The organism is Paracoccus sulfuroxidans (genome assembly GCF_007830335.1).
In the GTDB taxonomy this organism is placed as follows: Bacteria; Pseudomonadota; Alphaproteobacteria; order Rhodobacterales; family Rhodobacteraceae; genus Paracoccus; species Paracoccus sulfuroxidans.
In genome coordinates, this window is sequence record NZ_VLKU01000006.1 from 61557 (window position 1) to 279112 (window position 217556).

197 protein-coding genes, 1 tRNA gene, 5 pseudogenes and 1 riboswitch (1 of these 204 only partly in view) are annotated in these 217556 nt (G+C 64.2%); of the genes and pseudogenes, 114 read left to right on the top strand and 89 right to left on the bottom strand.

Annotated elements, in window-relative coordinates; translation table 11 throughout:
- Positions 1-716: the 5' portion of a hypothetical protein gene (locus IQ24_RS10640; protein WP_145397942.1), read on the bottom strand. Its footprint begins 316 nt before the window's first position; 716 of the gene's 1032 nt are visible here — the first part of the coding sequence; it begins with the start codon at positions 714-716; its stop codon lies off the left edge, out of view.
- Between the two features lie 243 nt (positions 717-959).
- Here IQ24_RS10640 and IQ24_RS10645 point away from each other — a divergent pair, with 243 nt between their 5' ends.
- On the top strand, positions 960-2414 hold the full coding sequence (locus IQ24_RS10645) for a class I SAM-dependent methyltransferase (RefSeq protein ID WP_145397943.1): 1455 nt from the start codon (positions 960-962) through the stop codon (positions 2412-2414).
- Between the two features lie 54 nt (positions 2415-2468).
- Here the strand turns inward: IQ24_RS10645 and IQ24_RS10650 are convergent, their stop codons facing one another.
- From IQ24_RS10650 to IQ24_RS10660, 3 genes are all read right to left on the bottom strand, one after another.
- Positions 2469-3155: a glycosyltransferase family A protein gene (locus IQ24_RS10650; RefSeq protein WP_145397944.1), complete on the bottom strand. Its 687-nt coding sequence runs from the start codon at positions 3153-3155 to the stop codon at positions 2469-2471.
- Positions 3152-5308, bottom strand: a complete 2157-nt coding sequence (locus IQ24_RS10655; RefSeq protein WP_145397945.1) for a glycosyltransferase family 4 protein — start codon at positions 5306-5308, stop codon at positions 3152-3154. The genes IQ24_RS10650 and IQ24_RS10655 overlap by 4 nt, the downstream gene beginning before the upstream one ends.
- Positions 5309-5371: 63 nt before the next feature.
- Entirely contained in the window at positions 5372-6319 is a 948-nt protein-coding gene (locus tag IQ24_RS10660; protein WP_145397946.1) for an NAD-dependent epimerase/dehydratase family protein, read from the bottom strand.
- 253 nt (positions 6320-6572) lie between these two features.
- On the opposite strand from IQ24_RS10660, the gene IQ24_RS10665 reads away from it, so the two are divergent.
- The 11 genes from IQ24_RS10665 to tssH all read left to right on the top strand — a co-directional run bounded on the left by IQ24_RS10665 (position 6573) and on the right by tssH (position 19000).
- Positions 6573-6851, top strand: coding sequence for a PAAR domain-containing protein (locus IQ24_RS10665; protein ID WP_145397947.1), 279 nt, complete (start codon positions 6573-6575; stop codon positions 6849-6851).
- Positions 6852-6971: 120 nt separating this feature from the next.
- Positions 6972-7559: a DUF6931 family protein gene (locus IQ24_RS10670; protein WP_242008077.1), complete on the top strand. Its 588-nt coding sequence runs from the start codon at positions 6972-6974 to the stop codon at positions 7557-7559.
- 6 nt (positions 7560-7565) lie between these two features.
- Entirely contained in the window at positions 7566-8777 is a 1212-nt protein-coding gene (tagH, locus tag IQ24_RS10675; protein WP_145397948.1) for a type VI secretion system-associated FHA domain protein TagH, read from the top strand.
- A 58-nt stretch (positions 8778-8835) separates the two neighbouring features.
- A complete protein-coding gene (locus IQ24_RS10680) occupies positions 8836-10176 on the top strand; it encodes a type VI secretion system protein TssA (protein WP_145397949.1) in 1341 nt (446 codons plus the stop codon).
- An 80-nt stretch (positions 10177-10256) separates the two neighbouring features.
- A complete protein-coding gene (gene tssB, locus IQ24_RS10685; protein WP_145397950.1) occupies positions 10257-10775 on the top strand; it encodes a type VI secretion system contractile sheath small subunit in 519 nt (172 codons plus the stop codon).
- Between the two features lie 2 nt (positions 10776-10777).
- Positions 10778-12268, top strand: a complete 1491-nt coding sequence (gene tssC, locus IQ24_RS10690; protein ID WP_145397951.1) for a type VI secretion system contractile sheath large subunit — start codon at positions 10778-10780, stop codon at positions 12266-12268.
- Positions 12269-12304: 36 nt separating this feature from the next.
- Positions 12305-12802: an Hcp family type VI secretion system effector gene (locus IQ24_RS10695; protein ID WP_145397952.1), complete on the top strand. Its 498-nt coding sequence runs from the start codon at positions 12305-12307 to the stop codon at positions 12800-12802.
- Between the two features lie 90 nt (positions 12803-12892).
- Positions 12893-13480, top strand: coding sequence for a GPW/gp25 family protein (locus IQ24_RS10700; RefSeq protein WP_145397953.1), 588 nt, complete (start codon positions 12893-12895; stop codon positions 13478-13480).
- The gene (gene tssF / locus IQ24_RS10705) at positions 13477-15387 is read left to right on the top strand and encodes a type VI secretion system baseplate subunit TssF (RefSeq protein WP_145397954.1); all 1911 of its coding nucleotides are present in this window, start codon (positions 13477-13479) and stop codon (positions 15385-15387) included. Before IQ24_RS10700 ends, tssF begins: the two co-directional genes overlap by 4 nt.
- Positions 15384-16358 carry a type VI secretion system baseplate subunit TssG gene (gene tssG / locus IQ24_RS10710; RefSeq protein ID WP_158637508.1) on the top strand — a complete coding sequence of 325 codons (975 nt, stop codon included), beginning with the start codon at positions 15384-15386 and terminating at the stop codon, positions 16356-16358. The genes tssF and tssG overlap by 4 nt, the downstream gene beginning before the upstream one ends.
- An 8-nt stretch (positions 16359-16366) precedes the next feature.
- Complete coding sequence (gene tssH / locus IQ24_RS10715) at positions 16367-19000, top strand: type VI secretion system ATPase TssH (RefSeq protein ID WP_145397956.1); 2634 nt, start codon at positions 16367-16369, stop codon at positions 18998-19000.
- On the opposite strand, the gene IQ24_RS10720 is transcribed toward tssH, so the two are convergent.
- Genes IQ24_RS10720 through IQ24_RS10745 form a run of 6 tightly spaced genes read right to left on the bottom strand, consistent with a single transcriptional unit; the run spans position 19001 to position 22487 of the window.
- Positions 19001-20029: a hypothetical protein gene (locus IQ24_RS10720; RefSeq protein WP_145397957.1), complete on the bottom strand. Its 1029-nt coding sequence runs from the start codon at positions 20027-20029 to the stop codon at positions 19001-19003.
- A complete protein-coding gene (locus IQ24_RS10725) occupies positions 20026-20424 on the bottom strand; it encodes an ExbD/TolR family protein (RefSeq protein WP_145397958.1) in 399 nt (132 codons plus the stop codon). Before IQ24_RS10725 ends, IQ24_RS10720 begins: the two co-directional genes overlap by 4 nt.
- A complete protein-coding gene (locus tag IQ24_RS10730) occupies positions 20424-20879 on the bottom strand; it encodes an ExbD/TolR family protein (RefSeq protein WP_145397959.1) in 456 nt (151 codons plus the stop codon). Before IQ24_RS10730 ends, IQ24_RS10725 begins: the two co-directional genes overlap by 1 nt.
- 6 nt (positions 20880-20885) lie before the next feature.
- Entirely contained in the window at positions 20886-21524 is a 639-nt protein-coding gene (locus IQ24_RS10735; RefSeq protein WP_145397960.1) for a MotA/TolQ/ExbB proton channel family protein, read from the bottom strand.
- Between the two features lie 14 nt (positions 21525-21538).
- Positions 21539-21985, bottom strand: a complete 447-nt coding sequence (locus tag IQ24_RS10740) for a hypothetical protein (RefSeq protein ID WP_145397961.1) — start codon at positions 21983-21985, stop codon at positions 21539-21541.
- 19 nt (positions 21986-22004) lie between these two features.
- Positions 22005-22487 (bottom strand): hypothetical protein, encoded by a 483-nt coding sequence (locus IQ24_RS10745; protein WP_145397962.1) that lies wholly within the window; start codon positions 22485-22487, stop codon positions 22005-22007.
- A gap of 73 nt (positions 22488-22560) precedes the next feature.
- On the opposite strand from IQ24_RS10745, the gene IQ24_RS10750 reads away from it, so the two are divergent.
- From IQ24_RS10750 to IQ24_RS10800, 11 genes are all read left to right on the top strand, one after another.
- Positions 22561-22968, top strand: a complete 408-nt coding sequence (locus IQ24_RS10750) for a DUF1036 domain-containing protein (protein WP_145397963.1) — start codon at positions 22561-22563, stop codon at positions 22966-22968.
- 87 nt (positions 22969-23055) lie between these two features.
- Positions 23056-24216 (top strand): hypothetical protein, encoded by a 1161-nt coding sequence (locus tag IQ24_RS20240; RefSeq protein ID WP_199756544.1) that lies wholly within the window; start codon positions 23056-23058, stop codon positions 24214-24216.
- A gap of 4 nt (positions 24217-24220) precedes the next feature.
- Positions 24221-26446 carry a M23 family metallopeptidase gene (locus tag IQ24_RS10760; protein WP_145397964.1) on the top strand — a complete coding sequence of 742 codons (2226 nt, stop codon included), beginning with the start codon at positions 24221-24223 and terminating at the stop codon, positions 26444-26446.
- 182 nt (positions 26447-26628) lie between these two features.
- Positions 26629-33132 (top strand): hypothetical protein, encoded by a 6504-nt coding sequence (locus tag IQ24_RS10765; protein WP_145397965.1) that lies wholly within the window; start codon positions 26629-26631, stop codon positions 33130-33132.
- 125 nt (positions 33133-33257) lie between these two features.
- Positions 33258-34592: a type VI secretion system baseplate subunit TssK gene (gene tssK / locus IQ24_RS10770; RefSeq protein WP_145397966.1), complete on the top strand. Its 1335-nt coding sequence runs from the start codon at positions 33258-33260 to the stop codon at positions 34590-34592.
- Positions 34592-36481 (top strand): type IVB secretion system protein IcmH/DotU, encoded by a 1890-nt coding sequence (gene icmH, locus IQ24_RS10775; protein ID WP_145397967.1) that lies wholly within the window; start codon positions 34592-34594, stop codon positions 36479-36481. Before tssK ends, icmH begins: the two co-directional genes overlap by 1 nt.
- Positions 36478-40095, top strand: coding sequence for a type VI secretion system membrane subunit TssM (tssM, locus tag IQ24_RS10780; protein ID WP_145397968.1), 3618 nt, complete (start codon positions 36478-36480; stop codon positions 40093-40095). The genes icmH and tssM overlap by 4 nt, the downstream gene beginning before the upstream one ends.
- A complete protein-coding gene (gene tagF, locus IQ24_RS10785; protein ID WP_145397969.1) occupies positions 40074-40805 on the top strand; it encodes a type VI secretion system-associated protein TagF in 732 nt (243 codons plus the stop codon). Before tssM ends, tagF begins: the two co-directional genes overlap by 22 nt.
- The gene (locus tag IQ24_RS10790; protein ID WP_145397970.1) at positions 40802-41566 is read left to right on the top strand and encodes a PP2C family protein-serine/threonine phosphatase; all 765 of its coding nucleotides are present in this window, start codon (positions 40802-40804) and stop codon (positions 41564-41566) included. The genes tagF and IQ24_RS10790 overlap by 4 nt, the downstream gene beginning before the upstream one ends.
- Positions 41567-41569: 3 nt before the next feature.
- Complete coding sequence (locus IQ24_RS10795) at positions 41570-43558, top strand: serine/threonine protein kinase (RefSeq protein WP_145397971.1); 1989 nt, start codon at positions 41570-41572, stop codon at positions 43556-43558.
- A 139-nt stretch (positions 43559-43697) separates the two neighbouring features.
- Positions 43698-45755, top strand: coding sequence for a type VI secretion system Vgr family protein (locus IQ24_RS10800; RefSeq protein WP_145397972.1), 2058 nt, complete (start codon positions 43698-43700; stop codon positions 45753-45755).
- Between the two features lie 158 nt (positions 45756-45913).
- Here IQ24_RS10800 and IQ24_RS10805 read toward each other — a convergent pair whose 3' ends face one another.
- Positions 45914-47737 (bottom strand): hypothetical protein, encoded by a 1824-nt coding sequence (locus IQ24_RS10805; protein WP_145397973.1) that lies wholly within the window; start codon positions 47735-47737, stop codon positions 45914-45916.
- Positions 47738-47926: 189 nt separating this feature from the next.
- Between IQ24_RS10805 and IQ24_RS10810 the strand changes: the two genes are divergently transcribed.
- Both IQ24_RS10810 and pdxY read left to right on the top strand, forming a co-directional pair.
- Positions 47927-48607: an MOSC domain-containing protein gene (locus IQ24_RS10810; RefSeq protein WP_145397974.1), complete on the top strand. Its 681-nt coding sequence runs from the start codon at positions 47927-47929 to the stop codon at positions 48605-48607.
- Positions 48604-49449, top strand: coding sequence for a pyridoxal kinase (gene pdxY, locus IQ24_RS10815; protein ID WP_145397975.1), 846 nt, complete (start codon positions 48604-48606; stop codon positions 49447-49449). The genes IQ24_RS10810 and pdxY overlap by 4 nt, the downstream gene beginning before the upstream one ends.
- Here pdxY and IQ24_RS10820 read toward each other — a convergent pair.
- Positions 49446-50150, bottom strand: a complete 705-nt coding sequence (locus tag IQ24_RS10820; protein ID WP_145397976.1) for a GntR family transcriptional regulator — start codon at positions 50148-50150, stop codon at positions 49446-49448. The two genes, pdxY and IQ24_RS10820, sit on opposite strands and share 4 nt — an antisense overlap.
- 199 nt (positions 50151-50349) lie before the next feature.
- Here IQ24_RS10820 and IQ24_RS10825 point away from each other — a divergent pair, with 199 nt between their 5' ends.
- Positions 50350-51312 carry a dihydrodipicolinate synthase family protein gene (locus tag IQ24_RS10825; protein WP_145397977.1) on the top strand — a complete coding sequence of 321 codons (963 nt, stop codon included), beginning with the start codon at positions 50350-50352 and terminating at the stop codon, positions 51310-51312.
- Positions 51313-51386: 74 nt separating this feature from the next.
- Here IQ24_RS10825 and IQ24_RS10830 read toward each other — a convergent pair whose 3' ends face one another.
- Together IQ24_RS10830 and IQ24_RS10835 are read right to left on the bottom strand one after the other, a co-directional pair.
- A complete protein-coding gene (locus IQ24_RS10830; protein WP_242008079.1) occupies positions 51387-51923 on the bottom strand; it encodes an NUDIX hydrolase in 537 nt (178 codons plus the stop codon).
- Positions 51874-52908 (bottom strand): Ldh family oxidoreductase, encoded by a 1035-nt coding sequence (locus IQ24_RS10835; protein WP_145397978.1) that lies wholly within the window; start codon positions 52906-52908, stop codon positions 51874-51876. The genes IQ24_RS10830 and IQ24_RS10835 overlap by 50 nt, the downstream gene beginning before the upstream one ends.
- A 207-nt stretch (positions 52909-53115) precedes the next feature.
- Between IQ24_RS10835 and IQ24_RS10840 the strand changes: the two genes are divergently transcribed.
- The 9 genes from IQ24_RS10840 (at position 53116) to IQ24_RS10880 (ending at position 61609) form a co-directional block, all read left to right on the top strand.
- Complete coding sequence (locus tag IQ24_RS10840; RefSeq protein ID WP_145397979.1) at positions 53116-53925, top strand: ABC transporter substrate-binding protein; 810 nt, start codon at positions 53116-53118, stop codon at positions 53923-53925.
- 77 nt (positions 53926-54002) lie between these two features.
- Positions 54003-54668 (top strand): amino acid ABC transporter permease, encoded by a 666-nt coding sequence (locus tag IQ24_RS10845; RefSeq protein ID WP_145397980.1) that lies wholly within the window; start codon positions 54003-54005, stop codon positions 54666-54668.
- 12 nt (positions 54669-54680) lie between these two features.
- Positions 54681-55334 carry an amino acid ABC transporter permease gene (locus IQ24_RS10850; RefSeq protein ID WP_145397981.1) on the top strand — a complete coding sequence of 218 codons (654 nt, stop codon included), beginning with the start codon at positions 54681-54683 and terminating at the stop codon, positions 55332-55334.
- Positions 55327-56052, top strand: coding sequence for an amino acid ABC transporter ATP-binding protein (locus IQ24_RS10855; protein ID WP_145397982.1), 726 nt, complete (start codon positions 55327-55329; stop codon positions 56050-56052). The genes IQ24_RS10850 and IQ24_RS10855 overlap by 8 nt, the downstream gene beginning before the upstream one ends.
- Positions 56049-57272 (top strand): NAD(P)/FAD-dependent oxidoreductase, encoded by a 1224-nt coding sequence (locus tag IQ24_RS10860; protein ID WP_145397983.1) that lies wholly within the window; start codon positions 56049-56051, stop codon positions 57270-57272. The genes IQ24_RS10855 and IQ24_RS10860 overlap by 4 nt, the downstream gene beginning before the upstream one ends.
- A 7-nt stretch (positions 57273-57279) precedes the next feature.
- Positions 57280-58284: a 4-hydroxyproline epimerase gene (locus tag IQ24_RS10865; RefSeq protein ID WP_145397984.1), complete on the top strand. Its 1005-nt coding sequence runs from the start codon at positions 57280-57282 to the stop codon at positions 58282-58284.
- Complete coding sequence (lhpI, locus tag IQ24_RS10870) at positions 58284-59954, top strand: cis-3-hydroxy-L-proline dehydratase (protein ID WP_145397985.1); 1671 nt, start codon at positions 58284-58286, stop codon at positions 59952-59954. The genes IQ24_RS10865 and lhpI overlap by 1 nt, the downstream gene beginning before the upstream one ends.
- 2 nt (positions 59955-59956) lie before the next feature.
- Positions 59957-60985, top strand: coding sequence for a trans-3-hydroxy-L-proline dehydratase (locus IQ24_RS10875; RefSeq protein ID WP_145397986.1), 1029 nt, complete (start codon positions 59957-59959; stop codon positions 60983-60985).
- 111 nt (positions 60986-61096) lie between these two features.
- On the top strand, positions 61097-61609 hold the full coding sequence (locus IQ24_RS10880; RefSeq protein WP_145397987.1) for an AmiS/UreI family transporter: 513 nt from the start codon (positions 61097-61099) through the stop codon (positions 61607-61609).
- Positions 61610-61614: 5 nt separating this feature from the next.
- Here IQ24_RS10880 and IQ24_RS10885 read toward each other — a convergent pair whose 3' ends face one another.
- Positions 61615-62175 carry a manganese efflux pump MntP gene (locus IQ24_RS10885; protein WP_145397988.1) on the bottom strand — a complete coding sequence of 187 codons (561 nt, stop codon included), beginning with the start codon at positions 62173-62175 and terminating at the stop codon, positions 61615-61617.
- Between the two features lie 834 nt (positions 62176-63009).
- Between IQ24_RS10885 and IQ24_RS10890 the strand changes: the two genes are divergently transcribed.
- From IQ24_RS10890 to IQ24_RS10930, 9 genes are all read left to right on the top strand, one after another.
- Positions 63010-64011 (top strand): ABC transporter substrate-binding protein, encoded by a 1002-nt coding sequence (locus tag IQ24_RS10890; protein WP_145397989.1) that lies wholly within the window; start codon positions 63010-63012, stop codon positions 64009-64011.
- A 61-nt stretch (positions 64012-64072) separates the two neighbouring features.
- Complete coding sequence (locus IQ24_RS10895) at positions 64073-64960, top strand: ABC transporter permease (RefSeq protein WP_145397990.1); 888 nt, start codon at positions 64073-64075, stop codon at positions 64958-64960.
- Entirely contained in the window at positions 64953-65999 is a 1047-nt protein-coding gene (locus tag IQ24_RS10900) for a quaternary amine ABC transporter ATP-binding protein (RefSeq protein WP_145397991.1), read from the top strand. The genes IQ24_RS10895 and IQ24_RS10900 overlap by 8 nt, the downstream gene beginning before the upstream one ends.
- A gap of 92 nt (positions 66000-66091) precedes the next feature.
- Positions 66092-67033, top strand: coding sequence for a diacylglycerol/lipid kinase family protein (locus IQ24_RS10905; protein ID WP_145397992.1), 942 nt, complete (start codon positions 66092-66094; stop codon positions 67031-67033).
- Positions 67033-67821, top strand: coding sequence for a metallophosphoesterase family protein (locus IQ24_RS10910; protein ID WP_242008081.1), 789 nt, complete (start codon positions 67033-67035; stop codon positions 67819-67821). Before IQ24_RS10905 ends, IQ24_RS10910 begins: the two co-directional genes overlap by 1 nt.
- A 143-nt stretch (positions 67822-67964) precedes the next feature.
- Positions 67965-68858 (top strand): siderophore ABC transporter substrate-binding protein, encoded by an 894-nt coding sequence (locus IQ24_RS10915; RefSeq protein ID WP_145397994.1) that lies wholly within the window; start codon positions 67965-67967, stop codon positions 68856-68858.
- Entirely contained in the window at positions 68858-69817 is a 960-nt protein-coding gene (locus IQ24_RS10920) for an ABC transporter permease (RefSeq protein WP_145397995.1), read from the top strand. The genes IQ24_RS10915 and IQ24_RS10920 overlap by 1 nt, the downstream gene beginning before the upstream one ends.
- A 70-nt stretch (positions 69818-69887) precedes the next feature.
- On the top strand, positions 69888-70778 hold the full coding sequence (locus tag IQ24_RS10925; protein ID WP_145398131.1) for an iron chelate uptake ABC transporter family permease subunit: 891 nt from the start codon (positions 69888-69890) through the stop codon (positions 70776-70778).
- Positions 70775-71533, top strand: a complete 759-nt coding sequence (locus IQ24_RS10930) for an iron ABC transporter ATP-binding protein (RefSeq protein ID WP_145397996.1) — start codon at positions 70775-70777, stop codon at positions 71531-71533. Before IQ24_RS10925 ends, IQ24_RS10930 begins: the two co-directional genes overlap by 4 nt.
- A 34-nt stretch (positions 71534-71567) precedes the next feature.
- On the opposite strand, the gene IQ24_RS10935 is transcribed toward IQ24_RS10930, so the two are convergent.
- Positions 71568-72365, bottom strand: a complete 798-nt coding sequence (locus tag IQ24_RS10935) for a VOC family protein (protein WP_145397997.1) — start codon at positions 72363-72365, stop codon at positions 71568-71570.
- A 239-nt stretch (positions 72366-72604) separates the two neighbouring features.
- On the opposite strand from IQ24_RS10935, the gene IQ24_RS10940 reads away from it, so the two are divergent.
- Positions 72605-73699 carry a THUMP domain-containing class I SAM-dependent RNA methyltransferase gene (locus tag IQ24_RS10940; protein WP_145398132.1) on the top strand — a complete coding sequence of 365 codons (1095 nt, stop codon included), beginning with the start codon at positions 72605-72607 and terminating at the stop codon, positions 73697-73699.
- Here IQ24_RS10940 and IQ24_RS10945 read toward each other — a convergent pair.
- Complete coding sequence (locus IQ24_RS10945) at positions 73696-74247, bottom strand: L,D-transpeptidase family protein (RefSeq protein ID WP_242008083.1); 552 nt, start codon at positions 74245-74247, stop codon at positions 73696-73698. The two genes, IQ24_RS10940 and IQ24_RS10945, sit on opposite strands and share 4 nt — an antisense overlap.
- A complete protein-coding gene (ribA, locus tag IQ24_RS10950; RefSeq protein ID WP_145397998.1) occupies positions 74244-75305 on the bottom strand; it encodes a GTP cyclohydrolase II in 1062 nt (353 codons plus the stop codon). The genes IQ24_RS10945 and ribA overlap by 4 nt, the downstream gene beginning before the upstream one ends.
- A 133-nt stretch (positions 75306-75438) precedes the next feature.
- On the opposite strand from ribA, the gene IQ24_RS10955 reads away from it, so the two are divergent.
- The 5 genes from IQ24_RS10955 (at position 75439) to IQ24_RS10975 (ending at position 78906) form a co-directional block, all read left to right on the top strand.
- Positions 75439-76125, top strand: coding sequence for a response regulator transcription factor (locus IQ24_RS10955; protein WP_145397999.1), 687 nt, complete (start codon positions 75439-75441; stop codon positions 76123-76125).
- A gap of 148 nt (positions 76126-76273) precedes the next feature.
- Positions 76274-77059 carry an exodeoxyribonuclease III gene (locus IQ24_RS10960; protein WP_145398000.1) on the top strand — a complete coding sequence of 262 codons (786 nt, stop codon included), beginning with the start codon at positions 76274-76276 and terminating at the stop codon, positions 77057-77059.
- Between the two features lie 96 nt (positions 77060-77155).
- On the top strand, positions 77156-78061 hold the full coding sequence (gene trxA / locus IQ24_RS10965; RefSeq protein WP_145398001.1) for a thioredoxin: 906 nt from the start codon (positions 77156-77158) through the stop codon (positions 78059-78061).
- Positions 78062-78064: 3 nt separating this feature from the next.
- Entirely contained in the window at positions 78065-78703 is a 639-nt protein-coding gene (locus IQ24_RS10970; protein WP_145398002.1) for an LON peptidase substrate-binding domain-containing protein, read from the top strand.
- Positions 78700-78906 (top strand): Trm112 family protein, encoded by a 207-nt coding sequence (locus tag IQ24_RS10975; RefSeq protein ID WP_145398003.1) that lies wholly within the window; start codon positions 78700-78702, stop codon positions 78904-78906. The genes IQ24_RS10970 and IQ24_RS10975 overlap by 4 nt, the downstream gene beginning before the upstream one ends.
- 20 nt (positions 78907-78926) lie before the next feature.
- On the opposite strand, the gene argC is transcribed toward IQ24_RS10975, so the two are convergent.
- The 6 genes from argC to IQ24_RS11005 form a co-directional block, all read right to left on the bottom strand.
- Positions 78927-79835: an N-acetyl-gamma-glutamyl-phosphate reductase gene (gene argC / locus IQ24_RS10980; protein ID WP_145398004.1), complete on the bottom strand. Its 909-nt coding sequence runs from the start codon at positions 79833-79835 to the stop codon at positions 78927-78929.
- A gap of 50 nt (positions 79836-79885) precedes the next feature.
- Complete coding sequence (locus IQ24_RS10985) at positions 79886-80215, bottom strand: DUF779 domain-containing protein (RefSeq protein ID WP_145398005.1); 330 nt, start codon at positions 80213-80215, stop codon at positions 79886-79888.
- Between the two features lie 73 nt (positions 80216-80288).
- Positions 80289-81815, bottom strand: coding sequence for an aldehyde dehydrogenase (gene adh, locus IQ24_RS10990; protein WP_145398006.1), 1527 nt, complete (start codon positions 81813-81815; stop codon positions 80289-80291).
- Between the two features lie 105 nt (positions 81816-81920).
- Positions 81921-82895, bottom strand: a complete 975-nt coding sequence (locus tag IQ24_RS10995) for a helix-turn-helix domain-containing protein (RefSeq protein WP_242008085.1) — start codon at positions 82893-82895, stop codon at positions 81921-81923.
- A 114-nt stretch (positions 82896-83009) separates the two neighbouring features.
- Positions 83010-88559, bottom strand: coding sequence for an alpha-2-macroglobulin family protein (locus tag IQ24_RS11000; RefSeq protein WP_242008087.1), 5550 nt, complete (start codon positions 88557-88559; stop codon positions 83010-83012).
- Positions 88560-88623: 64 nt separating this feature from the next.
- Positions 88624-89679, bottom strand: a complete 1056-nt coding sequence (locus IQ24_RS11005) for a quinoprotein relay system zinc metallohydrolase 2 (protein ID WP_145398008.1) — start codon at positions 89677-89679, stop codon at positions 88624-88626.
- Positions 89680-89821: 142 nt separating this feature from the next.
- On the opposite strand from IQ24_RS11005, the gene pqqA reads away from it, so the two are divergent.
- The 6 genes from pqqA (at position 89822) to IQ24_RS11035 (ending at position 93914) form a co-directional block, all read left to right on the top strand.
- A complete protein-coding gene (gene pqqA / locus IQ24_RS11010; protein ID WP_145398009.1) occupies positions 89822-89914 on the top strand; it encodes a pyrroloquinoline quinone precursor peptide PqqA in 93 nt (30 codons plus the stop codon).
- An 80-nt stretch (positions 89915-89994) separates the two neighbouring features.
- A complete protein-coding gene (pqqB, locus tag IQ24_RS11015; protein ID WP_145398010.1) occupies positions 89995-90888 on the top strand; it encodes a pyrroloquinoline quinone biosynthesis protein PqqB in 894 nt (297 codons plus the stop codon).
- The gene (pqqC, locus tag IQ24_RS11020; RefSeq protein WP_145398011.1) at positions 90885-91688 is read left to right on the top strand and encodes a pyrroloquinoline-quinone synthase PqqC; all 804 of its coding nucleotides are present in this window, start codon (positions 90885-90887) and stop codon (positions 91686-91688) included. Before pqqB ends, pqqC begins: the two co-directional genes overlap by 4 nt.
- On the top strand, positions 91685-91993 hold the full coding sequence (gene pqqD, locus IQ24_RS11025) for a pyrroloquinoline quinone biosynthesis peptide chaperone PqqD (RefSeq protein ID WP_145398012.1): 309 nt from the start codon (positions 91685-91687) through the stop codon (positions 91991-91993). Before pqqC ends, pqqD begins: the two co-directional genes overlap by 4 nt.
- The gene (gene pqqE, locus IQ24_RS11030) at positions 91993-93129 is read left to right on the top strand and encodes a pyrroloquinoline quinone biosynthesis protein PqqE (protein WP_145398013.1); all 1137 of its coding nucleotides are present in this window, start codon (positions 91993-91995) and stop codon (positions 93127-93129) included. Before pqqD ends, pqqE begins: the two co-directional genes overlap by 1 nt.
- Positions 93126-93914, top strand: a complete 789-nt coding sequence (locus tag IQ24_RS11035; protein ID WP_145398014.1) for a quinoprotein dehydrogenase-associated SoxYZ-like carrier — start codon at positions 93126-93128, stop codon at positions 93912-93914. The genes pqqE and IQ24_RS11035 overlap by 4 nt, the downstream gene beginning before the upstream one ends.
- On the opposite strand, the gene IQ24_RS11040 is transcribed toward IQ24_RS11035, so the two are convergent.
- The 3 genes from IQ24_RS11040 to IQ24_RS11050 form a co-directional block, all read right to left on the bottom strand.
- On the bottom strand, positions 93911-94498 hold the full coding sequence (locus tag IQ24_RS11040) for an ATP-binding cassette domain-containing protein (RefSeq protein WP_145398015.1): 588 nt from the start codon (positions 94496-94498) through the stop codon (positions 93911-93913). The two genes, IQ24_RS11035 and IQ24_RS11040, sit on opposite strands and share 4 nt — an antisense overlap.
- On the bottom strand, positions 94488-95201 hold the full coding sequence (locus IQ24_RS11045; protein ID WP_145398135.1) for an ABC transporter permease: 714 nt from the start codon (positions 95199-95201) through the stop codon (positions 94488-94490). The genes IQ24_RS11040 and IQ24_RS11045 overlap by 11 nt, the downstream gene beginning before the upstream one ends.
- A 64-nt stretch (positions 95202-95265) precedes the next feature.
- On the bottom strand, positions 95266-96249 hold the full coding sequence (locus tag IQ24_RS11050) for an ABC transporter substrate-binding protein (RefSeq protein ID WP_145398016.1): 984 nt from the start codon (positions 96247-96249) through the stop codon (positions 95266-95268).
- A gap of 187 nt (positions 96250-96436) precedes the next feature.
- Between IQ24_RS11050 and IQ24_RS11055 the strand changes: the two genes are divergently transcribed.
- The 7 genes from IQ24_RS11055 to IQ24_RS11085 all read left to right on the top strand — a co-directional run bounded on the left by IQ24_RS11055 (position 96437) and on the right by IQ24_RS11085 (position 102670).
- On the top strand, positions 96437-97147 hold the full coding sequence (locus tag IQ24_RS11055) for a response regulator transcription factor (RefSeq protein WP_145398017.1): 711 nt from the start codon (positions 96437-96439) through the stop codon (positions 97145-97147).
- An 8-nt stretch (positions 97148-97155) separates the two neighbouring features.
- Complete coding sequence (locus tag IQ24_RS11060; RefSeq protein ID WP_242008089.1) at positions 97156-98316, top strand: FIST N-terminal domain-containing protein; 1161 nt, start codon at positions 97156-97158, stop codon at positions 98314-98316.
- 2 nt (positions 98317-98318) lie between these two features.
- The gene (locus IQ24_RS11065; protein WP_145398136.1) at positions 98319-99644 is read left to right on the top strand and encodes an ATP-binding response regulator; all 1326 of its coding nucleotides are present in this window, start codon (positions 98319-98321) and stop codon (positions 99642-99644) included.
- 78 nt (positions 99645-99722) lie between these two features.
- Positions 99723-100331, top strand: a complete 609-nt coding sequence (locus IQ24_RS11070) for a hypothetical protein (RefSeq protein WP_145398019.1) — start codon at positions 99723-99725, stop codon at positions 100329-100331.
- Positions 100328-100669: a hypothetical protein gene (locus IQ24_RS11075; RefSeq protein WP_145398020.1), complete on the top strand. Its 342-nt coding sequence runs from the start codon at positions 100328-100330 to the stop codon at positions 100667-100669. The genes IQ24_RS11070 and IQ24_RS11075 overlap by 4 nt, the downstream gene beginning before the upstream one ends.
- A gap of 66 nt (positions 100670-100735) precedes the next feature.
- A complete protein-coding gene (locus tag IQ24_RS11080; protein ID WP_145398021.1) occupies positions 100736-101518 on the top strand; it encodes an SDR family oxidoreductase in 783 nt (260 codons plus the stop codon).
- 72 nt (positions 101519-101590) lie between these two features.
- Positions 101591-102670 (top strand): ABC transporter ATP-binding protein, encoded by a 1080-nt coding sequence (locus IQ24_RS11085; RefSeq protein WP_145398022.1) that lies wholly within the window; start codon positions 101591-101593, stop codon positions 102668-102670.
- On the opposite strand, the gene IQ24_RS11090 is transcribed toward IQ24_RS11085, so the two are convergent.
- Entirely contained in the window at positions 102667-103353 is a 687-nt protein-coding gene (locus tag IQ24_RS11090) for a hypothetical protein (RefSeq protein ID WP_242008093.1), read from the bottom strand. The genes IQ24_RS11085 and IQ24_RS11090 overlap by 4 nt on opposite strands.
- A 122-nt stretch (positions 103354-103475) precedes the next feature.
- Positions 103476-103564: riboswitch (glycine riboswitch) on the top strand.
- A 127-nt stretch (positions 103565-103691) separates the two neighbouring features.
- On the opposite strand from IQ24_RS11090, the gene gcvT reads away from it, so the two are divergent.
- From gcvT to IQ24_RS11115, 5 genes are all read left to right on the top strand, one after another.
- Positions 103692-104798: a glycine cleavage system aminomethyltransferase GcvT gene (gcvT, locus tag IQ24_RS11095; protein WP_145398023.1), complete on the top strand. Its 1107-nt coding sequence runs from the start codon at positions 103692-103694 to the stop codon at positions 104796-104798.
- A gap of 9 nt (positions 104799-104807) precedes the next feature.
- Positions 104808-105167: a glycine cleavage system protein GcvH gene (gene gcvH / locus IQ24_RS11100; protein WP_145398024.1), complete on the top strand. Its 360-nt coding sequence runs from the start codon at positions 104808-104810 to the stop codon at positions 105165-105167.
- Positions 105168-105348: 181 nt separating this feature from the next.
- Complete coding sequence (gene gcvP / locus IQ24_RS11105; protein ID WP_145398025.1) at positions 105349-108186, top strand: aminomethyl-transferring glycine dehydrogenase; 2838 nt, start codon at positions 105349-105351, stop codon at positions 108184-108186.
- A gap of 56 nt (positions 108187-108242) precedes the next feature.
- Entirely contained in the window at positions 108243-108677 is a 435-nt protein-coding gene (trxC, locus tag IQ24_RS11110) for a thioredoxin TrxC (RefSeq protein WP_145398026.1), read from the top strand.
- A gap of 160 nt (positions 108678-108837) precedes the next feature.
- Positions 108838-108913, top strand: a tRNA-Ala gene (locus tag IQ24_RS11115).
- Between the two features lie 351 nt (positions 108914-109264).
- On the opposite strand, the gene IQ24_RS11120 is transcribed toward IQ24_RS11115, so the two are convergent.
- Positions 109265-110848 carry an ABC-F family ATP-binding cassette domain-containing protein gene (locus IQ24_RS11120; protein ID WP_145398027.1) on the bottom strand — a complete coding sequence of 528 codons (1584 nt, stop codon included), beginning with the start codon at positions 110846-110848 and terminating at the stop codon, positions 109265-109267.
- Between the two features lie 202 nt (positions 110849-111050).
- A complete protein-coding gene (locus IQ24_RS11125) occupies positions 111051-112409 on the bottom strand; it encodes an aminotransferase-like domain-containing protein (protein ID WP_242008095.1) in 1359 nt (452 codons plus the stop codon).
- Between the two features lie 147 nt (positions 112410-112556).
- Here IQ24_RS11125 and IQ24_RS11130 point away from each other — a divergent pair, with 147 nt between their 5' ends.
- Positions 112557-113417: a DMT family transporter gene (locus IQ24_RS11130; RefSeq protein WP_145398028.1), complete on the top strand. Its 861-nt coding sequence runs from the start codon at positions 112557-112559 to the stop codon at positions 113415-113417.
- A gap of 62 nt (positions 113418-113479) precedes the next feature.
- On the opposite strand, the gene IQ24_RS11135 is transcribed toward IQ24_RS11130, so the two are convergent.
- Positions 113480-113929: a helix-turn-helix domain-containing protein gene (locus IQ24_RS11135; protein WP_145398029.1), complete on the bottom strand. Its 450-nt coding sequence runs from the start codon at positions 113927-113929 to the stop codon at positions 113480-113482.
- Positions 113930-114139: 210 nt separating this feature from the next.
- On the opposite strand from IQ24_RS11135, the gene IQ24_RS20595 reads away from it, so the two are divergent.
- Together IQ24_RS20595 and IQ24_RS11145 are read left to right on the top strand one after the other, a co-directional pair.
- On the top strand, positions 114140-114337 hold the full coding sequence (locus IQ24_RS20595; RefSeq protein ID WP_422386274.1) for a hypothetical protein: 198 nt from the start codon (positions 114140-114142) through the stop codon (positions 114335-114337).
- A complete protein-coding gene (locus IQ24_RS11145) occupies positions 114252-115799 on the top strand; it encodes an ABC transporter ATP-binding protein (protein WP_422386275.1) in 1548 nt (515 codons plus the stop codon). Before IQ24_RS20595 ends, IQ24_RS11145 begins: the two co-directional genes overlap by 86 nt.
- 71 nt (positions 115800-115870) lie before the next feature.
- Here IQ24_RS11145 and IQ24_RS11150 read toward each other — a convergent pair whose 3' ends face one another.
- From IQ24_RS11150 to IQ24_RS11160, 3 genes are read right to left on the bottom strand one after another with little or no spacing between them, the layout of a single operon-like run.
- Positions 115871-117199: a sensor histidine kinase gene (locus IQ24_RS11150; RefSeq protein ID WP_145398032.1), complete on the bottom strand. Its 1329-nt coding sequence runs from the start codon at positions 117197-117199 to the stop codon at positions 115871-115873.
- A complete protein-coding gene (locus IQ24_RS11155) occupies positions 117196-117867 on the bottom strand; it encodes a winged helix-turn-helix domain-containing protein (RefSeq protein WP_145398033.1) in 672 nt (223 codons plus the stop codon). The genes IQ24_RS11150 and IQ24_RS11155 overlap by 4 nt, the downstream gene beginning before the upstream one ends.
- 54 nt (positions 117868-117921) lie before the next feature.
- A complete protein-coding gene (locus tag IQ24_RS11160; RefSeq protein WP_158637511.1) occupies positions 117922-118494 on the bottom strand; it encodes a PepSY domain-containing protein in 573 nt (190 codons plus the stop codon).
- 224 nt (positions 118495-118718) lie between these two features.
- Here IQ24_RS11160 and IQ24_RS11165 point away from each other — a divergent pair, with 224 nt between their 5' ends.
- From IQ24_RS11165 to IQ24_RS11175, 3 genes and pseudogenes are all read left to right on the top strand, one after another.
- The gene (locus IQ24_RS11165) at positions 118719-119510 is read left to right on the top strand and encodes a COG4705 family protein (RefSeq protein WP_145398035.1); all 792 of its coding nucleotides are present in this window, start codon (positions 118719-118721) and stop codon (positions 119508-119510) included.
- Positions 119511-119958: 448 nt separating this feature from the next.
- A pseudogene (locus tag IQ24_RS11170) lies at positions 119959-120401 on the top strand (IS91 family transposase); the annotation flags it as partial.
- Positions 120402-120798: 397 nt separating this feature from the next.
- Positions 120799-121380 (top strand): DUF2267 domain-containing protein, encoded by a 582-nt coding sequence (locus IQ24_RS11175; RefSeq protein ID WP_145398036.1) that lies wholly within the window; start codon positions 120799-120801, stop codon positions 121378-121380.
- A 306-nt stretch (positions 121381-121686) separates the two neighbouring features.
- Here IQ24_RS11175 and IQ24_RS11180 read toward each other — a convergent pair.
- The 12 genes and pseudogenes from IQ24_RS11180 to IQ24_RS11235 form a co-directional block, all read right to left on the bottom strand.
- A pseudogene (locus tag IQ24_RS11180) lies at positions 121687-122460 on the bottom strand (IS5 family transposase).
- A gap of 66 nt (positions 122461-122526) precedes the next feature.
- Positions 122527-123324 carry an Imm52 family immunity protein gene (locus IQ24_RS11185; RefSeq protein ID WP_145398037.1) on the bottom strand — a complete coding sequence of 266 codons (798 nt, stop codon included), beginning with the start codon at positions 123322-123324 and terminating at the stop codon, positions 122527-122529.
- The gene (locus tag IQ24_RS11190) at positions 123324-124211 is read right to left on the bottom strand and encodes a Tox-REase-5 domain-containing protein (protein WP_158637512.1); all 888 of its coding nucleotides are present in this window, start codon (positions 124209-124211) and stop codon (positions 123324-123326) included. The genes IQ24_RS11185 and IQ24_RS11190 overlap by 1 nt, the downstream gene beginning before the upstream one ends.
- A 1-nt stretch (position 124212) precedes the next feature.
- The gene (locus tag IQ24_RS11195; protein WP_145398039.1) at positions 124213-125277 is read right to left on the bottom strand and encodes a DUF4123 domain-containing protein; all 1065 of its coding nucleotides are present in this window, start codon (positions 125275-125277) and stop codon (positions 124213-124215) included.
- Between the two features lie 215 nt (positions 125278-125492).
- Positions 125493-125850: pseudogene (locus tag IQ24_RS11200) on the bottom strand (transposase); the annotation flags it as partial.
- 304 nt (positions 125851-126154) lie between these two features.
- The gene (locus IQ24_RS11205) at positions 126155-127213 is read right to left on the bottom strand and encodes a hypothetical protein (protein WP_145398040.1); all 1059 of its coding nucleotides are present in this window, start codon (positions 127211-127213) and stop codon (positions 126155-126157) included.
- Positions 127149-128993, bottom strand: a complete 1845-nt coding sequence (locus IQ24_RS11210; protein ID WP_145398041.1) for a hypothetical protein — start codon at positions 128991-128993, stop codon at positions 127149-127151. The genes IQ24_RS11205 and IQ24_RS11210 overlap by 65 nt, the downstream gene beginning before the upstream one ends.
- Positions 128994-129026: 33 nt before the next feature.
- A complete protein-coding gene (locus IQ24_RS11215; protein WP_145398042.1) occupies positions 129027-129278 on the bottom strand; it encodes a PAAR domain-containing protein in 252 nt (83 codons plus the stop codon).
- Entirely contained in the window at positions 129278-130537 is a 1260-nt protein-coding gene (locus IQ24_RS11220) for a DUF4123 domain-containing protein (protein ID WP_145398043.1), read from the bottom strand. Before IQ24_RS11220 ends, IQ24_RS11215 begins: the two co-directional genes overlap by 1 nt.
- Before the next feature lie 2 nt (positions 130538-130539).
- Positions 130540-132492: a type VI secretion system Vgr family protein gene (locus IQ24_RS11225; RefSeq protein ID WP_145398044.1), complete on the bottom strand. Its 1953-nt coding sequence runs from the start codon at positions 132490-132492 to the stop codon at positions 130540-130542.
- A 78-nt stretch (positions 132493-132570) separates the two neighbouring features.
- A complete protein-coding gene (locus IQ24_RS11230; RefSeq protein ID WP_145398045.1) occupies positions 132571-134529 on the bottom strand; it encodes a DUF2207 domain-containing protein in 1959 nt (652 codons plus the stop codon).
- Position 134530: 1 nt separating this feature from the next.
- The gene (locus IQ24_RS11235; protein ID WP_145398046.1) at positions 134531-135085 is read right to left on the bottom strand and encodes a LemA family protein; all 555 of its coding nucleotides are present in this window, start codon (positions 135083-135085) and stop codon (positions 134531-134533) included.
- A gap of 284 nt (positions 135086-135369) precedes the next feature.
- On the opposite strand from IQ24_RS11235, the gene IQ24_RS11240 reads away from it, so the two are divergent.
- Both IQ24_RS11240 and IQ24_RS11245 read left to right on the top strand, forming a co-directional pair.
- Positions 135370-138624 (top strand): DUF4781 domain-containing protein, encoded by a 3255-nt coding sequence (locus IQ24_RS11240; RefSeq protein ID WP_158637513.1) that lies wholly within the window; start codon positions 135370-135372, stop codon positions 138622-138624.
- Position 138625: 1 nt separating this feature from the next.
- Positions 138626-139057 carry a hypothetical protein gene (locus IQ24_RS11245; protein WP_145398048.1) on the top strand — a complete coding sequence of 144 codons (432 nt, stop codon included), beginning with the start codon at positions 138626-138628 and terminating at the stop codon, positions 139055-139057.
- A 93-nt stretch (positions 139058-139150) separates the two neighbouring features.
- On the opposite strand, the gene IQ24_RS11250 is transcribed toward IQ24_RS11245, so the two are convergent.
- From IQ24_RS11250 to IQ24_RS11260, 3 genes are all read right to left on the bottom strand, one after another.
- On the bottom strand, positions 139151-139987 hold the full coding sequence (locus tag IQ24_RS11250; RefSeq protein WP_145398049.1) for an alpha/beta fold hydrolase: 837 nt from the start codon (positions 139985-139987) through the stop codon (positions 139151-139153).
- A gap of 32 nt (positions 139988-140019) precedes the next feature.
- The gene (locus IQ24_RS11255) at positions 140020-140940 is read right to left on the bottom strand and encodes an acetoacetate decarboxylase family protein (RefSeq protein WP_145398050.1); all 921 of its coding nucleotides are present in this window, start codon (positions 140938-140940) and stop codon (positions 140020-140022) included.
- 183 nt (positions 140941-141123) lie between these two features.
- Positions 141124-141486: a MerR family transcriptional regulator gene (locus IQ24_RS11260; RefSeq protein ID WP_145398051.1), complete on the bottom strand. Its 363-nt coding sequence runs from the start codon at positions 141484-141486 to the stop codon at positions 141124-141126.
- Between the two features lie 75 nt (positions 141487-141561).
- On the opposite strand from IQ24_RS11260, the gene IQ24_RS11265 reads away from it, so the two are divergent.
- Positions 141562-142827, top strand: a complete 1266-nt coding sequence (locus IQ24_RS11265) for an NADH:flavin oxidoreductase/NADH oxidase family protein (RefSeq protein WP_145398052.1) — start codon at positions 141562-141564, stop codon at positions 142825-142827.
- A gap of 48 nt (positions 142828-142875) precedes the next feature.
- Here IQ24_RS11265 and IQ24_RS11270 read toward each other — a convergent pair whose 3' ends face one another.
- The 9 genes from IQ24_RS11270 to IQ24_RS11310 all read right to left on the bottom strand — a co-directional run bounded on the left by IQ24_RS11270 (position 142876) and on the right by IQ24_RS11310 (position 151812).
- Complete coding sequence (locus IQ24_RS11270; protein ID WP_145398053.1) at positions 142876-143208, bottom strand: hypothetical protein; 333 nt, start codon at positions 143206-143208, stop codon at positions 142876-142878.
- Between the two features lie 9 nt (positions 143209-143217).
- A complete protein-coding gene (locus IQ24_RS11275) occupies positions 143218-144054 on the bottom strand; it encodes a dioxygenase family protein (protein ID WP_145398054.1) in 837 nt (278 codons plus the stop codon).
- Positions 144051-145112 carry a branched-chain amino acid ABC transporter permease gene (locus tag IQ24_RS11280; RefSeq protein WP_145398055.1) on the bottom strand — a complete coding sequence of 354 codons (1062 nt, stop codon included), beginning with the start codon at positions 145110-145112 and terminating at the stop codon, positions 144051-144053. The genes IQ24_RS11275 and IQ24_RS11280 overlap by 4 nt, the downstream gene beginning before the upstream one ends.
- Positions 145113-145122: 10 nt before the next feature.
- Complete coding sequence (locus tag IQ24_RS11285) at positions 145123-145986, bottom strand: branched-chain amino acid ABC transporter permease (protein ID WP_145398056.1); 864 nt, start codon at positions 145984-145986, stop codon at positions 145123-145125.
- Positions 145983-146693: an ABC transporter ATP-binding protein gene (locus IQ24_RS11290; protein ID WP_145398057.1), complete on the bottom strand. Its 711-nt coding sequence runs from the start codon at positions 146691-146693 to the stop codon at positions 145983-145985. Before IQ24_RS11290 ends, IQ24_RS11285 begins: the two co-directional genes overlap by 4 nt.
- Positions 146690-147409 carry an ABC transporter ATP-binding protein gene (locus tag IQ24_RS11295; protein ID WP_145398058.1) on the bottom strand — a complete coding sequence of 240 codons (720 nt, stop codon included), beginning with the start codon at positions 147407-147409 and terminating at the stop codon, positions 146690-146692. The genes IQ24_RS11290 and IQ24_RS11295 overlap by 4 nt, the downstream gene beginning before the upstream one ends.
- Positions 147410-147414: 5 nt before the next feature.
- Complete coding sequence (locus IQ24_RS11300; RefSeq protein WP_145398059.1) at positions 147415-148680, bottom strand: ABC transporter substrate-binding protein; 1266 nt, start codon at positions 148678-148680, stop codon at positions 147415-147417.
- A gap of 267 nt (positions 148681-148947) precedes the next feature.
- Positions 148948-150705: an FAD-dependent oxidoreductase gene (locus tag IQ24_RS11305; RefSeq protein ID WP_145398060.1), complete on the bottom strand. Its 1758-nt coding sequence runs from the start codon at positions 150703-150705 to the stop codon at positions 148948-148950.
- Positions 150706-150738: 33 nt separating this feature from the next.
- Positions 150739-151812, bottom strand: coding sequence for a maleylacetate reductase (locus tag IQ24_RS11310; protein WP_145398061.1), 1074 nt, complete (start codon positions 151810-151812; stop codon positions 150739-150741).
- A gap of 84 nt (positions 151813-151896) precedes the next feature.
- On the opposite strand from IQ24_RS11310, the gene IQ24_RS11315 reads away from it, so the two are divergent.
- Positions 151897-152847 carry a LysR family transcriptional regulator gene (locus IQ24_RS11315; protein ID WP_145398062.1) on the top strand — a complete coding sequence of 317 codons (951 nt, stop codon included), beginning with the start codon at positions 151897-151899 and terminating at the stop codon, positions 152845-152847.
- Between the two features lie 16 nt (positions 152848-152863).
- Here the strand turns inward: IQ24_RS11315 and IQ24_RS11320 are convergent, their stop codons facing one another.
- Both IQ24_RS11320 and IQ24_RS11325 read right to left on the bottom strand, forming a co-directional pair.
- Complete coding sequence (locus IQ24_RS11320; RefSeq protein WP_145398063.1) at positions 152864-153142, bottom strand: SH3 domain-containing protein; 279 nt, start codon at positions 153140-153142, stop codon at positions 152864-152866.
- Between the two features lie 78 nt (positions 153143-153220).
- On the bottom strand, positions 153221-154144 hold the full coding sequence (locus IQ24_RS11325; protein WP_199756547.1) for a LysR family transcriptional regulator: 924 nt from the start codon (positions 154142-154144) through the stop codon (positions 153221-153223).
- A gap of 141 nt (positions 154145-154285) precedes the next feature.
- Here IQ24_RS11325 and IQ24_RS11330 point away from each other — a divergent pair, with 141 nt between their 5' ends.
- Both IQ24_RS11330 and IQ24_RS11335 read left to right on the top strand, forming a co-directional pair.
- On the top strand, positions 154286-154921 hold the full coding sequence (locus IQ24_RS11330; RefSeq protein WP_145398065.1) for an SDR family oxidoreductase: 636 nt from the start codon (positions 154286-154288) through the stop codon (positions 154919-154921).
- A gap of 56 nt (positions 154922-154977) precedes the next feature.
- Positions 154978-155904 (top strand): alpha/beta hydrolase, encoded by a 927-nt coding sequence (locus IQ24_RS11335; protein WP_145398066.1) that lies wholly within the window; start codon positions 154978-154980, stop codon positions 155902-155904.
- A gap of 50 nt (positions 155905-155954) precedes the next feature.
- Here IQ24_RS11335 and IQ24_RS11340 read toward each other — a convergent pair whose 3' ends face one another.
- The 8 genes from IQ24_RS11340 to IQ24_RS11375 form a co-directional block, all read right to left on the bottom strand.
- Positions 155955-156329, bottom strand: a complete 375-nt coding sequence (locus IQ24_RS11340; RefSeq protein WP_145398067.1) for a DoxX family protein — start codon at positions 156327-156329, stop codon at positions 155955-155957.
- Between the two features lie 25 nt (positions 156330-156354).
- Positions 156355-157935 (bottom strand): MFS transporter, encoded by a 1581-nt coding sequence (locus tag IQ24_RS11345; protein ID WP_145398068.1) that lies wholly within the window; start codon positions 157933-157935, stop codon positions 156355-156357.
- Entirely contained in the window at positions 157932-158345 is a 414-nt protein-coding gene (locus tag IQ24_RS11350) for a DoxX family protein (RefSeq protein WP_145398069.1), read from the bottom strand. The genes IQ24_RS11345 and IQ24_RS11350 overlap by 4 nt, the downstream gene beginning before the upstream one ends.
- Positions 158346-158347: 2 nt before the next feature.
- The gene (locus IQ24_RS11355) at positions 158348-160210 is read right to left on the bottom strand and encodes an amidohydrolase (protein WP_199756548.1); all 1863 of its coding nucleotides are present in this window, start codon (positions 160208-160210) and stop codon (positions 158348-158350) included.
- Positions 160211-160308: 98 nt separating this feature from the next.
- Positions 160309-160998 (bottom strand): YoaK family protein, encoded by a 690-nt coding sequence (locus IQ24_RS11360; protein ID WP_145398071.1) that lies wholly within the window; start codon positions 160996-160998, stop codon positions 160309-160311.
- An 82-nt stretch (positions 160999-161080) separates the two neighbouring features.
- Entirely contained in the window at positions 161081-161776 is a 696-nt protein-coding gene (locus tag IQ24_RS11365) for a hydrolase (protein WP_145398072.1), read from the bottom strand.
- Positions 161777-161802: 26 nt separating this feature from the next.
- Complete coding sequence (locus IQ24_RS11370) at positions 161803-162054, bottom strand: DUF1427 family protein (RefSeq protein ID WP_145398073.1); 252 nt, start codon at positions 162052-162054, stop codon at positions 161803-161805.
- 29 nt (positions 162055-162083) lie between these two features.
- The gene (locus IQ24_RS11375) at positions 162084-163016 is read right to left on the bottom strand and encodes a VOC family protein (protein ID WP_145398074.1); all 933 of its coding nucleotides are present in this window, start codon (positions 163014-163016) and stop codon (positions 162084-162086) included.
- Positions 163017-163135: 119 nt separating this feature from the next.
- On the opposite strand from IQ24_RS11375, the gene IQ24_RS11380 reads away from it, so the two are divergent.
- Positions 163136-164035 (top strand): LysR family transcriptional regulator, encoded by a 900-nt coding sequence (locus tag IQ24_RS11380; protein WP_145398075.1) that lies wholly within the window; start codon positions 163136-163138, stop codon positions 164033-164035.
- 4 nt (positions 164036-164039) lie between these two features.
- Here IQ24_RS11380 and IQ24_RS11385 read toward each other — a convergent pair whose 3' ends face one another.
- From IQ24_RS11385 to IQ24_RS11420, 8 genes are all read right to left on the bottom strand, one after another.
- Entirely contained in the window at positions 164040-164375 is a 336-nt protein-coding gene (locus IQ24_RS11385; RefSeq protein WP_145398076.1) for a cupin domain-containing protein, read from the bottom strand.
- A gap of 4 nt (positions 164376-164379) precedes the next feature.
- Complete coding sequence (locus tag IQ24_RS11390; protein ID WP_145398077.1) at positions 164380-165396, bottom strand: quinone oxidoreductase family protein; 1017 nt, start codon at positions 165394-165396, stop codon at positions 164380-164382.
- A gap of 15 nt (positions 165397-165411) precedes the next feature.
- Positions 165412-166308 carry a beta-keto acid cleavage family enzyme gene (locus IQ24_RS11395; protein ID WP_145398078.1) on the bottom strand — a complete coding sequence of 299 codons (897 nt, stop codon included), beginning with the start codon at positions 166306-166308 and terminating at the stop codon, positions 165412-165414.
- A gap of 10 nt (positions 166309-166318) precedes the next feature.
- Positions 166319-167122, bottom strand: coding sequence for an SDR family NAD(P)-dependent oxidoreductase (locus IQ24_RS11400; RefSeq protein ID WP_145398079.1), 804 nt, complete (start codon positions 167120-167122; stop codon positions 166319-166321).
- 73 nt (positions 167123-167195) lie between these two features.
- Positions 167196-168092 carry an ABC transporter permease gene (locus IQ24_RS11405; RefSeq protein WP_145398080.1) on the bottom strand — a complete coding sequence of 299 codons (897 nt, stop codon included), beginning with the start codon at positions 168090-168092 and terminating at the stop codon, positions 167196-167198.
- Between the two features lie 11 nt (positions 168093-168103).
- Entirely contained in the window at positions 168104-168940 is an 837-nt protein-coding gene (locus IQ24_RS11410) for an ABC transporter ATP-binding protein (protein ID WP_145398081.1), read from the bottom strand.
- Positions 168941-169020: 80 nt separating this feature from the next.
- Positions 169021-170004, bottom strand: a complete 984-nt coding sequence (locus tag IQ24_RS11415; RefSeq protein WP_158637515.1) for an ABC transporter substrate-binding protein — start codon at positions 170002-170004, stop codon at positions 169021-169023.
- 61 nt (positions 170005-170065) lie between these two features.
- Positions 170066-170980 (bottom strand): dioxygenase family protein, encoded by a 915-nt coding sequence (locus tag IQ24_RS11420; protein ID WP_145398083.1) that lies wholly within the window; start codon positions 170978-170980, stop codon positions 170066-170068.
- Between the two features lie 248 nt (positions 170981-171228).
- Here IQ24_RS11420 and IQ24_RS11425 point away from each other — a divergent pair, with 248 nt between their 5' ends.
- Positions 171229-172260 (top strand): LacI family DNA-binding transcriptional regulator, encoded by a 1032-nt coding sequence (locus IQ24_RS11425; protein WP_158637516.1) that lies wholly within the window; start codon positions 171229-171231, stop codon positions 172258-172260.
- Positions 172261-172326: 66 nt separating this feature from the next.
- Positions 172327-173208, top strand: coding sequence for an alpha/beta hydrolase (locus IQ24_RS11430; protein ID WP_145398085.1), 882 nt, complete (start codon positions 172327-172329; stop codon positions 173206-173208).
- Here IQ24_RS11430 and IQ24_RS11435 read toward each other — a convergent pair whose 3' ends face one another.
- The 3 genes from IQ24_RS11435 to IQ24_RS11445 are packed head-to-tail and all read right to left on the bottom strand — an operon-like array spanning position 173209 to position 175927.
- Positions 173209-173985 carry an ABC transporter ATP-binding protein gene (locus tag IQ24_RS11435; RefSeq protein WP_158637517.1) on the bottom strand — a complete coding sequence of 259 codons (777 nt, stop codon included), beginning with the start codon at positions 173983-173985 and terminating at the stop codon, positions 173209-173211. It abuts the gene before it with no gap.
- 8 nt (positions 173986-173993) lie between these two features.
- Positions 173994-174947 carry a FecCD family ABC transporter permease gene (locus IQ24_RS11440; protein ID WP_145398086.1) on the bottom strand — a complete coding sequence of 318 codons (954 nt, stop codon included), beginning with the start codon at positions 174945-174947 and terminating at the stop codon, positions 173994-173996.
- A complete protein-coding gene (locus IQ24_RS11445; RefSeq protein WP_145398087.1) occupies positions 174944-175927 on the bottom strand; it encodes a FecCD family ABC transporter permease in 984 nt (327 codons plus the stop codon). Before IQ24_RS11445 ends, IQ24_RS11440 begins: the two co-directional genes overlap by 4 nt.
- A 162-nt stretch (positions 175928-176089) precedes the next feature.
- Between IQ24_RS11445 and IQ24_RS11450 the strand changes: the two genes are divergently transcribed.
- Both IQ24_RS11450 and IQ24_RS11455 read left to right on the top strand, forming a co-directional pair.
- A complete protein-coding gene (locus IQ24_RS11450; protein ID WP_145398088.1) occupies positions 176090-177055 on the top strand; it encodes an ABC transporter substrate-binding protein in 966 nt (321 codons plus the stop codon).
- Positions 177056-177214: 159 nt separating this feature from the next.
- The gene (locus tag IQ24_RS11455) at positions 177215-179344 is read left to right on the top strand and encodes a TonB-dependent siderophore receptor (RefSeq protein WP_145398089.1); all 2130 of its coding nucleotides are present in this window, start codon (positions 177215-177217) and stop codon (positions 179342-179344) included.
- A gap of 53 nt (positions 179345-179397) precedes the next feature.
- Here IQ24_RS11455 and IQ24_RS11460 read toward each other — a convergent pair whose 3' ends face one another.
- On the bottom strand, positions 179398-181107 hold the full coding sequence (locus IQ24_RS11460) for an amidohydrolase (protein ID WP_145398090.1): 1710 nt from the start codon (positions 181105-181107) through the stop codon (positions 179398-179400).
- Positions 181108-181276: 169 nt separating this feature from the next.
- On the opposite strand from IQ24_RS11460, the gene IQ24_RS11465 reads away from it, so the two are divergent.
- Positions 181277-181861, top strand: coding sequence for a GNAT family N-acetyltransferase (locus tag IQ24_RS11465; RefSeq protein WP_158637518.1), 585 nt, complete (start codon positions 181277-181279; stop codon positions 181859-181861).
- Here the strand turns inward: IQ24_RS11465 and IQ24_RS11470 are convergent.
- Positions 181851-183155, bottom strand: coding sequence for an NAD(P)/FAD-dependent oxidoreductase (locus IQ24_RS11470; RefSeq protein WP_242008100.1), 1305 nt, complete (start codon positions 183153-183155; stop codon positions 181851-181853). The genes IQ24_RS11465 and IQ24_RS11470 overlap by 11 nt on opposite strands.
- Positions 183156-183306: 151 nt before the next feature.
- Between IQ24_RS11470 and IQ24_RS11475 the strand changes: the two genes are divergently transcribed.
- The 8 genes and pseudogenes from IQ24_RS11475 (at position 183307) to IQ24_RS11505 (ending at position 190948) form a co-directional block, all read left to right on the top strand.
- Complete coding sequence (locus IQ24_RS11475; RefSeq protein ID WP_145398092.1) at positions 183307-184236, top strand: LysR substrate-binding domain-containing protein; 930 nt, start codon at positions 183307-183309, stop codon at positions 184234-184236.
- Positions 184237-184316: 80 nt separating this feature from the next.
- Positions 184317-185357, top strand: coding sequence for an aromatic ring-hydroxylating dioxygenase subunit alpha (locus tag IQ24_RS11480; protein WP_145398093.1), 1041 nt, complete (start codon positions 184317-184319; stop codon positions 185355-185357).
- A gap of 2 nt (positions 185358-185359) precedes the next feature.
- A complete protein-coding gene (locus IQ24_RS11485) occupies positions 185360-186514 on the top strand; it encodes a 2Fe-2S iron-sulfur cluster-binding protein (RefSeq protein WP_145398094.1) in 1155 nt (384 codons plus the stop codon).
- Positions 186515-186729: 215 nt separating this feature from the next.
- Positions 186730-187734: pseudogene (locus IQ24_RS20405) on the top strand (DUF2817 domain-containing protein); the annotation flags it as partial.
- Positions 187735-187818: 84 nt separating this feature from the next.
- Positions 187819-188619: an ABC transporter ATP-binding protein gene (locus tag IQ24_RS20410; protein WP_242008108.1), complete on the top strand. Its 801-nt coding sequence runs from the start codon at positions 187819-187821 to the stop codon at positions 188617-188619.
- A 73-nt stretch (positions 188620-188692) separates the two neighbouring features.
- Positions 188693-189493, top strand: coding sequence for a transporter substrate-binding domain-containing protein (locus IQ24_RS11495; RefSeq protein ID WP_145398096.1), 801 nt, complete (start codon positions 188693-188695; stop codon positions 189491-189493).
- A 62-nt stretch (positions 189494-189555) separates the two neighbouring features.
- Positions 189556-190263, top strand: coding sequence for an ABC transporter permease (locus IQ24_RS11500; RefSeq protein WP_145398097.1), 708 nt, complete (start codon positions 189556-189558; stop codon positions 190261-190263).
- Position 190264: 1 nt separating this feature from the next.
- Positions 190265-190948: an ABC transporter permease gene (locus tag IQ24_RS11505; RefSeq protein WP_145398098.1), complete on the top strand. Its 684-nt coding sequence runs from the start codon at positions 190265-190267 to the stop codon at positions 190946-190948.
- A 90-nt stretch (positions 190949-191038) separates the two neighbouring features.
- On the opposite strand, the gene IQ24_RS11510 is transcribed toward IQ24_RS11505, so the two are convergent.
- Positions 191039-191338, bottom strand: a complete 300-nt coding sequence (locus tag IQ24_RS11510; protein ID WP_145398099.1) for a hypothetical protein — start codon at positions 191336-191338, stop codon at positions 191039-191041.
- Positions 191339-191411: 73 nt separating this feature from the next.
- On the opposite strand from IQ24_RS11510, the gene IQ24_RS11515 reads away from it, so the two are divergent.
- The 3 genes from IQ24_RS11515 to IQ24_RS11525 all read left to right on the top strand — a co-directional run bounded on the left by IQ24_RS11515 (position 191412) and on the right by IQ24_RS11525 (position 194075).
- Complete coding sequence (locus tag IQ24_RS11515; protein ID WP_199756549.1) at positions 191412-192371, top strand: LysR family transcriptional regulator; 960 nt, start codon at positions 191412-191414, stop codon at positions 192369-192371.
- Between the two features lie 102 nt (positions 192372-192473).
- Entirely contained in the window at positions 192474-193046 is a 573-nt protein-coding gene (locus IQ24_RS11520) for a peroxidase-related enzyme (protein WP_145398100.1), read from the top strand.
- Between the two features lie 27 nt (positions 193047-193073).
- Entirely contained in the window at positions 193074-194075 is a 1002-nt protein-coding gene (locus tag IQ24_RS11525; protein WP_145398101.1) for an MDR family oxidoreductase, read from the top strand.
- Positions 194076-194082: 7 nt separating this feature from the next.
- Here the strand turns inward: IQ24_RS11525 and IQ24_RS11530 are convergent, their stop codons facing one another.
- Positions 194083-195279, bottom strand: coding sequence for an SEL1-like repeat protein (locus IQ24_RS11530; protein WP_145398102.1), 1197 nt, complete (start codon positions 195277-195279; stop codon positions 194083-194085).
- Positions 195279-196133, bottom strand: coding sequence for a hypothetical protein (locus tag IQ24_RS11535; protein WP_145398103.1), 855 nt, complete (start codon positions 196131-196133; stop codon positions 195279-195281). The genes IQ24_RS11530 and IQ24_RS11535 overlap by 1 nt, the downstream gene beginning before the upstream one ends.
- A 128-nt stretch (positions 196134-196261) precedes the next feature.
- Here IQ24_RS11535 and IQ24_RS11540 point away from each other — a divergent pair, with 128 nt between their 5' ends.
- The 6 genes from IQ24_RS11540 to IQ24_RS11570 all read left to right on the top strand — a co-directional run bounded on the left by IQ24_RS11540 (position 196262) and on the right by IQ24_RS11570 (position 202241).
- Positions 196262-197785, top strand: coding sequence for a phospholipase D-like domain-containing protein (locus IQ24_RS11540; protein ID WP_145398104.1), 1524 nt, complete (start codon positions 196262-196264; stop codon positions 197783-197785).
- A gap of 225 nt (positions 197786-198010) precedes the next feature.
- A complete protein-coding gene (locus IQ24_RS11545; RefSeq protein WP_145398105.1) occupies positions 198011-198211 on the top strand; it encodes a CsbD family protein in 201 nt (66 codons plus the stop codon).
- Between the two features lie 42 nt (positions 198212-198253).
- A complete protein-coding gene (locus tag IQ24_RS20105; protein WP_158637519.1) occupies positions 198254-198793 on the top strand; it encodes a PRC-barrel domain-containing protein in 540 nt (179 codons plus the stop codon).
- Positions 198794-199122: 329 nt separating this feature from the next.
- On the top strand, positions 199123-200148 hold the full coding sequence (locus IQ24_RS11560) for a Dyp-type peroxidase (RefSeq protein WP_145398108.1): 1026 nt from the start codon (positions 199123-199125) through the stop codon (positions 200146-200148).
- Between the two features lies 1 nt (position 200149).
- Positions 200150-200947: a family 1 encapsulin nanocompartment shell protein gene (locus tag IQ24_RS11565; RefSeq protein WP_145398109.1), complete on the top strand. Its 798-nt coding sequence runs from the start codon at positions 200150-200152 to the stop codon at positions 200945-200947.
- A 226-nt stretch (positions 200948-201173) separates the two neighbouring features.
- Entirely contained in the window at positions 201174-202241 is a 1068-nt protein-coding gene (locus IQ24_RS11570; protein WP_145398110.1) for an ABC transporter substrate-binding protein, read from the top strand.
- Between the two features lie 43 nt (positions 202242-202284).
- Here the strand turns inward: IQ24_RS11570 and IQ24_RS11575 are convergent, their stop codons facing one another.
- Positions 202285-202719: a MerR family transcriptional regulator gene (locus tag IQ24_RS11575; protein WP_145398111.1), complete on the bottom strand. Its 435-nt coding sequence runs from the start codon at positions 202717-202719 to the stop codon at positions 202285-202287.
- 71 nt (positions 202720-202790) lie between these two features.
- On the opposite strand from IQ24_RS11575, the gene IQ24_RS11580 reads away from it, so the two are divergent.
- Complete coding sequence (locus IQ24_RS11580; RefSeq protein WP_145398112.1) at positions 202791-204986, top strand: heavy metal translocating P-type ATPase; 2196 nt, start codon at positions 202791-202793, stop codon at positions 204984-204986.
- Between the two features lie 32 nt (positions 204987-205018).
- On the opposite strand, the gene IQ24_RS11585 is transcribed toward IQ24_RS11580, so the two are convergent.
- Positions 205019-205366, bottom strand: a complete 348-nt coding sequence (locus IQ24_RS11585; protein WP_145398113.1) for a cupin domain-containing protein — start codon at positions 205364-205366, stop codon at positions 205019-205021.
- 202 nt (positions 205367-205568) lie between these two features.
- On the opposite strand from IQ24_RS11585, the gene IQ24_RS11590 reads away from it, so the two are divergent.
- The 6 genes from IQ24_RS11590 to IQ24_RS11615 all read left to right on the top strand — a co-directional run bounded on the left by IQ24_RS11590 (position 205569) and on the right by IQ24_RS11615 (position 211165).
- A complete protein-coding gene (locus tag IQ24_RS11590) occupies positions 205569-206612 on the top strand; it encodes a LacI family DNA-binding transcriptional regulator (RefSeq protein ID WP_199756550.1) in 1044 nt (347 codons plus the stop codon).
- A complete protein-coding gene (locus IQ24_RS11595; protein WP_145398115.1) occupies positions 206609-207541 on the top strand; it encodes a substrate-binding domain-containing protein in 933 nt (310 codons plus the stop codon). Before IQ24_RS11590 ends, IQ24_RS11595 begins: the two co-directional genes overlap by 4 nt.
- 107 nt (positions 207542-207648) lie before the next feature.
- On the top strand, positions 207649-208308 hold the full coding sequence (locus IQ24_RS11600) for an ATP-binding cassette domain-containing protein (protein ID WP_242008102.1): 660 nt from the start codon (positions 207649-207651) through the stop codon (positions 208306-208308).
- Positions 208308-209306 carry an ABC transporter permease gene (locus IQ24_RS11605; RefSeq protein WP_145398117.1) on the top strand — a complete coding sequence of 333 codons (999 nt, stop codon included), beginning with the start codon at positions 208308-208310 and terminating at the stop codon, positions 209304-209306. The genes IQ24_RS11600 and IQ24_RS11605 overlap by 1 nt, the downstream gene beginning before the upstream one ends.
- Positions 209307-209309: 3 nt before the next feature.
- A complete protein-coding gene (locus IQ24_RS11610) occupies positions 209310-210389 on the top strand; it encodes a phosphotriesterase family protein (protein WP_145398118.1) in 1080 nt (359 codons plus the stop codon).
- A gap of 11 nt (positions 210390-210400) precedes the next feature.
- Positions 210401-211165 carry a glutamine amidotransferase gene (locus IQ24_RS11615; RefSeq protein ID WP_145398119.1) on the top strand — a complete coding sequence of 255 codons (765 nt, stop codon included), beginning with the start codon at positions 210401-210403 and terminating at the stop codon, positions 211163-211165.
- A gap of 27 nt (positions 211166-211192) precedes the next feature.
- Here IQ24_RS11615 and IQ24_RS11620 read toward each other — a convergent pair whose 3' ends face one another.
- Positions 211193-212083 carry a PfkB family carbohydrate kinase gene (locus IQ24_RS11620; RefSeq protein ID WP_145398120.1) on the bottom strand — a complete coding sequence of 297 codons (891 nt, stop codon included), beginning with the start codon at positions 212081-212083 and terminating at the stop codon, positions 211193-211195.
- Between the two features lie 36 nt (positions 212084-212119).
- Between IQ24_RS11620 and IQ24_RS11625 the strand changes: the two genes are divergently transcribed.
- Both IQ24_RS11625 and IQ24_RS11630 read left to right on the top strand, forming a co-directional pair.
- Positions 212120-212962 carry a BtpA family protein gene (locus IQ24_RS11625; RefSeq protein WP_145398121.1) on the top strand — a complete coding sequence of 281 codons (843 nt, stop codon included), beginning with the start codon at positions 212120-212122 and terminating at the stop codon, positions 212960-212962.
- 2 nt (positions 212963-212964) lie between these two features.
- Complete coding sequence (locus tag IQ24_RS11630) at positions 212965-214122, top strand: M20 metallopeptidase family protein (RefSeq protein ID WP_145398122.1); 1158 nt, start codon at positions 212965-212967, stop codon at positions 214120-214122.
- 5 nt (positions 214123-214127) lie between these two features.
- Here IQ24_RS11630 and IQ24_RS11635 read toward each other — a convergent pair whose 3' ends face one another.
- A complete protein-coding gene (locus IQ24_RS11635; protein ID WP_145398123.1) occupies positions 214128-214979 on the bottom strand; it encodes a hypothetical protein in 852 nt (283 codons plus the stop codon).
- A 371-nt stretch (positions 214980-215350) separates the two neighbouring features.
- On the opposite strand from IQ24_RS11635, the gene IQ24_RS11640 reads away from it, so the two are divergent.
- Entirely contained in the window at positions 215351-216511 is a 1161-nt protein-coding gene (locus IQ24_RS11640) for a calcium-binding protein (RefSeq protein WP_145398124.1), read from the top strand.
- Positions 216512-216945: 434 nt separating this feature from the next.
- Here the strand turns inward: IQ24_RS11640 and IQ24_RS11645 are convergent, their stop codons facing one another.
- Complete coding sequence (locus IQ24_RS11645; protein ID WP_145398125.1) at positions 216946-217227, bottom strand: hypothetical protein; 282 nt, start codon at positions 217225-217227, stop codon at positions 216946-216948.
- A 46-nt stretch (positions 217228-217273) separates the two neighbouring features.
- On the opposite strand from IQ24_RS11645, the pseudogene IQ24_RS11650 reads away from it, so the two are divergent.
- A pseudogene (locus IQ24_RS11650) lies at positions 217274-217556 on the top strand (transposase); the annotation flags it as partial.

The following is a 217556-nucleotide window of genomic DNA, read 5'->3' on the forward strand; positions in this document are numbered from 1 at the left end:
AAGCGGCGGTTGAACTCTTCCAGAAACTGGCCCTGCTTGGCGGAAAGCGATTCATTGGCCTTGGGCAGCGCCGGTTTGGGCAGATCGATCCCGGCGCGGAAATAGAAATCCGTCACGATGTCGCCACCCGCCAGCCGCGCGGGCTCGAACAGCCGGGCCGAGATATTCTCCTGCCCGAAGAACTGCCCATAAAGCTGCAGCATTCTGTCGAAGGCGAAATAGGCCGGAACCGGGGTGGTCGCGGGAAAGATCTCGCCCGCGCCGCCCAGCTTCAACCGCGTCGAATGCAGGCTCACGGCCAGCTGATCCTGACGGCGCAGATAGACCTGCACCTCGATATTGGGACAGAAGGGGGTCAGCAGGTCCTTCAACCGCTCGATCGCAGTCTGCGTCAGCAGGCGGCTGTGGCAATGCTCGTTCGAGATGATCATCGTGTGACAGCCGCTGGCCGCGAACTCATCGGCCAGTCGCCGGCGCAGCCGCTCGCGATATTCGGGCAGGTCGCATTGGGCCTTGTCCAATTCGAACAGGCGCAGCTCCATCTGCTGCTCATCATCCGCCGCATAAACGGCGATTTCCATATGGTTTTCCGAGCCGAACAGCCGCGGAAACAGGATGCCACGGGCCGCCAGCGCGTCACGGTCATGGGCCAGCGCATGCTGAATCGACGTGGTGCCGGTCTTTTCGGTGCCGATATGTAAGATGATCCTGTCCATGATCCGTCCTTGGTGATTGCGGCAAGATTATGGCATGTCGGCGACAGTTCCAAGCTGACGCCCAAGCGTCCTGCCGATCCCCTGCACCGCAAGCGCGGATCTGTGCCACACTCGCCAAAATGCCACCTTTTCCCGGCAGTTGGGGCCTTGCCGTACCGTCATGCGCCGCTTAGCACTGGCTCAGGCGAAAACGCGGGCAGTCGCGCGGACTGTCGGCCCCATCGAAAGGCGAAACCGCTGAGCGTGCCACCGAAAATCGGGACCGAGCCCGAATTCCAGACCCTCTGGGACAAGGTCCAGCCCTATACGATGACCTCGCGGGAACGTGGATATGCGCTCTGGTGCGCGATCAACACGATTCTGGACAATGAAACCCCGGGCGCTTTCGTGGAATGCGGTGTCTGGAGGGGCGGCTCCTCCATGCTGATCGCGCTGACGCTTTTGCAGCGCGGCGCGGGCCATCGCGACATCTATATGTTCGACACGTTCGAAGGCATGACCGAGGCGGGCGAGGTCGATGTCGACGTCGACGGCCACCATGCCGATGCGCTGATGGAGGGCATCCGGGGCGACAAGCTGGCCGAGCTGGTCAAGGCCGCCGCCGGGATCGACGGCGTGCGCGCGGCGATGGAAAGCACCGGCTATGACATGCGCCGTATCCGCATGATCAAGGGCGATGTGCGCGAGACGCTGAAGGTCACCCAGACGCTGGGCATCGCGCTTCTGCGGCTGGATACCGATTTCTACGACAGCACGCTGGAGGAATTGCGCGTCCTCTATCCGCGCCTCAACAAGGGCGGCATCCTGATCATCGACGATTTCGGGCATTGGCACGGTGCCCGGCTGGCGGTGCAGGATTACTTTGCCGATCCGGAATGCCCCTTCACCAAGCCGATGCTCTGGGCGATTGACTATACCGGGCGCGGCGCGGTCAAGATCGAAGAGCAGACCGGCGCCGGGATCGAGCGTTATGACTATGTGCCCCCGGGCATGGAGCCGCCGGACCTGCTGCCCCTCTTTCCCTTTGCCGAGGCGCAGAACCCCTGGAAGATCGGCTGGCAATATCTGCGCAAGCAGACGCCGCATATCTGGCGCTCGGACACACGCCATACCGGCCATGCGACCGGCAATGCCTCGGCCGAGGAAGCCGCCTGTCTCTATGCCGTCGCACGCCAGTTCGAAGGGCGTCGCGGGCTGGAGATCGGCACTCATTTCGGCTGGACCGCCGCGCATCTTCTGGCGGCGGGCCTGCGGCTTGACTGCATGGACCCGGCCATCGCCGATCCCGAGCGGAAGGCGCAGATCTCGGAGGCTCTGGACGGGGTCAAGACGACCGGCAGCTATCGCCTGTGGAGCAGCCTGTCGCCTGCGGGCGTCAAGGAGGTTCGCGACAGCGCGGAAGAGCCTTACTCCTTCGCCTTCATCGACGGCGATCACGACGGCGAGGCACCTGCCGATGATGCGCGCGAGGTGCTGAACCATCTGGCCCCCGATGCGGTGGTGATGTTCCACGACCTGACCTCGCCCCATGTCGCCAAGGGGCTGGCGGTGATGCAGGACGCGGGCTTCAAGGTGCGCCTTTACAATACCATGCAGATCATGGGCGTCGCCTGGCGCGGGAATGTCACCATCCCCGAACATGTCGTCGACCCCAATGTGCCGCCGATGATGGCGGGGCACCTGAAACGGTTCCTGTAAAGCAAACGGCCGGGCATCACGCCCGGCCGTTTTTCCTTGCCGATCAGCCCGCGATCAATCCGGGCTGGCGACCGCGTCGTTGCGCGCCACGACCGACAGCAGTGAGCCACGGCGGCGGCGCTTGAAATGGATCGTCCCCGGCACCGGCTTATGCGCGATCCCGTGGTTCAGCGTGACGATGTTCCAGTTCCAGTCCTCATAGGCGAAGCCGCGCTGGGTATCGACCGGGCGATAGGGGTGGCGGCGATAGATCTCGGTCGCGGCGAAAGACAGCGAATCCCAGTAGTTCTGCCAGGACATATAGTCCGGATCGTAAAACGGCCCCTCGGAGTCGATGTGCCACCACAGGTTGCGCTCCATCCCGAAGATGACGTTGCAATGGGAATGATAGATGGCATCGGGACGTTTCTTGGCGGCGGCATAGCCCTCGGTCAGCCAGTTCAGCGACCAGAGGTCATCGGCATCAAGAAAGGTGCAGAATTCACCCTTGGCCTGCTGCGTGGCAAAGACGCGCGCGCGGCCCAGATCGCCATATTCCGTTTCGTGAAAGCTGGCGCGGTCGCCCAGACCGGCATGCATGATCTCGCGCGTGGCATCGTCGGCGCGGTCCAGAATGACCATCAGCTCGATCTCCATGCCTTGCTGTTCGGCATGGGCAATGGTTTCCAGGGCGTTGCGGGCGGTGACACCCGCGATGACGCCTTCGCGGTGGCCGTTGATGATGGCGGTAAGCTGCGTCATGCGAGGTCCTCGGTCAGGATGGCGTCCAGAGACTTGCGATAGTTTTCGACGCTGTGGACCCGGCGGACGTAGTCCTGCAGCGCGGTGGCGCGCGCCACGCGGTCCTGGGGGCTTGCCAGCATCTGGCGCAGCGCCTCGACATAAGCGTCGACGGGGCTGCCGACGGGCACGGTCCAACCGCGCCCTTCGCCCAGAAGCTCGGGCACGCCACCCGCAGCGCTGGCGGTGATCGGCATGCCGCGCGCGCCCAGTTCGATCAGGATGGTCGGGATGCCGTCCCAATCGGCGGTGTAGAAAAAGCCGTCGACCTGTTCCAGCGGCAGTTCATCATAGCTTGAGAACGGCTCGTTCAGCGTGACGTTTTCGGGCAGGTCCAGCGCGTCGCCCTTGCCGCTGAGGACAGCCTTGCCCCAGCAGAGGAAATCGACCTCGGGCATCTTTCGGGCGACGTCTTGCAGGATGTCGAACCGCTTCTGCTTGTCGAGCCGACCGGCCCAGATCAGCGCAGGCCGGCTGCGTTTCCCGGCGTTTGCGACCTGCTGTTGCACGACGGGGGTGGGCAGGGTTTCCAGCATAGCGGGGGTATAGATGGTGCGCAGGCCCTTGCGCATGCTGGCGGGCAGGCCGAAGCGTTCCGACAGTTCCTCTTCCAGCGACTGGCTGTCGGTGATCGAGGTGGTCAGCTTGCCGAAGATATCCGCGAAATAGAGGATCGGATAGCCGACCATCGCCCCCTGATCGGTGCGGTCGGCGCAGAAGTAATAGCTGTGCAGCGAGGACTGATAGCCCAGCTGGCGACCGAAGCGCACGAAAGTGTCAAAGCCCGCGCGGCTGTTCACGTTGAAGATCTGCGCCGGGCGCAGCTTGCGCAGGACGGTATAAAGGACCTGCGTCCGGATATCGCCCACCGCCGCGTTCAGCACATCCGACAGATCGACCCGCGCGATACCCGGGAACCAGTCGGGGCGCGCGAATTCGCTTTGATCGGTCTGGATGACCAGCACCGGGCCTTTCGATTGCGCCAGCGTCTGCGCAAGGATGCCCGCGACATAATCCGCGCCGCCGACCTTGCAGAAGGGGATCAGCACCACGGATTCGAACCGACCCTCGGGCAGGCGTTCCAGCGCGCGCTTGCACACCCGGAAGGCCGCATCGTGCCAGGGCGGCATGACCGAAGGCAGGTCGACTGTCAGGCCGATGTCGGGCTCCAGCGCGTTCGCCTGGGCAAACATCTCGCGGAAGCGGTGAGAGATGCGGAAATTGCGCATCTTCTGCAGCTCGTCCAGCGCCTCTTTGTTGCGGCCGAACTCATCGGCGAATTGCAGACCGACCGAGCGGCCGGGGATCATCCCGGTCTCATTAATCACCAGATCCTTGGTGAAGCGGCGCTTGTCGTTCTGGCCGTTGAACAGGAAATGCTCGAACGGCCAGATGGCGCGCGAAAGCTCGGGGTGAAGCTGGCGATAATCCGGGTCGTGGAACAGGCGGTTCGGTACGATCTCGGCCTCGATCCCGTGTTCGACCCAATGCTCGAACGGCGTCTGACGCGGCTTCATCGGCGGCAGATTGGCCGCACTTGCCCGCTGAAGGTAATATTCGTTGTCAAACAGCGGCCCTGGGCTGATGCCCTGCGCAAAGTCAAAAACCAGATAGCGCGTGAAGCATTCAAGGTCCGAGATATTCGGCTCGATCCCGCGCAGCTGGCGATAAGCGGGGGCAGAGAACATCGCCTGCAGATGCGAGCCGATGGCCGCAGGGGACAGAAGCGACGCATCGCGACCGAAGGCGGCCAGTATGCCCGCAAGCTGCTTTTGCCATTTGCGGTCATTCGCGCGCACGAGTTTGACGAATTCGGCCTGATCGGGATCGGTCGTGAACTTCCCCGGAATGCCGAAGCGGACGTAATGCGCCAGCGGGCAGGCGTCAGGGTAATCACCCATGTGCCGCTCGCGATAGAATTTCGGCTCGAACGTATGTGACAGGCGACGGCCCTCGCGCCAGCCGGAGCCGAGATAGTGATCCAGCGGGTCTGCCCCGGCGGCTTTCACGTCGCCGTTGATCTCCAGATACTGGGCCGCGTTGAAATGCGCTTTCAGATCGTCCCTGGTCAGCCCCAGCATGGGCAGGGGTAGTTTGGTCGTTTCAGCAGACATGCGTGTTCCGGTTCCATCGAAGCTGCGAATAGGGAAAGTCCGGCGTGGCCGGGCCTTGAGGTGTCATTGGCTGCGCCCGGCAGCTTCGCGGTCCAGCCACCAGCGGGCCGTCCGCGACAGCCCCTCGGCCATCGAAATGCGGGGCGACCAGCCCAGCGCCTGACGCGCGCGTGAGATGTCCAGCACGTTGCGCGCCACGTCGATGGCGCGGCCCGGCTCGAACTGGACGGGGACGGGGCGGCCCAGCGCGGGCTCGATCATCTTGAGCAGATCCAGCAGTGACAGCGCCTGACCCGAGCCGATGTTGACGACCGGCGGCACCTCACCTGCGGCGCAGGCGGCGGCAAAGCCAGCCGCCACGTCCGAGACATGGATGAAGTCACGCTCGACCGAGCCATCGCCCCAGATCGGCATGGTCTTGCCGCTGATGGCGTGCTGCATTGCGGCCGCGACGAAGCCCTGATTGCGCAGCGCCAACTGCCCCTCGCCATAAGGGTTCGAGACCCGCAGCGAGACAGTCTGCATAGGCCGAAGCCGGGACAGCAGGCGCAGGTAGTGCTCGATCGACAGCTTCGACACACCATAGGCGTTGATCGGCGCGGTCGGCATGTCCTCGGCCAGCGGTTGATCGGAGCTGTAGCCGTAGACCGTGCCCCCCGAAGAGGCGAAGACAAAGCGCTTCACCCCCTGGGCGTTCGAGATTTCGGCCGCCTTGATCGTGGTTTGAACATGGTCATGGATCTCGGACGACAGGTCCGTATTGGCCGAACCAGGCAGCGAGCTGTTGGCCAGGAACACCACCGTATCGCAGCCCGAAACGGTCGAGGCGAACAGCGCCGTATCGGTGATCGAGCCGGTGACCTGATCGACCCGCGACAGGTCATCCGGCAGTCGCGTGACATCAAGGACCGCGACCTGCGCGCCGTCGGACAGCAGTTGGCGGACGACATGCCGACCGATGAAACCGGCACCTCCCACCACAAGGACCTTCTTGTCCTTAAGCGTCACCATCAACCTCCGGGCCGCATCAGAGCTGCGGCTTTCGTTACCTTGGCGGGCCGACGCGACGATCCGCCTTTCGTAGAAAGCACCGGGATTGGTGCTTGTAAAGATTGCAACTCTGCCTGCTGGCTTCCGGTTTCGGCGACCGGGTTGCAGCGCAATTGGTTAACACCGTGTAGCGGCTGAGGAATTTTGGGCAAGACGGCGCTGTACAAATCGGTATAATCCCGCCTGCAAGTGAACAGGTCGAGTGTGTTTCCCCATGAAAAATGTTGCCTTGGTCGGTGATCGTCACGAATGCAGCATTCATCGGCTGCCGGACAACCGGATCATCTCCTCGCCCTGCAATTCCATCTCTGGCGGGCGTCAGATTGCCGTTGTGGGTTCGATCACCACCTGCGGGGCGGTCATCGTCGAGGGCTCGTCGCAGTGGAACATCGGGGGGCGTGACGTCGCGGTTCTAGGCTCGAAGACCTTGCATGCCGACTCGGGCGCGACGGGCAAGATCGTCACGGCCACCGCGGACATGAAGATTTCCTGAGCCTCAGCCCCATGCCTGCCGGTGCGCCGGGTTGCGCCTGCCGGGGCAAGCTTTCATAATCCGCCGAACATGCGCGCAAGTGCGACCATATCCATGCCCGTGAGTGGACAAGTGGCCTGAATGACCGCCAAAGACGTAAGCGAAAAGACCCAACCTCCCCAGCGATCGCTACGCGTCGATAGCCCGGCCGAGCTGTTCGTGCTGGACCGGGACTATCTGCCCGGGCTGGTGAAGCTGCGCCCGCTGCCGGGCGAAGAGGGGCTGGCCTTCCTGCGCCGTCTGCGCGGCTCGACCACGCCCGAAGAGGCGGTGACTTTCACGGCCTTCGCCTCGCTTCCCAATGTCGCGGTCGGCTGGGCCTATGAATGTCTGCGGATGATGGCCGATCACCTGAACCCGACCGAGCGTCAGATGATGGAGAACATCGCCGTCTGGCTGGCGACGCCGACCACCCGCATGCGCCACCAGATCATGATGGACGCGCTTTGGGCCCCGGTCCGGCATCCGTCGGTCTTTCTGGGGCTGGCGGTCGGCTGGTCGACGGGCGGTCCTGCGCCCAACGACCCCGAGCGTCCGCCAGCGCATAAGGCTCCGGTAGCGATCAATAGCGCGGTGCTGTCCTGCCTCGCGCGGGCGCAGCTGTCGCAGCGCTCGGTCTATCTGGCGCGGTTTCTTGATATGGCCGAAGCCTTGTTCCGGGCGTATTGATCTGACATGACGCTGACGCTGCAGATCGAAAACTATCGCGTCCTGGATGACGGCGGCCCCGTCAGCATCCGCGTCCCCGAGCGGGGGCTGCAGGCAGGACGCCGCGAAGGCATGGGCTGGGTGCTGCCCGATGCCAGCCGCCATATCTCGGGGCATCATTTCGACGTGACCTTCGACGGCGGGCTGTGGTGGCTGCGCGACATGTCGACGAATGGCACCTTCCTTCAGGGGCACCGGCACCGCATCGACGGGGCGCATGCGCTGAGGAACGGTGACCGCTTCCAGGTCGGGCAATATATCATCGTGGCGCTGCTGGACGCGCCCGAAGAGCCCGGTTTCATGCCCGAATCCCTGCCCGAATATTCCGTAGGCCAGCCCGTGCATGAGCCGCAGTTCGAGGACCCCTGGGCGATCTCGGGCGAGAGGTTCGAGCCCGTTAACCCTCTGCCCTCGGGCGAGGTGCGACGGCAGCAGGATTTCGTCAGCGACTTCATCTCTTTCCCCGAAGAGGCGCCGCTGCAGCCCGGCCCCGCGCCGCTTCAGCCGCCACCCGTGGCCGCTGACGGGCATTCGCCCTTTGCGCCCCCGGTGCCCGAGGCGGCAGCCGTGACGCCCCCGGTTGCGCCACCCGCCGCCACGCCTGCGCCCGAATATCAGGTTTTCCTGCAGGCGTTTTCGCAAGGCGCGGGTCTGCCGCCCGAACTGCTGGCGGCCACGCCACCCGATGCCCTGGGCCGGATGCTGGGGGAAACGCTGCGGACGGTGACGTTGAACCTGATGGCGGCCTTGCAGGAGCGCTCGGCTGCGCGGCATTTCACCCGCGCGGGCGAACGCACCATGCGCGGGGCGACGGACAACAATCCCCTGAAATTCCTGCCCGACGCCGATCAGGCCATGGATGCGATGTTCTTGCAGCCGCGCGCGGGTTTCCTGTCGGGCGCGGCAGGCTTTGACGAGGCGCTGAAGGATCTGCGCCGCCATCAGGGCGCGCTGTTTGCCGCCCTTCAGCCCGCGCTGATCGAGCTTCTGGAAGATCTGGACCCCGGCCAGATCGAGACCGAGACGAAGGCCGGGATCGCCGGTAACCGCAAGGCCCGCGCCTGGGAGAATTTCGTCGCGCGCTGGGACGCCAAGACCGCAAGCGAAAATGGCATTCTGGATGAATTCATCCGCCTGTTCGCCGCCGCCTATCGCAAGGCGGATGAGCAGGGACGCTAAGGACAAGCCGCGCGGGCCTTCGGGCCTGACGTGTGAAAGTTGAAGAAGAGGGCAAGCCATGATGCTGGCGAAGCTGACCGAACCGCTGACCGACCTGCCGCCCTGCGGCCCCGACCTCGAGGCGCAGGAGGATGCGGCTTTCCTCGACTATTATTTCGAGGCGGAATCGCGTCTGCCCGAGCGTTATTTCCTGCCCGGTCACGCCCCTGATGGCAGCGATGAGCGGCTGTTCGACCCGAAATCCGTCGATCTTGCGGCGGAAACCGCGCAGATCACCCAGCTTCTGGGCCGGTCGCGCGATCTGCGGCTGCTGTCCCTGCTGGCCCGGTTCCAGATCCTCGCGAACCGGCTTGGCGATTTCGCCGCAACGCTGGATGTGATCGCCCGCATGCTGGAGGACTGGGACGGCGAGGTGCATCCGCAGCTTGTCAGTTCCGCCACCGACCGGCGCGGCGCGATTGAGGCGCTGAACACGCAGGCGACCGTGGTCATGCCGCTTTTGCATGTTCCGGTGCTGACCCATTCCGATCTGACGCTGCGTCGTTTCATGGTCAGTCAGGGCAAGGCCGATCCGCGCCCCTCCGAGCGTGACATCGTCGGCACCGATATTCTGTCGGGGCTGCGCGAAGAGGGCGCGCTGGTCGCGGCCACCGTCACGCTGAACCGGCTGCGGCAGGCGGCCTCGGCGCTGGACCGCATCCGCAGGCTGGCGGGCGGCAAGGACGCGCCGCGCTTCCGCCCGGAACTGGGCGCGGTCATTGCCGCTGTCGAGGACCTGCAACAGATGATCGCGCTGGCCCAGCCTTCGCTGACGCCCTGGTCGGGCACCGCCGAGGCCGAGCCGGTGGCCGAGGAAAGCGGCCCCGACGCCGCGCCTGCGCCGGTGGAAACGCCTGCTCCGGCCCGCGACACGCCGTCGCATGTGCCCGGAATCGCGGATCGCGCCACCGCGCGGGCGGCGCTGGAGGCCGCGAAATCATGGTTGGTGCGGCAAGAGCCGTCCTCGCCCGCGCTGTTGCTGGTCGTGCAGGCGCGCGAACTGGTCGGCGCATCGCTTGTGCAGGCGATGGAGGCGCTGCTTCCCGCGAAAGCGGGCAGCGCCGTCCTGCATCTGGGGCGGGGCAGCGGCTTTTCCCTGCCCATGGACCGGCTGCGGTCGCTGACCCAGACCGGGCTGTCACAATCCGATGATTCTCAGGACCGGCCGTCGAATCTGCCCTCAATCACGGGTAGATCAGACCTTGTCGGGCTGATCCTGGGGGTCGAGGCCTATTATCTACGCTACGAACCTGCATCTCCGGTGCCCTTGCTACTGGTAAAAGCGCGTGAAATGTTGGATAAGCGCTTTGATGCGATCGTGTCCGAATTGATCGCATCGCCGCAGTCGGGCGAGGGTTAAAAGGTTGGTGTAATGGTGCAAATGGATTGACACCGTGACAGGTTTGAAGTTTTCGTTACGCCCAGCGGAGGACAAAGTGCATGGCATCCGATAAATCGACAGATTTCCTTAAGCGCAATCGCCCGCCGCGGGTGAATATTTCCTATGAAGATCCTTATGACTCGGAAAAAATGGTCGAGCTGCCATTTGTCCTTGGAGTCATGTCGGATCTGTCCGGAAATGCCTCCGAGGTCGAAAAGCCCGGAATGGAAGAGCGTGATTTCGTTGACGTAACGTCAGCTACGCTGGACGACTATATGAAATCCGTCGCCCCCGGTCTTTCCTTCAACGTGGAAAACAAACTGGGCGCCGATGGCCGTCTGGGCGTCAGCCTGCATTTCGAAAGCATGGATGACTTTAATCCGGCGCAAGTCGCAAAGCAGGTCCCGGCTTTGAAGAAACTGCTTGAGGCGCGTCAGCATCTTGCGAACCTTCAGCGTTACATGAACTCGAAGCCGAAAGCGCAGGAACAGATCCGCAAGCTTCTGGCCGATCCCGAGTTGATGGCGGCGCTGGCCGATCGCGAGGCCAAGAAAGCGACCCCCGAAGAGGATAACTGATCATGGCGCAGGAAAACCAGGCTCAGGTCGCCGGTACGGAAGCCCTTCGTGAACTTGACGATTTCTCGGACATCCTGCGTCAGGCGATCAAGCCGCGCACCGATGTCGCGGCCAAGGAAGTCGACAACGCCGTCGTGGCGCTGGTGCGTGAGGCGCTGGACGACCAGACGCTGATCGCCGAGGACGTGGTCGACACCATCGACGCGATCCTGTCGAAGCTGGATCAGAAGCTGACCGAACAGCTGAACGAGATCATCCACGACGACGAATTCCAGAAACTGGAATCCTCGTGGCGCGGTCTGGCCTATACGATCAACAATTCGGAAACCGACGCCAGCCTGCGCGTCAAGGTGATGAACGCCTCGAAGAAAGAGCTGCAGCAGATGATGCGGCGCTTCCCCGGCGCGAAATGGGACAAGTCCCCGCTGAACCTGCGCGTCTATGAGGCCGAGTTCGGCACGCTGGGCGGCAAGCCCTTCGGCGCGCTGATCGGTGACTATTATTTCGACCACAGCAGCGCCGATGTGTCGCTGCTGCGCGACATGGGCAAGATCGGTGCGGCCGCGCATGCGCCGTTCATCTCGGCTGCGGCCCCCGAGCTTCTGGGGCTGGACAGCTGGAACGAGCTGTCGATCCCGCCCGACCTGTCCGAGATTTTCGACACGCCCGACTATGCCGCCTGGAACGGCCTGCGCGATTCCGAGAACTCGCGCTATGTGGCGCTGACCCTGCCGCGCGTGCTTGCGCGCGAGCCCTATGGTCAGAACTCGAATTCAGTTGTTGAAGAGTTCAATTTTGAGGAAGAGACCGACGGTCATGCCGGCAAGAAATATGCCTGGATGAACGCGGCTCATGCCATGGCGGCCAACATCAACCGCGCACATAAGGAACACGGCTGGACTGTCCAGATTCGTGGCGTTCAATCGGGGGGCGAGGTGCTGAACCTGCCCACGCACAACTTCGACACGGGCGACGGGACCAAGGACCTGAAATGCCCGACCGAAGTGTCGATCACCGATCGCCGCGAAGCCGAGCTTTCAAAAGCAGGACTGATCGGTCTGATCCACCGCAAGCATACCGACAAGGCGGCCTTCATTGGCGCGCAGTCGCTGTATCGCCCCAAGAAATACGTCGATGATCAGGCCACGGCGTCGGACAACATGTCCTCGCGCCTGCCCTATATCTTCGCCGTGTCACGCTTCAGTCACTATCTGAAGTGCATGGTGCGCGACAAGATTGGCCAGAGCCCGGACCGTCAGCAGCTGCAAGGCCAGCTGCAGACTTGGGTGAACAAGTATGTCTCGGGCAACCCCGAGAGTGCGACCGAAGTGGAAAAGGCGAAGAAGCCTCTGGCCGGTGCAAAGGTGGAAGTCGCGGAAGACGAGGAGAACCCCGGTTATTATGTCGGGAAATTCTATCTGAAACCGCATTTCCAGCTGGAGGGGATGGATGTTGGAATGTCCCTCGTCTCCAAGCTTCCCAAAGGGAAGTGAACTAACTCAGGGCCGCCGTAACAAGGAGCACGTCTAATGGCTGTCGATATTTTTCTGAAGCTTTCGAATAACATCAAGGGTGAGTCGCAAGACGAGAAGTATGAGAACCAGATCGATGTTCTCGGCTGGACCTGGGGTCTGACCCAGTCGGGCACCACCCACATGGGTTCGGGCGGCGGCGGCGGCAAGGTCAACGTCCAGGACCTGACCGTGACCAAATATGTTGACCTGGCCACCACCGAGGTCATCAAGCGCGGCTGCAGCGGCGAGCACATCACCGATGGTGAGCTGATCGTCCGCAAGTCGGGCGGCGGCCAGCCGGTCGAATACTTCCGCCTGAAAATGGCCAACCTGATGATCACCAGCTGGGTCGCCAGCGGTCAGAAGGACGGTCTGGATCGCCTGACCGAGACCCTGACGCTGAACTTCCGCAAGTTCGAAGTCACCTACACGCCCCAGGCTGCCGACGGTACGCCGGGCGCCGAAGTCACGGCCAGCTGGGACATCGCCCAGAACACGATCTGGAATTCCTGATCCGCTACGGCCAGACAGGCATTTCTCGGGGCCGGCGCGTATGTGTCGGCCCTGTTTCTTTGACCCGGACCGCGTCGCCAGGGAGGGGACATGTCCTCGGATCGGCATAAGGATCAGCGCAACGACGACCTGGCCCGCAACGGGCTGCGAGAGATGTCGCTGATGCATGTCTTTCGCGATTCCGCCGCGCGCCGCGATTCCCGCGACGCCGACCGGCGCTATGCGCAAGGCGACCGCGACCTGACGCTGCGCAGCCAGAAGCGGCGCGATGGCGTCAGCGAGGCCTCGCTGCGGCGCAATCTGGCGACCGATATCGCCAATCTGATGAACTCGATCCGGCTGGATGTCAGCGTCAATCTGGATGATGTGCCGCGCGTGCGCCGCTCGATCGTCAATCACGGCTTTCAGGACATGGACACGCTGTGGCAGCAGAACCGGACCCCCGCCGATCTGGCCGAGGCCATCCGCCACGCCCTGATCGTGAATGAGCCGCGCCTGCGGGCCGAAACCATTGAAGTGCGCGTGGACGATGAGGGCCCGACCCACGACCAGCGCCTGACGTTCGAGATTGTGGCCGAAATGATCTCGAACCCGACCGACATCCCGCTGCAGTTCTTTGCCGAGATTGATCCGGCAGCGGGCAAGATTGCCATGAAGCGCATGCAGGGTGAGGAATGAAGAAGGCTTTCCGCGACGCCTATGAGCGTGAACTGGACATGCTCTATGAACGCTCGGCCGAGTTTGCCGAAGAGTTTCCGGGCCTTGCCGACCGCTTGGGCGGCCTTTTGCGCGACAACATCGACCCGACGGTCGCGGGCCTGCTGGAAGGCAGCGCCTTCATGGCGGCCCGGGTCCAGCTGAAGCTGGATGAGGAGTTTCGCAACTTCACCATGGAGTTGCTGGACCAGATCTTTCCCGACGCGCTGGCCCCGATCCCCAGTTGCATGATCGTGCAGGCGCCGCCGATGACCAAGGCGCTTGGCGGGGCCGAAACCCGGCGCTTCCCGCGCGGCGAATATCTGGACGCGCGCTTTCGCGATGCCGACAAGCGGGTGATCTGTCGCTTCGCACTGACCTCGCCGCTGGTTGCGCTGCCGGTCGAACTGGCCGGGCTGACCTATCACGACCGCACGACGACGCTGGGCGCGATGGGGCAGGACCCTGACGAGGCGACGCGGGCGGGCCTGCAGATCGACCTGAAATGCACCGATGACGAGCCGTTCTCGGCCATGGGCGAGGATGAGATCGCCTTCCACATCACCGGCGATCTGGCCCGGGCGGTCGCGATCTATGAGCAGGTGCATTGCAACGTCACGCGCCTGTCGATCCGCTATCTGAAGAAGAACGGCGACCCGGCCTTCATCCGCCTGCGCCCCGACCAGATCCAGCAGATCGGCTTTGAGGAAGACGAGTTCCTGTTCAACCGCCAGACGCGGCTGTTCGAAGGCTTCGCCCTGCTGCGCGATTTCTTTGCCTTTCCGCGCAAGTTTCTGGGCTTCCGGGTGACGGGCCTTGCCAGCGCGCTGAAACGCGTCAAGGCCAGCGACATCCAGCTGGTGCTGGAGTTCGACCGCGCGAATTCCGACATCGCCCGCCAGATCAAGCAGGACGATCTGCGCCTGAACTGCGCGGCGGCGATCAATCTGTTCGAGGAAAGCTCGAACCAGGTGCGGCTGGATGACCGGCGGCACGAATATGTCGTGACCCCGGATTCAAGCCCGATCACCCATTACGAGGTGCAGCAGGTCCTGCGCGTCCACGCCAGCTATGGCACCGCGCATGACCGGGTCGAGGTGTTTCCCCTTTACGCGCTGCCGCAAGCGACGAACGCGCCCCGCTCGACCTATTTCTACACCGCGCGCCGCAAGCAGCGCCGCCTGACCGAGGCCGAGCGGAAGACCGGCTACCGCGCCGAATATCGCGGGACCGAGACCTTCATCTCGATCTATGAGCCGCCGCAATCGGTGATCCAGCGGCGCGCCCAGCGGCTGCATATCCGCACGCTCTGTTCGAACCGGCATCTTCCGGCAGTGCTGCCGCTGGCCGGGTCGAATGATTTCAACATGGTCAGCGATGCCGAATTCGGCCTGACCTGCGTGAACGGCCCCACGCCCCCGCGCGAGGCCATGACCGAGATCGAGCGCGCAGGCCCGCATCGGACCGGACAGGGCGACGTCTATTGGCGGCTGATTTCCTATCTGTCGCTCAACCATTTCGGCATCGACGACCGCTTCGGGCGCGAGGGCTCGGACAGCCTGCGCGAGCTTCTGAGCCTCTTTGCCGATCTGTCGGACAATGTCACCGAAACCCAGATCGCGGGCATCGTCGGGCTGAAGGTGCGGCCCGTCACCCGCTCGATCCGCCGCCCCGAGGGGTATTTCCCCGCCCGCGGGCTGGAGATCTCGGTCACCTATGACGAAACCGCCTTCGAGGGCACGGGCATCATCCTGCTGGCGGCGGTGCTGGACCGGTTCTTCGCCGAATATGCCAGCGTCAACAGCTTCACCCAGACGGTCACCGTCAGCCGCCAGCGCGGCGTGATCCGCAAATGGCCGCCCCGCGCCGGAACGGGTCCCCTGCTGTGAGCGAGCTTCAGGCCGGTTTCCTTTCGCTGCTGCGTCGGCTGGAACGCGAGGCGATCCACAAGCCGCGCATCGGCCGCTCGCGCCGCCTGGCCGAGGATATCGTCGATCTGGGACAGGACCCGGAACTGGCCTTCCCGGGCAGCGATTTCGCCGATGCCGAGCCCGAGGGCAAGCACGGCAGGCCGCATCTTCGCGCGCAATTCATGGGCTTTTTCGGCCCGAATGGCGCGCTGCCGCTGAACACCACCGAAGAAGTCCTGCGCTGGAAAACGCAAGGCGAAGAGGCCTTCGTGCATTTCGCCGATGTCTTTTCCGCGCGCTATCTGCAGCTGTTCTTTCGTGCCTGGTCCGACAGCGGCGCGATCAGCCAGCACGACCGGCCCGATGATGACCGGTTTTCCTCCTATGTGGCGGCGGTGGCGGGCAATGGCGCGCCGTCCTTTCGCGACCATGACCGCGTGCCGGATCTGGCGCGGCTGCCGCTGGTCTCGATCTTCGGTGGCCGGGTGCGCAGCGCGGTCCGCCTTCGCCAGATGCTGCAGCAATATTTCACCTTTCCCGTGCGCGTCGATGAGCATGTCCCGACCTGGCTGGAATTCGACCCCGAGGACATCAAGGGCCTTGGCAAGGGCGGTGCCCTTGGCCGCGACATGTATCTTGGCTCGCGCGTCCGCTCGGTGAACGAAAAGATCTGCCTGCACCTGCATCTGCCCGATGTGGACGAATATCAGGCGTTTCTGCCCGGCAAGCGGCGCTATCAGCAGCTGTCCGACATCGTCTTCTGGTATCTGGGCAAAAGCCACGAGGTTGATCTGGCGCTGTCCCTGCCGCCCGACCAGATCCCCGGCGCGCAGCTGGGGGGCAGTCTGTCGCTGGGCTGGCTGGCCGCGATGAAGCCCGATGCGGCAAGCCCCAGCGACTTCATCGAGATCGCCCGCTTTCAACTGAACCCTGACGCTGAACTTCACTGAGGCCGAACATGACCGCAATTACGATTGAAAAATTCGCAGGCAAGATGAATCGCGCCGGCTATGACGCGTTCCTGCAGGCGATGCGGCAGGCGCGGGGCGACGGGAACCGCAATGTCGAGCTGGTGCATTGGCTGTTTCATGCGGTCTCGAACCAGAATTGCGACATCTCGGTCACGCTGCGCGAGCTGGGTCTGGATCGCGGCAAGGTGCTGAAGGATCTGGACGCGGCGATGGCCGCGCTGCAGAAGAACGTGACCGAAACCCCCGGCATTGGCGAAAGGCTGGCCGATGCGCTGAACCACGCCTGGACCTATGCGACGCTGTTCTTCGGTGAGGCGCAGATCCGCACCGGGCATCTGCTGGTCGCGCTGCTCAATGATTTCGCGCTGAACCGGGCGCTGCTGGAATGTTCGCGCGTGTTCGGTGAAATGTCCGCCGAGCAGATCGGGAAAGAGGCGCGCACCCTGTGGGCCGGGTCCGAGGAAGAGGACATGCGCCCGATGGATGGCTCGGGCCTTGCCGCGCCGGGTACGGGGGGCGCTGCCGGGCCGGGCGCGTCGACGGCACTCGGCCGCTTCTCGGTCGACATGACGGCGCAGGCCGCTGAGGGCAAGATGGACCCGGTCGTCGGGCGCGATGACGAAATCCGGCAGGTCATCGACGTGCTGATGCGCCGCCGCCAGAACAACCCGATCCTGACCGGCGAGGCGGGCGTCGGCAAGACCGCCGTGGTCGAGGGCTTTGCCCAGAAACTGGCCGCGGGCGAGGTGCCCCCGGCGCTTCAGGGCATGCGGCTGCACATGCTGGACATCGGCGCGATGCAAGCCGGGGCCAGCATGAAGGGCGAGTTCGAGCAGCGCCTGCGCTCGGTCATCGACGAGGTGCAGGCCAGCCCCACGCCGATCATCCTTTTCATCGACGAGGCGCATACGCTGATCGGCGCGGGCGGCTCGGCCGGGACGGGGGATGCGGCGAACCTGCTGAAACCGGCGCTGGCACGGGGGACGCTGCGCACCATTGGCGCGACGACCTGGGCCGAATACCGGCAGTATTTCGAAAAAGACCCCGCGCTAACCCGGCGTTTCCAGCCCGTCACCGTGGATGAGCCCGATATCGCCACCGCCTGCTATATGATGCGCGGCCTGCTGGGCCCGATGGAGGCGCATCACAAGGTCCGCATCTCGGATCAGGCGGTCGAGGCGGCGGTGAAGCTGTCGGCGCGCTATCTGCCCGCGCGGCAACTGCCCGACAAGGCGGTGTCGCTGCTGGACACGGCCTGCGCGCGGGTGGCGGTCAGCCAGTCCTCGATCCCCGCGCGGGTGGGCGATCTGCAGGCCCGCATCGCCGCGCTGGATGTCGAGATTTCTGCCAAGACCGCCGCGCGTGAGCTGGGCGAGGCCGATGAGAAGCGGCTGGCCGAGGCCGAGGGGCAGGTGGCCGCCCTGCGCGACCAGCTGGCCGAGTTGCAGCAGGCCTTCGAGGCCGAGAAGGGCATTGTCGAGAATATTCTGGCGCTGCGCCAGCGGCTGGCCGCCGAGGCGGGCGAAGAGACTGACCCCGAGACCCTGCGCGCGGACCTCGCCGCAGGCATGGGTCAGCTTGAGGCGATCCATGCCGATGAGCGGATGATCTATCCGCATGTGGACGATCAGGCCGTGGCCGCCGTTATCAGCGACTGGACTGGCATCCCGGCGGGGCGCATGGTGGCCGATGAATTGCAGGCCATTCTGGGCCTTGCCGACAATCTGCAGGAGCGCGTGATCGGTCAGGATCTGGGGCTTCAGACCATCGCCCGCCGGGTCGAGACCGCACGCGCAGGCCTGGGCAACCCCGAAAAGCCCATCGGCGTCTTCATGCTCTGCGGCCCCTCGGGCGTCGGCAAGACCGAGACGGCGCTGGCGCTCGCCGAGGCGCTTTACGGCGGCGAACAGAACGTCATTACAATCAACATGTCCGAATTCCAGGAGGCGCATTCCGTCAGCCTGCTGAAAGGCGCGCCTCCCGGCTATGTCGGTTACGGCGAGGGCGGTCGCCTGACCGAGGCCGTGCGCCGCAAGCCCTATTCGGTCGTCCTGCTGGACGAGATGGAAAAGGCCCATCCCGACGTGCATGAGCTGTTCTTCCAGGTCTTCGACAAGGGCCGGATGGAGGATGGCAATGGCCGCCCGATCAACTTCCGCAACACGCTGATCCTGATGACCTCGAACGTCGGCACCGATTCGATCATGCGTCTGGCCCCCGACGGGGCGACGGCGGATGAGGCCGCGCTGGACGAGGCGCTGAAGCGCGATCTGCTGGACGTCTTCCCGCCCGCGCTTCTGGGCCGGATCATCACCGTCCCCTATGTGCCGCTGAGCCGCGAGGTGCTGTCGGGCATCGCGACCCTCAAGCTGCGCTCGGTCATGCGGCGGATGCAGGACTCGCATGGCACCGCGCTGCTCTGGGGGCAGGATGTGATCGACCATATCGTCGAGCAATGCCGCGACCCCGACAGCGGCGGGCGCATGGTCGACAATATCATCACCAACTCGATCCTGCCGGACCTGTCGCGGCAGGTGCTGGGCAAGATGGTCTCGGGTCAGCCGATGACCGATGTCACCATCCGCACGCAGGACGGCGGCTTCTCCTATGAGTTTGGCTGATCAGCGCACGTAGATGCTGGTGATCCCGATCATCGCCTCGGGTCCCAGCTCTGCCTCAAGCGCGGCGAAGAAGGGCTCGGCCAGTTCGCCCGCGCGCTGCGCCACCGTCTGCGGCCGGGTCGGGGTCGCCAGCGCCAGCAGGATCTGGTTCGTGTCCCGCGCCGCGCCCATCCGCGCGACCGGGACGTCAAAACTGGTCGTCCCCGCCGAGGAGATCAGGAACCGGCGCAGGTCATGCACGGTGCCATTGTCGTCGATCATCAGCAGGGTGGTGTAATAGCCGGTGCTTCCGCTGATCCGGCCCCGCAACGGGTTGCCGCTGGCGATGTCCTGCGCCTCAAGCTGGAAACCCAGCCCAAAGACCGGATAGCGCGCATCGTTGCGGGCGAAGGAAATCGCCGGGCATTGCCGCTGGTCGATCAGCGTGGCGGCCTGCGTCACCGGGGTCGACAGCCCCTCGGTCAGGTCGCGCATCAGCGCCGAGATCTGCCGGTCCGAGGCCGCCAGCACGCCCAGTTGCAGCTCATCCTCGCCGCGCATGGCGGGCAGGGCCAGCAGGCAGGGCTCGGTCAGCTGGTTGCGAATGCGCTGGAACAGCTCGACCAGACGCGGGTCGGCCTCAGCCTGACTGTCGACGGCAGGCTGCTGCGGGTCAGGGGCGGGCGTTTCGCCGCCGTTCTCGGTGCTTTCCGGGCGGGCTTGAGGCAATGCAGGAATGTCGCGCGACGGATCCAGCAATGAGGTCAGCACCTGCGGCTCTTCTGCCGAGGGCTGTGCTTGCGGGCTGGCGGGGGTCTGGACAGCGGTCAGATCGGGACCGGGCAGGGCTTCGGTTGTCAGCACCGGCGCGCTGACCTCGGGCGAGGGTTGCAGCGCGCTGACGTCGATCTGCATGGTGGTTGGCGGCGGATCTGCGGTGAACTGGAAGGACGGCCGCCAGATGACGGCGGCCAGCGCCGCCGAATGCAGCGCGATCGACAGCGCTCCGGCCAGGCTCCACAGCCCTTTCTGCGGCGTCGTCCCGATCATCCGGCCCCACCCTCGCGCAGCGAGACCAGCCGGATGTCATAGCCCGCCAGTTCCGGCCGGGCCAGGGTCTGCAACAGCAGCTCGGCCGGGGCGTCGCGGTCCAGCATCAGATAGACCGTTTCCCCGGCGGGGCCGAGGACCGAGCCCAGCAACTCGGGCGAGATCGGCGTGCCGCCCAGCAGCCATTCATCCGCAGACTGCACGACCAGCACGTTCGAGGGGATCTGCGCGCCGGTCAGCTGATCCGTCCGGGGCAGGCGGACATTGCCCTGCGTCACGACCTCCTGCCCGATCAGCATGAAAAAGAAGATCAGCAGAAAGACGATATTCACGATGGCCAAAGAAATATCTCCGGCGGCGCGGCGCTTGCGCAGGGGGGGAAGCTTCAGCGCCATCAGACCCTGCCATCCGCGATCTGGACCGAGGCGATGCCACGCGCCGACAGCAGCTCCAGCACGTTGACGACCTCCTGCACCCGCACCTTGGGGCGGACGACGATCAGCACGTGCTGCGTGCCCTGTGCGGCGGTCACATCGGCCAGCGCCTGCAGCTTGTCCGGGCCGAAGCGCTGCCCGCGCGCGGTCACGCCATCGGTGTTCAGCGTCCAGATGGCCGTCACGCGCGGCTGGGCAAGGCTGTCATCGGGCGCGGCACCGTCATCGGTGGTGGCCTGAGCAGGGGCATCGCTCGCCACCGCGCCGGTCTTGATCGACAGGATCGAATAGGCCGTCAGATTGGTCGACAGCATGAAAAAGACCAGCAGCTGGAACATCACATCCGCCAGCGGCAGGAACGAGAACCGATAGTTCGGCGTCCTTTTGGGCAGTTCAAGCCGCGTGGTCCCCGCCATTCGCCGTCACCGCGCCGCCTTGGTCACGCGGCCATGGATCGCCGCCGAGATCACCATTTCGATGGACAGACGCTCATCCTCGATCCGGCCTTCCAGCCAGGTGCCGATGAAATAGGCGATCAGCGCGATGGCCAGCCCCGCCGCCGTGGTGGTCAGCGCGGTCCAGATCCCGTTGGCCAGCAGCCGGGGGTCGGTCACCTCCTGGCTGAGGGCAAGGTTGCTGAACGCGTCGATCATGCCGATGACGGTGCCCAGAAGGCCCAGCATCGGCGCCATCTGCACCACCGCCTCAAGCAGGCGCATGCGCGTGCCCAGCTGCGCGAGTTCAACCAGTGCGGCCTGCCGGGCCAGCTCCTCGCCATAGGCGGGGTCCGAGGGCCGCGCGCGCAGGCCCGACATCACCGCCGCCAGCACCCGGCCCAGCACCGATTGCGCCGATCCGGCCTTGCGCTGCGCCTCATCCGGGCGGCCGTTCAGCCAGTCGTCAAGGATCCCCTCGGCCTGTTTCTGGCGACCCAGACCCATGCGCGAGAACTGGATCAGCTTGAACAGCACCACCGTCAGCATCATCACCGACAGGGCCGCAAGCGCCGCGAAAACCGCGATCGAGGACAGGGGCTGGGCCCAGAGCCATTCCAATGACATGCCGCCGCCCGTGCCTAGATGCCGAATTCGATGTCGGTGCGGGCCTGCGTGGCCAGCCCGTCAAGGCAGGCCGCGCGCTTGTCGCTGTCGTCATCGCCCGTGCATTCGGCCACGTCATTGATGACGATGCGGCCGATCTTGCCGCAGGTCCGGTCGGGCAGCGAGAAGACGGCGACCTTGGTCTTGCCCGCAGTCATCGCGCCGAAATCGAGGATCGGCAGCGATTGCACCACGCCCGCGTCGTCAAAGATCGCGACCTGCCAGGCGGCGCGCTTCAGCCCGCTGTCCAGCCGGTTGGTGGTGACCACGGTCAGTTGGCATCCACCCTCGGCCGTGTCGACGGCGCTGTTCAGCTCGAGGAAGATCTTGCCATCGGGGGCGGCAGTCGCCTCTTGAGCATGGGCGAGGGGGGCGATGCAGGACAGGCACAGTCCCATGGCGAAGGCCGTCGCGTGGCGCATGAAAGATCCTTTCCTGGGATCAGCGGGATACGCCGATCATGTTGCTGGTCGAAGCCGGGTCGGTTGGCGGGGCCGCTGGGGACCCGTCCGCCATCTGATGCGAAACCGCACCGCGCTGCAATGGCAGCAGGTGGCTGGCCGAGGCGTCATCGGGCATCTGCATGGTGGGCACATCGGTCAGATGTTCGCGCATCGCCTCTTCCCGGATGCGCTGCATCCCGGCCAGGCTGTCGCCAGAGCCGGGGCGGCCATGAATGATCAGCGGCATCGCGGCAGGGCCGTCCTCTGCGGGCGCGATCTGGGCGGGGCGGGTGGCCGCAGCTTCGGCCCGGATCACCTCGGCCCGGATCACCACGGGGCGGGTGACGCGTTCGACGGCGACCGTGGCGGCGGGCGTCGCATCGGGCTTGGCCGAAAGCTTGGTCAATGCGGTCGCAAAGCCCAGCGTCGCCGCGACGGCAATCGCGACTGCGCCTGCGTAAACTATGGGTTTCGTGACCATTTCGATCTATTCTCCTGCCACGCAATTAGCATGGCAGACATTTCAGAACAATGAACCAGAACGACGGCCAGCCATGAGGCGATCACTTTCCGCAGCCCTTGCCCTGACGATTTTCGGTGCCGCCCCGGCCATGGCGGCGCTGCGTCTGTGCAACCAGTCCTTCGACGTCCTGAACATCGCCATGGCCGAGCCGCGCGAGGGCGGATTTATCACGCGCGGCTGGTGGCGCGTCGCCCCGAATCAATGCGCCACGCTGGAGCGTGAGCTGCTGCGCTCACGCTATTATTACGTCTTCGCCTCGGATATTTTCGGTCGCGAGGCGCTGGCGGGCTCGATCCCCATGTGCGTCGCGACCCAGCGGTTCGAGATCGAGGGGCAGGAAGATTGCCTGCTGCGCGGCTATCTGGACGCCCGTTTCCTTGAGGTCGACACGCAGGAACAGGACAACTGGACCGTGTTCGTCAGCCCCCGGCCACAATAGCGCGGCGCGGTGACGAAACTTGGAACTGGGGGCCGTGGCTGGTATGGATGGGGCCGTAAACCTGATATCGCAACCGCGCAGGATTGAATGAAACCAGGCGCGCTGATCTTGGCAGCAGGCGCGGTGATGGCCGCCCATGCGGGCATGGCCTCCGAGGTCGATGTCCTTGCCCCCGGCTTGCCTGAAGCGTTCAGCACCCTGCCGGGCGTGCGGCTGGTCCAGCCTGAAGACGGGGTCGAGGTGCTGGCCCGCACGATCTATCTGGACGATCCGGCAGCGCTTGAGGGCCTGGGCGATCTGCCCCCGGATGCGCTGGTGGTGGTCAACGATTGCGGCTGGGACCGGCCTTTCGCGGAAATGCGCGCCGATCTGCGCGCGCGCGTCGCCAGCCCCTCGGGCAGCTGCGACACTGATGAGGTCTCGCGCCGCGCGGCCTCGGCTTTGGCGGCAGATGCAGGGCAGCAGGCGGCGGATCTGCAAGCGGCGGGCTTTCGCATCCATAGCCCGGCCCGCGCGGCTGTCGCGCCGGTGCTGGACACCAGCATCGTCATCTCGGCGCTGCCCGGAAATGCGGTGATCCTGGCCGCCGAAGCGCCGCAGGCGGTGGTCGTCCCGGCCTCGCTGGGGCCCGCGCCCGTGGGCCAGCAACCGCGCCGCGCCGGCCTTCCCGAGCCCTCGATCATCGTCGGAGAGCTGGCAAGCCTCATCGGTCGCGACCAGCGCGGCCCGCTGGGCGTGCCCTATGCCATCCGCGAGCGGATCCGTGTCCTCGACCCGGCGCTCTTCCAAAGCATGCTGGAGGGCGGGGCCTTCGACCCGTTGCCCGACCAGATGGCAGTGGCGCTGCAGACCGAGCTTCAGCGGATGAACTGCTATGGCGGGACGGTCGACGGCAGCTGGGGGCAGGGGTCGATCACGGCTCTCGGGCGCTATTTCAGCACGCTGGGGGCAGCGAATGCCTCGACCACCCCCGATCCGGCGCTGTTCCGGGCGATTGCCCTGAACCCGGATGTGGAATGCCCGCAGGTGGCCCCGGCGGTTGCCGCAACGCCCGCGACCCCGCGCAGCACGCCGCGCGCGACGCAGGCGGCCTCGACCCAACGCACGCCCGCGGCGCGGCAGCCAAGCCAGCCCGCCGCTGCCTCGACCGCGCGTCGGCCGCAAACGTCGGCCGAGCCCGCACAGCCCGCCGCGCCTGCCGGGACGCGCTGGAACATGAACCCGCGCGGCTCTGGCATGTACCGCTAGGCGCATGACCGAGGTCGACCCCAGATTCCGCCAGATGGGCCGGGGCGCGCGCCAGCGACGCCGACGGCAGGGGATGCTGCGCGCCCTGCTGGTGCTGCCGGTGATCGCGCTGGCAGGTGGCTGGCTGTGGTCGCGGATGGACGTGCCGCCGCTTTCGGGCGGCGCGGATTTGGATGAGCAGTTGACTCAGGTCGGATCGGAATTCGACATCGCGCCGGTGGTGCGCGGCGACACCTTCACCGATATCCCCGGCGATCCGCTGATCATTCCCAGCCCCGAACAGGGCGAGGCGCGCAAGGGCAAGGACCTGCCCGCGCCCCCGGCGCTGGCTGCGGCGCGTCACGCCAGCCCGCCGCCCGCGATGGTCACGGTGATGCGCGACGATCTGGTGCCGCGCGACCGCAGGCTGGTGGCGGCGCTTCCCTCGACCCGCGAGGAATTCGCGCTGTTTCAGGCCGAGCGCGGGCGCGACACCGTGGTGAACGCCAGCTTATTGCCGCAGGTGGCGGGCGATCCCGCCGGGCAGTTGGCCGATGGTCAGGCGCAAGTGTCCGGCGTCGCCCTGCTGCGCGGGGCCGAGCTGCGCCCGGCGCTGTGGCGCGACATGATCCTTGAGACGACGCGAACCAGCAGCATTGCCGAATTGTTGCAGCAGAACGGCATCGACGGATTGCAGGCGGAATCGCTGTCGCGTCGCATCGCCCAGCAACTGGCGCTGGAGGATGAGCAGATCGCCGCAGGCTCGGTTCTGGCGCTGCGCTATCGCATGCAATCGGGTCAGCATCAGGTGATGCAGATCTCGCTTTACGCGCCGCAGGGGTTCGTGGGGTCGCTGGCCATGTCGGCCTCGGGGCAGCTGGTGCCCGGGGCGGATGCCTGGGCGGGGCAGCCGATCCTCAGCGATCTGATGGCGCGCAGCGAGACGCGGGGGCCTGCGGTCCAGCAGCGCCTGCTGGACGTGATCTATTCGGCGGCGCTACGCCACGATATCCCCTCCGAGGTCATCGGCAATGCGCTGGCGATGATGTCGAAGATCCACGATCTGGACGGTTTCGCGGATGAGCGTGACAGCCTGACGATGATCCTCGCGCCCGATCCGGCGGGTCAGACGCCCGAGATCCTTTATATCGGCGTCAGCGGGCCCTCGGGCGACAAACCCTGCTATGTGGTCCCGGCCAAGACCGAGGGGTTCGAGTGTTTCGCCCCCGGCGCGCGCGTGCAGGTGCGCGCAGGCGGGACCGAGCTTCAGCCGCCCGTCGCGGGCGTCCTGACGCAACGCTTCATCCCGCCCGAGCAGGACAGCCACCCCGATGCCGCGAAGGCCATGGCGGGGCGCGGCACGGTGGTCTGGTCGGCGCCGCAAGACAGCCCGGTCCAGCTGGTGGCGGCGGGTCGCGTGACGGCGGTCTCGGGCAAGTCCGAATTCGGCACGTTGGTCGAGGTGGCGCATCCGAACGGCATGATCAGCCGCTATGCCGGGCTGGGTCAGCTGGACCCCGGCGTCAAGCTGAACGCCGAGCTGTCGCAGGGGGCGGCGCTGGGGAAGGTGGGCGTGCCCATCGGCCTTGATCGCCCGGGCCTTGTCTTCCAACTGCTGGAGAAAGGTCAGCCCGTCGATCCGATGCCCTACCTCAGCGGGCCGGGCGAGGTGCTGGCCTCGGACGCGATCGAGACGCTGATCGGGCGCATCATTCATGTCGAAAGCGGTGGCGTGGCCCATGCCCGCAACCCGCTGTCGACCGCGACCGGGCTGGGGCAGTTCATCGAAAGCACCTGGATGCGGATGATGCGCAGCTATCGCCCGGATCTGGTCGCCTCACTGTCGCCGCGCGATGTGCTGGACCTGCGGCTGAACCCGGACCTCTCGCGCCAGATGGTGCGCCATCTGGCTCAGGAAAACGAGGCCTATCTGCGCGCGCGCGGCCACGACATTTCAGCCGGGCGGCTGTATCTGGCGCATTTCCTGGGTCCGGCGGGCGCAGATACCGTGCTGCGCGCGGACCCTGCGGCCTCGGTGGGCGAGGTGATGGGCGGCGCGGTCGTTTCCGCCAACCCGTTCCTGCGCGGCTATAGCGTGCAGAACCTGCGCGACTGGGCCGACCGCAAGATGACCGGTGCCCGCAGCGCAGCGGGCAGCAGCGGGGCAGTGGTCGAGGTCGTGCCCATCTCGGCCGAGGTGCGCGCCTTCATGGAGGCCATCGACAGCCTGCAAAAGCAGGCACAAGGGTGACGCGACGGAAAAAAATGCCGGATTAGGGGCTGTTGTCTTGTAATTTAGACAATTGGACGGATTATGTCTTCTCGTGATGCCTGATGGCATATCCCAATTTATCCCTGGTGCCGATCGTCGAGATGTCAGTGTTCAATTTGCCGTGCCTTTCCCGCCTTTTCCTGACAACCGCGTTGATCTCGATGACACCGCTTCTGGTCGTGACCCGTGCAGGCGCACAGGAGTTCACGCTTGACCAGGATGTGGTCGACGACCGCGAGGGCGACTGGGATCACGACAGCGCAACCTGGACCGACAGCAGCGGGCAGACCGGGCAGGTCCTTCCGAATAACGGAACTGCCACGGCAGTCCTGCAATATTTCACGCCGAACAATTCGAGCGACCGGGTCGTTCTTGAGGTCTCGAACTCATCCGTGCTGGTGCCCGGGATCATACGGACCGAGGGCAACTATACCCTGAGGCCGAATAATAACGGCAGCAGCAGTGGCACGCTGGGTGACGGAACGATCCAGACTGCGGCCAACCCTCTGGTGTTCCAGACGCTCGACACCGGTTCGTTGATCGTCGAGACGCGGGTGCAGGGCAATATCCGCATCGTGGGATCGGGCGAGCTTCGCTTCTCGAACCGCGATCGTTTGAACCTTGAGTCGATCACCGTCGCCGGGAGTGGAAACTTCCTGTCCGAGGGTCGCAACAGCGGCACGCTGGCCAATAGCGGCAGGACCGAATTGCAGCGTGGTCATGACGGTGTCGTGACCAACCGTGGGAACATGCAGTTCCGTGGGGATCTGGACGGGTTGGTGCTGGAATCCGGCATCGCCACCACGACCGGGAATACCAGTATCGACGCGGCCTATCTGACCAACGCCCAAGCCTCCACGCTGAACATCGAGCAGGGCACTTTCTCCCTTACCGGCACACCCGGAGCCACGCCCCGGGCCCTGACGAATGAAGGAACCACCACGATCGGGTCGAATGGCACCGTTCAGGTGCGTGTGGAGAACAGGGGCACGCTGAACCTGAACGGCGGCTATGTGAATGGCAACGTGATCAACCTGAACAGTGCCACACCGAATCAGCCTGGTGGCATTGCGAATCTGTCGGGAGAAGTTCGATTCCAGCTGAGCAATGAATCGAATGCAACGCTGACGACCAACGGAAACCTTCGCTCCACAACGGTCATAAATGCCGGGACCTTCACCGTTAACCAGGGGAATACCCTGACGGCGACAGGGCCTGCCGGAACCGAGAACACCTCATCCGGCACGCTCAATGTCCTGAATGGCACGGTCGAGGGTCTGGTCAGGAACTCGGGCATCATCAACGCCCGGGGCGAATTCGCCAATACGCTGGAAAATGCCGGCGCGCTCTATGCCACGGGCCTGCTGACCATCGATCGCCTGACAACCAGTGCCGGTGCGACGGTGGCCCAGGGTTCGCGCATCACCGTGGGGCAGGGGAACCGGCTGCGGCTGAACACGAACCTGACCAACACCGGCGTCACCGCCTTCGACGCCAGCGGCAATGCCGTTCAGACCATGACCATCGGCGGGACGCTTGAGTTCCGGAACGGCGCCTCGCAACTGACGAACAGCGCCTTCAACCGGCTGGCGCTGAACAATGGCACGATCCTTGGCAATGTCGTCAACAACGGCAGCATGGTGGCCAACGGTGAGGTCTCGGGCAATCTGTCGAACAACCAGAGCTTTTCCACGCAAGGTAATCTGAGGGTCGGCAGCCTGACCAACCGTGGCGTGGCCGAAATCGGCGTCGCAGGCGCGGGGGCCACAGGTCACAACCTGACGCTGACGAATGGTTCGGCCGAAAACATGGGCACGATGATCGTCAACGGCATGGTCACCGGCGCTGTGAACAACCGGGCCGGAAGCTCGGTGGGCACGCTGACGCTGGCGGGTGGTCGCGTCAACGGAACCGTGACGAACGAGGGCACCTTCAGCGGAATCGGTCAAATCGATGGCACGCTGAGAAACAGCGGTGCAGGAACGGTCAGCACCAACGGCACGCTGAACGTAGGCGCGATGTCGAACAGCAGCACCGTGACTGTTGGGAATACCGGCAGGATCAGCGCGGGTACCACCGGCAGCATCGAGAACACCGGGAGCGGTCAGATCACCGTCGGGGTCGCGGGTACGGCGGGCGGCGGGACGCTGGCGGGCAACGTCAACAACAGAAACAACGGCCTGATCACCGTCAACGGCGGCCGCATCAATGGCGGCGTGACGAACCGGAACAATGCCGACATCGTGCTGAATGCCGGGACCATCGCGGGCAATATCTCGAATTCGGGCAATGGCGCGACGCTGACCTTCAACGCGGGCTCATCGGTCGAGCGTGGCGCGAACGGAGAGCGCACGCTGGAAAACTCGAACAGCGGCGTGGTGACGGTCAACAACAGCGTGATCAATGCCGATGTGACCAACTCGGACAATGGGCAGTTGAACCTGAACGGTGCCACCATCGGCGGCAATGTCGAGAACAATTCGAACGGTGTGCTGAACATCGCCTCCAATTCCTCGATCACGGGCAATCTGGTCAACAACGCGCTGATCGATTCCAGCGCGACGACCGGCAGTGTCACGCTGTCAGTGTTGAACGGCACCTTCACGAACAATGCCAGGGTGCAGTCGTCGAACGGAGCATTCCTGTATATCAATGCCGCGACCCTGGAGTTCGGCGAGAACTCGGATGTCGACAACGACAATGTGAGGCTTAGGGGCAACGTGCTGAACCGCGGCACGATGAACTATAGCACTGACGGTGCACTGGAGAACGGCGGGCTTACCAACGCCCCCACAGGTACGGTAACCGTTTCGGCGAACTTGAATGGCAACCGCTACAATATCGCCAACCAGGGGACTTTCCACGTCACGACTGACCCGAACTCGGTCGGCGTGTTGCACAACGTCAATATGCTGACGAACAGCGGTAGCTTCACCATCGATGCCGGGACCTCGGTTTCGGCGACGCAGATCAACAACGTGGCGGCGCCCGGCCGGAACGTGGTGATGCGGGTCGGCGGTACAGTGAACTCGGCCAATGTGATGAACAACAGTGCCACGATCATGATGACCGGCGGCACGGTGAACCCAGGCATCCGGAACGCAGGCGTGCTGCAGGGCACCGGAACGCTGGCCGGGCTGGTCACCAACACGGCTGCGGGCACGGTCAACGTCGGCGGTCAGCTGACCTTCAACCAGACCCTGCAGAACAACGGTACGGTCAACATGACCGGCGGGCGGCTGGTCGGCAGTGTCGTGAACACCCGCACGGTGCAGGGGCAGGGCACGATCACCGGAACACTGGAGAACCGAAGCTCGGTCATCGCGCAGAACGGCACGCTGACCGTCGGCACGCTGGTCAACAACGGCACCACGACGGCCGGAGCCGGTGGCGTTCTGGCCTCGACGAATGCGATCCAGAACAACCGCCGGTTGGAAGTCGCGACCGGAGGTCGGGTGCAGGCCGCTGTCCAGAACAATCGGGGCGCAACCGTCGCGATGCAGGGCGGCACCGCTGTTGGAGCCATCACCAACGCCGGGACCGTGCAGGGCTATGGCCTTGCGCAGACGATCAACAACACGAACACCGTCACGGCCAGCGGCGGCACGCTGCGGGTCACGAACCTGACGAACGCGGCCTCGGGCAATCTGCGCGCCGAAGCGGGCGGGACGCTGGCCTCGGTCAACCGGCTTGAGAACCTGGGTTGGGTCACGCTGCTGGGCGGCACGGTCGACATGGACATCGACAACCGCAACAACCTGCGTGGCGCGGGCACGGTCGCCGGGCGCGTCGACAACACCGGCACGGTCACCTCGACCGGGGCGCTGGCGATTGAAAAGCTGGCGAATACCGGCACGGGCACCGTGAACGTGCAGACCGGCTCGCGCCTCTCGTCCGAGCAGCTGCTCTGGAACAGCGCGCGCGTCAATGTTGCGGGCACGCTTGCGGCGAATGTGCAGAACACCGGCGCGGGCCGGATCGAGCTGGAATCGGGTACGATCAGCGGCACCGTGGCCAATGGCGCGACGCTGGTCGGCACCGGTACCATTGACGGGCGGCTCTTCAACACCGGAACCGCGACCATCGGCGGCAGCGTCACGAATATCGACAACCGCAACGCGCTGGTGGCGTCGGGGCGGCTTGAGGCCGGGACGCTGAACAACAGCGGCACGGTGACAGTCGGCACCGGCAACCGCCTGGCTGTGACCGGCGCTTTTGAGAACCGTCAGGACGTCGTGCTGGCGGGCGGCGTGATCGAGGCGGATCTGTCGAACCGGGGCCGCCTTTTGGGAACCGGAGCCATCACCGGCACGCTGACGAACCGCGGCACGCTGGACCTGGACGGCGTCATGCAGGTCGGCGCGCTGCGCAACCTTGCGACCCTGACCGTCGGCACCGGCAACCAGCTGAATGTGTTGGGGTCCTCGGTCAACAGCGGCACCGTGCAACTGGCCGGAGGCATTCTGAACGGCGCGCTGGTCAACAACGGCAATCTGCGGGGCGCGGGGCGGATCACCGGGCAGGTGACGAACAACCAATCGGCGCAGGTGGCCGCGAATACTGTGCTGTCGCTTGACCGGGGCATGATCAACAACCGTGACGCCGTCGTCGCCGGTGAGCTGCGCGGCAATGTCGACAACCGTGCGGGCGGGACGCTGCGCATGGCCTCGGGCACGATCACCGGCAATGTCACCAACGCCAGCGTCCTCAGCGGAACCGGCGCGATCACCGGCGTGGTGCGCAACTCGGGCACCATCCGTTCGCAGGGCGGGCTGACCTTTGGCCAGCTGATCAACGGCGTCGACCGGAATGAAGCCGGGGCAGGCGGCATTGATCGCGCACCGGGAGAGACCTTCCTGGGCACGCTGGTCATTGCCGAGGGCGATACCCTGCATTCCGACAACCCCGTGCTGAACAACGCAGGCGCTGGCCTGACGCTGAACGGCACGCTGGATGCCTCGCTCTGGACCGCAGGCACGGCCGAGCTTTACGGCCGGGTCACCGGCGACGTCGAATATGCGGGTGGCGCGCTGCGCTATAATGACCGCACCCAGATCGACGGCGCGCTGATGCTGGGCTCGAACTTCACGGTGGCGCGCGGCACGACGCTGCGTGCGGCGCAGACCATCGTCGGCGCGAACACCCAGCTTGCGCTGAACGGCACCGTGCAGGGCCAGCTGGTCAACCAGGGCCGGGTCGATATTCAGGGCACGCAGGGACGCGTCAACGGTCAGCTGATCAACAACAACACCATCAACATGTCGGGCACCGCCCAGCATGCCGGAGACGTGCTGACCACCGCAGGTCTGGCCGGAAACGGCACCTATGTGATGGATGTGGACCTGCGGAACATGGAATCGGACCGCATCGTCGTGCGCGGCGGGGCGGCGACGGGCTTTTACTACTTCGACCTGAACACCGTCAGCGATGCGACCTCGGGCCGGGTCGGACAATACACCACGCTTCTGGATGTCGATGACAGCCTTGGCAGCGCGAACAACTACACCTTCGACAGCAGCGGGGTCGATCTCTCGTCCGAGCGGATCGTCTTCTCGGTCGATCAGCTTGAGGGCAGCGGCGACCTTGCGGTCATCTCTCAGGTCAACCCGGCCATCGGCGCGCTGTTTGGCAACGTGGCGCTGACCCAGTCGCTGATCGGTTCGGTGATCAACCGCCCGACCAGCCCCTTCGTGACGGGCGTCGCCTATGATCCGGCGGCGAATCCCTGCAGCGTCGGCAGCTGGGGCCGCGCCATGGGCGGGCACGCCACGGCGAATGGCGCGACGGGCAACAGCGTCAGCCGCGTCAACAGCGAAATCAGCGCCGACTACTATGGTATGCAGGTCGGCACCGATCTGGCCTGTTTCGACAACCGCTTCGGCGGCTGGAACCTTGCCTTCGGCGTCGTCGGCGGCGTCAACCAGGGCAACACCTACCAGCCGGTCTATGCGGTCGATTCGACCAACTCGCAGCAGCTGACGCGCCAGCTGGCCAGCTATAACAAGACCGACTTCACCCAGACCTATGCCGGCGTCTACATGACGGCGAACCGGGACGCCTTCCAGGCGGACCTGCAGTACCGCCTTGAAAACACCGATTTCGAGATCAAGAACACCGCCGTCACCGGCACCGGGCTTGGGCTTTCGACCTCGGATTTCAGCAGCAAGGCCCAGACGCTCAGCGGCTCGCTGAGCTATGCCTTCCCGCTGGGCGAAAGCGGCTACACGGTCGTTCCGACGGCGGGCTTTGCCTGGTCGCGCTTCAGCACCGACTCGATCGACTTCGACGACGGCTACCGCATCGACTTCGAGGATGGCGACCGCAAGGTCGGCTTCGTGGGCGCCACGATTGCCCGGTCGTTCATCAACGAACGCGACAACTCGGCGCTTTATGCCTACACGACCGGCACCTATTACAAGGACTTCGCCGATCCGATGGTCTCGATCTTCTCGCGCGAAGGCAGCGCGGATGACTTCCCGGCGCAGCGCCTGACCTCGGACAACCTGAAATCCTATGGCGAGATCAGTCTGGGCATGAACTACGTCAAGATCATCGGCGGAAAGACCAAGCCGCGGCAGCTCAGCACCGGCGCACGCATCGATGCGCGCTTCGGCGACGGGCTGGACAGCATCGGCGTCAGCGGACAGTTCCGCTGGCAGTTCTGATCCCTCCTCGGGCGCCGATCCCCGGAACGGCGCCTGAGCGGTGTCGTTTCGTGGGATTGCCCGCAGTTTTCATCTTGGGCTATCAGGGTTTAAGACAGTCCGAAGTTTATTAGTGGGGCCGCCATATGTCCTGGTTCAGCAAGGTTGCCTGGAAAGAGGGGCTGTTCATGCAGCCCCAGCATCTGCAGCAGGCCGACCGCTATCACGAGCACCTGGTTCAGGCGCGCACCCAGGCGATCACCCCCTATCCTTGGGGCGTCAGTGAGCTGGCGATCGACCGCGACCAATGCCAGCAGGGCCATATCGCGCTGCGGGCGGCAACCGGGCTGATGCCCGACGGCACGCCTTTTGATGCGCCGGGAACCGGGCCGTTGCCGGTTCCGGTGCCCGTGCCCGACGATGCGGCGGGGCAGTTCATCTGGCTGACGCTGCCCGACATCTCGCCCAATGTGCGCGACGCGGCGCCCTATCACGACGAGGGCTCCAGCACCCGCTGGGGCATCGTGACCGAGACGGTCAGCGATTCCGCGTCCTCGATGCGGATCGAGCAGGTGCTGGAACTGGCCGTCCCCCGGCTGGAGCTTGCGGTGCGCAAGACCCCGCGCCCCGGCTATCAGAACCTGCGCCTTGCCCGCATCGCCGAGGTGCGCGACGGCGTGGTGACGCTGGACGAGACCTTCCCCCCGCCCGCGCTGGTCATTGGCGCGCATCCGCAGATTCTGGGCTATGTCACCCGCGTCATCGGCTGGATCGAGGCGCGGCTGGAAAGTCTGGCCCGCTATGCCGCCGATCCGACGGCCGGGGGCGGGATGCAGGCGACCGATTATCTGATGCTGATGGCGCTGAACCGCAACATCGGCGTGCTGCGGCATCTGTCGCGGACCTTCGCGATCCATCCCGAGATTCTCTATCGTTCGCTGATCGCTTTGGCCGGAGAGCTGACGACCTTCGACAACGGCAATCGCCACGCCGCCGATTACCCGGCCTATGACCACGAAAACCCGAAGGAAAGCTTCTCGCCCATCGTGGCGGACATCCAGCGCCTTCTGTCGCGCGATGTGGGCCGCGCCGTGCGCCTGCCGCTGCGGCAGGTCCGGCAGAACTCGTATCTGGCCGAGGTCTCGGATCGCAACCTGTTCCGCGAGGCGACCTTCGTGGTCGAGGTCGAAAGCGCCAAGCCGATGACGCAGGTGCAGTCGCAGTTCCCCGAACTCTGCAAGGTCGGCCCCAACACTCGCATGTCCGAGATCGTGAACAACAACCTTCCCGGCATCTGGCTTCAGCATCTGCCGAACCCGCCGCGCCAGCTGCGGGTGCTGTCCTCGAACGTCTATTTCCGGCTTGAGAAGAATTCCCCGCTTTGGCGCGAATTTTCGACCGCCCCCGCCATCGGGATGCATTTTGCGGGCGATTGGCCGGATCTGAAGCTTGAGCTTTGGGCCGTTCCGGAGCGGAGCTGATGCCAGCCGACAAGGACGATCAGGACAAGACCGTATTTGGGGGCCCGCAATCGGGGCGTGAGCCTGCACCCGGTCAGGGGCAGGGCGGGGCCTATCAGGGCTGGGGCCAGCCGCAGGGCGGTGCGCGTCCGCAGGGCGAGGATCGCACGGTGATCGGTGGTCCGGGCGGGGCGCATGGCTCTCCCTTCCCGTCACCGGGTGGAGCTGGTCCTTCGCCCTTTGGTCAGCCCCCTTACGGGCAACCGCCCTATGGTCAGCCGCCGTTCGGGCAACCCCATCAGCCGCCATTCGGACAGCCTCCTTTCGGACAGACGGGCAGCCTGCCCTTCGGCGCGCCTCCTGCACCGCCGCCCTATGGTCAGGCACCGGGCGGCTATCCCGGCACACCTTATGGCCAGCCCGGCCAGACGCCCTTCGGCCAACCCGGGGGTGCGCCCTCGGGCGCGGGCGGGCAGACCTGGCTGGGGGCACCGCCGCCCATGGACCCCTCGCGGATCGGGCGCGCACCCGGGCAGGACCAGCGCGGCTTCTTCCCCGACATCCGCCAGCCGCCGCAGCCCGAGCAATTCGCCTCGGCCCCGCGCATCCGGCTGGAAGAGGCGCTGCGCGTGCGCGAACTGGGCGCAGCCTCCTCGGCGAACCCGCTGCTGGCGGCGGCCGCGACGCTGCTGATCCTGCTGGGCCGCCTTCGCACCGGGCTGGTCGAATTGCAGGTCGGCCCGCTGATGGATCACGTCACGCGTGAGATCGACCGGTTCGAGCGCAATGCCCTGCTGGCGGGCGTCAACCCGCATGAGGTGCTGGTGGCGAAATACGCGCTGTCGGGCACGGCGGATGACATCGTCCAGAACCTTCCCGGCGGCGACCGCGGTAACTGGCAGCAATATTCGATGGTCGCGCGCTTTTTCCACAAGCGCGATTCCGGCGTCGGCTTCTTTCAAGAGGCTGAAAAGGCGATGCAGGCGCCGGGCCAGAACTACAACCTGCTGGAACTGATGCTGGTCTGCATGTCGCTGGGCTTCGAGGGGCAGTTTCGCACCATCCCCAATGGCGCGGTCGAACTGTCGCGCATCCGCAATGCGATTTACGAAAGCCTGCGCCGCGTCCATCCGCGCCCGGATGAGGATATCTCGGTCACCTGGCAGCCGGTGGTGCAGGATGGCGGGCGGCGCTTCTCGGCCATTCCGGTGCCGGCGGTCTTCGGCATCGCGGCGCTGTCGCTGGTCGCGATCCTTGCGACGTTGCTGACGCTCATCAACCGCGACGGGGCCGAGGCTGCGGAAACGCTGCGCGCCCTGCACCGCAACACGCCGGTGATTCAGGTCGACCGCAGCGTTCAGGCCGTGCCGATGGTCGTCAAGAACCCGCAGCTTGAGCGCGTCCGCAGCGCGTTTGCGCAGGAAATCAGCGACGGCATCGTCAAGGTCGAGCCGAAGGGCGATTTCATCGCCATCCGGGTCGGGAACCTGCAACTGTTCGACACCGGCTCATTCAAGGTGAAAGAGGGCTTTGCCGCGCTGGCGACCCGCATTGCCGAGGTGCTGAACACCGAAGGCGGCCCCATCGCGATCGAAGGCCATACCGACAATGTGCCCATGTCCGGGCGTGGCCGGTTCAAGAACAATTATGAGCTTTCCGCCGCCCGCGCCGAAGCCGTGGCCGAGGTCATCAAGCCGCTGCTGACCGATGCGGCGCGTGTCCAGACCGTCGGCAAGGGCGAGGATGAACCCGTGGCCGACAACGCCACGCCCGATGGGCAGTCCGAGAACCGCCGGGTCGAGATCCTTCTGGCGCGCGAAGGCACTTACGGTGGTGCCGCAGCGGAGGGCCAGCCCGCTGAGGCCGCGCCCCAACCCGGTGCTCAGCCCGAAACGGAGACGGCGAATTGAATCTGTTCGGTTTCTATGTGCGGTTTCCCTCCTGGCGCCGGAATGCCTGGTGGCGTCGACTGGTGATGGCTCTGGGCCTTGTGGCCCTGTGTCTGGCGATCTGGTTCGGCGGCCCGATGACCGGGTGGGAGCCTGCATCGCGCGTCAGCCTGCGTGCGGGGCTGATCGGGGTGATCCTTGGCATCACGCTGCTGGTCTTCTTGCTGCGCTGGCGCAGGCGGGTGCGGGCCGCGCGCGAGATCGAAGAGGCGCTATTGCCGGTCGAGCCGCAGGGCGACGCCAAGGTGCTGGCCGAAAAGATGCAGGGCGCACTGTCCGTCCTGAAGAAATCGGGCGGCGCGACCACGCTTTACGACCTGCCCTGGTATGTCATCATCGGCCCGCCCGGCGCGGGCAAGACCACGGCGCTGGCGAACTCGGGCCTTGAGTTTCCGCTGGCGCAGGATCAGGCGATTGCGGGCTTCGGCGGCACGCGCAACGTCGATTTCTGGTTCGCCGAGGATGCCGTGCTGATCGATACGGCCGGGCGCTATACAACGCAGGACAGCGACAGCACCGCCGACAAATCCAGCTGGACCGCCTTCCTTGACCTGTTGAAGCGGACCCGGCCCAACCGGCCGATCAACGGGGTGATCCTGTCCTTCTCGGTCGAGGAGCTGATGCAGGGCGATGCGGCCAGCCTTGCGGCGCATGCCGAAACCGTGCGCGCGCGTCTGGCCGAGCTGCATGAGCAGCTGAAGATTGATTTCCCGGTTTATGTGATGTTCACCAAGGCCGACCTCATCGCCGGTTTCCGTGAATATTTCGCCAGTTTCAGCCTGAACCGGCGGAAGCTCGTGTGGGGCGTGACCTTCCAGACCAAGGACCGCAAGGCGATCACGCATGAGGCGGTGCCCGCCGAGTTGGACCGGCTGGTGGCGCGGCTCTCGGATGAGATCATCGACCGCCTGTCCGAGGAACCCGACGGCGTCGCCCGCATCGCGATCTTTGGCCTGCCGGGGCAGATGGCGCTTCTGCGCGACAATCTGGCCGATTTCATGCGCCGCGTCTTCGAGCCCACGCGCTACAAGACCAATGCCATCCTGCGGGGGTTCTATTTCACCTCGGGCACGCAAGAGGGCACGCCCATCGATCAGGTGCTGGGCGCGATGGCGCAGCCGGGCACGCCGGGCGGCTTTGCCTCGGGCTTCATGTCGGGGCGCGGCAAAAGCTATTTCATCTATGGCCTGCTGCGCGACGTGATCTTCCCCGAACAGGGCTGGGTCTCGCATGACCGCAAGGCGGTGCGGCGCGCGCTGCTGCTGCGCACGGCGGCGCTTGGTGCGATTGCGGTGATGCTGCTGGGCGGCGCGGGGGTGCTTGGCTACAGCTATTGGAAGAACCTGACGCTGGTGCGCACCGCCGAGGCCGAGGCGCAGGCCTATTCGCAGGCCGCCTTTGATGAGCTGCACCGCGAGGTGATCGACGACACCGACCTGCGGCCCGTTGCGCCTTTGCTGAACGATCTGAAGGAAATGCCCGCCGGTTACGGCGACAGTGAGGAGCCCAGATTCCTTGAAGGCCTGGGCCTTGGCCAGCGCGACCGCTTGGCCCGTGTCACGGTCGAGACCTATGCCGATGCGCTGGAGCGCATGCTGCGGCCACGGCTGATCCTGGATCTGGAGCACCGCATCCCGCAGATCATCGCCAGCGGCGACATGACGAACATCTACCGGGCGCTGAAGGTCTATCTGCTGCTGGGCAAGCAGGGCGAATCGACCGACGACCCGGCGATCCTCGCCTGGTTTGACCAGACCTGGCGCGAGGAATATCCGGGCCGCGCGGGGCTGGAATTCATCGATCAGCTGAAGGGCCATCTGCAGGCCATGCTGGAGCTGGACGACCGGCGCGAGATTCTGGTCGGTCTGGACCAGACCACCGTCGACCGCGCCCGCGCCGCCATTGCGCAGCTGCCCATGGACGAACAGGCCTATGCGATCATCATGGATGGCGCGCTGGCGGCGGGCCTCAAGGACTGGAACCTGGCCAGCGCCGTCGGCAATGGCGCGACCGAGGTCTTCGCGACCCGCGACGGCAGCGATCTGTCCTCGCTCAGCGTGCCGGGGCTTTACACCTACGAAGGCTTCTGGGGCTATTTCTTCGACCAGCTGGAAGTCGTCGGCGAAGAGCTGCGCCGCGACCAATGGGTGCTGGGTGAGCAGGGCTCTTCGGTCGAGATCGAGCGGCGTCTGGCGCGGCTCGACCGCGACCTGATGGAGCGTTACCGCGCCGGGTTCACCGAATCCTGGAACGGCATGCTGACCAATCTGACGCTGAATTCCATGGTCGCGGACAAGCCGGTCTATGCGGCGCTTGGCACGGCGGCCTCGGCTTCGGCCTCGCCCATTCTGGCGCTGGTCAAGGCGGTGGACGAACAGACCTATCTGAGCCGCGAATATGAACAGCTGGACGGCGTCGATCTGGACGCCAAGCCGGCTGAAGGCGACGCGAATGGCGTCGGCAACAAGATCGGCAACCAGTTGTTGGACCGGATGAAGGACCGCTCGGGTCCGGTGCAGCGTATCCTCATGGATGAGGCGCGGCAGCGGGCGGGCAAGACCGGTCTGCGTGCCGGTGGCGGGACGGGTGAGGCCAGCAGCGTCACCGCCCCCATCGACGCCATCTCGAAAGCCTTCGAGAACTGGCACATGCTGGTTCTGGGTGAGACGGGCCAGCGCCCCATCGACACGCTGCTGGGCAATCTGGGCGCGGTCTGGAACAACCTGAAGCTGGCCGAATTCAACCCGGAATCCTCGGCGGCGGCACTGCCGACCCTGCTGAACACGCTGACCCAGTACAATTCGCAGCTGCCCGCGCCGCTGTCGCGCATGGTCAGCCGGGCGGAAAGCGATTTCCGCGCCGGTGCGTCGGATGCCAGCATCGAGACGATGAACCGCGCGCTGAGCGACCGGATCACCTTCATCTGCCGCGACACGATCACCTCGTCCTATCCGTTCGGCGATGCCTCGCGCAGCCTCTCCATCGACAATTTCTCGCGCTTCTTCGGGCCGGGCGGGGCGATGGACAGCTATTTCACCGAATATCTGGAGCCCTATGTCGAACGCACCCCCGAGGGCCTGTCCTGGCGTGCCGACAAGGAAATCACGCACCGCATGTCGGCGAACACGCTGATGCAGTTTCAGCGGGCCGAACGCATCCGCCGCGCCTATTTCGCAGGCGGCGGCAGCGCGCCCTCGGTCGAGATCACGGTGGCGCAGGCCGATGCGAACCCGACCATCGAAAGCGCGCTGCTGACCATCAATGACGAGATGATCCCCACGACCATCGGATCGCTGCCGCGCACCATCGTCTGGCCGGGCACGGGCCGCTCGACCATGCTGCAGCTTTCGCCGCCGCTGGACCGCGAATCCTCGCTGCGGTTCGAGGGCAGCCCCTGGACGATCATCGACTTCATGAACGCCGCCACCTCGACCGAGCAGAGGGGCGACACGCTGCGCGCGCGCTTCAACGTGGGCGGGCGCAACATCACCTATGATTTCACCATCAACGCCATCACCAACCCCTTCACGATGCCCGAGATCAGAGATTTCGAATGTCCACAGAGCATCGACTGACCGCGCCCGACGCCCCTGCGGGCACGCCCGAGGCTGAAGTTCTGACCGGGCTTTACGGCAAGCATCCGGCGTTTGGTGATTTCATCATGGCGGGTCTGCCGGACGGGGCCATGCATCATCTGGGCGAATGGATGGCGCAGGCGCTTGGCCAGTGGCGCGACGCCATGGGCGAGGATTGGCAGGCCCATTTCGACCATATGCCCGCGATCCGTTTCTGGATCGGGCCGCTGTTGTTTGGCGGCAGGCCGCTGCGCGGCGTGCTGGCGCCTTCGGTCGACAAGTCCGGGCGGCGGTTTCCGCTGATGATCGGCCAGACCGCCGGGCTGGCCCCGGTGCTGGACCCCGACCAGTCGTTCCACGACACGGCACTTGCCGCGCTGCAGGGGATTGCGGCCTCATCCGGGTTCGACCCGCGTGAGACGGCGCAGAAACTTGCCGAACATCTGACACCGGCCACCCCCTTGCCGGAAACCCCGGCCTGGCCCAGCTTCTGGGCGGTCAATGCCAACCTGTCCCCGGCCGAGCTGTTCGCCGATCTGGTCGCGGCCGATCATGCGAATGCCGTGGCGGGCCGCAGCTATTGGTGGTTTGGCGGCGAACTTGACCAGCCCTCCAGCATGCTGGCCTGTCAGGGCATGCCCGGCCCCGGCGATCTGGGCTGGCTGATCTCGGGCTGGCGCGGCATTCCCCTGCAGCAGGAGGCGACATGACCGGTCCCGGTGCGGCGATCGAGATGCGCGTGGGCGGGCTGACCGATGTCGGCCGGGTGCGCAAGCATAACGAAGACAATATCGCGCTGCTGACCCCTCAGGGGATCTGGGTCGTGGCCGATGGCATGGGCGGCCATGCGGCGGGCGATGTCGCCAGCGCCATCATCGTCGAAGAAATGGAATCGCTGGGCATGCCCGTCAGCGCGCAGGACCAGCGCTCGCGCATGCTGGAACGGCTGGACCGTGCGCATCTGCGCATTCTGGCGCATGCGCAGGCGAATGGCCTGTCGACGGTCGGCGCGACGGTCGCCGCGCTTTTGATCTTCGAGGCGGAACTCACCTGCGTCTGGGCCGGGGACAGCCGCATCTATCTGTGGCGTCAGGGCAAGCTGACCCAGCTGACGCAAGACCACAGCGAGGTCGCGCAGCTGGTCGCCGCAGGTCAAATGACCGAAGCCGAGGCCCGCACCGCCGCGCGCCGCAATGTCATCACCCGCGCTATCGGCATCGGCCCAAATGCCGATCCCCAACTGGTCAGCGGCGTGGCGCAGCCGGGCGACCGGTTCCTTGTCTGCTCGGACGGGCTGACCGAGCATATGGACGATCACGACATCGCCGCCCTGCTGGCCAACCCGGCCCCGCCGAATGACATCGCCTCGGCCCTGATCCGCGAGACGCTGGAGCGCGGCGCCAAGGACAATGTCAGCGTGATCATCGTCGATTGCGAGCCCGCGGCCGAAGGCGACGAGGCGGCGGATTAAGCCATGGCGGAACCGGGCGAGCCCTCTGAGGACAGCGGTGAGCGTACCGTGATCCAGACCCCGGATGCCGCGCCCGAACAGGGCGGCACGGACGAGCGCACCATTTTCGCCGAACCCTCCAAGGATGGCGCGACTTTGGGACCGGCGGCGGCGCCCACGCCCGAGGCTGAGCATCGGCTGGTTCAGACCGGCACGCTGATCAACAACAATTACCGCATCCTCTCGCTGGTCAGCGCGGGCGGCATGGGCGAGGTTTACCGCGCCGAAAACGTGTTCACCGGCGATCCGGTGGCGGTCAAGGTCGTCCTGCCCAATCTGGCCCGCGACGAGGCCATTATCGAGCTGTTCCGGCGCGAGGCCCGCGTTCTGGTGCAGCTGCGCGACGATGCCATTGTCCGCTACCACAATTTCGTTCTGGATCATCAGCTTGGGCGCTACTGCCTGATCATGGAATTCGTCGAGGGCCGCCACCTCGGCACGCTTTTGAAAGACGACGGCGCACTGTCGCTGGAGGATGGCGCGGCGCTGATGCGGCGGCTGGGCACGGGTCTGGGCGCGGCGCACGCGCGGGGCGTGACGCACCGCGACCTCTCGCCCGATAACGTGATCCTGCGCGATGAGCGCATCGATGAGGCTGTGCTGATCGACTTCGGCATCGCCCGCTCGACCGAACTGGGCGACGGGCTGGGCGGACGTTTCGCGGGCAAGTTCAAGTTCATCGCACCCGAGCAGCTGGGCCATGCGGGCGGCCAGATTGGCCCCTGGACCGATGTCTATGGGCTGGCGCTGCTGATGTCGGCGGTGCTGCGCGGCACACCGCTGGACATGGGGGATTCGGTCATCAGCGCCTCGGCCGCGCGGCAGAAAATCCCGGATCTGTCGGGGATTTCCCACCGGATCTATCCGCTGCTGCAGCACATGCTAGAACCCGATCCCGGCCTGCGGCCGCAGGATATGGGGCAGGTGCTGCGCATCCTGGATGATCCGGCGCTGCTTCCGGTGAAGTATCGCCGCCCGCTGTGGCCGCTCGCGCCCGAGGCCGAGTTGCAGGACGCGCCCGACATGCCGCCAGCGGCGACCGTCTCGGGCGCGCAGGCGGATTCCGAAAGCCCGTTCTCGCATGTCTCGGGCCGCCCACGCGCACAGTCCCAGCCCGAGGACGTCGCGCCGCCACCCCGACGCAGCCTTCTGCCATGGGTCGGGGGCCTGCTGGCGCTGGTCGCATTGGGCGCGGGCGGCTGGTACTTCACGCGCGGCCCTCAGGCGGGGCCGGTGGTTGCGGGCGATCCGGTCGAAAGCCCCGCGCCTTTGGATTTGCCCAAGCGCGACCTGCAAACGCGCGAAGGGCTGCTGGCCAGCCAGCCGCTTCCGGCCTGCGCGATGGCGCTGCGCACGGCGGACGGCCCGAATGCGGGCATGATCCGGGTGCTGTCGGATGCGCCGATGGATGCGACCGCCCTGCTGGACGCCTATCAGAAGGCGTTTTCGGTGCGCCCCGATGTGATCACGACTCAAGTCGACGCGGCGCAATGCGCGGCGGTGGATTTTCTGGCTCAGATCATCAGCCGCCCTGCAGCGCCGCTGGATATGTCCGTCCGTCTGGACCCCACCGCCGACGGCTTTCAGATGCGCGGCGATGTGGCGGGGCTGAACGGGCGGAACCTCTGGCTGTTTCTGGTGACGCCGCAGGGCGGGCTGCACGATATGACCGGGCAGGCGGCTCCCTCTCAGGCGGGGCTGGAGTTCGGGGCGGCGATCAGGCAGGTCGCCCAGACCGAGGCCGACGCGCCCTATCTTCTGGTCGCGGTGGCGACCGACAGCCCGCTGGCCGCCATCGCCGCCGCACCCGCCGGCGTTCCGGGGGCCGAGCTTTTGCCGCGCGTGCTGGATGAAATCCGGCAATCCGGCGAAAGCCCCGCTGTGGCGCTTGAGGTCATCGTGCCTCCAACCTTGCCGCCCGCAACCGCGCCCGCGCCACCCGATGAGGGTTGAACGTTGCGTTGGACCTTGTCCCTGCAAGGCAATCCTGTCACCTTTCGCCTGAGAAAAGGCGGAACCGGCAAGAATCCCGGTTCCCTGAGTTGCTTTGCTCGTTTAAACAGAGTGTTGAGTAAAAGGTTGAGGCTTGCCCATGAACGCCCCGCTTCGTCAGGCTGAGCGCCTGGGTCGTTTGACGACTGAGCTTGGTGAGGACACTCTCGTCCTGCTGCGCTTCGATGGTACCGATCATCTGAACGACCTGTTCGAATACCGTGTCGAGGCCTTGGCCACGCGCGACGATCTAGACTTTGACGCCCTGGTTGGCACCCATGCCACGGTCGAGATCGAGGGACGCGAGGGGCTGCGGCCGTTCGACGGCATCGTCACACAGGCCCGCTGGGCCGGGGTGGGCGAAAACGGGCACCGCTATGATCTGGTGCTGCGCCCGTGGTTCTGGCTGGCCGGGCGTCGCCGCAACCAGCGCATCTTCCACAATATGACCGTTGTGCAGATCGTCGAGGAGCTGCTGGGCGACTATGCCGAGCTGGGCGATCCCGCGCTGGAGGTGAAGCTCAGCGAGCAATACCCGGTGCTGGAATATACCGTGCAATACCGCGAGAGCGATCTGGACTTTGTCCGCCGCCAGCTGGAGCGGCACGGCATCAGCTTCCATTTCCGCCACGCCAAAGGCAGCCACACGCTGGTGCTGACCGACGACATCCTGTCGCATGAGGATGCGGGCGCGCGCCCCTTCAAGCGCTACGACGGCCATCACCAGGCCGAGGGCGAGCATATCTGGGAATGGTCGCCCGAGCGGAACGTGACCACCGGCGCCGTCCGCCTGACCGACTACAACTTCAAGCAGCCGACCGCCTCGATGGAGGTCGATCAGACCGGCGATGCCGCCCATGCGCATGGCCAGATCGAAAGCTTCGACTATCCGGGTGACTACCCGCAGCAAAGCGTCGGCAAGATCGTGGCCGGGCTGCGCATGCGGCAGGAACGCGGCGCTGACCGGCGCAACCGCGCGGTGGGTGACTGCCTGTCGCTGGGCGGCGGCATGCTGGTCACGCTGTCGGGCGACAAGGTGCCCGGCACGGGCGAGCGCTATGTCTGCCTGTCGGCCAGCCACCATTTCGTCAGCGAATCCTATGGCTCGGGCGGTCCGGGCAGCGATGGCTATTCCTTCACCGGCTCGTATCTGCTGATGCCCGACACCGCGCCGATGGTGCCGCCGCGGCGCACGCATGTCCCGGTGGTGCAGGGGCCGCAGACGGCGGTCGTGGTGGGCGACGGCGAAATCGACTGCGACGAATACGGCCGCATTCTGGTGCGCTTCCACTGGGACCTGAACGACGCCTATTCGATGCGTTGCCGCGTCAGCCAGAACTGGGCGGGCAACGGCTGGGGTGGCATGGTGATCCCGCGCATCGGCATGGAGGTCGTGGTCGAATTCCTTGAGGGCGATCCCGACAAGCCGCTGGTCTCGGGCTGCGTCTATAACGGCAAGAACAAGGTCCCCTATGATCTGCCCGCCGCCAAGACCGTCAGCACCTTCAAGTCCGACACCCATGAGGGCAGCGGCTATAACGAATTCCGCTTCGAGGATCAGGCCGGTCGCGAAGAGGTGTTCATGCACGCCCAGAAGGACCACAACACGATCATCGAAAACGATGAGAGCCATTCGATCGGGCATGACCGCTCGAAAACGGTGGGCAATGACCAGTCGGAATCGATTGGCCATGACAAGACCATCTCGGTCGGCAACGACCACCGCGAGAATATCGGCAACGACATGTATTATGACGTGGGCCGCAACCAGCAGGAAAACTACGGCAAGGACCACATCCACCGCGTCGGCAATATCCATAAGCAGGCGATCTATGCCGATCACCTCTATGAAACCGGGCGGAACTTCGAGGGCGAGGTGTTTGGCCGCTTCACGCTGGACGTGGGGCAGTCGATCACCAACAACACCAAGCTGCACACGCTGATGGCCTTCGAAAAGATGCAGATCAAGGGTCCGGGCGGCAAGATCACCATCGACGCCGCAGGCATCACGCTGGAGGCGCCGACGATCTGGCTGAAGGGCACCGTGATCCAAAGCGCGGGCCGCAGCAGCCAGGTCGAGACGCTGAAGCTGGCCGCCCATAACGGCATGCCGCTGTGCGAGGAATGCGCCAAGTTCGAGGATACCGAACAGGCCTGACGGCTGGCGGGAATTGGCTCAGTCCGATTTCCGCCCGTGCCGCATTCTTGTTTACGTAACGTAAGCTTTCTACATTAGAATGGTCGGACCCACATCTGCCGCGCGATTCGGCCCGTCGCGCTGGCGGGTGTGGGACGGCCCTTCTTCCCGACTGATCCTTACCTGACCGGCATATTGCCCAGATAGGCGTTGCTTCTGGCCCCGTCCCACCATGCGGGCGTCTGGCGGTTGAAGCGCATCAGCGCGTCCCAACGCGGTGTCTGGTCGTCGATATGGCGCAGATTGCCCCATGATCCGAAGCGGCTGGGCCCGGCAATATCGACAAAGGCGTTGAAGAGGGTGCCGCCCCGATCCTTCCAGCCCTGCAGAAGTTCCTCGTAAAGGCGGCCCATGGCCGGCGAGTAATTGAGGTCCAGAAAGAAGGCGGTCAGCGCCGCATCCTCGGCCCATGGCCCCACGCCGGACACATGCGTGCCGCCTTCATACATCGCCAGTTGCAGCCCGTACCGGTCCGCCACCCGCCTGTGATAGGCGAAGGTGGCGAAAAGCTGGGCCAGAGAGCCCGCGTCATCGCCGGTGACCGAACCATCGAGCAGCTCCTGCTCGGCCAGTTCAATGGCGCGGTCGTGGCGGTGCCGGGCGATGAAGGTATCGCGCGCCTCGCCCGTCAGGGCCTCGGCGTCGGCCTGTTGATGGGCCTGCGTCAGGGACTGTTCCAGCCAGTCCTTGACCTCGGGGGCCTTCTCATCCTGACCAAGGGGGCCGCCGAAATAGCCGGTGATCGCATAGGTGTTGAAATATTCATGCGGCGCCTTGCCCGCGCCGTCCAGCTTCTGCCAGTCGGGGGCGGTCAGCACGTCGATCTCCAGCCCCTGCCAGCCGGTCTGGGTCGAGATGACCTTGTGTACCCGCTGATCGACGTCCGCGCCATAGACCTCGTCGATCACCCGCGCCATCGCCACGGACCGCCCGGCATAGATTTGCAGCCAGGCTGACTGCACCTCGGGCCATGCGGCACGGCCCTGTTCATTCGCCCAATGCGCCTGACCGAACTGCCAGTTCCAGACCTCGTTCGAATATTCGAACCATGGCCGCAGGCGCGGGTCCAGATGATCGCGCACATAGGTCGCCAGCGCACGGGTGTAGTCGTCATTGGCCTGATGGGGCAGGGTGAACCATGGCTCGGACCCGGTGCGATTGGCCAGATCGACCATGACCTCGACCGGGACGCCCGCAGCGGTGGTCCAGGTGTAGTCGTCGACTTGCGCGCGGTCCTGCCACTCGACCAGAGGCGAGTCGTTCGTCCGCATCCAGTCCATGAAGCGCAGCACGCGCAGATCGGCGATCTTCTCCAGCCATTCGGGGTTGAAGACCTGCCCCGCATCGTAAAGCGCCGTGTGGCGTTCGTGGACGACCGCGATGTTGCGCAGATGGTCCGCCGGGTCGATGGCGGTCAGGTCGATTGACAGGTGGCGCTTTCCGTCGGGCTGATAGTCGAACAGGATCTGCCCCGGCGTCTCACGGATATTCGCGGCCCCATGCAGGGTGATGCTGCCCTTGCCCTCATAGGTCAGCCGGTAGGTCCCGGCGGCCGAGGTCATCTCGGCGGGCAGCGAGGTCAGCAGGATCGCGCTGACATGGCTCATGCCCTCGGGCATGCGGGTCAGCCAGCCCTGTTCATCCTGCACGGCGCGGATCTGGGCCGGGGCATCTGCGCCCCAGCCGCCATCCTCGCCGCTCCATTCGCGGGCGGTGCGGAAGACGTCCAGAAACGGCCATTCGGTCGTCCAGTCGGCCAGCCCGTTCAGCCCCATCCCGATTGAGGGCGAGACGACCGGCCCCGAGGCGGAAAACGGCCCCACGGGCACATCACCTTCGACCGGGCGGGCGGCCATGGCCAGACGGATCTCGGCCACCGGCGCGGGCGCGCGGGGCGCAGGGTCCAGCAGCGTTTCCATGGTCAGCAGGATGGCCAGAATCATCGCCTTGAATTCCCCCGGGATCTGTCGCGCCGACCTTGGCCCGATGCGGCCTTGGGGATCAACCGCCAGCAGCGACAATCTGCCCGCCCGGGTTTGGCGCTCCGCCCCCGAATGCCTATTCCGCCCCCCGGATTTTGACGCTAGCCTGCGGCCAGCATTCCGGATTTCTTGAAGATAAGGAGGCCCGCCTTGGGCGCGATTACCCTGTTGACAGGGCGGGTTTCGGTCCTGCCGGGCAGCGACAAGACCAGCGGCATCGACAAGCACCCGGTGCAGGCGGCGCTGGCGCTTGGCCTTGGCGGCTTTCAGGGCGATGAGCAGGCCGATTTGCGCGTGCATGGTGGCCCCGAGAAAGCTGTGCACCACTATCCGCGCGATCACTATGACGCCTGGCGGGCGGATCTGGGGGCGCTTGCGGTGCTGGATGCGCCGGGGGCTTTTGGGGAAAACATCTCTTTGACCGGGCCGACCGAGCGTAGCGTGGCGGTGGGCGATGTCTTCCGGCTGGGGACGGCTCTGGTGCAGGTCTCGCAGGGGCGGCAGCCCTGCTGGAAGCTGAACCTGCGCTTTGGCGTGCCCGATATGGCGCGCCGCGTGCAGTCGACGGGGCGGACCGGCTGGTACTACCGCGTGCTGGAGCCCGGTCAGGTCGCCCACGGCGACGGGCTGGAGCTGGTCGACCGTCTGGCCCCGGACTGGAGCCTGTGGCGGCTGTGGCACACGCTTTACGTCGACCGCATGAACCTGCCCGAGCTGCAGGCGATGGCCGGGCTTGAGGTTCTGGCCGAGGGCTGGCGTCGCTATGCCCTGCGCCGGGTCGAAAGCGGGCAGGTCGAGGATTGGTCGAAACGGCTGGAGGGCCGCGCATGAGCCGCGCAAAATCGGTGATCTCGATTCAAAGCCAGGTGGTCCATGGCCATGTGGGCAATTCGGCGGCGGTCTTTCCCATGCTGGCCGTCGGCATGGAGGTCGCGCCGATCCCGACCGTGCTATTGTCGAACACGCCGAACTATCCCACCGTGCGCGGGCGCAGCCTGCCGGCGGATCTGTTTGCCGATCTGCTGCAGGGCGTGCGCGAGCGCGGCCTGCCCGAGCGCGCGGATTTCATCATCACCGGCTATATCGGCTCGGTCGAGGTGGCGGAACTGACCGCCGATTTCATCGCCGAGGCCAAGGCGCTGAACCCCGGCCTGATCTATCTCTGCGATCCGGTCATGGGCGACACCGGGCCCGGGCTTTACGTTCCCGAAGCGATAGCCGCGATCTTCCGCGACCGCTTGCTGCCGATGGCGGATCTGGCAACGCCGAACCTGTTCGAGGTCGAATATCTGACCGGCCAGCCCATCGCCTCGCTTCAGGCGCTCAGCGCGGCGGGGCAGGGGCTGCGTCTGGCCAAAGGCGCGCAGCTGATCGCGACCGGCTGCGTGCTGGAAGATACGGCGAAAGGCTTTCTGGAAACCGTCATCGTCTCGGGGGAAGGGGCCAGCCGTCACGCTGCGCCCCAGCTTCCGGTGGCGACCTCGGGGACGGGGGATCTCTTCGCGGGTCTGCTGACGGCGGGGCTGGGCGATGGCAAACCGCTGCCCGAGGCGGTCGAGTTCGCCCAGCGGCTGACCGGACTGGCGCTGGCCCGCGCGGCCGAGCTGGGCACGCGCGAGGTGGTGCTGAGCGGCGTGGATTTCCGCCGCGCCCTGCTGAGCGCGGGCGCCTAAAGGCTGATCTGATCGCGCCGGTCTTCCGAGATCATCGTGCGGATCTGGTTGACGATCTGGTTCGCATGGCTGCTGCCGATGCGGTCCGCGCCCTCGATGTCCTGCACCTCGATGCAGCGGATCATCTCTTCATGCTCGGTCACGAATTCCGAGGGTAGGCGGTCCGAATAGGATGAATAGTAAAGCCGCAGCAACCGGCGGCCTTCGTCCAGTAGGCGGATGAACAGCCCGGCGTAATAGGGGTTGCGACCCGCCTCGGCGATAGCGACGTGGAATTCGCGGTTGGTCGAGATCATCGCCAGCGCGTCCTGTGCATGAACCGCCTCGGCGAATTCCGCCTGCTGCGCGCGGATCAGGGCTAGATCCTCGGGCGTGCGGTTCTGCGCGGCCTGACGCGTGGTGACGCGGTACATCAGCGTGATTGCATCGAAGAACGCGGGCAGGTTCAGAAAGTCGATGTTCGACACCACGGTCGAGCGGTTGGGCAGCGTCGTCACCAGCCCGTCGCCCGCCAGCCGCACCAGCGCCTCGCGGATGGGGGTGCGGGACATGGCGAAACGCTCGGCCAACTGGATTTCGTCGATGGGGCTGCCCGGCGGCAGCGAAAGGCTGATGATCTCGTCGCGCAGGACGTCATAGACCAGCTTCACGCCGGAACCACGTTTCCTGTCGGTGGAATGAGTCGCGGTCTTGTCGGTCATTCTGCCCTCTCTGTCGACAATCTGAATACGGTGCTGCCCCCCTGCGATCAAGCGGCTTGTCGCGCGTCGCGGGAAGAAGAAATCAGGTCACGCATAAAATGTGTCGACAAATAAAATACATTCTATATCCTGCCATCAAGAAAGCGGGATCAGAGCTGATTCTGCCCGCCCAACCCATAGCCCCCTGAAGGAGAGCGAAATGGCTTCGAATATGTTCACTGGCTGCATTCCGGCGCTGATGACGCCTTGCAAGGCCGACCGCACGCCCGATTTCGATGCGCTGGTGCGCAAGGGGAAAGAGCTGGTCGAGGCGGGCATGTCCGGCGTCGTCTATTGCGGCTCGATGGGTGACTGGCCGCTGCTGACCGATGAAGAGCGGATGCAGGGCGTCGCGGCGCTGACCAAGGCGGGCGTTCCGGTGATGGTCGGCACCGGTGCCGTCAACACCAAGATCGCCGCGGCCCACGCGGCGCATGCGCAGAAGGTCGGCGCGCAATCGCTGATGGTGATTCCCCGCGTCATGTCGCGCGGCAACTCGGTCGCGGCGCAGAAAGAGCATTTCAAGGCGATCCTTTCGGCTGCTCCGGATCTGCCGGCGGTCATCTACAACTCGCCCTATTACGGTTTCGCCACCAAGGCCGATCTGTTCTTCGAACTGCGGCGCGAGCACAAGAACCTGGTCGGCTTCAAGGAATTCGGTGGCCCGGACGCGCTGCGCTATGCGGCAGAGTTCATCACCTCGGCCGATGACGATGTGAAGCTGATGGTGGGCGTCGACACGGCGAACTTCGTGGGCATCGTCGAATGCGGCGCGATCGGCACGATCACCGGCATCGGCAACGTGCTGCCGAAAGAGATCCTGCACCTTCTGCGCCTTTGCAAGGCTGCAGCCAAGGGCGACGCCGATGCGCGCGAACGTGCGCGCGAGCTGGAGCGGGCGCTGTTCGTTCTGTCCTCGTTCGACGAGGGCCCGGATCTGGTTCTGTTCTACAAGCACATGATGGTGCTGACCGGAAACCCGGAATATGCGCTGCATTTCAACGAAAGCGACAAGCTGTCGCCCAGCCAGCAGGGCTATTGCGAGGCACAACTGAAGCTGTTCCAGAACTGGTATGCCGACTGGAGCAAGCAGGATGGCGCGGTCCGCCAATACGCCGCCTGAGCCCAAGCGGCACCTGCACGAATGGAAAGGCCCCGCATTGCGGGGCCTTTGTCATGGGCAGTATCTGGGGCGGGTCAGTCGACCAGCACCTCGATCTCCAGCTCACCCTGTGGCGGGCCGTCGCGCAGATAGTCCTCGACGATGGTGGCGATGGCGCGGGGCGTCAGGTCTTGATCGGTCGAAAACAGATCGGCCAGCGGCCACCAGCGCATCTCAAGAACGCGGCTGGCCTCATCCGCGTCGCGCATGACCGGGTTGAAGGGTGGGGTGGGGATCAGGAAGTAATCCTCATACTGGCACCAGCGGCGGGCGTGCATGGTCACGGTATGCTGGCGACGCCAGACCAGCGGGCCGATGGCGCCCGGCTGCAGGCTCAGCTCTTCGTCGAGTTCGCGCCGCAGGGTCTGTTCCAGCGTCTCGCCCGCCTCGCGCCCGCCGCCGGGGGTGATCCACCAGCTATGCTCGCCGCCCGGATCGCGGACGCGCATCATCAGCACTTCCTCATCCGGGGTCAGCAGGATGGCGCGGACGGCGTGGCGCTGGATGACCTGCACCATCGGCCTAGTCGCGGACCGCAGCCAGCCCGCCATCGCGCAGGCGCGCCAGCTCATCCATCTCGGCCGGGGTCAGTTCGATGCCAACGGATTGCGACTTCTGGCGCGCGGTGAATCGGCGCTGAGAGGGCAGGCGGGCCCCCTGACCGGCGATGGCCTCGATCATGGCCTCGCCCTTGGCGGCGGCATCGCCGCGCCCGCCCGACATGCGCAGCGGGTCGAAGACGACGATCAGCTCGCCATGGCGGGGGGCCAGCGTGGTCGTGCCCAGATAATCCAGCGCCTCGGGGCTGGTGAAATCGCCGATCATCGCGCCTGCCAGCAGCTCGATCATCGTCGAGATGGCTGAGCCCTTATGCGCGCCAAAGGGCAGCATCGCGCCAGCCAGCGCGGCGGTGGGATCGGTCGTCGGGTTGCCATCGGCATCGACCGCCCAGCCCTCGGGCAGTTGCTTGCCCGCACGGCGGTACAGCTCCAGCTCGCCCCGCGCGGCGACCGAGGTGGCGAAATCGAAGACATAAGGCGTGCCGCCCGGACGCGGCCAGCCGAAGGCAAAGGGGTTGGTGCCCAGCAGAGGCTTGCTGCCCCCGGCAGGCGCAACAGTGGCATAGCTGGGGCACATAGCCATGGCGGCAAGGCCCAGATTGGCCATCGTCTCGACCTCGGGCCAGAGCGCGGCGAAATGCGTGCAATCGTTGATGATCAGCGTGGCGATGCCCAGCTTGCGCGCACGCTCGGCCACGACCGGCGCGCCCATCTCGAAGGCGAGGTTGGCAAAACCGGCATCGGCATCGACGCGCACCACGGCGCTGTCGTCCTGCATGACCTTCGGCTGAGCCACCGGATTGACCTTTTCGGCCTTCAAAGTGCGCAAGCAACCCTCGATCCGGTAGACGCCATGCGATTTGCAGGCATCACGTTCGCCCGCGACGATGGTGCGCGCAATGGCGTCGCCCTGTGGCTGGCTGAACCCGGCATTGGTCAGGATGCCGGACACCAGAACGGTCAGATCCTGAATGGAAATCAGGGTGTTATCGGTCATCGACGGCTCCTTTTCATGGGGGATCGGGCCGGGGGCGGCCTGCCTGCTTCCACATGCATAATCTGTGTATGCTTGTTCGGCAACATTGGCGTGCCCTGCTGATCGCGCAGGCATTGCATCATCGGCTGAGGTTTTTTTGTTGATCGACTCGTCTTGCACACACATAGTCGACACAGAACGAATCATACCAAGCAAACAGGGAAAACCATGAAACTGACCTATCTTGCTGCAGGGCTGTTCGCCGCCGCGGCCGTTGCCGGACCCGTCAAAGCCGACAAGCTGGACGACATCATCGCCTCGGGCACGCTGCGCTGCGCCGTGGTGCTGGACTTCCCACCCATGGGTTCGCGCGACGAAAACAACAATCCCGTCGGCTTCGACGTCGATTACTGCAACGATCTGGCGACCGCCCTTGGCGTCAAGGCCGAGATCGTCGAGACCCCCTTCCCCGAGCGTATCCCCGCCCTGATGTCGGGCCGCGTCGATGTGGGCGTCGCCTCGACCTCGGACACGCTGGAGCGTGCGAAGACCATCGGCGTTACCATTCCCTACTACGCCTTCGAAAACTCGGTGACGGTGAACGACAAGACCGACATCACCACCTGGGAAGGCATGAAGGGCAAGACCGTCGGCGCGACCGCTGGCACCTATGAGGCGATCTGGCTGGAAGGTCAGGTGAAGGAATGGGGCGAGGGCGAATTCCGTCCCTACCAGACCCAGGCCGACGTGTTCCTGGCACTGTCGCAGGGCCAGCTCGACGCCACCGTCTCGACCACCGAGGTTGCGAACGCCAACGTCAAAGGCGGCAAATTCCCCGGCATCAAGATCGTCGACAAGGCGCCGATGGTTCCCGACTATGTGTCGCTCTTCACGATGCGTCAGGAATACGGCCTCATCAACTACATGAACCTGTTCATCAACCAGCAGGTCCGCACCGGCCGCTATGCCGAGCTTTACAAGAAATGGATCGGTGAGGGTGAGCCCGCGAACCTGACCGTTCAGGGCGTTTATCGCTGATCTGATCTTTTCCGGCGGCGCGCAGACCTTTGGGTCGCGCGCCGTTTTCCCGAATAAGATCCATCGGCGGGGAAACGATGTTCAACTATACATTCCAATGGAATCAGGCCCTCAAGTATCTGCCGCGTATGCTGGAAGGTGCCTTGGTCACGATGGAGATCGCCCTCATCTCGATGGTGATCGGCATCGCGCTGGCCGTCCTGCTGACCGCGTTTCGCCTGTCCGGCAACCGCATCCTGAAGGCCATCGCCCAGACCTGGGTCGAGGTCGCGCGCAACACGCCTGCACTGTTCCAGATCTATATGGCGCATTTCGGCATCGCGAGCTTCGGCATCCATCTTAGCCCCTTCATCTCGCTGCTGATCGGGATCACCTTCAACAATGCGGGCTATCTGGCGGAGAACTTCCGGGGCGCGCTGAAGGCCATCCCCGACACGCAGACCCGCGCCGGCCGCTCGCTTGGGATGAGCGCGGTGCAGTCCTTCCGCTCGATCATCCTGCCGCAGATGCTGCGCATCTCATTCCTGCCGATGACCAACCAAATGGTCTGGGCGATCCTGATGACCTCGCTTGGCGTCACCGTGGGGATGAACACCGACCTTTACGGCGTCACGCAGGATCTGAACGCGCTGACCTTCCGCACGTTCGAACTGTTCGCGATTGCTGCAGTGATCTTCTACCTGATCACCAAGGCCATCACCATTGGCGCCCGCCTGATCGCGGCGCGTCTGTTCCGGTATTGAGGGAGAAATTCGATGTTCGATACCGCCCTCACCTCAACTGACCTGATCTTCCTTGCGAAGGGCGCGGGGATGACCCTGCTGGTCACGGCGATTTCTGTCGTGATCGGGACGATCCTTGGCATCATCTTCGGGGTGATCCGCTATCAGATCGGTCCCATCTGGGCCGCGCCGCTGACCTTCGTGCTGGATATCTGCCGCTCGATCCCGCTGCTGATCCAGCTTGTGCTTCTGAACGCCTTCTTCGGCATGGTCGTTGGCCTGCGCTGGCCGGGGCTGACGGTCGCCTGCATCGTGCTGTCGCTTTACACCTCGGCCTATTGCGCGGAAATCGTGCGCGGCGGCATCGAGGCCGTGCCCGCCACCACCCGTCGCGCCGCGCGCTCGCTTGGCATGACCTGGGGGCAGGACATGCGCCAGATCGTGCTGCCGCTGGCGACGCGGGTCGCGCTGCCCTCATGGATCGGGCTGGCGCTTGGCGTCATGAAGGACTCGGCGCTGGTCTATGTCGTGCAGGTCACGGAACTGCTGAAATCCACGCAGATCCTGATTACCCGCCTGCAAGAGCCGCTGTTCCTGCTGCTGATCTGCGGTGCCTTCTACTTCATCATCTCTTACCCGCTGGCGCGCTTCGGTGGGTATCTCGAAAAACGGTGGTCCAATGATTGAGATCGAAAACGTCCGCAAATCCTTTGGCCAGCTTGAGGTTCTGAAGGGCATCGACCTGACCGTGAAAAAGGGTGAGGTGGTGACCATCATCGGCGGCTCGGGTTCTGGCAAATCGACGCTTCTGACCTGCATCAACGGGCTGGAGCCGATCGATTCCGGCCGCATCCTTGTGGACGGGACCGAGGTTCACGCGAAATCGACCGATGTGAACAAGCTGCGCCAGAAGATCGGGATCGTGTTTCAGCAATGGAACGCCTTCCCGCACCTGACCGTTCTGGAAAACGTCACGCTCGCGCCGCGCAAGGTGCTGGGCATGTCGAAGGAAAAGGCCGAGGAAATCGGCGTCAAGCAACTGACCCATGTGGGCCTTGGCGACAAGCTTACCACCTATCCCTCGCGCCTCTCCGGCGGTCAGCAGCAGCGTATGGCGATTGCCCGCGCGCTTGCCATGTCGCCCAGCTACATGCTGTTCGACGAGGTGACCTCGGCCCTTGACCCGCAGCTGGTGGGCGAGGTTCTGGACACGCTGAAGATGCTGGCCGAGGAAGGCATGACCATGATCTGCGTCACGCATGAGATGGCCTTTGCGCGCGACGTCTCGAACCGCGTCGCCTTCTTCCACAAGGGCGTCATGGCCGAGATCGGTCCACCCGAGCAGATCTTCGGCGCGGCGCAGAACGAAGAGACCCGGAAGTTCTTGTCGAGCGTTCGTCAATGACCACAGAAGTCATCGTGATCGGCGCCGGGGTCGTGGGCCTCAGCGCCGCTCTGGCCGCGCAATCGCGCGGCCTTTCGGTCCGCGTGGTCGAGCGTGAGGCCCCGGCAGCGGGTGCCTCGGCCGGCAATGCGGGCGCTTTCGCCTTCACCGACATCTTCCCGCTGGCCTCGCCCAAGATCATCCGTCAGGCCCCGAAATGGCTTTTGGACCCGCTTGGCCCGCTGTCGGTTCCGCCCGCCTATGCCGCGAAAATCGCGCCCTGGATGCTGAAGTTCTGGCGCGCCAGCTGGCCTGCCCGCGTCCGCGCCTCGACCGAGGCGCAGACCGCGATGATGAACTATTCCAAAGCCGCGCTGGAGCCTGCGCTGGAACGCGACGGGTTGCTGCACATGCTGCGCAAGCAGGGCAACATTCAGGTCTATGAGGGCGAGCGTGAATTCAACGCCTCGCTGGACGGATGGGAAGCCCGCGCCCGCCACGGCATCGAATTCCAGCACCTGAAATCGCCCGCCGAGATCGCCGAGATCCAGCCCGGCCTCGCCCCGCGTTTCACCCACGCGACCTTCACCCCCGGCTGGTTCTCGATCAGCGACCCGAAAGATTACACCATCGCCCTGGCCGACCGCTTCCGCGAAAACGGCGGCGAGATCATCATCGCCGAGGCGACCGCGCTGACCGATGACGGCGTCACCACCACTGCAGGCCATCTGCGCGGTCGCGTCGTGCTGGCCGCAGGCGCCTTCTCGCACCTGCTGGCGAAAACCCAAGGCGTCAACATCCCGCTGGAAACCGAGCGCGGTTATAACACCACCCTTCCCCCCGACGCCTTCGATCTGAAAACCCAGATCACCTTTGGCGGCCACGGCTTTGTCGTCACCACGCTGACCTCGGGCATCCGGGTCGGCGGCGCGGTCGAACTTGGCGGGCTGAAGCTGCCCCCGAATTTCAAGCGGTCCGAGGCGATGCTGAAGAAAGCCAAGATGTTCCTGCCGGACCTGAACACTTCGGGCGGGAAGCAATGGATGGGGTTCCGCCCCTCCATGCCCGACAGTCTGCCCTGCATCGGCCCCCTGCCCGGCCATCCGAACACGATTTGCGCCTTCGGCCACGGCCATCTTGGCCTGACCCAATCCGCCGGCACCGGAAAGATCGTCGCCGACCTTCTGACCGGGCTCAATCCCGGCATCGACCTTGCGCCATTTTCCCCGGCGCGATTCTGAGGCTATCATGACCCAATACATCTTCCCCTGCATCGACGGCCACACCTGCGGCAACCCCGTGCGTCTGGTCGCAGGCGGCGCGCCCCGGCTGGAAGGCGCAAACATGCTGGAAAAGCGCGCCCATTTCCTGCGCGACTATGACTGGATCCGCACCGGCCTGATGTTTGAACCGCGCGGCCATGACATGATGTCAGGCTCGATCCTCTACCCGCCGACGCGGGAGGATTGCGATGTCGCGGTGCTTTATATCGAGACCTCGGGCTGCCTGCCGATGTGCGGCCACGGCACCATTGGCACGATCACGATGGGCATCGAAAACGGGTTGATCACGCCCCGCGAACCCGGTCGCTTGTCGATCGAAACCCCGGCGGGCAAGGTCGATATCAAATACCGCCAAGAGGGCCGCTATGTCGAAGAAGTCCGCCTGACCAACGTCCCCGGCTTCCTCTATGCCGAAGGCCTGACCGCCGAGGTCGAAGGTTTGGGCGAGATTGTCGTTGACGTCGCCTATGGCGGCAATTTCTACGCGATTGTTGAGCCGCAGAAGAACTTCCGCGACATGGCCGACCACACGGCGGGCGAGCTGATCGGCTGGTCCCCGAAACTCCGCGCCGCGCTGAACGCGAAATACGAATTTGTTCACCCCGAACATCCGGCGATCAACGGCCTGTCGCATATCCAATGGACCGGATCCCCGACCGTTGAAGGTGCCCACGCCCGGAATGCCGTCTTCTATGGCGACAAGGCCATCGACCGCTCGCCCTGCGGCACCGGCACCTCGGCGCGGATGGCCCAGCTTGCCGCCAAGGGCAAGCTGAACGTCGGCGACGAATTCCACCATGAATCGATCATCGGCTCGATCTTCAAAGGCCGGGTCGAGGCCGCGACCACGGTCGGCAATTTCAACGCGATCATCCCCTCGATTGCCGGTTGGGCGCGTCAAACCGGGCTTAACACCATCTATATCGACGCCGAACGTGACCCCTTCGCCCACGGCTTCGTGGTGAAGTGATGGGCACGTCCGTCCTGCCGGGCCGCGCTTCGGGCGCGGTCCTGTCCGCATCCGAAGGCCTCAGCTTTTGGGGCGGCGTCGATCCGACGACGGGTCTGGTCATCGACGCGCATCACCCTTGGCATGGCGAAAGCCTTGCGGGTCGCATCGTGATGATGCCGACCTCGCGCGGGTCTTGCACCGGGTCGGGCGTCCTTCTCGACATGGCGCTGAACGGCAAGGCCCCGGCGGCGCTGATCTTTTCCGGCGCGGAAGATATCCTGACCCTCGGCGCGATGCTCGCGGATCGCTTGTTCGGCCACCCGCTGCCGGTCCTGCGCCTGTCGCCCGAAGATTTCGCCGCCGTCGCAGCGCAGCCTGAAGCGACAATCACCGAAACCAGCCTTGACGCTGGTTCGCTTTCCATCCCCCTCGCCCCCCTGCCGGTCGCCGATCTGGCCCTGACCGACGCGGATCAGGCGATGCGCGACGACCCCGGCCCGGTTGGGTTAGCGATGGAAATCATCCTCGCGATGGCCGCGATCCAAGGCGCGCGCGACCTGATCGACGTTAGCCAAGTCCATATCGACGGCTGCATCTATGCGAGCGACGCGAACCGCGTCTTTGCCGAGAAAATGGCCGATATGGGCGCGCGCCTGCTTGTGCCGACGACGATGAACGCAATCTCCGTCGACCGCGAAAACTGGCAAGCCCAAGGCGTGCCCCCGAAATTCGGCAACCCGGCGAGCCGCCTCGCCGATGCCTATACCCGCATGGGGGCCCGCCCGACTTTCACCTGCGCGCCCTATCTGCTCGATACCGCGCCGACGCAGGGTGAAGATATCGCTTGGGCCGAATCGAATGCCGTCATCTTCGCGAATACCGTGCTTGGCGCGCGGACGGTGAAGCACCCCGATTTTCTCGACCTTATGATCGGCATGACCGGACGCGCGCCGCGTTCGGGTGTCTATCTGGACGACAACCGCCGCGCCGCCCGCGTGATCCGCGTGACCCCGCCCGCAGGGGCCGATGACGCGTTTTGGCCGATGATGGGCTATCTTGCCGGTCAACTCGCGCCGGATCGGATTCCCCTGATCCTCGGCCTCGAAAACCTGCCCGCCAGCCGCGACGATCTGAAGGCACTTTGCGGTGCGTTCGGCACGACCTCCGCCGCGCCGATGCTGCATGTCGCGGGCCACACGCCCGAAGCCGCGATGCCGCCCGCCCCCGGTGCCGATGACATCACCGTCGGCCGCGACGACTTCACGCGCATCTGGTCCGAGCTGAACCAAGGCCCCGACGATCTGCAACTCGTGGCCCTCGGCAGCCCCCATTTCTCGGCCGAGGAATCGCGTGCGCTGCTGCGCGAACTTGGCCAACGCCGCCCCGCGCCGGGCGTCCATGTCGTCATCACGACCAGCAGACAGGCGGTGCACGATCTGTGTACAGACGGTGCACATCAGGCGCTCACCGATCTTGGCATCCGGATCGTGCAGGACATTTGCTGGTGTTCGATCACCGAACCGGTGTTTCCACCCGAGGCTAAGACCCTCATCACCAACTCCGGCAAATACGCCCATTACGGCCCCGGCCTGTCGGGCCGCGCCGTGCGTTTCGGCAGTTTGCGCGATTGCGTCACCGCCGCGCTGACCGGCAAAGCGCCCGGATTGCCCGCGTGGTTGAAAGGATAAAAATGCGTAGTATCAAGACCATCCACGTCATTTCCTGCCATGCCGAAGGCGAGGTTGGCGACGTCATCGTCGGCGGCGTCCGCCCCCCGCCCGGTGACACCATCTGGGAACAATCGCGCTGGATCGCGAAGGACAACACGCTCCGCAACTTCGTCCTGAACGAACCCCGCGGCGGCGTCTTCCGCCACGTCAACCTGCTCGTTCCCCCGAAACACCCCGACGCCGACGCCGCCTGGATCATCATGGAGCCGGAAGACACCCCACCCATGTCCGGATCAAACTCGATCTGCGTGTCGACGGTCCTGCTCGACAGCGGAATTATCGAGATGAAAGAACCAGTTACGGAAATGCTCCTTGAAGCGCCGGGCGGGTTGGTGAAGGTCCGCGCGGAATGCCGAAACGGCAAAGCGGAACGGATTTTCGTCCAGAACCTGCCGTCGTTTGCCCATAAACTCGACCAGAAACTTGAGGTCGAAGGGATCGGCACGCTGACCGTCGACACCTCTTTCGGGGGCGACAGTTTCGTCATGGTCGATGCCCGCGAGATGGGTTTTGCCCTGACGGCGGATGAGGCCCATGACATCGCGAAACTCGGCGCGAAGATCACCAAAGCGGGGACCGAGCAGATCGGTTTCAGCCATCCGACCAATCCCGACTGGCGGCATTATTCCTTCTGCCTCTTCGGCGGCCCGGTCGAACGCACGGCGGAGGGTCTGCGCGCGGGTGCGGCCGTCGCGATCCAGCCCGGCAAGGTCGACCGCTCGCCCACCGGGACGGCACTTTCTGCCCGGATGGCGGTTCTGCATGCGCGCGGGCAGATGGGGCTGGACGACCGGCTGACGACCGTGTCGCTGATCGGTTCGACCTTCACGGGCCGCATTGTCGAAGCGACGCAGATCGGCGGCGTGCCCGCGATCATCCCCGAGATTTCCGGACGCGGCTGGATCACCGGCATTCACCAGCACATGCTGGACCCCGACGACCCCTGGCCCGAGGGCTATCGCCTGTCGGACACTTGGGGCGCGCGCTGATCCTCGCCGGGAATTTAGTTCAGCTTCAAGCCTGCGAATAGAATTTGCCGATTGACGGGTTCGGGATTTGGCTGTTCTTCAGCCAGATCAACCCCTGCCGAAAGAGACGCCATGCTGCCCGGATTCGTGCTTTTCTATGTCGGAGCCGTCCTGTTCCTGAACGGTCTGTGGCTTCTGGGCCGCATTCAGGACCGCGAGATCGTGGTGATCAACGTGGTTGCCGGAATGGTCTCGGGCGCGGTCGTGCTGCATGACGCCTTCGGCGCGGGCGCAAACTCGGCCAGCATCCGCAACGCGGCGCTGACGCTGCTGTTCGCCACCACCTATCTTTGGGTCGCCTATAACCGGGTCACCGGCGTCGACGGGCGGGGCTTGGGCTGGTTCAGCCTGTTCGTGGCCATCACCACCGTGCCGGTCTTTCTGCGCGAGGTGACGCAGGCGGGCTCGGCCATGGGCCTCTGGCTGGCGGCGAATTGGGCCGTCTGGGGCGTGCTGTGGTTCATGTATTTCCTGCTGCTGGCGCTTGGCCGCCCGATCCAGCGCCAGACCGGCTGGGTCACGCTGTTCACCGGCATTCTGACCGGGTGGCTGCCGGGCTTCCTGCTGCTCGATGGGCTGGTCTAGGGCGATCAGCCTGCGCTGAGGTGCTGGAACAGGATCGTGCCGCCCAGGCCGATCAGGGCCAGACCGCCCAGAACCTCGGCCACGCGCCCGAAGCGGCTGCCAAGGACGCGCCCGGCCATGAAGCCCGCCGTGCTCATCAGCGTGGTGGCAAGGCCGATGGTCAGCGCGATCAGGAGGATGTTGACGTCCAGAAAGGCCAGCGAGACGCCCACGGCCATCGCGTCGATCGAGGTGCCGACGGCGGTGGCGATCAGCCCCCAGCTGGAGGCGGGGCGGGGCTGATCCTCGGGCTTGCGACCCAGGGCCTGCAGGATCATGCGCAGCCCGACCGCGCCCAGAAGGCCAAAGGCGATCCAATGGTCAAAGAGCGCGATATATTGCGCCGCCGCCATCCCCAGAACCCAGCCGATCAGAGGCGTCAGCGTCTCGATGACGCCAAAGACCATGCCGGTCTGCAAGGCGCGGCGCAGGCAGGCGCGTTTGGCATCCGCCCCGCGACCCAGCGAGGCGATGAAGGCGTCAATGGACATGGACACGGCAAGAATGCCGATGGTGATCGCTGACATCATGGTCTTCCTTTGGGCCATCCGGGCAACAGACGGATCCCGCCCGCAGAATCCTGTCGCCACGGTCTTGCAAGGCCCTTGGGCTGGACACGCCACGCGGGATCGCCCGCGGATATGTTGACGCATCCCCGCGCAGACGCGGTCGCTACTCCCCGATGCGGCCGGGATATAGGTTGTGGAGGGATTGTCAATAAAAACAATCTGTTGTGTATCTGAGACGCATTTGCAACTGCGGGTCAGCAGCCGTGCGCGGCTGTCATGATTCTGCGACCTGACCCGGCAGCGGCGGCGCATTGCCTGTTTTTGCGTCATTTCCGGCTGGAAGATTTGCGTCACATCCTTGGGAAATTTCCGCGAGGATTTCCATACCCGTGCCAACGGGATGGGAGATTTGCGGCGCACGGGTTGTCAGGCGGCAAGCTGCGCGGATGCCGGGTATCGACCTGCCTCTGCGAAGGATTGCCGAAAACCGGCCTCGCGGGTTGCAATTCGGGGCCCCGCTGCGCAGAAATGGTCTAAAGGATTGAAACTTTGATATTCTCGGCCAAGTCGGTGCCTTCGCCACGAGCCGTGCGAGGCCTGTCCGGTGGCGGAAATCGGGGCGAAACCCGGCCATTTGCTGCGTTGCGGCGGCATCAGATCGCGCCCTGGCCGGTGCGCGGCAACAAAGCCCGGAGGCGCTTTCATCGCGGCCATATGTCGCCCTTGCGGCGGTTGGTGGTCTGACACGTGAGGTTTGACAGGAATGCAACTCGGGTAGTCAATCTGAACATGACAAAGGATCGGCCGCCGGTTTCGGCGTGGCACAGCATCCGGAACGACAGGGAAAACGACATGAAGAAACTTCTCGCCCCGACTGTCATTGCATCTGCGGCCCTCTTGGGCGCCTCGGCCAGCCTTGCCGCCGAATGCGGGCAGGTGACCATCGCCAGCATGAACTGGCAAAGCGCCGAGGTTCTGTCGAACATCGACAAGCTGATCCTCAGTGAAGGCTATGGCTGCGACGCCGAGATCATCATTGGCGATACCGTCCCGATCATCACCTCGATGGTCGAGAAGGGTCAGCCCGACATTGCTCCGGAAGGCTGGGTCGACCTGCTGCCCGAGGTGGTCGAGAACGGCCTGAAAGAGGGCAAGCTGATCCAGGGCGCGGCGGCGTTGAAGGATGGCGGCGTGCAGGGCTGGTGGATTCCGAAATACCTTGCCGACGCCAACCCCGAGATCAAGACCATCGCCGATGCGCTGAAGCATCCCGAGCTGTTCCCGGACCCCGAAAACCCCGGCAAGGGCGCGATCTTCAACGGCCCGCAGGGCTGGGGCGGCACGGTCGTCACGACGCAGTTCTACAAGGCCTATGGGGCCGAGGCGGCGGGCTTCACGCTGGTCGATCCGGGCTCGGCGGCGGGGCTCGATGGCTCGATCGCGCGGGCCTATGAGCAAAAGCAGGGCTGGCTGGGCTATTACTGGGAGCCGACGGCCCTGATGGGCAAATATGACATGGTGCGGCTGGGCTTTGGTGCCGAGGCCGACCCCGAGGCCTGGCAGGCCTGCAACACCAACGCCGATTGCCCCGACCCCAAGCCGAACGCCTGGCCGACCGACCGCGTGGTGACGCTGGTCGCCACCCCCTTTGCCGAGCGCGCGGGCGAGGACGTCATGACCTATCTGAACACCCGCGCCTGGGACAATGCGACGGTCAACAAGCTGATGGCCTGGATGACCGACAATCAGGCCACCGGAGAAGAGGGCGCACGCCAGTTCCTGCAGGAGAATGAACAGATCTGGACCCAATGGGTCCCCGCCGAGGTCGCGGAAAAGGTGAAATCCGCCCTCTGATCACAGACAGATCGCGGGCGGGGTCCTCTCTGTCGCGCGCACGGTACACATGGGAGGGAAGATGGATTGGTTCTGGAAGTTCCCGCATATGAACGACGATTCATTGCGGAACCTGAAGAAGACGATCGATGACGGATTTCGCGAATTCACCCGCGCCTGGGGCGGGGGGATCGAGGCCTTCTTCGATCCGCTGCGGCGCCTGCTGATCTTTGTCGAGCGGCTGCTTCTGAACACCCCCTGGCCGTTGGTGCTGGTGGTGATCGCGGCGATTGCCTGGTTCGCCAGCCGCCGCCTGTCCATCGTCATCGGCACGGTCATCACGCTGCTGCTGATCGGCTATTTCGACATGTGGGAAGACACGATGCGCACCGTGTCGATGATCCTTGTCTGTACGGCGGTCGCGATTGCGGTCGGGCTGCCGGTGGGGATCATGATGGCGCGCTCGAACAAGCTGCAGTCGATCATCAACCCCATTCTGGACGTCATGCAGACGATGCCCAGCTTCGTCTATCTGATCCCGGTGGTCATGCTGCTGGGCATCGGCCGGGTGCCGGGGGTGCTGGCAGTGGTGATCTATGCCATCCCGCCGATGATCCGCCTGACGAACCTGGGGATCAGGCTGGTCGACCGGGACGTGCTGGAGGCGGCGGATGCCTTCGGGTCGTCCAGCTGGCAGAAGCTGCGCAATGTGCAGATCCCGCTGGCGCTGCCGACGATCATGGCGGGCATCAACCAGACGATCATGATGGCGCTGGCCATGGTGGTCATCGCCTCGATGATCGGGGTGCAGGGTCTGGGCCAGCCGGTGCTGCGTGCGATCAACAACCAGTATTTCACGCTGGGTCTGTTCAACGGTCTGGCCATCGTCGGCATCGCCATCATCTTCGACCGCATCAGCCAGGCCTATGGCCGCCGTCTGCAAAAGCATCTGGAGGCTGTCCATGGCTGAGCCCGCGACAAATGACATCGGCATCGAGATCCGCAATCTTTACAAGATCTTCGGCTCGAACCCCGCTGCGGTGGCGCCGTTGGTCCGGCAGGGGATCTCGAAGACGGAACTGCGCGACAAGCACGGCCATGTGCTGGGCTTGCGGGACATCAACATCTCGATGCCCGCAGGCGGCATTCAGGTCATCATGGGCCTGTCCGGGTCCGGCAAGTCGACTCTGATCCGCCACATCAACCGCCTGATCGACCCCACCATGGGCGAGATCCTTGTGGGCGGCGAGGATGTGGTGAAGATGGACCGCCTGTCCCTGCGCCAGTTCCGTCGCCACAAGACCGCGATGGTGTTCCAGAAATTCGCGCTTCTGCCCCATCGCAGCGTGCTGGAGAACACCGTCTACGGGCTTGAGGTGCAGGGCGTCCCGCGCGCCAAGCAGCTGGAATCCGCGCGTCACTGGATCGACCGGGTCGGTCTCAGCGGGTTCGAGAACAGCTATCCGAACCAGCTTTCGGGCGGCATGCAGCAGCGCGTCGGTCTGGCGCGCGCGCTGACCAATGACGCGCCGATCATGCTGATGGATGAGGCCTATTCGGCGCTGGACCCGCTGATCCGCACCGATATGCAGACGGTGCTGCTGGATCTCCAGAAAGAGATCCGCAAAACCATCGTCTTCATCACCCATGACCTTGACGAGGCGCTGCGCCTTGGCGACCGCATCGCGATCCTGCGCGATGGCGAGGTGGTCCAGCAGGGCACCAGTCAGGACATCGTCCTGCGCCCCGCCGACGATTACATCGCGAATTTCGTCAAGGAGGTGAACCGGGGCCGCGTGGTTCAGGTCGACGCGGTGATGCAGCCGGTGGCGCCCGGCCATCAGCCGGTGGGGGAACCTGTGCGCACCGGCTCGACCGTGGATGTGGCCATGGCGCGGCTGGCGAAAGAGCCCGATCAGGTGCTGACCGTCGTCTGCGAGGAAGGCCGACCCCTTGGGACGCTGACGCTGGCCGCCGTGGCGCGGGCGATGGTCTCGGACGAGCATTGACCGGCCTACGCCGGGGCGAGCGGCCCCTCTGCCCCGGAACCAACCGCCCTGCCGCTGGTTGAGCGTCGGTAAGCGCTATTTAGAGGCAGGGCATGGACGAAGAGGGCGAGCGGTTCGATCTGGCCGCCGCGCGGGTCTGCGTGATCATCAACGCGGGCTCGGGCAAGAAGGCGGCGGCAGAGATCGGGCAGAAGCTGCGCGACCGGCTTGGCCCTCTGACCTCACAGCTGGAACTGCGGCTGACCCACAAGGGATCGAACCTTGCCGACATGGCCCGGCAGGCGGTCGAGGATGGTTTCGACGTCATCGGTGCCGCTGGGGGCGATGGCACGCAGGCCGCCGTGGCAGGCGCGCTGGCGGGTACGGACGCGGTCATGGCGGTCATCCCGGGCGGGACGTTCAACTATTTCTCGCGCGATCTTGGCATCGGGCAGCACGTCGATGAGGCGCTGGAGCGGCTGACGCGGGTCCAGAAGCGCCATGTGCATGTCGGTCAGGTCAATGACACGGTGTTTCTGAACAACATCAGCCTTGGCGCTTACCCCGAGATCCTCAAGCATCGCGAAAACGTCTATGACCGCTGGGGCCGCAGCCGGATGGCGGCCTATTGGTCGGCGGTGGCGGCGTTGTGGAACCTGCGCCAGCCCCTGTCGCTGTCGGTGCGGGCCAATGGCGAGGCGCGGCATTTCACCACGGCCTTGGCCTTTGTCGCGAAAAGCGCCTATCAGGTCGAGGCTTTCGGTCTGGAGGGCGCGGACGCCATCCGGGACGGGCATCTGGTCTTGATGGTGGCGCGTGCCCACAAACCCTGGCCGCTGATCCGCGCGGCGGTGCGGTTGGCGTTGGGGCGCAGCGCGAAATATGCGGATTTCGATATGATCATTGCCGATGACATGGTGCTGGACAGCAGCCGCAAGCGCCAGCTTGTCGCCCATGACGGGGAAAAAACCCTGATGACCGCGCCGTTTCACGCCCGCGTTCTGGATCGCGGGCTGGCGGTGCTGGTGCCCGCCGATCAGGAAGGGGCGGCCTGATGCGGATTGCCCATCTGTCCGACCTGCATTTCGGCCTGCATCGCGCCGATCTGGTCGAGCCGCTGCTGGCGCAGGTGAACGGCGCGCGCCCAGATGTGATCGTCCTGACCGGCGACCTGACCCATCGCAGCCGCCTTGAGCAATGGCGCGAGGCGACCGAGTTTCTGGCCCGGCTGGAGGCGCCGGTGCTCTGCGTGCCGGGCAATCATGACATTCCCGCGTGGAATCCGCTGGCTCGCGTGGTGATCCCCTTTGCGGCCTATCGTCGCAATGTCGGTGCGCCGACGGATGTCGAGATGCAGTTTGGCCGCGTCAGCCTGCAGGGCGTCAACACCGCCGACCCGCTGGCCTGGGACCGGGGCCGGATCAGCAAGGCCAGGGCCGACGAGGTCATCGCCCGGCTGCGCCCGGCCGCGCTGAACATCGTGGCGCTGCACCACCCGATGCAGCAGCGCCCCGAGGTGCGGCGAGAGCTGATGCGCGGCGCGCCCGAGGCCCTGCGTTCATTCGAACGGGGCGGCGTCGATATTGTCCTTTCGGGCCATCTTCACCGCTGGGCGGCTGCCGAATTGCTGGGGCAGGGGCGTCGGACGCTGCAGATCCATGCGGGCACGGCGCTTTGCAGCCGTCCGGGTGACAAGCAGAATGAATTTGCCGTTCTGGACATGCATGCGGGCGGGCTGACCGCCACCCGCCACATCGCCCCCATGGACCAGCAGGGCTTTCAGCCGCCAGTCACGCAGAACTTCCTGCGTCAGGGCGGATTGTGGCGGGCGGAAGCCGCCTGAAGGCATTTCCGGCCAAACGCCGCCCGGGTTCAATCCTGACTGTTTCTCTGAGAATTGACTGGACCTCATGGTCCAGAGTGGCTAGTCCCGTCCCGCAGCGTGAAGCCAACCCCAGCCACACGCGATTGTTGAAAGGATCTGCCATGCGCCAATTCGCGCTGTCTTGTGTTCTTGCGGCTTCGCTGGCCCTTCCCGCTTTCGCCGAAGAGGTGACGATTGCCACCGCTCAGGGTGATGTGACGCTGCCGGCCCAGCCGCAGAAAGTCGCGGTCTTCGATATCGCGGCCATCGACAGCCTGAACGCGCTGGGCGTCGCGGTCGCAGGTGCGCCCGACAACACCTACATGCCCTACCTGCAGGACGCGACCAAGGACGCCGCCAAGATCGGCACCCTGTTCGAGCCGAACCTTGAGACTCTGGCCGGTCTTGGCCCCGATCTGATCATCATCGGCGGCCGCTCGGCGGCGCAGAAGGCGGCGGTCGAGCAGGTCGGCACGACCATCGACATGACCATCAGCCCCGATCTGCTGACCGATGCGAAAGCCCGCATCGACGCCTATGGCAAGCTGTTCGCCAAGACCGATGAGGCCACCGCTCTGAACGCCACGCTGGACGAAAAGATCGCCGCACTGCAGGAAGCCTCGAAGGGCAAGGGCAAGGCGCTGGTCATCCTGACCAACGGTCCGAAGATGTCGGCCTATGGCAAGGGCTCGCGCTTTGGCTGGATCTATGACGCAACGGGCCTGCCCGAAGCGGTCGAGAACCTGAAGGTCGGCAGCCATGGCGACGCCATCAGCCACGAATTCATCGCCGAGGCCAATCCCGACTGGCTGTTCGTCATCGACCGGGGTGCCGCCGTCGGCGCCGAGGGGCAGTCGGCTGAAGCCACGCTGACCAACCCGCTGATCGAAGGCACCAACGCCTGGAAAAACGGCCGCGTCGCCTATCTGCCGCCTGCGAACATGTACATCTCGGGCGCGGGCTACAACTCGCTGGTCGAGACGCTGGATCAACTGACCGCAGCCGTTTCGAAGTAATGCGACTGATCGGCGCCGGACTGCTTCTGCTGTTGCCGCTGATGGCGGTCAGCCTGGGCGTCGGCGCCGCACGCATTGATCTGGGCGCGGTGCTGACCGACCCCTGGGCCACGCTGGTGATGACGGAATCGCGCCTGCCGCGCACGCTGGCGGTGGTTCTGACCGGCGCGGCGCTGGCGGTGGCGGGCGTCGTTCTGCAGGCGCTGGTGCGCAACCGCTTCGTCGGCCCCGAGACCACCGGCACCGCCGAAAGCGCTGCCCTTGGCCTGCTGGCCATCACCATTCTTGCGCCGACCGCCCCCATCTGGATCAAGATGGGCGCGGCGGCGATTTCCGCCATGGCGGGCACCGCCATCTTCATCTGGATCATCCGCCGCCTTCCCCCGCGCGAGGTGATGCTGGTCCCGGTCGCGGGGATCGTGCTTTCGGGCGTGATCTCGGCCGTCGTGACCTTCGTCGGCTGGCAGACCGATATGCTGCAATATGTGGGCACCTGGCTGATGACGGGCGAGTTTTCGGGCGTGATCGCAGGCCGGTACGAGCTTTTGTGGATCGCCGCTGCCGCTGCCGTGCTGGCCTGGTTCGCCGCCGACCGTTTCGCCATTCTGGGCCTTGGCGACAGCGTCGCCACCGGGCTGGGCCTGTCACCCAAGGCGGTTCTGCGCATGGGGCTGGCGGTGGTCTCGGTCGTTACGGCCATGACCATCACCACGGTCGGGATGATCCCCTTCGTCGGGCTGGTCGTGCCGAATATCGTCGCGCGGCTGATGGGCGACGATCTGCGCGCCTCGCTGCCGGTGGTGGCGATCTGGGGCGCGGCGCTGCTGATGGCCTGTGACCTGATCGGGCGGCTGGTCATCTTCCCCTATGAGATCCCTGTCGGCACCGTGCTTGGCGTGCTGGGGGCGGGGATTTTCCTGTGGCTTCTTTATCGCAGGCCCGCCCGTGCAACTGCCTGAGATCTCGCGCCAGAACCTGATCCTGCTGACCGGCCTGACGCTGCTGCTGGCGGCATTTTCGGCGCTGTGGATGCTGCAGGGACTGCCGCCCGAGGGCAACCGCAGCTTCATCCTGAAGCTGCGCTGGACGAAGCTCGCGGGGCTGATCGTCGTCGGCGCGGCCACCGGGATCGCCACGGTGCTGTTTCAGACGGTGGCCGGAAACCGGGTGCTAACCCCCTCGATCATGGGGTTCGATTCGCTTTACGTGCTGCTGCAGACCTCGCTGGTGATGATGCTGGGCATTGCAGGCGTGGCCGCGCTGCCGGTGGGCGAGAAGTTCTTGCTGGAGGTCGGCGTCATGACGCTGCTGGCCTGCATCCTCTTCGGCACGCTCTTGGGGCGGGGCGCGCGGGACATTCCGCGCACGATCCTGACCGGCGTCATTCTGGGCATCCTCTTCCGCTCGCTGAACAGCTTTCTGGGCCGGGTGATCGACCCGATCGAATTCGCCGTCGTTCAGCAAAACAGCATGGCGAGCTTCAGCCGCATCGACGCGAACCTCTTGCCCTATGGGCTGGGGCTGGCGCTGCTGGCGATGGTGGGGGCGATGCTGCTGGCCTCTCGCCTTGACGTGCTGGGGCTGGGGCGCGAGGTCGCGGTCTCGCTGGGTCTGCGGCACGAACGGGTGGTGATCCTGACGCTGGCGCTGGTCGCCGTTCTGGTCGCCATCCCGACGGCGCTGGTCGGGCCTATCACCTTCTTCGGCCTGCTGGTCGCGGGCATGACCCACGGGCTGGCGCAGACTGCGCGTCACGCGATCCTGCTACCCGCCGCCGGGTTGATCGCGGCCACCATGCTGGTTGCGGGGCAGTTGCTGTTCGAACGCGTGATGGGGCAGGCCGCCTTCCTGTCGGTCATCATCGAATTCGCCGGCGGTTTGTTCTTCATGTACCTTCTGTTGAAAGGTCGGATCCGATGATCGAGATTTCGGGCGTCAATTACAGCATCGGCGGGGCGCAGATCCTGCGCGATATCTCGGCCAGCCTGCCGAAGGGCAAGCTGACCGCGCTGATCGGGCCGAACGGGGCAGGGAAATCGACGCTGCTGCGCCTGATCGGTCGGCTGGAGCCGCTGCAATCGGGCCGCATCAGCCTTGACGGTATGGACATCCGCCAGACCCCGACCGAGGCGCTGGCGCTGAAGATGGCCATTCTGGGGCAGCAGACCCATATCGTCAGCCGCCTGCGCCTGCGCGAGCTGGTGCGCTTTGGCCGCTGGCCGCATCATCGCGGGCGGCCCTGCGCCTGTGATCACACCGCCGTCGAAGAGGCGCTGGATGCGTTCGAGCTGCAGCCGCTGGCCACGCGCTTTCTGGATGAGGTCTCGGGCGGGCAGGCGCAGCGCGCGCATCTGGCGATGACCTTCGCGCAATGCACCGATTGGCTGCTGCTGGATGAGCCGCTGAACAACCTCGACATGGCGCATTCGCGCGCGCTGATGGCGCGGCTGGCCGAGATGGTCGCGGGCACCGGCAAAAGCGTGGTGACCGTGGTGCATGAGGTGAACTATGCCGCCGCCTGGGCCGATCATATCGTGGCGTTGAAAGACGGGGCCATCATGGCGCAAGGCGCGCCGGATGAGGTGCTGACCGAAGCCTGCCTCTCGGCGCTTTATGACACGCCGGTCACCATCGCCAATCACAACGGCCGCCCGCTGGTCCTGCATCACGCCTGATGCGAAAAGGGCCCCTTAGCAGGGGCCCATCCGTTTACGCAGCGGGTTTCGCGATCACCCGGAAGCGGTTGCCCCAGGGGTCTTCGACCTCGGTTCCGGCGAAATTCGCGGCGGTGTGATCGGCGGCCAGCACGACCTCGGCCAGCCCGGCGGCATCTGGGCTGCGGCGACCCGCGCCCCGGCTGTTCCAGATATTGCCCGCCAGATGGTGGTGATAGCCACCGGTCGAAAAGAAGCTGGCACTGGGAATATGGGCGACGCGCTGCATGCCGAGCTTCTCTGACATGAAGCCCTCGACCGTCGGGATATCGCCCACTTGCAGGTGGACGTGGCCCACGACCGTGCCCGAAGGCGCGCCGCTCCAGGGCTGGTCTGCCAGCCGCAGCAGCGCCTGAATGTCCAAGGGCAGCGTGTCCATCACGATCTGATCGCCGTTCTTCGTCCACATGGCGCGGGGGCGGTCGACATAGATCTCGATCCCGTTGCCTTCGGGGTCACGCAGATACAGCGCCTCGCTGACCAGATGGTCCGAAGCCCCGTCCAGCCGCAGCCCGGTTTCCGCCGCAAAGCGCAGCCAGCGGCCAAGTGCTGCGCGGTCGGGCAGCAGGAAGGCGGTGTGGAACAGCCCCGCCTCTTGCGGGCGCGGGCGGGCCTTGGCGTCGCGGCGCAGCTCGACCAGCGGCAGGCCGTCCTTGCCCAGCACCATTGCCTCGCCATCCGAGGACAGCTGGTCAAGGCCAATCACCGATTGATAGAAATCGCCGGTCTTTTGCAGGTCATTCACGGTCAGGGCGACATTCTGGACCGAGAGGGGGGCGTCACTGGTGGCCATTTTCCAAATCCTTCTGATCGGGACAGGATGTCCCTTTCTTGTGACCAAGATAGGGGGTTGCGTTTCTCCATGAAATGGCGGCTGTCACGGAACACTGTCCACGATACGGCGACAATTTGGCGATTGCCAAGGAAGGCGCGACCGCGCATGATGCGCGCCCATCAGCCAGCCGGATTGTCATGACCTCCAGACCCAATGCCCCGCGCGCCGCGTCCCCTTCGGATGCCGAACCTGCGCGCATGGAAATCTTTCTTGTGGCGACGCCGGGGCTGGAGGAACCGCTTGCCGAGGAAGCGCGCTCCTTAGGCTTTGACGCGCAGGTCGTGCCGGGCGGGGTGCAGTTCCACGGCGGCTGGCCCGAGGTCTGGCGCGCCAACCTGCAGATCCGCGGTGCGACCCGGGTGCTGGTGCGCATCGGTGCCTTCCGGGCGATGCATCTGGCGCAGCTCGACAAGCGCGCGCGGCGTTTCCCATGGGCCGATTTCCTGCGCCCCGACGTGCCCCTGAAGGTCGAGACGGTCAGCCGCAAATCGAAAATCTATCACGCCGGGGCCGCCACCCAGCGGGTCGAGGCGGCCTTGAAGGACAGTCTTGGCGTCACCATCGCCCCGGACGCGGAAATGGTCCTGAAGGTCCGGATCGAGGATGATCTTTGCACCTTCAGCATCGACAGCTCGGGCGACTCGCTGCATCGGCGCGGGTATAAAGAGGCCGTCGGCAAGGCCCCCATGCGCGAAACCATGGCCGCGATGTTCCTGCGCCAATGCGGCTATGATGGCCGGATGCCGGTGCTGGACCCGATGTGCGGCTCGGGCACGTTCGTGCTGGAAGCGGCCGAGATTGCGGCGGGCCTGAACCCCGGCCGCGCCCGGCATTTCGCCTTCGAACAGCTGGCAAGTTTTGATCCCGCCGCCTGGCAGCAGATGCGCAGCACCCCCGCCCCCGCCGTCTCACCCGAGATCCGCCATTTCGGCAGCGACCGCGACCAGGGCGCGATCCGCATGAGCCTTGCCAATGCCGAGCGCGCGGGCCTCTCCGACTGGACACGGTTCGACTGTCGCCCGATCAGCGACCTTGAGCGCCCCGAGGGGCCGCCGGGCCTCATCATGATCAACCCGCCTTACGGGGCGCGCATCGGCAACAAGGGGCCGCTTTTCGGACTGCATGCCGCCATGGGCGAGGTGCTGCGCGAACGCTTCGGCGGCTGGCGCGTCGGTCTGGTCACCAGCGAGGTGCCGCTGGCTCGCGCGACTGGCCTGCCGTTCGAGGACCCCGGCCCCTATGTCGCGCATGGCGGGCTGAAAGTGCGGCTGTACCGGTCTCGCCCGCTTTAATCCTTGCGGCCGTCGCCGGGCGCGCCAACCCGGCGCGGGGCGTGACGCGGCAGGTCGGGCACGATCAGCCGTGCGCCGGGTGCGACCCGCCCGGCCAGCCAGATCAGATCCGCCCGCGAAAACGCGATGCAGCCCGCTGTCGGAAAGCCGGGTCGCCGCCATTGGTGCAGAAAGATCGCCGATCCCTTTCCGGGCATGGCTTTCGGCCAGTTCCAGTCGGTGATCAGCACGATGTCATACAGCGGATCGGGACGGCGCATGTCCTCGTGACTGGCGGCGAAGGGCGCGCGGACAGCAAGGTTATAGTCCGCATGACCCGAAGCATCGCACCACAGATCCCCCGGCAGGATCGGCCGCGCCCAAAGGGCGGGCTTTAGCACCCGGTCCGGACGATAGAGCAGCCCGACGATCCGATGCTCGCCCAAGGGCGTCGCGCCATCGCCTTCGCGCTTCTGGTCCGAAATCCCGCCCCGCCCGACCGAGCAGGGCAGCACCCGCCCGCCGAACCGCAACCCCATCGGCGTCAGCACCAGATCGGCGATGCTCACAGCAGATGCCCGGATTTCTGTGCCTTCACGTCCAGATAGTCGGTGTTGAAGCGGTTGCGCGGGGTGATCAGGGGCACGCGCTCGGCCACCTCGATGCCCTGACCCTCCAGCATCGAGACCTTGCGCGGGTTGTTGGTCATCAGCCGCACCGCCTTGAAGCCCATCTTCTTCAGGATGCCCGCGCCAATGCGAAAATCGCGCTCATCATCGTTGAAACCCAGACGGTGGTTCGCCTCGACAGTGTCAAAGCCCTGATTTTGCAGGGCATAGGCGCGCATCTTGTTGGCCAGCCCGATGCCGCGCCCCTCCTGGTTCAGGTACAGCAGCACGCCCGCGCCATTCGCGCCCATCGCCGCCAGCGCGGCATGAAGCTGGGGGCCACAGTCGCATTTCAGGCTGCCCAGCACATCGCCGGTGAAGCAGGCCGAATGCAGCCGCGCCAGCACCGGCTGGTCGCGTGGCGGGCTGCCGATCTCGACGGCGTAATGCTCGGCCTCGCCGTCATCGGGCCGGAAGATATGCAGCTTCGAGTTCTCGGCCGCCAGCAGTGGCAAACGCGCGGCGGCCACAGGGGCCAGCGCCGCCTCGGTCGCCATCTGCGCCAGCGCCGGGCCTGGCGCGATACGCGTCAGCCCCTCCGGCACGGCAGAGATCGGCACCACCAGCAGCGCAGGCAGGAGCTGCGCCGATTTCGTCAGCGCAATGGCGGCACGATAGGGCGTCACATCGCCACCCCTCTGGCTGACCAGCGGCCCCTTCATCGGCGTCATCAGATCGCCCGCCGGGTCAGCCACGGCGCGCAGCCAGGCCAGATCCGCCCCCGCAGGCACCTCGATCCGCGCCAGATCGCCGTCATAGACCCGCGCCTTCAGCGTCTCGGCCCGCCATGAGGTGATGGCCAGAACCACCGGCCCAAGCGCCCGCATCGCGGCCAGCCGGTCGGGCCGCAGCGTCTCGACCGCGGCCACCAGAACGTCGCCCACGACGACCGGCAACCCCATCCGCAGGTCCGAGCGCGCGCGCGAAAGAGTTTCACTCAGGGTCGGGAACAGGGTCATGGCTGCCGCGTTGTTGAAACAAATTGAAACATAGGACGGATTTCCGACAACTCCATGTGAGAATCGCAGCTTGTCGCTGGACCCTTTCTACGTGCGGCCTCAGGTTTCCGTCATCAAGGCTTAGGAGGCAAGAATGGCCGGACTGAAAAAGATCCTGCTGGTGGATGATGAAGAGGACCTGCGCGAGGCTCTGGCCGAGCAATTGGTCGCGACCGAGGATTTTGATGTATTCGAGGCCGGTACCGGTGTCGAGGCAGTGGAGAAATCCAAGAACGCAATCTTCGATCTGGTGGTCCTCGACGTTGGCCTGCCCGATACCGACGGGCGCGAGCTTTGCAAGCGCCTGCGCAAACAGGGCGTGAAATGCCCGATCGTCATGCTGACCGGCCATGACACCGATGCCGATACGATCCTCGGCCTCGACAGCGGCGCCAATGACTATATCACCAAGCCGTTCAAATTCCCGGTCCTGCTGGCCCGCCTGCGCGCCCAGCTGCGCACGCATGAACAGTCCGAGGACGCGATCTTCCAGCTTGGCCCCTATACGTTCAAACCGTCGATGAAGATGCTGATCGACGCGAAAGAGCGCAAGATCCGCCTGACCGAGAAGGAAACCAACATCCTGAAGTTCCTCTATCGGGCGCAGGATGGGGTGGTGCCGCGCGACGTGCTGCTGCACGAGGTCTGGGGCTATAACGCGGGCGTGACCACCCATACGCTGGAAACTCATATCTACCGCCTGCGCCAGAAGATTGAGCCTGATCCCTCGAACGCCCGGCTTCTGGTCACCGAAAGCGGCGGCTACCGTCTGGTCGCCTGATCGCGGCTTCTTTCATGCCGCAAATATCCTCTGGGGGTCCGGGGGGCGAAGCGCCCCCGGTCCTGCCCGAACCACAGGTCGACCCCGCACAAACTGGACAAGCCACCCCCACGGCCCTAAGGGTCCGCCCCAGGACTTCGGAGGCCCCATGTTTACCCTTGCCACCTGGAACATCAATTCGGTCCGCCTGCGCGAGCCGCTGGTCGCCCGCTTCCTGACCGAGGAAGCGCCCGATATCCTGTGCCTGCAGGAGACCAAAAGCCCGGTCGAGAAAATCCCGCTCGAGATCTTCCGCAGCCTTGGCTACACCCATCTCGTCGCGCGCGGCCAGAAGGGCTATAACGGCGTCGCGATCCTGTCGAAACTGCCCATCGAGGACGCGGGCGACCGCGACTATGCCAGCCTCGGCCACGCCCGCCACGTCGCGGCGCGGCTGGAAAACGGCATCACCATCCACAACGTCTATGTCCCGGCGGGTGGCGATATCCCCGACCGCGAACAGAACGTCAAATTCGGCCAGAAGCTGGATTTCCTGACCGAGATGCGCGACGCCTTCCATGCCGACAATCCGAAGAAATCCATCCTCGTCGGCGATCTCAACATCGCGCCGCGCGAGGACGACGTCTGGAACCACAAGGCGCTGCTGAAGATCGTCAGCCACACCCCCATCGAGGTCGAGCATCTGGCCGCTGCGCAGGACGCGGGCAAATGGGTCGATGTGACGCGCAACGACATCCGCGAAGGACGGCTCTACAGCTGGTGGAGCTACCGCGCCAAGGATTGGGACGCGGCGGACAAGGGCCGCAGGCTCGATCACATCTGGGCCACGCCCGATATCGTGAACGCCGGGCATGACAGCCGCATCCTGCGCCCGGTGCGCGGTTGGGAACAGCCCAGCGACCACGTGCCGGTGCTGGCCAGCTTCGATCTTTAGGCCTGGGCCTTTCGCATCGACCAACCGACCCATCCTGCCTTGCAAGAGGCGGGGTGCTGCGCCATCTAATGGATAACCCTCGCTAAAGGATACGCCATGTTCGACCCGAATGCCGTCGCTCCCAGTCCTGCCGATTTCATCAAGGACGTGACCGAAGCCAACTTCATGGAAGAGGTCGTGCAGAAGTCGATGGAGGTTCCGGTCATCGTCGATTTCTGGGCGCCCTGGTGCGGACCCTGCAAGACGCTGGGCCCCCAGCTTGAAGCCGAGGTGACCAAGGCCAAGGGCCGCGTCGTCATGGCCAAGGTCAATGTCGACGAAAACCAGATGATCGCCTCGCAACTGCGCGTGCAATCGGTCCCGACGGTCTTCGCCTTCTTCCAGGGCCAGCCGGTCGATGCCTTCCAGGGCGCGCTGCCGCCCAGCCAGCTCAAGCAATTCGTCGACAAGCTCGTGGCGCTTGGCGGCGATGACGGCGGGCTTGGCGCGGCGCTGGAAGCCGCCGAGGCGATGCTCGAGGAAGGCGCGGCGGAAGACGCGGCCGAAACCTTCGCCGCAATTCTGGGCGAGGAGCCCGAAAACGCCGCCGCTTGGGGTGGGTTGATCCGCGCGCGCGTCGCCGCAGGCGATACGGCAGCGGCGGAAGAGGCGCTGACGCAGGTCCCCGCCGCCATTGCCAGCTCGGCCCCGGTCGAAGCCGCCAGCGCCCAGCTGCGTCTGGCCGCGCAGGCGGCCTCCGCCGGTCCGCTTGATGAATTGCGCGCCCGGATCGAGGCCAATCCCGACGACCAGCAGGCACGCTTCGACTACGCGACCGCGCTTCATGCCGGGGGCCAGATCGAAGAGGCCGTGGACCAGCTTCTGGAATCCTTCCGCCGCGACCGCGAATGGAATGACGGTGCCGCCAAGGCGCAGCTTTTCACCATTTTCGACGCGATGAAGCCCACCGATCCCATCGCGCAGAAAGGTCGTCGGCGTCTTTCGTCGATGATCTTCGTCTGACCGATGGTCCGCGCCTTTGACCTGACCGAGACGCTGGCGCTGTTTCCGCTGCAGAACGCGATCCTGATGCCGCGGGGGCGCCTGCCCCTGCAGATCTATGAGCCGCGCTACCTGCAGATGGTCGAAGACGTGCTGAAGACGCCGCAGCGGCTGATCGGGATGATCCAACCGGCCGAGGGCGGGCTGGAACATCTCTCGGCCGTCGGCTGCGCGGGCCGCATCGTCAGCTTCATGGAGACCGAGGACGGTCGCCTGATGGTAACGCTGCGCGCCGTTTCGCGCTTCCGCCTGCTCGAGGTGCTGCCGGGCTTCACCCCCTATCTGCGCGCGCGCATCGACTGGAAGGGTTACCGCAACGACCGCCTGTCGACCGCAGAAGAGGATCTGAAATTCGACCGCACGCGCTTCCTCGAACGGCTCGAGCGCTATCTGGATGAACGCGGCCTTGTCACCGATTGGGACGTCGCGGCCCAGACCGGGGACGAAATGCTGATCAACTCGCTCTCCATGATGCTGCCCCTGCAGGTCGAGGAAAAGCAGGCCCTGCTGGAATGCCGCACGCTGGCGGAACGGCGCGAATTGCTGGACGGGTTGCTGGAATATGCCCTCAGGGGCGGAGACAATGAGGAGGTTCTGCAATGAACCAGGCCACGGAAAACCCTACCGAACGCAGTTTCGAACGCCGCATGGTCGAGGCGCTGGTCTGCCCCGTCACCCATACGACGCTGCGCTATGATGCCGAGCGTCAGGAACTGATCTCGACCGCCGCGGGGCTGGCCTTCCCGATCCGCGACGGCATCCCGATCATGCTGATCGGCGAGGCGCGCCAGATCAAGGCCGACTAAACCGCAGGGGCAGGGGGGCCTTACAGCCCCGCCGCCTCATCGCGTCCCAGCATCAGGTTCAGGTTCTGCACGGCCGCGCCGGATGCACCCTTGCCCAGATTGTCCAGCACCGCGACCAGAACCGCACAGCCGTTCTCGTCGCTGCCATGCACCGACAGCTCCAGATGGTTGGTGCCGTTCAGCTTGGTGGGCACGACGCGGGCTTCCGGGTCGATCACGCGGACGAAATGCTGGCCCGCAAAATGCGCCTCCAGCGCCGCCCGCAGGCTCGCCAGCGACCGCCGCCCGTCCAGATGCAGCGGCACCTGAACGGCCATGCCCTGGGCGAAATTCCCGACCGAAGGCGCAAAGACGGGCCGCGCCGACAGCGCAGAATATCCCATGATTTCCGGCAGATGCTTGTGGCTCTGGCCCAGGGCGTAAACGAAGGTCGCCGGACCCTCGCCGCGCTCATATTCGTTGACCAGCTCCTTGCCGCCGCCGGTATAGCCCGAAACGGCGTTGATCGACAAAGCCTCATCCGCGGCGATCAGCCCGGCCCGCACCAAGGGTGAGATCAGCGCAATCGCCCCCGTCGGATAGCAGCCTGGGTTCGACACCAGCTTGGCCCCGGCAATCCGCTCGCGCTGACCGGAGGCCAGCTCGGCAAAGCCGTAAACCCAGTCGGGATCGACCCGATGCGCGGTCGAGGCATCGATGAACCGCACATCCAGCCCCTCGGCCAGCGCGACCGCTTCGCGGGCGGCGGCATCGGGCAGGCACAGGATGGCGACATCAGCGGCCGCAAAGGCCTCGCGGCGGGCATCGGCATCCTTGCGGCGCGCGGGATCGATCTGGATCAGCTCGATGTCGCTTTGCGATTTCAGACGGTCGCGGATCTGCAGACCCGTCGTACCAGCCTCGCCGTCGATGAATACCTGATGTGCCATGATGGGCCTCGCTTGTTGCGCGGCCTCAATACAAGGTTACCGCGCGCATTTCAAATGCTGCAGATCTCCGAACGCGTCAGGAATCGTCGCTCGCGGCCATTGTCCAGACTGAACATGCCGCCGCGCCCCTCGACCACGTCGATGATCAGGTCGGTGTGCTTCCAGGCCTCATGCTGCGCGGCCGAGATATAGAAGGGCATCCCGCCAATCTCCCCCAGCTGCACATCGCGCTCGCCAATGCGAAAATCGCCCTGCGCATAGCACATGGGCGAGGAACCATCACAGCAACCGCCGGATTGGTGGAACAGGACGGGGCCATGATCGGCGACGATCTCGGCCAGAAGCTGCAGCGCAGCCGGAGTGGCGCTTACGGTGCCCATGACATCTTCTCTGTTGAAAAAAATACCCCCCTGCCGGAGGCAGCGGCCCCCAGAAAGGGGGCCGCCAGTTCGATCAGAAGAAGCCCAGCTTCTTGGGCGAATAGCTGACCAGCATGTTCTTGGTCTGCTGATAATGGTCCAGCATCATCTTGTGGTTTTCGCGACCAATGCCCGACTGCTTGTAGCCGCCGAAGGCCGCATGTGCCGGATAGGCGTGGTAGCAGTTGGTCCAGACGCGACCGGCCTTGATGCCGCGACCCATGCGGTAGCAGGTGTTGGCGTCACGCGACCACACACCGGCACCCAGACCGTAGAGCGTGTCGTTCGCGATCGAGAGCGCCTCTTCCTGCGTCTTGAAGGTCGTGACCGAAACCACGGGCCCGAAGATTTCTTCCTGGAAGATGCGCATCTTGTTGTTGCCGAAGAAGATGGTCGGCTCGATGTAGTAACCGCCCGACAGCTCGCCGCCCAGATCGGCCGCCTTGCCACCGGTCAGCACTTCCGCGCCTTCCTTGCGACCGATGTCCATGTAGGACAGGATCTTCTCTTTCTGCTCGCTCGAGGCCTGCGCACCGATCATGGTGGCGGCATCGCGCGGGTCGCCCTGCTTGATCGCCTCGACGCGCTTCACGGCGCGCTCGATGAAGCGCTCATAGATCGATTCCTGCACCAGAACGCGCGACGGGCAGGTGCAGACCTCGCCCTGGTTCAGCGCGAACATCGCGAAACCTTCCAGCGCCTTGTCGAAGAAATCGTCGTCTTCACGGGCGATGTCCTCGAAGAAGATGTTCGGCGATTTGCCGCCCAGCTCCAGCGTGACCGGGATCAGGTTTTCCGAGGCGTATTGCATGATCAGGCGGCCGGTGGTGGTTTCACCGGTGAACGCGATCTTCGAGATGCGCGGGCTCGAGGCCAGCGGCTTGCCTGCTTCCAGACCGAAACCGTTGACGACGTTCAGCACGCCCGGGGGCAGCAGATCGCCGATGACGCTGACCCAGACCATGATCGAGGCCGGGGTCTGCTCGGCGGGCTTGATCACCACGCAGTTGCCAGCGGCCAGCGCGGGCGCAAGCTTCCAGCAGGCCATCAGCAGCGGGAAGTTCCATGGGATGATCTGACCGACCACGCCCAGCGGTTCCTGGAAGTGATAGGCGACGGTGTCATTGTCGATCTGGCTGATGCCGCCTTCCTGCGCACGCAGGACACCGGCGAAGTAACGGAAGTGGTCGATCGCCAGCGGCACGTCGGCGGCCATCGTCTCGCGGATCGGCTTGCCGTTGTCCCAGGTCTCGGCTGCGGCCAGCAGCTCAAGGTTCTGTTCCATCCGGTCGGCGATCTTCAGCAGGATGTTCGAGCGCTCGGTGGCCGAGCTGGCACCCCATTTGTCCTTGGCGGCATGGGCGGCGTCCAGCGCGGCTTCGACGTCATCGGCGTTCGAGCGGGCGATTTCGCCGACTTCGGCGCCGGTGATGGGGGTGGTGTTGACGAAATACTTGCCCGATTTCGGGGCCATCCAGTCGCCATTGATGAAGTTGTCATAGCGCTTGGCAAAGGGAACGGCGTTGACGCCTTTGAAGGCGTGCGATTGGTCGTTCGGCATGAGATCCTCCTGTCAGTCCGGCTCCTCCAGCCGGCTCTCAATCAAGGTGTGTCCCCCGTGCCCTTTCCGTCAACGCAGAGTTCGTGCCGCGCTGCGGAATGTGTTTCAGGGCTGAGACAGTCGACCGGAATTTTCCCCGATCCCCAGTCTGGCCATGCGTCGATACATCGTGGCCCGGCCAATCCCCAGGGCCCGCGCGGCCTGCGAGACATTGCCCTCAGCCCGTGCAAGGGCGCGAATCACCGTCGCCCGTTCGGCCCGTTCAAAGCCCGTCGCCTCATCCTCGCGGCCCAGAAGATCGGCAGCGGGGCGGGGGCGCAGGCTGCCCTCTTTCTCAAGTCCGAAGGCGCGCCGCGCCGCGCGCGTGGCACCGATCATCAGATCGTCCTTGTCGACCGCCAGCAGCAGGGCGGCATCCGGCGTGGCCTCGTGCTGGGCGACGATGATGCGGGCTTTCGGGAATGAGGCGCGGAAGAACGCGGCCTCGATCATCCGGGCGGTCTGCGCCACCTGCGCCCCGATCAGCCCGTTCCAGCGCTCGGTCTGGTCGGCGCGGGCGGAACTGACGTCCAGCGCCGCGATGATGCGGCCATCCGGCCCCCAGATCGGCGCGTCCATGCAGGACATGGCGGTGTTGCGGGCAAAGAAATGATCGTCGCGGTGGATGGTGACCTGCCGACCCTCGGCCAGACAGGTGCCGATGCCATTGGTGCCCTCCAGCGCCTCTGACCAGTTGACGCCCTTCCACAGGCCCCATTCGTTGAAGGTCGAGGCATCCGCATCGTTCACGCGCTGATCCAGCACGATGCCTTCGGCATCGGTCAGCAGCACATTGCAGCCGGTCGGGCAGACCAGCTGGAACAGCTGGTCCAGCTGCGGTCCGGCGACCGACATGAATTCCCCCATCTGGTCCAGCTTCTGGGCCAGTTCGGTTTCGCTGAGCCGCTGGCGTTGCGTGGCGCTGGCCGGGTCCAGACCATGCTTGACCATCGAGCGGCGCCAGCTTGCGGCCAGCCGTGTCACGGCACCCGGCGATTGCGACGCCTGGGCCACGCGATCTTCGTGGCGAGTAGCGGACAAAACTGCCTCCTCCTCTCCTGCGCGGGCCAGCCTAGCACGGAATCCGGTCAGGAAGGCAAGGAAAGCTTCAGCGCCGGTGCCCATGGGGCAACCGGCGCTGGATCTGGCGTCCTGTCAGGGCGCGACGGTGGCCGTCGCGCTGGCGTTCCACGAGCGGTATTCGGGCCGATACATGTCCTCGACACTGGCCGAGGGCAGGCGGAACTGCCCCGGCGTCACCGCGCGGGCGATGAAGGCCAGGCTGAACGGCTGGTCCGAGGTCCAGGTCAGCGAGGCCGCGAACCGGTCCGAACGGAACTCGGCCATATCGGTCGAGGGCTGGTCCTTCAGCCAGTCGAGCGCGGCCACATCACCGCCCTGCAGCAGGTTCGGGTTGTCGATTTCCCAGCCCGCCGCCAGCGGGACCGCGACCAGAAGTCGTCCACCCGAGGACTCTTTCCAGGGCTCGACACGCACCTCGACCACGAAGCGGGTGCCCAGCGACAGTTGCTTCGGATCGATCGCCTGACCCTCCATGTCATAGGCGCGGGTGGTGATGTTGTAGCCCTTGCCGCCTTCCGCACGCGGGCCGATGGATTTGCCGGTGGCGGTCAGCGTGATCTCGACCGGCTTGTCTGTCGGGTTCGAAAGCTGCGCGCTGGCAGCATCCGGCAGGCTCGCGACCGGCTGGCCAAGGGGCACGCCATTCAGCGCGATGCCCGGCGCATCCTGCGACAGCGCATTCGCGGCCAGAATGGTCCAGATCGATTCCTGCGTCGACAGACCCCAGCGGTTCGTCGAGCGGAGGTCAAGCTGGGCACCGATGCTGGAGGCCAGCTCCAACCCGTCCAGCGCCTGCGAATGCGATTCCGTCGTCAGCGCCAGCACAGCCGCCGCGTCACGCAGATTGGTGCCGTAGTCGCTGCGATAGTACTGCTTTTCCGGCTCGATCAGCTTCAGCTTCTCGCGCGCCTCGCGGAACATGCGGTCGGCACGTTCCTGATCGCCTGCTGCCGCCAGCGCCGCGCCCAGGTTGGCCGCCGCCATCGGCGTCTTGAAGGCCGAGGCGGCCGTGTCGACGTAATAGCGCAGATCGCCGATGTTCGCCGCCCGCTCACGCGCCAGAACCGCTGCCGCATAGGCAAGGGCGGCGTTGTCATATTCATAGGCGGCGCTTGGGTCGGTGGCATAGTTCACGCGGTTGCGCAGGTTGTCGATGGCCATGCGGAAGGCCTGATCCGGCACCTTGAAGCCGACGCTGCGCGCCCGCGACAGGAAGTCGGTGACATAGGCTTCCAGCCACAGATCGCCCGAGTCGGCGGACCAGAGGCCAAAGCCACCGTTCGCCGCCTGACGGGTCAGGATCTGGGCGATGACATCCTGCAGCCGCTTGTCCAGATCGCCGTCGTTCGAGGTGGTGTCATTCGGCACCCCCTCGATGGCCGACAGGCGCGGCAGATACAAAAGCGGCATCGCGCGCGAGGTCAGCTGCTCGGTGCAGCCATAGGGATAGCGCTCAAGCCGCGCCAGCGCGCCCGCGACATCCAGCCGGCCATAGGGGCCAACCGCCATGGTCACCAGCGAGCCGGGCAGCAGCCCGTCGGTCAGCGTGGCCGGAACGGTCATGCTTTGCTGCGGGCCGATGGTGATGCGGTCCTGATTTTGGGTGTCAGGCTCATTCAGCGCGACGGGGATCGCGATGTCCTTGGTCAGCTGCTCGCCCCCCGGAGTGGTCAGGGTCAGGCGCAGCTGCGCCAGCCCCTCGCCACCCGAGGCGGTCACCGGCATCGAAAGCCGGGCCTCGGCATTCTCGGCCAGCGTCACCTTGTCCTGCGGCAGGGTCAGTTGCAGCTGGCTGTCGCCGCCGGTCTGGGCGACCGAAAGGCCCACCTCACCGGCGGGGCCGGTGGCATGGGTCAGCCGCAACCCGACCTGCGCGGTATCACCGGGGGCAAGGAAGGCAGGCGCGGTCACCGTCATCACCACGGGGTCACGCACCAGTACCGAGGCATCGGCCTGCCCGACCGCCTTCTGCGACCAGACCACGGCCATCACCCGGACCTCGCCATTGAAGTCGGGCACGGGCACCTCGACGCTGACGGTGCCATCCGCGCCCACGACCAGCGGCCCCGAGAACCAGCTCATCAGCTTTTCGGTGGGCGGAGGGGCATCGGGGCTGCTGGCCGCCGAAGCGTCGCCGCCCTGACGCAGCGCGCCGTCCGGCGCACCGGTGGACAGGATCAGCCGCCCATAGAGGTCCCGCAGCGCCACGCCCAGCCGACGCTGGCCGAAATAGTGCTTCGAGGGATCGGGCGGGGTAAAGCGGGTCAGGTTCAGAATACCCTGGTCGACCGCCGCGATGGTGGCGTTGATCTGTTCGCCGGGGGCTGCGCCCTCGACCTTCAGCGTCACCGGAATCATGCCGCGCGGGCGCGTCTCGGCGGGCGCGGTCAGGCTGGCCGTCAGCTTGCGGTCACCCGGATCGACGGCGGCATGGGCAAGCCCGATGCCGCGCACCGGGGTGCGGTCGCTGGCGGTCACGCCTTCGATGGGGCGGATGGCGCTGACGGTCACATAGACCCCCGCGCCCCATTCATCCGTCACCGGCAGGCTGATCGTATTGTCGCCGGTCTTCAGCGCGACGGTCTGCAGCGTCACCACGCGGTTCGACAGGACCGAGACCAGACCCAGCCCGTCAAACAGCGACTCGACGCGAACTTCGGCGGTTTCGCCCGTGCGATAGGCGGGTTTGTCCAGCGCCACCTGCAGCCGGTCGGGCGTATCCGTGCCGCCCGAGGCCGAAGCGCCCCAACCGGCATAGAACTGCACCGACGACTGGCTGTCGCCCGAGGTCGATTTCACCACCAGCTCATATTCGCCCCAGTCGACGCGGCTGTCGATCTCGATGCCGTTCTGGCCCGATTGCACCTCACCCGCGTCGATGCGGCTGCGGCTGACGATGCGTTCCCAATCCCAGCTGCCATCGACCGAATACCATTGGTAATCGACATCGAGACGATTGAGCTGCCAGACCAGCTTGTCATCGACCGGACGCATGTCGGGGCCGACGGCGATCAGGTTGAAGCGCGCGTCGCTGCCTTCGCTGACGGTCAGGTCCTCGAAGAGGGGACGGATGCCGACGACGGGGGCGTCGGGCATGACGATCCGCGTCTCGGTACGCTCGACCGGGCGGCCTGCGCCCTCGCGCACGTTCAGGATGATGTCGGCGCTGGCCGGGCGAGCGCCCAGTTGCGTGGCATCGGGTAGGGTGATGTCGGTTTCGAAATTGCCCTGATCGTCGGTGAAGCCTCCCGGCAGCATGTCGGTGACCGGCTGGGTTTCGTCGTCCTGAAGCCCGAACAGATAGCCCGGAAGCCCCGAAAGCTCGCGCGAGGGCGAGATGCGGTAGCTGCCCTCGACCGGCAGGTTCGCCGCCGGGGCGCCGAACAGCCAGCGCGCGGCCAGCGAGACATGCAGCTCGGCCCCCGCCCGCTGCGGCCCTTCGGGCAGCGCGGGGGTGAAGTCGATGCGCTCGGGCAGGAAATCTTCGACCAGAATGCGGGCGGTCGCCAGCGCCGGGGCATCGGTCTGGGCATAAAGCTCGATCCGCCACGAGCCGCGCGGCGCGTTGCCGGGGATCGTCCAGTTCAGCAGGCTGCCGCCATTGGCGACCTTCTGGGGGGCCATGGTGGTCAGCTCGACCCCGTCGGGGCGGATGATCTTGGCGGTCAGGGGCAGGTTGTCCAGCGCGCGCGCCTCGGCGTCGCGGGTCAGGATCGTGGCGTTGACCGTTTCGCCCACGCGGTAGGCCCCGCGGTCGGTGGTCACGAACAGGTCCATCGCGGGTGCAGGGGGCAGGCCCTCGACCCCACGGTCGGACAGATCGAACTCGGGCGAGGAGAGCGACAGGAACGCCATGTCGCGCGGCGCGCGTTCCGCGCCTTCGCCCTGCCAGTCGGCGACGCTGACGAGCGCAGGCGCCGCGCCGTCCTTGCCAAGGCTGAGGCCGGGCGCGAAATGCGCCACGCCCTGATCGTCGGTCATCGCCCGCGCCAGCACCTCGTTCGAGCGGCTGACCAGCGCCACCTCGGCCCCGGTCTTGGGGCTGGTGTCGCGCAGGCTGCGGACGACGACGGTCAGCCCGTCGGTGCCCGAATAGGTCGAGATGCCGAAGTCCGAGATCACGAACCACTGCGTCGAAAGCCCGGTTTCCTCGGCATTTGCGCCGACCAGACCGGCCTCGAGAATATAGATGCCGGGTTCCAGCGGCCCCGCCTCAGCCGGGATGGCCAGGCTGGTGGTCAGTTCAGTGTTCAGGCCGTTCTGGCCCATCGGCTTGGCGACGGTTGCCGTGCCCTTCCACAGCTCGCGCGCCATCTGGTCCGAGAAGTAATCCACCTGCCAGCGGTCCAGCGGGCTTGCGAACATGTCCTCGGACATGGCGCGGATCAGGTTGCGGTCCGAGATCTTCAGCAGGCGCAGCGCGACCTCATCGGCGTTGACCGTCTGCATCGAGATGCGCTGATCGCCCGTCGAGGGCAGGACATAGCCACGGCCGGGGAAGCGCACCTCAGGCTTGCGGTCGCGGATATAGGCCTTCAGGTCGACGTCCTTTGCCAGCACCTCGCCATCGGCCGAGGGCAGGCCCTTGCGCAGGGTGATCTGCAGGTCGGCCCCATGGCTGAGGCCTTCGATGCACAGCCGCTGGCCGCTGGCCTCGACGGTCAGGTCACCGGCAGGCAGGCGCAGGAACTGGGCATAATCGACGCTGGTCGACAGCTCGCGCGACATGGAAGCGCAGAAACGCGGCATGCGGCCATCGGCCTCGACCTGCGAATCGACGACGCGCATGCCGTTGCGGGCCTCGGATTTCTCCAGCGCGTCAGCAATGGCGCTGTCATTCGGGGCAAGCTGCGCCGCCAGCCGGATCGTGGCCAGCGAATCACTGTTGCGATCCGCCGCCTCATAGCTGGAGGACAGCAGGCTGAGCGCGCGGCCCGCCAGCGCATCCTCGCTGGAGCGCAGATAGGCGTTGATCGCCAGTGAGCGCGATTCCTCGCTGCCCGCCGAGCCATGGCTGACCCGCAGCCGGGCCAGGTTCATCCAGTCCGAGCCCAGATCGTCACGCGCGACCTGCATCGCCAGCATGGCGGCGGCGCGGTTGTAATCGCCCGAAATCTCATAGCTCGAGGCCAGCGCCTGCGGATCGTCGGGCAGATCGACCGGAGGGTTGTTGCCGCCGATGCTGCGCGCCTGATCATAGGCCGCGCTCATGTCGCTTTCGGTCAGGAAGGGGGCGGCCTTGCGCCGCGCCTCGGCCCGTTCCAGCAAATCGGGCGAGGCCGGGACCACGAGGCCCGAGAACGCGCCGGTGAAGGGAGACCGCGCCCCCGCATCGGCACCTTTGGGGAAACAGGCGCGCGAGCGGTCGTTGAAGGTCAGCGCCTCGCACTGGTCATTGTCCAGACAGGCCCGGATGCAGCTTTGCAGCGGGATATCCAGAATGGTCGCCAGATCACCGCCGGGCAGGTCGGTATTGGCAATCAGCATCACACGCTTGGGCGGGATGACCGGCTGATCTTGCGCGGTCGCGGGCGCGACCCCTGTGATCAGCGGCAGGACCGACATCCCCCCGATCGCCAACGCCTTGCGCACAGTCCCGCGCATCCAGCCAAACGCTGCCATACCAGCCCCCGTTATCTTTACTCAATACGTTCTTTGCCAGCGTCAGCGCCGCACGGCAATCATACTATTGCCACTCGAGTTCCGTATAGGCAGTTGCCGCGTTACGTGCGGTAATTGCTGCAAAGTCGGCCCAGCCGTCCGAGAGGGGCTTCATCATCGTGACGATGGCCGGAATGGCCTGCGACATCGGCATGCCGCCATCGATGGCCTTGCGGGTGGCATCGCGCAGGCCCTGCAGATAGGCGATCTCGGGTCCGATGGCTTCGGGCCATGAGGTCCGGATGGGGCCATGCCCCGGCACGAACAGCTGCGTCTTGGGCGCGGGGTCCAGCGCCAGCCAGTCCAGCCAGCCGCTCAGCGAGCCGTCGATAGCGGGCGTCAGCCCCTCGAACACCAGATCGCCGGTGAACAACGTGCCGGTGCTGCGGTCCAGCACCGTCAGGTCATTGTCGGTATGGGCGACGGGCGCGGGCGTCAGGTCTAGGATGCGCGCGCCCAGCGAAATCTCGGTGGGCGTGTCGACCGGCTGGTCGACCGTGGCGAAGGCCGAGCCTGCGAAGGCAGCCGCCCCGATCTGCTGGGGAATGCTGATCATCCAGCTGGCCTCGCGCCGCGCCACCGCATCGGGCAGCCGCGCATCTGCCACGACCGAGGCCCCGGCTTCCGAGAAAACCTCGGCCCCAAGGATATGGTCGGGGTGCATATGCGTCAGGATGACATGCGAGATCGGCAGCGGCGTCACCATGCGGATGGCGGCGTAAAGCTCTTCCCCTTCGGCGCGCGAGCCTCCGGCGTCGATCACCGCCACGCTGTCGCCGATGACGAAGGCCAGATTCGCAATCCGCCCCCCGTTCTGCGGAGAAAGCTGCGCGGCCTCGCCCTGATGGAACCAGACGCCCGAGGCGATTTCCTTGACCTCCAGCGCAGACAGGGCCGAGGTTTCGACGCAATCGGTGGAACTGCCCTTCAGCGTGTCATGCCGCGCGATCCAGTCGCGCGCGATGGCCGGGCCGCTTTGCAGGCATTGCTCGCGCGTCTCAGAATCGCCCGCGGGAAGCAGGCGCGGCGCGCATACATCGGGCTGATCGACAAGGCAGGCAGACAGAATCAGGTGAAACATCAGAACTTCACATGCCTGACCCAAGCGGGGCTGCGCAGCTTCGTGTCATTTCGATCCTACTACTTATGGCGAGTTGACTGGTTTCAATCCTTGCATAGCATCGACTGACCACAACCCGTGGTCAATTGGGGAGAAGACCGGAATGGCTTGGACGAAACCTGTTCTGAAAGAAATCGCCTGCGGCATGGAAATCAACATGTATGCCCCGGCCGAGGACGAACCCGTCCTGTTCTAAGTGGAACGCATTGATTTCGCTTCAGGTCCCGCGCGCCGCATGACGGGCGGGACCCTTTTTATTTTATGGATCGGGTCCAGATGCGTATTGTGATCCTTGGTACCGGTGCGGGCGGCGGAACCCCGCAGTGGAATTGTGGATGCGGGAATTGTGACGCGGCACGCGCCGGACGTATCCCGGCGATGAGCCAAAGCGGCATTGCCGTCTCCGCCGACGGGCGCAGCTGGGCGCTGATCAACGCCTCGCCCGACCTGCGCGCGCAACTGGCCGCGACCCCGGCGCTGCATCCGACGGGCCTGCGCAAGTCGCCCATTCGCTCGGTTCTGGTGACGAATGGCGACATCGACCATGTGGCGGGGCTGCTGACGCTGCGCGAAAGCCAGAAATTCAGGCTGTTTGCCACGCGCACCATCCATGACATGCTGGACGACAACCCCGTGTTTCAGGTGATGAACCCCGAAATGGTCCGGCGCAGCACCATCACCCTTGATACCCCGTTCGAGCTGGTGCCCGGCCTGCACGCCGCGCTGTTCGCCGTTCCCGGCAAGGTGCCGCTGTACCTTGAGGAAGGCGAAAGCGTCGACACCCAACTGATCGGAGAGCAGACCGTCGGCGTCGAGCTGCGCTCTGAGCGGCACCGCGTCCTTTACATCCCCGGCTGCGCCACCATGCCCGACTGGCTGATCCAGCGAATCGGCGGGGCAGACGCGCTGCTGTTCGACGGCACGCTGTGGACGGATGATGAGATGATCGTCGCGGGTCTGGGCAAGAAGACCGGGCGGCGGATGGGCCATATCCCGGTCTCGGGCAGTGATGGAAGCCTTGATGCGCTGGCCGATGTGCCGGTGGGGCGGCGCATCTTTGTGCATGTGAACAACTCGAACCCGCTGACCGACCCGTTCAGCAGCGAAACCGCTTTGGTGCGCGCGGCGGGCTGGGATGTCGGCCATGATGGAATGGAAATCGCCCCATGACACAGCCCGCTGCGTCCGCCCCTTTCGCCGAACACCCCTCGGGCAGGGCGCAGCCCCAGCCCCGGTCCGAATTCGAGGCGCGCCTGCGCCAGATCGGGGCCGAGCGCTATCACGACCTGCACCCGTTCCATGCGCGTCTGCATGGTGGCCAGTGCTCTCCCGATGAGGTGCGGGCCTGGGTCATCAACCGCTGGCAATACCAGTCCCGCATTCCCATGAAAGATGCGGCCTTCCTGTCGCGGGTCGAGGATCCGCAACTGCGCCGCATCTGGCGTTCCCGGATCGAAGATCATGACGGCGGCGTCGATGAGGGCGGCGGCATCCGGCGCTGGCTGGCGCTGGCGCAGGCTGTGGGGCTGGACCCCGATTATGTCGCCAGCGGCAAGGGCGTGATGGCCGCGACGCGCTTCGCCGTCGACGCCTATGTCCGCTTTGTTCGCGACATGCCGCTGCTGGATGCGGTCGCTGCCAGCCTGACCGAGATGTTTGCCCCGAAAATCCATGCCCAGCGGATCGAGGGGCTGCTGCAGCACTATGATTTCGCCGATGACACCAGTCTGTCCTATTTCAAGCGCCGTCTGTCCGAGGCCCCGAAGGACGTGGCATTCGGCCTGAATTACGTGCTGGATCACGCCGATACGCTGGAAAAGCAGGATGCCGCTGCCGCCGCGCTGAGCTTCAAGACCGACGTGCTTTGGGCGCAGCTGGACGCGCTGTGGAACGGCTATGTGGAAGGCAACACGCCCCCCGGTGCATGGCGTCCCGGCGAGGGCATGGCCCGCGCGCAGGCCGGCGCATGACCGCGCCCTCGCTGCCCGACGATTGCGTGCCCTATCTGCCGCGCGGCGTGCGGCTTCACGATGACAAGGTGCGCGGCATCCGCGTGCTTCTGGCGCCGGAACGCGCGATCTCGCTGGACCCGGTGGGGGATGCGATCCTGTCGGAACTCGACGGCGCGCGCACGCTGGGCGATCTGATCGCGGAACTGGCGGCGCGCTATCAGGCCCCGGCCGAGCAGGTCGGGCAGGACATGCGGGAATTCCTGACCGGGCTGATCGACCGGCGCATGGTGTTTCTGCGCGAATCCGGCGCAAGGGGGGCGTGATGGACGACATCGGCGGCCACGACATCCTTGGAAACCCGGTCAGTGCCCGCGCGCCCATGGCGATGCTGGCGGAACTGACGCATCGCTGTCCGCTGGCCTGCCCCTATTGCTCGAACCCGGTGGAACTCACGCGGGTCAACAGCGAGCTTTCGGCCGCCGAATGGGCCGATGTCTTTCAGCAGGCCGCCGCGATGGGGGTGTTGCAGGTGCATTTGTCGGGCGGCGAGCCCGCCTCGCGCCGCGATCTGGCCGAGATTGCGGCCTCGGCCCGCGATGCCGGGCTTTACGTCAACCTGATCACCTCGGGGATCGGGCTGACGCAGGCGCGGCTGCGCGATCTGGATGCGGCGGGGGTCGAACATATCCAGCTGTCGCTGCAGGGCATCGACGCCGAGATGGCCGACTGGATCGGCGGCTATACCGGCAGTTTCGCCCGCAAGATGCAGGTGGCCGAATGGATCGGAGAGATCGGTTTCCCGCTGACCCTGAACGCGGTGGTGCATCGCCAGAACCTTGACCGCCTGCCCGAGATGATCGACCTGGCCGAGCGTCTGGGCTGTCGCCGGATCGAGGTCGCGACCGTCCAGTTCCACGGCTGGGCCGACCTGAACCGCCGCCCCTTGATGCCGACGCTGGAACAGGCGGCCGAGGCGCGAAAGGTGGTGAACGAGGCGCGGCTGCGGCTGCGCGGGCGCATGGTCATCGACTATGTCCCCGCTGATCATCACGCGACCTTCCCGAAAAGCTGCATGGGCGGCTGGGCCTCGACCGGGATCAACATCGCGCCCGATGGCACGGTGCTGCCCTGCCATGCCGCGCAGACCATCCAGTCGCTGGAATTTGACAATATTCGCGCCCGCTCATTGGCTGAAATCTGGTACAATGGCCGCGCCTTCAACGCCTTCCGCGGCACCGCATGGCTGCCCGAGCCCTGCGCCAGTTGCGACCGGCGAGAGATCGATTACGGCGGTTGTCGCTGTCAGGCCATGGCCCTGGCCGGTGATCCGACCGCGACCGATCCCGTCTGTTCACGCTCGCCCCTGAATCCGGTCCTGAAGGCGCAGGCGCAGCAGGATGCCGTCAGCGAGGATGTGGCGCTGGTCTATCGGCGGATGCCAAAGGAGACGCGCGCATGAAGGCCCTGACCCTTGCCTTTGCCCTGCTGCTGGCCGCGCCCGCACTGGCCGAAGACGCCGAGATCCGCAATCCGCTGCAACCCTCGCCGACTTGGGACGACATCCGCCTTAGTGTGATCGGCACGGATGATGAGCCTCCGCTGGACGCGGGCGTGCTGCTGCTGGATGCGCCGCCGCGCGCCGACAACCCGGCCTTCGTGCCTGTCCGCATCACCCAGCCCGAGGGCGCGCCCGCGATCACTGCGCTGGCGCTGGTGATCGACCAGAACCCCGCGCCGGTCGCCGCCGAGTTCACCTTTGGCAAGGCGCTGATGCCCTTGGATTTCGAGGTGCGCGTCCGCGTTGACGCCTATTCCGACCTGCGCGCCATCGCCACGCTGGAGGACGGGCGCAAGGTCATGGCCGGGCGTTTCGTCAAGGCCTCGGGCGGCTGCGCCGCGCCCGCCGGGAAAAGCATGGACGACGTGCGCAAGACCATGGGCGAGATGCGCTATCGCACCGCTGCGGGCGAGGGCGAGGATGCGGGCCGCGATATTGGCACGCTGATGATCCGGCACCCGAATTTCTCGGGCCTGCAGCGCGACCAGCTGACCCTGCTGACCATCCCGGCCGAGTTCATCCAGACGCTGGAGGTCAAGCAGGGCGACCAGCCGCTGTTCACCATGGATGCCGGGATCTCGATTTCCGAGGATCCGGTGTTCCGCTTCGCCTATGGCGCCCCCGAGGGCGCGGTGACGGTGCATGCGCAGGACACCGAAGGCCGCGTCTGGGACAAGTCGTTCTAGCCTTGGATCTGTGCCGGGTTGCCGCCCAGCCGCAGCGGGCGGGCCTCTAGCGCGCGCGCCTCATTCGGGTCGTGGGTGACCAGCAAAAGCCCCGCGCCGGTGCCTGACAGCAGTTCACTGGTCAGGGCGATCATGCGGGCCGCCGTCTCGCCGTCCAGTGAGGCGAAGGGCTCATCCATCAGCAGGATATCGGGCTGTGCGGCAAAGGCGCGGGCCAGGGCCAGCCGCCGTTGCTGGCCCAGCGACATCTGCCGGGGGAAGTGGTTGTGATGCGCGGGCAGGCCCACGCGCGCCATCCATTCATGCGCCTGCGCGACCGAGCAGCCGGTGGGAATGGTGATGTTCTGCGTTGCATTGCGCCAGGGCAGCAGCGTCGGTTCCTGAAAGATCAGCGCCAGCCGGTCATCGCCGGTGATGCTGCCGCTGAACTGCGGATCAAGCCCCGCCACGATGCGCAGAAGCGTCGATTTCCCCATGCCCGAGGGGCCAAGGATCGCCAGCCGCTGCCCGCGCGTCAGCGACAGCCGGATCGGCCCCAGCACCTGATTGGGGCCATAGGATTTGCCGATGAGGTCAAGCTGCATCCGACCTCCAGCGATTGGCGCGGGCCTCCCACGGGCGCAGGATCAGTAGGTCGATGGCCAGCATGACGGCGACGAAGGCCAGCGCCCAGGCCAGCACGCCCGCGACGTCGAAGCTGGAAAACAGCATGTGCAGCTTGAAGCCCACCCCGTTCGAGCGGCCCAGAAACTCGACCACCAGCACGATCTTCCAGATCAACGAGATCCCGGCGCGGGCGGACGCGGCGATCTGCGGCGCAAGCTGGGGCAGCACGACATGGCGCAGCCGGTCCATGCGCGACATGCGGAAGGCGGCGGCCATCTCGTCCAGATCGGGGCGCAGGGCGCGCGTGCCCTCGCGGATCATGACGGTGACCACGGGGATCTTGTTCAGCGCGACGGCGATGATCGCGGCGGTCTCATTGAGGCCGATCCAGATATAGCTCAGCACGATGACGACCAGCGCCGGGACGTTCAGCATGATGATCAGCGCCGGGTTCAGCCATTGGTCGGCGCTCCGGCTGCGGCCCATCCACAGGCCCAGAGCGGTGCCGACGACCATGGCCAGCGCGAAGCTGCAGGCGACGCGGTAAAGCGTCATGCCTGCATGGAACCAAAGCTCGCCCGAGGCGGCCAGCGCATAGATGCGCGCCGCCACCTGCCAGGGGGCGGGCAGCGTCTGCGGGCGGTCGGTCATCTGCGAGGCGACCGTCCAGACCAGCAGCATCAGCGCAATCGACACCACCCCGGGCACAAGTCCGGGGGGTGTGACGCGGGTTTTGACCTCGGCCTTATTCACTCTGCCAGAACAACCCGTCAGGCAGGTCGGCGACGCCGCCTGTCAGCTCTTCCCCGCCCAATGCGGCCATGGTGGCGAACATCTTGCGGGCATTCTCGACATTCACCGGACCGGGTGCGGGAATGCCCGCGCGCCAGCCATCGCGCAGCGCGATGAATTCGGCGTCATCCTTGGCGTTCATCAGGGGGCGCAGGGCCTCCCACGCGGCATCGTCGGTCGCCAGCAGTTCCTTGGCCTGTTTCGAGGCCTGTGCCAGCCCCTTGGCCAATTCGGGGTGTTCGGCGATCCAGCTTTCGCGCAGCACATAGCCCAGAAGCGGCGTCGTCGGATCAAGACCCAGATCCTTGGCGGCGGTCTCGACATTGATGATCTCGCGCATGCCGGCGGCCTGCATCTTGGCCTGGAAATGCCAGAAGTTGATGGCGGCATCGACCTCGCCGGTCTCGGCGGCGTTCATGATCATCGGGGGCGCGCCGAAGACCTGCTCGGAGGTCTCGGCGATGTCCTTGCCGTCCTTTTCACGCGACCATGCGCGCAGGATCAGCCAGCTTTTGTCGACGGGACCACCGGCGATGCCGATTTTCTTGCCCGAGAGGTCCGAAAGCTTCTGCACCGGGCTGTCGGCGGGCACCATGACGCCGCCCACGGCGGTCGAATAAGGCAGGAAGACGAAATCCGACCCGCGCGAACGCTGCTGGGCGACCCACAGCCAGTCCGAGACGATGGTATCGACCTCGCCGCCGTTCATGGCGACCTGCGTGGCGGGGTTCCCGGCCAGAATCAGCGGATGCAGCGAAAAGCCGTTCGCCTTGTCGAAGCCGCTGCGGCGAATTGTCTCGATTTCCCAGTTGACGGTGCCGTTCTCAAGCGTGCCGATCTTGATTTCAGGTGTTTCGGCTATCGCGGAGGTTGAAACGCCTGCGCCAAGCGCGAACGACATGAGCCCCAGCATGACGAAGCGCCGCATGATATTCATCGGTTTTTTCTCCTCGACCGAGTGGTTCAAATCTGTCCTGACAGACTTCCAAGGCCAATGCGACCTAAGTCTTAAATCCGCCTATGCCGAAGAAACTGCAGTCTTGCACCTTCAGTCGGGGGGCTTAAGATACCATATGAATAAGGGCCATTGTGCCCCGACGCATTCGTTTTTTGGGAGGGAAACGATGACCTCAGCTACAGCGCAAGCGCAGGATCGTGGAACGGTACCCAGGTTATCGGCGGATCGCGTACGTGAAATTCTGATCGTGGACGACCACCCGTTGATGTGTGACGCATTGGCGCTGACGCTGAAGATCAGCTTCGGCCTCAAGAACGTCCGCACCGCGCGCAGTCTGGCCGCCGCAGTCGAACAGATCCGCAATCAGGGCGCGCCCGATGCGGTCATTCTGGACCTGAATCTGCCGGATGCGCGGGGCTCGGAAGGGCTGGTGACGCTGCGCCGCCAGATTCCTGATGTGCCGATCACCATGATCTCGGCCGATCTGGAAAACGCGATGATCTCGGCCGCGATGGCGGCGGGTGCACAGGGCTATATCAGCAAATCCCTTGGCCGCGAGGCGCTGGTCGACAGCCTGCGCCGCATGTGGGAGGGCGAGCGTGTCACCCCCGACGGCTATCAGCCCGACGGCGACAGCGACGAAGACAACGCCCGGACCGAGCTGGCCCGCCGCTTCGCCAGCCTGACGCCGCAGCAGATGAAGATCCTGCGGCTGATCTGTCAGGGCAAGGCGAACAAGGAAATCAGCTATGAGCTGTCCATCGCCGAGGCCACGGTGAAGACCCACATCACCGCGATCATGTCCAAGATCAACGCCCGCCGCCGGACTCAGGCGGTGCTCTTGGCCAACAGCGTGCGGCTGTTCGAGGCTGGATGAACCAGGGAATGCATGCGGGTTGGCCGGTGCGCAATGGCGACCGGCCCTTGCCGCCCGCGCCGGTCGCCATCTCGGCTGACGCCAATGCGCCGGACCTGCGGACGTTGCTGGTCGAGGGCATGGCGCCGATTGATCCAGCGCTGGTCCTGCTGTTCGGCAGCCCCGCGCAGGGGCTCGAATCGCTGGTCGCCTCGCTCAAATGCAAACTGCCCGACCATTGCCGGGTCGTCGGTTGCTCCTCTGCCGGAGAGATCGGCCCGGCTGGCTATTGCGTCGAAACCGTGACCGCGCTTGGCTTTCCAAGCGCCAGCTTCCGCGTCGGCGTGTGCGAGCTGCGCCATCAGGCGCAGGTACCGGTGTCGGAATGGATGACGCAGCTGCGCGCCTTCCACACCGAATTCGACCGCGATCCGCGCCGGTCGCTGTTCGGCGTTCTGCTGGCTGACGCGCAGGCCAAGCAAGAGGATGTGCTGGTCGCGACGCTGGATGCCGCCATTCCGGGGCTGCCGATGGTCGGCGGCTCAACCGCGGATGGGCTGGGGTTTCTGCCGACGCATCAGGTGGTCGACGGGCGCGAACTGCCAGGTTCGGCGCTGTTTCTGCTGATCGAGACCGATCTGGCCGTGGCCGAGGTCGCTTTCGCGCATTTCAGCCCGACCGACCGCCGCGCCGTCGTGACCGAGGCCGACAACAACGCCCGCATCATCTATCGCCTGAATGACGAACCCGCCGCGCAGGAATATGCGCGGCTGGCGGGCCTGTCGGTCGATGTGCTGAACCAGACCGAATTCGCCCGCCGCCCGCTGCTTTTGCGCACCGGCAAGCGCCACCACGTCCGCGCCATCCGCGCCATCACCCCCGAAGGCGGGCTGGAGCTGATGTCGGGGATCGAGCCGGGCCATGTGCTGACCCTTGGCCGCGCCATCGACATGACGCGCGGCTTTGCCGAGGCGCTGGACGCCTTGCCGCGACCGCCGATGATGGTGCTGGGCTTTGACTGCATCCTGCGCCGCCTGGCGCTGCAGCGCGCCGGCATGCTGGGCCAGATGTCCGAGCTGTTCGCGCGCTACCGGGTCGCCGGGATCAACACTTTCGGCGAACAACACAGCGGGATGCATGTGAACCAGACCTTCGTGGGCATGGCCCTGATGCCGCCGTTATCCGCATGAGCATGCTTTTGAGGGCGGATGACAGCGATGCCCGGCGTGTCCAGAAACTGTCGAAGATCTCCGAGGTCCTGATCTCGCGCGTGGACCGGCTTGAGGAAAGCCGGGGCTCTGCCTGGTCGACCTTTCAGGCCGCCGCCGCGCTGGAGCAGGAGATCAAGGCCCGCACCCGCGATCTGGAAAAGGCCATGGCGGACCTGTCCGAGCGCAACCGTGAACTGGCCGTCGCCCGGGCCCATGCCGAAGAGGCCAACCGCTCGAAAACCCGGTTCCTGCGTGCGGCGAGCCATGATCTGCTGCAACCGCTGAGCGCGGCCAAGCTGTTCCTGTCGGCGCTCAGTGACACCCAGCTGGACCCTTTGCAGCAAGAGCTGACAGGCCGTCTGGCGGGGGCCTTCGAGTCGGTCGAAGAGCTGATGCACGCGGTACTGGACATCTCGCGACTGGACAGCCAGCGCATCGAATTCCAGCTGAAACCCGTGCATCTCAGCGAGCTGTTCCGGCGGCTGGCCATCGAATATGCGCCGATGGCGGAAAGCAAGGGGCTGCGCCTCAGCTTCGCGCCGACCTCGGCCATCGTGGAAAGCGACCCGACCTTCTTGCGGCGGATCGCGCAGAACCTCGTGTCCAACGCGCTGAAATATACCGACAAGGGCGGTGTGCTGGTGGGCGTGCGTCGCAGGGGCGGGCGCGCCTGGCTTGAGGTGCTGGACACCGGCATCGGCATCGCCGCACCCGACCGCGCGCGCATCTTCGACGAATTCCAGCGCGTCGGCCGCGAAGGCGGCGCGCCGGGCATGGGCCTCGGCCTCTCGATCGTGCGCCGGGCCTGCGCCAAGCTGGGCCACCGCATCGCGCTGGACAGTGAGCCGGGGCGCGGCACGGTCTTCCGCGTCAGCCTGCCCACGGTCACGCCGGAAACCGAACGCGGCCTGTATGAGCCGAATCAGAACAGCAGCTCGTTGCGGGGGCGGGTCGTGCTGGTGATCGAAAACGATACCGCCATGCGCCGTGCCTATCAGCTGATCCTGGTCGAGCGGCTGGGCATGGTCGCGCGCATCGCGGGCGGCATCGCCGAGGCGCTGGCCCTGACCGGGGAAGAGCCGCCGGACATGATCATCGCCGATTACAACCTCGACAATGACGAAAACGGGCTGCAGGCCATTCGGGAATTGCGCGCCGCCGTGCATCAGATGGTCCCGGCGATCATCATCTCGGCCAGGCGCGACCCCGAGATCCACCGCGCGGGGCTGGAGATGGACGTGCCGGTGCTGGAAAAGCCCGTCCGCCCCGAGGATCTGCAAAGCATGCTGCGCAGCATGATCACATAAGACGAAAGGCGCAGGACCCGAACGGCGCACTTTCGCAACGCCCCCCGCAAGGGCAAGTTTTCCGAAGGGGAGAGCAAGATGAAATTCCTTCAGAATCTGGCGCTGGTTCTGGCGCTTGGCAGCGGAGCCGCCATGGCCGATGAGGCGGGCGATCTGGTCTTTGCCGAACGCGGGCCATGGCAGTTGGGCGACAAGGGCGTCGAATGGGTGATCACGCAGGAAGGCCCCGCCGCGACGGGCTTTACCGCAGTCCAGAACGGCAAGCTGTTGCTGGAAGAGGTCAAGGACCCCGCAGATGGCGCGACGGTGCTGCAACTCAGCGAGGAAAGCACCCGCGCGCATCGCAAGATCGGGCCGTTCCCCGTCTCGGCGGGCGATCCGACGCTGGTCTTCTTTCTGGAAAACACCTCGCGCGACATGGCGGCGATCACCGGCGGCAGCCCGTTCTATATCCGCAACCGGCTGAAAGATGCGCTGTTCCGGGGCGGCAAGGTCCTTGAAGAGGACGGCTTCAAGGTGGCCGAATTCACGCCCTTCGCGGGTGACCCGAACGCCGACCGGATGGGCGCGTTCAAGGATCTGACGCTGCGCTTCTACCTCAAGGACCCCAGTCAGCCCATTCCCCGCATGGTCGCGCAGACCCCGGGCGGAGAGCCGCCCTATCGCAACGAACTGGTGATGAAATGAAACCCGTGCTTCTTCTGCCCTTTGCGCTGGCCGCCTTTGCGGGCATGGCCGGGGCGCAGGCGGTCAACGATTATCCCACCAATGCGCGCGCCGATTACGTCTTCGTCTGCATGGCGACGAACGGCCAGACGCGCGATGTTCTGGACAAATGCTCTTGCGCCATCGACCAGATCGCGACCGTCCTGCCCTATGATGATTACGTCAGCGCCGAGACCGTCCTGCGCATGCGCCAGACCACGGGCGAACGCACGGGCATGTTCCGGCAGGGCGCGATGATGACCGACATTCTGTCCCATTATCGCCGCGCCGAGGCCGAGGCCGAGATCCTCTGTTTCTGACCGCGCGCTCTGGACAAAGACGCGGCTTCGCGGTTCCCTTGCCGTCGAAATTCAGGAGGGAACGCAATGGATCTGGGTATCAGGGGCAAGACCGGGCTGGTCTGTGCGGCATCGAAGGGCCTGGGCCGGGGCTGTGCCGAGGCCTTGGCCGAAGCCGGGGTCGATCTGGTCATCAACGCGCGCGGGGCCGAGGCGCTTGAGGCCACCGCCGCCGAGATTGCCGCGAAACATGGCGTCAAGGTCACTCCGGTCGCGGCTGACATCACCACCGATGAAGGCCGCGCGCGTGTGCTGGACGCTTTGGGTGGGCAGGCCGATATTCTGGTGACCAATGCGGGCGGCCCGCCTCCGGGCAACTGGACCGACTGGTCGCGCGATGATTTCATCAAGGCCATCGACGCCAATATGCTGACCGCCATCGCGCTGATGCAGGCGCTGGTGCCGGGCATGATCGAACGGAAATGGGGCAGGGTGGTCAACATCACCTCGCAATCGGTGCGCACGCCGATCTCGGTTCTGGGGCTGTCGAACACGGCGCGGGCGGGTCTGACCGGCTTTGTCGCGGGCATGTCGCGGCAGGTCGCACCGCATGGCGTCGCGGTGAACAACCTGCTGCCGGGCATCCATGCGACCGACCGCGCGGTCAGCCTTGATACCGGCGTCGCCAAGGCCGAGGGCATCAGCCTTGAGGAGGCGCGCATCCGGCGCGAAGCCTCGATCCCCACGCGGACCTATGGGCTGGCCGAGGATTTCGGCGCGACCTGCGCTTTCATGTGCAGCCAGCATGCGCGGTTCATGATCGGGCAGAACGTCCTGCTGGATGGCGGCGCGTCGAACAGCGCGATCTGATCTCTGACTTGCGAGAAGGGGGCCGGGCTGTTACGCCCGGACCGCTTTGACAGAAACGGACGGCAAGTACGTATGGCCGCAGCTTCGCGCCTTGAGGTCCGCAACCTCACCCGCATCTTCGACGGCAAGACCGTGGTGGACGACGCCTCGTTCGAGGTGCGCGCGGGCGAGGTCGCCTGCCTGCTGGGCCCCTCGGGCTGCGGCAAGTCGACGACGCTGCGGATGATCGCTGGCGTCGACATGCAGGACAGCGGCCAGATCCTTGTGGACGGCTCCGTTATCTGCGGCGCGGGCACCCGCGTCCCGCCCGAGCGGCGCGGGATCGGCCTGATGTTTCAGGATTTCGCCCTGTTTCCGCATCTGTCCGTGGCCGATAATGTGGCCTTCGGTCTGAAGGGCGGCGCGCGCGCCAACCGCAACCGGGTGGCCGAACTGCTGGATCAGGTGCATCTGACCCGCCACCGCGACAGCTATCCCCATGCGCTGTCGGGGGGTGAGCAGCAGCGGGTCGCTTTGGCCCGTGCGCTGGCGCCGCGCCCCAGCATCATGCTGATGGACGAGCCCTTCTCGGGTCTGGATGAGCGGCTGCGCGACGGCATCCGCGATGAGACGCTGGCGATCCTGAAGGATGCGGGCGCGGCGGTCCTTCTGGTCACGCATGAGCCGCATGAGGCGATGCGCATGGCCGACCAGATCCTGCTGATGCGCGACGGGCGGATCGTGCAGCGTGGCGCGCCTTACAATATCTATAACGCTCCGGTCGACCGCGCGGCGGCGGCGTTCTTTTCCGACATCAACATTCTGGTCGGGACGGTGCAGGGCGCGCTGACCAAGACGCCCTTCGGCGATTTTCTGGCCCCCGGCGTGCCCGATGGCCGCGAGGTCGAGATCGTCATTCGCCCGCAGCATCTGAAGATCGACTTTCACCGCAACGGGCATGGCCCGGTCCCCACCGCTGAAAACGGCACGGCCGCGCATGGCACCGTGGTCCGCGCGCGGTTTCTGGGCCGAGATTCACTGGTCGAGTTTCGCATGGATTACGACGGCAGCGTGCTGAACGCGACGGTGCCGGGGGTCTTCCTGCCAAAGCCTGATACGACCATGTGGCTGATGTTGCGCCGCGACCGGGTCTTCGTCTTCCCGCGCGGCTAGCGCTGCTGCGGCTCATCATCCGGGCGGCTGTGTGCGGCGAGGCCCATGCCTCCGCCCATTCCCATGGCCATGCCCCCGCCACCTCCGCCGCCCGCGTTGCCGCCACGGCCACTGCCCGAACTGTCCCCCTTTCGCCCGCCAGAGCTGCCCGAGGAGGGGCGTGTCGGACCCTGACGGGGGATCTGCAAGCTGGCCGGAATGGGGTCCAGATCCAGCGCCTTGCGGATGAAATCGCGTAGCGAGATGACCAGCTCGGCGGTCTCGACCGGGCGGCCCTCGACCAGTTCGCGGGCGGCGCGATCGGCCAGCCGGACCTGCTCTTCCGTGCCCAGCAGCAGGATGTCCGACAGCGCGCCCTCGACCGCGTCGCGGATGCGCCGCGCCCGGTCAGAGCCTTCGGGGCCGGGGGTGTCCTCGCCCTCAAGCTGCATGCGTTCGCGCAGATCGCGCAGATGGGTGGGATCGACCGCAAGCTTGCCGGTGAAAGAGCCGCCGAGCGTCTTGTAGGCCGCGATCAGCACCTTCAGCCGCTCATTGATCTGCCGGTTCATCCGCTCGCGCCGCTGCTGGATGGTCATCATCAAGAGCATGCGGATGCCAATGCCGATCAGCGCGAAAAGCGCGATGCCGATCAGCGTCGACAGGATGCTTTGCCAGGAGCTGAGATCGAAATTGCGCATCATCGCCTGTTCCTGCCGCATGCCGATGGCTTGAACTATTGTCGCTTGCGCCCGGCGGCGCAAGGAACGAGGCCAAGGGGGCCAAAAATCTGCTTGTCAGAATGCGCGCCCGCAGCTACGACTTTGGTAGGAAAACGGGAGACACTGGCGCAAGTCAGGGCCGAAGGAGCAACCGCCCCGGCAAACTCTCAGGCAAAAAGACCGTTTTTCGCATAAAACTCTGGAGAGAGGCGGAGAATCGGGCCGCCCACCGAAGGGATAATGATCTCAGGTGCCCGAATTGGGCGAGGACAGAGGGGGCATCTTAACGGCGGGAGCAGTCCGTCACCGGGAGAGATGCCATGGCCGAACTTCGGCGCACACCACTATACGATTTGCACCTGGCCCAGGGGGCCAAGATGGTGCCCTATGCCGGATGGGAAATGCCGGTTCAATACCCGTTGGGGGTCATGGCCGAGCATCTGCACACCCGCGCGCATGCGGGGCTGTTCGATGTCAGCCATATGGGCCAGATCATCCTGCGCGGTGCCGATGCGGCGGCTGTGCTTGAGACGCTGGTGCCCGCCGATATTCAGGGCCTTGCCCCCGGACGGCAGCGCTATGGCCTGTTCACCGGCCCGGAAGGCGGCATCCTTGACGATCTGATGATTGCCAACAAGGGCGACCATCTGCTGCTGGTGGTGAACGCCTCGCGCGCCGAGCATGATCTGGCGCATCTGCAGGGCCTTCAGGGCGTCACCATCGAGCCGGTGACCGACCGCGCGCTGCTGGCCCTTCAGGGGCCCGAGGCCGCCGAGGTTCTGGCGCGGCTGGTGCCTGAGGCGGCCAGGATGACCTTCATGGACGCGCGCGATGCCGATTGGCAGGGTGTGACGCTGTGGCTGACACGCTCGGGCTACACCGGCGAGGATGGCTACGAGATTTCGGTGCCTGCGAAAGACGCCGTCCGGCTGGCCGAGGCGCTGCTGGCCTTCCCCGAGGTCGCGATGATCGGCCTTGGCGCGCGGGACAGCCTGCGGCTGGAGGCGGGTCTGCCGCTGTATGGCAATGACATGGACGATGCGACCTCGCCCGCGCGGGCGGGTCTGGGCTGGTCCATCCCGAAGCTGCGCCGTCCCGGCGGCGCGCGTGCGGGCGGATACCCCGGAGCCGAGGCCATCGGTGCCGAACTGGCCGAGGGTGCCCGCGTGCTGCGCACCGGCCTGCGCCCGCAGGGCCGCGCCCCGATCCGCGAGGGGGTCGAGCTTTTCGCGGGCGACGAGGGTGGTGAGGCGATTGGCAAGGTCCGCTCGGGCGGGTTCGGGCCCAGCGTCGGCGGCCCCATCGCCATGGCCGAACTGCCCCGGGGCCTTGCCCCCGGCGACGTGATCTGGGCCGAGCTGCGCGGCAAGCGCCTGCCGGTCGAGGTCGTCGCCCTTCCTTTTTTCAAGCCGAACTACAAGCGCTAAGAGGCAAACATGCTGAAATACACCGAAGACCACGAATGGCTGAAGCAGGATGGCGAGGAGATCGTCGTGGGCATCACTGCACATGCGAGTGAGCAGCTGGGCGATGTCGTATTCATCGACCTGCCCGAGGTGGGCCGCGAGGTCGAGGCGGGCGAGGAGATCGTGGTGATCGAGTCGGTGAAGGCGGCCTCGGACATCTCGGCCCCCATCGCAGGCGTGATCACGGCGGTGAACGAGGCGCTGTCCGACACGCCCGGTCAGGTCAATGATGACGCGATGGCTGCCTGGTTCTTCCGCATCAAACCGGCGGCGGGCACGGATCTGTCGGGTTTTCTGGATGATGCGGGCTATCAGGCCTTGATCGGCTGAGCTTGGTTCCGGCTTCGCGGGGCCATGGGTATTTGGGCAACGAAGAAGCCGGGTGTTTTCGACGGGGAAGGGTGGGTCGTTTGGCGATCCCTGTCCCCAAGGCTTTTGGTCCGCGCCGGGTTTTCTGGCGCGGGTCTGACGGCAATCTTGTCAATATTCTGATGCATCAAGGCGCTTGATCATGACCAAATGGAACCTGACCGACTATAACCCCGATGATTTTGCGAACCGCCGTCACATCGGCCCGTCGGTCACCGAGATGGCCGAGATGCTGAAGGCGGTGGGCGTCGACGCGCTGGAGACGCTGATCGAGCAGACCGTGCCTCAGGCCATCCGGCAGGCCGAGGCGCTGGACTGGCCCGCGCTGTCGGAGGCCGAGCTTTTGCAGCGCATGCGCGAGGTGGCCGAGAAGAACCGCGTCATGACCTCGCTGATCGGGCAGGGGTATTTCGGCACGGTGACGCCGCCCGCGATCCAGCGCAACATTCTGGAAAACCCCGCCTGGTATACCGCCTATACTCCCTATCAGCCCGAGATCGCCCAGGGGCGGCTTGAGGCGCTGCTGAACTTCCAGACCATGGTGGCCGATCTGACCGGGCTGCCGGTGGCCAATGCCTCGTTGCTGGATGAGGCGACGGCCGCGGCCGAGGCGATGGCCATGGCGCAGCGCGTCGCCAAGTCGAAGGCCAAGGGCTTTTTCGTCAGCGAGAACCTGCATCCGCAGACCGTCTCGGTCATCGAGACGCGGGCGGCGCCCCTGGGGATCGAGATCATTCGCGGTCTGCCCGAGGAATGCGACCCCGCGCAGGTGTTCGGCGCGATCTTCCAATATCCCGGCACCTTCGGCCATGTCCGCGATCTGAGCCCCGAAGTGGCCGCCCTGCATGCCGCTGGGGCCGTGGCGATCTTTGCCACCGATCTGCTGGCGCTTTGCGTGCTGAAAGAGCCTGCGGCGATGGGGGCGGATATCGCCATCGGCTCGGCTCAGCGATTCGGCGTGCCGATGGGCTATGGGGGCCCGCATGCGGGTTTCATGGCCTGCAAGGATGAGATGAAGCGCGCCATGCCGGGGCGGATCGTCGGCGTCTCGATCGACGCGAAGGGCAATCAGGCCTATCGCCTGTCGCTGCAGACGCGCGAGCAGCATATCCGGCGCGAGAAGGCGACCTCGAACGTGTGCACGGCGCAGGCGCTGCTGGCGGTCATGGCGTCGTTTTATGCGGTGTTCCATGGGCCGGAAGGCTTGCGGGCGATTGCCCAGCGGGTGCATCTGCATGCGGTGACGCTGGCCAATGCGCTGCGCGAGGCCGGTGCGATTGTCGAGCCCGAGCATTTCTTCGACACGATCACCGTCCGCGTGGGCGTGGGCCAGCAGGGGATCCTCGCGGCTGCGCGTCATCGCGGCATCAACCTGCGCAAGGTGGGGCGTGACCGCGTGGGGATCTCGGTCGATGAGACGACGGATGCAGGCGTGATCGCCCGGGTACTGGATGCTTTCGGGATCACCGATCCGGCGGTTTCGGCCACGGTCCCGGCGATCCCTGAGAACCTGCTGCGCGAGACGGACTATCTGACCCATCCGATCTTCCACATGAACCGTGCGGAATCCGAGATGATGCGCTATATGCGCCGCCTCTCGGACCGTGATCTGGCGCTGGACCGGGCGATGATTCCGCTGGGCTCGTGCACGATGAAGCTGAACGCAGCAGCCGAAATGATGCCGATCACCTGGCCCGAGTTCGGCGCGCTGCACCCCTTCGCACCCGAGGATCAAGCCGCCGGCTATCACGAGGTCTTTGCCGACCTGACCGAGAAGCTGTGCGAGATCACCGGCTATGACGCCTTCTCGCTGCAGCCGAACAGCGGCGCGCAGGGCGAATATGCGGGGCTGCTGACCATTGCCGATTACCACAAATCGCGCGGGGAAGAGCGGGACATCTGCCTGATTCCGGTGTCGGCGCATGGGACCAACCCGGCCTCGGCGCAGATGGCGGGGATGCAGGTGGTCGTGGTGAAATCCGCGCCCAACGGCGACATCGACCTCGAGGATTTCGCCGAGAAGGCCGCCAAGGCAGGCGACCGGCTGGCGGCGGTGATGATCACCTATCCCAGCACGCATGGCGTCTTCGAGGATACCGTGCGCGAGGTCTGTGACATCACGCATCGTCACGGCGGTCAGGTCTATATCGACGGCGCGAACATGAACGCGCTGGTCGGACTGGTGAAGCCGGGCGAGATTGGCGGCGACGTCAGCCACCTGAACCTGCACAAGACCTTTGCCATTCCGCATGGCGGCGGCGGTCCGGGCATGGGGCCGATCGGCGTCAAGGCGCATCTGGCGCCTTTCCTACCCGCCGATCCGCGCAGCGGCGATGCGGGTGCGGTGGCGGCGGCACCCTGGGGGTCGGCCTCGATCCTGCTGATTTCCTGGGCCTATATCCTGATGATGGGCGGGCAGGGGCTGACGCAGGCGACGCGGGTGGCGATCCTGAATGCGAACTATATCGCAAGCCGTCTGGCCGGGGCCTATCCGATCCTGTTCATGGGCAACCGTGGCCGCGTGGCGCATGAATGCATCATCGACACGCGCCCCTTTGCCGCCCATGGCGTGACCGTGGACGACATCGCCAAGCGGTTGATCGACAATGGTTTCCACGCACCGACCATGAGCTGGCCGGTGGCCGGAACCCTGATGGTCGAGCCCACGGAATCCGAGACCAAGGCCGAGATCGACCGCCTGATCACCGCCTTCATGGCGATCCGGGATGAGATCACGGATGTGGCCGATGGCCGGATCAGCGCCGAGGCCTCGCCGCTTCGGCACGCGCCGCATACGGTCGAGGATCTGGTGGCCGAATGGGACCGCCCCTATTCGCGCGAACAGGGCTGCTTCCCGGCCGGAGCGTTCCGCATCGACAAATACTGGCCGCCCGTTGGCCGCGTCGACAACGCCTATGGCGACCGGAACCTGATCTGTACCTGCCCGCCCTTGGAGGCCTATGCCGAGGCGGCCGAGTAGCCAGCCCTTGCCAGTGCCCGGCATGCACCCCAGATGTCGGGCACAGGAGGTGTCGAATGACGGCCAGAAAACTCAGCTGCCTTGAATGCGGGCAGGTCAATCGCGTCCCGTCCGAGCGGTTCGCAGAGAACCCCAAATGCGGCACCTGCGGCGCGGCCCTGTTCGCGCCGAAGCCCAGGGCCATTGACGGTCAGATCCTGGCGAAGGCGGCACGCGTTGATGAGGTGCCTCTGATCGTCGATTTCTGGGCGCCCTGGTGCGGCCCCTGCCGTCAGATGGCGCCCGAGTTCGAGAAGGCCGCGCGGCTTCTTGGCACCGAGGCGCGGCTGGTCAAGCTGAACACCGAGGCCGATCAGGCCGCAGGCGCCAAATGGCAGATCCGCAGCATCCCGACGCTGATCGCCTTTCGCGCAGGACGCGAGGTGTCGCGCCAATCCGGCGCCCGCGCTGCGGCCGATATCGTGCGATTTGCGCAAGGAGTGAAGGGATGAGCAGCGGGTTGGTGCAGAGGTGGCTGAGTGATTACGTGACGAGCTAGGGGCGCACGCGTGTATGCTCCAGCGCAGAGACTGTTGCCTTCAATCCTGTAAAATCCTGATCCAGTTTCCGGCTTGACATCAGTTTTCGGCGGGTCCATTTCTCATCGCCGATGGGGCCGTAGCTCAGTTGGTAGAGCGCGTCGTTCGCAATGACGAGGCCAGGGGTTCGATTCCCCTCGGCTCCACCAGACAATCATGTCATTGGAACATAAGAGTGCCGATTTTGAGCATAAGCTTGCAGATCGCGTGTCAATATGGCCAATGCGGCACAGTTGCGTGTTGCTAACGACACGGATTTTGACGGCTTATTGCTGCGACGCATCTAAAGCGACAGGTTTCCGGAGGTTGCGGCCTAAGCGTGTGTAGCTCTGTAATTAGCAAGGCTGGGTCGCCCGTTAGTGGGGCAGCATCGCCCTGAACGGCCCTTTGCTGCCGGTGGAGGCGGTTTGATGCTGCGCTGCGGCTTTCCCAAAAGCCTCCCGTCCAGGGCCTCCGTAGCAAAGCTCGTGCTGGTCTGATCACTCTGCGGGATAAAACCCTCACTCCCCCAGATGAACAGTTCTATCTGGCGCGAGCGATCTGAGGAATGCGCTATCGTGGCTGATCACCAGAACGGCACCATCATAAGCAGCCAGTGCAGTCTCCAGTGCGTTCATCCCATCAAGGTCGAGGTGATTGGTCGGTTCGTCAAGGATCAGCAACATTGGCGGCGGCATGGCCCCAAGGGCGCAAGCCAGACCGGCACGGAGACGCTCTCCTCCGCTCAATTCGCTTGGGTGGCGCAAGGCATCCGCCGCACGGAACCTGAACCGGGCCAGAGCGGCATGGGCCATATGGCGATCAGCCGTCGGGTTCAAGTGCAGGAAGTTATTGCGAAGCGTGCTGGAAGGGTCGAGCAATCCAGCATGTTGATCCAGCAGCGCGAACGGCACGGTCAGCTCCACCCGCCCATATTGCGGCATGATCTGCCCGGTGATGATCTTCAAAAGTGTCGTCTTGCCGCTGCCGTTTGGCCCGGAAATGGCGATACGTTCGGGTCCGGTGACCGTGAGCGACAGGTCTTTGATGATGGGGCGAGCGGGATCATATCCGCCGGTCACGCCATCCAGACGCAGCACAGTCCTGCCGGGGGCAAGATCGGTCGGGGGAATATCCATGCTCAGCGGCTGCAGGATTTCAATCTTCTTGCGCGCGGTGGATACCGCCTCGCCCGCTGCCTCGCGCCGGGCATCACGCAAGCGCGCACCCGCACCGCCAGAGGCTTCCGCCCGGCCCTTGGCGGCGTCCATCAGGATTTTGGGCTGATCGCCTTTGGCCCGCGCCCGGTGTCCGGCACTGTCTTTGCGTGCCTTGCGCTCGCGCGCTTGCTGTGCGCGACGCGCAACATCCGAAAGGGCTTTTTCTGCATGGGCAAGATCGCGGGCGGCGGCCTCCAGTTCACTGTCTTTGCACTGCCGGAAGGCGCTGTAGTTCCCCCCATATCGGGTCGCCCCAAGCGAGGTCAGCTCAATGATGGCATCCATTTCTTCCAGAAGTTCACGATCATGGCTGACGACGATTGCGCCGCCTGACCAACCCCGAAGGAGGTCGATCACCGCCCTGCGTCCCTCGCGGTCGAGATTGTTGGTCGGTTCGTCCAAAAGCAGGAAATCTGGCTCCGCAAGGATCAGGGCGGCAAGGGCGGCACGACTGCGCTGTCCGCCAGAGAGTGTTGCCAGCGGCGTCTGCGGATCAGTAGACAGGCCGCAGCGCATAAGGGCGGCCTCGAGCCTTGAGGGCAAGGTCCAGTCGGCATCGGCCAGTTCGTCGGCATCCGCAAGCCCCACCTCGGCTCGGTCGATCACCGCCAGCGCGGTCCGGACACCAAGCAGGTCGGCGATGGTATCGTCAGGGCGGATCATCGCCTCCTGACGCATCATTGCGACGGTGCCTGAAATCTGCACCTGGCCCGAACCAGGACGAAGATCGCCAGAGATGAGCCGTAGCAGGGTGCTTTTGCCTGTGCCATTGCGCCCGACAACGCCGGTGCGTTCGGGACCGAAGGACAGATTCAGGTCGGTGAAAAGCGGTGTGCCGTCAGGCGTGAGACAAGACAGGCCGGACAGCGAAATAGATGCAAACATATGGCAGAACTTCTCGCAGCGAAACCGAAGGGGTGAAGGCGGCGAGGTTCAGGTCCATGTTTATGGCATCTCCGGTGGAAAAACTAACTTAAGGGTAGTGATCACTCGGCAGTTTTGCAAGCCGTGGTCAATGGGAGCTCAGGGAGCGTCGAGTTTGTGCAAGCGCGGATTGAGGGTGCCGTCCATCATGAGTCTCACCCAATCAATCCAATGCCCTCCTAAGCATCGCGAAAATCCGTTCATCGCCAAGTTGCGCCACATTGAAGCGCAGGAACGACCCAGCGGATTGCGAGACGCTGAACGCGTTCCCGGGGGCGAGGACGATCTTGTCCTCCAGGCAGCGCTTCGCAATCGCCGAGGAATCATGACCGTCGGGCAAGCGACACCAGAGGTAGAAGCCTCCACGCGGAATGGTCCAAGGGGTTAGCCCCAACGCCTCAAGACGGTGTCTCGCCACCTTCTGGGATTGCGACAGGCGTTGGCGGATCTCGTCCATATGCTTGCGAAAGCTGCCGCCTGCCAGAACGCCTGCGATCAGCTCTGTCGCCATGGGGCTGGGGCCGACAAAACTCGTCGCGAGTTGCAGATCGACAAGCCCCTCGATCCAGTCCGGCCGGGCGGCGATATAGCCGCAGCGCAGGGATGCCGAGAGCGTTTTCGAGAAGCTGCCAATCCGGATGACCCGATTCAGCCCATCGAGACTGGCGAGGCGCGGGGACAGTTCCGGCTCAAATTCCGCAAAGATATCATCCTCGACGATCGTCAGGCCGTGCGCCGTCGCCGCGCTCAGGACGCGATGCGCGGTTTGTGGCGAGGGGCTAGCCCCGGTCGGATTGTGAAGAGCCGAGTTGGTGATGTAGAGGCGCGGCTTTTCGTCACGCAAGACCTGCTCGAAGGCCGAAACGTCAGGGCCCGTCGGCGTGTAGGGGACGCCAACGATTTTGACCTGATGTGCCCGCAGCAGCGCCTGAAAGTTGAAATAGCAGGGATCGTCAACCACGACCACATCTCCGGACTGCAAGAGCAAGCGACAGATCAGATCGATGGATTGGGTCCCGGAACCCGTCAGGATGATCTGATCGGCGGCAGCCGAGATCCCTTCCTCGGCGAACCGACCGAGAAGCAGGCGGCGCAATGTCAGCGATCCGTGCGTGGTGCCATAATCCGTCAGCAACGTGTCTTCCGCGCGACCGAGCGCCCGCAGCCCCTTCCGCAGAGCGGCATGCGGCATCCAGTCCGCTGGCAACCAGCCGCAGCCCGGTTTGAGAAAGGACGCATCCGTATCCAGCGACTGTCTCGAGACCCAGAAAGGGTCGACATTGCGCTCTCGCACCGGTCCCATCTCGGCCAATGCCATCGGCGGAAGATCGGCGCCGGTGACATAAAAGCCCGAGCCACGCCGCGCCCGGATGATGCCCTCGGCTTCGAGGCGATCATACGCCTCAACGACTGTGGAGGGAGAAACCCTCATTTTTTCGGCAAAGCGACGAACCGAAGGCAGGCGTTCGCCGGGGCTCAGCGCCCGGTTTGCGATTTTCGTCCGGATCGCGCCCATCAGCATTTCTGTCCGCGTCATGTCTTTTGGGCTCCAACCTTTTGGCGACCGTGTGGGCTTTTATACCAATACAGTTCGTCAAAACTGTATCCTACTGTCTCTGTTTCTGCCAACCCCGGACCGCTATCGCATCAGCCATGAAAGCGAGGGCATATGGATAGAACAACTGCGGGCTGGGGCAACGGCCTCCTGGGCGTCATCATCTTCAGCGGCTCTCTGCCCGCGACCCGTGTTGCGGTGGCCGATTTTTCGCCCATGTTTCTGACTTCAACGCGCGCCGTCATCGCGGCCTTGCTGGGCGCGGTTTTCCTGTTTGCCCTCCGTCAGCCGAGCCCCGAACGCAGAGACATCCTGTCCTTATCTCTCGTGGCAATCGGCGCGGTGATCGGCTTTCCGCTTCTCACCGCGATCGCGCTTCAGCACATCACGGCTGCGCATTCGGTCGTCTTCATCGGCATGTTGCCACTGGCGACGGCCATATTCGGCGTCTTGCGCGGTGGGGAGCGGCCTCAGGCGCCATTCTGGATATTCTCGCTTGTCGGCGCGGCGGCGGTGGCAGGTTTTGCGCTTTATGGCAGCGATGGCGGCACGGTGATTGGCGATCTGCTCATGGTGGCGGCGATCGTGGTGTGCGGTCTCGCCTATGCTGAAGGGGCGATCCTCTCCCGTCGACTGGGCGGCTGGCAGGTGATCTCGTGGTCGCTGATCCTGTCGCTGCCGGTCATGAGCGTTCTGACCGCGCTTTCCTGGCCGCAATCCTTCGATCAGGTGACGCTTCGGGGGTGGATCGGGCTCAGCTATGTTTCGATCTTCAGCATGCTGATCGGCTTCATCTTCTGGTATCGCGGCCTCGCCCGAGGCGGCATTGCGGGTGTCGGGCAATTGCAACTTCTTCAGCCGTTCTTCGGATTTTTGCTCGCAGCGCTTCTGCTGGGCGAGCCTGTGGCTGCGACCATGATCGCCTCGACCGCGGTGGTCGTTGCTTGCGTGTTTGGTGCAAAACGCTTCGCGTGACGGGAGGGTCGGGCCAGGTTGAGCACCGGGCTGCCTTTCGATCTGGGCTTCAGGATGCCGCGCTATTTTGGCGTCTTGTCTTTCGCGGCCCTTCTGTCCTGCGCTCTCCTCGCCCTCCCTTTGACGACATGGGTCGTGGCGTCGCGCATCAGGCGCTGAAAGGTCGGGCATTCGAGATGGCTTGGCGCAGTGCAGGACGCAGTATGGCGCAGACCGTCTCGCAATGCAGTAAGCTCACGGATCTTGCGGTCAAGTTCGTCGGCCTTCCTGACCAGTTGCTCACGATCGATGCTGGGCGTTCCCGTCGCCCCCAGCATCTGTCCGATTTCGGTCAGCGAGAACCCCGCCGCCTGACCAAGCGAGATCAGCGACAGTCGCGTCAACACCGCCTCTTCGAAGATCCTGCGAAGCCCCCTGCGACCGGCGGAGGAGATCAGCCCCACCTCCTCATAATAGCGCAGGGTCGAGGCGGGCAACCCGCTGCGGCGCGACACTTCAGAAATGTCCAACATGCCCTTGACCTCAAGTCGACTTGAAGTGGTAGTTCATCAGGCCTGATCCGAATTTACAAGGAATCATGAGGCCATGACGACGAGTTTCACACCACCTGCGTCCCAACGGAACAACCAGTTCCCCGTCAGTCTGATCCAAGGAGAGCGCAAATGACATTTGTCCTCCAAGCGATTTTCATGGGTGTCGTTGCAACCGTCTTCATGGATCTGATGACCTATGGTCAGAGCCGCATCTTTGGGTCCACTTCCCCTAACTACGCCATGGTGGGTAGGTGGGTTGCCCGAGCACAATCTGACGCTGCTCTTCTGGCTCGCCATCGGCATGATCGCCGCCGCGATGATGTCGGCGGTGATCGGGGTCGCGCAGATCATGATGAGCACGCGGATCGGGCAATCGATCCTGCATGATTTGCGCGTGCGCCTGTTTGCGCATCTGCAAACCCTATCGCTGCGTTTCTTCACCGGAACCCGCACGGGCGAGGTGCAATCGCGCATCTCCGGCGACATCACCGGGCTGCAATCGCTGGTGACGGAAACTGCGGATGAACTTGGACGCTCGCTCAGCGCGGTCGTGATGACCGCCGTGGCCATTCTCATCCTCGATTGGCGACTGGCGCTATTCGTGCTGCTGATCGTGCCCGGCACAGTCTGGATCAGCGCCCGCGTCGCCCGGTTGCGGGAAGAGCTGGTCTTCCAGCAACGCGCCCGCGCCACCGATCTGTCGGCAGCGGTGCAGGAAACGCTGTCATCATCGGGCATCATCCTGTCCCGGACCATGGGGCGCGGGCCGCATCTGACGCAGCGCTTCACCCGCATCTCGCAGGACCTGTCGAAGCTCGATGTTGGCGCGCAGACGGCGGGCGAATGGCAATGGTCGCTGATCGGTTTCGCGCTGGCGACGCTGCCTGCGCTGACGCTGCTTGCCGGTGGGTTGCTCATGCGGACCGACAATCCGGCGACGATCGGCACGCTGGTTGCGATGATCGCCTTGCAGGAACAATTGCTCTGGCCCTTCCAGCAGCTTCTGGAACTCGGCCGCGATACCCGCAAGACCCGCGCCTTGTTTGCCCGCATCTTCGAATATCTCGATGAACCGGCCGAGATCACCGAGCGCCCTGATCCCGTCACCATCCCCCGCGCCGATATGCGCGGCGCGGTGCAGCTTGACCATGTGAACTTTGCCTATGCCGACAGCGACAAGCCCGCCGTTCACGATATCAGCCTGAACATCGCACCCGGCAGTCATGTCGCCATCGTCGGCCCGACCGGATCGGGCAGGACGACGCTCGGCTACCTTCTGGCGCGGCTTTACGATGTGCAAAGCGGCGCGATCCGTTTCGATGGCGTCGACCTGCGCGATCTGAGCTTCGAGACGCTGTCCCAGATGCTCGGCGTCGTGTCGCAGGAGCCCTATCTGCTCCATGCCTCGGTCGCCGAAAACCTGCGCTTCGCCCGACCCGAGGCGACGGATGCCGAACTAATCGAAGCCGCAAAGGTCGCGCAGATCCACGACCACATCGCGGCGCTGCCGGACGGTTATGACACGCTGGTCGGCGAAGGCGGCTATCGCTTCTCGGGCGGAGAAAAGCAGCGGCTGGCGCTTGCGCGCACGATCCTGCGCGATCCGCCGATCCTGCTGCTGGATGAGGCGACGAGCGCGCTCGACACCCGCACCGAACGGGCCATGTCGCTGGCGCTGGCCGGGATGTCGCAGGGACGAACGACCATCACCATCGCCCACCGCCTGTCGACGATCCGCCACGCCGATCTGATCGTGGTCATGCAGCATGGCCGAGTGGTCGAAATGGGCAGCCACGATCAGCTTCTGGCGCAAGACGCCCTTTACGCGGCCCTGCTGCGCGACGGCTAGGCCGTCTTAGGCGTGGCCTGCGGGCCGCGCCTTGGCGAGCAGGAAGAAGGCAAGCGCCGCGAACGCGCAGCTCAGTTGCCCCCGCCGAACCGAATAGTCGCCCGCAACCCGGGGTGATTATCCGTCAGGATCAGTTCCGCGCGGTGCCTTTGGACGATGGCCGCCACGAGGCTAAGGCCGAGGCCGCTGCCGGGGGTGTTGCGGCTGCGGTCGAGGCGGTAGAGGCGGCGGAGAACCGCCTCGCGTTCGGTTTCGGGAATGCCGGGGCCGTGGTCGCTGACGGACAGGGTTCGGTCTTCGACCGCCAGCGTCACCGTGCCGGGCGGGCTGTGATGGAGCGCGTTTTCCAGCAGGTTGACGATGGCTTGCCCAAGAAGCGTCCGGTCGCCCTGAACGATGGTCTTCCCCGATACCTGCAAATCGATCTGATGCCCGCTTTCCTGCGCGGCAGGGTCGTAGAGTTCGGCGATGTCGCGCGCCAACTGGCCAAGGTCGACGGGCACGAAGTGCGGCCCGCGCCCGCCGCCTTCGATCTGCGCGATGCGCAAGAGCGCGTCGAAGGTGGTCGAGATGTGCTGGATTTCGGCGCTCGCGCGGGTGAAGACCTCTTGCGCGGGGCCATCGGGCAGATCGGTCGCGCCCTGATCGAGAACCAGCGCGAGCCGCTGGATCGGGGTGCGCAAATCATGCGCGATATCGGTCGACACCTGTTTCAGCGCGGCGACGGATGCCTCTTGCGCGGAGGCCAGACGATCGATCCCCGCGCCGACCCGGCTTAGATCGTCGGGCGGGCCGGGCGTTACCGGCAGGCGCGCCGTCAGATCGCCGGAGGTGAGGCGTTCGAGCGTGTCTTCGATCGCGTTCAACCGCCGGGCCGAACGCAGGCCGATCACCATCCCACCGGCGAGCAGCAGAACCGCCGTCGGCAGGAGGGTAAAGAGAAGCACATTGACGAAAACCTCGCGCAGGTCGTTGAAGGCTTCGGTATCCTGACCGACGGTCAAGAGCGCATCGCCGACGCGTTCCGAAAGCAGGATATAGCTGCCGTTGATATCTTGGCCCTTGTCATGCAGATCGACCTGCCGCAGCTTTTCGCCGGGCAGGGGGCCAAGATAATTGCCAACCGGCCCCCCCGGCCCGTCGTAGCGCAGAATCTGATGTTCGGGGTCGGCCTGCTGCGCGCCATCGGCGACCGCGCGGGCGATGGTTTTCGGATCGCCCGAGGCCGAAAGCTCCTCAATCTCCTGTTCCAGCACGTTTTCGGTGGCGCTGAGCAGGGCTTCGTTCGCAAGCCACCACGTCACCAGAAAGGACACGGTGCTGACGAGCAGAAACAGCGCGACCAGCCGCAGCGTCAGCCGCATCGGGGTCGCGCGCAGGGCGTCGCGCCATTGGCTCATGCGTCGATCCTGTAGCCCGCGCCCCGGATCGTGCGGATCAACTCGGTCGCGAAGGGCTTGTCGACCTTGGCCCTGAGGCGCGAGACATGGCTTTCGACGACATTGGTCTGCGGATCGAAATTCAGATCCCAAACCGCTTCCAGCAGCATCGTCCGGGTCTGGACACGGCCCTTGCGGCGCAGAAGGCATTCGAGCAGCGCAAATTCGCGCGGCAGCAGTTCGATTTCAGTCTCGCTTCGGGTGACGCGGCGGCGGATCAGGTCCATGCGCAGATCGCCGGCGGTCAGGACGGTTTCCTCGTCGCGCATCTGCGGGCGGCGGCCAAGGGCCTGAATGCGGGCCGAAAGCTCGCCAAAGGCGAAGGGTTTGACCAGATAGTCGTCACCGCCCGCGTTCAGCCCTTCGATGCGATCATCGATCCCGCCCATCGCGGTCAGGAAAATCGCGGGCGTCAGGTTCTTCGCGCCCCTGAGGGTGCGGATCAGTGACAGGCCGTCAAGATCGGGCAGCATCCGGTCGACGACCAGCACGTCGAAATCCGCGCTTTGGGCGGTCACCAGCCCGTTGCGGCCATTGCTGCAGACCTGCGGGACATGGCCTTCCTCGCGAAGGCCGCGGGCGATGTAGTCGGCGGTGGTCTGGTCGTCTTCGATAATCAGGATGCGCATCTGGCCTTGTCCCGAATGGGGGGCGGATCACGCCGCCCCCGATCCTGTTTCAGCTTAACCTTCCGAAGGTTCGGCGGAATCGCCCGTCCCTTCAATCGTGGGAACGAGCTTACCCGCCGCCGCATCGAATGTATAATCCAGCCGCGAGCCATCGGCCTTGACGATTTCAAGCTCGGTCTGGGTCGTGCCGTCTTCGCTTTCGTGACCGACCGACATGACCTTGCCGCCGCTTTCCGCCTCGGCCTTGGTCACCACGTCCAGAAGCGAGACCGGCATCTTCGCCGGATCGACCGCGTCGTCGTCATCCTGCCCGGCAAGCGTGCCCTTGTCCTTGGTCTCGACCACCTGACCCGTGGCCGCGTCGATCTTGACCTTGGCGATCTTGTCGCCCGCGACCGTCTTTACCTCATAGGCGGCAGCGCCCTTGTGATCGTCGAACTCGGCCTCGATGGCCTTGCCGCCGGTCGCGGTTTCGGCGGCGCGAATGGCCTCCGAGATGCCCTTCGGCGCAGTCAGGAATTGCTGTATTTCGGCCGTGTCATCCGATCCGGCCCAGGCTTGGCCGACGGACAGGGCGCTTCCGGCTGCAATCGCGGCAAGGGCAAGCATGGATACGGTGCGTTTCATCTTCATTCTCCTGAGTGACGGCGGCGAAAGTGCCGCGCTGACCCAGAGCTAGGCACCCCGCCTGACCGGAAAATCCTGCGCGGATTATCTTTTCGTAATGTTTCCGGTGGCGCCCCAAACCGACGCCGCCAAAGATTACACAGACGTAATCTTCCGCCGATCTGAGGGTCATCCGAGGCATCTAATCTCTGCGCAGGTGAACCCGTTTTCAGGAGGGGACAGAGATGACCTATTCCATCACACCCGCAGCGCGCGAGCGGGGCGCGCTTTACAACAAGGTCCCCGAAGTCACGGCCTCTTTCTGGGCCATCAAGATCATGGCGACGACGGTAGGTGAAACCGGGGCCGACTATCTGATCTTCAAACTGGGGCTGGGCTTGCCCCTGACCTCGATCCTGATGGCCGCAGTTCTGGCGGTCGTTCTGTTTATGCAGATGCGCACTGACCGCTATACGCCCTGGATCTATTGGCTGGCGGTCACCATGATCTCGATCGTTGGGACGCTGATCACCGACAGCCTGACCGACACCTATAACGTGCCCTTGCAGCTTTCGACGGTCCTATTTGTGGGGGCGCTAATCGCGACCTTCATCATCTGGTATCTGCGCGAGCGGACCCTTTCGATCCATTCAATCGATACCCCGGTGCGTGAGGCCTATTACTGGCTGGCGGTCCTGTGCACCTTCGCGCTTGGCACGGCCGCGGGCGATCTGCTGGCCGAGCAGCTTGGTCTTGGCTACCTGACCTCGGCCTTTTTGTTCGGCGGCGCGATCCTGCTGGTCGTGGCGCTTTGGAAGTCCAATATCATCGGTGCGGTCACGGCCTTCTGGCTCGCCTATATCCTGACCCGTCCGCTTGGAGCCTCGCTGGGCGACCTGCTGTCGCAACCGGTCGCGAATGGGGGGCTGGGGCTTGGCACCACAGATACGAGCCTCGTGTTCCTAGCGGTGATCTTGGGGCTGGTGGTTTATCTGGCGGTTTCCCGCCAAGCTGCGGTCGAGCTCACTGATAGATAATGGATTGATCATAGTTCTATAGCGTGAGGAACTTGCCGCGAACCGGGGAAGCCGTCGGGTCCACAAATGTCAGACGCCAGATGGCTTCCCCGGTTCGCAATGAGCGGCGGGCGCTCTTTGGGGGAGGCTAGTAAAAGCTTCGCTGGCGCACAGGACTGGGTGAAAACGACCAGCGGCTAAGTGCTTAAAGCGACATCGATTTGTCGCGATAGCGCAGCCAGTGAAAGAACAAGTGGTACATCTTACTGTGGTTGGAGCAGTCGATGCCTACTGAGCGATGTATCTCCCGCAGCCGCTGGAGGAATTTTTCTGGTCCGTGCCTAAGCACCCAAAAGCCTGCAGTACCTGCAGAAACCTAGTCCTCCTGCGATAGGTCGCGTACCATGACCCAGTTGAAGGTGATGTCGGCGATCGAGGCCTGCCGGACCGAGGCACTTGGCGGGCATGTGCGCGTGTCGGCGTGACGGCGGTGCTGCACACTTGGGTTCGGCGCTGACCCACCATCCGCACATCCACATGAACTTGCGGGGAGGTGGGCTATTGCCCGATGGCACGAGATGGGCCGCCTGCAAGCCGGGTTTCTTTCTGCACGTGCGCATGTTGTCGCGCCTGTTCCGGCGACTGTTTCTGGACGGGCTGATGGATCTGTATCGCGCCGGGGAACTCGTCTTCTTCGGGGACCTGACGGGGCTCAAAGATATCGCGGCATTCGCCGCTGTCCCTACCACATCCCGCAAGACCGAATGGGTGGTCTATGCCAAGCCGCCCTTCGGAGGTCTCGAGGCCGTGCTGACCTATCTCAGCCGATACACCCATCGCGTCGCCATCTCGAACCACCGTCTTGTCAGCGCCGACGCAGAGACCGTGGTCTTCCGCTGGAAGGATTATCGCACCCCGCAGATACGGCGGACCCGAGCTGCTGCCGCGCCTACCTTAGTTACAACCGGCCCTGAGCTACCGATCGTGCAGAGCGCGGTTGACGGCCAGCTTCAGACAATTGCTGCCGGTCGTGCGAGACGCAGCGCAAGTGGTGCCCAAGGCGCTTGGAGTGCTTATGCCCTAGAGGCAAACTCACCAGATCTGGACATCAGAACCGGGCAGTTTCATCCTCAACCCGACCAATAGATGTCGGGACTGAACTCGATGATAGTGACCTCCGTCCCAGGAGCTTGGAAATTGTCGATGCTGTCTGACGTCCTGAGGGCAGATGCGTCGCTGCCATGAAAGTAGAGACCAATATCAACGCCGGGCCGGCGAACCAGCAAGTCGCACAACCTCAGGAGACCGCATGTCAGAGTACTATCGTTTCTCGCTAAACTTCAAAATCCGGCGTGACGCGCCCCAGGCTCTCCATCGTGCCTTGCGTGCTCTGTCTGAAAGGCGGCTACCGGAGGAGGAGGATCTTGCAGAGTTGCCGCCGGTAGTGGGCGAATATCTGCGCCACCCGAGCCCACCCGAAGGCATGGATGGAGACGGTTTCACCTATCGATATTCCCGCAGCGGGCGAGTGTTCAGAGAAGAGCGCCCAGATGATCCGACACATGCCATACACGTTGAGCGCACGTTTCACGATGATGAATATTGGGCCTGCGGAGTCTATTTCATATACTGGTTGTTTCAGTTCGCTGCCGAGGACGGTCATCTGGCGATCAAGTTGCTCGAATTCGACACGCCTCCCGAAATCTACACCAGACAAGGCAGCGACATCTTGATCACACAGCTGCGATACGAGCCGGAGGAGTATCGCCCCCTTTCTCTGCGGGAGATGCCCCTCGACGATACGAACCCAATCGTTATATCCGAGACATTTCGGCAGAATCTACCGGAGTTTTTGAAGAATATTGCGGAAATGTGTGGGCAGCCCACCTGACTGTCGCGACGGCGGCAATCTGGCTTGCCATGTTTGATATGCGAGACCTGTCGTGAACGGTTTCTTTGATAGCAACTCAGTAGGAAGTCGCAGGCTCAGCAGCGAACGATTTCTCATAACGCTCCACTTGGGCATTCGCTCGCCGCCTATTTCGGGCGGTCGGAGGCATCGGATTCTGCGTGGTCGTGTCCTCCCAAGCAGCCGTTCGTGGCGTGTGACGGAAAACGCGAAAATAGCTGTGGTCTGAACCGAGCGGACGAACTCTCACCTCAAGTCTATCCATTTTGACGGCCATGCCGTCTTAGGTTATGTTGACAAATGGCGGAGCCAGAGCTTGATGCAGGCGACGCCGAGGAAGCTTTTGGCGGTGTTGTCGTAGCGGTTTGCCAGCCGACGGCTGTTTTTCAGCTTGTTGAAGCAGCGCTCGACCATGTTGCGCAGGGTGTAGATGGTCATATCGACAACCTTGCCCACCCTTCTGTTCTTTCGCATCGGTATCATTGGCAAGGCGTTACGGCCTCGATATCTTCCCGAACTTTATCAGAGGCATAGCCTATGTCAGCGACCAGAATGGCGAGCTGTGGCAGATTGTCGGCCATCACCAGATCGCAGCCGGTGCAATCGGAATCCTGCCCAGTTGTGATCTCGGTCCTCATCGGGAAGCCTGCGCCGTTGACCCGGAGATGGATCTTGGTCGAGAACCCACCTCTCGAACGGCCAAGACCCTCTTTCGAAGCTCCCCCTTTGCACCCGCTGCATGATGATGGGCGCGGATCACAGTGCCATCAACCATCTAGAGCTTGTCTGGCGCGATCGCTGCGTGGTTCGAGCCGCATCCAGGATATCCTCCCACAGCCCCGCCAAAACCCAGCGGCGGAACTGACTGTAGACCGAGGACCACTTGCCGAACTCTTCGGGCAGATCACGCCATGGCGCACTAGTCCTTGCGATCCAGAAAATTCTATCCAGGACAAGACGATGGTCCGCAGGTTTCCACCCGTTCGGGCGCCGGACGGCACGAATGAAGCCCTCGAAGAAGGTCCACTCATCGTCGGATATCAAGTTGCGTGCCAAGTTCATCTCCCACGTAGAGATGAGCTTGAATCATAGGTCGCGGACCAGTAGAATCCATTTTGTCAACACGACCTAGATGCCCGTAAGTTCTTCCACTGTCGGAAGCAATCCCCCCTCAACCAGGCTCAGCTCAAGCTCATTGGCATTCCGCTTCTGAACCGGATCGGTGCCGTCGACGTTCTCCTGTTGAGCTGCAACGAGCGTTCCGGGTTCCATTGGGATAGTTATGGCGGATTCAGGAAGAATTCTTGGATCAATCTTCTTGGGTAGCCAGGCCATCCAGCCGTCCCATGCTCTATCCCAGAACACACGGTCATAGGTCGCATAGTTGCCCGTCCCAACCGAAACCATGCGCGGTTCCCGCCATGCGATGATCTGGAAGATCATCTCCGCCCATTGGTTAAACGAGAGGTTGCGATCGCGGTGCGAACCCGTGCAATAGAAGGTCAGAGCATTGCTTCTGGACTGGCTGCTGCCACCGGAAAAACTTATTCCTGCACTGTAGGTCCTTGGATCATCCGGGAAAATCTCTTTGCTGAAGGCAAGAACTTCCAACTGGTAGAAATCCTCTTTCGAGGTCGCAACACAGTAATCGACGAATGCTCTCGGATCCTCTAAAGGATTGAGCCCGCGTCCCGCCTCATGGTCATGGGCATCACGAACGACGCGCCATTCCTGGATATAGGGGTTGATCCCCGCAAGGCTGCTCATGAGTCGGATCAGGTTTTCGCCACCCTGCCGCACGCCCTCATGTGAGGGCGCAAAGAACGCCTTCAGCTTTGGAGCATTGAAGGCTGGCCGGGGACGGCTCTGCAGCATCTCATAGGCCTTCCTAGCGGCCTCTTTGCGAGCGCTCTCACGATCTGCCATCAACCATCCTCCCAATATCCGTAGTCCTGTTCACCGGACCTGTAGAGCTCTCCCACAAAAAGAGTCCCATCCGGTGCCAAATGATACGGTGCATGTTTATATTCGATCTCAACCATGCCCTTGTCCCTGCACATGAAGGCGAATTGCCACATGACTTCGTGATCGCTGAAGACCCAGAGTAGTCTCACCTTGGGCATTTCGGGAGAGACGACAGAGTACTGTTCCTGGGTCTGGGCAAGGATTTTGCGCTCGAGACTCCCCAGGAAGGGTTTTGCCGGGTTGGGGTATGCGTAGGCATCGCCTGTGCCAACCAAGCTTTCGTCTATGAAATCACGATAGCCGAGCTTGACCTCATAAAGAAGGCACTGCGCGTGATCCATCCCGTCCCAGCTGGCCTCCGGCGGCCGGCGCCAAACCCATTCCTCGATCTTGACGCGGAGCATGCCGTCGGTCTCGTCAGCCTCAAAACCAAACCAGGGCAGAATGTAGTGCTGATAGAGTGAGCCGCGCGCCTTCGGTGTTGGCTTTCTCACCGTGCCGGCCTGGAAGCTGTGCTGGATGCGGCTACCCTCGACCGCGGGTTTGCAGAAAGGGCATTCCTGTTCCTCGCTGTCATCGCATTCGTCCCGGATCTTCTTCTCGGTCTGGACGAGGGCTTCAAGCGCCATGCGCAGCTCTGCATTGCCGGGTCGCTTGTTGTTCGGCTTCAACTCCGGTTCCGGTTCCGGTTCCGGATCCGCCTTCCTGCCCTTCAGGAAATCAGGGAGATCAATTCTCCCGCGCCTCTGTTCGTCTTCGGCATCGGAATATTTCTTGTAGGAAATCGTGGCGCCGCCTGCGAGCAGGATACCAAGACCCCAATAGATCAGCGGAATTGCAACAACCATCCTACCACCACACCCAACTACCGATATCGTTGCGGGAGTTCTGATATTTGATCCGGGAGCACAGGTCTTCAAATGCCTGATTGACATTGCCCGACGCCGCCACAGAACGCCATTCCCTGGTTTCTATGAATGCGGGCCAGGGTGCCGGGAAGGCCAGCACAGCCAAGAGCATCATTCTCGATCTCAGCGTCGGGTCTGTCAGCCCGACCCTCCAGGCCTCGTCGACCAGGTCGAAGAGAATTGGCCACAGATCTCTCGGCCGCGCGCCATATCGCGCAATCTGTTCCTGATGGTTTTCAAAGAGGATCTTCGCGGATCCGAGCATGCCTTTGTAGAAAACCGCCCTGGAGAGATCCCCTCGAAGATGTGCAGTCAGCCGTATAGGCTCTCGCACCTCAAGGTCTTCGAAGCTGATCGCATATGCTAGGTCAGCCTGCCTATGCATGACGGTCACAATGTCACCGCCAAAGATTCTGCCCATCATCCGGGACAGCGCCGGCAGCCTTTCAGATCGCATTGCCAGAACCTGTAACATCCAGGGCTCCCAGAAGCGGAAGAATGACCAGTTCCCCGCATCGTTCATGAGTTTTGTGAACTTCCGGAAATGCGCGAACCGCGACGAAAATCCCTTTTGTGAGCGGACATAGATAGCGGCATCGTTCATCCAGAGATCCCCCGGCTGGCCTGAGGACGTGAACAGCGATCTCGTAAGGCGATCAGCTGGACCCAAGCTGACCATCCAAGGCGCAATCCCTTTCAGATCCTCGCCCGCCTGCCCCCTGAACAGGCATGAATGTTGCTCATCCCTGAATTCCAGACTCTCTTCTAGGTTTGGAATCCTTCCAGCGTCGAGGATGGCATAGGCATGTTTACGCGGATCGCCAGAAAGCCCAAAAACCTGGGCGGCAAGGACGTCTGGACAAGGCTTGCTCGGAAAGGCGCCGATCTGTGTGTCAAGTGGGAAGACACCCTCGATGACGGAAACACTTAGCCCACTCGGGCCATCGGGGCGCTCAAGGCTCTCCAAGGCCCCGCTCGTAACCCAGTAATCCCCTTCGGTTGCCATAGGCCGCTCTGAAACCCAAACACAAATCTCTGATCGTCAATGACTGGAATAGAGCAGAGAGGCCGAGGTTTGTCGAATCCGATGCATTTCGCCTGACTAGACCACATCGTTGAACTGACTGGTCGGATCGCAGGTCATCATCATCGTCACGTCAGCGTCTGGCTCAGTCGACAATGTCCACTGGGCCCGGAGCACTGATCGGTGCCATCAGGTCCGCTGGCGATCTTGTTCTTCGTGAAGCTGTGGTCACGGTTGGTCACCGCCTTGAACTTACTGCCGTCGATCGCAACGCAATCGCCCTTCAGCACACCAATCCGGCGGCATCGGTCGACGACCTGTGCGCAGGTCTTGCAGATAGAGAGACCATTCGTGCGGCATCACCCGGTGATGGTCTTGTGGTCAGGTGCGAGCCGAGGTCGAACGCCCGAAGCCAAGTTTCACCAGCTCAAGCTCATCGATGAATAGGCCAACCACCCGAGCGAAATAATCCTCGCCGATCCAGTCCTCCAAGCGCTCCGGGATAGGCACGGCTTGGCTGCGCCGAATCCCCTTGATGAAACACCTTCCCGCCATCGTGAAATCGTAGCGCAGCAGTGGGTTTTGCCACGCCATCGGCCGATTGTTCCACCTTGATGCAGCACGGATTAAGCGGCCGATACGGCCAAGAATACGTCACCGCACGCCCTATTTCCTACTAAATTGTCACCCTTCCGATCCATCCGGCTACACTTCTGAATACAGTCCAGTACCGCGCTCAAGCGACGAGGAAGCGCTTTCCATCGTCCCAGATACAGGACATGACATTCTTCATGCGAGGGTGAGGCTTCCGCGACCAGATATCGAGCGTTCAGCGAGCCTCGACCTGAGCCCAATAACCTCAGTACAGAACCGCACCCGCCTGCAGGCTGCCATCCGCCGCGCGGAAGAACGCGACATTCAGGCTACCGACGTTGTCGGGGTCGGAAGGCGTGTTCCAGATGAGCGGGTCGGGGATGATGCGGAGAAGCCGCCCACCCGCCATGCGCTCAATCTGAAAATCCTTCGGGCCCAGGACCAGATCAAGCGGTTGAAGCGTCCGTCCCTGGCTGTCGGTCACCGTCAGGTCCTGCAGGGGCGCCACCTTTTCAAGATACTCCTCAAGCGAGGCGTAATGCATCGTCACCGCAAGATGGCGCCATGCTGGTTCCAGTTTGGCGCGGACCTTGCGCGCGTCACCGGACATCAGCACGGCATGCAACTCGCGATAAGCTGCGAGTAGTTGTGCCCGGTTCTCGGGCGTGTCCTCGATCACCGGCGCTGAAACCCAGGGGCCGGCAGGAAGCGGATCTGCGATCTCGACCTCGGCTGTGACGCGGCGCGCGGTCCAGTGGTCGCCCCAGCCGCTGATCAGATCCGCTTTGTCCTGGCGATCGCGGCCGACCTTCATCGGCGGCGTGCTGCGTGCCTCGACCGGCTGGCCAAGCCGGGTCATTTGCGGAAACAACACGGTATTGTCGGTCGGGTCCAGCGACAGGTTCAGCATCGTCGCCTGCTGCCGGTCGCGGCTGACAAGGTCGACCCGCTGCAACTGCGTGAGAAAGTAGAAGTCAGGATTGGCGACATTGTATTCAATGGGCGAGCCATCGACTGTTACGAAGGTTACGTCAATCTCGTTGCGGCCCTGCTTCAGATAGGCGTTCACCGGAACAGACAGGTTTGTGTCCCTGCCCTGGAAATCACTCCAGACGGTGACATCATTGATCCTGAGCGCCCAGAACGCGCCGTCACCAGCAAGAGAGACATAGTAATTCGCGGGATCGGGTGTTTCCTGGGCCACGGATGGTTCTCCGAATATCGTTGTAAGGACGGCGATGGTGATAGCGCTGGCCAGCCTAGTAATCCGACCAGGGCGGCGCGGTGTCCGTGACTCGCTCGACTGTTGGCGCAACAAGAACATAGACGGCTCCTTCGTTATCCAACTCAGATCTGCTTGCATTGGGATCGCGCCAGTTCTTATCGCCCGCGGAATAGTCGGGTCCCTGCTGTGTTGCCGTAACGCCGCGCGACGAACTCCGGTCCTCACGATCCTGCGCCGGCGCACCACGACGGTGCGAGGATTTCGCGCCGATCCGCATATAGCCGGTGGCGCGGGCCTTTATCCCTTCGAAATAGTAGCGCTTCTGGCGCTTCTTGCCTTCACCAACTTTCATTTCCCAGATCCAGCCGGTGTGGACCGTACCGGCGGCACCGGCTTCGGCGCTGGCGATCCAGACCTCGCCCTCGACGTGGATCAGGATCTGCGCTGTGCCGCGCACGGTCAGCTTGCCGCCGAATTCCGATGTCATTGCCTGCGGGTCCGAACGAATGCTTGAATCGGCAGGCAGCAGAACCGTGATCCCGCTTTCGAGCTTGTGCTTCAGCTCACCCTCGGCCGAAATGACGATTTCGGCCCGCACTTCGCCGCGCACGGCATTCGACTTGTTGGCCATGGCCGAACGCGCCTCTTGCACCAGCCTGGCGCCCGCGGGCGACAGCATGATCTGCGCGGCCAGATCGACGATGTCCAGAATGCCGCTTGCCTTCATGGTCAGGGTCGTTTCCAACGAGCCGACCTTGGCCTCCAGATCCGGCGTGGCCTTCTTTGCCTCAAGCTTGACGCCGGTCGCGGCCAGCTTCAACGTCATGTCAAAGCGCACACCCGAACCAACCGTCGTGCGATCGACGATCCGGTCGGGCGAGGGCGAGGTTTGAGACACGGATTCCGAAAAGTTGCCGATGATCGAGGCAATCGTGCCTGCAAGCCCTGGCGCGGTTGTGCCGCTGGGACGCCCGCGGCCGCTGCTGGGCTTGGCCGAGGCGCTGGCCGCGCCCGTGATGTCAAGCGCGCCGTATTTTCCGGTCAGGTTACCCTCAATCGAAGCATTGCCGCCAATACCCGAGGTCAGGAAATGCACTCCGACCGCGACGCTCGCATCCCCCGCCAGCTCGAAATAGGGGACGGGCACAACCTGCATCCCCTGCGACATGCTGGGGTCATTGACGCATTGAACAGGCGTGAAAGTGGCACCGACCGCACCCGAAGCGATATTGACGGCGCTGACGACCGTGTCGGCGATCATCAAAAACAGCAATGCCTTTTCAGGGACGAATTCCTTCAACGCCAGGGCGCTGTTGATAGACTGATCAAAGCCAACATCCGTATCCAGACCAGACCGCGGCGCGTAGGCGGGCGTCATGACCGGGCTTTCAACCCGGAACAGGGAACGGCGCGGGTGTCCTACCTTGCAATCACGCCCGGTGCCTTCAATGCGTATCTTGCCGCACAAACGCGGTCCCCTGACATCCTTGGCGATGATCAGCAGGCGCGTCTTCGGCTTGTCACCCTTGACGGGCCATTCGATCTTGCGGGTCGGATCCTCAAAATCCTTGATCACGCCCCCGGTCAGGCAGCAGGGTTGGTTGGGTTTGCAGTCCACGCAGGCTGCGGCAAAGGCAGGGTCAAAATTGCCATCACCATCCGCATCCGCCGCCGGAGGAATCGGGCTGCGCGTCATGGGCGGATTGCCACCCATCTTGTAGTTGTTGGCAAGTGCGGTCAGGCGGGCATCGGTCTGCCCGTCTTTCGAGGTTGAAAGCTGGCCGACGACCGTGCGCGCTGCCCCCCGGTCGGCAAAGACCTCGGGGTGGTTTTCCAATAGGAACTTATAGTCCGAAGCCGTTGGCGTGTAGTTAGACAAGAATCGTTCTCCGGTGAGGGTCGGCGATGGAGGTCAGGCTTTCGAGCGGGAGCCCTCGACAATGAAGCCGCCGTGGCTGGTACGTGATCCGATGATGGCGGCATGCTTGCCGTCGATGATGCAGGCCTTGGTGCCGGTGACAATCTCCGCCCCGCAGGTGGTCAGGTCACCAACGGTCGCGACCGGCCTTGCGTCGCAGCTGGACCGCGACGCGACCTTGACGATGGCGTTCACCCCGTGGATCGGGCAGTCGTGTTTGTCGCCAAGCCGTGCAATGGGCTTCATCAGGCGCTTTCCTTCTGTTCCAGCCCGTGGGCGCTGGTCATCTGATCGAACCAGTCGGCAAGCTGGTTTTTCTTTTGCCAAGGCAACAGGCTGCGATCATTCAGAAAAGCCCCGGCCTCGGGGTAGCGGCGTTCGAAATCGGTCCCGAACAGCAGCTGCGCCCTTGCAATCGCCAGCACCTGACTGGCCGAGGTCATATCGAAAGCCGCCGCCGAAGCTGGCGCGTCCTCAGCGATGGACAGGCATCTTTTGTCCGAAGTCAGGTTGCCATATTCCCGCTGCAGGCGGCGCGCCAGCTGATGGATCGCGCGGCGCTGCATGCGCAGGCTCAGGGCCGTGAACTCGGCCTGGGTCACCTCGCCGGGCCCGCGACGATGCGCGCCTGAAGGCGCATGCCCCGTCCAGCGCAGCAGCCGTCCGTTGAGGCTTTCGGGCGGATCGAAGACATCCATCGCGGGACCGGTCAGCCTTGCGGCTTCGGGCAGAAGGCACTCGGTCGAGACCGGCACGATGATCGCGTCCAGAGGCCGCGTGAAGCTGTCGCGGAAACTGTCGGGCATCGCTTCAAGCGCGTCGATCATCACACGCGGATCATAGAAGCGGAAATAGACCGCCGCTTCGGTGTCATGTGGCGTGCGCATCATGGTGAAGCGGCGCAAATGCCCGCGCATCTGGTCCAGCGATGCGTTGCTGTTCAGCAAGACGAAGCTGTGGAGCTTCTGGGGCCGGGCCCGCAGCAGGGCCACAAAGGCACCGTTGGGATCAATGCGGACCAGCCACGGCGCCAACGCCCGACCCTCGGGGTTCAGCGTGCTGTACAGGCAGGCATGTTCGGCGTCGCTTTGTCCCAGAATCTTCGAGATTTCGGGCCAGTTCACGCCATCGACCACCGCCCAAAGCGCGCCCGGCGCAGACAGGGCCGCATCCCAGTCCACCTCGTCCCAGCTTTCGGCGGGGGGCGGGGCAGGGGTGAACTCGCCCAATGCAACGGGGCGGATCTGGTTCACCTGTGGCAGCAGGCGGTGCAGGTCATCGGCCAGCACGCCCAGATCTCTGGCCTGCGTCGCCCGAGAGATGGACGTGGCCGAGATCATATCGAAGTCAATGCGGCCAAGCGCATGGCGCATGCCGGTCTGAAAATCTTCGGCCGAGAAGGCGGACAGCATCAGCCAGCGCGCGGCCTCGTCGCGGTTGCCGATCTGGCGTCGACCCTCGTCGCCACGGGCGCGCAGATGAAAACGACCGATCCACGGCTCCAAGATCAGGCCTCCGCCTTGGCCAGCGGGCAATGGCTGACGAAGGGCGATCCGGCAGCGGCCGCCGCCTTCAGCACCGCCGGGATGGCCGGAAGCGCTGCCGCCCCGGGCGAGGCCGAGCCTACGTTCAGGATCGGCGCCACGTTGACCGCTCCGCCCTCAAGCACAAGCGCCGCGCCCCCCGCAACCAGCGTGATCTTGGCGGCATCGATGACAATTTCGCCCTCGGCCTTCAGGGTCAGATCGCCGCCCGCGCGATTGGCATAGGTTCCGCCGACGGTCACGCCACGGTCACCGTCGATCTTTTCCTTCATCTCGCCTTTGACCGACAGGTCCAGCAAGCCCTCGATGCTTTCGGTGCGATTGGCCGCGACGATCAGCTTGGAATCATTGCCGATGCTGACGGTGTCATCGTAATCCACGCGACGCTGGGCCGAGTTCAGCACCTTCATGTCAAGGTTCTTCTGGGCGTGCAGATAGATGAACTCTTCGCCGCCCTTGTCCTCGAAGGTCAGTTCGTTGAACCCTTCCGCCGAAACCGAGCTGGTCTTGAAGGTCGAGCGGGTCTTGTGCTCGGGCAGCGCCATCGGGGGCATGTTCGCGCCGTTGTAGACGCAGCCGGTGACCAGCGGCTTGTCGGGGTCGCCCTCCAGGAATTCGACCACCACCTCCATGCCGTTGCGCGGAATGACCATTCCGCCCCAGCCGCTGCCCGCCCAGTTCTGGCTGACCCGGCAGCGCATGGAATAGGCTTCGTCCAGATCCCAGTGAAAGCGGACCAGAATGCGCCCGAACTCATCGCAGTCAATCTCGCCCGAGCCGACGACCTTGGCCGTTTGCGGTCCATGCACGACAGGCTGTGGCGTGCGGCGCGGGGGGACCATGGGTGCGGTATCCGGCATTAGTACGTAAGAGCCGGTAAAGCTGTAGCCGTCGCTTCCCTGGCCGCCCGAGGCATAAGCCTCGGAAATCAGCGAATGCGTCGCCGCAAGGCACAGGAAGGTCTCGCCCGTGCCGGGAATGCTGTCGCCGCCCAGTTGCACACGCATCCCTGAGCCAAGGCTGGCGCAGTCGCCGATCGCGCGATTGCGCCGGTCTCCACCACGTTCCTGATCGGTGCGCAGCCGACCCAGCATCTTGCCATCGGCCTGCTGGGTATAGCCGCCCGGATAGTCGAAGCTTTCGATCTGGCCCTGCGCATAGGCCGCGTCACCTGTCTGGACGACCTCCATCGCCTGAGGCGGTCGCTTGAAATCGTAATCGGTCAGGCGGATCGCACCCGTCGTCAGATTGCGTTCCGGCGCCCATTCCCAGAAATGTTCCTGCTCGCTTTGGTGATGGCCGTCGTAGCTTTTGAACGGCCTCTCACCGATGCTGTCATGGGCCAGCACGTCATCGGTCATGACCAGCGTATGGCTGCCCATGGCATGGCGGAAATAGAAGCTGATCCCGTGACGCTCAAGCTGCCTGCGCAGGAAGTCCAGATCGCTTTCCCGGTATTGGACGGTATATTCCAGCACCGGATATTCATTGCTGAGTTCGATCTCGAAGGCGGGATCGCCCAGGGACGAATAATCGGCAAGCACCTCGCGCACGATCTCGACCACGGTCTTGTTGTGGAAGATCCGCTGATTGCGCCGCAGCCCCGTCAGCCAGAACCAGGGGCGCAGCGTCAGGTCATAGCGATGACCGCTTTCACCGATCCCGGCCCAGCGTGCCGAAGCGACGATTCCGTCAAAACTCCGCGTGCCGCTGCGTGTCGCGACCTCAACCGTGGCGTGGGTGCCGATCAGCGCATCGAAATCCAGATCGTTGCGGGCGGCCAGCCCCTCGACCCGGTATTCGTAAAGATCGTTGACGAAATCAGTGCCCTCGAACCTCAGCAAGACGATGGTGTCTTCGCCCAGTTCGGTCGTGAGCCGACCCAGACGGTCCGTTTGGCGGAGAGGCGCGGTCATGGGAAACCTGATACTGTGAACTCAGCGGTACACTATCAAGACAAATGGCGCATGAAAACAGGTGCCGTAGCGTTTTCGCTACCATCCACCGCCGCCGCCGCCACCCCCCCCGCCGCCCGACGATCCGCCTGAGCTGCTGGAACTGTCCGAGGAGCTGCCCCCGAAGGCCGAGGATGAGGCGCTGGCGACGGGCAGTGCCGCAGTCAGGCTGGAGGCAAGCCGATCCATGACGCCGTTGCTGCCCTGTGCCGAGGTCCTGCTGCGCGTGTAAAGCCGGATCATGCCTTCATCCGTCAGCAGATGCGCACCTTGGGAAAGGACGGCCTGCGCATCCTCGCCGGTGCTTGCGATCCAGTCGCGGAAGCGGAGGGTCCAGGCCTCTTCCAGCCCCAGTGCCATGGCGAAGGGCAGAATGCGTTCGAAATGCGCGACCGACATCTCGGGCATGTCCGGCATGGCCAGCCGGTCCTTTTCGGCCACCTGAATATATTCGCGCAGCCCCGCGATCTCATCCAGAGCGGCGCGCCCCTCAGTGGTCGGGCCGCCTAGAATCGGGGCGAAGATGACGTTGACCAGCACGATGCCGGCAAGCGCGGCTGGCATCACCGGGCTGCCACCATTCAGATCATAGCCGAAAAGCAGCAGGGCGGTGCCCGCCCCGGTCAGGATGATCGCCGTCACCAGCGTAAACCATGTACCGACTGATTTGCCTTTGCCGCGGGCGAACAGAGCGCCCCGCAGCAGCAGCATCAGCAGGCTTACGGCCAACACAAACACGATCATCAGAACGTTCAGCGGTTCCAGTAACTTCAGCGGCAGGCTCAGCAGCAGGGCGATGGACAAGAGCAGCCCGATCAGCAGTTGAAGCCAATAGCGTCGGTAAAACCCGCCTTTCAGGCGCTGATCTTTCAGGTTGGACGCCGCCTCACGGCTGAGCGTCCGCACGGTCTGGCCATTGCTGCGCTTGATCTCCAGGGGGCCATCTGCCCGCTGCAGCGTCTCGACAATCAGGCGCTGTTCGGGCGGCAGATCGGCGGGCACAGGTCGATCGCGCAGCACGATGCGGGGGCTTCCCCGCTGCGGCATCTCAACCCCGATCACCCCGCGCGAGGCCAGTTCGACGATGGACAGCGACAGCGCTTCCTCTGCGGGCAGCGATGCGTTCTTCCAGATTGTGCCTGCCAGTGCGGCAGACATGCCCGTAGGCGGTTCCCACCTTGGCACCATCACCCCGGCCTTTGCGTCGCGGCCCCAAAGCCACCATGCCGCCAGATAATAGGCCAGAACGGCCGCCAACCCGTAAAGCGCCCATTGGTCCGCCACATTGTCGCGCGCGGCCCAGTCGCTGCGCTGCTGCGGGGTCGGTTCAGGAACCACGCCCTTGGCAAAGCTGACGGCCACGGTGATCCCCTCGCGCGGGGCCAGCGGGCGGGTGGTTTGGAATACAGCGGTCTGGGCGTCGGTTTGCTCAAATCGCGCATCGCTTTCGGTGGCACCAAAGGCACCGGTGAAGGCGGCCAACTGCCCCATCTGTGCGCCTTTCGGCAGGTGGACCGTGACGGTGACCTTATCGATGGGGAACAGCCATTCGGTGCCCGTGGCGTTCCAGTAAACCTCGTCATGATCGTCGAAAAACCGCAGCTGCCGGTCCGAGCGATAGGTCAGCCGATAGACATGCTCGCCCGGGGACAGGTTGGTTTCGGGATTGCCCATATAGATGCGCAGGGCTTTTGCGACCTCCTCGATGCGGCTTGGCTCGGGCTGGCCGTCGCGGGTCAGCGAGACCAGCTCGAACCCGACGCGATAGGTGCCCCGATCATCACGGGCCAGCATGGGAAAGTCGCGAAAAAGGCCGCGACGGATCTGATCGCCCTCGGCCCGCACGCGAATGACCTCGGTGACCAGAAACGTGCCATCTGCCTCGACCTGCAGAGTGCTGTCGAAGGACAGGATACGCTCATCCGCCTGTGCCGGGTGCAGGCCCAGCAACAAGACCGTCATCAGCAGGGACAGGACGAGTGCGGGATATTTCATCATGTCAGAACGCGACCTTCGGCAGCTCACGCGCGGCCGGGTCGTCCAGTTCGAAGAACTTCGCGTCCTGAAAGCCAAAACGGCTGGCGACAAGATTGGATGGAAAGCTTTGCACCTTGACGTTCAGCATGCGCACGGCACCGTTGTAATAGCGTCTGGCATGCTGGATATCGCGCTCTATCTCTTCCAGAGAGCTGTGCAGGTCCTGAAAATTCTTGCTGGCTTTCAGGTCGGGATAGGCTTCGGCCACGGCGAAAATCCGGGCCAGGGCCGCACCCAGCTGCCCCTCGGCCTTGGCGCGTTCGGCGACATTGCCCGAGCTTTCGGCCTGCGCGCGGGTCCGCGTCACCTGATCCAGCAGATCCCGTTCATGGCCCGCATAACCCTTGACGGTCTCGACCAGGTTCGGGATTAGGTTGCTGCGACGCTTCAACTGGACGTCGATGCCGCTCCAGGCTTCGGCGACTTTCTGGCGCAGGGACACCAGCGCGTTGAAGATCATCACCCCGTAAAGAGCGATGGCCAGCAGAATGCCGGCGACACCCAATAACCAAGCCATAGCGTACCGCCTGTCCGTTACTGCAAGTTTGGCCACACCCTAAAGGCAGCTACGCGACAGGAAAAGACCGCCACCCCAGATGGCAGTGCGGTCGGCTGTTTTCGCCCGTATCGCCATGATCTGCCCCTGTTCAGGCGATCTTGTAAGCAAACCCAAGCGCAGCCAATCGCACGGAAAGGCAAGAATGCGCGCACGGATCCGCAGCTGGACGGTCAGGCCTTAAACTACGCAGACAAATGGGTAAAATCCGGCCGGTAGTTTGTTTTTGTTCATGGTGCCCTGTCATGCTGTCTCCCGTTCAAAGGTCCAAGACTGAACGTCCGCCCGAGCCGGAACCCGAGGTTGTCGTTCCCGAGCCGCAACCCGAAAGCACGCCAGAGGCCAGCAATAGCCCGGAAGCGCCGGCGCCCCAGCCCGAGCCACCTGCGGAGCTGCCCGAACCGCCAGAACTCGACGTCTCGGAAGAGCGCACCGAACAGATCGAACAATTCGTCGATGAAAATAAGGACGGCAAATCCGACGGATGGTGGATTTTCGGAGGGGGCGAAAACTCGGCCGACCGCTATGCCGATGCGATGAAGGGCGATTCTTCCCTTGGCGATCTGACCGACGACGAAAAGCGCCTGCTAACCCGCGGCATGGTCGAAGACTGGAGGGCCGACGAAGATGTGGATCAATACAGTAACGCCGTAAGGAAACTGGATGGTGACGACCCCCAGATCCTGCGCGAAGGAATGTTGCAACTTGTTGCGGCAGATCAGGCCGAACGGGCTGCAGATGGCGAAGCTGCCACAGAGACAATGACTGGGGATGACAGCTTTTTCATCCAGCACGTCATCACGGAAGCGACCTATAATGACCCGGAAGCTTTGGTCAACGCGTTCCAAGGCCAAGGGGCACGTCTGGGGCTGATGATCAATGCCACCCTTCCTCTGGGTGCTGCCGGAGATGAGTTGCTCCAGGCTGCGATCGACGGGAAAGGCGATCCCACGACATTGCGTCAGATGGTTGATGCAATGTACCTGGGTTCTTACGGAGACTTTGAAATCGCGTCCGGGCGGAAGTTCCCGGAAGCATTGGCTGCGACGCATCGGCCGGGTGATACCGAAGCTGACGAACTCGCGCGCGAGGTACTGGAAGACAAGTTCGAAGCCTTCATTTCGGAGGACCGGACATCAGCTGAAGGCGTGCCGCCTGAATTGCGGCTGGCAGCTCTAAATGAAATCGAGGCAAACTCGTCCTGGTCTGCCGATGACCTGAAGGACGGCTGGGAAAGCGACGTCATCGGCGAGTGGCTGGCGGAAAGCTCGATGCAGGCCTATGCCGGGCGGGGCACCGAACCGCAGCAGCTGAACGGCGAGAGTTTACGCAACACCATCGGCCAGTCGATGGGCATTCAGCCCGATCGCGCGCCGGGTGAAGATGCGACAGAAGCCGAGATGGACGCGATCTATGCCGAAGGCATGGACCATCAGTACTACGGCGAGAATGAGAATATCGACCGCGTTCAGGCCCAGATTCTGAAGGTTGCGGGCCTTGAAGGTGCAGATCCTGCGACGGCCAAGGCGGATGTCACCATCATTCCCGTCACGGTGACCAATAACAGCGAAGGCGCGACCAGCGTGCCTGTCTATCGCGTCGAAACCGAAGACGGCCCCAAATTCGTGGACACGCAGGGCCGCAGCTACAGCAGCGTCGAGGATTGGGAGGAAAACAACGACTTGCCCAGCGGGCGCATGACCTATCCCGAGGGCATGGATATGGCCAATGCGGACAATCTGGTCAGCAAGAACACGCCCGAGGTCAATGACACCTGGCAAGAGCACGCCTTGGCGGTCGGTGATACCATCGCCACCATCGCGGGCGTTGCCGCGCTTGGGCTGTTCGTGGTCGGCACGGGGGGCACGGGTGGCGCGGTCCTGCTGGCCGGAGGTATCGGCGCGGGCGCATGGGGGGCGGGCCGCGCGTCGGCCTCGCTTTACGATGACGCCCAGCATGGGGTCGATATCACCGATCTCAGCGATCCGAATGTGCGGACCAAGTGGATCGAGGGCATTGCCAGCGGCCTCTCTGCAGGTGCCGGTGGTGTTGGCCTGCTGGCCCGGGGCGGCGCGCGCCTGACGGCGACCGGTGCGCGGGCGGCTGCGGCGATGAACATCACCGCGACTGCAGCCGATGGTGCAGCTGTCACGAACCAGGCGGTCGTGCTGGCGGACAACTGGGACAAGATGAAGCCGGGCGAGCGTGCCTCGGGTCTTTTGAATCTTGCCTTCTATGGCGGCATGACGGCCATGTCGCTGCGCAGCCCCGGCGGCACGAATGCCGACGGCATGAGCTTCCAGCGCACCGCGAACCTTTTCGAAAACGGCACCCCGTTTGACATGCATGTGAACCCGCAGCTTGCCACGGGTGAGGTCAGGGTTGCCTATGACACCGACCCCTCGACCGGGCGCGTGGGCAACATCCGCCTGCAATATAACGGCAGCCGCGACAGCCTCGATCCGGCGACCGTGCAGCTGCACTCGGACATCGCGCGCGGGATGGAATCCTCGGCAGGGTTGCAGGGCCGGATCTCGCAACTGGTCACGCAAAGCGGCGAGACGCCGAAACCCGGCACTGCTGCCTGGGAGGCGCAGTTCGAGCTGAAGAAGATCGACACCGAGCTTCAGCAGATCAACCAGCAGCTGTCGCAGGGCGGTCTGACGCCCTATGAGCAGGCCGCAGCCAATGCCCGCCTGCTGGAGCTGAACACCGCGATCGAGCAGCAGCAGGCCCGCCTGCCGCAGACGGATGCCGAGGGTCAGGGCTGGGTCTCCAGCCCCTCGCGCGGCAGCGAACAGGCCCAGAAACTGGGCTGGGACAACCCGCCGGATGGCTATCACTGGGTCGCGCAGCCCAATGGTGAGCCGCGCCTTGACCGCAACACGACCGACGCGGGTCCGTCGCTGAGCTATGACCCGACGCGGCCCCCGGGCGAGCGTTTCGTCGAGCGCCCGACGCCCGAGCGTGGCGATCTGATGCCGACGGATGTGGTCGCACGGCAGGACGCGATCAACAGCTGGATGCAGCAGAACGGCTATGACTCACTGACCAGCGCCAATGCCCAGCAGGTGCTGACGCAATATCGCCAGACCGCGCAGCCGCCGGTGACCGATGCGGCAGGCGGGCAGGGGACGCTGGCCGCTGTCGAGGTCAACGGCCAGACCTATGTCGGCATGAACTCGTTCAACTATAATGGCGGTGAGGGGCTGGCGCTGCACCGCCAGTGGCGCGATCAACTTGGGCTGTCGCGACCTGGCACGGACTCGCAGATGATCTTCCATGGCGAGGCCGATGCGCTGATGCAGGCCTATGCGGCGAACGGGGGCGAGATGCCATCCTCGGTCACGTTGCACACCGACAATCCGCCCTGCGGCTCATGCCGCAACGATCTTGGCCAGCTTGCGAATGAGATGGGCATTGATAATCTGCGGATCGAGGTCTCTGACGGCTCTGTCTGGACGCTGCAGGCTAATGGTAAAATCACGGAGGGGTCGTGATATGGCGAGAATTTCAACAGGAATCCCCTATATTTCGGGGTATGAGTATGACGTGGCCGAACTTCGGCCATTTCTCACAAATCCGGCCGCCCATCCCGACAAGGTGGGAAACGCCGATGTCTTCATGGTGGCACCATCCAGCCGCGCCTCAAACACGCTGACCTACGAATACATGGCCGGGCGAGGGTTCTCGCTGGTCTGGCGCTTCGTGGATGAGAAGGGCAGGCAGGTGAACAACTTCGTCAGCAGAAGAGGCCCGCATCTGATGGGGCAGTTCCTGTATCTGCCCGATCAGGCCGTCGTGCCCGAAGGCTCTTTCGTCAGTGGCGAGAAGTTTTTCCAGGTGCTTGAGGATTTCGCCAAGAACCCAAACATCCTCAGCGGCGCCGTCGAATGGGTCGCGTGGAGTGATATCAACTGGCCGGAGCCTTGATTGGTGGCAGTCTTCACGGGCTGATGGCGGCACAATCGCAGGGCTGAACCGCTTGTCGGGAAAGGCGCACCGAGACCCGGTGCGCCTGATTGCTTACGCTTTGAAGAAAGCCAGCAGATCCGGGTTGATGACATCAGCATTCGCCGTATGCATCCCGTGTGAAAAGCCAGGATAGATCTTCATCGTGCTGTTCTTCAGCAGTTTGTCCTGCAAAAGTGCTGCATTCTTGTAGGGCACGACCTGATCGTCGTCGCCCTGCAGGATCAGCACCGGCACCTCGATCGCTTTCAGATCCTCGGACTGGTCGGTTTCGGAAAACGCCTTGATGCCTTCGTAATGGGCCTTGGCGCTGCCCATCATCCCCTGACGCCACCAGTTGCGGATATTGCCCTCTGACACCTTCGCGCCGGGCCGGTTATAGCCGTAGAAGGGGCCGCTCGGGACGTCGATATAGAACTCGGCCCGGTTCGCGGCGAGTGCCTTGCGGAAACCGTCGAAGACCTCAATCGGGGTGCCACCGGGGTTGTCGTCGGTCTTGATCATCAGCGGCGGGACCGAGCTGATCAGCACCGCTTTCGCAACTCGCCCCTGCGGCTGGCCGTATTGCGCGACATAGCGCGCGACCTGCCCGCCGCCTGTCGAATGGCCGGCATGGATCGCGTTTTTCAGGTCCAGATGCTCGGCCACAGCGGATGCATCGGCGGCGTAATGGTCCATGTCGTGACCCTCGCTCACTTGCTCGGATCGGCCATGACCGCGGCGGTCACTGGCGATGACACGATAACCCTTGCCCAGAAAATACAGCATCTGCGCGTCCCAATCATCGGCGCTGAGCGGCCAGCCGTGATGGAACATGATCGGCTGCGCGTCCTTCGGGCCCCAATCCTTGTAATAGATTTCGACGCCGTCCTTGGTGGTGACAAATGGCATGATCTGTATCTCCTTTTTGGCTTCAGGTTTGGTCAGTTTCGATCAAAGGCATGCAGCGGACGCGGCATGTGCAGCGCCATTTGCGTGTCCTTGACCACGTCGAAGCGAAGGATCCGACCTGCGCCAAGGCCGTCCAAAAGCTCGCTCATCGGTCCTTCGCCGCGTTCCACCACCACGTCGCGCGGCAACAGGCGCTGCGCGAAGGAGAGGTTGTTTGACTGGACGACCGTCTGCGCCCATTCCCCATTGAGCAGCCCGACAGAGATATTGGTCGTGATGCTCGATTGTGACGGCACTTGCTTCAGGCGCGGCATCGGCGCGCGCAAAGCCAGATCGGTGCGGCCACCCATGTTGAGGATGCTGGCCGTGACCTCGCGGTCGATGTTCAGCTCAATCGGCGCCAGCCATTTCGGCAGTTGATAGCCAAAGGCGCCGCGCAGGCGGGCGATTTCCGTATCGACCGGCAGGGCCAGCACATGCGCGTGGAAGGTGCGGCGGCGCAGCGCGTCGATCATGTGCACCACGCCGGGGCTGCGCGAACCGGGCTGGCGGATCACGACGGCGATCGACACCTCGTTATAGGGATCGTTGTCGCAGACGTGGTAGGAAAACCAGGTCAGCGCGACCAAGCCAAAGCCCGGAAACGGTTTCAGCGGCTGCAAGGGTTCGGGCAATAATGCGGAAAGTTTCGCGGCAGAGGCCAGAAACAGCGTCTGCACGGTGCTGGCGCGGTAATAGAAATTCGGCGTCCAGACCGGCCCGATGGCGGTCTGCGCCTGATGCTTGGGCAGTCTGCGAAAGAAGTCGATATTCCCTGCCGCCGGGTCGCGCGCCACCACCTCCAGATCGGGGTTCGAACGAAAGCGATCATAATAGCCGCCAGCGGGCACTTTGACCTGCTGCCCCGCAAATTCGACTTCGACAAAGTCCTTGCTTCCAAATGCGTTCAACATCGTCCGCTCCTGATGACCCGTCGGTAAAATGGCGGGTGGATTCTCGATTGCGGGACCAATCTAGGGTTTGAACCTAGGTTTAAGGTCAAGGGCCGAGGAGAATTTCTTCGGCGGCAGCAATCTCGTCTTCAGGTGTCGGGAAGATAATGCCCGCAGCGGGCGCGGGTTCCGCGCGGATTGCGCTCAGGCGGCGGACTGCTCGCGCCCGGCCAATTCGCCGATCAGCGCCTCGATCCGGCGCTTGCGGTCCTTTGCTTCAACGATCAGCGCCTCGACCGAGCGCAGCTTCACGGTCAGCAGGTCGATGGCTTCGGCGCAGGAAATGGGATGGTCGTCCGCCCGAACCTCGACGCTAGAGATTTCCTTCAGCGTGAAGCCAAGGCCCTGTGCCTGTTCGATGAATTTCAGCAGGCTGACAAGCTCGACCGGGTAATCGCGATAGCCGTTCGCGTCGCGCGCGGCGGGCGCGATGATGCCGCGCTTTTCATAAAAGCGGATGCGTGAGGTGGTGACACCGGCTGCCTTGGCAATCTCTCCGATTTTCATCGCCCGCCTCTTGACCTTAAACCTAGGTTTAAAGCCTATATCGCCCTGCGTCACGATGCAAAAGGATCCTGTCGCATGTCCATCACCACCCAATCCGACCTCTTTGCGCCGCTGCATCTGCCGGGCGGCCAGATCATCAAGAACCGCATCGCCAAGGCCGCGATGGAGGAGAATATGGCCGATACCGTCCATCTTCCGGACGCGGCACTGCGCCAGCTTTATCGCGCATGGGCCGAAGGCGGGGCGGGTCTGCTGCTGACCGGCAATGTCATGGTCGCGCCCGATGCGGTGACGGGACCAGCCGGCGTTATCCTCGACAAAAGCCAGCCGCTGGAACCCTTCCGCGAATGGGCGCGGGCGGGGCGCGCGAATGGCGCGCGGCTTTGGATGCAGATCAACCATCCTGGGCGGCAGGTCTATGCCGCGACCAATCCGCAGGCCATCGCGCCCTCCGCCGTCCCGGTCGCGATTGAGGGCTATGCGCATCTCTTAGCCAAGCCCCGCGCGATGAACGAGGACGACATCGCCGAGGTCATCCGCCGCTTCGCCGAAACCGCTGCCTTGGCCGAGCAGGCAGGCTTCGACGGCGTCCAGATCCACGCGGCCCACGGCTATCTGCTCAGCCAGTTCCTGTCGCCGCTGACCAATCAACGCGAGGATCAATGGGGCGGCTCGCTGGAGAACCGGGCGCGGTTGCTGGTCGAGATCGTCCGGACCGTGCGTGCCCGCGTCGCGCCGGGGTTTGGCGTCGGCGTGAAGCTGAACTCCTCGGATTTTCAGAAGGGCGGGTTTGAGGCGGCGGATGCGGTTCAGGTCGTGCGGCTGCTAAACCCGCTGGCCGTCGATCTGGTTGAGCTCTCGGGCGGCAGCTACGAAAGCCCGGCCATGCACGGGCGGCCGGAGCGCGAAAGCACCCGTACGCGCGAAGCCTATTTCGTCGACTTCGCTCGTGATGTGGTGGCGGTTGCCGAGATGCCGATCATGGTGACCGGCGGGATCCGCCGCCGCGCCACGGCGGAGGCGGCGTTTGCCCCCGAGGATGGTCGTCCCGGCGTCGCCATGGTCGGCATCGGGCAGGCCTTGGCCTATGCGCCGGACCTGCCGAACCGTTGGGAGCAGGCCGAGGCGGCGGTCGAGGTGCCGCAGGTGCGCTGGAAGAACCGCGCCGTCTCGGGCCTTGCCAATATGGCGCTGACCAAGCTGCAATTGCGGCGACTTGGCAAAGGCAAGGCGCCCAAGGCCAACGCATGGGCCTCGCTTGTGCTGATCCGAGATCGCCTGCGCATGTCCCGCCGCAGCCGCCGCTATCGCGACTGGTTGCAGCGGCGCGTGGTTGCGTGAAAGGCAAGTGTTTCCCGGCATAGCATCGGTCTGACCTGTGCCGCGCACTCACTTCAGCGCCAGATAGCTGTCGCTGTTCAGCGCCCACATCCGCACGGCAACGCCACCTGCAAAGGTCTCCGCCGTGCGGTCCCGGATCTGCTCCGCCACCGCGCGCAGAAGATCGGGCGAGCGGGCTGGCCCGGGCATATAGGCTAGTTCGACATTCACCGCCGGTTGGTCGGGCAGACCTTTCACCGCAATCGCCGCTAGCTGACAGGCGTCGATCTTGACCGCCAGATCATGGCACAAAAGCCCACGCAGATCCGTCAGCAGGCGCGGGATCGCGGCCTCATCGGGGGGCAGCAGGGTCTCATCGAAGTAGACCTTGAGATTGGGCATGACACAGCCTCACGACTGAACGAGGACGAAATCGAAGTGGGAATGCCATTCGGTGTCCCCGCCCTCGACCTTCTCATAAGGCGCGACGAGCGAGCGTTTGACCCCGAACACGGTGTCTGAGGTGATGTATTGGTCATCACCTACGAAGGTATGCGTGACCAGCCGCTGATAGCCGGGCGCGGTCACGAGGTAATGGACATGCGCCGGGCGGAACGGGTGGCGGCCGAGATGGCCGAGCATTTGCCCGACCGGGCCGTCATCCGGGATCGGATAGGCGACGGGTTTGATGCCGACAAAGCTGTAAGCCCCATCCGGGCCGGTGATGAAGCGGCCGCGATTGTTCCATTTCGGCTGAATGTCCGGCTGCTGAACGTCATAATAACCGTCCGCATTGTCCGACCAGACATCAATCGTCGCGCCTTCAATCGGGTTGCCGTCGAGATCGAGCACGCGGCCTTCGAACAGACAAGTCTCGCCCTTGCCGTCCAAGGTGATCTTGTCGCCCATCTGCCGGATCGGCGCGCCTGCGACATGGAACGGGCCGAAGACGGTGTTTTCCGTCGCGCCTTCGGGACGCTGGTTGTTGATCGCGTCGACCAGCATCGACACGCCGAGCGTGTCCGACAGCAGAATGAACTCCTGCCGCTCGCCCGAACACATCCGCCCGGCGCGTGTCAGGAAGTCGATGGCGGCGTCCCATTCTTCGGGGCGCAGTTTCACGTCCTTGATATAGGTGTGCAGATACTGGACCAGCTTCCCCATAACCTCGGCCAGACGCGGATCGATATTCTCGCCCATGCGGTCGTTGACAGCCTCGACCGAGGCGGCTTCGGTGAAATAGCTCATGTGAGGGCTCCTTCTTTGGTGGTTTGGACTGCAGCCGGTGGGCGATGGGACAAGGGCAGAAGGTCAAAGCCCGTCCGCTCTTTCAGCATCCCCCAAAGGCCGCGCCGTGCAAACAGCATGATCGCGATGCCAATGAGGCCAAGGACGATCAGATAGACGCTGCCATAATCCGACAGCAGGCGTTTCAGAATGTAGAAGACCACCGCCCCGATGATCGGACCGGGCAAGGTGCCGATGCCGCCGATCACGACGATGAAGATGACGAAGGCGGTCCAATCGGTCACCGCAAAGGCCGAGTTCGGGGTGATCCGGCCCAGTTGCAGAAAGATCAGCGCGCCGCAGATGCCGGTGCCGAAGGCAGTGAGCAGAAAGACCAGCGCCTTCAGCCGCAAGGGATCGACCCCGACCGAACGCGCGGCATTCACATTGTCGCGGATCGCCTGCAACCCGAGCCCCATGCGCGAGCGCAGGAACATATAGGAGGCGACCAGCGTCACCAGCGCAAGCGCCAAGACCAGCCAGTAAAGCATCGTATCGGCCGCCGCCGCGCTGCTCACGTCCAGCGCATCCTTGATGGCTTGGACGCCGAGCATATCCTTGGTCGTGCCTTTGGGCAGCGAGGTGCCGGTGCCCCCGCCAACCGCTTTCCATTGGCTGAACGCGAGCCGCAGGATGTCGGCCACGACCCATGTCGCGATGGCGAAGTAAGCGCCGTTCAGGCGGAAGGTAAAGAAGGCGACCGGGATCGACAGCACCATCGCGACGATGCCCGCGATCAGCACCCCGGTCAGCGGATCAAGCCCGTAAAGGATGACGCCCGCAAAGGCCGTATAGGCGCCGATGCCGACGAAAGCCTGCTGCCCAACCGAGACGAGGCCCGCAAACCCCGCCAGCATGTTCCAATTCAGCGCCAGCACCGTCAGGGCAAGGATCATGAACAGGTCCTGCACGACGGCGCGCGGCGCGAAGAACGGAAGTAGGGCCATGACCACGGCAAGGAGGGCGATCAGCGCGAAGGAAAAGCTGCGCGATTGGGTGAGGTTGGAGATTTGTGTCATACGCGCACCCTCAATCATTGGCTCGGGGGAAAAGACCCCGCGGCCGGACCAGAAGAACCGCCACGAAGGCGATATGCCCCGCAAGGATCTGCCATTCGGGATTGATCGCCGCGCCCAAAGCTTGCGCGACGCCGATGATCAACCCTCCGGCGAGCGTGCCCCAGAGGCTGCCAAGGCCGCCGATGATCACCGCCTCGAAGGCGTAGAGAAGACGCGCCGGGCCGATCGAGGGATCGAAGTTCGAGCGTGTGCCCAGAAACAGCGCGGCGATGGTCGCGACGACCAGCGCAATCCCGGTCGCAATCGCAAAGACGCGCTGCGGCTGGATGCCCATCAGTTGCACCGTCACCATATCGTCCGAGGTTGCCCGGAAGGCGCGGCCAAGGGCGGTGCGGTAAAAGACCTGATTGAGGACGACAATGACCAGCACCGCCGTCACCAGTGTCATCAGCGGCATAACCCCGACCGTCACTGGCCCAAGCGGCAGCGATTGCGATTCAATCGCCCCTGCCGCCAGCTTGCGGCTGTCAGCGGTGAAGCCCTGCAGCAGCACGTTCTGGATCACGACCGAGAGGCCGAAGGTGACCAGAAGCGGCGGCAGAATATCCTCGCCCAAGACCCGGTTCAGCAGATAGGTCTGCAAAACCCAGCCAAGCGCGAACATCACCGGCAGCGCGAAAAGCGCCGCGAGGAAAGGGTTAATGCCAAGCGCCGTCGTGATCATCAGGATCAGATAGGCCGCCAGCACGATCAGATCGCCATGGGCCAGATTGACCAGCCGCATGACCCCGAAGACGAGGCTCAGCCCCGCCGCAAACAGCGCATAAAGACCGCCAAGCAGCAGGCCCTGCACCAATGTGTCCAGCCAGTTCATGCGTGGGATACTCCGAAATAGGCGTCATGGATCGCCTCGCGGCTGAGATCGCCGGGGCGTCCGGACAGGGTGATGCGGCCTTCCATCATGCAATAAAGCCGGTCGGCGACCTTCATCGCCTGCCCGATATCCTGTTCGACCACGATGATCGCAGTGCCGCTTTGGCGGATCATCGGGAAGGAGGCGTAGATTTCCTTGATGACGACGGGGGCGAGGCCGAGGCTGAGTTCATCACACAGAAGCACCTCGGGGTTCGACATCAGCGCCCGCCCGATCGCGACCATCTGCTGCTGCCCGCCCGACAAGGCGGTTGCAGGCGAATGGCGACGCTCGGCGAGGATCGGGAACAGTTCGTGGATGCGGGCCAGCGTCCAGAAGCCGTTGCCCTGACGCTTTTGCCCGCCGATCAGCAGGTTTTCCTCGACCGTGAGCGAGGGGAAGAGCCGCCGTCCTTCTGGCACCATCGCGATCCCGGCCTTCAGGATTTCGGGCGCGGGCGCGCGGGTCAGATCGCGGTCTTGCAGCCGGATCGACCCGCCCGAGGGCGGCACGATGCCGGTGATCGCCCGCATCAGCGTCGTCTTGCCCGCTCCATTCGCGCCGATAATCGCAATCGTCTCGCCGGGTTCGAGTTGGATATCGACCCCGAACAGGGCCTGAAAATCGCCGTAGCGGGCGGTCAGATCGGTGATGGACAGAAGTGTCATGCCTCGGCCCCCAGATAGATTTCGCGGACCTGATCCGAGGCCATGACCTCGGCCGGTGTGCCGATCATCAGGACGCGCCCAAAGTTCAGGACCAGCAGCTTTTCGACGACGCGGGTCAGGGCGTGGAGGACATGTTCGATCCAGATGATCGCCGTGCCGCTCGCGTGGATGCCCTTGATCGTGTCGACCAGCTCGCCACATTCGCCTTCGGTCAGCCCGCCTGCGATTTCGTCAAGCAGGATCACGCGCGGATTGGTCGCCATGGCGCGGGCCAGCTCCAACCGTTTGCGGCTGAGAAGCGACAGCCCGCCCGAGGGTTTGCCGGCAGAAGCCGCAAGCCCGGTCTGGCGCAGGATCTCCATGCAGCGCGCCTCGGCCTCTGCGGCGGAAAGCTGAGCCCCGAAGCGCGCGGCGACCAGCAGATTTTCATAGACCGACAGATGCCCGAAGGGCTGTGGGATCTGGAACGACCGACCGACGCCGCTGCGGCAGCGATCCATCGGCGATTGCTGGGTGACATCGACCCCGTCCAGAAACACCTGACCCGCATTCGGGCGGATATTCCCGGTGATGAGGTTAAACAGGGTCGATTTCCCCGCCCCGTTCGGCCCGATGATACCAAGCGCCTGACCAGCATCGAGATCGAAGGTTACGTCATCCGTGACCTTCAGCGCGCCAAAGTTTTTGGACACATTGCGCAATGAAAGGATCGGCATGGCCCTTATCCCAAAAGCTCAAGATCGCCGCCGCGCGGGATCTCGGGGGCTTGGGCGTTTTCGACGATGACCAGATCGAAATTGCCATCATCCTTGCGCCGCCACTGACCGCCGACCAAGGGCGTTTTCGACACATTGGCGCGGGCAAATTCCGGCACATTGTCGCGCCCGAATTCGATACGGCCGACGATGCTGTCCAATTTGGTCGCGGCCACGGCCTTCGCCAGCGCATCGCCATCTGTCGGGTCTTCGGCGCGTTTGATCGCATCGGCGGCGACTTCGAACATCGCGTGCACGAAGCCCACTGGCTGCGTCCATTGGCGCTTCGCCGCAGCCTCAAACCCCGCCGCCAATTGGGCGCTGCTTTCCCCGGTCAGTGAGGATTTGAACGGATGGTTCGGCGTCCACCAGACCTCCGAGGTCAGGTTGTGCCCAAGCGGCCCAAGCGCCTGCACGCTTTCGGGGAAAAGCAACGCCTTCGCCATCGTCACGATCTTCGGGTTCAGCCCCTGCTGCTTGGCCTGCGTCCAGAAGGTCGTGAAATCGGGCGGGATCGGGATGCCGACCAGAATATCGGCGCCGGATTGTTTGAAGGCGTTGATCTGGGCGCTGAAATCATCGGTCAGGTTCTGATAACGACCGGGATCGGTCAGCTTGAAGCCAGCCTCGGCCAGCGCAGGCGGCATGCCGACCGGCGAGGCCCAGGCATTCCCGTCCGCATCATTCGGCCAGAGCGCGCCAACTGCCTTGTTGGTATCCGCGCTGTTCCACATGCCAAGGAAGACCGCGATCGCGTCCTCAAGCCCCCAGAAGAAGTGATAGGCATAGTCGAAACCCTGCCAGCTTGCGGGGTCTTGCGGGTTGCCCTGCTGGCCGATGAACCACGGCTGCCAGGGCGCGACGGTCGAGATCACCGGGATTTCTTCGGCCTCACCGACCGAACAGACGGGATTGGTAGTTTCGGGCGTCGAGGCGACCAGAAGCAGGTTCACCTCATCGCGGCTGACCAGTTCCTTCGCGACTTCGGCGGCGCGGTTCGGGTTCGACTGGCTGTCCTTGACGATCACCTCGACATCAAGGCCGAGGCCGGGGGCTGCGGCCAGAAACTTATCGACCATGAATTTGTCGGCGGCGGAAAAGGCCGAAAGCGGGCCGGTCTGCGGGCTGACATAGCCAAGCTTCACGCGCGTTCCTTGCGCCAAAGCCGGGGCGGCAAGCCCGACTGCTGCCACGGCCGCGCTGGTCTGCAGGAAATTCCTTCTGGTGAACATCGCACATCCTCCCTGACGTGTGTTCTGTCTGGTGAAGGCGTTCAGCGGTCCGGGGGGTTTGCGATTTGGTCGTTCTTATCCGGCCGTGACATGCCCTCTGCTTCCAGAAAGCCTAGGACCACAAAACTGCATAAGTGATCGGATAAATGCGGGGTTATATAGCTTTTTGATATATTTACCTGCGCGCCGAAAACGGAAAAGGGGAGAGCCGAAGCCCTCCCCAGTGCTGCTCGCACTCATTTGCTGGCGTAGGGCGCTAAACCCTTGTCAGCGATCCAGAATTTGGCGCATCACGCGGCCAAGCTCTTCTGCGGGCGCGGCGGACAGGCGGGTCGCGCGCCAGGCGACATGGTGATCCGGGCGGACGAGCAAGGCGCCGTTATCCTCGATCTCGCTGATACGGGCCCAATCGCCACTGTGATCGACATAGGTCTGGCGCGGGCCGATGACTTGGGTGACGATCTCGATCCCCAATTCATCGCCAACCTGCTTGGCTGCATCCGCCCAAGCCTCGCCGCCAAGGCCCGTCAGCAGGGTGAACTTGCCGTGGCCGGTCAGGTCCAGCGTCGACGTCTCCGCCCCATTGTCCGAACGATAGAGCCAGACATGCGGCAGACGCGCGCCGGGCCAGGTTGTCGGCTGATAATGCAAGTCCGCGTCAAGCTGGAAGTCCGGCTCGATCTGACCATCCGGGGCCACCGCATCCGAGCGGTAGCGCTGGTTCATCTCGACCCCATGGGCGTCGAATTCGTATTTCTTATAGGCAATCGCCTTGCGGATTGCGTCCCGTTGGGCCGATGCGGCATCCGTCCCTTCGCTGCGGGCTTCAAGGTTCTTCTGCATCTGTTCGGGGCTGACGCCTTCGTCCATACCAAGGGCCGAGAAGATCGGGCCGGTATCGGCAATCGACTGGTTGGCGCGGGTCACGATCTGCTTGGCAATCGGCGCGCGTTCGGCGTTGTAGCTGTCGAGAAGCCCTTCGCCCGCCTGACCCTTCAGCACCATCGACAGTTTCCATGCGAGGTTGAACGCATCCTGGATCGAGGTATTCGAGCCCAAGCCGTTTGACGGCGGGTGGCGGTGGATCGCATCGCCCATGCAATAGACCCGGCCAGCCGAGACCTGCGTCGCGTGGTAATTGTTCACGGTCCAGGTATTGGCCGCGATCAGGTCGATCTCCATCGTCGGATCGCCGATCAGCTGGCGCGCAACCTCGGTCGCGAATTCGGGCGTCACCTCGGGCGCGGGGCCGTTGATGTCATAGCCCCAAACGATCAGCCATTCGTTCCACGGGCGCACCATCCGCACCAGACCCATGCCGATCCCACCGACATCCGCGCCGGGCTGCATCACCCAGTAAAGGACCGAGGGGCGATGGGCCACATATTTGGACAGATCGGCGCGGAAATGGATGTTCATCGATCCGCCGACAGCCATCTTGCCCTCAAACGGCAGGCCCGCATGTTCGGCGACCAGAGATTTCCCGCCATCCGCGCCGATCAGGTATTTTGAGCGGATGGTGAATTCCTTGCCCGACAGACGATCAAGGCAGGTCGTCGTCACGCCATCCGCATCCTGCACATGGCTGATATATTCGGTGGACATCCGCGCCTGAGTGCCGCGTTCGCAAGCGGTTTTGAAGAGCAGCGGCTCCATAAAGGTCTGCGGCAGGTCGTTCATCTTCGTCGGCGAGGACATCTGATGTTCGGCCTTCGACAGGGGATGGTTGCCCCATGCCTTCATCCGGCCAATCTCTTCCCCCGCAAGGCTTTCGCAGAAGATGTTCTCGCCCATCAGATCCTGACCGGCGGCGAACATATAGACCTCATCCTCGACGTCGCGGCCAAGGTCGCGCAGAACCTCCATCGTGCGCTGGTTGGTGATATGGGCGCGCGGCGAATTTGCCAGCCAGCGATAGCGGTTGATCGCGATGTTATCGACGCCATAGGTCGACAAAAGCGCAGCCGTCGCCGAACCGGCGGGGCCGGTGCCAATGATCAGGACGTCGGTGTTGATATCAGACATGAGATCTCCTCCAAAACCTCGGGTCGACATGGATCAGGCGCGGGGAGTGTCCCCCGCCCATGCCGCTTGCAAAAGACTGCGGATCGCGTCCCGTTCAATCGGGCGCGGGTTCCAATAGGGGTTTTCGACGGCCAGATCAGCAGCACGGTCGAGGTCGCTTTCCTTCATCCCGAGATCGCGCAGCGCCAGAGGCGCGCCCATCCGGGTCGCGAAGTCATGAAGCGCAAGGCCCGCATTCTCGCCGCCATATATCTCGGTGATCGGGGCAAGAAGCTCGGGAACCGCCTGCGCGTTATAGGCAATCGCATGGGGCAGGATCACCGCGTGGGTTTCGGCATGGGGCAGATCGAAACTGCCGCCGAGCGTGTGGCAAAGCTTGTGATGAAGCGCCATGCCCACTTGCCCCAGCACCGAACCGCAGAGCCAAGCACCATAGAGCGTCTCGCCCCGCGCGCTCAGATCCTGAGGGTTCTCCAGCACTTTCGGCAGCGCGGATTTGAAGGCGCTGAGGCCTTCAACCGCCATCAGCGAGGAAATCGGGTTGCGGTCGCGGGCATAAAGCCCTTCCGCCGCATGGGCCATTGCGTTCAGCGCACTGGTCACGGTCATCTCGGTCGGCAGGCTCGCGACCAGTTCGGCGTCGTAAAGGATGACCTCGGGCTGGACCTTCGCGTCGGTCAGCGTGGTCTTGCGACCGCCTTCGGTCTGGCCAAGGATCGGCGTCGCCTCGCTGCCCGCATAGGTCGTCGGCACAACGATCTGCGGCAGATCGGTGCGGAGCGCAATCGCCTTGCCAAGCCCGGTGGTTGAACCACCGCCGACGGCAACCAGCACATCCGCGCCAACCTCCCTTGCATAGGCCGTCGCGCGTTCCGAGAGATCGACCGGCGTGTGCATCGCGGCTTCCGTGAAGCGGCCAACGGCCAGCGGGCCGAGATATTCGGCGAATTCGTCAGCGGTATCGGCCTGATGCGGCGTCGTTAGGATCAGCGCGCGTTTCGCACCAAGCGCCTCGACCTCCTCGGCGATCTTCCGACGGACGCCAGCGCCGAAGCGAACCCGGACTGCGGGCGTTCTGGCTGTGAATTCGTCGCGGAAATGGGACATCTGATTTCTCCTACCGTTGAGCCAGACTAGCGCACAATAGCGGCATATTGATCGGATGTTCGGAATGTAATATAGCTTCAAGTTATGAAACTCGACAGTGATCATCTGGAAATCCTCGCGGTCATCGTCGAAAAGGGCGGGCTGACCGAAGGGGCGGAGGCTTTGGGGAAGTCCCAACCTTCCGTCTCGCGCACGATTGCCTTTCTGCAGGATCGCGTCGGGATGCCGCTATTCGAACCCGGCCGCCGACCGCTTCGCCCGACGGAGCTTGGCCAGTCGCTGGCCCGCATCGGCGCGCAGATCCGGTCCCTGAACCAAGAAGCCAGCCAGCTTCTGACCCGCTACCGCGCGGGTCATGCAGGCCGGTTGCGGATCGGGGGCACGCCGATTTTCATGGACGGCGTCATTTCGACCATGGTCGCTGATTTTCAGGCGCATGAGCCTGACGTGCAGATCGACCAGTCCTATGGCTATCTGGACGAGCTTCTCACGCAGCTTCGCAATGGCGCGCTGGATCTGGCGATTGCCCCCCTCAGCCCCAGCATGACGCCCAAGGATATGGAGTTCACGCCGGTCCTGGCCGGTCGCAACGTCGTCGCCTGCCGCGCCTCGCATCCGCTGATCCGGCGCGGCGCGATCACCATGGACGATATCCGGCCCTATCAGTGGATTTCCCCGCCCGAGAACAGCCCGCTCTATCTGGACCTACAGCTTGCCCTGCGCTCCATCGGGCAGGAGAATTTCCGCGTGAATTTCTCGGGCGGGTCGCTGGCCTCGATCCTCAGCGTGCTGGTCGGATCGGATTCGCTGACAGTGCTGCCCTATTCGGTGGTCTTCATGTCACGCAAGACCATGGGTATCGACGCGCTGCCGGTGAAGATCGAGCATCCCGCGCGTCGCCTTGGCATCATCCGCCCCAAGGATCGCAGCGGGCCGCCGTCGGCCGCTCAGTTCGCCAGTTTCCTGACTTCGGAGCTGGCGCGCTTGCAGGCGCGGATGGATCATGAGCAGCAGGTGACGCGCAGGCGGGGATAAGCCCGACATATCGCCGTCAGCGAATCGCCAGATACTCTGCCGAAACATATCCCGACACATTGGGGCGGTCTGCAAGCGAGACCCAGCACCAGGTTTTGCCGTTGTTCTCCATGCACTTGTGGCGAGTGACACGCGTTCCGTCGGGCAGCCCGATGATGATCCTGTGGTTGAGGCCGGGGCCCGCGCGAAGCTTCAGCAGGTCGTCCGGTCCGGCACCCTTGACCACTGCGCCAGAACCCACCGCACAGCCAGCAGCGATCGTGAGAGCAAGAAGAGCAGCAAGATGAGTTCGCATGGCAAGACCTGAATCGTTTTGCCATCACTATGACATTGCCGCGCCAAATGACAGCAGGGAGGTGCGGGGCAGGGTGCCCTATCGGTTCGGTGTGGCCATCGCCCTCCGCTTCTCGGTCAGAAAATCGACCAGCGCGCGCAGCTTTGGCGGCATCTGGTCGCGGGTCGGGATGTAAAGGTTGAAGCCATCGAAGGGCGGGCACCAATCGGCGAGCACCCGGACGAGCGCGCCGGTTTTCAGATGCCTGCGGACGGCGAAATCCATATGCATCGCAAGCCCGACGCCTTCCAGTGCCGCATCGATCAGCAGGTCGTCACTGTTGACGGTGAATGATCCCTGCGGCTGGAAATGCTGATCGTTGCCGCTCGCGGGATCGGTGAATTCCCAAGGCGAAATCGTGCTGCTCATGCCGTGGCGCAGGCCGAGGCAATCGTGGTTCACGAGGTCGGCTGGACTGCGCGGGGGCGGGTTCGCGGCGAAATAGCTGGGCGCGCCCACGATGGCGAGCGAGATCGGCGGGCAGAGCGGGACCGCAATCATCGTGTCGCCCACGGCCTCGCGCAGCCGAATGCCTGCGTCACAGCCTTCGCGGATGATGTCGCCGAACTCATCTTCAACGACGATTTCCAGACGGATCTCGGGATATCTGCGATGAAATTCCGCGAGATGCGGCAGAAGCAGATATTTTGCGGCCACGCGGGAGCTGTTGATCCGCACCTCACCCGCAGGACGGTTGCCTGAATCCTGCAGCGCATCGACCGCGAGTTTGATCGCCGCAAGGCTCGGGTCGACCTGCGCCAGCAAATCGCGACCGGCTTCGGTCATGGACACCGCGCGGGTCGATCGGTTGAGCAGCCTGACCTCCAGCTTTTCTTCGAGCGCGCGGATCGATTGCGACAGCGCGGACGGGGAAATGCTCAGTTTCGCCGCCGCCCGCGTGAAATTGCCTTCGCGGGCGACTTCGGCGAAGGCGGCGATTGCGGGAAGAAGAAGTCGATCCATGCGCATCCACTGTGAAGTCAGACTTCAAGGTCAATGAAGCTATGGCCGGTTTTTCAGGCCAATCCAATTCTCTATTTGTAAGTGCAGTTGATAAACGAAACCCTGACCGGCCCCCGAAGGCCGAAGATAAAGGATGAAGCCATGACGAAAGTTCTGATCCTCGGCGCAAGCGGGCAGATCGCCCGGCACGTCATCGACATGCTGGCAGATCGCGCGGATACCGAAATGACGCTGTTCCTGCGCGATGCCTCCAGACTGGGCCGCAATGCCCCGAAGAATGCCCGCGTGATCGAGGGCGACGTGCTTGATACCGCGAAGCTGAAAGAGGCCGTGGCGGGGCAGGACGTGGTTTACGCAAACCTCGCCGGAGATGTCGACGCTCAGGCGGCCAGCATCATCGAAGCCATGCAGGGGACGGGCGTGAGCAAGCTGATCTTCTGCACCACCCTTGGCATTTATGACGAGGTGCCGGGCAAGTTCGGCGAATGGAACAACCGCGAAATCGGCGCCTATATCCCGCCCTATCGCAAGGCCGCCAATCTGATCGAGGCGTCGGGCTTGGACTATGCGGTCCTGCGTCCGGCTTGGCTGACCGACAATGATGAAGTCGATTATGAGACGACCGAGCGCCACGAGCCTTTCAAGGGCACCGAGATCTCTCGCAAAAGCGTCGCCGCCGTGGTCGTCGACCTGATCGAAAGCAATCGCGCTTTGGGTGGTCGCAGCATCGGCATCAACAAGCCGGGCACCGATGGCGACAAACCGGCCTTCATGTGACGGAACCAACCCCGTCCCCAACCTTTGACTCTCACATTCATTGAGGAGATTGCCCGATGGAATCGATTATGATCCGCAATCACGACATGTATTGGGATATCGCAGCCGATATCTATTTCCCGCCGAATTTCGACAAAACCAAGAAATACCCGGCGATTATCAGCGCCCATCCGCTCGGAAGCTGCAAGGAACAGACCTCTGGCAACGTCTATGGCGAGGCGCTGGCCAAGGAAGGTTTCGTCGTCATCGCCTTTGACGCGAGCTTTCAGGGCGCGAGCGGCGGTGAGCCGCGCTTCATCGAAGACCCGGTTCAGCGGGTCGAGGATTTCCGCCACGTGACCGACTATCTGGTGACTCTGCCCTATGTGGACGAAGACCGGATTGGTGTTTTGGGTATCTGCGGCGGCGGCGGTTATTCGATCAATGCCGCGATGACCGAACGCCGGATCAAGGCGGTCGGCACCGTGACCGGCGCGAACTATGGTCGTCTGATGCGCGAAGGCTTCGTCAACTACGACCCGATTGGCGCGCTGGAAGACATGGCCAAGCAACGCACGGCGGAGGCGCGGGGCGAGGCGGTCAAGGTCAACGATCTGCTGCCGCCCTCGCCCGAAGAAGCAAAACGGCGCGGCATCACCGACCGCGATCTGTACGAGGCGACCAAGTACTACCGGACCCCGCGCGGGCAGAAGCCGCATGGCCTGAACCGCTCGGTCCCCTCGCATCAGGCGGCGGCGGTGGGTTGGGACGCGTTCCATCTGGCCGAGGTTCTGCTGACGCAGCCGCTGTGCGTCGTGGTCGGCGACAAGGTCGGCGCCTTCGGGGCCTATCGCGACGGCAGCGAAATCGTCGGCCGCGCGGCGTCGAAGAAGAAAGAGTTCGTCGTGATCGAAGGCTGGTCGCATTACGACCTTTACGACAAGCCCGAACCGGTTGCGCAGGCGCTGGCCAAGCTGGTGCCGTTCTACAAGGAAAACCTCTGACGAGTGACAAGCGCGCGCCATCTGGTCGCGCGCTTGCGTTTTGGAACGCCTCAGGCCTCCCGGTCGACGCTCAGCGGGCCGGGACCGGCGACCGAGAGGTAAAGGAAGATGAAGCAGAACAGGATGGCGGCCACGCCGCCGTTCTGGGCTGGGAAAAAGCCCTGCGGCCCATGCGCCATGAAATAGGCAAACGCCATGACGCCCGACAGGATGAAGGCGGCGATGCGCGTCTTGAAGCCGATCAGAACCAGAAAACCAAGGATCAGCTCAAAGATCCCCGCAATCCAGGCCATCGAGCCGACGGGTGGGCCTTCAGCGGCCGGGAAGCCCAGGATCTTCTGGACGCCGTAGCTGAAGATGACCAGCCCGGTCACGATCCGAAGCAGGCTGAGGGCGTAAGGGCGGAATTTTTCGATATTTTGCATGGATGTTCCCAGTTCACAGCAAGGGTTAATGTGGTCGCAAAGCGTGCCGGACGACGGGAGGGTCCGCGTCCAGATGGTATTTGTGCAATTCGGCTTGCTCGAGTTCGTCGGCATGGGTGGTGCGTTGGTGTTGCCGCTGATGCTCGACCCAGCTTTCCACGATGAAGGCTTCGATGATGTGACCGGGCTCGGCCACGTCTTCCCACACATCCCAGCGGATGGCGCCGTCGCGTTGCCGGGTCCGGCTGAACTGGCGCAGAAGGGCGACGAATTCGGCCTGATTGGCGGGATCGACGCGATATTCGATCTCGATCAGAACCGGGCCACGGTCATCGGTGATCGGAACCGCAACGACCGGATCGGCCCAATGATAGGAGGGCGAAAGATCCGTCGCCGCCTCTTTCGGAAGCCGCCAGCGGAACGCCAGCGCCAGCGCCGCGATCTGGCCCAAGGCGGCGATCACCAGCGCCGTGCGCACCGACGCATTGGACGCGACCGTCCCCCAGATCACACTGCCCGCCGCCATCGATCCTTGAAAGACCAGCAGATAGATCGCCAGCGCCCGCGCCTTCACCCATCCGGGCGAGGCCATCTGCGCCGCGACGTTCAGCGATGTCATCATCCCGATCCATGCAAGCCCCGCGACGAACATGACCGCGCCGCCGACCCAAGCATTCGGGATCAGCGCAAGCGACAGCGTCGCCAGCGCGAAAAGCAGCGTCGAGCCGATCGAGACGGTGTTGGCAGGCACCCGCGTCCGCAGGCGCTTCAGCAACAAGGCCCCGACAATCGCACCGACGCCCATCGCGCCGAGAAGTGCGCCGTAACCTGCGGCGCTGAGGCCAAGCTCTCGCCGACCGATCAGGGGCAGCATGGCCCAAAGCGCGCTGCCGAAGATGAAGAAGCCAAGGGCGCGGATCAGGACGACATGCATCGCGGGCGAATAGCGCGCATAGCGGACGCCCGCTTTCATCGCACCCATGAAAAGCTCGGGCGGAAGCTGGCTTTGCTTTGGTTTGCGGTCCCAACGGTAGATCACGAACAGCACCGCCATCACCGACACGGCGTTCAGCGCGAAAACCGCCGGAATGCCTGCAAGCGCGACAATGACCCCGCCAAGTGCGGGACCGATGGCGCGCGAGATGTTGATACCAAGGCTGTTCAGCGCAATCGCATCCGGCAAAGCGGGCTTTTCGACCAGCTCCGGCACGATGGCCTGAAAGATCGGTCCGCTCAGCGCTGCGGCCACGCCCATGAAGAAGGTGGCAATCAGCAGCACCCACGGCGTCGTCAGGTCAAGCGCGGTGGTGACAGCCAGCAGCGCCGCCGTGATCATGCCCAAGACCTGCGCGCCAAGCAGCATCTTGCGGCGGTCGATGATATCGGCGAGCGCGCCTGCGGGCAGCGACAGGATGAACATGGGAAGCGTGGTCGCCGCCTGCACCAGCGCCACCATCAGCGGGCTTGGCGACAGCGACGTCATGAGCCAGCCAGAGCCGACATCATTCATCCACGTCCCGATATTCGAAATGATCGTCGCGATCCAAAGGGCCCGGAAAACCGGATAGCTGAGCGGGCCCTTTGTGGTTTCAGATGCGGTGTTCATACGTCTCTTTCACGGTGCCAGAAAATCGCGACGATCATCAGACCGCCAAGCAGCCCGATATGTTCCATGAACGTGTTGCGGTCATGGAAGCGTGCCGTCGCATCGGCGATGTCCCAGTAACGATGCGCGATCAGGGTCGCGGCGGTGGTGAAGACGCCCAAGGCCCCCGCGCCGAGCCACGCCATCCGGCCCCAGATCACCAGAAGCGATCCGCCGATCTGGACGAGCACGGTTGCGGCGACGACCAGCCATGCGGGCTCCAGCCCGAAATGCTGCGCCTCGCCCAAGGCGCCCGGCAGGTTGCCGAGCTTTTCGAACCCGCTGAGCCAGAAGGGCCATGTCAGCAGGATCGCGGCGACGCGCGCAAACCAGCGCGCGTCGAGAAGATTGGAAACGAAGGTTGGCGTCATGGTCAGACCATCCAGCAAGAGCAGCCGAAGGATCCCCAGAAGGTCCGGGCATCGCGGGCGGGCACATTCGCGCCAAGGGCGGCGGCGTGGTCATGGCCGTGGACACCACAGCTTGACGCGCAACCGCAGGCGGCGGCGAATTTGGTCGCGGTCCCCTGATCCTTTTCGGCGCTGCGATAATAGCCGCCGAACTGACGCACGGGCGACCAGTCGGGCATCGGCGCGGGCAGGTCGGGGGCCATCGGGCGGAAGTCGCCGTCGCCATGCACGACCTTGCCGCCAAGCACGGTCAGCACCGCGCGCAGATGCGCGATCTCTGCCTCGGGGACCGAGAAGTAATCGTCCGACAGCAGCGCGAGATCGGCAAGCTGGCCTTCCTTGATCTGGCCTTTCTTCCCCTGCTCGCGCGAGAACCAGGTATTCGCTTCGGTCCAGAGACGCAGCGCGGTGTCGCGATCCAGACGGTTCGCCGCCGGGTAAAGCTTCAGCCCGCCCACGGTTGACGACGTGACCAGCCACGACAGCGACACCCACGGGTTATAGCTTGCGACCCGCGTCGCGTCCGTGCCCGCGCCGACCGGCAGACCGGCCTCCATCATGCGCTTGATCGGCGGCGTATGCTCGGCCTCTTTCGCGCCGTAGCGTTCGACGAAATATTCGCCCTGATAGGCCATGCGGTGCTGAACCGCGATGCCGCCGCCAAGGGCTGCAATGCGGTCGATGTTGCGTTCGCTGATCGTCTCGGCATGGTCGAAGAACCAGTTGATACCGGTGAAGGGGATGTCCTTGTTCACCTTTTCAAAGACGTTCAACGCCCGGTCAATCGTCTGGTCATAGGTCGCGTGCAGACGCCAGGGCCAACGGTTTTCGGCCAGCAGTCGGACGACCGGCTCCAGATCGCTTTCCATATTCGGCGGCATCTCGGGACGCTCGAAACGGAAATCCTCGAAATCGGCGGCGGAATAGACCAGCATCTCGCCCGCGCCATTATGGCGATAGGTGTCGTCGCCCTGACCCGGCTTGATCATCTTGACCCAATTCGAGAAGTCCTGAAGCTCTTCCTTGGGCTTTTGCGTGAAGAGGTTGTAGTTGATGCGGACGGTCATATCGCCGTCCTCATGCAGCTTCTGGATGACCTCGTAATCGTCGGGGTAGTTCTGGAACCCGCCACCCGCATCGATGACCGAGGTGACGCCCAACCCGTTCAGCTCGCGCATGAAATGGCGGGTCGAGTTCAGCGCATAGTCCTGATCAAGCTTCGGCCCCTTGGCGAGCGTCGCATAAAGGATCGTCGCATTCGGCTGCGCCAGCAGCAGGCCCGTGGGGTTGCCCTTGGCGTCGCGCTGAATTTCTCCACCCGGAGGGTTCGGCGTGTCCTTGGTGTAGCCCACGACGCGCAGGGCGGCCGCATTCAGCAGCGCGCGGTCGTAAAGATGCAGGATGAAGACCGGGGTGTCGGGCGCGACGGCGTTCAGCTCATCCAGGGTCGGCAGGCGTTTTTCGGCGAACTGGTTTTCGGTAAAGCCGCCGACCACGCGCACCCATTGCGGGGCAGGGGTCTTTGCCACCTGTTCCTTCAGCATGCGCATGGCTTCGGCAAGGCTCGGCACGCCGTCCCAACGCAGTTCCATATTGTAGTTGAGGCCGCCGCGAATGATGTGGGTGTGGCTGTCGATGAGGCCCGGGATCATGCGGCGACCGCCTGCATCGATCATCTCGGCCTCGGGGGCGGCGGCGCGAACCTCGGCCTCGGATCCGACGGCAAGGAACTTGCCATCCCGGATCGCAACCGCTTCGGCGACCGGGTTCTGGCGGTCCATCGTCGTGACTTTGGCATTCACGATAATCAGGTCTTTGTCGGGCATCGAAGTCTCCTGCGCGTGAGCTTTGGCGGAATAGAGAAGCGAGGTTGCGGCAGCACCGGCGAGCGTTTGTCGGCGTGACAATTTCATCGGTCCTCCTCTCAGGCTGCTTGGGGGGTGGTCGGGGAGGGGCCGCTGTGGACCGCAAGGACGGCCAGCGCGACCAGCGGGGGAATCAAATAGCCCCAAAGGCCCACAAGGACATAGGCCCCGGCGGCCAGCGCACAGCCCAGGGCAAAGACCACGACCGCAATCAGGAAACGCGCCATGCGCGCCTTGATCACGGCGGGGTCTTCCTTGGCTTGCGGGTACATGAGCAGCGCCAGATCCAGCATGATCTGGGTGGTCGTGCCAGTCATCAGGGTCGTGGGCGGCGCGTCCTTTAGGTGGACACGGTGAATACCGTTTTGGATCGCCATGGCGGCGACCAGCAGCATTCCGGTCACGATCAGCGCCGAGCTGTCAGGCACGCTGAAGGGGCCGTGGTTGATGGCGATGGCGGCGGCAAGCGCGAACAGCAGCACCTTGACGACCAGCATGGTCCGCATGGCGCGATGCTCTGACGCGGCCAGCCGCAGCATGATCGAGCGGCTGATCAGAATCGTGACGCAAAAGACCGGCAGCGCCAGAAGCTTGGCGAAAATGCCGGTGCTGCCATTGGCCAGTGCATCGCCGATCATCACGAAGTTGCCGGTGACATGGGCGGTGAAGAGGTTCTGCAAGGTCAGAAAGCCGATGGTATCGACATAGCCGCCGTTGAAGCTCAGAAGCATGGGAACGGAGTTTTTCATCGACAGGGCCTTTCTTTGCCATCCACTGGTTTGCGCTCGCGCAAACGTCCCCGACGCAGAACGCCGGGGACGTTTCCAAGGATCAAACGTCTTTGGCGGGATTCGGTGCCAGACGCTTGCCGTTGTATTTGCTGCGCGAGGGGGCCTTGTGGACCATGGTCGCGGCGTAATCGACGCCCATGCCGTAAGCGCCCGCATGTTCGGCCACGACCGCGATGGTTGCGTCATAGGTTTCCTTGCGGGCCCAATCGCGCTGCCATTCCAGCAGCACTTGTAGCCAGGTCACCGGGATAACGCCCGCCTGAACCATCCGCTCCATCGCCCATTGATGGGCTTCGGCGGTGGTGCCGCCCGAGGCATCGGCAACCATATAGATCTCGTAATCGGTGTCCTTCATTGCCGACAGCGCGAAGGTCAGGTTGCAAACCTCGGTCCAGAGACCCGCGACGACGATCTTCTTGCGGCCTTCGGCTGCGCCTTTCGCCAGCGAGTCGCGGACGTTCTGATCATCCCAGGAGTTCATCGAGGTCCGCTCAAGAATGGTGGCATCGGGCAGGACATCCAGGATCTCGGGGAAGGTTTCGCCCGAGAAGCTTGAAGTTTCGACGGTGGTGATCGTGGTCGGGATGTTGAAGATCCGGGCGGATTTCGCCAGACCGACGACGTTGTTCTTCAGCACCTGGCGGTCGATCGACTGGACGCCGAAGGCCATCTGCGGCTGCTGGTCGATGATGATGAGCTGGCTGTTTTCGGGGGTCAGAACTTCAAGATTCGACATGGTGTTTTCTTCCTGTGTGAAAGGGATCAGCTGTTTTTGCGGTCTGCCGCGTCGTTCAGACGGGCGGCGGTCGAGAAGGATTTTTCGTGCAGGCAGGACTGGACGACATTTTTGTCGCCACGCAGCCATTGAACCGCCGCCTCACCCGCCAGAATTCCCAGAAGGCCCAGCAGCGCGATGATTGGCGGCGCTGGCGATTTCACCGCCAGCAGGCCGTAGATGACGCCGATGCCAAGCCCGACGGCAAGGGACAGGATATAGGGGGTGTAAGACGGCATCTTGTTCCTCTTGTCTGCAAGCCCGCGCCTTAATTGCCAAGCGGGGGCAGGTTCTGCTGGATCTGGTCGCGATAGGGCGCGTATTTCGACGGAAGCTTCAGCGCCTCGCCCAGATGCGCGGTGTCCTCGTCCCGGTCGAAGCCCGGTTCATTCGTGGCGATCTCGAACAGGACGCCACCCGGCGTGCGGAAATAGATCGCCCAGAAATAGTCGCGGTCGATGACGGGGGTGACCTGATAGCCGGTGTCCATCAGCGCCTTGCGCACCTCAAGCTGCGCGGCCCGGTCTTCGACGGCGAAGGCGATGTGATGGACCGATCCGGCACCCTGGCGGGCGAACTGGCTGCTGGGCAGCGCTTCCAGGTCGATCGTGTCGGCGCCATTGCCGCCCGGCATGATCAGCCGCGTGGTGTCGCCGCGCTTTTCAGCTTCCTCATAGCCCATGAATTTCAGCAGTTCGGCGGTCGCCCCGATATCCTGCAGGCGCATGTTCGCGCCGCTGAAGCCGCGGATCGCTTCGGCCTCGGCCACGCCATTGCCGGTCCAGCCGGTGCGGGCGTCATCCTCGGCCTCGATCAGGGCGAAACCATCGCCATCCGGACCCTGAAAGCGCAGGCGGTTCGCGCCGAAGCTTTGATCCTGCGAAAGGCCGCTGACGCCATAGGCCGTCAGGCGATCTTTCCAGTACCCCAGCGTGCACTTCGGAACCGCGAACTGGGTCTCGCTCACTTCACCGACGCCGGCGCGGCCCTGCATCATATTGGGGAAGGGGAAATAGGTCATCACGGTGCCGGGGGTGCCGACCTCATCGCCGTAATAGAGGTGATAGACGCTGGGCTCGTCAAAGTTGACGGTCTGCTTCACGCGGCGCAGGCCCAGCACATTCGTGAAAAATCCGTTGTTTTCCTGCGCATCTGCCGCCATCGAGGTGACGTGGTGCAGGCCTTTGATCTGATGAAGCATCCCATTCCCCTTTTCCTGAGGCGCGTTGCCTCGTTCGCTTATGAGGAAGATAGAACCGTTGATAATTGCATAGAATTGCAATAAAACTGTCGAGTGTATTCCGCTTGGTGCAATAATCAATGGATGAGCTGAAAGCCCTCAAAACCTTCCTTCTGGCGGCCGAGCGCAAGAATTTCGCGCAGGTCGCGCGTGAACTGGGTGCGACCCCGGCCTCGGTCACGCGCACCATTGCCGCGCTTGAGCATAGTCTGGGCGTCCAGCTTTTCGTGCGCACGACGCGGCAGGTGTCGCTGACGAATGACGGGGCCAGCTTTGCGGCGCGCATCTCGCCCGCCATCCGCTCGCTGGAGGAGGCGCGGACGGATATCCTGAACGCCCATAAGGCCGATGAGGGGCTGTTGCGGATCAACGCGCCGATGTCGCTGGGGCAGAAGGTCCTGCCGCAGATCATCGGCGGCTTTCGCGAGCTTTATCCCAAGATCGACGTGCAGATCGTCCTGACCGACCATTTTCTGGACGTCATTGATGAGGATTTCGACCTTGCGGTCCGGATTTCCGGCCCGCCCTCGGACAAGTTCACGATCTGGCGCAAGATCTGCGTCATTCGCCGCATTCTTGTGACCGCGCCGGGCACCCGTTGGGCCAGCGTGACCCACCCGTCCGAATTGTCGCCGGATGGTTGCCTTGCCTTCAGCGGCAGCAGCAACAATGAGCAATGGCAGCTGACCGATGGCAAGGCCAGCTACACGGTCGAGGCCGGGCATGGCATCAGCGCCAATAACGGCGATGTTCTGGCACGGCTGGCCGCTGACGGGGCGGGCGTGACCATGCTGCCCGTCTTCATCGTGGCCGAGCTGATCCGGCAGGGACGCCTGGTCCAGATCCTGCCGCAATGGCAGCCGCCAGAGCTGTGGCTGACGCTGTTCTATCCGCCCTATCATTCGCTTCCTCCGCGTATCGCTTCGTTTTCGAACTATTTCGAGCAACAGATCTCGCCTCTGGTCATGGCCATCGAGTGACCCGTCACGTCAGCGCCATGGCCAGCAGCAGCCGGGCCGGGTGTGACCCGGTGTTGCGGATCTGGCGCGGCTCATCGGGGGCGATGCGGCAGGAATCATGCAGGCGCAGAAGATGGGTCTCGGTGCCGTTCGAGATTTCGACCTCACCTTCGACGACCACATAGAACTTCTCCGCGCCAGAAGAGGACAGCGTGATCCCCCCGCCCGGCTGGATCGTCGACAGGGCCAGCCACATCGTATCGGCAGGCCCCGCCTCTTTCCCCTGAAGCCGCAGCATGGTCATCTGGGAATGGCCGGGCGCCTGATATGCGGGCGCCTCGGCAATGCGGGTGACATGCATGGCTTCAGCCGTGCGGCAGCAGGATCACGCGGTCGCGCGACGATCCCATGACCGCCTGATAGGCGTCATAGGCGCGGTCCAAGGGGTAGGTCGCGCTGTCCTGGATCGGGAAGGGTTTCAGCGCGCCCGAGGCAAAACCGTCACTGAGCTCGCGCAGGATCGCCCCCGAGGCCACCGAGCCAAGCGAGATCGTGTCGATGCCGACATAGGTGTGGCGGCCCTTGTAGAAGGCGAGCATGTCGAAGGTCACATAGCGATCAATCACCGCGATGAAGATCGCGCGGCCACCGACCGCCATCGACTTCTGGCCGAGTTCGTAAAGCGGGTCGCCGACGGTGTTGAAGACGATATCGGCGCCCTTGCCACCGGTCAGTTCGCGGATACGTTCCGCTGCGCCTTCGCCGGAGACGACGACATCGATCGGGGCGCTCGAATGGCCTTCATAGCCTTCCTCGCGCCGCACCGTGCCGATGACGCGCGCGCCGCGCCATGTCGCGATTTGCGCCGCTGCTTGGCCGACCTTGCCGTTGACGCCAAGGATCAACACGGTCTCACCCGGTTGCGGCAGGCCCGCGCGTTTCAGTCCCTCCAATGCGGTGACGAAGGGGACGCCGATCCCTGCGGCTTCGGCTGCGGTGACGCCTGCGGGAATTTCGACCACCGCATCAGCTTCAACCACCATATGCGCGGCATGCGAGCCGTCCTGACGGATGCCAAGATCGCCTGACGATCCGAAGACCATCTTGCCGATCAGATGCTCCGGCCCCGCGACGACCTTGCCCGCATAGTCACGCCCCGGCGTGCGCGGGAAGACGGCATAGGGCATGAGGCCGGTTGCGGCCTTGGCATCCGATGGGTTCACGGCGGCGGCGTGGATTTCGACGACGACATCGGTCGGCATGGCCTGACGCAGCGCGCAATCTTCAAGATCAAGCTGGATCTGATCATAGCTCGCGGCCTTGGCGTTCAAGCGCAGGCCTTGGCCAGCGGTTCCGGGCTGAATGTCACTGTAGCTGGTCATGGGTTTCATCCTCGCTCAAACTGGGGTGGGGTTCAGGCGCAGCATCTGGCGCGCTTCCTGCGCGCTCGCGATCTGGCCTCCAAGGGCTTCGACAATCTGGCGCGCCTTCTGCACCAGCGCGGCATTGGTGGGCGCAAGCTCGCCCCGGTCGATATAAACGGCATCCTCAAGCCCGACGCGGACATGCCCGCCTGACAGATAGGATTGCGCGACCATCGGGAAGGAATGACGCCCGATGCCGATTGCGGTGAAATCCGCGCCCTTCGGCAGAAGATTGCGCGCATAAAGGACGGTCTCGGGCGTGGGCTGGAAGCCGTATTTCACCCCTATCACGAAAGAGGTCAGCAGGTGATCCGGCGCGGGCCCATCCGCCAGCAGATCATGCAGCAGCGCGATATCGCCGGAATCGAAGAGTTCGTATTCGGGCTTCACTCCGGCTTCCTGGATGACCTTGAACATGCGGCGGATGCTGCCGGGCGTGTTGATGACGACCTGACCGCCCGAGTTCATGGTGTTGAGGTCCAGCGTGCAAATATCGGGGCGAAGTTCCGCGATATGTTCAACGCGCGCCTCGGGCGGCAGCAGGGTCGTGCCGGGACCGGCTTTGGCGGGATCATCCTCGGACGGGACATAGCGCCCACCGGGGCCGGTCGTCAGGTTGATGACGACCTGATCGTTCTTGTCGCGGATGCGGTCCACGACCTCGCGGTAAAGCTGAAGCTCCATCGACGGCGCGCCGGTTTCCGGGTTGCGAACATGCAGGTGGACGATGGCCGCGCCAGCCTCCGCCGCGCCAAGGGCGGACTCTGCGATCTGCTGCGGCGTGATCGGCAGGTACGGGGTCTGTTCGGGGCGCGTCAGGTTGCCGGTGATCGCGGCTGTGATGATGACGCGTTGCAATGGGTCTTTCATGACGCCGTCCTCAGAGCGAGCGACCGCCATCGACCAGGATATTATGGCCGGTGGAATAGGTCAGCATGGTGGCGCAAGAGGTGATGGCGGCCGCGACATCCTGCGCGCTGGCCACGCGGCCAACGGGGATGGTCTGGGCAACCTTGGTGTTGAAATCAGCGCCGCGACCGGCGACGAATTCGGTATCGACGACGCCGGGCGAGACGGCGAGAACGCGGATCTCGGGTGCGAGGCTGCGGGCAAGCGATTTGGTCATCACATCGATCCCGGCCTTTGCGGCGCAATAGGCGATGGAAGAGCCGATGCCATTTGTGCCCGCGATGGAGGAGAGCGAGACGATCAGCCCGTCGCCGCTTTCCTTCAGCATCGGCGCGAAGGTGCGGATCGCTGCGAATTGACCGCGCCAGTTCACTTCGAACATGCGGTCGATCAGCTCATCGGTCAGCGCATCAAGGTCGCTGTGCTTGACCGGCACGGTATAGCCCGCGCTGTTGATCAGGATATCGAGCCGCCCGAAATCGCGTTGAATGGTGTCGCGCAGCGCGATCAGCGAGGGCGTGTCGGCCACATCGGCGGGCAGCGTGGTCACATCGTCGCCAAGGGTTTCCGCAAGGCGCTTCAGTTCGGCGTCGATCTTCGGGTGGTCGCGATAGGTGACGATGATTTTCGCGCCCGCGTCGCGCAGAAGTTTCGCGGTCGCCGTGCCGATTGCGCCGGTTCCGCCGACGACCAGCGCGACCTTGCCGTCAAGGCGGTGCGGGAACGTGCCGGCTGGCTGTTCGGACGTGGCGGTCTTGGGGTCCTGGATGGTCATCGGATTGTCCTTTGAAATCTGGATGGAGCGGGCGGGATGTTTGGGCATCCCGCCACAAGGGGGATCAGCGGGATCAGCCGCGCTGCATGCCCCATTTGCGAACCGTGCGGTTTTCGATGAAGCGGAAGATCACGCCTTCGACGAAAAGACCCACGGACATGACCGTCAGAAGACCGGCGAAGACGGCAGGGGTGTCAAGGAGGTTGCGGTTCTCAAAGATGAACCAGCCAAGACCGCCCTGACCCGAGGAGACACCGAAGACGAGTTCCGCCGCGATCAGCGTCCGCCAGGCGAAGGCCCAACCGATCTTCAGGCCCGCAAGGATTGCCGGGAAAGCCGCCGGGATCAGCAGTTGCACGACATAGCGCATGCCCCGCAGCCCGAAGGTCTGGCCCGCCATCCGCATGGTGTCGCTGACAGTCAGGAAGCCCGTATGCATGTTGAGTGCCACCGCCCAAAGGACCGAGTTCACGATCACGAACACGAGCGACGGCGTGCCAAGCCCAAACCACAGCAGCGCAAGCGGCAGCAGCGCGATGGCGGGCAGGGGGTTGAACATGGCGGTCAGCGTCGACAAGAGGTCGGTGCCGATCCGCGACGACACTGCGATGGTCGTGAAGATCGTCGCAAGGATCACGCCGATCACATAGCCGACGACCAGCACCTTCAGCGTCGCGATCAGGCGGGTCGGGATGGTGCCATTGACGATATTGGCCCAAAGCGCACCGAGTGTATCGGTCAGCGTCGGGAAGATCATCGGGTTGTCGAGCCAGACGCCATAGATCTGCCAGATGATCGCGAGCGCGAGCAGGATCAGCGTCTTGCGGAAGGCAGACGAATTCCAGAGTGTTTCGGACAAGGGAAGCTTGCGCTGCACGTCCTCAAGCTTGGCGTCACCGATATCCGTGCGCTCATATTCCGCGCGGATGACCGTGTCGAAATTGTCGGCGGTTGCGGTATTCTGTGCCATCTTTCCCTCCCTCAATGCGCGGTTTCGGCGTCGCCAAACAGCATTCCGCGGATGCGCGCGCAGGTCGCGGCGAATTCGGGGCTGTCGGCGTTGCGGCTGTCGAATTGATGCGTGTTGATTTCAGCGCGGACCTGACCGGGATGCGGCGACAGGACCAGAATGCGGGTGCCGATCAGCACGGCTTCCTCGATCGAATGGGTCACGAAGACCAGCGTGAAACGCAGATCCTCCCACAGGCTCAGCAGTTCATCCTGCATCTTGCGGCGGGTCAGGGCATCAAGCGCGGCATAGGGTTCGTCCATCAGCAGCACATCGGGACGCATCGCCATGGCGCGGGCAATCGCCACACGCTGTTTCATCCCGCCCGAAAGCATGTGGGGATAGACGTCCAGAAATTTCGTCAGATTGACCTTTTCGATCATCTGCATGGCGCGCTGGTCGGCTTCGTCCTTCGACACGCCGTTGACCTTCAGCGGGAAAGCGACGTTTTCGCGCACGGTTTTCCAGGGCAGGAGCTGGTCGAATTCCTGAAAGACCATGGCGCGGTCCGGGCCGGGGCGCTTCACCTTGCGGCCTTTCAGCTCGATGTCGCCTTCGACCGGCGGCATGAACCCTGCGATGGATTTCAGAAGCGTCGACTTCCCGCAACCCGACGGCCCAAGCAGAACGAAACGGTCGCCGGTATGGATGTCGAAGGTCACCCGATAGGTCGCGGTGACGAGGTGTTCGGGGGTTTTATACTGAAGCGTGACGCCGTTGATATTCAGCAGCGAATTCGGCGCTGCGACACTCTGGGCGGTGCCCGTGGTGATGCCGCTGTCTAGTCGTGTAGGATCTTGATAAGACATGGGTTCTCCTCCCGGTGGATGGGGTCGTCCGGTGGGTGACAAGGGTCAGTCTTCTAAGGGGGGATGGGGGTGGTGAGGGGTTAAGACCCCTCACGCCCTTTCAGTGCGGCAGAGGTGAAGACCTCCTGCCAATTCGCGGGTGCTTTGCTCAGCCCACCGTGGCGGGCCATGAAGTCAGCATAGGCCTGAACGCCGTGAACCTCGGGTCCGAAATCATCGGCATTTTCACGCAGGAAGGCGACGAGGTCTTCTTTCGTCATCAGCTTCGACGGCTCGGCAGCCAGATAGATGTCGGCGGCCTCTTCCGGGTTTTCGCGGATCAGCTTCGCGGCATCGTCAAGGGCAGCGATGACAACATCGGCAACCTTCGGGTTTTCCTCAAGGAAATCGGTCTTCGCGGCGAAGGCCAGGAAGGTCGACTGGCCACCCCAGATCTTGTTGGAGTCGATGACGGCGTGAACCTTGGGGTTCTTCAGCGCGATCTGCGTGAAGGGCGGTGCGGCGAAATAGCTGTTCACCTCGGTCGCGCCTGCGGTGATGCTGTTCAGCGCCTCGGGGTGGGGCAGGGCCACGACCTGCTGACGCAGCTTGTCCTGCTGGCCTTCGCCGAATTCCGCCTCGGATTCCTTTTGCAGCGCATACATCTGCGGCGAGACGAGCGAGGGCATCGCGATCCGGTCGGTTTCAGCAAAGCCCTTAAGGTCGGTGACGCCTTCGCGGTTCGTCAGAAGCGTCAGCGGGCTTGCATTGACGCCCGCCACGCCGACGATCTTGCCGCGCGTCTTGTCCCAGCCAATCAGGATCGCCGGGACGCCGTAAGCACCAAGATCAACCGAACCCGAGATGACCGCATCCTGCATCGCGGCGGAACCCGAGATGCGCTGATAGGTCGGGGTCAGATCAAGGCCTGCTTCCTTGGCGCGGGCCTCGATCAGGTCCTTGGCGTCAAGGATGTGCAGCGGCAGAAACCCGATGCCATAACCGGTGCCGATGGTCACATCCTCGGCCGAGGCGGCAAAGCTGGTGCCGACAGTCAGCGCAAGGGCAGCAACGGTCGTTTTCATCAACGAGTTCATAGTTTCCTCCCAGAAACATTGGTGTTGGTGTGTAGGTGGCGCTTGGCGCTCATTTGATCGGGGGCACTGGCAGCAGCGCCTCTCCGGGTTTCATCGTCAGCCGGTGTTCCAGCCGGTACCAGGGACCGTCCGTCCCGTCAGGCGCAGGGCCTTGGCCTTCCTGAAAATCGCCGACCAGCGCGCGGGTCACCCCGAAGACGACGTCAGTTTCCAGATTGCTGTCCTTGTCGACGAAGATCTGGGTGATCAGCGTCTTGTAACCTTCCTTGAAGCCGAGAAGGTGGACGTGGGCCGGGCGATAGGGATGGCGGTTCTGCGCCCGCAGAAGATCGCCGGTCGGTCCATCGGTCGGCACCGGGTAGCCTGCCGGTTTGATCGACCGGAAGGTGATCTTGCCGTCCGCGCCGGTCGTGAACTTGCCGCGCAGGTTCATATGCGCCTGATCGGCATCCTGGTTTTCGTAAAGCCCAACGGTCGAGGCCTGCCAGACATCAACATCGACGCCTTCAATGGGCTGGCCCGCTTCATCAACCACGGTGATATCGGCAAAGAGTGCCGCGCCGGGGGTCGAGCAGCGCACGATCGAGCCGCCGTTTTCCGTGCGCGGCGAATTCATCCGCCAGAACGGCCCAAGAAGCGCCGCGTCGGTTTCCGTCGCGCCGTCATCGCCGTTGTTCAACAGGCAGATGAGGGTCGAAAAACCAAGCGCATCCGACATCAGGATGCCTTCGTTATGGCTGTCATTCGTCGCCTGCCCGATGCGGTTCAGGAAGTCGATGCCAGTGTCGAACTCGGCCTCGCTCAGACGAACTTCACGAGCGAAATCATGCAGATGCGTCACAAGTGAACGCATGATTTCGGCAAGGCGTGGGTTGTCGGTATTGGCCATGGCCCGCAGCACGATTCCGGTCAGGGTGGCCTGACTTTCAACGATCTTGGGCAGGTCAGTTTCAATTGCGGTCATATGCTTCGTCATCCTCTCTAGGCGAGGGGTGAACCTCTGCCTCCTCCCTTGGGTCTGACGCCTGTCATCCTTGTCGGGCGTCCTGCGAAGATTGTGCGAACGATTGCACAAACATAGTGCGAACGATTGCACGCTGTCAACGGTTTGTGTTAATGGTGCATAAAGAGGGGACAGAACCCCTTGATCGAAAGCCGTTCCGTCAAAGTTAAATCGACAGAAATTCCTGTTAAAACAAAAAGATGAAACCCATGGATGACACGCCTCGCCGGAAAGCTGCGACCCTCCAGACCCTCGCGGATGCGCTGGGCGTTCATCGCTCGACCGTGGCCCGCGCCCTCAATCCCGAGGAGCGTCATCGAATCACCCCCGAACTCGTGCAGCGCGTCATGGAAGAGGCCGAACGACAGGGCTATCGCCGCGACATCATCGCGGCCTCGCTGCGCACGGGGAAGTCGCGGCTGGTCGGCGTCGTGCTGCCGGACCTTGCGAACCCGGTCTTCTCGACGATCCTTGACGGGGTCTCGGTGACGCTGACCGGGCATTCCTATTCCATGCTGGTCGCAGGTTCGGGCGGGCCCTCCGACAAGCAATCCGAGATTGTCGATACGCTGGTCGGACGCCGCGTGGACGGGCTGATCCTCGCGACCGCGATGCGTGACGACCCGACGGTCAGTTGCTGCATGCGGCTGAAAGTGCCGACCGTGCTGGTGAACCGGGCCGAGGACAAGATGCGCGTCCCTTCGGTCGTGCCCGCAGATCACATCGGCATGGGTCTGGCGGTCGACTATCTGGCAGGGCTGGGGCATCGCCGCATCTCGCATATCGGTGGCCCCGAGGAGGTCTCGACCGGTTGCCTGCGCCGTCAGGGCTTTCAGGATGCGATGACGGCGGCGGGGCTGGACGGCAGCCGGATCATTTCGGCCAAAAGCTATGATCGGGAAGCCGGAGCCGCTGCCGCTCGCCAGATCTTCGCGCGCTGGCCCGACACGACCGCGATTGCGGCCGGGAACGACCTGCTGGCGCTTGGCGCGCTCGACTATATGCGGGCGGCGGGGATCGATTGCCCGAAACAGGTGTCGCTGACCGGTTTCAACGACATGCCCTTCATCGATCTGGTCGATCCGGCGCTCAGCACGGTGCGCGTGCCGCAGTTTGACATGGGAAAAGCGGCGGCCGAGATGTTGCTGGCCGCCATCGCGGACCCGGACAGCGCGCCGCAGGTCCAGCGGCATCCCGTGACGCTGATCACCCGCCAGTCCTGCGCGCGGGTGGGGGTCTGAACTGACCGGAATGGCCCTCTGCGCCATGTCCCGCTATGACGGGCCCAGCAAGGCAGGGAGCGTGACGTGAAACCAGTGCAAAGCGGGCAGTTGGGATTGGGCGGCGCAAGCTGGTTCGACCTTGCCGACCGGGTGACCGGCGACGTGCGACGGGTGTTCCTGTGGGTTCCCCCGGTGCCCGCGCCCGAGCAGGGCTGGCCCTCGCTGACGATGACCGACGGCAATGCGGTGATTACGACGGCGATTGATGCGATGCGGGCGCAGGCCTCTTATCCCACGGGCACGAACCTCGGTTGGGGTGTGCTGATCGCGGTCGGTTATCCGACCGACGACGCCTATGATCCCTTCCGCCGCAGTTGGGATCTGGGGCCGCCGCCGGGCGCAAGCTATCCGCCCTTCTGGCCGGATACGCCCGAGGTCCGGACCGGCGGAGGGGCCGAAATGGCGCGCTTCATCCTTGAGGATGCGCTGCCTTTCGTCGGCGAACAGGTCAAGCTGGACCCCGACCAGCGTGCACTGTTTGGCCATTCCTTTGGCGGGCTTTTCGCGCTGTGGCTGCTGTTCACGCAACCCGGTGCCTTCCGCCGCTGGATCGCCGCCAGCCCTGCGATCACCTGGGAGGACAGCTTCCTTCTGGCCCATCGCGATGATTTCGACCCCGCCGGGCGCGATCTGACCGTTCATCTGTCTGCAGGCGAGTGGGAGGGTGACGATCTCGCGCCCTTCCAGATCGGGGCCGAGGATGCCGCGCAGCGCCTGACCGACAAGGCGAAAACCCGCACCATCGCCGCCGCACACCAGATGGCGCAGCATCTGAACGCCGTGCCGGGTGTCACCGCCAGCTATGAAACCTATCCCGGTGAGACCCATATGTCGGTGCTGCCGGTCGCCGTGAACCGCGCTCTGCATTGCGCCTTCGCGCTGAAGAAATCGCCGCCGGAAGCCTAGCTACAGCCCCTTTGGCAGCACGAAAGCTCCGGCTTGCGTCTCAAGGCAGGTGAAGGGGATCGCGAATGTCCGTTCCAGCTCGGGGGCGCTCAGCACTTCGGCGGCGGGGCCGGAGGCGATCAGCCTGCCATCCCGCAGCGCGACGACATGATCGCAAAGGCGCGCGGCCAAGGTCAGGTCGTGGATGATGATGACGATATGGCGCTGAACCGCCAGCGATTTCAGCAGATGGACCAGTTCTGCCTGATGCGGCAAGTCGAGGAAATTCAGCGGCTCATCCAGCAGCAGCGTCCCGCTTTCCTGCGCCAGAACCAGACTGATCCACGCCCTTTGCCGCTGCCCGCCAGACAGGCTGTCCATGCGCCGGTGCTGCAGATCGGTCATGCCGGTGGCAGTCAGCGCGCGGTCGATGGCCTGTTGATCGGAAGGGCGCAGCGGCAAGAAGGGGCGCAGCCAGGGCGTCCGGCCCCGCGCGGCAAGATCGCGCACGGTCAGCCCGGCAGGAGCCTCGCCCGACTGCGGCAGCAGCGCGATCCGGCGCGCCCGCGCGCGCGGCGGAATCGCGGAAAGGTCCTGACCCTCATGCCGGATCTGCCCCTGCGCGGGCCTCAGAATTCCGGCCAGGCTGCGCAGAAGCGTGGTTTTCCCCGAGCCATTCGCGCCAATCAGACCGGTAATCCCCGGCGGCAGGGTGAAGCTGAGGTCGCGCAGGATCGGCGCTCCGCCAAGGCTGACCGACAGGTTCCGAACGTCGAAAATGGGCGGGGCAGGGGTCACGCGGTCCTCTAATATCGGTTCCGGCGGAACTCGGCGGCAAGCACGATCAGCAGGATCGGGGCGCCGATCAGCGCGGTGTAAAGCCCGGTCGGCAGGAGTGCGGCAGGTGAGATCGCGCGCGCCAGAATATCGGCCAGCGTGACGAAAGACGCGCCAATCAACGCGGCAAGGACCGGTGAGGGGCGCCCGCGCGCCAACCGCCGCGACAGCGGCCCCGCCGCCAGCGCGACAAAGCCCAAGGGTCCAGTCAGCGCGACCACGCCGCCGGTCAGCAGCGCGGCCAGCGCGGCAAGCCCGATGCGCGCCTGCGGGACGCGAACGCCCAAGGCGCGCGCAAGATCGTCGGGAAGCTCCAGCCGGTCCAGCGTCCGGCCCGACAGCAGCAGTGGCAAAGCCAGCGGCAGCAGCCACAGCGCCTGCTGCACCTGCGGCCAGCCGATGCCGTTCAGCGTGCCGGTCAGCCATGTCATCGCCATTCCGGCATTGCCGTCACTGGCGCGCAGGATCAGCGCCTCGGTCGCGGCGCTGCACAGGATCGCGAGGCCAAGCCCCTGCAGCACCGCCGCGCGGGCCGAAATGCCGCTGCGCCGGTCCCATGCCAGCCAGCCGATCACCACGGTCCCCGCCAGCGCGCCGATCCACGCCCCCGCCATCACCGCGCCGCCGGTCATCATGGCGCAGACCGCGCCGAAGGCCGCGCTTTGGGTGATGCCGATGATGTCGGGCGAGGCCAGCGGATTGCGCAGCAGCGTCTGGAAGACGAGGCCCGAGAGGCCAAGCCCCGCCCCTGCGATCAGCCCAACCAGCAGTCGCGGCATACGCAGGCCCCAGATCATGCGGCCCGTACCCTCGGGGTCGGCCAGCGCGGCCAGCACCGCCTGCGGTGCAAGCCAGCTGCGGCCAATCGCCAGTGCGGCCAGCGCCAGCGCAAGGGTCACGGCGATCAGCAGCGCGACCCTCATTTCGGGCCTCGGACCAGTTGGCGGGCGAAGAGCATGAAGGCCGGCGCGCCGAAGATCGCAAGGACGATGCCGATGGGTAACTCGGAAGGGCGGATTGCGACGCGCCCGATCACATCCGCCACCAGTGCAAGGATCGCACCAAGAGGCACCGAGGCAAGGATCAGGCGGCTGAGCCCGCTGCCGACGATGCGCCGCGCGATATGCGGGGCGATCAGACCGATGAAACCGACCGGCCCCGCCAGCGCGACGCTGGCCCCGGCCGTCAGCGCAATCGCCAGCAGCGCCAGCGTCAGCACCTGACCGGGCGAGACGCCAAGTGCCGCGCCGAGTTCATCCGACAGCATCAACGCCTCGATCCCGCGCGCGGCGAACAGCGCGCAAAGGACGCCCAGTAGCCCGACCGGCACCAACATCGCCAGCCCTTGAAGGTCCGCCATCGCCAGCGAGCCGACCATCCAGAAGCGATAGATGTTGCGCGCCTCGGGGTTCAGAAGCACGACCAGCGCGACGATGGACATGCAGATGCTGGCAAAAGCCGCGCCCGCAAGCGGCAGGCGCAGCGTGGTGTCTCCGTGCCCGGCCAGCAGACGCACGATAATCGCCGCCGCCGCCGCACCGCCGAAGGCCAGAGCGGCGACCAGCGGACGGGGCATCACGCCGAAGCTCATCAGCCCCAGCACAACGGCCAGCGCGGCCCCGGCATTCACGCCGGTCAGGCTGGGATCGGCGAGCGGATTGCGCGCGAGGGTCTGCATCACCACCCCGGCGACCGCCAGCGCGCCGCCCACGAAAACCGCCGCCGCCGCACGCGGCAGGCGCAGGCCCAGCACCACATCCGCGGCGGGGCCGCGATCCCCCATGATCGCGCCCATGACCTGACCCGGCGCGATATCCTGCGCGCCAAGCGCCAGCGCCGCCGCGAAGGCCAGCGTGACAAGGCACCACAGAATCAAAAGGGGAAGAATGGGCGAGCGCGGCATCTGAATCTGGCTTTAGGGAACGGCTTGCACGCGGCTGGCTTGCGCCACGCATGCCGCGAATTGGGGCGCGTGGTCAAGGCGCGCGATTGACCGCTGCCTGTGCTTTCGCTAGCAAGGCGCGCAATTGCCAAGCCCGACGCCAGGCCCATTCTTGAGTGCTTGATGATGCTTGCCCGCGCCTTTTCCTTATCCCTTGCCCTTTGCGTCAGTCACGCGCTGGCTGACCCGGTGACCCTGCGCCACAGCTATGGCGAAACCCTGGTCGACCCTGACAAGGTGCAGCGCGTCGTCTCGGTCGGGTATCGAGAGCAGGATTTCCTCTATGCGTTGGGCATCGCGCCCGTTGGCGTCCACGAATGGTTCGGCGACAAGCCCTTCGCGACCTGGCCCTGGGCCGAGGCCGCGCGGCAGGAAGCAGGCGCCGAGCCCGAGGTTCAAAAGGGGTTCGAGATTGATGTCGAATGGGTCTGGTCGCTGGCGCCCGACCTGATCGTCGCGACCTTCGCCCCCATGGACCGCGCGACTTACGAACAACTGTCGCAGATCGCCCCGGTTGTCGCGCGCCCCGAGGGTTTCCCCGATTGGGGTGCCCCGTGGGAGGAGGAGTTGCGCTTGATCGCCCGCGCCACCGGGCGCGAGGAGAAGGCCGAAGCGGTCATCACCAAGCTGGACGACAAGCTGAACGCCGCCGCTGCCGCGCATCCCGAATTTGCGGGCAAGACCGCGACCATGGCCTATTTCACCGAGGGGCAGCTGGTCGGCTATCGCTCGACCGACGGGGCGAACCGGCTGCTGAGCAAGCTGGGTTTCGTCATCCCCGAGGTCTATGATCAGATGGCGACGGCGGGAGGCAACTTCACCATCAGCACCGAGCGGTTGGATCTGTTCGATCTCGATGCGGTGCTGTGGCTGGTCGAGCCCCCCTCGCGCGCGGTGCTGGAGGCGTTGCCGACATGGCCCGCCACCCGCATGGCCCGCGAAGGGCGCGCCATCTGGGCCGATCCCGAACTGGTCGGCGCTATGAGTTTTCAGACGCCGCTGTCCATCGAATGGGGGCTCGACCGCCTTTTGCCCAGTCTTTCGAGCGCCTTAACCGCAGGCGGCGCTGACGAAAAAGACAGCCCCTAAGCCCGTGCTGAAATCTTGACAGATACAGTCTGATAACTGAAAAGCGGCGCACCCAGGCACGCTTCGCCCAGCGAAGCCCCCACGGCAAATCTGACGCATTCCTGCCGCCTGTGACCCTGCACGCCCGTGACCGGTGGCCCCACCCTGATTGGACCACTGATGTCACTTCGCTCCGTTTCGCCGCGCCTTGCCACAGCCCTGCTGTGCGGCACCTTCCTGACCTCGGCCCCCGTTCTGGCGCAAGAGCCGGTGGTGCTGGACGAGGTCGTCATCACAGCGCAATCGCCCATCGGGTCCGGCGTTGGCTATGTGGCCAGCCAGACCGCGACCGGTTTCAAGGCGGGCATCCCGCTGACGGAACTTCCGCAATCGGTTTCGGTCGTCACCGAGAAGGAGTTGCAGGACCGCAAGCCGCAGCAAGTTCAGGACGCGCTGGCCTATGTGCCGGGCGTCACCTCGGGGATCTGGGGCGTCGATGACCGCTTCGACCAGTTCCTGATCCGCGGCTTCGACCTTGGCACCTATGGCATCTATCGCGACGGGCTGTCGTCGAAGGCGCAGAACTTCACCGGCTTCAAGATCGAGCGCTATATGGTCCAGCGCATCGACGTGCTGCGCGGGCCAAGCTCGGTCGTTTATGGCTCGAATGACGCGGCGGGGATGATCAACGTCATCAGCAAGCGCCCCACTTTCGAGAAGTTCGCCGAAGGGCAGCTGACCTATGGCTCGCATGACACGGCCTCGATCGGGGTGGATATGGGCGGGGCGCTGGACAGCGCCAAGACGCTGGCATGGCGCGTGACCGCGCTGAAACGCGACGGCGCGAACGCGACCCATGGCAGCGAGAATGACCGCGATCTGGTGGCCCTTGGCCTGACATGGGAGCCGACCGACCGCACCTCGGTCACCTTCCTTGGGCATTACCAGAAGGATCGGCTGACCCCCAACGCCTTCGAACCCGTCGCGGGCGAGGATTACCCCGCGCGCTTCGGCGATCTGCCTTACGGCTTTGCGCGCAGCCAGCACGATTTCAACCGCTTCGCGACCGAGCAATACAGCTTCGGCTGGCAGGCCCGGCACGATCTGACCGATCAGATCACCCTGCGCCAGAACTATCGCCACGCCCGGCAGAAGACCGATTATCGCCACCTCTATTTTAACGGCATGCACGACCCCGATTGGAACCCGACCGAGGATTCCATGAACTATGCCGCCTTCGCGGTCGATGAGGTCGCGCGCCATGACGCGATCGACAACCAGCTGGAATATCGCTCGACTTTCGCGAAGGGCGAAAACACCCTGCTGATTGGTTTCGACCATACCCGGCAGGTGGTCGAAGGCACGGCGGCCTATGACGCGAGCTATCAGATCGACATCCGCGACCCGAGCTTTGATTTCGACGTGCCCTATCCGCCGGTCTATTCGAACAGCCGCAAAAAGGTCGTCGAGAAGGGTCTGTATATTCAGGACCACCTGAAGCTGCAGAACGGTCTGTCGGTGACGGCGGGCCTTCGCCGCTCTTGGCTGGAGAATGAAAGCCGGAACAATCTGGACGGCTCGGTCGCGCGGCAGAAGGACAGCGCGACGACGGGGCTGATCGGGCTGACCTATGATCTGGGCAGCGGCTTCATCCCGTATGCCAGCTATACGCAAAGCTTCACCGCGAATATCGGCCAGACCGCCAGCGGCGGCCAGTTCTCGCCCACCAAGGGCCGTCAGTTTGAGGCGGGTCTGCGCTATGCGCCGACCGACCGCAATCTGATGCTGTCGGCGGCCGTTTTCGAGATCACCAAAACGAACCTGTTGACGAGTGATCCGGAAAACCCGAACTACTCGATCCAGACCGGCGAGGTTCGCCATCGCGGGCTGGAACTGGAGGCGCGGGGGAACCTGACCGAGCAGGTCTCGATCATCGCGGGCTATACCTATCTGGACCCGAAGATCACCCGCTCGAACAACGGCGATCAGGGCAACGTCACCCCGCTGGCCCCGCGCCATCAGGCAAGCATCTGGGCCGATTACGACTTCACCGGCGCGGCTGAGGGCCTGAGCCTTGGCGGTGGCTTGCGCTATGTCGGCAAGACCTGGGGCGATGCCGGGAACACGCGGCGGGTGGACGACTATCTGCTGGCCGATCTGTCGGTGCGCTATGAATGGGACGCCTATCAGGCCTCGCTGAACGTGACGAACCTGTTCGACAAGGACTTTTTCGCGACCTGTGACGCCTCCGTCGGCTGTATCCGCGGGGCAGGGCGTGAGGCCACGCTGACACTGTCGCGCAAGTTCTGATCGGGAGATCGGTCTGGAAACAGTCAAAGGGCCGCGCGTCATGCGCGGCCTTTTCAGTTCTGTTGCCCGATCTGTTCGCCCTCATAGACAACCCGACCGCCGCAGATCGTCAGCGCCACGCCCAAAGCCGGAATCGCGGTCGGAGCGGTCGCCTCGATGTCACCGCCCAGCAGCACCAGATCTGCGGCGAGGCCGGGGCGCAGGGTTCCGGTGACATGCTCACGGTGGGCGGCCCATGCGCCACCTGCGGTATAGGCGTGAAGCACCTCCATCAGCGGCAGTCGTTCGTCGCGCGCGCCCTGGAAAGGCTGGCGCGTCAGGGCGGCCGCGATGCCGCGCAGGACCGAGACATCGGTCACCGGCCAGTCGCTGGAAAAGGCAAGCGGCGCGCCAGCCTCGGCCAGACTGCGCCATTGATAGGCGTCCGGCCAACGCTCGGGTCGGATATAGGACATGGCGGGTTGCAGCGGGAAATCCATCGCCCCCGGCGCGTGGGGCGGCTGCAGGCTGGCGGTGATGCCCAAAGCGCCAAGGCGCGGCACATCGGTGGGGTCGATCAGCTCGATATGCTCGATGCGGTGGCGGCTGTCGCGGGGGCCGTTGGCCGTGCGCGCGGCCTCATAGCCGTCGATCACCTGCCGGACGGCACCGTCTCCGATGGCATGGACGGCGATCTGCAGCCCGCGCCGGTCGATCTCGGTCGCGATCTGGTCGAAGCGCTCGGCCGGGAACAGCGGCTCGGCGCGATGGCCAGGCTGGTCGGGATAATCCTGCAGCATATAGGCGGTGCGGCTGTCGATCACCCCGTCCATGAACATCTTGACGAAGCCCGAACTGACCCAGTCGTCGTGGAAATCCGCCGCCATGGCCGAGGCACGGTCCAGCGCCTCCAACCCCATATGCGGCTTGAAATGGAAGGGCACCTTTACCCGCAGTGGCAGGGTCCCTTCGGCCTGCATCTCGGCCAAGAGTTCCAGCGTGTAGCGGTTGCCGTCCATGTTCACGAGGCTGGTCACCCCATGCGCGGCGCAATGCTGCATCCCCTTCAGCAGTAGCGCCTTGTCGGCGGCGCGCTCGGCCTCGGTGGGGCGGGGCGAGGGCTCTTCGCCGGTCGCGATGCCCAGATTGATGCGCCCTTCGCCCGCAAAGGCGATCAGCGGGCCGAAGGCTTCGAATTCGCGCAATTCCCCGGTGGCGAACCCGTCCTCGCCCATGACGACCTCATGCCCATGCGGCATCGGAGCACCGTGCAGCAGTCCTGCGGCCTTCAGCGCGGCGGTGTTGGCCCAGACCGTGTGCAGGTCGGGCGACATCATCGCGATGGGCCGGTCCGCGATCATCGCGTCCAGATCGTGGCGCGAGGCGGGCTTGCCGAGGATGGCGTAATGCGCTTCCTGCGCCATCAGCAGCGGCATGTCGGGGTTCCGGGCGGCGAAGGCGCGGAAGGCGTCGCCGACCGCCTCGGCCCCGTGCAGATGGCCGATGTGCAGATGCGTTAGATCGGCCCCGCCCAAGCCCACATGCACATGCCCCTCGAAAAAGCCGGGCAGCAGGGTCTGGCCATTGGCGTCGATGATCCGGGTGTGAGGCCCGGCCAGTGCCGCGATACGGGCCGCGCTGCCGACTGCGAGGATATGCTCACCCGATATCGACACGGCCTCGGCGCGGGGCTGGTCCGGGTCCATGGTCAGGACGCGGGCATTGGTCAGGATCAGATCGGCGGTGGTCCCCGATGCGGGGAGGCGGGAAACCGTGTCGCTCATCTTTCGTCCTCGCGGGGCGTGTTCGGGGTCAAATCACTTGGTAGGCGGCCCCCGGGTGCCGCGCAAGCCAGACGATTGGAGCGGGGATGCCCCCACCGAAAAGACTGGCGAGCGGGGGCCAAATCGTCGAAAATCGGCGGGCGCGCAGGGCGCTGACGGGGATCGGAACATGGCGAATATCATCCGCGAGGCACGGGCGTCGGACGCCCCGCATCTGGTGCGCTTCATCAATATGGCGGCGGATGATCTGCCGCTGCATTTCTGGCGCAAGACGGTCGGCCCCGAGGGCGACCCCTGGGCGCTGGGGGAAGAGCGTGCGGCACGTGAAACCGGCAGTTTCTCTTACCGCAACGCCTGGCTGGCCGAGGTGGATGGTGCCGTCGCGGCCTGCCTGCTGGGCTATGCCGCCGAGGAAGAGCCCGGCCCGATCGACCCCGACACGCCACCGCTGTTCGTGCCCCTGCTGGAGCTTGAGGCGATGGCCCCCGGATCATGGTATCTGAACGTCCTTGCGACCTATGACGCGCATCGCGGTCAGGGTCTGGGCAGCGCGCTGCTGGCCCATGCCGAGGCGGTCGCCGCGGCTGCCGGTCACGCGACCATCAGCCTGATCGCCGAGGACACGCATCAGGACGCGCTGCGTCTTTACCGCGCCAAGGGCTTCCGCGAGATCGCCCGCCGTCCGGTGGTCAAGGAAGACTGGGACGTCGACGCCAGCGAATGGATCCTGTTCACCAAGCCTGTCAGCCCATGACCGAGAAGCTTGAATCCGCGTTGATCTTGCGCTTGCGGCTGTAGATCCCAAGGTCGATGCGGCGGCCCGTGCGCTCCAGCAGGAAGTCCAGCGGGCTGGCGTCATGGTCGTGCCCGGCCTCGGTCTTTGCGATCAGATGGGTCATCAGCTTGCCCACGACCGGGGCCATCTTGAACTGGTTCCCCGAGGTGCCGCAGGCCATGTAAAAGCCGGGCAGGCTGGTCTTGTCATAGATCGGCAGCCAGTCATCCGAGGTGTCGTAAAGCGCGACCAGCCCGCTGGCCTGACCGGGAATGCGCATCTCGGGCAGGCGCATCGCGCCGCGCATGACGATGGTGGTCCATTGATCGGTGAAGCGGGTGTCGACCGCGTCGGGATCGTCGATGAACTCATGCGGATCGCAGGCCGGGTCGGTCGAGCCGACGCAGATCCCCACCGGGTCGGGGCGGGCATAGAACTCGGCATCCAGATCAGCGATGACGATGCCATCGTGGCGGTAATCCATATTGGCGGGGCCGGGAATATAGGCCACCTCCTGCCGGTTCGGGCGGGTGCGGATGGTCATGTCGCCGGTCACCCCCGCCATGCGGTTCAGCCCTGCCGACCAGGGCCCGCCCGCGTTCACCACGACATCGGCCTTCAGCACGCGCCCGTCCTCCAGCCGCACGCCGGTGGGGCGGCCGTCGTGGATCTCAAGCGCGGTGACGGTGCTGCGGAAAAGGTACTGTGCGCCCGCGGCCTGCGCCGCCCATTGCAGGTTCTGCGCGGCCAGCTTCGGGTCGTTCACATAGCCCGCCTGCTGGAAGAACACCGCGCCGCCGATCTGCTCCTCGCCCGGTTCGCCGAAATCGGGGTCGTCCATGCGCCGCGCCGGGGCATAGGAGCTGAGGTCCGCGCCCGGCAGGAAGCGGTGGATGCCCTCGGGCGCAAGCCGCTCATAGGTGCCGCCGATCTGGTCCATGATGTCAGTGATCCGGCCCATCGCGGCCCCTTCGCCGCTGTAAATGACCAGCGAGCCGGTTTCCTTGTAGCTGGCGACCGGGCGATCCTGCGGCAGGCCCACATAGCCCGCCCAGTCGCGCCAATAGCTCCACCCTTCCAGCGCCATGGCGCAGGTCTCCAGCACCGAATAGTTGATGCGAATGACCGCCGAGGAATTCGAGGTCGAGCCGTATCCCGCCTCGGGGGCTTTGTCGACGACGGTGACACCCCAGCCCGCCTTGGCCATTTCATAGGCGATGGCGCCGCCGATGATCCCTGCGCCGATGATGATGACCTGCTTCATATCTGCCATTTCCTTGCTGCCGGGCCGGGACAGTGCCGCAAGCCGCGTGTTGCCATGTGCTTTCCCGATGCTATAGGCAGGATTTCGGGGCGGGCAATTCAGATCGCCTTGCGGGTCCGACAGCCCAGCTAAACTAACGACCGGCGAACGGGGCAAGACCATGGCTCAGCTTCCCCCTCTGCGCGCGCTGCAGATCTTCGAAGCCTTTGGCCGGCTTGGGACCGTGCATGCCACCGCGCAAGAGCTGAACGTGACGCCCGGCGCGGTCAGCCAGCAGCTGCGCCTGCTGGAAGATCACCTTGAGATGGTGCTGCTGGTCAAGGACGGCCGCCGCGCGGCGCTGACGCCGGTGGCGCGCGGCTATCACGAATTGATCGCGCAGGGGTTCGGGCGGTTCGCGCTGGCGCAGGACTATATCGTCGAGCATCGGCTGGCGCAGGAATTGACGATTTCCTGCCTGCCGACGCTGTTGCAGCGCTGGCTCAATCCGCTGCTTCCGGCCTTTCAGCTGGCCACCAGCGACTCCTCGCTGCGGCTGATCGCGCAGGACCTTGAACCCGATTCGCATATGCTGGAACACACGTTTCGCCTGACTTATGGCGAGGTCGGACGGCGATACACCCATTCGCGGGTGCTGTTCACCGATTTCTGCTTTCCCGCCGCCTCGCCCGAGTTCCTAGCCCGCCACCCCGAGGCGCTGACGCCCGAGGGCTTGGCCCGCCTGCCGCTGATCGGCATCGACTGGGGCGCGCAATACACGACCGAGCCGCATTGGCGCGACTGGTTCCTGTCGCAACTGGCGACCGAGCCGCCACCCCTGCGCCATGTCGCGGTCTATTCGGCCTCGGGGATGGGGCTCGAGGCGGCGGCGGCGGGGCAGGGGGCGGTGCTGGCGCAATGGTCATTCGCGCGGGACGATCTGGCAGCGGGTCGATTGGTCAGATTGTCGCAGGATCGTCTGTATCTGCCCGATCCCTACTTTGTCTGCTGGGGTCAGACGACGCTGAATCAACCGGTTGCACGGCATTTTCTGGATTGGCTGATGCAGATCATCAAACCGATTCGAGAACAGACGCGACAGCAAAACTAAACATTCAGAAAGTGCTTCTGCACTTATCCTGACCTGCCTCCGCGCTAAGCTGCCCCAACACAGCTACAAGGGATGCAGCCATGTTTCTGAAGAACGCCTGGTACGTTGCGGCCTGGAGCCACGAGGTGACGCAGAGCCTGCAGCAGATCATCGTTCTGGGCGAAAAGATCTGCGTCTTCCGTAACTCTCAGGATGAGGTGATCGCGCTTGAGGACGCCTGTCCGCATCGCAAGCTGCCGCTGTCCAAGGGCCGGATCAAGGGCGACAACGTCGAATGCGGCTATCACGGGCTGACCTTCGATTGTGCCGGTCAATGCGTCTGGGCTCCGGGCGGCGGGCGTATCCCCTCGGCGGCGAAAGTGCGGCCCTATCCGGTGCATGAGAAATACGGTCTGGTCTGGATCTGGATGGGCAATGCGGCCATCGCCGATGCCGACGACATCATCGACATCCCGAATTTCGACAGCCCCGACTGGGGCATCAACCGCGGCGCCGCGATGGAGCTGCAGTGCAACTATCTGCTGATGTGCGACAACCTGCTGGACCCGACCCATGTGGCCTGGGTGCATGAAAGCAGCTTTGCGCAGGCCGCCACCAAGGATGCGCCGCTGAAGGTCACCCGCACCGACAATGGCGTCATCGTCCATCGCTGGATGATGAATGTCGAACCCGCGCCCTTCTATGCCAAGATCGTGGAATTCGACGGCAATTGCGACAGGTTGCAGCATTATGAGGTGCGCTATCCCAGCCATGCGCTGATCCGCGCGGTCTTCACGCCCGCAGGCACCGGCGGCCCCGATGGCACGCTGGACGAAAAAACCTTCGTCATGGACAGCTACAACTTCATGACCCCCACGACCGAGACCGAGACGCGCTATTACTGGTTCCAGCTGCGCAACATCCGTCCCGACGATGAAGAGCTGTCGCAGATGATGTCCGAGGACGTGCGCCACGCCTTCGAGGAAGACCGGGCGGTCCTCAATCAGGTCCAGATCGGGATGAACAGCAAGACCTCGCCCCATATCGACCTGTCGATCGACGCGGGCCAGCTGCGCTTCCGTCGCCAGCTTGAGGCGATGATCGTCGAAGAGCGCATGGTCGACGAAAAGATGCAGGCCTGAGGATGGCGACGGGTTTTCGCCGGTTCCGTGTGGCGCAGAAACTGCCGGAAAGCAGCAATATCACCTCGTTCCATCTGGCGCCCGAGGATGGCGGCCCGCTGTGGGACATGCGCCCGGGCCAGTATCTGACGCTGCGCATTCCGGGGCCGGATGGCCCGGTTCTGCGGACCTATTCGCTGTCGGCGCTGGCCGAGGGGCAGGCGGCCCACCGCATCAGCGTCAAACGCGAGGAACAGGGCATCGGCTCGGGCTGGCTGCACGACCATCTTGCCGAGGGCGATGTGGTCGAGATTGCCGCGCCGCGCGGCAGCTTCGTTCTGGATGAGGCCAGCCCGCGCCCGGTCCTGCTTTTGGCGGGCGGGGTGGGGCTGACGCCGCTGCTGGCGATGCTGCACCGGCTGGCCCAAACGCAGCGCCGCGTCTGGTTCGTCCATGCGGTCGAGAACGGCGATGTGCATGCGCTGGCGGATGAGGCGGCGGCACTGGCCGCCGGGGCCGAAGGGCGCATCACCCTGCGCCATGTCTATCGCAACCCCAGCCAGCAGGACCGTGCTTCAGGGCGTTTCCATGCCGAGGGCGTCATCGACCGCGCCCTGCTGCAATCGCTGCTGCCGCTGGATGATTACGACGTCTATCTGTGCGGCCCGACGCCCTTCATGGTCGCCATGTGGCAGCTGCTGACAGGTCTTGGCATAGCACCCGCCCGCATCGCCTATGAGTTCTTCGGCAAGGGCGGATCGCTTGCGGCGCTGGCGGCCACGCCCGTCGCGCCTGCGGTCGATCGCCGGATGCCTGTGCATGCGCCGAAGTCTCTGGCCCGGCTCGACTTCCTGACCGATCCCGATGCCCGGGCCTTGCCCGAACGGATCGCCAGTGCCGCCCCCGTGACGGTGATCGGCGACGCGGCCGAGGTGGTGTTCCGCCGCTCGGGCGTGACCGTGCCATGGAATGACGCCAGCGCCTCGATTCTCGAGCTTGCCGAGGCGGCGGGACTGGACCCGGCCTTCAGCTGCCGCGAGGGGATTTGCAGCACCTGCCGCTGCGCCATCGCCGAGGGCGCGGTCGAATATACCTCGGACCCGCTGGATCCGCCGCCACCGGGTCAGGTGCTGATCTGCTGCTCTCGCCCCTCCGGGCGCATCGTGTTGGATCTATAGGGAAATAACAGCCAAGGCGGCAGAGGAGGCGTCCTTCCCTGCCGGTTCGTCGATCAGGAAGACATCCGGGAAATGGTCTTATTGCTGAAAATAAGTCTATACATAATCAAGAATCCCGGTAGATTTCCGTGACACGAATACGGCGCGAAGCCGTCCTGCAGCCACAGCAGAAGGGAAGCAATCCCATGGCATTCATGCCGCTAGACTATCCGACGATGCGCGCCGAATTTCTGGACGCGGCGGCTGCCACAGGGGCCGAGATCCACGCCTATCCGCATCCCCAGCCGGGCCCCAATGGCGAGGCGATTGCCACTGACGTTGCCCTAATCGGCAGCCGGACGGCTGCCCGGCTTCTGGTCATCAACTCGGGCACGCATGGGGTCGAGGGGGCCTATGGCTCGGCCGCGCAGGTGGCGTGGATGCGCCGCCACCAGCCCTGGCATCTGCCGGAAAACACCGCCGTCCTGATGATCCATCTGATCAATCCCTGGGGTGTGGCCTGGTCGCGCCGGGTGAATGAGGACAACGTCGACCTGAACCGCAACTTTCTGGACTGGTCGCGCCCCGCGCCGCAGAATCCGGGCTATGCCCCGCTGCATCCCGCACTGGTCTATGCCGATCTGGACGGCCCCGACCGGGCGCGGGCCGATGCCGCCTATGCCGAGGCGAGCGCGGGGGCCGGGGGCTTTGCCGCCTTGGCTCCGACCATCGAGGCGGGGCAATACAGCCATCCGGACGGGCTTTTCTATGGCGGCAGCGGGCCGGTCTGGTCGAACCAGACCCTGAACCGCATCCTGTCGGATTTCGGCGCTGCGGCGCAGGATGTCATCGTCTTTGACCTGCACACCGGCGCAGGCCCCTATGCCTATCCCGCGCTGCTGTCGGTCGCGGTCGAGGAGCATGCGGGCCTCGACTGGGGCCGCACTTTGTTCGGGCCCGCCATGTCGGTTGTCCTGACCGGAGAGGGACGGACCACCGATACCGGTATTGCGGCGACGGCGACGGGCTATGTCTCGGACGCGGTGCGCAAGGGGATGCCGCAGGCGCGGGTGCTGCCGCTGGTCATCGAATGCGGCACGCTGCCGGGGGAATACGTCAACAACGCGGTGCGCGAGGACAATTGGCTGCACCTGCATGGCGCGCCGCTGTCGTCGCAGGGCCAGGCGATCAAGGATACCCTGCGCCACGCTTTTGTTCCCGCCGACCCCGGTTGGCAGGGGCAGGTGCTGGCCGCGAGCCTGGCCTATTTCGACCGCGCTCTGGCTGATCTGGAACAGTTGGGCGGTAATGCGCCGCGTCTGGCGGTGGCGAAACCCGCGGCTCCGGCGGCACCGCAATCGGGGCGCGCGGCGGTCGAGGTGCATGACCTGCACAAAAGCTATGGCGCGCTGGAGGTTTTGAAGGGCGTCGGGCTGGTCGCGCAGCCGGGCGAGGTGGTGTCGATGATCGGCTCGTCCGGGTCGGGCAAGTCGACCTTCCTGCGCTGCATCAACCTGCTGGAGCAGCCCAAAAGCGGCCGCATCCTGATCGACGGCGAAGAAATCCGGATGAAGCCCGACCGCGATGGTCTGACCGTTCCCGCCGACCAGAAACAGGTCGAGCGGATCCGCGCCCGCGTCGGCATGGTGTTTCAGAACTTCAACCTGTGGCCGCATCTGTCGGTGCTGGACAATATCGTCGAAGCCCCCATCCACGTGCTGAAGGAAAGCCGGGCCGAGGCCGTCGACCGCGCGCATGAGCTGCTGAAGAAGGTGGGCCTGTCGGAAAAGCACGCCCATTTCCCCGGCCAGCTTTCGGGCGGCCAGCAGCAGCGCGCCGCGATTGCGCGCACGCTTGCCATGCGCCCCAAGGTCATCCTGCTGGATGAGCCGACCAGCGCGCTGGACCCGGAACTGGTGGGTGAGGTGCTGCGCGTCATCCGCCAACTGGCGGAAGAGGGCAACACGATGATCCTTGTCACGCATGAGATGCAGTTCGCGCGCGAGGTCTCGCATCACATCAAGTTCCTGCATCAGGGCCGCGTCGAGGAAGAGGGCGCGCCCGACCAGATTTTCACCAATCCCCGCTCTGAGCGGCTCAGCCAGTTCCTCGCCAGATGCAACTAGGCCGGCCGCCGGACAGGACCCGCGCGATCACACGGGAAAAATCGTGACGAACCAACATCAAAGGGAAACGCAAATGAAACTGAAGCTTATCTCTGTTGCAGCGCTTCTGTCGCTGTCCATGGGCATCGCCGCTCACGCCGCCGAGGGCGAGCTGGTGATCGGCACCGAAGGCGCGTACCCGCCCTTCTCGATGGCCGATGCCAATGGCAATGTCACCGGCTTTGACGCCGATGTCGGCAATGCCGTCTGCGAAAAGCTGGCGCTGAAATGCCGCTTTGTCGTGCAGGCCTTCGACGGGCTGATCCCGGCGCTGAACGCCAAGCGCTTCGACGTCATCATCTCGGGCATGTCGATCACCGAAGAGCGCGGCAAGCAGATCGATTTCTCGCGCAGCTATGGCGAGTTCCCGAACAACTTCATCGCCAAGAAGGGCACGGAACTGGCCGATGCGAAGGACATCGAGACGCTGAAGGCCGACCTGAGCGGGTTGCGCGTCGGCGTGCAGGGCGGCACCACCCATGCGGCCTATGTCGAGAAGAACATGCCCGACGTCCAGCTGATGACCTATGACACGCTGGACCAGATGCAGATTGACCTTGCAAGCGGACGTCTGGACAGCTCATTCGCGGATGCCTCGGCGCAAAGCGATTTTCTGGCCAAGCCCGACGGGGCCGAGTTCCAGATGGTCGATGTGGTGATCGACTCCAGCTCGGATGCGACGCTGGGCACCGGCCTTGGCATCGGCATCCGCAAGGATGAAACCGAGCTGAAGGAAAAGATCAACGAGGCGCTGTGTGAGCTGGGCCGCGAGGGCACGCTGAAAACCTCGTCCGAGAAGTGGTTCAAGATGGACATTTCGCAGACCTGCGACTGATCCCTGATCGACCGGGAAGGCGCTGACGCCTTCCCGACCCATCCTTCAGACAGGCGGATTCCATGCAATTCGGGTTAGCTCAGCTTTGGGAAGGCGGCTGGATCGGCGCGCTTCTGCGCGGCGCGTCCATCACCATCGCGGTCGGCTTCGGAGCCATGCTTCTGGGGCTGGTCATCGGCATTGCCTGCGGGCTGATCAAATGGGGTCAGGTCCGGCCGCTGAACTGGCTGGTCGATATCTATACGACCGTGGTTCGCGGCGTTCCGGAACTGCTGATCATCTATCTTCTGTTCTTCTCATCGGTCGAATTCGTGGCCCGCATCGGCACCGCCTTCGGCTGGGCGGGGCTGGCGGACACGGGCTATCCCTTCCTGATCGGGGTCATCGCCATCGGCACCATCTCGGGCTCTTACGCGACCGAGGTCGTGCGCGGCGCGCTGGCCGCCATCCCGAAGGGCCATATCGAGGCTGCCCGCGCCCTTGGCATGCCGCGCAAGCGCATCTTCCGGCGGATCATCCTGCCGCAGATGCTGCGGATCGCGGTGCCGGGGCTCAACAACATCTGGCAGGCGACGATGAAGGACACCGCGCTGATTTCCGTCGTCGGCCTGCAAGAGCTGATGCGGACCGCCTTCATCGGCGCCGGTTCGACGCGCAACCCCTTCATCTTCTACCTGATCGCGGGGGCGCTTTATCTTGTCATCACCTTTGTCAGCCAGATCGGCTTTCGCCGCGCCGAACGGGCGCTGGTGCTGAAAGGAAGGGCCTAGCATGGACGCCGAGCTGATCTATCGCGCCGTCACGACGCTGGCCAAGGGCGTGAGCGTCACGCTGACGCTGGCCTCGATCGCCGTGGCCATCGGCTTTTGCCTGGGCCTTGGGCTAGCGGTCATGCGCGTGTCCAGCAGCCGCCTGCTGTCGGGCTTTGCGGAATATTACAGCGCCGTCTTCCGGGGCACGCCGCTGCTGGTGCAGCTGTTCCTGTTCTACTACGGCCTCGGGCAATTCGATGCGGTCCGCGACAATGCAGTCGCCTGGTGGGTGATCGGCGATGCCATGCATTGCGCCATTCTGGCGCTGGCGCTGAACACCGCCGCCTATACCTCGGAAATCCTGCGCGGTGGCCTCATGTCGATCCCCGTCGGGCTGGTCGAGGCCGCCAAGGCCGCCGGCATGTCGCGCGTCCTGCGCTTCCGCCGGATCGAGTTCCCGCTGGCGATCCGTCAGGCGCTGCCCGCCTATGGCAATGAGATCGTGCTGGTCATCAAGGGCACCAGCCTTGCCTCGACCATCACGGTGCTGGAGATCACCGGCCACGCCAAGCGGCTGATGAGCCAGACCTACGCCATCTTCGAGATCTTCACGATTGCCGGTCTGTTCTATCTGGCGATCAACATGGTGCTGATCTTTGCCGTCCGGCGGCTAGAGGCGCGGCTGGCGAGCCCCGGCAGATAACCCCGGCCTTAGCAAAAAACCGGACGGCACATATCTGCCGCCCGGTTCTGCATTTCCCCGATACCGACTGTCAGCCTTGTGGCAGTGGGATCAGTGGTTGATGGCCGCGTATTGCGAGGGCAGAGCAGCGGCTTCGGCCGGGCCGGTGGTCCAGCGGACCGCGCCCGCCACGGCGAAACCGCCCTGAGCGTGCACCTGACGCAGGTCGGTCGCGCGACCGACGGTCTCGATCAGCATGGCGTTGACGGTGCCGACGGCCGAAACCTTGGGCGTGGTGACGGTTGCAGGGGTCTCAACGGATACGTTCTGTTCAGAGGCCAGCACCAGACCGGCGGTCAGCGGCAGAATGGCGGTGGTCAGGGCGATGGCTGCAAATTTGCGAAGGGACATGGCTTCGGCTCCTATCATATCGGGTTGGTTTGTCGTTCGAACCGATATGTTGCTGGACAATTAATGAATCAAATTGATACGATTGATTGTGGATATCGATCACGTTCATCTTGCTCGGCTTGATCTTAACCTGCTGGTCTCGTTGGAGGTTTTGCTGGATGAGCAAAGCGTGACCCGCGCCGCCCGGCGCATGGGCATCACGCAATCGGCCATGAGCCATTCACTGTCGCGCCTGCGCACCATCTTTGGCGATGAGCTGCTGACCCGCGTCCCGCAGGGCATGCGACCGACACCCCGCGCGGCGGATCTGCATGAAAAGCTGCGCGGCGTGCTGAAGCAGGTGCAGGAACTGACCATGCGGCCCCGCGACTTCGATCCGGCGACGGCGGATATCCTGTTCACGCTGGGCATGGCCGATTCCAGCGAGGTGATGATGATGCCGCGCATGCTGGCGCGCTTCCAGATCGAGGCGCCCTCGGTGCGCTTCCTGCTGCGCAACGTCGACCGGCAGCGCGTGCTGGAGGATCTGGACAGCGGCCGCATCGATCTGGCCATCGGCCTGTTCGAAGATGGCAAGCAGCATCACAAACGCCGGGTCCTGCTGCACGATCACTATATGTGCATCTATAATCCCCGGCTTCTGGACCTGCCCGACCCGATCGGGCTGGAGGATTACATCCGCTTGCCGCATCTGCTGACCAGTCTGGTCGAAACGCCGGTTGGCGTGGTCGACACGGCGCTGGCCAAGCTGAGCCTGTCGCGGCGCATCGTGATGACCAGCCCGCGCTTTTCGGCCATCCCCTTCGTGCTGGAGCAGGCGCCGGTCATCGCCACCATGCATTCGCGGGTGGCGTCCTATTTCGCCGAAACGATGAAGCTGCGCGTCTGCCCGCCGCCGATTGAGTTGCCGGATGTGCCGATCTCGATGATCTGGCACAGCTCGAACGACAATGTCCCGGCGCATCGTTGGCTGCGCGAGCAGATCGTCGCGATCCGCAGCGGCGGCTTTGGGCAATGGACGCCGGGCGGCTAGGCGCAACTTCAAGGGTTTCCCCCGCCCCGGCTGTTGTGCAGGATGGCGGTGCGGACCCCTATGGTCCGCGCTTGTGATCCGGCCACTCTGCAGGAGCAATCCATGTCCGCCCTTCCGATCAGCACCACCCCCATCCCGGCCCTGAAAGACCTGCCCGAAGACATCCGCACCCGCATCGAGGCCGTGCAGGAGAAATCGGGCTTCATCCCCAATGTCTTCATGGTTCTGGCTAATCGCCCGGACGAATTCCGCGCTTTCTTCGCCTATCACGACGCGCTGATGGAGAAGCCCGGCAACCTGACCAAGGCCGAGCGCGAGATGATCGTCGTTGCCACCAGCGCCGCGAACCAGTGCCAGTATTGCGTCATCGCCCATGGCGCGATCCTGCGCGTGCGCGCCAAGAACCCGCTGGTCGCCGACCAGATCGCGACGAATTATCGCAAGGCCGACATCACGCCGCGCCAGCGCGCGATGCTGGATTTCGCGCTGAAGGTCACCAACGCCGCCTATGACGTGGGGCCGGATGATTTCGCGGCGCTTGAGGCGCATGGTTTCACGCAGGACGACATCTGGGACATCGCCGCGATTTCGGCCTTCTTCGGCATGTCGAACCGGCTGGCGAATGTCACCAGCATGCGCCCGAATGACGAGTTTTTCATGATCGGCCGCGGCTGATCCCACCCTGACGCAGAGGGCCAGAAGATGACCAAGAGCTTTCAAGCCATGATGATCGAGGATGTCGGGGGCAAGCCACAGGCGGGGCTGAAGACGATCTCGCTGGAGGATCTGCCCGACCATGACGTGCTGGTCGAGATCGCCTGCTCCAGCCTGAATTACAAGGACGGGCTGGCGCTGACCGGCAAGATCCGCATCGCGCGCCGCCTGCCCATGGTGGCGGGGATCGATCTGGCGGGCACGGTGGTCGAATCCCGCGCGCCCGAATGGAAGCCGGGCGACCGGGTGCTGGTCAACGGCTGGGGCCTGTCGGAAACCGAATGGGGCGGCTATTCGCGCTATCAGCGCCTGAAGCCGCAATTCCTGACCCGCCTGCCGGACGGGTTTGACATGCAGCAGGCTATGGCCATCGGCACGGCGGGCTATACCGCCGCGCTTTGCGTCAACGCGCTGGAGGATTGGGGCCATATCCAGAAAAGCGACAAGCCGGTTCTGGTGACGGGCGCGGCCGGAGGCGTCGGTTCGGTCGCGATCGCCTTGCTGGCGAAGCGCGGGTATCAGGTCACGGCCTCGACCGGGCGGGCCTCGACCCATGACTATCTGCGCAAGCTGGGCGCGACCGCCTTCGTCACGCGCGAGGCGCTGGCCGCACCCGGCGCGCCGCTGCAGGCCGAGGATTGGGCGGGCGCGGTGGATTCCGTCGGCTCGACGACGCTGGCGAATGTGCTGGCCCAGACGGAATATGGCGGCGGCGTCGCGGCCTGCGGTCTGGCGGGCGGGGCAGACCTGCCCGCGACGGTGATGCCGCATATTCTGCGCAGCGTCGCGCTTTTGGGCGTCGACAGCGTCATGGCCCCGCAAAGCCGCCGCGACCGGGCGTGGAGCCTTTTGGCCGAAAGCCTCGACAAGGATCTGCTGGCCGAAATGACCAACGTCCACCCCATGTCCGACCTGCCGCAACTGGCCGAGGCGATTATCGCCGGGAAAACCCAAGGCCGGGTGGTCATCCGCATCGAGGATGCGGGCTAGGCCCGCATCACTCCATCGCCTCGCGATAGTGCAGCGAAAGCCTCTCCCGCAGCCAGCGGTTTGCCTCGAATTCCGGCTGCGGGATCAGCAGGGCTGAACAGTCGCCGTCCGCTTCGGGGAACTCATCGCAGCGCGCGGGCCATTCCGCCTTGGCGGTGCGCGCGTTGGCCAGCATCTGCGAGGCTGCGCGGCACAGGCCCTCAGCATCATCGGCGCAGCCCATCGCCAGTGACAGATAGGCCGGAAGATCGCGGCGCTGTCCCTGAAGGACCCTGGCCAGAAGCTGGCAGCCTTCGGCGTCGATGAACCGCCCGCCTTCCTTGGTGAAACAAGCCCGGTCCAGATATTCCTGCGCGCGCGCCGGGTCTTTCGCGGGGCCGGTGCCGGTCAGATACATCCAGCCCATGTATTTGCAGCCATAGGGCGCCTCGCCATCGTCCTCGCTGGTTTCGCAGACCTGATCGAAGCGCTGGAAGGCGCGGGCATAGTCACGCAGCTTGCGGTTCATCAGATAAAGCTTGCCCGCCTCATAGCATCCCAGCGGCGCAAGATCGGACGCACAGGACATGTCGAAATGCCCAAGCGCCATGACCAGATCGCCCGCCCGCGCCGCCGTGATCCCACGGCCCCAGCAGGTGTTGACGTTGTTCTGCGCCTCGCAGGGCGGCGAGTCGGATGCGGGAATAAGCGGGTCGATGTCGTAGTTCGGGAACTCTTCATCGTCCGAGGCCTTTTCGCGCCCCAGATCGCGCATCCGTTCCAGCAGGCGGTCAGGGACGCGCTCGATGGTGCCGGGGTCGCAGTGCAGGCGGGTCAGCGCCTTGTCGCCCCGCATGACCTCGATCTGCCCCAGCTTGTGCAGTTCGGACCGGTCCGGCGCGCGGCCGTCGCGAAAGCCGAAGGTCACGCGGTAGCGGTGGTTTCTGTTGGCGAAAATCACCGTCTCGTCGATGGTGATGCCCGCGCCGTCCTTGCGCTGATAGCCCAGATCCATCAGCGGCGCGCGCAGATCCATCTCGGGCGTGCCTTGCGGCGGGCCGAAGCGGTAATGCGCAACCGGCCCTGCCAGACAGATCGAGACCTCTTTGCGCTGCCCCTCGATCCGGCAGGAGGCGACGGGCTCTTCGCCGTCCAGACAGGCGGCGCTGACGCTGGTGCCCAGTCCAAGCGTCAGGGCGATGGCCGCCAGAAACCGCAGCGCCATCAATCCCGCAACCCGCAGCCGACCGTGAATGAGACGATCTGCGGCGAGGAATCATCAGCTGCTTCGCCCGCTGTGGTGAGGCTCAGCGCCTGATCGGGGTCCTTGCGATATTCCCAGCTGCAGAAGCCGAACCCCGTGCCCGAGCATTCCTGCACCTCGGGCATGGTCTTGCGCAGATGCTCGACGTAGCCGCTGACGACGCTTTCCTCGGCATCCGGCGGGTTCGGGGCGGGCTGCCAGCCCTCGGCCAGCAACAGGCGGCGGGCCAGATGGATGGGCAGACCATAGACATTGGGCGCGGTTGCCTTACCGTCGCAGAAACTGTCACGCTCGGCCACGCTGCTGAGGATCAGCAGGTCATTGTCGATGATCCGCAGATCAGCCACCGGCACGGGCAGATAGTCGCCGTCGAAGATCCGGATGCGATTGCCCTCGACCGCATCGACCGAGCCCAGACCAGAGGGGCGCGATGCGTCGGCATAGATCAGCGCCTGCAGCGCGTCGTTCTGAAAGATGCCGATGTTGCCCTGCGTCAGAAGGCACGAGCCGCTGGTGCCCGACGAGGTCTCGCCGACGAAGCTGACCAAAGTCAGGCTGTCATGCGTTTCCTCGCCGGTCACGATCCAGTCTGCACCCGCCACCTTCTGGCCTGCGGGGGTGCGCGGGCTTGTGATGGCCCCGCAGGCGGGCTCATCCGACGCGGCGGCGCTGTTCTTGGGCAGGCTGGTCAGCTTGGAGATCTGGAACCGGCTGATCTGAGAGGCCACGTCCAGCGCCTGTGCCTGTGTCGCCGCTAGGGTCAGGGCCACGAAGGCCAGCGCTGCCTGAAAGCTGCCACGAAGAACCGTCTGCATCCCGTCACCATTTACCCGAACCGATTTTGCGAAGGCTACGCGGCGATCCACCGCCGCGCCAGACGGAACGCGCAGGAAACCGAGGGAAGGCGGCAATCGTTGACCCGTGGCAATCAAGGGGAAGTCGCATGCAAGGACTGTCATTCGAGACCGGAGACAACTGCTGGCGCGTCGCGCGGGCCGAGCAGTTTGCCGTCATTGTCGATGGCAAGGACTACTTCCGCGCTCTGCGCGAGGCGCTGCTGAAGGCGCAGAACAGCGTCATTCTGGTCGGCTGGGATTTCGATTTCGAGATCGACATGCTGCCCGGCGAAAGCGACGCGGACGGGCTTGCGCCTGACGGCTTTCCGAATGCCGTCGGCCCGTTTCTGGACGCGCTGGCCGAACGCAGCCCCGATCTGGACATCTATATCCTGAAATGGAGCGGCGGCACGCTGTTCGCGCCGGGGCAGGTGGTGCAGATCTCGAAGCTGAAGATCCTCTCGCCGGGGCAGGTGCATCTGGCGCTGGACGGCTGCCACCCGATCGGGGCCTGCCACCATCAGAAGATCGTCGTGATCGACGATTCCCTGGCCTTTTGCGGCGGGATCGACGTCACCGACGGGCGGTGGGACACGCATGAGCATCTGCCCGACGATCCGCGCCGGGGGAAGGGCGATGACAGCACGCCGCCCTGGCATGACGTGACGACGGTGCTCTCGGGCCCGGCTGCGGCGGATCTGAGCGATCTTTGCCGCGCCCGCTGGCGGCGCGCGCATGATGCCGATCTGGATGAGGCGTTCACGCCGGGCCAGGATCGCTGGCCGGAGAGCGTCAGCCCCGATTTCCGCGACATCGACATTGCCATCGCCCGGACCGAGCCGCCCGAACACGACCGCGCCATCATTGCCGAGATCGAGCATCTTTATCTGGACAGTATCGCGGCGGCCGAGGACTGCATCTATCTGGAATCGCAATATTTCTGTGCCGACAGCATCTTTCAGGCGATCCGGCAAAGGCTGATGCAGAAGGGCGGCCCCGAGGTGGTCGTGATCAACCCGCAGGAAGCGGATAATTTTGTCGAGGACGCGGCCATGCATGTCACCCGCAGCCGCATGATGCGCGCGCTGCAGGCGGTCGACCATGAGAACCGCTTCCTGATCCTCAATCCCGTGAACCTTGCGGGTGAGCCGATCTATATTCACGCCAAGATGGAGGTGGTGGATGACCGCTTCCTGCGGGTGGGTTCCAGCAATATCGACCGGCGCTCGATGGGGTTCGATACGGAATGCGACATCGGCCTGATTGCGACCGAACCTGCGGACCGCCAGCGGGTGACCCGGATCCGCAACGGTCTGCTGGCCGAGCATCTGGACTGTGCACCCGAAGATCTGGCCCGGATGATCGAGAAAACCGGCAGTGTCATCGCGGCCATCAAGGCCCTGAACCGTCCCGAGGGGCGGGGGCTGAGGCCCATCGAACCCAGGGAAGAGGGGCTCTTGGGCAGGTTCCTGGCCGATACGCGCTTTTTCGACCCGCGCTATCGCCGCAGCGCACAGGCGCGGCTGGGGCTGACATCGCGCCACCTGTTCTGGGGCCTCGCCGCGCTGGGGGCAGGGGCCTATCTCTATTGCCGCGTTCAGCGCGCCCGCAACCCGCAGCGGCGCGGATAACAAGCGGCCTCGCCCCGTGGTTTCATCAAGTAATTGTGCAGATTTGTTTATCTGGGGTCGGGGCATCCGTAAATGACTGAGATCTATTAGTTTTTCAGCGCTGCCCGGACGAATATTCTTCGCGATACGGATTTGAAGGGCGCTTTCAGGGGAACGGGATAGCGGATGAGCGGTTAGTCCCTCGTAATCCAGCGCAAGCTTGGACACTTCGAAAGGAGATCGAAAATGAACTGGGATATTATCCAAGGGAAATGGGATCAACTCAAAGGAAGCGTCAAAGAAAAATGGGGCGACCTGACCGATGACGAGCTGACCCAGATTTCTGGCCAGCAAGACAAACTCGCAGGGAAGTTGCAGGAAAAATATGGCTGGACGAAAGAAAAGGTGGATGACGAAATCAACGGTTTCTTCAAAGACAAAAGCTGATCGCTTTTAATTCGCCTTTTTGACTATCAATGGAGTGATGAAATGAACAAGTTCCTTATTGCCGCTGTTTCGGGTCTGATGATCGCTGGTCCGAGCTTTGCCCAGACCGCCGAAACCACGCCCGAAACCACGCCCGCAGCGCCTGCGGTCGAGCCTGCACCGGCCCCGGCGGCCGATCCTGCCGCCCCCACAGCCGATCCTGCGGCCCCGGCTGCTGATCCGGCGGCACCCGCTGCCTCGACCATGGCCGAGCCTGAAACGGCCATCAAGGTGCCGGAAGGCTATACGATGACCGAGCTGATGACGGTGACCGGCGATGAGCTGAAAGGCGTCGACATTTACGATATGACCGACAGCAAGATTGCTGAAATTGCCGATGTCCAGATCGGGCCGGACAGCAAGGTCAATGGTATCGTGACCGATGTGGGTGGTTTCCTGGGCCTTGGCGAACATCGCATTCTTTTGGCTCCGGATCAGATTTCTGTCTACAAAAATGCCGATAATGACATTCGCGCCTATGTCTCGATGACCAAGGACGAATTGAAGGCGCTTCCGGAATACGAAGAGCCCGCGGCGAATTAAAAGGGCCAGTAGGCGGGGCGGCAGTAAAGGATAGTTGCCGCCCCGTATTTTAATCGGTTTCTTATTCCGAATGGGAATAGGTCCTGTTTAACGAGTATTCATCTTGACGCGGCGCTTCTGAATTCAGAAGCGCCGCGTATTTACAAATTCAGTCGGGTTTTTATTTGATTTTTTGGGGTGGCGACGGTGCCTCTTGGCTGGCAAGATGGGCCTTGGAGTGGCTGAAATGGCGCGACTCGGCGTCTGATCGGCCTATTGAATCAAGGTGATAGGCGGGCGATGGTTTTCAGTATCCGGACAAGTGAAATCTCACGTCGAAAGTGCCGCGCATGGTAAGCCCGACCATCAGCCAGCCGGTCGAAGGTGGCCTGACCCGCGCCGCGATCTTCATCACCCTGACGCTGAACAATGATGATGCCGCGCTGCAGACCTTCCGCGATTTCTGCGCCGATCTTCCCTCGCTGATCCGGGCGGTGGGCTTTCGCAGCGCTGAGGCGGAACTGACCTGCATCCTTGGGATTGGCGCGGATCTGTGGGGCCGTCTGGCTCTGGGCGCGCGCCCGCAGGGCCTGCATGTGTTCGAAGAGATTGCGGGGGTCCATCTGGCCCCCTCGACGCCGGGCGACATCCTGCTGCATATCCGCGCTACGCGGCCCGATTATTGCTTCGAGATGGCGACGCAGATCATGCGCCGTCTGGGCCCCGTCGCCACCGTCGAGGATGAGACGCAGGGCTTCAAATTCTTCGACAACCGCGACCTTCTGGGCTTTGTTGACGGCACCGAAAACCCGAATGGGGTCGAACGCACCGCCGCCGTCCTGATCGGCCCCGAGGATGCCGCGTTTGCCGGCGGTAGCTATGTGATCGTGCAGAAATACATGCATGACCTCGACAAATGGCAGGCCATGACCACCGAAAGCCAAGAGCGCGTGATCGGTCGCCACAAGCTGTCGGACATTGAATTCCCCGACGCCGAGAAGGCCAGCTTTGCCCATAACGTGCTGACCAGCATCAATGACGATCAGGGCAATCAGCTGCAGATCCTGCGCGACAACATGCCCTTCGGCAGCCCCGCCAAGGGCGAGTTCGGCACCTATTTCATCGGCTACGCCTGCGAGCCGGGCCGGATCGAAACCATGCTGCGCAACATGTTCGTGGGCCTGCCGCAGGGCAATTACGACCGGATTCTGGATGTCTCGACCCCGGTGACGGGCGGGCTGTTCTTCATCCCGACGGCGAACATTCTGGACGTGATCGGCGCGGGCGGCACGCTGGAGGCGCAGCCCTCACCACCGCAACCAACCCGACAGGCAGATGCCTCTCTGGGCATCGGATCCTTGAAGCAAGGAGACTGAGATGGACAACCTCTATCGCGAACTGGCCCCCATCACCAACGCCGCCTGGGCGCAGATCGAAGACGAAGCCAGCCGGACCCTGCGCCGCTATATGGGCGCGCGCCATGTGGTCGACCTGCACGGCCCCGAGGGGTTCGAGCTATCGGCCGTCGGCACCGGGCATCTGCACCCGGCAGCCGCGCTGGCCGAAGGGGTCGATTGCCACAAGCGCGAGGTGAACCCTCTTGTCGAGCTGCGCGTGCCCTTCAAGTTGACCCGCGCCGCCATTGACGACGTGGCGCGCGGCTCGAACGACAGCGACTGGCAGCCCTTGAAGGACGCCGCCCGCCAGATCGCGCTGGCCGAGGATCGGCTGGTGTTTCTGGGATATGAGGATGCGGGCATCAAGGGCATCCTGCCGGAAAGCAGCAATGCGCCCGTGGCGCTGCCCGCCGATGTCGCCGATTACCCCGAGGCCGTTGCCGCCGCCGTCAGCGAATTGCGTCTGGCGGGCGTGAACGGCCCCTATGCGCTGGTGCTGGGCACTGCCGCCTTCACCGCCGCCAATGGCGGGGCCGAGGATGGCTATCCCGTCCTCAAACACCTTGAAAAACTGGTCGATGTCCCCGTGGTCTGGAGCCAGGCGTTGCAGGGCGGCGCGGTCGTCACGACGCGGGGCGGCGATTTCGACCTGTGGCTGGGGCAGGATGTGTCGATCGGCTATCTGAGCCATGACGCGGCCTCGGTCACGCTTTACCTGCAAGAGTCGCTGACCTTCCAGATGCAGACCTCGGAAGCGGTGGTGGCCCTGAAGGGCTAGCCCCGCCGCGACCCGTGCCCGGAGGGCGGCAGTCGCCCCCGGGCGAAATCCCACTTTGAATCAAGGCAATGATTGACCGCCGCGCTGGCGGGCTGTCAGAGTGATCCTGGTGTGACCCTTTCGCACCCCGCGACGCTGGCGTCGCCATCTTCAGGACCAGAGGCCAATGGCCTTTGGGGACTTCGTGTTCGCTTTCAGAAAAACAAAGTCAAACAGGGAGAATGTGATGAAGAGATTGCTTGCCTTTACAACCGCTCTGGCGATCCTGCCGCTGGCCGGAACCGCGCAAGAGCTGAACGTCGTCTCATGGGGTGGCGCGGTCGCTGCCGCCCAGATGGAGGCCTGGCACCAGCCCTACATGGCCGAGACGGGGGTGAAGATCAATTCCATCGACGCCGACAACCCCGCCGTGCCGGTCAAGCTGCAGGTCGAGGCCGGGAATGTCACCACCGATATCGCCGATATCGAGCCCTCGGACCTGACGCGGCTTTGCGATGAGGGGCTGCTGGAGGTCCTGCCCATCGACGAATTGCCCGACGGCGCGGACGGCACCAAGGCGCGCGAGGATTTCATCGAGGGCGGGCTTTATGACTGCGGTGTCGGCGTGCTGGTCTATTCGACGATGATCGCCTATCGCTCGGACAAGGCCGAAGGGGTGACCTCGGCCGCCGATTTCTTCGATCTTGAGAAGTTTCCCGGCAAGCGCGGGCTGCGCAAGGGTGCGAAATTCGCGCTGGAGCTGGCGCTGATGGCCGATGGCGTCGCGCCCGCCGATGTCTATGCGACGCTGGCCACGCCCGAGGGCGTCGACCGCGCCTTCGCCAAGCTCGACACGATCAAGCCCAGCGTCGTCTGGTGGGAGGCGGGGGCTCAGCCGCCGCAACTGCTGGCCGATGGCGAGGTGGTGATGACGACCGCCTATAACGGCCGCATCTTCGACGCGGTGATGAATGAGGGCAGCCCGTTCGCGACGCTGTGGGACAACCAGATCCTCGACTTCAACCTGTACGTCATCCCAAAGGGTGCGCCCAACAAGGATGCCGCCTGGGCCTATATGAAATGGATCAGCGAAAGCCAGCGCGAGGCGGATCTGTCGAAGTTCATCAGCTATGGGCCACCGCGCAAGTCGGCGGCAGCACTGGTCGGGCTGTTCAAGGATGGCAAGACCGAGATGGCGGGCAACCTTCCCACCAACCCCGATCACATGAAGACCGCGCTGACCTCGAATGTCGAGTTCTGGGCCGATCATGATGTGGAACTGACCGAGCGGTTCAACACCTGGTTGTCGCAATAGGGCTTTGGGGCGCCCGGGATTTCCGGGCGCTTCCTGCTGAGGGCTAGGCTTTGTCCTCGCTGGCGGCGTGGTCATGGGCGCAAAGTTCGTGATTGCCCAGCACCTCGATCACCCGGCAGTCGGCGATATTGCCGCAGCCGCATTGTTCCAGCATCCGCTCCAGTTCGGCCTCCAGCGCGGTCAGGCGGGCAATGCGCGCCTTGACCGCCGCCAGCTGCCTGCGGGCGATCTGATCGACGGCGGCGCAGGGCTGGTTCGGGGTGTCGGACAGGCCCAGCAGTTCGCGAATGGCCTCAAGCGGAAAGCCAAGGTCGCGGGCGTGGCGGATGAAGGTCAGCCGGTCCAGCGCCTTGCCGGTGTAGAGGCGCTGGTTGCCCTGACTGCGTTCGGGGGGCGGCAGCATGCCGATCTGCTCATAATAGCGGATAGTGGGCACCTTGACCCCCGCCGCCTCGCCAAGTTTTCCGATGGTCAGCATTTTTGCCCCTTGAACCTATAGCTACTAGAGCACTTAGGTTCCTGATTCGACGAAGACAAGGAGCGTTGAAGATGACGGATCAGGCAACCGCGCAGCGGGAATGGAAGGTCACCGGGATGGACTGCGCCGCCTGCACCCGCAAGGTGGTGGGTGCGGTCGAGCGGATGCCCGGCGTCAGCCAGGTCAAGGTCGCGCTGATGGCCGAGCGCCTGACGCTGCATCTGGATACGGGCCAGACCTCGGCCGAGGCGGTCGAGGAGGCGGTGCGGAAGCTGGGCTATGGCATCAGCGCGCAAGGAGGTGTGTCGGCGGTTCCGGACATTGGCCACAAGGACGCCTGCTGCGGCGGGCATCAGCACGATCACGACCATCAAGACACCCCCACGCCCGGCCAGCGCTGGTTTCAGACGGCCAAGGGGCGGTTGGTTATCCTGACCGGCGCGCTGCTGGCGCTTGCCTGGGCCTTTGAGCTGCTGACCTCGGCCAGCGTCGGCTACTGGGCCTTTTTCGCCGCCTGTCTGATCGGCGTCGCCCCCGTCGCCCGCCGCGCCTATGAGGCCGCGCGCCGGGGCCAGCCCTTCACCATCGAAAGCCTGATGACCATTGCCGCCATCGGCGCGCTGTTCATCGGTGCGGCGGAAGAGGCCGCGCTGGTCGTCTTCCTGTTTGCCGTGGGCGAGGTGCTGGAGGGCGTCGCGACCAACAAGGCGCGCGACGGCATTCGCGGGCTGGCGAACCTCGTGCCCAAGACCGCACTGCTGGAAACGGGCGGCACGCTGACCGAGATCGACGCCGCGCGCCTTCAGGTCGGGCAGATCGTCCTTGTCCGCCCCGGCGACCGCATCCCCGCGGATGGAGAGATTGTCGAGGGCATCAGCGGCATCGACGAAAGCCCGGTGACCGGCGAAAGCGTGCCACGCAGCAAGGGCCCGGGCGAGAGTGTCTTCGCAGGCTCGATCAACACCGAGGCCGCCCTGCGGATCACGGTCCAGAAAGAGGCTGCCGACAACACCATCGCGCGCATCATCCGACTGGTCGAAGAGGCCGAAGAGGCCCGCGCCCCGACCGAACGCTTCATCGACCGGTTCAGCCGCTGGTACATGCCGGTCATCGTCCTGATGTCGGCGTTGGTGGTGGTCGTGCCGCCCCTGTTCTTCGGCGGCGAATGGAACACCTGGATCTATCGCGGGCTGGCGCTGCTGCTGATCGGCTGCCCCTGCGCGCTGGTGATCTCGGTCCCGGCGGCGATTGCCTCGGCGCTTTCAGCGGGCGCGCGGCGCGGCCTGCTGATGAAGGGCGGCGCGGTGATCGAGGCGGCGGCGGGCGTCACCCATATCGCCTTCGACAAGACGGGCACGCTGACCCATGGCAAGCCGCGCGTGACGGATGTGGTGCCCGTGGCCGGGGTCATTGAGCAAGAGCTGCTGGCGGTCGCGGCCGGGGTGGAAACCGGTTCCAGCCATCCTTTGGCGCAGGCAATCCTGCAGATCGCCGAGGAGAAGGGCGTGACGCCTCTGCCTGCCCGCGATGCAAGGGCGCTGCCGGGCAAGGGCGCGCAGGCGCTGGTCGGCGACGCGCTGGCCTGGGTGCAGTCGCCGCGCCATGCCGAGGCCCAGCAGGGCATCAGCGCTGAGGCCATCGCCACCGCCACCGCGCTGGAGCGTGAGGGCAAGACCGTTGTCGCCGTCTTCCGTCAGGGCCAGCCGCTTGGCCTTCTGGCCATGCGCGACCAGCCCCGCCCGGATGCGGCCGAGGCGATGCAGCAACTGGCCGATATGGGCATCCGCCGTGTCATGCTGACCGGAGACAACGCCCGCACCGCCGAGGCTGTTGCCACCGGCCTTGGCATGGAGTTCCGCGCCGAGATGCTGCCCGAAGACAAGCTGCTGGCCATTCGCGACATGGCGGGTACGGGGCAGGTGATGATGATCGGCGACGGCATCAACGACGCGCCCGCGCTGAAACAGGCGGGAATCGGGGTGGCGATGGGCTCGGGCACGGATGTCGCGCTCGAGACCGCCGATGCCGCGATCCTGCGCGACCGGGTGACGGATGTGCCCGCGCTGATCCGGCTGTCGCGGGCGACCATGGCCAATATCCGGCAGAACGTGACGCTGGCTTTGGGGCTGAAGGGGGTGTTTCTGGTGACCTCGGTTCTGGGGATCACCGGGCTCTGGATCGCCATTCTGGCCGATACCGGCGCGACCGTGCTGGTCACGCTGAACGCCCTGCGCCTGCTGGCCCATGATCCGACGGCAAAGGGGTAGGCTGGGCCGGGGCCTCCGCCCCGGCTGCCCGATCACAGCTCGCGGATGACGTAATCCTTCAGCGTGGTTTCAACGCATTCCCAGGTGCCCGTGAAGCCATCGCGCATGACGAAACTGTCGCCCGCGCGCACGGTTTGCGGCGCGCCGCCCTCGGGCGTGATGATTGACACGCCCGAGATGATGCGCACGAATTCCCAGCATTCATTGGTGAAATGCCATTTTCCCGGTGTGGTCTGCCAGCGACCGGCGGAAATTCCGCCCTCGGCCACATCGGCTTCCCAGCTGGTGAACTGGGGATTGCCCGAGATGACATTCGCCGCCTCGGGGTGCGAGACTTCGGGCGCGATTCCCTCGGTCGACATATGCACGAATTGTTCCATGATTCTGGCCCTCTGATCTTTGCGGGGCAGAGCTAGCCCGATCCGGGCGCGCCGGTCCAGCGGGTCAAAGCAGGGCGAGTCCTGCCCTTCCGATCCCCGTTCCGGCTGCGTTAGCGTTAACATTCACGAAACCTTTATAAACCGCTTTACAAACAGATTTTCTCGTTCGTAAATCGGTTTACTAAACGGAGGGATGGCTGCGGTGGCGAACCTGAAGCAAGTGGCAGAACGTGCTGGCGTGTCCTCGGCGACCGTCTCGCGCTATCTGAATGGCTCGCTTAGCCTGCCGGAGGCGACCAGCGCCTCGATCGACGCCGCGATTGCCGCGCTGAACTATCGGCCCAATCCCTTTGCCCGCTCGCTCAGCCGGGGTCGGACCGATCTGATCCGCATGGTCGTGCCCGACATCAAGGCGCCGTTCTTTTCCGCGCTGGTCGCGGCGGTCGAAAACGCCGCCTATGCGCGCGAGCAAGAGCTGGCGATCTCGGTCACGCTGAACCGCCCGGGCCGGGAAACGCGCTATCTGGACAGCGTGTCGGACCGTCACGTCGACGGGCTGATCTTTGTCACCAACCACCCGCAGGTCGCGCCGCTGAAGTCCCGCATTGATGCCGCGCGCCGGGTCGTGCTGCTGGACGAGGATGTGCCGGGCGCGGTCGCGCCACGCCTTTTCTGCGACAATGAGGGTGGCGGCTATCTGGCGGGCCGCTATCTGGCCGAGCGCGGCCATCGCTGCGTTGCCGTCATCGGCACCGGGGATGAGATGCATTCGGGGGCCGCGCGCTATGGCGGCTTCATGCGCGCCTTTGACGAGCTGTATGGCACCGACGCGCAGGTGCTGCGCAAGGCCGGCGCCTATACGATCGAGGACGGGCGCCGCCTGTGCGCCGAGGTTCTGGACGCGGGCCCCGGCGTCACCGCGATCTTTGCCATGTCGGACGAACTGGTCATGGGCACGCTGGACGAACTGGCCGCGCGCGGCCTGCGCGTCCCGCAGGACATGTCGATCATCGGCTTCGACGACATTCTGCCGCTGGATTACTTCGCCACGCCCATCACCGCGATCCGCCAGCCGGTCGAGGAACTGGGGCGCATGGCGGTCGAGATTTTGCTGGATACCGATTGGGACGACCCCGCCGCGCGCAGCCGCGTCGAGATCCTGCCGGTCAGGTTGGTCGAACGGAGTTCCGTTGCCTCCGTAGCGCCGCCATCGAAAGCAACGGATCAACAGGAGAAAGTCAGATGAAATTTGCAATGTCCCGGCGGGTGATGCTGGCGATGACCAGCGCGGCAGCCGTGTTCGCGGCCACCGGCGCAATGGCGCAGGACAAGACCTATGCGCTGATCCAGATCAACCAGCAGGCGCTGTTCTTCAACCAGATCAACGAGGGCGCGCAGGCTGCTGCCGATGCGGCTGGCGTGAAACTGGCGATCTTCAACGCCAACAACGATCCGCAGGCGCAGAACTCGGCCATCGAGACCTTCATCCAGCAGAAGGTGGACGGCATCGCCGTCGTCGCCATCGACGTGAACGGCATCATGCCCGCCGTCCAGCAGGCCGCTGATGCAGGCATCCCGGTCGTCGCCATCGACGCGATCCTGCCCGAAGGTCCGCAGAAGGCGCAGATCGGCGTCGACAACACGAAAACCAGCGAAGATTTCGCGAAATTCGTGCTGGAGCAGCACAAGGATCAGGACGTGAAGCTGGGCGAGGTCGTCGCGCTGAACTCGTTCATCCAGAACATCCGCAAGGACGCGTTCAACGCCGCGCTGAAGGACTCGAAGGTCGCCGTCATCGGCGAAGTCGACGGCCAGAACGTGCAGGACGTGGCACTGGGTGCGGCGGAAAACCTGCTGACCGCCAACCCCGATCTGGGCGCGATCTATGCCACGGGTGAGCCTGCCATGGTCGCCGCCGTTGCTGCCGCCGAAAGCCAGGGCCGTCAGGACAGCGTCAAGGTCTATGGCTGGGACCTGACCACCAACGTCATCGACGGCATCGACGCGGGCTTCGTGGGCGGTGTGGTCCAGCAGGACCCCGCCGGCATGGGCAAGGCCGCCATCGAGGCGCTGGCCAAGATCTCGGCCGGTGAAGCAGTCGAGCCGGTGATCTCGGTCCCCGCGACCATCGTGACCAAAGAAAACGTGGACCAGTTCCGCGACATGTTCAAATGAGCGAGACGGCCCAAAGGGGGGGAGCAATCCCCCCCAACTCCGCCACGCCTCTCGTATCGCTGCGCGACATCCGGCTGACGTTCGGATCGCATCAGGCGCTGCGGGGGGTGGATCTTGATGTCATGCCCGGCGAATGTCTGGCCCTTCTGGGCGACAACGCGGCGGGCAAATCGACTCTGTCGAAGGTGATCTCGGGCACCTATATCCCCGACAGCGGCACCATCACCGTGCAGGGCGAAGAGGTCCGTTTCACCGGCCCGAACGATGCCCGCTCGCGCAATATCGAGATGGTGTTCCAGGACCTCGCGCTTTGTGATCACATCGACGTGGTCGGCAACCTGTTCCTGGGCCGAGAGCTGAACAAGGGCCCGTTCCTTGACCAGAAGGCGATGCTGGCGCGCGCGCAGGAGATGCTCGAGGCGCTGGAGATCCGCATTCCCCGCCTGACCGCGCGGGTCGAAAAACTGTCCGGCGGCCAGCGTCAGGCCATCGCGATTGCGCGTGCGGCCTCGTTCCAGCCGAAGGTGCTGATCATGGACGAGCCGACATCGGCGCTGGCCGTGGCCGAGGTCGAGGCGGTGCTGTCGCTGATCAACCGCGTCAAGGCCAAGGGCGTGGGCGTCGTGCTGATCACGCACCGTTTGCAGGACGTGTTCCGCGTCTGCGACCGCGCCGCCATCATGTACGAGGGCACCAAGGTCGCCGAACGCATGATCGCCGACACCAATCTGGAAGAGATCGTCAATCTGATCACCGGGGGGCACTGATGGCCAACTATACCGAACGCGCCAAGCAGAGCCACGCCGTCGAATGGCTGAACGACAATGCACAGGTGCTGTCGATCGCCTTGTTCTTCATCGCCTGCATGGGCTTTTTCTGGGCGCTGACCGATACGTTCATGACGACGGGCAACCTGCTGAACGTCGTGCGTCAGGGCGCGCCCGTGCTGATCGTCGCGGTCGCCATGACCTTCGTCATCATGACGGCGGGGATCGATCTGGCCGTGGGCTCGATCGTTGCGCTGATCAACGCGCTGGCCGCGATCCTGATGGCGAACGGCTTTGACTGGGTCACGACCTCGGTCATGATGCTGGCCGCAGGCGCCGTCGTGGGCCTTGCGCAGGGCTGGTTCATCTCATTTCAGGGGATTGCCGCCTTCATCGTGACGCTGGCGGGCATGTCGATCCTGCGCGGCATCGCGCTTTACATCACCGAGGGCTATTCGATCCCGATCAAGGATCAGGCGGGCTTTTTCTGGCTGGGCCGGGGCACGCTGGCGGGCATTCCGGTTCCCGCAATTCTGGCCGTGCTGGTCGCCATCATCGGTTTCATCATCATGCGCAACACGCGCTATGGCCGTCAGGTTGTGGCCGTCGGCTCGAACCTCGAGGCCGCGCGCCGTGTGGGCATGCCCGCGCGCTGGATCGTCTGCTCGGTCTATATGATGTCGGGGATCGCCTGCGCCATCGCGGGCCTGCTGATCGCCGCGCGTCTGGGCTCGGGCTCGTCGAACGCCGCCGTCGGGTTCGAGATGCAGGTGATCGCCGCCGTGGTTTTGGGGGGCACCTCGCTGATGGGCGGGCGTGGCTCGATCCTGGGGACGGCGCTTGGCGCGCTGACCATCCTGATCATCGGCAACGGGCTGATCCTGATGCATGTCTCGCCGTTCCTGACGCAGATCGTCACCGGGGTCATCATCCTGCTGGCGGTGTGGATGAACACGCGCCTGTTCGGTGCTGGCTTCAAACTGGGCAAGAAGGGCTGATCCATGTCGGAGCTTTCTGAAGCGCATGTGAACTCCGGGCTGGTGATGACGGTGAACGGTCCCGTTCCGTCATCGCAGCTGGGCGTCACCCTGATGCATGAGCATCTGAACAACGACTGTTCCTGCTGGTGGAACCCGCCTGCCGATCCGGCGCGCGAATATCTGGTCGATCACGCGATCACACCCGATATCTATTCCGAGCTGTTGCAGGACCCTTTCGTCAACCGCGCCAATCTGGGCGTGGATGAGCCCGAGGTGGTGGCGAAGGAACTGGGCTATTTCACCCGTCAGGGTGGTCGCACGGTGGTCGATCCGACCTGCCGCGGCATCGGCCGCAACCCCGAGATCCTGCGCCTGATCGCGCGCGATGCCGATGTGAACATCGTCATGGGCGCGGGCTATTATCTGGGGACCTCGCTGCCCGATTACTTCCACGGGCTGAGCGTCGAGGACATCGCGAACCAGATCGTCGAGGAAGCGACCGTCGGCACCGATGGCACGGATGCCAAGATCGGCCTGATCGGAGAGATCGGCGTCGGTTCGGAATTCACGCCCGAGGAAGAGAAATCCCTGCGCGGCGCGGCGCAGGCGCAGGCCCGCACCGGGCTGCCGCTGATGGTGCACCTGCCTGCGTGGTTCCGGCTGGCCCATAAGGTGCTGGACATCTGCGAGGCCGAGGGTGCTGACCTGAGGCACACGGTCCTGTGCCACATGAACCCCTCATGGGCGGACCGCACCTATCAGCATGAACTGGCCGCGCGCGGCGCGTTCATCGAATATGACATGATCGGCAACCTTTTCTATTACGCCGATCAGGACGTCGACTGCCCTGCGGATGCCGATTGCGCCCGCGCCATTCAGGGCCTGATCGAAGCGGGTTACAGCCGTCAGATCCTGCTGAGCCACGATGTCTTTCTGAAGTGCATGCTGCGCCATTATGGCGGCAACGGCTATGGCTTCGTCAACGCCCACTTCCTGCCGCGCCTGAAGCGGCTGGGTCTCGACCCTGCGCTGGTCGACAGCCTCATGGTGGTGAACCCGCGCCGCGTCTTTGACGCGCGCTTCGCCGCCCAAGAAAACTGAAAGGAAATACCATGACTAAAAAGGTTCTGCTCGTCGGCGAAAGCTGGGTGTCCTCCTCGACCCATTTCAAGGGCTTCGACCAGTTCGGTTCCGTGACCTTCCACACCGGCTGCCAGCCGCTGATCGATGCGATGAAGGGCACCGATTACGAAGTGACCCATATGCCCGCGCATGAGGCGCAGGACGGGTTCCCCTTCGATCTGGAAGGCATCCGGAAATATGACATCATCATCATCTCGGACATCGGCTCGTCCAGCTTCCTGCTGCCGACCCGCGTCTGGATCCACAGCCAGACCGCGCCGAACCGGCTGCGCCTCTTGAAGCAATGGGTCGAAGAGGGCGGCAAGCTGGTCATGGCGGGCGGCTATTTCTCGTTCCAGGGCATCGACGGCAAGGCGCGCTGGCGCAACACCCCGGTCGAGGACGTGCTGCCGGTCAAGTGCCACCCCTGGGATGACCGCATCGAGATCCCCGAGGGCGCGACCGCCGATCTGGTCCAGCCGTCGCACCCGATCCTGAAGGACATGCCCGCCGAATGGCCGCCGGTCCTGGGCGTCAACGAGGTCATGCTGAAAGACGGGGCCGAGCTGATCGCCCGCCTGCCCGAGGATCAGGGCGGCCATCCGCTGCTGGTGACGGGCAAATTCGGCAAGGGCCGTTCGGTCGTCTGGACCTCGGACATGTCGCCGCATTGGCTGTCGCCCGCGTTTTGCGCCTGGGAAGGCTATCGCCAGCTGTGGCTGAACATGTTCGCCTGGCTGGAAGCCAACGATTGATGACAGCGGGGTGCGCCACTGGCGCACCTATGCCGCTGCGAAGGCGGCCCCGAATTCTGCGACGGATGGAAAGGCGCTCTGCGTGCCAAGACGCGAGACACATATCCCCGCCGCCCATGAGGCGAGATCGAGGTCAGAGGCCTCGGGCTGGCGCGACCCGCGCCGGATCATCGCCGCGACCAGCGCCGCAAGGAAGCAATCGCCCGCGCCGGTCGGGTCCAGCGCGGTAACCTCGCGACCCTTGGCTGTCAGTCTCGGAGCGCCGTCCTGCCAGACCTCGGCCCCTTTAGGGCCCAGCGTCCTGACCAGCGCCTTGCCCGCCGACAGATGCGCCGCGCCGCCGAACTCCTCAGCCTCGCCTTCGTTGACGACCAGCAGATCGCAGGCGGCCAGCATCGCGGGCGTGCAGCCTGCGGCGGGCGAGGGGTTCAGGATGCGCCAGATGCCGCGCCGCCCGGCCTCGGTCAGCGCGGCCAGCGAGGTTTCGGCCAGCAGGTTGCCCTGCAGGACCAGCGCGTCCCCCGCGCCATATGCGGCCAGCGCCGCCACCGCTTCCTCCGCCGTGATCGAGCGCGCGCAATCCTGCGTCGTGACGATGGTATTCTCGCGGTTCCGGTCGCGCAGGATCACCGAAAAATCGCTGGGCAGATCGCGCGGGATCAGCGCGGCCTCCAGCACCTCCTCTGCAATCCCGGCACGCAGCCTTGCGCCGCGCAGATCCTGGCCAATCGTCGCGATCAGCCGCACCGGCGCGACCCCGGCCAGCGCCCGGGCCAGCGCAATCGCCTGGTTCGTGCCCTTGCCGCCAACCCCCTCCGACAGCGCCGATCCGGGGATCGAGGCGCCGGGCGGAGGAAACGCCTCGACCGCCAGGGTTTCATCCAATGCGATGTTTCCAATCACCACGACTTGCGTCATGAACCTCACTCCGAAAACTTCCAAGAAGGGCAGAGAATGCAACTGATTTCCGACCGTCCCGCCAATGCGATAAGCGACATCTTCGGGCGCGACAAGGCGCTGATCGGCATGATCCACTGCCCCGCGTTTCCGGGCGCGCCGCGCTATCGCGGAGAGCCGCTGACCCAGATCTATGACACCTGTCTGCGCGATGCCGAGGCGCTGATCTCGAACGGCATGCACGGGCTGATGATCGAGAACCACGGCGACATCCCCTTCCTCAAACCCGAGGACATCACCTGCGAAACCGCCGCCTTCATGGCCGTGGTGACCGACCGCATCCGGCAGGAATTCGACGTGCCGCTGGGCATCAGCGTGCTGGCGAACGCGCCGATCCCGGCGATCTCGATTGCGGCTGCGGGCGGCGCAAGCTTCATCCGCGTCAACGAATGGGCGAACGCCTATGTCGCGAATGAAGGTTTCATGGAAGGCCGTGCCGGCGAGGCGCTGCGCTTCCGCGCCCGGCTGCGTCAGGACCAGATCAAGGTCTTCGCGGACAGCCACGTCAAGCATGGCGCCCATGCCATCGTCGCCGACCGCACCATCGAGGAACTGACCCGCGACCTCGCGTTCTTCGACGCCGATGCCGTCATCGCGACCGGCCAGCGCACCGGTGACGCAGCGAACCCCGATGAGATCCGCACCATCCGCGACGCCACGCATCTGGCCCTGCTGGTCGGCTCGGGCGTGAGCGAGGCGAATGTCGAGCTGATCCTGTCGCTGACCAATGGCGTTATCGTCGCCTCCTCGCTGAAAGAGGGCGGGGTCTGGTGGAACCCGGTCGATCCGGCGCGGGTGAAAAGCTTCGTCAAGGTCGCCTCGCGCGCGCTGGAGGGCTGATCATGGCAGAGGTCCAGGACGAACTCGGCTTTCTGGCGGATGCACATGATCGCTTCTGCGCGATCCGCCGAAAGTTTCACGAGCGGCCCGAGATCGGGTTCGAAGAGGACTGGACCTCGCAGGAACTGGCCGGACATCTGGCGGCGCTTGGCTGCACGATCTCTCGCAAGATCGGCGGCACCGGCTTTGTCGCGACGCTTCCGGGCGGGACGGGCAGGGCGGTTGCGCTGCGCACTGACATGGATGCGTTGCCGCAAAGCGAGAAAAGCGGGCTGCCCTATGCCTCGACAACGGCGGGCCGGATGCATGCCTGCGGCCACGACGGGCATATGACCCTGCTTCTGGCGACGGCAGAGCTGCTGTCGCGCAGCGGGTCGCTGCCGGGGCCCGTCCATTTCATCTGCCAGCCCGCCGAGGAGATTGGGTGCGGCGCGGATGCGATGATTGCGGACGGGCTGTTCGACCTGATCGACCCGGCGCTGACCTTCGGCTTTCACAACTGGCCCGAATTGCCGGTGGGTACCATCTCGGCCCGGCCCGGCGCGATCATGGCGGCCTATCGCAAGATCGCCTTCACGCTGGACGGCAAGGGCGGCCATGCCGCGCTGCCGCAGCTTTCCGACGACATGTATGGCGCGCTGGCCGCGCTGATCACCCGCATGAACGCCCGCATGCGGGCCGAGCTTCCCGGCACCGCCTTTGCCTTCACCCAGAACATCGGCGGCAGCGCGGCGAACATCATTCCCGGCCATCTGGGGGCCTCCGCCTCGTTCCGCTATGTCGAGCCGGAGCATGGCGAGATTGCTGCCGGCATCGCCAGCGAGGTGGCCGATGAGATCGCCGCGGCCTTCGGCCTCCGCGCCACGGCTGAGGTGACGCGGGTTTTCAACCTGACGCGCAACGCCGCTGATGCGGTCGAACTGGTGGCCTCGGTGACGCAGGCGGCCGAGCGCGGGCTGGCCTGGCAGGACGCCCGCGCCGCCTCGATGGTGGCCGAAGATTTCGGCTCGATGATCGAGGACCGTCCCGGCTGCTACTTCTGGATCGGCGCGGGCATGCAGTCAGGCGCGCTCCACAACGACCGCTTCGACTTCAACGAGGATCTGCTACTGACCGCCCCTCAGCTGCTGGCCGATGTCCTGCGCCGCGCGCTGAGCTAAGCGCGTCACAGCATCGGCTCGACCCGATAGAGCACTTCGTAGTCGCCCGCCTTCTCGACGCTCATCTGCATGAGGTCGTCGGTGCCGTTGCTGAGCAGCACCTTGCCCGTACAGACGATCCGTTCATCGGTCTTCGAGACCTGCTTGGCGTTCTTTACGTCAAGGATCTTGAAGCGACCGCCAAAGATATTCTGCAGGCTCTCTCCCTTCACCAGTTCCGAGACGCGGTCGCAGTCGTATTTCGCAATATCCGTCTCGGCAAAGAAGCTTTTCAGCGGCGAGGACGCCAGCAGATCGGCCATGAAGGCCTTGCCGTCTTCGCTGACAAACAGCCACAGCATGCCAAGCGCAAGCGCGATGCGCAGGACCCATCCGCCCGCCGAACCTTTGGCCTTTGGCGGAGGCTCAACGATCTGCACGCGCGTCCGCTCTGTCTTCGGCGGGGCGACGTAGTAATGCTGCGCGGGTTTGGGCTGGGGCGGAGACGGTGCCGCATGTTCGCCCATCGCATAGACCTTGGGGGCAGGGGCGGCGATACGACCCTCGGCCTTCATTTGGGCCAGATGCGCGTCCACCCCGTCGAATATCGCGGCAATAATCGATCCGCCTTCGCCCCAATCCGACAACTGCCCGGATGAGGTTTCAATCTTCAGCTCCGAGGTCGGTCCGATTTCCCCCATGCGCAAAGTGATTCGCTGGCCGAACGATTTCATCGAAACCTTGCTTGCCGCCTCGATCTCCAGTGTCGAAGGGTTCTCGGACTGAATTTTCAGCCCCTGATCGCGAATGCTGCGTTGCGCGGCCTCAAATAGCGCTCCAGCGGGTATGTCGTTGAAATTTCTGGTTTCACTGGTCATCGAAGGGTCCCGGATCGTTCAGGAATAGAGCTTTTTCATTCACGGTTTATTGGTGTTTTTGGCTTAAACCGATCTGGGACCATTGATGAAACGCAAGAGGTTTAAATTCCCTTAATTTCCGAATGGTAATATCCCACCGCGCAAATATTGCCGTGTGGTATTTAAAGTCTCTTTGGCGCGATTTGCCGCTTGTGATGATTCTTCTCTGGCCGATATCCGCTCACCTTTTGCGGGTATAGACGCAGCGTTCTAGACTCATCGGTTCGAAAGTGGTTTTCGTGCCGTCATCACAACGAATGCTGCCCTGCGGCATGTCCGCAACAGCGTTCGACGGGTGATTTGCGGGCCGGACTGAAACAACGAGGAAATGAATGCCTACTGAGAATAATGACCAAATCCGCGGCCCGTTCGGTGGGCGCACCATCAATGCGCTCGGTGGCGACGACCACATCTATTGGGGCGGCAATGACGGCAGTGCCGTTCTCTATGCCGGAGAAAACAACGAGCGGTTCGACCCGAACCCCTACAGCCCGGGCAACCCCGGTGGTGACCGGCTGTTTCTGACCGGAAATCAGGGCGCAAAGGTCTGGTTCGGCTCGACCGAAGAGGGCACGGTTACGATCGGGAATGCGGTCCTGAAGTTCTTCGGTGTCGAGCGGCTTTTTGGCACGAGCGGTGATGACCACATCAATGCCGGCAACGCGATCCTTGCCCCCGCCCACGGTGGGACGCCCACGCACGGGATGTCCATTTACGCGGGCGGCGGCCAGGATCGGATCTTCGGTTCCCGTTTCAACGACATCATTGATGGCGGAAACGGCAATGATACGATCTGGGCGGGAGACGGTGACGATTTCATCCAGTCGAGCCCTGGCCATGACTACATCCACGGTGGCGCAGGCGACGAGAACATTCGCTGGGGCCTTGGCGACTACATTCCGCCGGGGAACGACACCATCTCGGGCGGTGCAGGCAGCGATCTGATCAACATCTGGGTCGTGAACTCGGATGAGCGGACCGGCGCGCGCGTGTACTACAACACCGCAGAAAGCGGTTATGCGATCTCGACCATGGGGGGCGTGCGCAACACGCTGCGCTTCTTCGAGATGGAGCAAGGCTGGACCCATCGCGCGAATGACACTGTCGATGGATCTGGCGCCAGCATTGGCGCGGATCGCATCGGGATCAACTTCAACACGCGTTGGGGCAATGATATCCTGATCGGAACCTCCGGCAATGACACGTTGGAAGGTGGCGAGGGGCGCGACACCATCACCGGCGGTCGCGGCAATGACATCATCTCGGCCAATGGCGAGTCGTATAATCCTCGCGCACCCGGCGACGGCGAGGTCGATACGCTGCGGTTTCAGCCCGGCCATGGCTCGGATACGGTTATCGGCTTCGATACCGGCATCGACATTCTCGACGTCGGAGGGCGGGACTACTCTGCAACCGAGCGGGCCGACGGCACGTTGCTGAATTTCGGCAATGGCGACCAGATCCTGCTGAGCTACGTCTTCGACTTCATCTGAGCGTAATAACTACGCGAGCCCGCCAATGGCGGGCTTGCGCCCTGCTATCGACAAGAGCGCGCGCTACTGGCTTCCCTATTGGTGTCGATCCTCCATTTCCTCAACATGGGGCGGGATCACATCGGCCTGGGTCGTGGCCTCGTGGGTGACGATCAGATGAGGCTCATTGCCGTTAATGATTTGAAAATAATATATAATAATCTTGATGTGTTGGTCGCGAGTTGCCAAGACGCGCGTCGGGATCGGTCATAGAGATCTGACCATCAGGCACACCATGCAGAGCCTTTTCCATCGCGAGAGACCGTTCGATCTCGCGCCGGATGCCATATTATCTACCGGTCGGAGGGGCGGTATGTTCTGCGCGAGGCTCATCTGCTTCTTGGCGATCGGAGCTTAAACCACGGGAAGTACACGCTGCATATGAAAAGTATCACTCAACCAAGGGTGTCGCGCGCCATTCCGGGATTGCCTAGCAGACGGCCCAGAAAATTCTTGACGAAGCTGAGGTCAGACAGCCGCCCTCCTCTAACGAAGACGATACGGATGAGCGCGAGTGAGCGCTGGCGGCCCTGAGCTGCCGGTCGACCTAGCCAGATGCCGCACTGCTGCATTCCCGAAAGCTGCCTGTCGGGGAGCAACGCCGCAAAACACCTGGTGAACGTGGTAACGATGCTGACATTGTTGCCGTTCGCCGAGCGCGCATTGAATAGCCCCATGTTTCGTGGACGCCTTCTTCGCTAATTTTGAGGCAAGGAGGCCATGATGGGCACAGGCAATTTTACTGACGAGTTCAAGCGCGATGCGGTCGCGCAGATCACGGAGCGGGGCTACCCGGCCAAGGAGGTTTCGGAGCGGCTCGGGGTGAGCACGCATTCGCTCTATGCCTGGAGGCGCAAGTTCGCGAAGGCGGTGTCGGGTGACACGGAGAAGGATGCCGAGATCCGGCGGCTGAAGCGGGAGCTGGCGCGGGTCTCCGAGGAGCGCGACATCCTAAAAAAGGCCACCGCGTATTTCGCCAGGGATGCAAAGTGAGATACGCGTTCGT

Coding starts and splice junctions, on each gene's coding strand:
- IQ24_RS10885 (WP_145397988.1), bottom strand. CDS start 62,175: ATGTCAGCGATCACCATCGGCATTCTTGCCGTGTCCATGTCCATTGAC.
- IQ24_RS11545 (WP_145398105.1), top strand. CDS start 198,011: ATGAACTGGGATATTATCCAAGGGAAATGGGATCAACTCAAAGGAAGC.
- IQ24_RS11615 (WP_145398119.1), top strand. CDS start 210,401: ATGACTAAAAAGGTTCTGCTCGTCGGCGAAAGCTGGGTGTCCTCCTCG.
- IQ24_RS11440 (WP_145398086.1), bottom strand. CDS start 174,947: ATGAGGGTCGCGCTGCTGATCGCCGTGACCCTTGCGCTGGCGCTGGCC.
- IQ24_RS11425 (WP_158637516.1), top strand. CDS start 171,229: ATGGATGACACGCCTCGCCGGAAAGCTGCGACCCTCCAGACCCTCGCG.
- IQ24_RS11055 (WP_145398017.1), top strand. CDS start 96,437: ATGACCTCAGCTACAGCGCAAGCGCAGGATCGTGGAACGGTACCCAGG.
- tagF (WP_145397969.1), top strand. CDS start 40,074: ATGTCCACAGAGCATCGACTGACCGCGCCCGACGCCCCTGCGGGCACG.
- IQ24_RS11420 (WP_145398083.1), bottom strand. CDS start 170,980: ATGACCGCAATTGAAACTGACCTGCCCAAGATCGTTGAAAGTCAGGCC.
- IQ24_RS11225 (WP_145398044.1), bottom strand. CDS start 132,492: ATGACCGCGCCTCTCCGCCAAACGGACCGTCTGGGTCGGCTCACGACC.
- IQ24_RS10760 (WP_145397964.1), top strand. CDS start 24,221: ATGACCGAGGTCGACCCCAGATTCCGCCAGATGGGCCGGGGCGCGCGC.
- IQ24_RS11320 (WP_145398063.1), bottom strand. CDS start 153,142: ATGCGAACTCATCTTGCTGCTCTTCTTGCTCTCACGATCGCTGCTGGC.
- argC (WP_145398004.1), bottom strand. CDS start 79,835: ATGGCACATCAGGTATTCATCGACGGCGAGGCTGGTACGACGGGTCTG.
- IQ24_RS10900 (WP_145397991.1), top strand. CDS start 64,953: ATGGCTGAGCCCGCGACAAATGACATCGGCATCGAGATCCGCAATCTT.
- IQ24_RS11280 (WP_145398055.1), bottom strand. CDS start 145,112: ATGACACAAATCTCCAACCTCACCCAATCGCGCAGCTTTTCCTTCGCG.
- IQ24_RS11355 (WP_199756548.1), bottom strand. CDS start 160,210: ATGCCCGACAAAGACCTGATTATCGTGAATGCCAAAGTCACGACGATG.
- IQ24_RS11150 (WP_145398032.1), bottom strand. CDS start 117,199: ATGAGCCAATGGCGCGACGCCCTGCGCGCGACCCCGATGCGGCTGACG.
- IQ24_RS10880 (WP_145397987.1), top strand. CDS start 61,097: ATGCTGCCCGGATTCGTGCTTTTCTATGTCGGAGCCGTCCTGTTCCTG.
- IQ24_RS11310 (WP_145398061.1), bottom strand. CDS start 151,812: ATGTCCCATTTCCGCGACGAATTCACAGCCAGAACGCCCGCAGTCCGG.
- IQ24_RS11175 (WP_145398036.1), top strand. CDS start 120,799: ATGTCAGAGTACTATCGTTTCTCGCTAAACTTCAAAATCCGGCGTGAC.
- IQ24_RS11085 (WP_145398022.1), top strand. CDS start 101,591: ATGGCCGCAGCTTCGCGCCTTGAGGTCCGCAACCTCACCCGCATCTTC.
- IQ24_RS11035 (WP_145398014.1), top strand. CDS start 93,126: ATGAAGGCCCTGACCCTTGCCTTTGCCCTGCTGCTGGCCGCGCCCGCA.
- pqqD (WP_145398012.1), top strand. CDS start 91,685: ATGACCGCGCCCTCGCTGCCCGACGATTGCGTGCCCTATCTGCCGCGC.
- IQ24_RS11465 (WP_158637518.1), top strand. CDS start 181,277: ATGGCGAATATCATCCGCGAGGCACGGGCGTCGGACGCCCCGCATCTG.
- IQ24_RS11000 (WP_242008087.1), bottom strand. CDS start 88,559: ATGGCAGCGTTTGGCTGGATGCGCGGGACTGTGCGCAAGGCGTTGGCG.
- IQ24_RS11595 (WP_145398115.1), top strand. CDS start 206,609: ATGAAATTTGCAATGTCCCGGCGGGTGATGCTGGCGATGACCAGCGCG.
- IQ24_RS10895 (WP_145397990.1), top strand. CDS start 64,073: ATGGATTGGTTCTGGAAGTTCCCGCATATGAACGACGATTCATTGCGG.
- IQ24_RS11380 (WP_145398075.1), top strand. CDS start 163,136: ATGGATGAGCTGAAAGCCCTCAAAACCTTCCTTCTGGCGGCCGAGCGC.
- IQ24_RS11460 (WP_145398090.1), bottom strand. CDS start 181,107: ATGAGCGACACGGTTTCCCGCCTCCCCGCATCGGGGACCACCGCCGAT.
- IQ24_RS11070 (WP_145398019.1), top strand. CDS start 99,723: ATGAAATTCCTTCAGAATCTGGCGCTGGTTCTGGCGCTTGGCAGCGGA.
- IQ24_RS11090 (WP_242008093.1), bottom strand. CDS start 103,353: ATGATGCGCAATTTCGATCTCAGCTCCTGGCAAAGCATCCTGTCGACG.
- IQ24_RS11270 (WP_145398053.1), bottom strand. CDS start 143,208: ATGCCCAATCTCAAGGTCTACTTCGATGAGACCCTGCTGCCCCCCGAT.
- IQ24_RS10910 (WP_242008081.1), top strand. CDS start 67,033: ATGCGGATTGCCCATCTGTCCGACCTGCATTTCGGCCTGCATCGCGCC.
- IQ24_RS11540 (WP_145398104.1), top strand. CDS start 196,262: ATGCAAGGACTGTCATTCGAGACCGGAGACAACTGCTGGCGCGTCGCG.
- IQ24_RS11005 (WP_145398008.1), bottom strand. CDS start 89,679: ATGTTTCACCTGATTCTGTCTGCCTGCCTTGTCGATCAGCCCGATGTA.
- IQ24_RS11255 (WP_145398050.1), bottom strand. CDS start 140,940: ATGTTGAACGCATTTGGAAGCAAGGACTTTGTCGAAGTCGAATTTGCG.
- IQ24_RS11400 (WP_145398079.1), bottom strand. CDS start 167,122: ATGACCATCCAGGACCCCAAGACCGCCACGTCCGAACAGCCAGCCGGC.
- IQ24_RS11570 (WP_145398110.1), top strand. CDS start 201,174: ATGAAGAGATTGCTTGCCTTTACAACCGCTCTGGCGATCCTGCCGCTG.
- IQ24_RS11505 (WP_145398098.1), top strand. CDS start 190,265: ATGGACGCCGAGCTGATCTATCGCGCCGTCACGACGCTGGCCAAGGGC.
- IQ24_RS11050 (WP_145398016.1), bottom strand. CDS start 96,249: ATGAATATCATGCGGCGCTTCGTCATGCTGGGGCTCATGTCGTTCGCG.
- IQ24_RS11530 (WP_145398102.1), bottom strand. CDS start 195,279: ATGGCGCTGCGGTTTCTGGCGGCCATCGCCCTGACGCTTGGACTGGGC.
- gcvP (WP_145398025.1), top strand. CDS start 105,349: ATGACCAAATGGAACCTGACCGACTATAACCCCGATGATTTTGCGAAC.
- IQ24_RS11415 (WP_158637515.1), bottom strand. CDS start 170,004: ATGAAAACGACCGTTGCTGCCCTTGCGCTGACTGTCGGCACCAGCTTT.
- tagH (WP_145397948.1), top strand. CDS start 7,566: ATGACGCTGACGCTGCAGATCGAAAACTATCGCGTCCTGGATGACGGC.
- IQ24_RS20240 (WP_199756544.1), top strand. CDS start 23,056: ATGAAACCAGGCGCGCTGATCTTGGCAGCAGGCGCGGTGATGGCCGCC.
- IQ24_RS10735 (WP_145397960.1), bottom strand. CDS start 21,524: ATGTCATTGGAATGGCTCTGGGCCCAGCCCCTGTCCTCGATCGCGGTT.
- IQ24_RS10915 (WP_145397994.1), top strand. CDS start 67,965: ATGCGCCAATTCGCGCTGTCTTGTGTTCTTGCGGCTTCGCTGGCCCTT.
- IQ24_RS11250 (WP_145398049.1), bottom strand. CDS start 139,987: ATGCCATTTGTCACCACCAAGGACGGCGTCGAAATCTATTACAAGGAT.
- tssH (WP_145397956.1), top strand. CDS start 16,367: ATGACCGCAATTACGATTGAAAAATTCGCAGGCAAGATGAATCGCGCC.
- pqqE (WP_145398013.1), top strand. CDS start 91,993: ATGGACGACATCGGCGGCCACGACATCCTTGGAAACCCGGTCAGTGCC.
- IQ24_RS11395 (WP_145398078.1), bottom strand. CDS start 166,308: ATGAAAGACCCATTGCAACGCGTCATCATCACAGCCGCGATCACCGGC.
- IQ24_RS11350 (WP_145398069.1), bottom strand. CDS start 158,345: ATGACGCCAACCTTCGTTTCCAATCTTCTCGACGCGCGCTGGTTTGCG.
- IQ24_RS11445 (WP_145398087.1), bottom strand. CDS start 175,927: ATGCCGCGCTCGCCCATTCTTCCCCTTTTGATTCTGTGGTGCCTTGTC.
- IQ24_RS11160 (WP_158637511.1), bottom strand. CDS start 118,494: ATGAAACGCACCGTATCCATGCTTGCCCTTGCCGCGATTGCAGCCGGA.
- IQ24_RS10665 (WP_145397947.1), top strand. CDS start 6,573: ATGAAAAATGTTGCCTTGGTCGGTGATCGTCACGAATGCAGCATTCAT.
- IQ24_RS20105 (WP_158637519.1), top strand. CDS start 198,254: ATGAACAAGTTCCTTATTGCCGCTGTTTCGGGTCTGATGATCGCTGGT.
- IQ24_RS11610 (WP_145398118.1), top strand. CDS start 209,310: ATGTCGGAGCTTTCTGAAGCGCATGTGAACTCCGGGCTGGTGATGACG.
- IQ24_RS11295 (WP_145398058.1), bottom strand. CDS start 147,409: ATGCCGATCCTTTCATTGCGCAATGTGTCCAAAAACTTTGGCGCGCTG.
- IQ24_RS10790 (WP_145397970.1), top strand. CDS start 40,802: ATGACCGGTCCCGGTGCGGCGATCGAGATGCGCGTGGGCGGGCTGACC.
- IQ24_RS11205 (WP_145398040.1), bottom strand. CDS start 127,213: ATGTTCTTGTTGCGCCAACAGTCGAGCGAGTCACGGACACCGCGCCGC.
- tssC (WP_145397951.1), top strand. CDS start 10,778: ATGGCGCAGGAAAACCAGGCTCAGGTCGCCGGTACGGAAGCCCTTCGT.
- IQ24_RS11560 (WP_145398108.1), top strand. CDS start 199,123: ATGGTAAGCCCGACCATCAGCCAGCCGGTCGAAGGTGGCCTGACCCGC.
- IQ24_RS11305 (WP_145398060.1), bottom strand. CDS start 150,705: ATGTCTGATATCAACACCGACGTCCTGATCATTGGCACCGGCCCCGCC.
- IQ24_RS11535 (WP_145398103.1), bottom strand. CDS start 196,133: ATGCAGACGGTTCTTCGTGGCAGCTTTCAGGCAGCGCTGGCCTTCGTG.
- IQ24_RS10855 (WP_145397982.1), top strand. CDS start 55,327: ATGATTGAGATCGAAAACGTCCGCAAATCCTTTGGCCAGCTTGAGGTT.
- IQ24_RS11625 (WP_145398121.1), top strand. CDS start 212,120: ATGCAACTGATTTCCGACCGTCCCGCCAATGCGATAAGCGACATCTTC.
- pdxY (WP_145397975.1), top strand. CDS start 48,604: ATGAGCCGCGCAAAATCGGTGATCTCGATTCAAAGCCAGGTGGTCCAT.
- IQ24_RS10960 (WP_145398000.1), top strand. CDS start 76,274: ATGTTTACCCTTGCCACCTGGAACATCAATTCGGTCCGCCTGCGCGAG.
- IQ24_RS11410 (WP_145398081.1), bottom strand. CDS start 168,940: ATGTCTTATCAAGATCCTACACGACTAGACAGCGGCATCACCACGGGC.
- IQ24_RS10700 (WP_145397953.1), top strand. CDS start 12,893: ATGTCCTCGGATCGGCATAAGGATCAGCGCAACGACGACCTGGCCCGC.
- IQ24_RS11290 (WP_145398057.1), bottom strand. CDS start 146,693: ATGACACTTCTGTCCATCACCGATCTGACCGCCCGCTACGGCGATTTT.
- IQ24_RS10865 (WP_145397984.1), top strand. CDS start 57,280: ATGACCCAATACATCTTCCCCTGCATCGACGGCCACACCTGCGGCAAC.
- IQ24_RS11215 (WP_145398042.1), bottom strand. CDS start 129,278: ATGAAGCCCATTGCACGGCTTGGCGACAAACACGACTGCCCGATCCAC.
- IQ24_RS11390 (WP_145398077.1), bottom strand. CDS start 165,396: ATGACCAGCTACAGTGACATTCAGCCCGGAACCGCTGGCCAAGGCCTG.
- IQ24_RS10680 (WP_145397949.1), top strand. CDS start 8,836: ATGATGCTGGCGAAGCTGACCGAACCGCTGACCGACCTGCCGCCCTGC.
- pqqC (WP_145398011.1), top strand. CDS start 90,885: ATGACACAGCCCGCTGCGTCCGCCCCTTTCGCCGAACACCCCTCGGGC.
- trxA (WP_145398001.1), top strand. CDS start 77,156: ATGTTCGACCCGAATGCCGTCGCTCCCAGTCCTGCCGATTTCATCAAG.
- IQ24_RS11450 (WP_145398088.1), top strand. CDS start 176,090: ATGATGCTTGCCCGCGCCTTTTCCTTATCCCTTGCCCTTTGCGTCAGT.
- IQ24_RS11075 (WP_145398020.1), top strand. CDS start 100,328: ATGAAACCCGTGCTTCTTCTGCCCTTTGCGCTGGCCGCCTTTGCGGGC.
- IQ24_RS11455 (WP_145398089.1), top strand. CDS start 177,215: ATGTCACTTCGCTCCGTTTCGCCGCGCCTTGCCACAGCCCTGCTGTGC.
- IQ24_RS11120 (WP_145398027.1), bottom strand. CDS start 110,848: ATGTTTGCATCTATTTCGCTGTCCGGCCTGTCTTGTCTCACGCCTGAC.
- IQ24_RS10985 (WP_145398005.1), bottom strand. CDS start 80,215: ATGGGCACCGTAAGCGCCACTCCGGCTGCGCTGCAGCTTCTGGCCGAG.
- IQ24_RS11480 (WP_145398093.1), top strand. CDS start 184,317: ATGTTTCTGAAGAACGCCTGGTACGTTGCGGCCTGGAGCCACGAGGTG.
- IQ24_RS11630 (WP_145398122.1), top strand. CDS start 212,965: ATGGCAGAGGTCCAGGACGAACTCGGCTTTCTGGCGGATGCACATGAT.
- IQ24_RS10745 (WP_145397962.1), bottom strand. CDS start 22,487: ATGGTCACGAAACCCATAGTTTACGCAGGCGCAGTCGCGATTGCCGTC.
- IQ24_RS11620 (WP_145398120.1), bottom strand. CDS start 212,083: ATGACGCAAGTCGTGGTGATTGGAAACATCGCATTGGATGAAACCCTG.
- IQ24_RS11495 (WP_145398096.1), top strand. CDS start 188,693: ATGAAACTGAAGCTTATCTCTGTTGCAGCGCTTCTGTCGCTGTCCATG.
- IQ24_RS11635 (WP_145398123.1), bottom strand. CDS start 214,979: ATGACCAGTGAAACCAGAAATTTCAACGACATACCCGCTGGAGCGCTA.
- IQ24_RS11245 (WP_145398048.1), top strand. CDS start 138,626: ATGGCGAGAATTTCAACAGGAATCCCCTATATTTCGGGGTATGAGTAT.
- IQ24_RS11605 (WP_145398117.1), top strand. CDS start 208,308: ATGGCCAACTATACCGAACGCGCCAAGCAGAGCCACGCCGTCGAATGG.
- IQ24_RS11475 (WP_145398092.1), top strand. CDS start 183,307: ATGGCTCAGCTTCCCCCTCTGCGCGCGCTGCAGATCTTCGAAGCCTTT.
- IQ24_RS10800 (WP_145397972.1), top strand. CDS start 43,698: ATGAACGCCCCGCTTCGTCAGGCTGAGCGCCTGGGTCGTTTGACGACT.
- IQ24_RS10830 (WP_242008079.1), bottom strand. CDS start 51,923: ATGAGCTGGCGCGCCTGCGCGATGGCGGGCTGGCTGCGGTCCGCGACT.
- IQ24_RS10970 (WP_145398002.1), top strand. CDS start 78,065: ATGGTCCGCGCCTTTGACCTGACCGAGACGCTGGCGCTGTTTCCGCTG.
- IQ24_RS11315 (WP_145398062.1), top strand. CDS start 151,897: ATGAAACTCGACAGTGATCATCTGGAAATCCTCGCGGTCATCGTCGAA.
- IQ24_RS11130 (WP_145398028.1), top strand. CDS start 112,557: ATGGATAGAACAACTGCGGGCTGGGGCAACGGCCTCCTGGGCGTCATC.
- IQ24_RS11145 (WP_422386275.1), top strand. CDS start 114,252: ATGATCGCCGCCGCGATGATGTCGGCGGTGATCGGGGTCGCGCAGATC.
- IQ24_RS10935 (WP_145397997.1), bottom strand. CDS start 72,365: ATGGCCACCAGTGACGCCCCCCTCTCGGTCCAGAATGTCGCCCTGACC.
- IQ24_RS11185 (WP_145398037.1), bottom strand. CDS start 123,324: ATGGCAGATCGTGAGAGCGCTCGCAAAGAGGCCGCTAGGAAGGCCTAT.
- IQ24_RS10805 (WP_145397973.1), bottom strand. CDS start 47,737: ATGATTCTGGCCATCCTGCTGACCATGGAAACGCTGCTGGACCCTGCG.
- IQ24_RS20595 (WP_422386274.1), top strand. CDS start 114,140: ATGACCTATGGTCAGAGCCGCATCTTTGGGTCCACTTCCCCTAACTAC.
- IQ24_RS11345 (WP_145398068.1), bottom strand. CDS start 157,935: ATGAACACCGCATCTGAAACCACAAAGGGCCCGCTCAGCTATCCGGTT.
- IQ24_RS11165 (WP_145398035.1), top strand. CDS start 118,719: ATGACCTATTCCATCACACCCGCAGCGCGCGAGCGGGGCGCGCTTTAC.
- IQ24_RS11360 (WP_145398071.1), bottom strand. CDS start 160,998: ATGAAAAACTCCGTTCCCATGCTTCTGAGCTTCAACGGCGGCTATGTC.
- icmH (WP_145397967.1), top strand. CDS start 34,592: ATGCCAGCCGACAAGGACGATCAGGACAAGACCGTATTTGGGGGCCCG.
- IQ24_RS11640 (WP_145398124.1), top strand. CDS start 215,351: ATGCCTACTGAGAATAATGACCAAATCCGCGGCCCGTTCGGTGGGCGC.
- IQ24_RS10750 (WP_145397963.1), top strand. CDS start 22,561: ATGAGGCGATCACTTTCCGCAGCCCTTGCCCTGACGATTTTCGGTGCC.
- IQ24_RS11285 (WP_145398056.1), bottom strand. CDS start 145,986: ATGAACTGGCTGGACACATTGGTGCAGGGCCTGCTGCTTGGCGGTCTT.
- IQ24_RS11500 (WP_145398097.1), top strand. CDS start 189,556: ATGCAATTCGGGTTAGCTCAGCTTTGGGAAGGCGGCTGGATCGGCGCG.
- IQ24_RS10940 (WP_145398132.1), top strand. CDS start 72,605: ATGGAAATCTTTCTTGTGGCGACGCCGGGGCTGGAGGAACCGCTTGCC.
- IQ24_RS11335 (WP_145398066.1), top strand. CDS start 154,978: ATGGAATCGATTATGATCCGCAATCACGACATGTATTGGGATATCGCA.
- IQ24_RS10695 (WP_145397952.1), top strand. CDS start 12,305: ATGGCTGTCGATATTTTTCTGAAGCTTTCGAATAACATCAAGGGTGAG.
- IQ24_RS11405 (WP_145398080.1), bottom strand. CDS start 168,092: ATGGCACAGAATACCGCAACCGCCGACAATTTCGACACGGTCATCCGC.
- IQ24_RS11045 (WP_145398135.1), bottom strand. CDS start 95,201: ATGCTGCTGGTCTGGACGGTCGCCTCGCAGATGACCGACCGCCCGCAG.
- IQ24_RS10670 (WP_242008077.1), top strand. CDS start 6,972: ATGACCGCCAAAGACGTAAGCGAAAAGACCCAACCTCCCCAGCGATCG.
- IQ24_RS10850 (WP_145397981.1), top strand. CDS start 54,681: ATGTTCGATACCGCCCTCACCTCAACTGACCTGATCTTCCTTGCGAAG.
- IQ24_RS11370 (WP_145398073.1), bottom strand. CDS start 162,054: ATGCCGTCTTACACCCCCTATATCCTGTCCCTTGCCGTCGGGCTTGGC.
- IQ24_RS10930 (WP_145397996.1), top strand. CDS start 70,775: ATGATCGAGATTTCGGGCGTCAATTACAGCATCGGCGGGGCGCAGATC.
- tssK (WP_145397966.1), top strand. CDS start 33,258: ATGTCCTGGTTCAGCAAGGTTGCCTGGAAAGAGGGGCTGTTCATGCAG.
- pqqB (WP_145398010.1), top strand. CDS start 89,995: ATGCGTATTGTGATCCTTGGTACCGGTGCGGGCGGCGGAACCCCGCAG.
- IQ24_RS10835 (WP_145397978.1), bottom strand. CDS start 52,908: ATGACCGATAACACCCTGATTTCCATTCAGGATCTGACCGTTCTGGTG.
- IQ24_RS11040 (WP_145398015.1), bottom strand. CDS start 94,498: ATGCAGCTTGACCTCATCGGCAAATCCTATGGCCCCAATCAGGTGCTG.
- IQ24_RS11155 (WP_145398033.1), bottom strand. CDS start 117,867: ATGCGCATCCTGATTATCGAAGACGACCAGACCACCGCCGACTACATC.
- IQ24_RS11240 (WP_158637513.1), top strand. CDS start 135,370: ATGCTGTCTCCCGTTCAAAGGTCCAAGACTGAACGTCCGCCCGAGCCG.
- IQ24_RS11575 (WP_145398111.1), bottom strand. CDS start 202,719: ATGCTGACCATCGGAAAACTTGGCGAGGCGGCGGGGGTCAAGGTGCCC.
- IQ24_RS10655 (WP_145397945.1), bottom strand. CDS start 5,308: ATGTCTGCTGAAACGACCAAACTACCCCTGCCCATGCTGGGGCTGACC.
- IQ24_RS10905 (WP_145397992.1), top strand. CDS start 66,092: ATGGACGAAGAGGGCGAGCGGTTCGATCTGGCCGCCGCGCGGGTCTGC.
- IQ24_RS11365 (WP_145398072.1), bottom strand. CDS start 161,776: ATGTCGAATCTTGAAGTTCTGACCCCCGAAAACAGCCAGCTCATCATC.
- IQ24_RS10920 (WP_145397995.1), top strand. CDS start 68,858: ATGCGACTGATCGGCGCCGGACTGCTTCTGCTGTTGCCGCTGATGGCG.
- pqqA (WP_145398009.1), top strand. CDS start 89,822: ATGGCTTGGACGAAACCTGTTCTGAAAGAAATCGCCTGCGGCATGGAA.
- IQ24_RS10820 (WP_145397976.1), bottom strand. CDS start 50,150: ATGACCGACAAGACCGCGACTCATTCCACCGACAGGAAACGTGGTTCC.
- IQ24_RS10660 (WP_145397946.1), bottom strand. CDS start 6,319: ATGGTGACGCTTAAGGACAAGAAGGTCCTTGTGGTGGGAGGTGCCGGT.
- IQ24_RS11325 (WP_199756547.1), bottom strand. CDS start 154,144: ATGGATCGACTTCTTCTTCCCGCAATCGCCGCCTTCGCCGAAGTCGCC.
- IQ24_RS11585 (WP_145398113.1), bottom strand. CDS start 205,366: ATGGAACAATTCGTGCATATGTCGACCGAGGGAATCGCGCCCGAAGTC.
- gcvT (WP_145398023.1), top strand. CDS start 103,692: ATGGCCGAACTTCGGCGCACACCACTATACGATTTGCACCTGGCCCAG.
- IQ24_RS11195 (WP_145398039.1), bottom strand. CDS start 125,277: ATGGCAACCGAAGGGGATTACTGGGTTACGAGCGGGGCCTTGGAGAGC.
- IQ24_RS10860 (WP_145397983.1), top strand. CDS start 56,049: ATGACCACAGAAGTCATCGTGATCGGCGCCGGGGTCGTGGGCCTCAGC.
- IQ24_RS10840 (WP_145397979.1), top strand. CDS start 53,116: ATGAAACTGACCTATCTTGCTGCAGGGCTGTTCGCCGCCGCGGCCGTT.
- IQ24_RS11275 (WP_145398054.1), bottom strand. CDS start 144,054: ATGAGCTATTTCACCGAAGCCGCCTCGGTCGAGGCTGTCAACGACCGC.
- IQ24_RS10845 (WP_145397980.1), top strand. CDS start 54,003: ATGTTCAACTATACATTCCAATGGAATCAGGCCCTCAAGTATCTGCCG.
- gcvH (WP_145398024.1), top strand. CDS start 104,808: ATGCTGAAATACACCGAAGACCACGAATGGCTGAAGCAGGATGGCGAG.
- IQ24_RS11580 (WP_145398112.1), top strand. CDS start 202,791: ATGACGGATCAGGCAACCGCGCAGCGGGAATGGAAGGTCACCGGGATG.
- IQ24_RS11565 (WP_145398109.1), top strand. CDS start 200,150: ATGGACAACCTCTATCGCGAACTGGCCCCCATCACCAACGCCGCCTGG.
- ribA (WP_145397998.1), bottom strand. CDS start 75,305: ATGACCCTGTTCCCGACCCTGAGTGAAACTCTTTCGCGCGCGCGCTCG.
- IQ24_RS11645 (WP_145398125.1), bottom strand. CDS start 217,227: ATGGGGCTATTCAATGCGCGCTCGGCGAACGGCAACAATGTCAGCATC.
- IQ24_RS11265 (WP_145398052.1), top strand. CDS start 141,562: ATGTCCATCACCACCCAATCCGACCTCTTTGCGCCGCTGCATCTGCCG.
- IQ24_RS11065 (WP_145398136.1), top strand. CDS start 98,319: ATGCTTTTGAGGGCGGATGACAGCGATGCCCGGCGTGTCCAGAAACTG.
- IQ24_RS10890 (WP_145397989.1), top strand. CDS start 63,010: ATGAAGAAACTTCTCGCCCCGACTGTCATTGCATCTGCGGCCCTCTTG.
- IQ24_RS10975 (WP_145398003.1), top strand. CDS start 78,700: ATGAACCAGGCCACGGAAAACCCTACCGAACGCAGTTTCGAACGCCGC.
- IQ24_RS11375 (WP_145398074.1), bottom strand. CDS start 163,016: ATGCTTCATCAGATCAAAGGCCTGCACCACGTCACCTCGATGGCGGCA.
- lhpI (WP_145397985.1), top strand. CDS start 58,284: ATGGGCACGTCCGTCCTGCCGGGCCGCGCTTCGGGCGCGGTCCTGTCC.
- IQ24_RS11230 (WP_145398045.1), bottom strand. CDS start 134,529: ATGATGAAATATCCCGCACTCGTCCTGTCCCTGCTGATGACGGTCTTG.
- IQ24_RS11525 (WP_145398101.1), top strand. CDS start 193,074: ATGACCAAGAGCTTTCAAGCCATGATGATCGAGGATGTCGGGGGCAAG.
- IQ24_RS10725 (WP_145397958.1), bottom strand. CDS start 20,424: ATGGCGCTGAAGCTTCCCCCCCTGCGCAAGCGCCGCGCCGCCGGAGAT.
- IQ24_RS10740 (WP_145397961.1), bottom strand. CDS start 21,985: ATGCGCCACGCGACGGCCTTCGCCATGGGACTGTGCCTGTCCTGCATC.
- adh (WP_145398006.1), bottom strand. CDS start 81,815: ATGCCGAACGACCAATCGCACGCCTTCAAAGGCGTCAACGCCGTTCCC.
- IQ24_RS10795 (WP_145397971.1), top strand. CDS start 41,570: ATGGCGGAACCGGGCGAGCCCTCTGAGGACAGCGGTGAGCGTACCGTG.
- IQ24_RS10825 (WP_145397977.1), top strand. CDS start 50,350: ATGGCTTCGAATATGTTCACTGGCTGCATTCCGGCGCTGATGACGCCT.
- IQ24_RS11510 (WP_145398099.1), bottom strand. CDS start 191,338: ATGTCCCTTCGCAAATTTGCAGCCATCGCCCTGACCACCGCCATTCTG.
- IQ24_RS11260 (WP_145398051.1), bottom strand. CDS start 141,486: ATGAAAATCGGAGAGATTGCCAAGGCAGCCGGTGTCACCACCTCACGC.
- IQ24_RS11330 (WP_145398065.1), top strand. CDS start 154,286: ATGACGAAAGTTCTGATCCTCGGCGCAAGCGGGCAGATCGCCCGGCAC.
- IQ24_RS10875 (WP_145397986.1), top strand. CDS start 59,957: ATGCGTAGTATCAAGACCATCCACGTCATTTCCTGCCATGCCGAAGGC.
- IQ24_RS11470 (WP_242008100.1), bottom strand. CDS start 183,155: ATGGCAGATATGAAGCAGGTCATCATCATCGGCGCAGGGATCATCGGC.
- IQ24_RS10955 (WP_145397999.1), top strand. CDS start 75,439: ATGGCCGGACTGAAAAAGATCCTGCTGGTGGATGATGAAGAGGACCTG.
- IQ24_RS11125 (WP_242008095.1), bottom strand. CDS start 112,409: ATGCTGATGGGCGCGATCCGGACGAAAATCGCAAACCGGGCGCTGAGC.
- IQ24_RS11340 (WP_145398067.1), bottom strand. CDS start 156,329: ATGCAAAATATCGAAAAATTCCGCCCTTACGCCCTCAGCCTGCTTCGG.
- IQ24_RS11485 (WP_145398094.1), top strand. CDS start 185,360: ATGGCGACGGGTTTTCGCCGGTTCCGTGTGGCGCAGAAACTGCCGGAA.
- IQ24_RS11135 (WP_145398029.1), bottom strand. CDS start 113,929: ATGTTGGACATTTCTGAAGTGTCGCGCCGCAGCGGGTTGCCCGCCTCG.
- IQ24_RS11300 (WP_145398059.1), bottom strand. CDS start 148,680: ATGTTCACCAGAAGGAATTTCCTGCAGACCAGCGCGGCCGTGGCAGCA.
- tssB (WP_145397950.1), top strand. CDS start 10,257: ATGGCATCCGATAAATCGACAGATTTCCTTAAGCGCAATCGCCCGCCG.
- IQ24_RS11520 (WP_145398100.1), top strand. CDS start 192,474: ATGTCCGCCCTTCCGATCAGCACCACCCCCATCCCGGCCCTGAAAGAC.
- IQ24_RS11190 (WP_158637512.1), bottom strand. CDS start 124,211: ATGGTTGTTGCAATTCCGCTGATCTATTGGGGTCTTGGTATCCTGCTC.
- IQ24_RS11235 (WP_145398046.1), bottom strand. CDS start 135,085: ATGGCTTGGTTATTGGGTGTCGCCGGCATTCTGCTGGCCATCGCTCTT.
- IQ24_RS11060 (WP_242008089.1), top strand. CDS start 97,156: ATGCATGCGGGTTGGCCGGTGCGCAATGGCGACCGGCCCTTGCCGCCC.
- tssF (WP_145397954.1), top strand. CDS start 13,477: ATGAAGAAGGCTTTCCGCGACGCCTATGAGCGTGAACTGGACATGCTC.
- IQ24_RS10765 (WP_145397965.1), top strand. CDS start 26,629: ATGACACCGCTTCTGGTCGTGACCCGTGCAGGCGCACAGGAGTTCACG.
- IQ24_RS10925 (WP_145398131.1), top strand. CDS start 69,888: ATGCTGCAGGGACTGCCGCCCGAGGGCAACCGCAGCTTCATCCTGAAG.
- IQ24_RS10650 (WP_145397944.1), bottom strand. CDS start 3,155: ATGACGCAGCTTACCGCCATCATCAACGGCCACCGCGAAGGCGTCATC.
- IQ24_RS11080 (WP_145398021.1), top strand. CDS start 100,736: ATGGATCTGGGTATCAGGGGCAAGACCGGGCTGGTCTGTGCGGCATCG.
- IQ24_RS10730 (WP_145397959.1), bottom strand. CDS start 20,879: ATGGCGGGGACCACGCGGCTTGAACTGCCCAAAAGGACGCCGAACTAT.
- IQ24_RS10720 (WP_145397957.1), bottom strand. CDS start 20,029: ATGATCGGGACGACGCCGCAGAAAGGGCTGTGGAGCCTGGCCGGAGCG.
- trxC (WP_145398026.1), top strand. CDS start 108,243: ATGACGGCCAGAAAACTCAGCTGCCTTGAATGCGGGCAGGTCAATCGC.
- IQ24_RS11385 (WP_145398076.1), bottom strand. CDS start 164,375: ATGCATGTCACCCGCATTGCCGAGGCGCCCGCATATCAGGCGCCCGGC.